At 59.6% G+C, this 225159-nt stretch carries 208 protein-coding genes, 10 pseudogenes and 1 other annotated feature (2 of these 219 only partly in view); of the genes and pseudogenes, 118 read left to right on the forward strand and 100 right to left on the reverse strand.

From position 1 onward, the window contains the following. From chbC to chbG, 5 genes are all read left to right on the forward strand, one after another. Positions 1–39 carry the end of a PTS N,N'-diacetylchitobiose transporter subunit IIC gene (gene chbC, locus KHQ24_RS07150; protein ID WP_004203823.1) on the forward strand. 1320 nt of this gene lie to the left of the window's left edge, so only the last 39 of its 1359 coding nucleotides appear in the window; its start codon lies off the left edge, out of view; the stop codon is at positions 37–39. Between the two features lie 53 nt (positions 40–92). Continuing rightward, positions 93–440: a PTS N,N'-diacetylchitobiose transporter subunit IIA gene (gene chbA, locus KHQ24_RS07155; protein WP_004203824.1), complete on the forward strand. Its 348-nt coding sequence runs from the start codon at positions 93–95 to the stop codon at positions 438–440. A gap of 27 nt (positions 441–467) precedes the next feature. Continuing rightward, positions 468–1292: a transcriptional regulator ChbR gene (gene chbR / locus KHQ24_RS07160; protein ID WP_004203825.1), complete on the forward strand. Its 825-nt coding sequence runs from the start codon at positions 468–470 to the stop codon at positions 1290–1292. Positions 1293–1402: 110 nt separating this feature from the next. Continuing rightward, positions 1403–2749, forward strand: a complete 1347-nt coding sequence (locus KHQ24_RS07165) for a 6-phospho-beta-glucosidase (protein WP_211777193.1) — start codon at positions 1403–1405, stop codon at positions 2747–2749. 12 nt (positions 2750–2761) lie between these two features. After that, entirely contained in the window at positions 2762–3520 is a 759-nt protein-coding gene (chbG, locus tag KHQ24_RS07170) for a chitin disaccharide deacetylase (protein ID WP_017898664.1), read from the forward strand. Between the two features lie 55 nt (positions 3521–3575). Here the strand turns inward: chbG and katE are convergent, their stop codons facing one another. Beyond that, positions 3576–5834 (reverse strand): catalase HPII, encoded by a 2259-nt coding sequence (gene katE / locus KHQ24_RS07175; protein ID WP_049002938.1) that lies wholly within the window; start codon positions 5832–5834, stop codon positions 3576–3578. Between the two features lie 190 nt (positions 5835–6024). On the opposite strand from katE, the gene cedA reads away from it, so the two are divergent. After that, a complete protein-coding gene (cedA, locus tag KHQ24_RS07180; protein ID WP_008807754.1) occupies positions 6025–6279 on the forward strand; it encodes a cell division activator CedA in 255 nt (84 codons plus the stop codon). Between the two features lie 57 nt (positions 6280–6336). Here cedA and KHQ24_RS07185 read toward each other — a convergent pair whose 3' ends face one another. The 4 genes from KHQ24_RS07185 to hxpB form a co-directional block, all read right to left on the reverse strand. Next, on the reverse strand, positions 6337–7728 hold the full coding sequence (locus KHQ24_RS07185; RefSeq protein WP_017898666.1) for an L-cystine transporter: 1392 nt from the start codon (positions 7726–7728) through the stop codon (positions 6337–6339). A 135-nt stretch (positions 7729–7863) separates the two neighbouring features. Next, the gene (locus KHQ24_RS07190; protein WP_004203834.1) at positions 7864–8454 is read right to left on the reverse strand and encodes a metal-dependent hydrolase; all 591 of its coding nucleotides are present in this window, start codon (positions 8452–8454) and stop codon (positions 7864–7866) included. A gap of 91 nt (positions 8455–8545) precedes the next feature. After that, complete coding sequence (gene kduD / locus KHQ24_RS07195; RefSeq protein ID WP_032455866.1) at positions 8546–9307, reverse strand: 2-dehydro-3-deoxy-D-gluconate 5-dehydrogenase KduD; 762 nt, start codon at positions 9305–9307, stop codon at positions 8546–8548. Between the two features lie 149 nt (positions 9308–9456). Continuing rightward, positions 9457–10125, reverse strand: a complete 669-nt coding sequence (hxpB, locus tag KHQ24_RS07200) for a hexitol phosphatase HxpB (protein WP_211777194.1) — start codon at positions 10123–10125, stop codon at positions 9457–9459. 188 nt (positions 10126–10313) lie between these two features. Between hxpB and KHQ24_RS07205 the strand changes: the two genes are divergently transcribed. After that, the gene (locus tag KHQ24_RS07205) at positions 10314–10850 is read left to right on the forward strand and encodes a YniB family protein (protein WP_004203839.1); all 537 of its coding nucleotides are present in this window, start codon (positions 10314–10316) and stop codon (positions 10848–10850) included. A gap of 29 nt (positions 10851–10879) precedes the next feature. Here KHQ24_RS07205 and yciA read toward each other — a convergent pair whose 3' ends face one another. The 5 genes from yciA to KHQ24_RS07230 all read right to left on the reverse strand — a co-directional run bounded on the left by yciA (position 10880) and on the right by KHQ24_RS07230 (position 15607). Beyond that, positions 10880–11278, reverse strand: coding sequence for an acyl-CoA thioester hydrolase YciA (gene yciA / locus KHQ24_RS07210; protein ID WP_002901629.1), 399 nt, complete (start codon positions 11276–11278; stop codon positions 10880–10882). 98 nt (positions 11279–11376) lie between these two features. Next, on the reverse strand, positions 11377–13560 hold the full coding sequence (locus KHQ24_RS07215) for a TonB-dependent siderophore receptor (RefSeq protein ID WP_064177980.1): 2184 nt from the start codon (positions 13558–13560) through the stop codon (positions 11377–11379). Between the two features lie 270 nt (positions 13561–13830). Continuing rightward, positions 13831–14370: a septation protein A gene (locus tag KHQ24_RS07220; protein WP_004203842.1), complete on the reverse strand. Its 540-nt coding sequence runs from the start codon at positions 14368–14370 to the stop codon at positions 13831–13833. Between the two features lie 54 nt (positions 14371–14424). Continuing rightward, positions 14425–15168: a YciC family protein gene (locus KHQ24_RS07225; protein WP_004203845.1), complete on the reverse strand. Its 744-nt coding sequence runs from the start codon at positions 15166–15168 to the stop codon at positions 14425–14427. A gap of 25 nt (positions 15169–15193) precedes the next feature. Continuing rightward, positions 15194–15607 carry a YkgJ family cysteine cluster protein gene (locus tag KHQ24_RS07230; protein ID WP_004203847.1) on the reverse strand — a complete coding sequence of 138 codons (414 nt, stop codon included), beginning with the start codon at positions 15605–15607 and terminating at the stop codon, positions 15194–15196. Between the two features lie 269 nt (positions 15608–15876). Between KHQ24_RS07230 and ompW the strand changes: the two genes are divergently transcribed. Then, on the forward strand, positions 15877–16515 hold the full coding sequence (gene ompW, locus KHQ24_RS07235) for an outer membrane protein OmpW (protein ID WP_004203849.1): 639 nt from the start codon (positions 15877–15879) through the stop codon (positions 16513–16515). Positions 16516–16593: 78 nt separating this feature from the next. Here the strand turns inward: ompW and ybiX are convergent, their stop codons facing one another. Both ybiX and KHQ24_RS07245 read right to left on the reverse strand, forming a co-directional pair. Continuing rightward, positions 16594–17271 carry a PKHD-type hydroxylase YbiX gene (gene ybiX / locus KHQ24_RS07240; protein ID WP_048294545.1) on the reverse strand — a complete coding sequence of 226 codons (678 nt, stop codon included), beginning with the start codon at positions 17269–17271 and terminating at the stop codon, positions 16594–16596. A gap of 48 nt (positions 17272–17319) precedes the next feature. Further along, a complete protein-coding gene (locus tag KHQ24_RS07245; protein WP_017898670.1) occupies positions 17320–19605 on the reverse strand; it encodes a catecholate siderophore receptor Fiu in 2286 nt (761 codons plus the stop codon). A gap of 364 nt (positions 19606–19969) precedes the next feature. On the opposite strand from KHQ24_RS07245, the pseudogene KHQ24_RS07250 reads away from it, so the two are divergent. Then, a pseudogene (locus KHQ24_RS07250) lies at positions 19970–20502 on the forward strand (LysR family transcriptional regulator); the annotation flags it as partial. A gap of 153 nt (positions 20503–20655) precedes the next feature. Here KHQ24_RS07250 and KHQ24_RS07255 read toward each other — a convergent pair. Continuing rightward, positions 20656–21603, reverse strand: coding sequence for a quinone oxidoreductase family protein (locus tag KHQ24_RS07255; RefSeq protein ID WP_211777195.1), 948 nt, complete (start codon positions 21601–21603; stop codon positions 20656–20658). 74 nt (positions 21604–21677) lie between these two features. On the opposite strand from KHQ24_RS07255, the gene KHQ24_RS07260 reads away from it, so the two are divergent. Next, positions 21678–22160, forward strand: a complete 483-nt coding sequence (locus KHQ24_RS07260) for a MarR family winged helix-turn-helix transcriptional regulator (protein ID WP_017898672.1) — start codon at positions 21678–21680, stop codon at positions 22158–22160. A gap of 3 nt (positions 22161–22163) precedes the next feature. On the opposite strand, the gene trpA is transcribed toward KHQ24_RS07260, so the two are convergent. From trpA to KHQ24_RS07285, 5 genes are read right to left on the reverse strand one after another with little or no spacing between them, the layout of a single operon-like run. After that, complete coding sequence (gene trpA, locus KHQ24_RS07265; RefSeq protein WP_004203859.1) at positions 22164–22973, reverse strand: tryptophan synthase subunit alpha; 810 nt, start codon at positions 22971–22973, stop codon at positions 22164–22166. Beyond that, a complete protein-coding gene (gene trpB, locus KHQ24_RS07270) occupies positions 22973–24166 on the reverse strand; it encodes a tryptophan synthase subunit beta (RefSeq protein ID WP_004203860.1) in 1194 nt (397 codons plus the stop codon). Before trpB ends, trpA begins: the two co-directional genes overlap by 1 nt. Positions 24167–24175: 9 nt before the next feature. Beyond that, positions 24176–25534 (reverse strand): bifunctional indole-3-glycerol-phosphate synthase TrpC/phosphoribosylanthranilate isomerase TrpF, encoded by a 1359-nt coding sequence (gene trpCF, locus KHQ24_RS07275; protein WP_004203862.1) that lies wholly within the window; start codon positions 25532–25534, stop codon positions 24176–24178. A gap of 3 nt (positions 25535–25537) precedes the next feature. Then, positions 25538–27133 carry a bifunctional anthranilate synthase glutamate amidotransferase component TrpG/anthranilate phosphoribosyltransferase TrpD gene (trpD, locus tag KHQ24_RS07280; RefSeq protein WP_004148109.1) on the reverse strand — a complete coding sequence of 532 codons (1596 nt, stop codon included), beginning with the start codon at positions 27131–27133 and terminating at the stop codon, positions 25538–25540. Then, the gene (locus KHQ24_RS07285; RefSeq protein WP_043521239.1) at positions 27133–28695 is read right to left on the reverse strand and encodes an anthranilate synthase component 1; all 1563 of its coding nucleotides are present in this window, start codon (positions 28693–28695) and stop codon (positions 27133–27135) included. Before KHQ24_RS07285 ends, trpD begins: the two co-directional genes overlap by 1 nt. A gap of 33 nt (positions 28696–28728) precedes the next feature. Beyond that, positions 28729–28824 (reverse strand) — a sequence feature (Trp leader region). Positions 28825–28983: 159 nt separating this feature from the next. Here KHQ24_RS07285 and rnm point away from each other — a divergent pair. Beyond that, entirely contained in the window at positions 28984–29847 is an 864-nt protein-coding gene (gene rnm / locus KHQ24_RS07290) for an RNase RNM (protein WP_004203866.1), read from the forward strand. Positions 29848–29863: 16 nt separating this feature from the next. Then, complete coding sequence (locus tag KHQ24_RS07295) at positions 29864–30484, forward strand: L-threonylcarbamoyladenylate synthase (RefSeq protein ID WP_002901738.1); 621 nt, start codon at positions 29864–29866, stop codon at positions 30482–30484. Between the two features lie 21 nt (positions 30485–30505). Here the strand turns inward: KHQ24_RS07295 and KHQ24_RS07300 are convergent, their stop codons facing one another. Continuing rightward, positions 30506–31414, reverse strand: coding sequence for a DMT family transporter (locus KHQ24_RS07300; protein WP_004203867.1), 909 nt, complete (start codon positions 31412–31414; stop codon positions 30506–30508). 111 nt (positions 31415–31525) lie between these two features. On the opposite strand from KHQ24_RS07300, the gene gcvA reads away from it, so the two are divergent. Next, positions 31526–32422 carry a transcriptional regulator GcvA gene (gene gcvA / locus KHQ24_RS07305; RefSeq protein WP_064177929.1) on the forward strand — a complete coding sequence of 299 codons (897 nt, stop codon included), beginning with the start codon at positions 31526–31528 and terminating at the stop codon, positions 32420–32422. Positions 32423–32709: 287 nt separating this feature from the next. Next, a complete protein-coding gene (gene rluB, locus KHQ24_RS07310) occupies positions 32710–33612 on the forward strand; it encodes a 23S rRNA pseudouridine(2605) synthase RluB (protein WP_004203870.1) in 903 nt (300 codons plus the stop codon). Positions 33613–33672: 60 nt separating this feature from the next. Here the strand turns inward: rluB and cobO are convergent, their stop codons facing one another. Beyond that, positions 33673–34263 (reverse strand): cob(I)yrinic acid a,c-diamide adenosyltransferase, encoded by a 591-nt coding sequence (gene cobO, locus KHQ24_RS07315; RefSeq protein ID WP_004203871.1) that lies wholly within the window; start codon positions 34261–34263, stop codon positions 33673–33675. Then, a complete protein-coding gene (locus KHQ24_RS07320; protein WP_004203872.1) occupies positions 34260–35021 on the reverse strand; it encodes a YciK family oxidoreductase in 762 nt (253 codons plus the stop codon). The genes cobO and KHQ24_RS07320 overlap by 4 nt, the downstream gene beginning before the upstream one ends. Before the next feature lie 254 nt (positions 35022–35275). Here KHQ24_RS07320 and sohB point away from each other — a divergent pair, with 254 nt between their 5' ends. Then, the gene (sohB, locus tag KHQ24_RS07325; protein WP_032455874.1) at positions 35276–36322 is read left to right on the forward strand and encodes a protease SohB; all 1047 of its coding nucleotides are present in this window, start codon (positions 35276–35278) and stop codon (positions 36320–36322) included. Positions 36323–36384: 62 nt separating this feature from the next. On the opposite strand, the gene KHQ24_RS07330 is transcribed toward sohB, so the two are convergent. Continuing rightward, positions 36385–36636, reverse strand: coding sequence for a YciN family protein (locus KHQ24_RS07330; protein ID WP_002901761.1), 252 nt, complete (start codon positions 36634–36636; stop codon positions 36385–36387). A gap of 406 nt (positions 36637–37042) precedes the next feature. Here KHQ24_RS07330 and topA point away from each other — a divergent pair, with 406 nt between their 5' ends. The 4 genes from topA (at position 37043) to acnA (ending at position 44433) form a co-directional block, all read left to right on the forward strand. Then, positions 37043–39640 (forward strand): type I DNA topoisomerase, encoded by a 2598-nt coding sequence (topA, locus tag KHQ24_RS07335; RefSeq protein ID WP_211777196.1) that lies wholly within the window; start codon positions 37043–37045, stop codon positions 39638–39640. Between the two features lie 343 nt (positions 39641–39983). Continuing rightward, positions 39984–40958, forward strand: coding sequence for an HTH-type transcriptional regulator CysB (gene cysB, locus KHQ24_RS07340; RefSeq protein ID WP_004203875.1), 975 nt, complete (start codon positions 39984–39986; stop codon positions 40956–40958). 245 nt (positions 40959–41203) lie between these two features. Further along, positions 41204–41371 carry a YmiA family putative membrane protein gene (locus KHQ24_RS07345; protein WP_017898677.1) on the forward strand — a complete coding sequence of 56 codons (168 nt, stop codon included), beginning with the start codon at positions 41204–41206 and terminating at the stop codon, positions 41369–41371. Between the two features lie 389 nt (positions 41372–41760). Next, positions 41761–44433: an aconitate hydratase AcnA gene (gene acnA / locus KHQ24_RS07350; RefSeq protein WP_048323907.1), complete on the forward strand. Its 2673-nt coding sequence runs from the start codon at positions 41761–41763 to the stop codon at positions 44431–44433. Between the two features lie 47 nt (positions 44434–44480). Here the strand turns inward: acnA and ribA are convergent, their stop codons facing one another. Continuing rightward, a complete protein-coding gene (gene ribA / locus KHQ24_RS07355; RefSeq protein WP_004203877.1) occupies positions 44481–45083 on the reverse strand; it encodes a GTP cyclohydrolase II in 603 nt (200 codons plus the stop codon). Positions 45084–45246: 163 nt separating this feature from the next. Between ribA and pgpB the strand changes: the two genes are divergently transcribed. The 5 genes from pgpB (at position 45247) to yciH (ending at position 48890) form a co-directional block, all read left to right on the forward strand. Further along, positions 45247–46014 (forward strand): phosphatidylglycerophosphatase B, encoded by a 768-nt coding sequence (gene pgpB, locus KHQ24_RS07360; RefSeq protein WP_004203878.1) that lies wholly within the window; start codon positions 45247–45249, stop codon positions 46012–46014. Between the two features lie 135 nt (positions 46015–46149). Then, positions 46150–46458, forward strand: coding sequence for a LapA family protein (locus KHQ24_RS07365; protein ID WP_002901780.1), 309 nt, complete (start codon positions 46150–46152; stop codon positions 46456–46458). 6 nt (positions 46459–46464) lie between these two features. Then, positions 46465–47634 carry a lipopolysaccharide assembly protein LapB gene (gene lapB, locus KHQ24_RS07370; protein WP_004203879.1) on the forward strand — a complete coding sequence of 390 codons (1170 nt, stop codon included), beginning with the start codon at positions 46465–46467 and terminating at the stop codon, positions 47632–47634. A 192-nt stretch (positions 47635–47826) separates the two neighbouring features. Then, complete coding sequence (gene pyrF, locus KHQ24_RS07375; protein ID WP_023318037.1) at positions 47827–48564, forward strand: orotidine-5'-phosphate decarboxylase; 738 nt, start codon at positions 47827–47829, stop codon at positions 48562–48564. Further along, on the forward strand, positions 48564–48890 hold the full coding sequence (gene yciH / locus KHQ24_RS07380) for a stress response translation initiation inhibitor YciH (RefSeq protein ID WP_004203881.1): 327 nt from the start codon (positions 48564–48566) through the stop codon (positions 48888–48890). Before pyrF ends, yciH begins: the two co-directional genes overlap by 1 nt. Positions 48891–49019: 129 nt before the next feature. Here yciH and osmB read toward each other — a convergent pair whose 3' ends face one another. The 7 genes from osmB to KHQ24_RS07415 all read right to left on the reverse strand — a co-directional run bounded on the left by osmB (position 49020) and on the right by KHQ24_RS07415 (position 55566). Further along, the gene (gene osmB / locus KHQ24_RS07385; protein ID WP_002901783.1) at positions 49020–49238 is read right to left on the reverse strand and encodes an osmotically-inducible lipoprotein OsmB; all 219 of its coding nucleotides are present in this window, start codon (positions 49236–49238) and stop codon (positions 49020–49022) included. Between the two features lie 275 nt (positions 49239–49513). After that, a complete protein-coding gene (locus KHQ24_RS07390; RefSeq protein ID WP_004203882.1) occupies positions 49514–50263 on the reverse strand; it encodes a DNA-binding transcriptional regulator YciT in 750 nt (249 codons plus the stop codon). 73 nt (positions 50264–50336) lie between these two features. Continuing rightward, positions 50337–50516 (reverse strand): hypothetical protein, encoded by a 180-nt coding sequence (locus KHQ24_RS07395; protein ID WP_004203883.1) that lies wholly within the window; start codon positions 50514–50516, stop codon positions 50337–50339. 158 nt (positions 50517–50674) lie between these two features. Beyond that, on the reverse strand, positions 50675–52609 hold the full coding sequence (locus KHQ24_RS07400) for an exoribonuclease II (protein ID WP_194418101.1): 1935 nt from the start codon (positions 52607–52609) through the stop codon (positions 50675–50677). Positions 52610–52690: 81 nt separating this feature from the next. Then, positions 52691–53848, reverse strand: a complete 1158-nt coding sequence (locus tag KHQ24_RS07405) for a CMD domain-containing protein (protein WP_069603623.1) — start codon at positions 53846–53848, stop codon at positions 52691–52693. A 188-nt stretch (positions 53849–54036) separates the two neighbouring features. Further along, complete coding sequence (fabI, locus tag KHQ24_RS07410; RefSeq protein ID WP_211777197.1) at positions 54037–54825, reverse strand: enoyl-ACP reductase FabI; 789 nt, start codon at positions 54823–54825, stop codon at positions 54037–54039. 198 nt (positions 54826–55023) lie between these two features. Continuing rightward, positions 55024–55566, reverse strand: a complete 543-nt coding sequence (locus KHQ24_RS07415; RefSeq protein ID WP_211777198.1) for a HutD family protein — start codon at positions 55564–55566, stop codon at positions 55024–55026. Positions 55567–55775: 209 nt separating this feature from the next. Here KHQ24_RS07415 and KHQ24_RS07420 point away from each other — a divergent pair, with 209 nt between their 5' ends. From KHQ24_RS07420 to KHQ24_RS07440, 5 genes are read left to right on the forward strand one after another with little or no spacing between them, the layout of a single operon-like run. Further along, positions 55776–56621, forward strand: coding sequence for a transporter substrate-binding domain-containing protein (locus tag KHQ24_RS07420; protein ID WP_211777199.1), 846 nt, complete (start codon positions 55776–55778; stop codon positions 56619–56621). 11 nt (positions 56622–56632) lie between these two features. Next, complete coding sequence (locus KHQ24_RS07425) at positions 56633–57352, forward strand: ABC transporter permease (protein ID WP_211777200.1); 720 nt, start codon at positions 56633–56635, stop codon at positions 57350–57352. A 9-nt stretch (positions 57353–57361) separates the two neighbouring features. Next, positions 57362–58093 carry an ABC transporter permease gene (locus KHQ24_RS07430; RefSeq protein WP_004203893.1) on the forward strand — a complete coding sequence of 244 codons (732 nt, stop codon included), beginning with the start codon at positions 57362–57364 and terminating at the stop codon, positions 58091–58093. Between the two features lies 1 nt (position 58094). Further along, a complete protein-coding gene (locus KHQ24_RS07435) occupies positions 58095–58889 on the forward strand; it encodes an ABC transporter ATP-binding protein (RefSeq protein ID WP_017900863.1) in 795 nt (264 codons plus the stop codon). Further along, the gene (locus KHQ24_RS07440) at positions 58886–60385 is read left to right on the forward strand and encodes an HAL/PAL/TAL family ammonia-lyase (protein WP_023318042.1); all 1500 of its coding nucleotides are present in this window, start codon (positions 58886–58888) and stop codon (positions 60383–60385) included. The genes KHQ24_RS07435 and KHQ24_RS07440 overlap by 4 nt, the downstream gene beginning before the upstream one ends. A gap of 29 nt (positions 60386–60414) precedes the next feature. Here the strand turns inward: KHQ24_RS07440 and sapF are convergent, their stop codons facing one another. The 6 genes from sapF to KHQ24_RS07470 form a co-directional block, all read right to left on the reverse strand. Then, complete coding sequence (gene sapF, locus KHQ24_RS07445) at positions 60415–61224, reverse strand: putrescine export ABC transporter ATP-binding protein SapF (RefSeq protein WP_004203898.1); 810 nt, start codon at positions 61222–61224, stop codon at positions 60415–60417. 1 nt (position 61225) lies between these two features. Next, on the reverse strand, positions 61226–62218 hold the full coding sequence (sapD, locus tag KHQ24_RS07450; protein ID WP_211777201.1) for a putrescine export ABC transporter ATP-binding protein SapD: 993 nt from the start codon (positions 62216–62218) through the stop codon (positions 61226–61228). Continuing rightward, positions 62218–63108, reverse strand: a complete 891-nt coding sequence (sapC, locus tag KHQ24_RS07455; RefSeq protein ID WP_004151901.1) for a putrescine export ABC transporter permease SapC — start codon at positions 63106–63108, stop codon at positions 62218–62220. The genes sapD and sapC overlap by 1 nt, the downstream gene beginning before the upstream one ends. Then, positions 63095–64060 carry a putrescine export ABC transporter permease SapB gene (gene sapB, locus KHQ24_RS07460; RefSeq protein ID WP_017900865.1) on the reverse strand — a complete coding sequence of 322 codons (966 nt, stop codon included), beginning with the start codon at positions 64058–64060 and terminating at the stop codon, positions 63095–63097. Before sapB ends, sapC begins: the two co-directional genes overlap by 14 nt. Continuing rightward, positions 64057–65700 carry an ABC transporter substrate-binding protein SapA gene (gene sapA / locus KHQ24_RS07465; RefSeq protein WP_023318043.1) on the reverse strand — a complete coding sequence of 548 codons (1644 nt, stop codon included), beginning with the start codon at positions 65698–65700 and terminating at the stop codon, positions 64057–64059. The genes sapB and sapA overlap by 4 nt, the downstream gene beginning before the upstream one ends. 334 nt (positions 65701–66034) lie before the next feature. Continuing rightward, positions 66035–66943 (reverse strand): SDR family oxidoreductase, encoded by a 909-nt coding sequence (locus KHQ24_RS07470; protein WP_180241823.1) that lies wholly within the window; start codon positions 66941–66943, stop codon positions 66035–66037. A gap of 107 nt (positions 66944–67050) precedes the next feature. Between KHQ24_RS07470 and KHQ24_RS07475 the strand changes: the two genes are divergently transcribed. Continuing rightward, positions 67051–67893, forward strand: coding sequence for a helix-turn-helix transcriptional regulator (locus KHQ24_RS07475; RefSeq protein WP_065697052.1), 843 nt, complete (start codon positions 67051–67053; stop codon positions 67891–67893). Here KHQ24_RS07475 and KHQ24_RS07480 read toward each other — a convergent pair. Further along, complete coding sequence (locus tag KHQ24_RS07480) at positions 67860–70181, reverse strand: helix-turn-helix domain-containing protein (RefSeq protein ID WP_064187332.1); 2322 nt, start codon at positions 70179–70181, stop codon at positions 67860–67862. The two genes, KHQ24_RS07475 and KHQ24_RS07480, sit on opposite strands and share 34 nt — an antisense overlap. Before the next feature lie 171 nt (positions 70182–70352). Here KHQ24_RS07480 and KHQ24_RS07485 point away from each other — a divergent pair, with 171 nt between their 5' ends. Both KHQ24_RS07485 and KHQ24_RS07490 read left to right on the forward strand, forming a co-directional pair. After that, positions 70353–71522, forward strand: coding sequence for a M20 aminoacylase family protein (locus KHQ24_RS07485; RefSeq protein WP_154040930.1), 1170 nt, complete (start codon positions 70353–70355; stop codon positions 71520–71522). 25 nt (positions 71523–71547) lie between these two features. Further along, the gene (locus tag KHQ24_RS07490) at positions 71548–72939 is read left to right on the forward strand and encodes an MFS transporter (protein WP_211777202.1); all 1392 of its coding nucleotides are present in this window, start codon (positions 71548–71550) and stop codon (positions 72937–72939) included. Here KHQ24_RS07490 and pspF read toward each other — a convergent pair. Then, complete coding sequence (gene pspF, locus KHQ24_RS07495; RefSeq protein ID WP_074195238.1) at positions 72930–73919, reverse strand: phage shock protein operon transcriptional activator; 990 nt, start codon at positions 73917–73919, stop codon at positions 72930–72932. The two genes, KHQ24_RS07490 and pspF, sit on opposite strands and share 10 nt — an antisense overlap. A 152-nt stretch (positions 73920–74071) precedes the next feature. Between pspF and pspA the strand changes: the two genes are divergently transcribed. The 8 genes from pspA (at position 74072) to KHQ24_RS07535 (ending at position 81106) form a co-directional block, all read left to right on the forward strand. Next, complete coding sequence (gene pspA / locus KHQ24_RS07500; RefSeq protein WP_180241825.1) at positions 74072–74740, forward strand: phage shock protein PspA; 669 nt, start codon at positions 74072–74074, stop codon at positions 74738–74740. A gap of 55 nt (positions 74741–74795) precedes the next feature. After that, positions 74796–75020, forward strand: coding sequence for an envelope stress response membrane protein PspB (gene pspB, locus KHQ24_RS07505; RefSeq protein WP_002901911.1), 225 nt, complete (start codon positions 74796–74798; stop codon positions 75018–75020). Beyond that, complete coding sequence (pspC, locus tag KHQ24_RS07510) at positions 75020–75379, forward strand: envelope stress response membrane protein PspC (RefSeq protein ID WP_004203911.1); 360 nt, start codon at positions 75020–75022, stop codon at positions 75377–75379. Before pspB ends, pspC begins: the two co-directional genes overlap by 1 nt. Before the next feature lie 28 nt (positions 75380–75407). After that, positions 75408–75626 carry a phage shock protein PspD gene (gene pspD / locus KHQ24_RS07515; RefSeq protein ID WP_002901915.1) on the forward strand — a complete coding sequence of 73 codons (219 nt, stop codon included), beginning with the start codon at positions 75408–75410 and terminating at the stop codon, positions 75624–75626. Between the two features lie 102 nt (positions 75627–75728). Then, the gene (locus tag KHQ24_RS07520) at positions 75729–77126 is read left to right on the forward strand and encodes a YcjX family protein (RefSeq protein ID WP_017900791.1); all 1398 of its coding nucleotides are present in this window, start codon (positions 75729–75731) and stop codon (positions 77124–77126) included. Beyond that, the gene (locus tag KHQ24_RS07525; RefSeq protein WP_017900790.1) at positions 77123–78184 is read left to right on the forward strand and encodes a YcjF family protein; all 1062 of its coding nucleotides are present in this window, start codon (positions 77123–77125) and stop codon (positions 78182–78184) included. Before KHQ24_RS07520 ends, KHQ24_RS07525 begins: the two co-directional genes overlap by 4 nt. A 227-nt stretch (positions 78185–78411) precedes the next feature. Then, positions 78412–79953 (forward strand): transcriptional regulator TyrR, encoded by a 1542-nt coding sequence (gene tyrR / locus KHQ24_RS07530; protein ID WP_004203915.1) that lies wholly within the window; start codon positions 78412–78414, stop codon positions 79951–79953. Between the two features lie 100 nt (positions 79954–80053). Continuing rightward, positions 80054–81106 carry an AbrB family transcriptional regulator gene (locus tag KHQ24_RS07535; RefSeq protein WP_004203916.1) on the forward strand — a complete coding sequence of 351 codons (1053 nt, stop codon included), beginning with the start codon at positions 80054–80056 and terminating at the stop codon, positions 81104–81106. 70 nt (positions 81107–81176) lie between these two features. On the opposite strand, the gene tpx is transcribed toward KHQ24_RS07535, so the two are convergent. Further along, a complete protein-coding gene (tpx, locus tag KHQ24_RS07540) occupies positions 81177–81683 on the reverse strand; it encodes a thiol peroxidase (protein WP_004203917.1) in 507 nt (168 codons plus the stop codon). A 102-nt stretch (positions 81684–81785) separates the two neighbouring features. Here tpx and ycjG point away from each other — a divergent pair, with 102 nt between their 5' ends. Continuing rightward, a complete protein-coding gene (gene ycjG, locus KHQ24_RS07545) occupies positions 81786–82751 on the forward strand; it encodes an L-Ala-D/L-Glu epimerase (RefSeq protein WP_180241827.1) in 966 nt (321 codons plus the stop codon). A 2-nt stretch (positions 82752–82753) separates the two neighbouring features. On the opposite strand, the gene mpaA is transcribed toward ycjG, so the two are convergent. After that, positions 82754–83461, reverse strand: a complete 708-nt coding sequence (mpaA, locus tag KHQ24_RS07550) for a murein tripeptide amidase MpaA (protein ID WP_023318054.1) — start codon at positions 83459–83461, stop codon at positions 82754–82756. 72 nt (positions 83462–83533) lie between these two features. Between mpaA and KHQ24_RS07555 the strand changes: the two are divergent. The 3 genes and pseudogenes from KHQ24_RS07555 to KHQ24_RS07565 all read left to right on the forward strand — a co-directional run. After that, positions 83534–83647 (forward strand): annotated as a pseudogene (locus KHQ24_RS07555) (hypothetical protein); the annotation flags it as partial. Further along, positions 83648–85264 (forward strand): peptide ABC transporter substrate-binding protein, encoded by a 1617-nt coding sequence (locus tag KHQ24_RS07560; protein ID WP_043521279.1) that lies wholly within the window; start codon positions 83648–83650, stop codon positions 85262–85264. It begins immediately after the preceding pseudogene. Between the two features lie 411 nt (positions 85265–85675). Next, positions 85676–86689 carry a hypothetical protein gene (locus KHQ24_RS07565; RefSeq protein WP_180241829.1) on the forward strand — a complete coding sequence of 338 codons (1014 nt, stop codon included), beginning with the start codon at positions 85676–85678 and terminating at the stop codon, positions 86687–86689. A 90-nt stretch (positions 86690–86779) separates the two neighbouring features. Here KHQ24_RS07565 and KHQ24_RS07570 read toward each other — a convergent pair whose 3' ends face one another. Next, positions 86780–87664 (reverse strand): LysR family transcriptional regulator, encoded by an 885-nt coding sequence (locus KHQ24_RS07570; RefSeq protein WP_094311602.1) that lies wholly within the window; start codon positions 87662–87664, stop codon positions 86780–86782. A 169-nt stretch (positions 87665–87833) separates the two neighbouring features. Between KHQ24_RS07570 and KHQ24_RS07575 the strand changes: the two genes are divergently transcribed. From KHQ24_RS07575 to KHQ24_RS07585, 3 genes are all read left to right on the forward strand, one after another. After that, positions 87834–88967 (forward strand): alpha/beta hydrolase, encoded by a 1134-nt coding sequence (locus KHQ24_RS07575; RefSeq protein ID WP_043521183.1) that lies wholly within the window; start codon positions 87834–87836, stop codon positions 88965–88967. Positions 88968–89035: 68 nt separating this feature from the next. Then, positions 89036–90238, forward strand: coding sequence for an MFS transporter (locus KHQ24_RS07580; protein WP_194417657.1), 1203 nt, complete (start codon positions 89036–89038; stop codon positions 90236–90238). Between the two features lie 78 nt (positions 90239–90316). Next, complete coding sequence (locus KHQ24_RS07585; protein WP_017898781.1) at positions 90317–91186, forward strand: aldo/keto reductase; 870 nt, start codon at positions 90317–90319, stop codon at positions 91184–91186. A gap of 24 nt (positions 91187–91210) precedes the next feature. Here KHQ24_RS07585 and KHQ24_RS07590 read toward each other — a convergent pair whose 3' ends face one another. The 7 genes from KHQ24_RS07590 to KHQ24_RS07620 are packed head-to-tail and all read right to left on the reverse strand — an operon-like array spanning position 91211 to position 102594. Beyond that, the gene (locus KHQ24_RS07590) at positions 91211–93409 is read right to left on the reverse strand and encodes a glycoside hydrolase family 2 protein (protein ID WP_211777203.1); all 2199 of its coding nucleotides are present in this window, start codon (positions 93407–93409) and stop codon (positions 91211–91213) included. Further along, positions 93399–96092 (reverse strand): hybrid sensor histidine kinase/response regulator, encoded by a 2694-nt coding sequence (locus KHQ24_RS07595; protein ID WP_211777204.1) that lies wholly within the window; start codon positions 96090–96092, stop codon positions 93399–93401. The genes KHQ24_RS07590 and KHQ24_RS07595 overlap by 11 nt, the downstream gene beginning before the upstream one ends. 2 nt (positions 96093–96094) lie before the next feature. After that, positions 96095–96529 (reverse strand): globin, encoded by a 435-nt coding sequence (locus tag KHQ24_RS07600; protein ID WP_109938603.1) that lies wholly within the window; start codon positions 96527–96529, stop codon positions 96095–96097. Beyond that, positions 96526–97920 carry a DUF3131 domain-containing protein gene (locus KHQ24_RS07605; protein WP_109938604.1) on the reverse strand — a complete coding sequence of 465 codons (1395 nt, stop codon included), beginning with the start codon at positions 97918–97920 and terminating at the stop codon, positions 96526–96528. The genes KHQ24_RS07600 and KHQ24_RS07605 overlap by 4 nt, the downstream gene beginning before the upstream one ends. After that, positions 97905–99452 (reverse strand): DUF3131 domain-containing protein, encoded by a 1548-nt coding sequence (locus KHQ24_RS07610; protein ID WP_049116265.1) that lies wholly within the window; start codon positions 99450–99452, stop codon positions 97905–97907. The genes KHQ24_RS07605 and KHQ24_RS07610 overlap by 16 nt, the downstream gene beginning before the upstream one ends. Beyond that, positions 99449–100780 carry a DUF3131 domain-containing protein gene (locus KHQ24_RS07615; protein WP_208692755.1) on the reverse strand — a complete coding sequence of 444 codons (1332 nt, stop codon included), beginning with the start codon at positions 100778–100780 and terminating at the stop codon, positions 99449–99451. The genes KHQ24_RS07610 and KHQ24_RS07615 overlap by 4 nt, the downstream gene beginning before the upstream one ends. Then, the gene (locus tag KHQ24_RS07620) at positions 100777–102594 is read right to left on the reverse strand and encodes a glycosyltransferase (RefSeq protein ID WP_109938606.1); all 1818 of its coding nucleotides are present in this window, start codon (positions 102592–102594) and stop codon (positions 100777–100779) included. The genes KHQ24_RS07615 and KHQ24_RS07620 overlap by 4 nt, the downstream gene beginning before the upstream one ends. A gap of 276 nt (positions 102595–102870) precedes the next feature. Between KHQ24_RS07620 and opgC the strand changes: the two genes are divergently transcribed. The 5 genes and pseudogenes from opgC to KHQ24_RS07645 all read left to right on the forward strand — a co-directional run bounded on the left by opgC (position 102871) and on the right by KHQ24_RS07645 (position 107014). Beyond that, complete coding sequence (gene opgC / locus KHQ24_RS07625; protein ID WP_065904036.1) at positions 102871–104088, forward strand: OpgC domain-containing protein; 1218 nt, start codon at positions 102871–102873, stop codon at positions 104086–104088. A 10-nt stretch (positions 104089–104098) separates the two neighbouring features. Next, complete coding sequence (locus KHQ24_RS07630; RefSeq protein WP_048294582.1) at positions 104099–104998, forward strand: hypothetical protein; 900 nt, start codon at positions 104099–104101, stop codon at positions 104996–104998. An 8-nt stretch (positions 104999–105006) separates the two neighbouring features. Further along, positions 105007–106223: pseudogene (locus tag KHQ24_RS07635) on the forward strand (PP2C family protein-serine/threonine phosphatase). Then, positions 106213–106551, forward strand: a complete 339-nt coding sequence (locus KHQ24_RS07640) for an STAS domain-containing protein (protein WP_004183770.1) — start codon at positions 106213–106215, stop codon at positions 106549–106551. Before KHQ24_RS07635 ends, KHQ24_RS07640 begins: the two are co-directional and overlap by 11 nt. A gap of 19 nt (positions 106552–106570) precedes the next feature. Next, on the forward strand, positions 106571–107014 hold the full coding sequence (locus tag KHQ24_RS07645) for an ATP-binding protein (RefSeq protein WP_080846614.1): 444 nt from the start codon (positions 106571–106573) through the stop codon (positions 107012–107014). A 71-nt stretch (positions 107015–107085) separates the two neighbouring features. Here KHQ24_RS07645 and KHQ24_RS07650 read toward each other — a convergent pair whose 3' ends face one another. Further along, positions 107086–107274 (reverse strand): hypothetical protein, encoded by a 189-nt coding sequence (locus tag KHQ24_RS07650; protein WP_004183775.1) that lies wholly within the window; start codon positions 107272–107274, stop codon positions 107086–107088. 302 nt (positions 107275–107576) lie between these two features. After that, positions 107577–107755: pseudogene (locus tag KHQ24_RS07655) on the reverse strand (LysR family transcriptional regulator); the annotation flags it as partial. On the opposite strand from KHQ24_RS07655, the pseudogene KHQ24_RS07660 reads away from it, so the two are divergent. Beyond that, positions 107753–108376 (forward strand): annotated as a pseudogene (locus KHQ24_RS07660) (SDR family NAD(P)-dependent oxidoreductase); the annotation flags it as partial. The pseudogenes KHQ24_RS07655 and KHQ24_RS07660 overlap by 3 nt on opposite strands. Before the next feature lie 141 nt (positions 108377–108517). Here KHQ24_RS07660 and KHQ24_RS07665 read toward each other — a convergent pair. Both KHQ24_RS07665 and bdcA read right to left on the reverse strand, forming a co-directional pair. Then, positions 108518–109084, reverse strand: a complete 567-nt coding sequence (locus tag KHQ24_RS07665; protein ID WP_032446983.1) for a DJ-1/PfpI family protein — start codon at positions 109082–109084, stop codon at positions 108518–108520. A gap of 491 nt (positions 109085–109575) precedes the next feature. After that, the gene (bdcA, locus tag KHQ24_RS07670; protein WP_004203956.1) at positions 109576–110289 is read right to left on the reverse strand and encodes an SDR family oxidoreductase; all 714 of its coding nucleotides are present in this window, start codon (positions 110287–110289) and stop codon (positions 109576–109578) included. A gap of 73 nt (positions 110290–110362) precedes the next feature. Here bdcA and KHQ24_RS07675 point away from each other — a divergent pair, with 73 nt between their 5' ends. Further along, a complete protein-coding gene (locus KHQ24_RS07675; RefSeq protein ID WP_004203957.1) occupies positions 110363–110956 on the forward strand; it encodes a TetR/AcrR family transcriptional regulator in 594 nt (197 codons plus the stop codon). 4 nt (positions 110957–110960) lie between these two features. On the opposite strand, the gene KHQ24_RS07680 is transcribed toward KHQ24_RS07675, so the two are convergent. Further along, positions 110961–111716 (reverse strand): SDR family NAD(P)-dependent oxidoreductase, encoded by a 756-nt coding sequence (locus KHQ24_RS07680; RefSeq protein WP_023318069.1) that lies wholly within the window; start codon positions 111714–111716, stop codon positions 110961–110963. 158 nt (positions 111717–111874) lie between these two features. Between KHQ24_RS07680 and KHQ24_RS07685 the strand changes: the two genes are divergently transcribed. Continuing rightward, positions 111875–112753, forward strand: coding sequence for an AraC family transcriptional regulator (locus tag KHQ24_RS07685; RefSeq protein WP_049092184.1), 879 nt, complete (start codon positions 111875–111877; stop codon positions 112751–112753). A gap of 50 nt (positions 112754–112803) precedes the next feature. Here KHQ24_RS07685 and KHQ24_RS07690 read toward each other — a convergent pair whose 3' ends face one another. Continuing rightward, on the reverse strand, positions 112804–113010 hold the full coding sequence (locus KHQ24_RS07690) for a DUF1471 domain-containing protein (RefSeq protein ID WP_017898765.1): 207 nt from the start codon (positions 113008–113010) through the stop codon (positions 112804–112806). Between the two features lie 25 nt (positions 113011–113035). Further along, positions 113036–113965 carry an aromatic alcohol reductase gene (locus tag KHQ24_RS07695; protein ID WP_080846616.1) on the reverse strand — a complete coding sequence of 310 codons (930 nt, stop codon included), beginning with the start codon at positions 113963–113965 and terminating at the stop codon, positions 113036–113038. 138 nt (positions 113966–114103) lie between these two features. Here KHQ24_RS07695 and KHQ24_RS07700 point away from each other — a divergent pair, with 138 nt between their 5' ends. After that, positions 114104–115009, forward strand: coding sequence for a LysR family transcriptional regulator (locus KHQ24_RS07700; protein WP_048294624.1), 906 nt, complete (start codon positions 114104–114106; stop codon positions 115007–115009). A gap of 21 nt (positions 115010–115030) precedes the next feature. On the opposite strand, the gene KHQ24_RS07705 is transcribed toward KHQ24_RS07700, so the two are convergent. Continuing rightward, positions 115031–115954 carry a LysR family transcriptional regulator gene (locus KHQ24_RS07705; RefSeq protein WP_032455910.1) on the reverse strand — a complete coding sequence of 308 codons (924 nt, stop codon included), beginning with the start codon at positions 115952–115954 and terminating at the stop codon, positions 115031–115033. 87 nt (positions 115955–116041) lie between these two features. Between KHQ24_RS07705 and KHQ24_RS07710 the strand changes: the two are divergent. From KHQ24_RS07710 to KHQ24_RS07720, 3 genes and pseudogenes are all read left to right on the forward strand, one after another. Continuing rightward, a pseudogene (locus KHQ24_RS07710) lies at positions 116042–116912 on the forward strand (MBL fold metallo-hydrolase). Continuing rightward, a complete protein-coding gene (locus KHQ24_RS07715) occupies positions 116905–117816 on the forward strand; it encodes an NmrA/HSCARG family protein (protein ID WP_069734196.1) in 912 nt (303 codons plus the stop codon). The pseudogene KHQ24_RS07710 and the gene KHQ24_RS07715 overlap by 8 nt, the downstream one beginning before the upstream one ends. Before the next feature lie 206 nt (positions 117817–118022). Further along, positions 118023–118382 (forward strand): hypothetical protein, encoded by a 360-nt coding sequence (locus KHQ24_RS07720; RefSeq protein WP_048294633.1) that lies wholly within the window; start codon positions 118023–118025, stop codon positions 118380–118382. A 19-nt stretch (positions 118383–118401) separates the two neighbouring features. On the opposite strand, the gene KHQ24_RS07725 is transcribed toward KHQ24_RS07720, so the two are convergent. After that, a complete protein-coding gene (locus tag KHQ24_RS07725; protein WP_069734195.1) occupies positions 118402–119577 on the reverse strand; it encodes an aminotransferase class I/II-fold pyridoxal phosphate-dependent enzyme in 1176 nt (391 codons plus the stop codon). A 220-nt stretch (positions 119578–119797) separates the two neighbouring features. On the opposite strand from KHQ24_RS07725, the gene KHQ24_RS07730 reads away from it, so the two are divergent. Genes KHQ24_RS07730 through KHQ24_RS07740 form a run of 3 tightly spaced genes read left to right on the forward strand, consistent with a single transcriptional unit; the run spans position 119798 to position 122284 of the window. Further along, positions 119798–120601, forward strand: coding sequence for a MetQ/NlpA family ABC transporter substrate-binding protein (locus KHQ24_RS07730; protein WP_004203972.1), 804 nt, complete (start codon positions 119798–119800; stop codon positions 120599–120601). Positions 120602–120609: 8 nt separating this feature from the next. Continuing rightward, positions 120610–121623 carry a methionine ABC transporter ATP-binding protein gene (locus KHQ24_RS07735; protein WP_004203973.1) on the forward strand — a complete coding sequence of 338 codons (1014 nt, stop codon included), beginning with the start codon at positions 120610–120612 and terminating at the stop codon, positions 121621–121623. Then, positions 121616–122284: a methionine ABC transporter permease gene (locus KHQ24_RS07740; protein ID WP_004203975.1), complete on the forward strand. Its 669-nt coding sequence runs from the start codon at positions 121616–121618 to the stop codon at positions 122282–122284. The genes KHQ24_RS07735 and KHQ24_RS07740 overlap by 8 nt, the downstream gene beginning before the upstream one ends. Positions 122285–122312: 28 nt before the next feature. Here KHQ24_RS07740 and KHQ24_RS07745 read toward each other — a convergent pair whose 3' ends face one another. The 3 genes from KHQ24_RS07745 to KHQ24_RS07755 form a co-directional block, all read right to left on the reverse strand. After that, positions 122313–123512 carry an amino acid aminotransferase gene (locus tag KHQ24_RS07745; RefSeq protein WP_109938425.1) on the reverse strand — a complete coding sequence of 400 codons (1200 nt, stop codon included), beginning with the start codon at positions 123510–123512 and terminating at the stop codon, positions 122313–122315. A gap of 38 nt (positions 123513–123550) precedes the next feature. Continuing rightward, positions 123551–124165 carry a YitT family protein gene (locus tag KHQ24_RS07750; protein ID WP_040218056.1) on the reverse strand — a complete coding sequence of 205 codons (615 nt, stop codon included), beginning with the start codon at positions 124163–124165 and terminating at the stop codon, positions 123551–123553. Between the two features lie 251 nt (positions 124166–124416). Beyond that, the gene (locus tag KHQ24_RS07755; protein WP_023318081.1) at positions 124417–124896 is read right to left on the reverse strand and encodes an Lrp/AsnC family transcriptional regulator; all 480 of its coding nucleotides are present in this window, start codon (positions 124894–124896) and stop codon (positions 124417–124419) included. A gap of 334 nt (positions 124897–125230) precedes the next feature. Here KHQ24_RS07755 and KHQ24_RS07760 point away from each other — a divergent pair, with 334 nt between their 5' ends. After that, on the forward strand, positions 125231–126610 hold the full coding sequence (locus KHQ24_RS07760) for an amino acid permease (RefSeq protein ID WP_004203977.1): 1380 nt from the start codon (positions 125231–125233) through the stop codon (positions 126608–126610). Between the two features lie 250 nt (positions 126611–126860). Beyond that, positions 126861–127610: a hypothetical protein gene (locus KHQ24_RS07765; RefSeq protein ID WP_211777205.1), complete on the forward strand. Its 750-nt coding sequence runs from the start codon at positions 126861–126863 to the stop codon at positions 127608–127610. A gap of 112 nt (positions 127611–127722) precedes the next feature. Here the strand turns inward: KHQ24_RS07765 and KHQ24_RS07770 are convergent, their stop codons facing one another. The 3 genes from KHQ24_RS07770 to KHQ24_RS07780 all read right to left on the reverse strand — a co-directional run bounded on the left by KHQ24_RS07770 (position 127723) and on the right by KHQ24_RS07780 (position 129978). Further along, positions 127723–127917: a hypothetical protein gene (locus tag KHQ24_RS07770; protein WP_049002858.1), complete on the reverse strand. Its 195-nt coding sequence runs from the start codon at positions 127915–127917 to the stop codon at positions 127723–127725. Positions 127918–128153: 236 nt separating this feature from the next. Then, positions 128154–129272 carry an oxidoreductase gene (locus tag KHQ24_RS07775; RefSeq protein ID WP_053810501.1) on the reverse strand — a complete coding sequence of 373 codons (1119 nt, stop codon included), beginning with the start codon at positions 129270–129272 and terminating at the stop codon, positions 128154–128156. After that, positions 129235–129978 carry a DeoR/GlpR family DNA-binding transcription regulator gene (locus KHQ24_RS07780; RefSeq protein WP_064150178.1) on the reverse strand — a complete coding sequence of 248 codons (744 nt, stop codon included), beginning with the start codon at positions 129976–129978 and terminating at the stop codon, positions 129235–129237. The genes KHQ24_RS07775 and KHQ24_RS07780 overlap by 38 nt, the downstream gene beginning before the upstream one ends. 278 nt (positions 129979–130256) lie before the next feature. Here KHQ24_RS07780 and zntB point away from each other — a divergent pair, with 278 nt between their 5' ends. The 3 genes from zntB (at position 130257) to dbpA (ending at position 133140) form a co-directional block, all read left to right on the forward strand. Further along, positions 130257–131240 carry a zinc transporter ZntB gene (zntB, locus tag KHQ24_RS07785; RefSeq protein WP_004203984.1) on the forward strand — a complete coding sequence of 328 codons (984 nt, stop codon included), beginning with the start codon at positions 130257–130259 and terminating at the stop codon, positions 131238–131240. A 335-nt stretch (positions 131241–131575) separates the two neighbouring features. Then, complete coding sequence (locus tag KHQ24_RS24495; RefSeq protein ID WP_369707506.1) at positions 131576–131752, forward strand: hypothetical protein; 177 nt, start codon at positions 131576–131578, stop codon at positions 131750–131752. A 14-nt stretch (positions 131753–131766) separates the two neighbouring features. Beyond that, positions 131767–133140: an ATP-dependent RNA helicase DbpA gene (dbpA, locus tag KHQ24_RS07790; protein ID WP_043522058.1), complete on the forward strand. Its 1374-nt coding sequence runs from the start codon at positions 131767–131769 to the stop codon at positions 133138–133140. 45 nt (positions 133141–133185) lie between these two features. Here dbpA and ttcA read toward each other — a convergent pair whose 3' ends face one another. After that, positions 133186–134121 carry a tRNA 2-thiocytidine(32) synthetase TtcA gene (gene ttcA, locus KHQ24_RS07795; protein WP_004203988.1) on the reverse strand — a complete coding sequence of 312 codons (936 nt, stop codon included), beginning with the start codon at positions 134119–134121 and terminating at the stop codon, positions 133186–133188. A gap of 48 nt (positions 134122–134169) precedes the next feature. Beyond that, positions 134170–134604, reverse strand: a pseudogene (locus KHQ24_RS07800) (tyrosine-type recombinase/integrase); the annotation flags it as partial. Positions 134605–135050: 446 nt separating this feature from the next. Between KHQ24_RS07800 and KHQ24_RS07805 the strand changes: the two are divergent. The 3 genes and pseudogenes from KHQ24_RS07805 to KHQ24_RS07810 all read left to right on the forward strand — a co-directional run bounded on the left by KHQ24_RS07805 (position 135051) and on the right by KHQ24_RS07810 (position 136126). Further along, positions 135051–135371, forward strand: a complete 321-nt coding sequence (locus KHQ24_RS07805) for a TonB family protein (protein WP_071600372.1) — start codon at positions 135051–135053, stop codon at positions 135369–135371. Between the two features lie 172 nt (positions 135372–135543). Next, a pseudogene (locus KHQ24_RS24545) lies at positions 135544–135660 on the forward strand (hypothetical protein); the annotation flags it as partial. A gap of 205 nt (positions 135661–135865) precedes the next feature. Then, a complete protein-coding gene (locus tag KHQ24_RS07810; RefSeq protein ID WP_004203992.1) occupies positions 135866–136126 on the forward strand; it encodes a bacteriocin immunity protein in 261 nt (86 codons plus the stop codon). Between the two features lie 291 nt (positions 136127–136417). Here KHQ24_RS07810 and KHQ24_RS24405 read toward each other — a convergent pair. The 5 genes and pseudogenes from KHQ24_RS24405 to nifJ form a co-directional block, all read right to left on the reverse strand. Next, positions 136418–136585: pseudogene (locus KHQ24_RS24405) on the reverse strand (SOS response-associated peptidase); the annotation flags it as partial. Positions 136586–136923: 338 nt separating this feature from the next. Beyond that, positions 136924–137358, reverse strand: coding sequence for a universal stress protein UspF (gene uspF, locus KHQ24_RS07815; protein ID WP_017898748.1), 435 nt, complete (start codon positions 137356–137358; stop codon positions 136924–136926). Between the two features lie 81 nt (positions 137359–137439). Beyond that, positions 137440–137652 carry a KTSC domain-containing protein gene (locus tag KHQ24_RS07820; RefSeq protein WP_004203998.1) on the reverse strand — a complete coding sequence of 71 codons (213 nt, stop codon included), beginning with the start codon at positions 137650–137652 and terminating at the stop codon, positions 137440–137442. Positions 137653–137794: 142 nt separating this feature from the next. After that, the gene (gene ompK37, locus KHQ24_RS07825; RefSeq protein ID WP_023318087.1) at positions 137795–138919 is read right to left on the reverse strand and encodes a porin OmpK37; all 1125 of its coding nucleotides are present in this window, start codon (positions 138917–138919) and stop codon (positions 137795–137797) included. Positions 138920–139276: 357 nt separating this feature from the next. Then, positions 139277–142804 carry a pyruvate:ferredoxin (flavodoxin) oxidoreductase gene (gene nifJ / locus KHQ24_RS07830; protein ID WP_100050790.1) on the reverse strand — a complete coding sequence of 1176 codons (3528 nt, stop codon included), beginning with the start codon at positions 142802–142804 and terminating at the stop codon, positions 139277–139279. Between the two features lie 361 nt (positions 142805–143165). On the opposite strand from nifJ, the gene KHQ24_RS07835 reads away from it, so the two are divergent. Next, positions 143166–143429 (forward strand): DUF333 domain-containing protein, encoded by a 264-nt coding sequence (locus tag KHQ24_RS07835; RefSeq protein ID WP_004140155.1) that lies wholly within the window; start codon positions 143166–143168, stop codon positions 143427–143429. A gap of 31 nt (positions 143430–143460) precedes the next feature. Here KHQ24_RS07835 and hslJ read toward each other — a convergent pair whose 3' ends face one another. From hslJ to KHQ24_RS07850, 3 genes are all read right to left on the reverse strand, one after another. Beyond that, the gene (gene hslJ, locus KHQ24_RS07840) at positions 143461–143901 is read right to left on the reverse strand and encodes a heat shock protein HslJ (protein WP_004204013.1); all 441 of its coding nucleotides are present in this window, start codon (positions 143899–143901) and stop codon (positions 143461–143463) included. 123 nt (positions 143902–144024) lie between these two features. After that, positions 144025–145014 (reverse strand): 2-hydroxyacid dehydrogenase, encoded by a 990-nt coding sequence (locus tag KHQ24_RS07845; RefSeq protein ID WP_004204014.1) that lies wholly within the window; start codon positions 145012–145014, stop codon positions 144025–144027. 148 nt (positions 145015–145162) lie between these two features. Continuing rightward, the gene (locus KHQ24_RS07850) at positions 145163–145663 is read right to left on the reverse strand and encodes a DedA family protein (RefSeq protein ID WP_004204015.1); all 501 of its coding nucleotides are present in this window, start codon (positions 145661–145663) and stop codon (positions 145163–145165) included. 206 nt (positions 145664–145869) lie between these two features. On the opposite strand from KHQ24_RS07850, the gene KHQ24_RS07855 reads away from it, so the two are divergent. Genes KHQ24_RS07855 through KHQ24_RS07865 form a run of 3 tightly spaced genes read left to right on the forward strand, consistent with a single transcriptional unit; the run spans position 145870 to position 149022 of the window. After that, positions 145870–148509 (forward strand): YdbH family protein, encoded by a 2640-nt coding sequence (locus tag KHQ24_RS07855; RefSeq protein WP_211777206.1) that lies wholly within the window; start codon positions 145870–145872, stop codon positions 148507–148509. Beyond that, on the forward strand, positions 148506–148691 hold the full coding sequence (locus KHQ24_RS07860; RefSeq protein ID WP_004204017.1) for a YnbE family lipoprotein: 186 nt from the start codon (positions 148506–148508) through the stop codon (positions 148689–148691). The genes KHQ24_RS07855 and KHQ24_RS07860 overlap by 4 nt, the downstream gene beginning before the upstream one ends. A gap of 7 nt (positions 148692–148698) precedes the next feature. Continuing rightward, on the forward strand, positions 148699–149022 hold the full coding sequence (locus KHQ24_RS07865; protein WP_004204018.1) for a YdbL family protein: 324 nt from the start codon (positions 148699–148701) through the stop codon (positions 149020–149022). On the opposite strand, the gene feaR is transcribed toward KHQ24_RS07865, so the two are convergent. After that, positions 149023–149925 (reverse strand): transcriptional regulator FeaR, encoded by a 903-nt coding sequence (feaR, locus tag KHQ24_RS07870; RefSeq protein ID WP_032455921.1) that lies wholly within the window; start codon positions 149923–149925, stop codon positions 149023–149025. 235 nt (positions 149926–150160) lie between these two features. Here feaR and KHQ24_RS07875 point away from each other — a divergent pair, with 235 nt between their 5' ends. Together KHQ24_RS07875 and KHQ24_RS07880 are read left to right on the forward strand one after the other, a co-directional pair. Then, positions 150161–151660, forward strand: a complete 1500-nt coding sequence (locus KHQ24_RS07875) for an aldehyde dehydrogenase family protein (RefSeq protein ID WP_211777207.1) — start codon at positions 150161–150163, stop codon at positions 151658–151660. 124 nt (positions 151661–151784) lie between these two features. Further along, positions 151785–152675 (forward strand): oxidoreductase, encoded by an 891-nt coding sequence (locus tag KHQ24_RS07880; protein WP_043522039.1) that lies wholly within the window; start codon positions 151785–151787, stop codon positions 152673–152675. Between the two features lie 18 nt (positions 152676–152693). On the opposite strand, the gene KHQ24_RS07885 is transcribed toward KHQ24_RS07880, so the two are convergent. Genes KHQ24_RS07885 through KHQ24_RS07900 form a run of 4 tightly spaced genes read right to left on the reverse strand, consistent with a single transcriptional unit; the run spans position 152694 to position 156704 of the window. Further along, positions 152694–153425, reverse strand: coding sequence for a class II aldolase and adducin N-terminal domain-containing protein (locus tag KHQ24_RS07885; protein WP_043522037.1), 732 nt, complete (start codon positions 153423–153425; stop codon positions 152694–152696). Between the two features lie 5 nt (positions 153426–153430). Further along, a complete protein-coding gene (locus KHQ24_RS07890; RefSeq protein ID WP_004204023.1) occupies positions 153431–154261 on the reverse strand; it encodes an ABC transporter substrate-binding protein in 831 nt (276 codons plus the stop codon). Positions 154262–154284: 23 nt separating this feature from the next. Beyond that, entirely contained in the window at positions 154285–155157 is an 873-nt protein-coding gene (locus KHQ24_RS07895) for a phytanoyl-CoA dioxygenase family protein (RefSeq protein ID WP_211777208.1), read from the reverse strand. Positions 155158–155183: 26 nt separating this feature from the next. Further along, on the reverse strand, positions 155184–156704 hold the full coding sequence (locus tag KHQ24_RS07900) for an amino acid ABC transporter permease/ATP-binding protein (RefSeq protein WP_023318097.1): 1521 nt from the start codon (positions 156702–156704) through the stop codon (positions 155184–155186). A gap of 488 nt (positions 156705–157192) precedes the next feature. Between KHQ24_RS07900 and KHQ24_RS07905 the strand changes: the two genes are divergently transcribed. The 7 genes from KHQ24_RS07905 (at position 157193) to KHQ24_RS07935 (ending at position 163677) form a co-directional block, all read left to right on the forward strand. Beyond that, entirely contained in the window at positions 157193–158107 is a 915-nt protein-coding gene (locus tag KHQ24_RS07905) for a LysR substrate-binding domain-containing protein (protein ID WP_004204026.1), read from the forward strand. A 170-nt stretch (positions 158108–158277) separates the two neighbouring features. Next, positions 158278–159534 carry a flavin-containing monooxygenase gene (locus KHQ24_RS07910; protein ID WP_211777209.1) on the forward strand — a complete coding sequence of 419 codons (1257 nt, stop codon included), beginning with the start codon at positions 158278–158280 and terminating at the stop codon, positions 159532–159534. A gap of 26 nt (positions 159535–159560) precedes the next feature. Then, the gene (locus KHQ24_RS07915; protein WP_004190423.1) at positions 159561–159995 is read left to right on the forward strand and encodes a RidA family protein; all 435 of its coding nucleotides are present in this window, start codon (positions 159561–159563) and stop codon (positions 159993–159995) included. Beyond that, positions 159992–160666: a DUF1028 domain-containing protein gene (locus KHQ24_RS07920; RefSeq protein WP_119620720.1), complete on the forward strand. Its 675-nt coding sequence runs from the start codon at positions 159992–159994 to the stop codon at positions 160664–160666. The genes KHQ24_RS07915 and KHQ24_RS07920 overlap by 4 nt, the downstream gene beginning before the upstream one ends. After that, positions 160659–161828 carry an acetylornithine deacetylase gene (gene argE / locus KHQ24_RS07925; RefSeq protein WP_135730135.1) on the forward strand — a complete coding sequence of 390 codons (1170 nt, stop codon included), beginning with the start codon at positions 160659–160661 and terminating at the stop codon, positions 161826–161828. The genes KHQ24_RS07920 and argE overlap by 8 nt, the downstream gene beginning before the upstream one ends. A 24-nt stretch (positions 161829–161852) precedes the next feature. Beyond that, positions 161853–162671, forward strand: a complete 819-nt coding sequence (locus tag KHQ24_RS07930; protein ID WP_004204030.1) for a phytanoyl-CoA dioxygenase family protein — start codon at positions 161853–161855, stop codon at positions 162669–162671. A gap of 22 nt (positions 162672–162693) precedes the next feature. Then, positions 162694–163677 (forward strand): zinc-dependent alcohol dehydrogenase family protein, encoded by a 984-nt coding sequence (locus tag KHQ24_RS07935; protein ID WP_211777210.1) that lies wholly within the window; start codon positions 162694–162696, stop codon positions 163675–163677. A 2-nt stretch (positions 163678–163679) separates the two neighbouring features. Here KHQ24_RS07935 and tynA read toward each other — a convergent pair whose 3' ends face one another. Next, positions 163680–165947, reverse strand: coding sequence for a primary-amine oxidase (gene tynA, locus KHQ24_RS07940; protein ID WP_064187297.1), 2268 nt, complete (start codon positions 165945–165947; stop codon positions 163680–163682). Between the two features lie 748 nt (positions 165948–166695). Next, the gene (gene paaZ / locus KHQ24_RS07945; RefSeq protein ID WP_064187296.1) at positions 166696–168741 is read right to left on the reverse strand and encodes a phenylacetic acid degradation bifunctional protein PaaZ; all 2046 of its coding nucleotides are present in this window, start codon (positions 168739–168741) and stop codon (positions 166696–166698) included. A 286-nt stretch (positions 168742–169027) separates the two neighbouring features. Here paaZ and paaA point away from each other — a divergent pair, with 286 nt between their 5' ends. From paaA to KHQ24_RS08015, 14 genes are all read left to right on the forward strand, one after another. Beyond that, positions 169028–169957: a 1,2-phenylacetyl-CoA epoxidase subunit PaaA gene (paaA, locus tag KHQ24_RS07950; RefSeq protein WP_004176377.1), complete on the forward strand. Its 930-nt coding sequence runs from the start codon at positions 169028–169030 to the stop codon at positions 169955–169957. An 11-nt stretch (positions 169958–169968) separates the two neighbouring features. Next, the gene (gene paaB / locus KHQ24_RS07955) at positions 169969–170256 is read left to right on the forward strand and encodes a 1,2-phenylacetyl-CoA epoxidase subunit PaaB (protein WP_002902768.1); all 288 of its coding nucleotides are present in this window, start codon (positions 169969–169971) and stop codon (positions 170254–170256) included. A 7-nt stretch (positions 170257–170263) separates the two neighbouring features. Then, on the forward strand, positions 170264–171019 hold the full coding sequence (paaC, locus tag KHQ24_RS07960) for a 1,2-phenylacetyl-CoA epoxidase subunit PaaC (RefSeq protein ID WP_211777211.1): 756 nt from the start codon (positions 170264–170266) through the stop codon (positions 171017–171019). 11 nt (positions 171020–171030) lie between these two features. Continuing rightward, positions 171031–171528: a 1,2-phenylacetyl-CoA epoxidase subunit PaaD gene (gene paaD / locus KHQ24_RS07965; RefSeq protein WP_004204037.1), complete on the forward strand. Its 498-nt coding sequence runs from the start codon at positions 171031–171033 to the stop codon at positions 171526–171528. Positions 171529–171535: 7 nt separating this feature from the next. Beyond that, positions 171536–172606 carry a 1,2-phenylacetyl-CoA epoxidase subunit PaaE gene (gene paaE, locus KHQ24_RS07970; RefSeq protein WP_004204038.1) on the forward strand — a complete coding sequence of 357 codons (1071 nt, stop codon included), beginning with the start codon at positions 171536–171538 and terminating at the stop codon, positions 172604–172606. Continuing rightward, the gene (paaF, locus tag KHQ24_RS07975; protein ID WP_017898730.1) at positions 172603–173370 is read left to right on the forward strand and encodes a 2,3-dehydroadipyl-CoA hydratase PaaF; all 768 of its coding nucleotides are present in this window, start codon (positions 172603–172605) and stop codon (positions 173368–173370) included. Before paaE ends, paaF begins: the two co-directional genes overlap by 4 nt. Before the next feature lie 2 nt (positions 173371–173372). Continuing rightward, entirely contained in the window at positions 173373–174161 is a 789-nt protein-coding gene (gene paaG / locus KHQ24_RS07980; protein ID WP_004204040.1) for a 2-(1,2-epoxy-1,2-dihydrophenyl)acetyl-CoA isomerase PaaG, read from the forward strand. Continuing rightward, positions 174162–175586: a 3-hydroxyacyl-CoA dehydrogenase PaaH gene (gene paaH, locus KHQ24_RS07985; protein ID WP_074440902.1), complete on the forward strand. Its 1425-nt coding sequence runs from the start codon at positions 174162–174164 to the stop codon at positions 175584–175586. After that, complete coding sequence (gene paaI, locus KHQ24_RS07990; RefSeq protein WP_048294676.1) at positions 175576–175998, forward strand: hydroxyphenylacetyl-CoA thioesterase PaaI; 423 nt, start codon at positions 175576–175578, stop codon at positions 175996–175998. The genes paaH and paaI overlap by 11 nt, the downstream gene beginning before the upstream one ends. After that, positions 175998–177203, forward strand: coding sequence for a 3-oxoadipyl-CoA thiolase (gene pcaF / locus KHQ24_RS07995; protein WP_135730140.1), 1206 nt, complete (start codon positions 175998–176000; stop codon positions 177201–177203). The genes paaI and pcaF overlap by 1 nt, the downstream gene beginning before the upstream one ends. A 26-nt stretch (positions 177204–177229) precedes the next feature. Continuing rightward, positions 177230–178546 (forward strand): phenylacetate--CoA ligase PaaK, encoded by a 1317-nt coding sequence (paaK, locus tag KHQ24_RS08000; protein WP_004204046.1) that lies wholly within the window; start codon positions 177230–177232, stop codon positions 178544–178546. A 129-nt stretch (positions 178547–178675) separates the two neighbouring features. After that, on the forward strand, positions 178676–179602 hold the full coding sequence (gene paaX / locus KHQ24_RS08005; protein ID WP_025999095.1) for a phenylacetic acid degradation operon negative regulatory protein PaaX: 927 nt from the start codon (positions 178676–178678) through the stop codon (positions 179600–179602). A 9-nt stretch (positions 179603–179611) separates the two neighbouring features. Continuing rightward, on the forward strand, positions 179612–180208 hold the full coding sequence (paaY, locus tag KHQ24_RS08010; protein ID WP_004204049.1) for a phenylacetic acid degradation protein PaaY: 597 nt from the start codon (positions 179612–179614) through the stop codon (positions 180206–180208). Positions 180209–180217: 9 nt separating this feature from the next. Further along, a complete protein-coding gene (locus KHQ24_RS08015) occupies positions 180218–180661 on the forward strand; it encodes a GFA family protein (RefSeq protein WP_025999094.1) in 444 nt (147 codons plus the stop codon). Positions 180662–180664: 3 nt separating this feature from the next. Here the strand turns inward: KHQ24_RS08015 and azoR are convergent, their stop codons facing one another. After that, positions 180665–181270: an FMN-dependent NADH-azoreductase gene (gene azoR, locus KHQ24_RS08020; RefSeq protein WP_002902889.1), complete on the reverse strand. Its 606-nt coding sequence runs from the start codon at positions 181268–181270 to the stop codon at positions 180665–180667. Positions 181271–181473: 203 nt separating this feature from the next. Between azoR and hrpA the strand changes: the two genes are divergently transcribed. After that, positions 181474–185376: an ATP-dependent RNA helicase HrpA gene (hrpA, locus tag KHQ24_RS08025; protein WP_032455938.1), complete on the forward strand. Its 3903-nt coding sequence runs from the start codon at positions 181474–181476 to the stop codon at positions 185374–185376. A 155-nt stretch (positions 185377–185531) separates the two neighbouring features. Then, positions 185532–186407: a hypothetical protein gene (locus tag KHQ24_RS08030; RefSeq protein WP_228297972.1), complete on the forward strand. Its 876-nt coding sequence runs from the start codon at positions 185532–185534 to the stop codon at positions 186405–186407. Between the two features lie 133 nt (positions 186408–186540). On the opposite strand, the gene KHQ24_RS08035 is transcribed toward KHQ24_RS08030, so the two are convergent. The 6 genes from KHQ24_RS08035 to KHQ24_RS08060 all read right to left on the reverse strand — a co-directional run bounded on the left by KHQ24_RS08035 (position 186541) and on the right by KHQ24_RS08060 (position 192921). After that, positions 186541–187200: an O-methyltransferase gene (locus tag KHQ24_RS08035; RefSeq protein WP_004204056.1), complete on the reverse strand. Its 660-nt coding sequence runs from the start codon at positions 187198–187200 to the stop codon at positions 186541–186543. Between the two features lie 106 nt (positions 187201–187306). Continuing rightward, a complete protein-coding gene (locus KHQ24_RS08040) occupies positions 187307–188677 on the reverse strand; it encodes an efflux transporter outer membrane subunit (RefSeq protein WP_211777212.1) in 1371 nt (456 codons plus the stop codon). Continuing rightward, the gene (locus KHQ24_RS08045) at positions 188674–189759 is read right to left on the reverse strand and encodes an HlyD family secretion protein (RefSeq protein WP_004204059.1); all 1086 of its coding nucleotides are present in this window, start codon (positions 189757–189759) and stop codon (positions 188674–188676) included. The genes KHQ24_RS08040 and KHQ24_RS08045 overlap by 4 nt, the downstream gene beginning before the upstream one ends. Positions 189760–189787: 28 nt before the next feature. After that, positions 189788–191440 (reverse strand): MFS transporter, encoded by a 1653-nt coding sequence (locus tag KHQ24_RS08050; protein ID WP_017898724.1) that lies wholly within the window; start codon positions 191438–191440, stop codon positions 189788–189790. Continuing rightward, the gene (locus tag KHQ24_RS08055; RefSeq protein ID WP_004204063.1) at positions 191440–191871 is read right to left on the reverse strand and encodes a MarR family winged helix-turn-helix transcriptional regulator; all 432 of its coding nucleotides are present in this window, start codon (positions 191869–191871) and stop codon (positions 191440–191442) included. The genes KHQ24_RS08050 and KHQ24_RS08055 overlap by 1 nt, the downstream gene beginning before the upstream one ends. 135 nt (positions 191872–192006) lie before the next feature. Next, entirely contained in the window at positions 192007–192921 is a 915-nt protein-coding gene (locus KHQ24_RS08060; RefSeq protein WP_017898723.1) for a LysR family transcriptional regulator, read from the reverse strand. A 100-nt stretch (positions 192922–193021) separates the two neighbouring features. Here KHQ24_RS08060 and KHQ24_RS08065 point away from each other — a divergent pair, with 100 nt between their 5' ends. Genes KHQ24_RS08065 through KHQ24_RS08095 form a run of 7 tightly spaced genes read left to right on the forward strand, consistent with a single transcriptional unit; the run spans position 193022 to position 200504 of the window. Continuing rightward, the gene (locus KHQ24_RS08065) at positions 193022–194020 is read left to right on the forward strand and encodes an aldo/keto reductase (RefSeq protein WP_017898722.1); all 999 of its coding nucleotides are present in this window, start codon (positions 193022–193024) and stop codon (positions 194018–194020) included. Between the two features lie 49 nt (positions 194021–194069). Next, positions 194070–195257, forward strand: a complete 1188-nt coding sequence (locus KHQ24_RS08070; protein ID WP_017898721.1) for an MFS transporter — start codon at positions 194070–194072, stop codon at positions 195255–195257. After that, entirely contained in the window at positions 195254–196318 is a 1065-nt protein-coding gene (locus tag KHQ24_RS08075; protein WP_023289473.1) for an aldo/keto reductase, read from the forward strand. Before KHQ24_RS08070 ends, KHQ24_RS08075 begins: the two co-directional genes overlap by 4 nt. 60 nt (positions 196319–196378) lie before the next feature. After that, positions 196379–197863: an FAD-dependent oxidoreductase gene (locus KHQ24_RS08080; RefSeq protein ID WP_064189698.1), complete on the forward strand. Its 1485-nt coding sequence runs from the start codon at positions 196379–196381 to the stop codon at positions 197861–197863. A gap of 2 nt (positions 197864–197865) precedes the next feature. After that, a complete protein-coding gene (locus tag KHQ24_RS08085; RefSeq protein WP_130938958.1) occupies positions 197866–199071 on the forward strand; it encodes an acetyl-CoA C-acyltransferase in 1206 nt (401 codons plus the stop codon). 13 nt (positions 199072–199084) lie between these two features. After that, entirely contained in the window at positions 199085–199870 is a 786-nt protein-coding gene (locus KHQ24_RS08090; protein ID WP_211777213.1) for an AfsA-related hotdog domain-containing protein, read from the forward strand. Continuing rightward, positions 199851–200504, forward strand: a complete 654-nt coding sequence (locus KHQ24_RS08095) for an HAD family hydrolase (RefSeq protein ID WP_211777214.1) — start codon at positions 199851–199853, stop codon at positions 200502–200504. The genes KHQ24_RS08090 and KHQ24_RS08095 overlap by 20 nt, the downstream gene beginning before the upstream one ends. Before the next feature lie 61 nt (positions 200505–200565). Here the strand turns inward: KHQ24_RS08095 and KHQ24_RS08100 are convergent, their stop codons facing one another. Continuing rightward, positions 200566–201840 carry a Glu/Leu/Phe/Val family dehydrogenase gene (locus tag KHQ24_RS08100; protein ID WP_004204074.1) on the reverse strand — a complete coding sequence of 425 codons (1275 nt, stop codon included), beginning with the start codon at positions 201838–201840 and terminating at the stop codon, positions 200566–200568. A gap of 212 nt (positions 201841–202052) precedes the next feature. After that, positions 202053–202199 (reverse strand): annotated as a pseudogene (locus tag KHQ24_RS08105) (hypothetical protein). 169 nt (positions 202200–202368) lie between these two features. On the opposite strand from KHQ24_RS08105, the gene KHQ24_RS08110 reads away from it, so the two are divergent. From KHQ24_RS08110 to KHQ24_RS08135, 6 genes are read left to right on the forward strand one after another with little or no spacing between them, the layout of a single operon-like run. Beyond that, positions 202369–203574, forward strand: coding sequence for a bifunctional succinylornithine transaminase/acetylornithine transaminase (locus tag KHQ24_RS08110; protein ID WP_211777215.1), 1206 nt, complete (start codon positions 202369–202371; stop codon positions 203572–203574). A gap of 18 nt (positions 203575–203592) precedes the next feature. Then, positions 203593–204615: an arginine N-succinyltransferase gene (gene astA, locus KHQ24_RS08115; RefSeq protein WP_165473577.1), complete on the forward strand. Its 1023-nt coding sequence runs from the start codon at positions 203593–203595 to the stop codon at positions 204613–204615. Continuing rightward, on the forward strand, positions 204606–206072 hold the full coding sequence (astD, locus tag KHQ24_RS08120) for a succinylglutamate-semialdehyde dehydrogenase (RefSeq protein ID WP_049004372.1): 1467 nt from the start codon (positions 204606–204608) through the stop codon (positions 206070–206072). Before astA ends, astD begins: the two co-directional genes overlap by 10 nt. 21 nt (positions 206073–206093) lie before the next feature. Further along, positions 206094–207434: an N-succinylarginine dihydrolase gene (gene astB, locus KHQ24_RS08125; RefSeq protein WP_211777216.1), complete on the forward strand. Its 1341-nt coding sequence runs from the start codon at positions 206094–206096 to the stop codon at positions 207432–207434. A 10-nt stretch (positions 207435–207444) separates the two neighbouring features. Continuing rightward, positions 207445–208440 (forward strand): succinylglutamate desuccinylase, encoded by a 996-nt coding sequence (gene astE, locus KHQ24_RS08130; protein ID WP_211777217.1) that lies wholly within the window; start codon positions 207445–207447, stop codon positions 208438–208440. Between the two features lie 9 nt (positions 208441–208449). Beyond that, positions 208450–209880, forward strand: coding sequence for an amino acid permease (locus KHQ24_RS08135; protein ID WP_062913898.1), 1431 nt, complete (start codon positions 208450–208452; stop codon positions 209878–209880). A 219-nt stretch (positions 209881–210099) separates the two neighbouring features. Here the strand turns inward: KHQ24_RS08135 and KHQ24_RS08140 are convergent, their stop codons facing one another. Continuing rightward, positions 210100–211425 (reverse strand): MFS transporter, encoded by a 1326-nt coding sequence (locus KHQ24_RS08140; protein ID WP_094309646.1) that lies wholly within the window; start codon positions 211423–211425, stop codon positions 210100–210102. Between the two features lie 381 nt (positions 211426–211806). Between KHQ24_RS08140 and KHQ24_RS08145 the strand changes: the two genes are divergently transcribed. Then, complete coding sequence (locus tag KHQ24_RS08145; protein ID WP_186920953.1) at positions 211807–212607, forward strand: YdcF family protein; 801 nt, start codon at positions 211807–211809, stop codon at positions 212605–212607. Between the two features lie 61 nt (positions 212608–212668). Here KHQ24_RS08145 and KHQ24_RS08150 read toward each other — a convergent pair whose 3' ends face one another. Further along, the gene (locus tag KHQ24_RS08150; protein WP_032425978.1) at positions 212669–212806 is read right to left on the reverse strand and encodes a hypothetical protein; all 138 of its coding nucleotides are present in this window, start codon (positions 212804–212806) and stop codon (positions 212669–212671) included. Here KHQ24_RS08150 and aldA point away from each other — a divergent pair. Beyond that, positions 212805–214244 (forward strand): aldehyde dehydrogenase, encoded by a 1440-nt coding sequence (gene aldA, locus KHQ24_RS08155; protein ID WP_048294704.1) that lies wholly within the window; start codon positions 212805–212807, stop codon positions 214242–214244. The genes KHQ24_RS08150 and aldA overlap by 2 nt on opposite strands. Before the next feature lie 48 nt (positions 214245–214292). On the opposite strand, the gene gap is transcribed toward aldA, so the two are convergent. Next, on the reverse strand, positions 214293–215291 hold the full coding sequence (gene gap / locus KHQ24_RS08160; RefSeq protein ID WP_023318131.1) for a type I glyceraldehyde-3-phosphate dehydrogenase: 999 nt from the start codon (positions 215289–215291) through the stop codon (positions 214293–214295). A gap of 282 nt (positions 215292–215573) precedes the next feature. On the opposite strand from gap, the gene KHQ24_RS08165 reads away from it, so the two are divergent. Then, positions 215574–215732 carry a YqaE/Pmp3 family membrane protein gene (locus KHQ24_RS08165; protein WP_002903230.1) on the forward strand — a complete coding sequence of 53 codons (159 nt, stop codon included), beginning with the start codon at positions 215574–215576 and terminating at the stop codon, positions 215730–215732. 39 nt (positions 215733–215771) lie between these two features. On the opposite strand, the gene KHQ24_RS08170 is transcribed toward KHQ24_RS08165, so the two are convergent. From KHQ24_RS08170 to KHQ24_RS08185, 4 genes are all read right to left on the reverse strand, one after another. Further along, positions 215772–216164, reverse strand: coding sequence for a DUF1398 domain-containing protein (locus KHQ24_RS08170; RefSeq protein WP_004204091.1), 393 nt, complete (start codon positions 216162–216164; stop codon positions 215772–215774). Positions 216165–216409: 245 nt separating this feature from the next. Further along, complete coding sequence (gene yedF, locus KHQ24_RS08175; protein WP_004204092.1) at positions 216410–216643, reverse strand: sulfurtransferase-like selenium metabolism protein YedF; 234 nt, start codon at positions 216641–216643, stop codon at positions 216410–216412. Continuing rightward, on the reverse strand, positions 216640–217851 hold the full coding sequence (gene yedE, locus KHQ24_RS08180) for a selenium metabolism membrane protein YedE/FdhT (protein WP_004204094.1): 1212 nt from the start codon (positions 217849–217851) through the stop codon (positions 216640–216642). The genes yedF and yedE overlap by 4 nt, the downstream gene beginning before the upstream one ends. A gap of 103 nt (positions 217852–217954) precedes the next feature. Further along, positions 217955–218308, reverse strand: a complete 354-nt coding sequence (locus tag KHQ24_RS08185) for a DUF1304 domain-containing protein (RefSeq protein ID WP_043522943.1) — start codon at positions 218306–218308, stop codon at positions 217955–217957. A 239-nt stretch (positions 218309–218547) separates the two neighbouring features. Between KHQ24_RS08185 and KHQ24_RS08190 the strand changes: the two genes are divergently transcribed. Beyond that, positions 218548–219027, forward strand: coding sequence for a hypothetical protein (locus tag KHQ24_RS08190; protein ID WP_075201775.1), 480 nt, complete (start codon positions 218548–218550; stop codon positions 219025–219027). A gap of 70 nt (positions 219028–219097) precedes the next feature. Here KHQ24_RS08190 and ydfZ read toward each other — a convergent pair whose 3' ends face one another. Further along, positions 219098–219301 carry a putative selenium delivery protein YdfZ gene (ydfZ, locus tag KHQ24_RS08195; protein ID WP_004151566.1) on the reverse strand — a complete coding sequence of 68 codons (204 nt, stop codon included), beginning with the start codon at positions 219299–219301 and terminating at the stop codon, positions 219098–219100. A 308-nt stretch (positions 219302–219609) separates the two neighbouring features. Here ydfZ and KHQ24_RS08200 point away from each other — a divergent pair, with 308 nt between their 5' ends. Further along, entirely contained in the window at positions 219610–220638 is a 1029-nt protein-coding gene (locus tag KHQ24_RS08200) for a CorA family divalent cation transporter (RefSeq protein ID WP_048294707.1), read from the forward strand. A gap of 13 nt (positions 220639–220651) precedes the next feature. Here KHQ24_RS08200 and KHQ24_RS08205 read toward each other — a convergent pair whose 3' ends face one another. Together KHQ24_RS08205 and malX are read right to left on the reverse strand one after the other, a co-directional pair. Next, complete coding sequence (locus tag KHQ24_RS08205; protein WP_211777218.1) at positions 220652–221824, reverse strand: MalY/PatB family protein; 1173 nt, start codon at positions 221822–221824, stop codon at positions 220652–220654. Between the two features lie 52 nt (positions 221825–221876). Continuing rightward, complete coding sequence (malX, locus tag KHQ24_RS08210; RefSeq protein ID WP_032455950.1) at positions 221877–223469, reverse strand: maltose/glucose-specific PTS transporter subunit IIBC; 1593 nt, start codon at positions 223467–223469, stop codon at positions 221877–221879. Between the two features lie 173 nt (positions 223470–223642). Here malX and KHQ24_RS08215 point away from each other — a divergent pair, with 173 nt between their 5' ends. Continuing rightward, on the forward strand, positions 223643–224671 hold the full coding sequence (locus tag KHQ24_RS08215; RefSeq protein ID WP_032455951.1) for a Mal regulon transcriptional regulator MalI: 1029 nt from the start codon (positions 223643–223645) through the stop codon (positions 224669–224671). Between the two features lie 39 nt (positions 224672–224710). Here KHQ24_RS08215 and KHQ24_RS08220 read toward each other — a convergent pair whose 3' ends face one another. Next, positions 224711–225159: the 3' end of a YdgA family protein gene (locus KHQ24_RS08220; protein WP_211777219.1), read on the reverse strand. Its footprint extends 1111 nt past the window's final position; only the last 449 of its 1560 coding nucleotides appear in the window; its start codon lies off the right edge, out of view; it ends in the stop codon at positions 224711–224713.

The following is a 225159-nucleotide window of genomic DNA, read 5'->3' on the forward strand; positions in this document are numbered from 1 at the left end:
GAGAGCGAAGAAGACATCGCCAACGCACTGAAATTCTGATACCGCGCGGTACGGGCAACGTCCCGTACCGCCTGAGAAATGAGGGAAATATTATGTTTGATCTGGACAACATCGACGCGGTAGAGACCCCGGAAAACGACCTCGAAGAGGTGGTGATGGGGCTGATTATCAACTCCGGCCAAGCGCGTAGTCTGGCCTATGCCGCGCTGAAGCAGGCCAAGCAGGGGGATTTTGCCGCGGCGAAAACGATGATGGAGCAGTCGCGTCAGGCGCTGAGCGAGGCGCATCGGGTGCAGACCCAGCTTATCGAAAGCGACGAGGGCGAGGGGAAAATGAAGGTCAGCCTGGTGCTGGTGCATGCTCAGGATCACCTGATGACCTCCATGCTGGCCCGCGAGCTGGTAGCGGAATTGATTGAGCTGCACGAGAAGGTACAATAGGCCATCGCGACGATGAGGCAGCCCAGGATGATGACCACCGAGATCAGTACCGCCAGAGAACAGCAGTTGTTCAACGGGAAGAACTTTCATGTGGTCATCTATAACAAAACGGAAAGCGTGAGCGGGCTCCACCAGCATGATTACTACGAATTTACCGTCGTATTAACCGGGCGCTATTACCAGGAGATCAATGGCAAACGGGTGCTGCTGGAGCGCGGGGATTTTGTCTTTATCCCGATGGGTTCGCACCACCAGAGCTTCTATGAATTTGGTGCGACGCGCATCCTTAACGTCGGCATCAGCAGGCGCTTCTTTGAGAAACATTATCTGCCGCTGCTGCCGTTTGGCCTGGTGGCGTCGCAGGTCTACGCCGTGCAGAGCGCTTTTCTCGGCTACATTGAGTCGGTCATCGCCTCACTCAATTTTCGCGAAACGGAATTTGACGAATTTATCGAGCTGGTCTCCTTTTATGTCATTAACCGTTTACGTCACTATCGCGAAGAGCCGGTTGCAGACGTCGTCCCGCAATGGTTAAAAAATACCGTTGAGGCTATGCACGATAAACTGGAGTTTGGCGAGAGCGCCCTCGAGAATATGGTTCGGCTATCGGGCAAAACGCAGGAGTATTTAACCCGGGCGACCCAGCGCTATTATGGTAAAACGCCGATGCAGATAATTAACGATATCCGTATCAATTTTGCCAAAAAGCAGCTGGAAATTACCAACTATTCGGTGACGGATATTGCCTATGAATCAGGGTACAGCAGCCCGAGCCTGTTTATTAAAACCTTTAAAAAGCTGACCTCGTTTACACCGAGTAGTTATCGAAAACATTTGACCAGTATTAATTAAGCCCAGGCGGTATTAGCCGCCAGGCTTACACCATAACTAATTTAAGTTAACTGTCCGCATTTATGCGGAGAGCGGCCTGCGTCTACACGCAGCGTCTAAGGGAGAAAAAGATGAGCCAGAAATTAAAAGTCGTCACTATTGGCGGCGGTAGCAGCTATACCCCGGAATTACTGGAAGGTTTCCTGAAACGTTATCATGAACTGCCGGTGACAGAGCTGTGGCTGGTGGATGTGGAAGAGGGCCAGGAGAAGCTCGATATTATCCATGCGCTGTGCGAGCGGATGGTGGAAAAAGCCGGCGTGCCGATGAAGGTTTATAAAACGCTGGACCGCCGCGAGGCGCTGCAGGGCGCAGATTTCGTCACTACCCAGCTGCGCGTGGGCCAGCTGAAGGCGCGGGAAAAAGATGAGCGTATCCCGCTGAGCCACGGTTATCTTGGCCAGGAGACCAACGGGGCGGGTGGGCTGTTTAAGGGGCTGCGCACCATCCCGGTGATTTTCGACATCGTGAAAGATGTGCAGGAGATCTGCCCGGACGCGTGGATCATCAACTTCACCAACCCGGCGGGCATGGTCACCGAGGCGGTCTATCGTCACACCAGTTTCAAACGCTTTATCGGGGTGTGCAACATTCCCATCGGCATGAAGATGTTCATCACCGACGTGCTGCAGCTCAGCCCGAGCGATGAGCTGCACATCGACCTGTTCGGTCTGAACCACCTGGTGTTCGTCCGCGACGTGCTGGTTAATGGCGTCTCGCGCTTCGATGAACTGCTGGATGGCGTCGCCTCCGGCCGCCTGACCGCGAACTCGGTAAAAAATATCTTCGACCTGCCGTTCAGCGAAGGGCTGATCCGCTCCCTGCGCCTGATCCCATGCTCCTATCTGCTCTATTACTTTAAGCCAAAAGAGATGCTGGCGATTGAGATGGGCGAGTACTATAAGGGCGGCGCGCGCGCCCAGGTGGTGCAGAAAGTGGAGAAGCAGCTGTTTGAGCTGTATAAAAATCCGGATCTCAAGGTCAAGCCGAAGGAGCTGGAGCAGCGCGGGGGCGCCTATTACTCCGATGCCGCTTGCGAAGTGATCAACGCTATCTATAACGATAAGCAGACTGAGCACTATGTGAATATCCCACATCATGGCCATATCGATAATATCCCGGCGGACTGGGCGGTCGAGATGAGCTGCACCTTAGGTCGCGATGGCGCGAAGCCGACGCCGCGCATCACCCATTTCAACGAGAAGGTGCTGGGGCTTATCTACACCATCAAAGGGTTTGAAGTGGCGGCCAGCCAGGCGGCGATCAGCGGTGAGCTGAACGACGTGCTGCTGGCGCTGAACTTAAGCCCGCTGATCCATTCCGATCGTGACGCCGAGCAGCTGGCGCGGGAGATGATTCTGGCCCATGAAAAATGGCTGCCGAACTTTGCGGCGACGATCGAAAAACTGAAAGCGTAACGGGAGCGGCTAATGGAACGCGTATTGATCGTCAATGCCGACGACTTCGGCCTCAGTAAAGGGCAGAACTACGGCATTATCGAGGCCTGCCGCAACGGCGTGGTGACATCAACTACGGCGCTGGTCAACGGCGCGGCTATTGACCACGCCGCCCAGCTGAGCCGCAGTACGCCGGAGCTGGCGGTCGGGATGCACTTTGTGCTGACGCTGGGCGAACCGCTGTCGGCCATGCCGGGGTTAACCCGCGACGGCCGGCTGGGCAAATGGATCTGGCAGCAGGCGGAAGAAGATAACCTGCCGCTGGAGGAGATTGCCCATGAGCTGGCGTGTCAGTACCGTCGTTTTATCGAACTCTTCGGTCATGAGCCGACGCATCTCGACAGTCATCACCATGTGCATATGATCGCTCCGATCTACCCCATCGTCGCGGCTTTTGCCCGCGACAAGGGCATCGCGTTGCGCATTGATCGCCAGGTGGCGGCGCAGAGCGGTCTCGATCAGCAGGCGGCGCGCAGCAGCGCAGGCTTCAGCAGCGAGTTTTACGGGGAAGCCGTCTCTGAGGCGCTGTTCCTGCAGACGCTGGACGCCTCAATCGCCCGCGAGGAGCGCTCTCTGGAGGTGATGTGTCATCCGGCCTTTGTCGACCAGACCATCATGGGCAGCGCCTACTGCTATCCGCGGCTGGGCGAGCTTGATGTGCTGACGTCCGCCTCGCTGAAAGCGGCGGTGGCCGACCGGGGTTATCGCCTGGGAACCTACCGCGACGTGTAAACCCGACGGGGAAAGGAAAGTGAGTCAAGCCCGGCACACCGTGCCGGGCTTTTTGCTACGCCGGAATAGCGGCGATTTTCGGGCTTCTCGACCATACCCGGTGGGCCGTCATCAGGGCGAGCAGTTTATCTGCCGCCGGCGTGTCAAGAGCATCGGTGACGATGACGCCCTCTTCGCCCTGGGCCGGGACCTGCAGAACCGACGTTAACTGCCGCGCATCGCCTGCCAGCAGGATCGGCTTCAGATGCTTATAGGCCTCCAGCAGGTAGTAGCGCGCGTCGCCGCTCTGGCTCAAGGCGCTGAGATCGCCGCCGGGCACCACCACGGCATCCACCGTCAGCGACGGGGAGCCGGCGAAGGTGCCGGCGATCGGCAGGGGAGAGCCATCGTCGGCGACGACTTCCCCCATCCGCGAATAGAGCAGTTTACTGTGCACGCCCCGGGCCTGTAGCGCCTGCAGGAGATGGACCAGATCCTGCGCCGAGGTACGCTCATTGAGCAGCACCGCCACCACACGACCTTTCACATCCCCTTCGGCATCCGCGTAGAGGCTGAGGGTGGGATCTTTCTCCACGCCGTTGACCGGGGAGGGCAGAGTGAGGCTGCGCTGCTCATCGCTCAGTTCGATACCTAAATTCGCCCCGACCGTTTCCGCCAGCCGGGTATCAATATGGGCCAGGTGATCGACCACCCGCTCGCGGATCCAGGTGCGGACCACTTTGCTAAGCTCGAAGCTGAAGCCATCGATAATATGCTGCTGCTCAATCGGCGTCTGGCTCAGCCAGAACAGACGCGGCTGGGCGTAATATTCGCCGAATGACGGGCTGCGCTGACGGATCTTCTCGCCGTCGACGCGCTCGGCGAGGGACTCAAAACCGCCGCGTTTGGCGGCTGGCGGCGTCTCGCGCGGCCAGTTATCGTTGATCGAGTTGGGTTCGTAGTTGGCCGGGTTGGTGTCAATCTCCATCCGGTGCATACCGTCGCGCTGGAAGTTGTGGTACGGGCAGGTCGGCCGGTTGATCGGGATTTCATGGAAATTCGGTCCGCCGAGGCGGCTTATCTGGGTATCGGTGTAGGAGAAGAGGCGCCCCTGCAGCAGCGGATCGTTGCTGAAATCGATGCCCGGGACGATATGCCCGGGATGGAAGGCCGCCTGTTCGTTTTCGGCAAAGAAGTTGTCCGGGTTGCGGTTGAGGACCATTTTGCCGACCCGTTGCACCGGCACCAGCGCCTCGGGGATCAGCTTGGTGGGATCGAGCAGGTCGAAGTCAAAATCAAATTCATTCTCTTCGGGGATCAACTGCAGGCCGAGCTCAAATTCCGGGTAGTCCCCGGCTTCAATGGCCTCCCACAGGTCGCGGCGATGAAAATCGGGGTCACGGCCGGTCAGCTTCTGCGCTTCATCCCATACCAGCGACGCCTTGCCGGCGACCGGTTTCCAGTGGAAGCGAACAAAGGTGGCTTTGCCCTCGGCATTGATCAGGCGGAAGGTGTGGATGCCAAAGCCTTCCATGGTGCGATAGCTGCGCGGGATGCCGCGATCGGACATCGCCCACATCACGTTGTGCAGCGTTTCCGGCTGCAGGGAAACATAGTCCCAGAACGTATCGTGAGCGCTTTGTCCCTGGGGGATGGCCCAGTGGGGCTCAGGCTTCACGGCGTGGACAAAGTCGGGAAACTTCAGCGCGTCCTGGATAAAGAAAACCGGGGTGTTGTTGCCGACGAGGTCAAAAATCCCCTCGTCGGTGTAAAACTTGGTGGCGAAGCCGCGAATATCACGAACGGTGTCCGCCGACCCCGCGCCGCCCTGCACGGTGGAGAAGCGCACAAAGACCGGGGTGATTTTATCGGCTGCCGAGAGAAAATCGGCTTTGGTCAAGGCTGTCAGGCTTTTGTAGGGCTGGAAGTAGCCGTGGGCTGCTGAGCCGCGGGCATGAACGATACGCTCCGGAATTCGCTCGTGGTCGAAGTGGGTGATCTTCTCCCGCAGAATGAAATCTTCCAGCAGCGTTGGGCCGCGGGTACCGGCGCGCAGCGAGTTCTGATCGTCGGCAATGCGCACGCCCTGGTTAGTGGTCAGCGGATAGTCTTCTCCGCCTTTGCGCTGTGGCTCCAGGGCATCGAGTTTTTTGCTGTGGGTATCAGGCGTTTTCAGGCTGCCAGGGGCGGTCGGTTCAGCGCCAGGGGCGGTGGGTTTCGGCGTGGGGCGCCACTCCCGGTCATCCGGCGCCAGCGAGTCGAGACCCGGCTGCGCTTCCTCGCTGCCGTGGACCGGTGCCTGCTGGTGGTGAGGGTTTGGGTGCTTATCAGACATTGCTCGTCTCCTGCTTTCATTGCTAAAAGTGGTCGTTGATAAACCAAAACCCTTCTAACTATAGAACATTACGCTGCCTGCGCCCGGCCAGGGGGCAGGGAGTTATCCTAAAATGCGCATCGGCGGCAGGGGGGCGACGAACGGGGCCACGATCGGCTATGATAGAGGTTTCTGTTTCCCGCTTTGCTTAGTGAATCCATTTGTTATGAAACCATTGCGCCAACAAAATCGCCCTGTCATTAGCTACGTGCCGCGCGTGGAGCCTGCGCCCCCGGAACATGCCGTGAAAATGGACCATTTTCGCGATGTCTGGATTTTGCGCGGGAAGTATGTCGCCTTTCTGCTGATGGGAGAGCATTTTCGCCGTTCACCGGCGTTCAGCGTGCCGGAGTCGGCGCAGCGCTGGGCTAACCAGGTGCGTCAGGAAGGAGAGATTGAAGCCTGAGTCTGCTGCAGAAATAAAAAAACCGCTGATTATCAGCGGTTTTTTTGTGCTTACCGTTTAGCGATGCGCCAGTTCGGCTTCTTCTTCGCTATCGAAAATCGACTTGTCGGTCTGGCGCAGCCACTGGCTGGTCAGCGTCCCGGCGGTCATGGAGCCGTTAACGTTCAGCGCGGTACGTCCCATATCGATCAGCGGCTCGACGGAGATCAGCAGCGCCACGAGGGTCACCGGCAGGCCCATCGCCGGCAGGACGATCAGCGCGGCGAAGGTGGCCCCGCCGCCCACTCCGGCGACGCCCGCCGAGCTGACGGTGACGATGCCCACGAGGGTGGCAATCCACATCGGATCCAGCGGGTTGATGCCTACGGTCGGTGCGACCATCACCGCCAGCATGGCCGGGTAGATACCGGCGCAGCCGTTCTGACCAATGGTGGCGCCAAAGGAAGCGGAGAAGCTGGCAATCGACTCCGGTACGCCGAGACGACGGGTCTGCGCTTCCACGTTCAGCGGAATGGAGGCGGCGCTGGAGCGGCTGGTGAAGGCGAAGGTGATCACCGGCCAGACTTTACGGAAATACTTCAGCGGGCTGACGCCGTTAATCGCCAGCAGCAGGCCGTGGACGATAAACATGATGCCCAGCGCGATGTACGAGGCCACCACGAAGCCGCCAAGCTTGATGATATCCTGCAGATTCGACCCGGCAACCACTTTGGTCATCAGCGCCAGAACGCCGTAAGGGGTCAGCTGCATCACCAGACGAACCAGCTTCATCACCCAGCCCTGCAGGGTATCAATGGCGGTCAGGACGCGCTGGCCTTTTTCCACATCCTCTTTCAGCAGCTTCAGGGCTGCGACGCCGAGGAACGCCGAGAAAATGACGATGCTGATGATCGAGGTCGGGTTAGCCCCGGTCAGGTCAGCAAACGGGTTCTTCGGCACGAAGGAGAGGATCAGCTGCGGGACGCTGAGATCGGCCACTTTACCCACATAGTTGCTCTGAATGGCGTTCAGACGGGCGGTCTCCGCGCTGCCCTGGACCAGTCCCTCGGCGGTGAGGCCGAACATGTTAGTCACCAGCACGCCAACCAGAGCGGCGATCAGGGTGGTGAACAACAGAGTCCCGATGCTCAGGAAGCTGATTTTCCCCAGCTGCGAGGCATTGTGCAGGCGAGCCACCGCGCTAAGGATTGACGCGAAGACCAGCGGCATAACGATCATTTGCAGCAGCTGGACATAACCGTTGCCGACGATATTAAACCACTGGATGGAATCCTTCAGCACCTGGCTGTCAGACCCATAGATCAGCTGTAGCGCCAGACCAAAGATCACGCCAATCGCCAGGCCGACCAGGACCTTCCTGGCCAGGCTCCACTGTTTATGGCGCGTTTGCCCCAGCGCAAACAACAATACGGCGAACACGACTACGTTCGCTATTAATGGAAAGTTCATCCCCGTTCTCCTGATATTTTTATAACCCGGGCTGGTGGATAACCAGCTCTTATGACCGCAAGGTTAGCAGAAGGCGTTATCAAGGACTTATATTCAAATGGAATGGGTTATAACCAAAAGGTGTTTTCTGCCGGTTTATCGCCCACTCTGGTGACTTATGAAGCGATTGAAGGTGATCTGCAGGGAATTAATCACCCCGGAAGACCAGCGTATCGCGGTGTTGTCCGCCAGCGTCTGCGGCATCCAGACGGCATAGATGAACAGCGCCATACATAAGGCGCGCTCCAGCTGGTTGCCTTTGCGCGGCGCAAGGATCGGTAGCCGAAAGCGCCAGCGGCAGGGCCACAGCAGCGGCACCCCGGCTGGGGTGAGCATATCGGCAAGGATGTGGCTGAGATAGCCCAGCACCAGGCCCTGGAGGGCGTCCGCCGGGACAATCCAGCTGTCAGGCACCTTGAGGTAGAATAGCGTCAGCGCGCCAAACACCGCCAGCAGGCTGTGGGTGAAGCCGCGGTGGCCAAAGGCCCGCGCCACGGGCTTTGAGATCCAGCTCAGCCGCTGGCCAAGAAACGACTTTGGGTGATCGATGTCCGGCAGCAGGCAGGTCAAGACCGCGGAGGGCACAATATGCCACCAGTCGCCCTGCGCCAGCACCGGCGTTAACTCTGCGTTTTTGGCAAATACTGCGCAGGCGATTGAAAAGAAGAGATGGCCTTCCGCCGTCATGATAACACACCCTAAACTGTCGATTCATACAGTATAGGGTTTTTATACAGTGCACGGAAGAGGTGACGGTGTAACTCTTTGTCACAAATTCTCAGCGCGCCAGCCATCCGCCGTCGACGGCCAGGGTATAGCCGTGAATATAATCGGCGGCGGACGAGGCGAGAAACACCACCGGCCCCTGCAGGTCATCTGGCACACCCCAGCGACCGGCGGGGATACGCTCAAGGATTGCCTGGTTGCGCTCCTCATCTTCGCGCAGCGCCTGGGTGTTATTGGTGGCCATATACCCGGGCGCAATGGCGTTGACGTTGATACCCTGACCAGCCCATTCGTTAGCCAGCAGGCGGGTCAGCCCCAGCACGCCGCTTTTCGAGGCGGTATAGGAGGGGACGCGGATCCCGCCCTGAAACGAGAGCATCGAGGCGATGTTAACGATTTTCCCGCCTTCACCCTGGCGAATGAACTGCCTGGCGACCGCCTGGCAGAGGAAAAAAACTGCTTTCAGATTCAGATCGATCACCGCATCCCAGTCACTTTCCGTGAAGGTCAGGGCATCATGGCGGCGGATAATCCCGGCGTTGTTGACCAGAATATCGACCCGGCCCATCGCCGCCACCGCCTGGTCGACCAAAACGGTCATATCATCCTGTTGGCTGAGATCCGCCTGAATGGCATGAAAGCGGCGGCCCAGCGCCTGAACCTGCGCGGCCGTGTCGTGGGGAATTTTGCGGTTGATGCCGACGATATCGCATCCGGCCTGCGCCAGGCCCAGCGTCATTCCCTGTCCCAGGCCGGTATCGCAACCGGTCACGATGGCGACCTTACCCGTCAGGTCGAAGGCGTTCAGTACCATATTCACCTCTGTGTGCTGATCTTCAGGCGTACGATGACGCCACCTGTACCCAGCATAGAGGCAGGAAAATAAAATTACAATTAAAATGAAACGATGTTTTGATTTTCTTTGCTGGCGGGTGGCGGCGATCGCGTCACCCGCCAGCGGTCTTACCCGAGCAGCGCCTCGACGGTCAGGGCCTGCAGTGACGGCAGCTTGACGTCCGCCAGCACGAAGCGCGGGTCGCGGCTGTTCTCTGCTTCCGGCACGACGATAGCGCGCATGCGCGCAGCTTTGCTGGCGATCATGCCGTTGACCGAGTCCTCCAGCGCGACACAGCGCTGTGGGTCGACCCCGAGGGCGGCGGCGCAGTTGATATACACCTGCGGGTGCGGTTTGCTCCAGGGCAGATGCTCAGCCGAGGCGAGGGCATCAAACTGGTCGCGCAGCTCGAACATATTGAGCACTTTCTCCAGCATCACCAGCGGCGAGGCTGAGGCCAGCCCTACCTTCAACCCCTGGGCTTTGCACAGGGCCACCGCCTCGCGCACCCCCGGCAGCAGCGGACGTGAGGCTTCAACCAGTTCGATGGCGCGACGGATAATGCGCGCGGTAGCTTCTGCGCGGTCAACGCCGCGCCACGGCTGCTGCGCGTACCACAGATCCACCACCAGGTCGATTCGCAGACCCAGCAGGTCGGGCAGTTCATCGCGGCGGCGGGTATCCACCCCCAGGCTCTCCATGACCTCGACCTCCGCCTGATCCCAAAGCGGCTCAGAGTCAATCAGCAACCCGTCCATATCAAAAATCGCAGCCTCAATGCGGCGCTTCGCTGACATATGTCCTTCTCCTGTTGCGTAATCAGATAAACGAATCGGCATTCATGGTATATCATACCGCGCGTTATTGGGCGAAATTCGCCGTGGAAGATAGACTTATACCCGACACATTCGGGTAAGCGAGGGGCGCCTGCGCCACGCAACGGGCGGCAGGCGAACCACTAACGCGTCTTTAACAAGGGGAACTCATGACGTACCAACAAGCTGGACGCATTGCGGTCATCAAACGTATTTTGGGATGGGTCATCTTTATTCCCGCCGTGCTGTCGACGCTGATTTCTGTCCTCAAATTTATGTATGAGCACAGTGAAAAGAAACCCGGCATTGACGCGGTAATGATGGATTTTGCGCACGTCATGATTGAGATGATGCGCTTTAACACGCCGTTCCTGAACTTTTTCTGGTACAACTCACCGCTGCCGGATTTTCACCATAGCCTGAACATCGGCTTCTGGATTATCTTCATTCTGGTGTTCGTCGGCATGGCGCTGCAGGCCTCCGGCGCGCGGATGGCGCGGCAGGCGAAATTTCTCCGCGAGGGGATTGAGGATCAGCTGATCCTCGAGCAGGCGAAAGGCGCGGAAGGGTTAACTCGCGAGCAGCTCGCCGAACGCATTGTGGTGCCGCGACATACGATCCTGGTGCAGTATTTCCCGCTGTACGTGCTGCCGGTGATGGTGATTGTTATCGGCTACTTCTTCTTCTCGCTGCTGGGCTTTCTCTAAGCCAGGTGCCCGGTTAGCCGGGCGCCATCTTATTCCGCTGGCAGAGGGCGGGGTTTACCCTGATTATCGACGGCAACGTAGATAAACAGCGCTTCCGTCGCCTTGTAGCGCTGGCCAATCGGTTCTGAAGAGACTTTTTTCACCCACACTTCGATGTTAATGGTCACTGAGGTATTGCCGCGCTTCACGCAGCGGGCATAGCAGCACACCACGTCGCCTACAGCCACCGGGCGTAAAAAGGTCATCCCATCCACGCGCACGGTCACCACGCGACCCTGGGCGATCTCTTTGGCCATAATGGCGCCGCCGATATCCATCTGCGACATCAGCCAGCCGCCAAAAATGTCCCCGTTGGCATTGGTATCTGCCGGCATTGCCAGGGTGCGTAAAACCATTTCGCCCTTCGGGGCGAGATCTGTTGTTGTCATGCTCTACTCTGTTGTGGTCAAAGACGATCAGCGGGATGCTACTATGAAAACGGCGTAGAGAGAATAGGGCTGGCGCCCGCGGAGGCGGGCGCAGTGGTTCAGAAAGAGAGGGTCACTCCGGCGTAATACGCGCGTCCAGGCTCATTGTAGGTCGAGGCGCCGGCATTTTCGCGATACAGTTGCTTATCAAAGAGGTTACTTATGCCGGCATTCAGGCGAATATCCCGGTTGAGCTGATACTGGGTGCCGATCCCCACGATGGAATAGGCGCCAACCTCGGTGGTGGCAAGGGTTCCGGTTTCGTTGCGGATCTCTGCATACTGACGCGGCTTCTGACGGCCATAAAGCGTCCAGTTGACATTCGCCGACAGGGCGTCGTTTACCTGCCAGTCGAGCATCGTGTTAACGGTATATTTCGGGATAACCGACAGCGGGTTGCCTGTCTCTTTACTTTCAGATTTGAACATCCAGGTGGCATTGGTCCGCCAGCTTAGGATATCAGCCAGCACCGGGATCAGCAGATTGCCTTCCAGCCCCTCGACCACGGCTTTGCCGCCGTTCTGCCATTGCAGGATATTATTGCCGCTGGAGGTATAGCCCAGCACCTCGGTTCCGGAGACGATTTTGTTTTTGTAATCGTTGCGGAACCAGGTGACCCCGGCAGCGTAGCCATTAAGGTTAAATTCGATACCGATCTCTTTGTTAATACTGATTTCCGGGTCGAGGTCAGGGTTGCCCAGCAGATAGCAGCTGCCTTCGGCGATAGTGTTTGGACAACCGTTGCCGCGGGTGGAGAGCAGATAGCCTTCACTGGATTGATAAAGGTTAGGCGCTTTAAACACCCGCGCGATACCGGCCTTCAGCGTGAACATATCGCCCAGCGCCTGAGACAAATTGAGGCTTGGGCTCCAGTTGCTGCCAAACTGATTATGATAATCGAAACGAATGCCGGGGATCAGGTTGGTGCCGGGCACGGCTTCGATATTATCTTCCAGATAGATACCGGTGAGGGTGGCGCTGTTTTTGGTACGACGTTGCGCAGGGTCGCCGGAGATCCCAGGGATAGTCTCCCCGTTGCTGTTAGTGGCCTGCATCGATGCCGGGTCGTCGAGCTGATCATGGTTCCATTCCATGCCCAGCGTCAGCGTCTGATCCGCCAGCCAGAAGAAAGGCACATTGAATTCGGAGGTAGTACGCCAGGATTCCAGTCGGCTGGTGGCATAATCCTCACTGTTGATCATGCCTTCGACGCGGCCGGTGGAGCCTTCCTGCAGGCGGGTATTGTTGGTTTTCTCGTAGTAAACCCCCGCTTTGGACTGGCCCCAATCCCAAAGACCGTTGTAGGTCAATCCCCAGGACTGGCGATAGAGGCGATTCGTTTCGTGTCCGTACAGGGAATCCACCAGCCCGTTCGGGCTAAGATTGCCGTTGCTGTACTGGGTATCACCGGCATAGATATTCCCCTGACGGCTATAGGCGTAGCTGAAATCGAGAATTTGCTGCGGGGTCATTTTCCATGACAGCAGGGCGTTAATATCTTTATTGCGTACCCCTTCGCGTCCCGCAGCGTAGGAGCCGTTTTGCGCATGGTTAATATCCCAGGCGTCGGGTTCCGTTTTATTGATATTGCCATACAGGCGCATTGTCAGCGCTTCGCCGGCCAGTGGGCCGCTGAGATTGAAGTTAGCGCGATTAGTCGTGCCTTCCTTGTTGTTTTCCGGCTGATTGGTAAAAAAAGACAGGGAACCGTGCCAGTTGTTGGTCGGGCGTTTGGTAATAATGTTGACCACTCCGCCGGCCGCACCGGAACCATAACGCGCGGCTGCCGGGCCGCGGAGGACTTCAATTCGCTCGACCATCTCGGCAGGGACCCAGTTGCTGTCGCCCCGGGTATCGCGTTCGCCGCGCCAGCTATAGCGAACCGAGTTACGTGACGTGGCCGGTACCCCATCTATCAGGATCAGGGTGTTCTCCGGCCCCATGCCGCGGATATCAATCTGGCGGTTGTTGCCCCGACTGCCGCTGGCGCTGTTGCCGGTCAAATTCACCCCGGGCATTTTACGGATGATGTCTGAGAGATCGTTGACCGGTGGCTGTTTTGCAATATCATCTGCCGTGATAATCGACACCCCGGGCTGTTGCTTGAGCGCCTCTTCCGCCGTACTGCGCACAATCATTGTTTCGGTATCTTGTTCTGACTCTTCTGCAAAGGCGTTAGGGGCAAGGAGACTGGATATGACCAGCGCCAGGGTCGTGGGGACATAATATTGCGGCGATCTCATGTAAATATCCTTTTCAAAACAATTCAAAATGAGATCGAGAATATTAATGATAACAATTATCATTACAATGTAACGTAATGAATCTCCATAAAATCCTCACAATTAGCGCAATTTTTTACGCTGCCGAGTGAAATCGTGAAGGGAGCCTGCGCTGTGGGGCCGGGAAGCTGTCAGGTTACGCGCGGAGGTGGTGGTGGCAGGGACGGTTGGCCAGCGCAGCAAGGCTACCCGGGGCGAGCGCGGCGCGCGGGTGGCGCGCCGGTGGAGGCGTTAGTGGTGGTCGTCCTGCGGCATATGACGGTAGATGTAGATCCCGCTCAGCAAGGTAAAGACCAGCGTGAGGGCAGTTAAACCGAAGACCTTAAAGTTAACCCAGATATTCTGCGGCAACCAGAAGGCGATATAGATATTAGCCAGTCCGCAGAGGATAAAAAACGCCGCCCAGGCCAGGTTAAGGCGCGACCAGACCTGCTGCGGCAGGGTCAGCTCTTTACCCAGCATGCGCTGGATAAGCGGCTTTTTCATCACCCACTGGCTGAAGAGCAGCGCGCCGGCGAACAGCGCATAGATCACCGTCACCTTCCATTTAATAAACTCATCATTGTGGAAGAAGAGGGTTAATCCACCGAAGACGGCCACCAGCACGAAGGTGATCAGCGCCATTTTTTCGATTTTACGGTAGCGCACCCAGCTGTAGATCAGCACGATGGCGGTCGCCACAATCAGCGCCGTGGTGGCGGCGTAGATATCGTAAAGCTTGTAGAAGGCGAAGAAGACCACCAGCGGTAAAAAATCCAAAAACTGCTTCATACATCGATCCCGTCTGTCAGGACGGACCGGGAAATTCCCCGGTCCAGGTTAAAATTAGCTACGGATAAGCATATACACGCGGAATAAATAGATCAGCAACAGGGCGGAAATCAGGTTGCTGAGGGTGTTGATGACCACCGCGCCGACGTTTGGCGTCAGGGCGGCAAAGCTGGAAGCGAACAGCAGCAGCAGGGTTTTCGCCACCAGCCAGCCGATAATGGCCGGCGCCACCAGCCGCAGATTGGCCCACGCCAGGCGCATGCTGCTGCGCATGGCGCCGAGGATGCCCATTTTGTCCTGCACCAGCATGATCGGCGCAAAGGCCAGCACAATGGCCAACAGGACGCCGGGCACCAGCACTAACATCATCCCCATCTGCACCAGGAAAGTGGTGAAGAGGATCAGCAGCAGCAGCTTCGGCAGCACCGGCGCCGAGGCGCCGATGGCGCGCAGGGCGCTGACACGATGACCGGCAGAGACCAGCTGGATGAGCAGCAGGACGCCGCCGGCGAGGATCGCATTGCCCACCAGACCCGAGAAGGTTGATGCCGCCGAGGCGCGCAGCAGAACCTGCTGCTGCTCCGGCGTCATATTCTGCACCAGTTCGAACAGGCCTGCGCTACCGGCGAGGTTGTCGCCTTCGCTGAGTATCGACAGCTGCTCGTCGCTGGGTGAAAAGGCATGGCCAAGTACTACCGTAATGAACGCGCACAACAGCGCAATCAGCAAAATGGTAATGAACTGATTACGAAAAAAATTCCCGGTGTCACGGTAGACGGACTTCGCCGTGATAGACATGCATTCTCCTTGAGTGTCGCAGGTGTTAACTAGCCGGCGATTGTACCGCAAATCCTTCCGTCGTAGCACTCTCTGCGCCGGTCAGGGCAGGTATATCTTTGTAAAGAGGCCGCAATGGCGGCAGCCCATAGCGCGCTCGCGCCCGGTTGCAGGCGTCGTTTTCCTCGCCGTTTTCCCCGGACATGGCGAATTCGCGACATGGCGAAGGACGGTTTTCATAGATAGTGCAGTGGACGGCGTCGCCGATCTCGCCCGATAGCGCCGCACAGCGGCTCTGACGTTGATTAGTGCCGCTCATACAGCGCAGGAAGGGGGTCAGCGGCTCGGTCAGCGCGGCGGGCACCAGGCCGCCCGCGTCGTCGGCTTCCGCCCAGTAGAAAGAGACTCGAAAATACGCACAACAGGCACCGCACGTCATGCACGGGTTGATTTCACTCATAATTACACCTGAAAAAAACGCATCAACACAGATTGTCGGCAGTTAACTTATCCAGCCGCCTCAGCGGCGGCAAGAGGGGCAGAAATAATTTTTTTTGCGAAAAGTGAAAATTGATGTGCGAAGGATTTAGCGTATTGCGATCGGTATCAAAAATTAATCTGGATCAATAAATGTTAAATCTAAGGTTTTAGTGTGATCTAAAACAGATCAAACGTAACTCGTTATAGGTATATTTGGCCGCGCTGAAAAACCATAATGAGGAAGTGGATATGAAGAAGTTAGCAGCGGCGGCATTGATTCTAAGCACTCTTACTACCGGCAGCGTCTGGGCGCATGAGGCGGGTGAATTTTTCATTCGTGCCGGGACCGCCACCGTCCGACCGACGGAAGGCTCTGACAATGTGCTGGGCAGCCTGGGCAGTTTCAACGTCAGTAACAATACTCAGCTGGGTTTAACCTTTACCTATATGGCGACCGATAACATCGGGGTGGAACTGCTGGCGGCTACGCCGTTCCGCCATAAGGTTGGTACCGGGCCAACTGGCACCATCGCTACCGTCCATCAATTGCCACCCACCCTGATGGCGCAGTGGTACTTTGGCGATGCGCAAAGCAAGGTGCGTCCGTACGTGGGGGCGGGGATTAACTACACCACCTTCTTTAATGAAGACTTTAACGATACCGGCAAGGCGGCCGGGCTTTCCGATCTGAGCCTGAAGGACTCCTGGGGCGCGGCAGGGCAGGTCGGCCTCGATTACCTGATTAACCGTGACTGGCTGCTGAATATGTCAGTGTGGTACATGGATATCGATACCGATGTGAAATTCAAAGCCGGCGGCGTGGACCAGAAAGTCAGCACCCGTCTGGATCCGTGGGTGTTTATGTTCTCCGCAGGCTATCGGTTCTAACGCCTGCTGCAAACTGGCCAGCGGACGGCCAGTCTGTTGCCTCCTCACCCCTCCCTGCGATAAACCTTCGCCTGCGGATCACACTTCAGTCCACTGGCGCAGCAGGTTGTGATACATATTGAGCAGGGAGAGGACCTCTTCCCCGTCGCCAAAGCGGGTTTTGAGAGACTGGATCGTGCGGTCCAGGTCGTAGAGCATCGCGCGCTGCTTATCGTCGCGGACCATCGACTGGATCCACAGGAAAGAGGCCTGGCGAACCCCGCCGGTGACCGGGGTGACGCAGTGCAGGCTACTGGCGGGATAGAGCACCAGATGTCCGGCCGGGAGCTTCACCCGGTGCTGGCCATAGGTATCTTCAATCACCAGTTCGCCCCCTTCATAGCTTTCCGGCTCGCAGAGGAACAGCGTCGCCGAGAGGTCGGTCCGCATCCAGCCCGCCTCGCCGTTCTGGCGCACCGCGCCATCGACATGAAAACCGTAGGTCTCTCCCGGCCCGTAGCGATTAAACAACGGCGCGGAAATTGTCCGCGGCAGCGCGGCGGAAAAAAACTGCGGATGGCCGCGCAGCGCGTCGAGTACGGCTGCCTGCAGACGGGCATACAGCGGCGTGCGGGTATCGATCTGCTGGTTTTGTTTGACGGTCGCCCCCTGGCTGCCGACGGTAACCCGCCCGTCAACCCATTCGGCCTGCGCCAGCAGGCGGCCATATTCAGCCACCTGGTCCGCCGTCAGCACGTCAGGAATGTGATACATCATTGCGGTGTTCTCTCAAAAAGATGGGGCGCGATGGCCCCACGTACAGACTCAGAAATGGACATTCGCCGTCAACATAAAGGTACGGGGTTCGCCCGGATGATAGCGATAGCCGCTCTTGTTGATGGAAGCCACGTAATCGGTATCAAACAGGTTGTACATATTGAGCTGCAGATCGAGATTGCTGTTGACCCGATAGCCCAGTTTGGCGTCGGCGACCCAATAGCCCTCGGTGTGATCCGGGGTACCCACCGCGCCATCGCTGCCCCGGCGCAGGCTTCCGACATAGCGCACGCCGCCGCCGACGGACAGATCGCTGGTGGCCTGATACTGCGTCCACAGCGTAAAGGCATGTTTCGGGGTGTAGGCCAGCGCGGAAGAGCCATCCTGCGCCACATTCTGACCCTCTGTCACCGTGGCATGTTGCTGGGTGTAGCCGGCGATGATTGTCCAGTCCGGGGTCAGGTTCCCGGTTGCGGAGAGCTCATAGCCTTCCACGCGCTTTTTGCCGTACTGCGACCAGGTTCCGTCATCGTTGGCGGCCACTTCGTTTTCAATATCGGTGCGGAATAACGCCGCGCTGAGCAGCAGGCGCTTGTCGAGGATCTGCCACTTGGTGCCCAGTTCGCTGGATTTCGCTTTCTGCGGTTTAAAGTCGGTCCGGTTGGCGCTGTTGCCGCTACCGCTGGCAGCCAGCGCGAAGCTGCTGCCCCCCGGCGGTTGCTGCGAGATGGCATAGTTGACGTAGATATTGCCCTGCTCGGTTAAGCGATACAGCGCCCCGGCCTTCCAGTTAACCAGGTTACCGGATTTAGCGGTATCGACAGTGGTGACCGGGCTGCCGGTCGACTGTCCTGGCGGGCAGGCGACAGCCCCGCGTCCGCTGCCGCCGCAGGCGGTGGCGCTGTCATATTTGGTATGGTAACTGTCGAGACGCAGCCCACCGTTGACCTCAACCCGATCGGTCAGCGCCAGCGTATCAAAGGCATAGATACCGAAGGTATCGGTCTGGCCGTTGGCGTTCGCCCCGTTTCTGTCCAGCCCGCCAATCGACAGGCTGCTCACCGGATGATAGAGATTCACCGCCGGAGCGGTCAGGGCGTTGACGCCATAGTTAGTCTGGTTTTCCCGGGTAAACTCCACGCCGGCACTGACGTCATGGCCTATCGAACCGGTATTGAAGGTCGAAGTGATATTGGTCTGGTTGGTCAGAATGCGGTTGCTGACATCTTTGGTATTAACCAGACGTGACCAGCTCCAGGTATTGACGTCATTGATGTCGGGGGCGGTGATATTGCTCGCGCCGCCCATCACCGCGGTCAGGAGATATTCCTGCTTCACACGCGACCAGCGGGTGGTATTGCGCACGGTAGTATTGTCCGTCAGATCGTGTTCAAAGCGCAGGGTGCCGCTGTCGGTGGTGGATTTATCGTAATCGGAGTCGGTGCCATAGAAATTGCTGGTATCGACCTTACCGGCGGAATTGAGGGCGGCATACTTCGGCGAAGGCGCCGAATAGCCCGGCAGGCCGACGGTGGGGATCCCGCCATCCGGGGTGTTATTCTGCCGGACGTGGAGATAGTTCAGATACAGACGGGTGGGCGTATCGAGGCCGAAGGCCAGGGACGGGGCAATGCCGTAGCGCTCGTTCTCAATCTTATCCCGGCCGGCGTCGTGGGTTTTTTCGCCCATCAGGTTGAGGCGAAACGCGGCGTTGTCGCCGAAGGCCTGGTTAAGGTCAAGGGTACCCCGACGCGACCAGGCGCTGCCGATGCTGGCGGATCCGTCGATCCCGGAGTCAAGGCGCGGCTGCTTGCTGATCATATTGATCGAGCCGGAAGGGGCGCTGCGGCCATAGTCCGTGCCGGCGGGCCCCTTGATGACTTCCACCTGCTGGGTATTGAAGGTATCCCGCGTCACGCTGCCGATATCGCGAATGCCGTCGACATAAATACTGTTGGAGGTGTCCACGCCGCGCATAAAGATGGCGTCCCCGGTGGTTGAGCTGCCATTCTCCCCGGCGTAAAACGCCCCGACGCCGGGGACGTTTTTGAGGGCGTCAGTCAGGTTGGTGACGCCCTGATCTTTAATGACCTGTTCGGGGATCACGGTGATGGTGCGAGTGGTATCCACCAGTGGTTTATTGAACTTGGGATCGGCGGAGGCACCGGGAGAATAAAGCGAAGGCGGGGCGGCTTCCACCACCAGCGTCTCTTCATTATTTTTGACTGATTTTTCGGCTGCCATGCCGGTTGCCGGCGCGGCTCCCAGACACAGACCCGTAAACAATGCCAATGAGTTGAAACTGCCAAACGGCAGAGAAGCGTTTTTTTCCATGATAAATGCAGGCTTATTTTTTGTTATTAGCACATATCACGCCGCGCAAAAGCGACGTTATTCGTCGTCTGGCTTGCGCTGACCCGGCGTGATTCTATAAATGATAAAAAGAATAGTTATCATTCGCCTTAATATTTACACAGAAAAGTTGACGTTTAAACTGATTTCTTCACCACCGTTTACAAATTTCATAAATTTTGAACAAAAAAGGCGGGTGACCTCGGTAAAGGCGGCAGGGCAACGCGGAATATAGCGCGGTGACCTTGGATAACAGACGCCGGGCGGGCGCCGAAGGGCGCCCTGAGGCTGGCGTCCCGGCGGGCTTACCAGGGCACCGTGCGGCCGTGGCCATCCAGATACTCCAGTCCCGGGCGCCGCCCGCCGTTTCGGCCTTAGCACTTCGGCGATGATCCGAACGTTAACTCGCTTGCGGCACGTGACCGGCGATCCCCTGCTGGTGCGGGCCGGACGCAAAATGGTGTTCACCCCGCATGCGCAGCGGATCCGCAGCAAAACGCACAGTGTGCTGAGCGATATGCGCGCGGTGCTCAATCCCGTTTACCGCCGCGGCGGCGATAGATGCAGAGCGCTATGTCGCCTGGGGACATGTTATCGTTTCCCGGCATGGGATCGTATATGGGCTGGTGGATGACCAGCTGGCAGAGCGGGGCGGGGGCTGTACCGGCGCATCGCCGCCGTCGTGCCGGGCTTCAGCGCCGCGCTGGGGCTGGTGCCGGCCTCCTGCGTGCGTCATCCTTCGCCGCAGGGGATAGTAAGTTTTCCGCTGCCGGTCAGCACCGGGGTGATTACGGTGTCGCAGGCGTGGCATCCGCGCCTGGAGCAGGCCCGGGCCACCGCTGGCTGCGGCAGCGGGTGCGAGAGGTGTGTCGCGAGTAAAAAAAGCCCGCACAAGTGCGGGCAAAAATACTGGAAGCAATGTGAGCAATGTCGTACTGAATACCTGAGTTATTTACTCAACTATTCAGTGATGAGAAAGATAATATTTCTCATTTAAGATATCAACCCCATCTTTTGTGCGGAAGCGATTTTTTATCCGAGGGTGAAAACCGTACGCTTCTGGCTGTCGTCCTGCGGCCAGGCCGCCGCGATCTCCTGCAGTGGCCGCGGGGTGGTGGCGATGGTCAATTTCCCCGGCACCGCCGCCTGCAGTATTTCGCCGGTCGCCGCCAGCAGCTGCGGCATCGTCAGGCTACCGATCCCGCTGCCCATCAGCAGGAGCGGGGCGGAACGCAGAACCGCGCCATTTAACGCGATATCGGCGCCAGCCAGGGACCCCACTTGCACATAGCGCACCGGTCTGCCGGACGGGGTATATTTGGCCAGGGCCGGCAATAATAATTCCGCGCTGTGTCCCCACAGATAATCGATGACCACATCGATCTGCGCGGCGCTGACCGCTGAAAACTGTGCAGTTAACGTCTTATCATCCGCAGTTAACTGAATACATTCATCGGCGCCGATCGCCGCCAGCGACTGCGCATTGCGTCCGGTCGCAATGATTTTTTTTGCGCCCAGGTAGCGGGCAATCTGCACCGCCAGCTGACCGGCGCTGCCGGTGGCGCCGTTAATCAGCACCGTTTCGCCGGCCTGAAGCTGGGCGCGTGTCACCAGCGATGCCCATGCGGACATACCGGGGTTGGCCATCGCCGCCGCCGGGATATCATCGAGCTCATCCGGCAGCGGCAGGCAATTCTGCAGGGCGACCGGCGCCCGCTGCGCCATACTGCCGAAGGGGGCAGTGGGGAAGGCGAAGTAGACGCGCTGGCCCTGGGATGTAGTGCCGACACCATCGATACCGGGTACAAAAGGCAGATTGCCGTCAAAGCTGTAATGGCGTCCGGATGCCCGGGCCTTGACCACATGGCTCATCGCGGCGGCGCGGACGTCAATAAGCGTCTGGCCGGGCGCGGGCTGCGGCTCGATGAAATCGGCCCAAACCGGGCCTTCTGCGAGATCAAAAACCACGCCTGCTTTCATAAATTATCTCCTGTCGGGAATTATGTGTAAAATACACATATTGTTTTGCAGCACTATACGCGGAAAATTAATACATGCAAGATGCACATAATGGCTACGACATTACCGACTTTCACGGCGCGCTGCTGGATATCATCAGCGTGATGAACCAGCCGGTGCGCGACGAGCAGATCCTCCAGGCAGCTGGCGTCAAGCTGGAACAGATGCTGTTTCCGCTGCTGGTGGCGGTAGGGCGCTATGGCCCGGTGGGGGTGGTTGAGCTGGCGGATCATTTAGGGCGCGATTACACCACCGTCAGTCGTCAGGTGAAGAAACTGGAAGCCCAGGGGCTTGCCGGTAAGCAACCGAACCGTCATGACCGACGGATCAGCGAAGTGACGCTTAGCGCCAGGGGACAACAGATGATCGACAGGATCGCCGTCGCGCGGCGGCGGTTAATGAATCAGGTGCTGGCGCAGTGGCCGGAAGATGAAGTGCAGGCGCTGTTTCGCTTAACGCGCAAATACGCCGACAGTTTGCAGAAATCATCGCCGCCTGGCGCGATGCCAGGCGGCTGACGGTCAGGCGGTTTTGGTCGCCGCCTTCAGGCTCTGGACGAAGGCTTTCAGCTCGTCGAGCATGGTTTGCGGCTCATCAAGATGACGTTCGATGATTTTGACGATGGCGGAACCGGAGATCGCCCCGGCGGCCCCGGCGTCAATGGCGGCGCTCACCTGCTCCGGCGCGGAGATGCCAAAGCCCTGCAGCGGCGGCGCAGCGTGATATTCCGCCAGCTTCTCCACCAGATGGTGCAGCGGCAGCGCAGCGCGATTTTCCGCACCCGTCACCCCGGCGCGCGACAGCAGATAGGTGTAGCCGCGACCATAAGAGGCAATCTGGCGCAGTAAATCGTCATCCGCATTGGGCGGGCAAATGAAAATTGGCGCGATGTTATGGCGCATCGCCGCCTGGCGGAACGGGGCGGACTCTTCCACAGGCACGTCGGCTACCAGCACCGAGTCGACGCCGACGCGGGCGCACTGGGCATAGAACTCATCGATACCCGGGCTGAAGACGAGGTTCGCGTACATCAGCAGGCCGATTGGGATCGTTGGATGCTTCTGGCGGATCGCCGCCAGCATCTCAAAGCACTGCGCCGGGGTTACCCCCGCGGCGAAGGCGCGCAGGGCCGCGCCCTGGATGGTCGGGCCGTCCGCCAGCGGGTCGGAGAAGGGGATCCCCAGCTCAAGGGCATCGGCGCCGCCTTCGATCAGCGCATCGATAATTTTCAGCGACTGCTCCGGTCCCGGATCGCCAAGGGTGACAAAGGGGACGAAAGCGCCTTCCTGGCGGTTTTTCAGTTGGGCAAACAGCGTCTCATAGCGTTCCATCAGATTTCCCCTCGCGCTTTCAGGATATCGTGTACGGTGAAAATGTCTTTATCGCCGCGGCCGGAGAGGTTAACCACCAGCAGCTGCTCTTTTTCCGGGTTCTCGCGCATCATTTTCAGCGCATGGGCCAGAGCGTGAGAGGACTCCAGCGCCGGGATGATCCCTTCGTGGCGGGAGAGCGCTTTAAACGCCTCCAGCGCTTCGTCATCGGTGATCGACACATAGTCGGCGCGCCCGGTGCTGTTCAGAAACGCGTGCTGCGGCCCAACGGACGGGAAGTCCAGCCCGGCGGAAATGGAGTAAGATTCCTCGATCTGGCCGTCGGCGGTTTGCATCATCGGCGACTTCATCCCGAAGTAGATCCCCACACGACCATGCTTCAGCGGCGCGCCGTGCTCCCCGCTTTCGATACCGTGCCCGGCAGGCTCCACGCCGATCAGGCCGACGCGGGTTTCCTCGATAAAATCAGCGAACATGCCGATGGCGTTTGACCCGCCGCCGACGCAGGCGATCACCGCGTCCGGCAGACGGCCCTCTTTTTCGAGGATCTGCGCTTTGGTCTCTTCGCCGATCATGCGCTGGAATTCACGCACGATGGTCGGGAACGGGTGCGGACCGGCGGCGGTGCCCAGCATATAGTGCGCCTTCTCGTAGCTACCGGACCAGTCGCGCAGCGCCTCGTTACAGGCATCTTTCAGCGTGGCGGAGCCGCTGTGCACCGGGATCACCTCGGCGCCCATCAGGCGCATACGGAAGACGTTCGGCGACTGGCGCTCGACGTCCTTGGCGCCCATGTAGATACGGCATTTCAGACCGAGCAGGGCGCTGGCCAGCGCTGAGGCGACGCCGTGCTGACCGGCGCCGGTCTCGGCGATAATTTCGGTTTTGCCCATCCGTTTGGCCAGCAGAGCCTGGCCCAGCACCTGGTTGGTTTTGTGCGCGCCGCCGTGCAGCAGATCTTCGCGTTTCAGGTACAGGGTAGTGCGGGTCCCTTCGGTCAGGTTCCGGCATTTGGTCAGGGCCGTCGGACGACCGGCGTAGTTTTTCAGCAGGTCGGTGAATTCCGCCTGAAAGGCCGGGTCCTTCTGTGCGCTGACAAAGGCCTCTTCCAGCTGGCGCAGGGCGGGCATCAGGATCTGCGGCACATACATGCCGCCGAATTCGCCGAAGTAGGGGTTCAGTAAAGTGCTCATTATTGCTCCTTAATATGCGCGCAGCGTCTGGAATACGGAGGCCAGCTTGCTGGCGTCTTTAATCCCGGGTTGCGACTCTACGCCTGAATTGAAATCGAGTCCGGCACAGCCGCTTTTGGCCGCTTCCACACAGTTATCGGCGCCGAGGCCGCCAGCCAGCATAACGTTACGCAGGTCCTGGCCCTGCAGCAGGCTCCAGTCAAAACGCTGGCCGCTGCCGCCCTGGCCGTTGTCGAGCAGATACTTATCGACATGGCGGAGTGTACGGGACGGCAAGGTTTCGCCAACGCTCAGCGCTTTCCAGATGCGGACGCTATCCGCGAGGGCGTCGCGCAGCGCGTCGATATAGGCCTGGTCTTCATCACCGTGCAGCTGTACGGCGGCCAGCTCCAGGGCCTGGGCGCGGGCGACCACCTCATCCAGCGGCGCATTGCGGAAGACGCCGACGTACTGCAGCGGCGCGGCGGCGATCACCGCTTTAGCCTGGGCGTCATTTACCGCCCGCGGCGAGGTCGGGACGAAGATCAGCCCACCGTAGATGGCGCCAGACTCCCAGGCCACCTGCGCATCCTGCGGGCGCGTCAGGCCGCACACTTTGTTCTCGCCGAGCAGCACGCGCTTGACCGCCGCTTCCAGATCCGCCTGCTCCATCAGGGCGGAGCCGATCAGGAAGCCATTGGCGAAGTGGCTCAGCTCACGCACTTCGGCATAGGTATGGATGCCGGATTCGCTGATCACCGTGACATCCGGGCCGAGACGCGCCGCCAGCTGACGGGTGCGGTTGAGGTCAATCGACATATCGCGCAGGTCGCGGTTGTTGATGCCCACCACCTTCGCCTTCAGGGCGATGGCGCGCTCCAGCTCCTCATCATTGCTCACTTCTGTGAGCACGCCCATATTCAGGCTGTGAGCCACCGCCGAGAGCTGACGATACTGTTCATCGTCGAGCACCGACAGCATCAGCAGGCAGGCGTCGGCCTGATAGTAGCGCGCCAGGTAGATCTGGTAAGGGTCGATGGTGAAGTCCTTACACAGGATCGGCTGCGGCGCGACCTTGCTGACGATCGGCAGAAAATCGAAGCTGCCCTGGAAATATTTCTCATCACACAGCACCGAGATCGCCGAGGCGTAGTGTTTGTAGATGCTGGCGATCGCCGCCGGATCGAAATCTTCGCGAATCAACCCCTTCGACGGCGAAGCCTTTTTGCACTCGAGAATAAACGCGGTGCGGGTGCCGGCCAGCGCGTCATAGAAATTGCGCTGCGTCGGGACGACCTCATTCTGAAAACTGGCTAACGGTTGTTGTTGTTTGCGGGCTTCCACCCAAATCGCTTTGTCGGCAACGATTTTTGCTAAAACGGTCTGCATTCTTTACCCTCTTGCCGCTAAGGCGGTCACTCTGTCATAGGCCGCGCCGCTGTGCAGCACATCCAGTACCTGCTGAGCGTTAGCTTTCAGATCTTCATGCCCGTGTAAACGCATCAACATGGCGACGTTGGCGGCGACGGCGGCTTCGTGAGCGGCTTCACCTTTACCTTGTAGCAAGCGCGTCAGAATGTCACGGTTTTCTTCCGGCGTGCCGCCCGCCAGCTGCGCCTGATGGTAAGGCGTCAGGCCGAAATCGTCGGCGGTCAGCTGATAGCTTTTAATTTCCCCGTTATGCAGCTCGGCGACCACCGTGGGCGCATGCAGCGAGACTTCATCCATCCCGCCGCTGTGCACCACGGCAGCGCGCTGATAACCGAGTACGCGCAAGGTTTCCGCAATCGGCAACACCAGTTCCGGGCTGTAGACGCCAATCAGCGCCAGCGGTGGATGCGCCGGGTTGATCAGCGGGCCCAGCACGTTAAACAGAGTACGGGTCTTCAGCTGCTGACGGACCGGCATCGCGTGGCGGAAACCGGTGTGGTACTTCGGCGCGAACAGGAAGCAGACGCCCAGCTCATCGAGCGCCGCGCGGGATTTATCGGCGTTCATATCGAGATTAATGCCGAAGGCCGCCAGCAGGTCAGAAGAGCCTGATTTACTGGAAACGCTGCGGTTGCCGTGCTTCGCCACTTTCAATCCACAGGCAGCGGCGACAAACGCGCTGGCGGTGGAGATATTAATGCTGTTGCTGCCGTCGCCACCGGTGCCGACGATGTCGGCAAACAGGTAGTCCGGGCGCGGGAACGGCGCGGCGTTTTCCAGCAGCGCGGTGGCGGCGCCGGCAATTTCCTGCGGCTGCTCGCCGCGCACTTTCATACTGACCAGCGCGGCGGCCAGCTGTTCAGGCTTCACTTCGCCGCGCACGACGGCGGAGAACAGCTGGTGGCTCTCCTGCTGGCTCAGGGTTTCCGCCTGGTACAGCTTCTCAAGGATCGGCTGGAGGGTGTTGGTATGCTCCAGCTTCTGCAGCGCCCAGGCCAGGGTCTGCTCCAGCAGTCGCGCGCCCTGGGTGGTGAGGATCGATTCCGGGTGGAACTGGAAGCCGCACACCCGATCCGCATCGTGACGCACCGCCATCACCATGCCATTGAAATTGGCGTTAATCGTCAGCCCGGCAGGAATATTGCTGCCGACCAGCGAGTGGTAGCGCGCCACCGGCAGCGGGTTAGCCAGACCGGCAAACATCGCCTGGCCGTCGTGCTCAATGCTGGAGGCTTTGCCGTGAAGGATCTCGCCCGCCTGGCCGACATAGCCGCCGTAGGCTTCGACAATGGCCTGGTGGCCGAGGCAGATGCCGATGATCGGCAGCTTGCCCCGCATGCGGGTCAGCAATTCCGGCATGCAGCCGGCTTCGCTTGGCGTACCCGGGCCAGGGGAGAGCATCAGCACCGGATTGTCCATGGTGCCCAGACGCTCAATCAGCGCCTGCGCCGGAACGGAGTTACGGTAAATCACCACGTTATGGCCGTTGGCGCGCAGCTGGTCTGCCAGGTTATAGGTGAAAGAATCGATATTATCGAGCAGCAGAATGTCAGCCATCAGAAAATCTCCTTCGCGTGATGGGCCTGGGCAATGGCGCGCAGCACCGCGCGGGCTTTATTTCGGGTCTCATCCGCTTCCGACTGGGGAACCGAGTCGAGCACAATGCCGGCTCCGGCCTGGACGGTAGCGATACCCTCCTGCACGTAGGCGGAACGGATAACGATGCAGGTGTCGAGGTCGCCGTGGGCAGTGAAATAGCCCACCGCGCCGCCGTAGCTGCCGCGTCGTTTACCTTCGGCGGCGGCAATCAGCTGCATGGCGCGAACCTTCGGCGCGCCGCTGAGAGTGCCCATGTTCATGCAGGCGCGGTAAGCGTGCAGCACATCGAGATCCTGACGCAGTTCACCCACCACCCGGGAGACCAGATGCATCACGAAGGAGTAACGGTCAACCTTGGTTAAATCGGCGACATAGCGGCTGCCCGGGGTACAGATGCGGGCCAGATCGTTGCGCGCCAGGTCCACCAGCATCAGGTGCTCGGAAAGCTCTTTGTGATCGGTACGCATTTCCAGTTCGATACGGCTGTCGAGATCGCGATCCAGCGAGCCGTCGGCGCGGCGGCCGCGCGGCCGGGTGCCGGCGATGGGGTAGATCTCAATCTGACGGCTGACGGCATCATACTTCAGCGAGCTTTCCGGCGAGGCGCCGAACAGGGTGAAATCATTGTCCTGCATAAAGAACATGTACGGGCTGGGGTTGCTCTTCTTCAGCACATCATAGGCGGCCAGCGGCGACGGGCAGGGCAGCGAGAAGCGGCGGGAAGGGACCACCTGGAAGATTTCCCCGGCGCGGATCGCGCGCTGCATTTTGCGCACCACCGCGCCGTACTCTTCATCGCTCTGGTCAACGTCGCAGCGCATTTCGGCCACGGTGGTAACCGGCAGCGGCGCCGGCGGCTCGTTCAGCTGCTGACGCAGCTGGCTCAGGCGCTGCTCCAGGCGCTGTTTTTCACTCTCCAGCGGGGTGAACAGGCTCGCCTGGATGCGGGTATGCTTGGCCTGATGGTCGATGACCAGCAGGGTCTCCGCCAGATAGAAGCAGTAGTCCGGGCAGGCGGTGTCGCTCTGCAGGGGCGGCAGATCTTCAAAGCCGGCCACCAGGTCATAGGCGAACAGGCCGCCGAAGAACATCGCTTCACGCTCGTTGGCCGGGACGGTCACCAGCTCCTGCAGCAGACGGAATGCGTCAAACACTGACAGCGAGCAGAGGCGGGCGTCTTCATCGAGCAGGGAACTGACTGCCGGGAAGGTCAGGATCCGGCCGTTGGGCTGGCGCTGATTGGCGATCCCGGAGGGCAGCGCGCCGTCCAGCAGCTCCAGCAGCGCGGCGCCGTTGGCGGAGAGGGCCTGAATGGTGACAGTGTCACCAAGAGCGGTGATGCGCAGCGCGCTGTCCACCAGCAGCAGGCTTTTTAAGTCATCTTTGCTGTCGATGTCAGCCGATTCCAGCAGCAGCGTGGCCGGACGGGCGCCGCACAGTTGGTGGAATAACGCCGTCGGGTTCTCCCGGTAGATGGCGTCGCTGGTGAGAAGCTCGAGTGCCGGTTTGGATGTTTGCATTATTGTTCTCGCCTGTTCGTATTATTTTTGTCCAATAAAAAGCCCGCTCATTGGCGGGCCGGGTATCTGTATGCTGAATGCAAAACGCGATCACGCCGCCCGTTATCAGGAGGTGCGCCACCAGCTGTGCAGAGTGATAAAGTGCATTTTCATCGTGATACCCCTTCATGTGAACTTGCGTACTAGTTAACTAGTTCAATGGAATAAAGTCAACCCTTGTTTGCAGATTTTCTCTGCCTGTCGGTATGATAATGCGCTTATTTACGTTGATGTCCAGCAGGAGTCCTTTTGAGCGACAGCCAATACGCAGTGATTTACGATCTGCACAGCCATACCACCGCCTCTGACGGGCGGCTGACTCCGCAGGAACTGGTCCATCGCGCCCATGAAATGCGCGTAGGCACGCTGGCGATCACCGACCATGACAGCGTGGCGGCGATCCCCGCGGCCCGGGAGGAGATCGCCCGCGCCGGATTACCCTTGACCCTGGTGAACGGCGTCGAGATTTCCACCCTCTGGGAGAATCACGAGATTCATATTGTGGGTCTCAATATTGATATTGCGCACCCTGCGATGACCGCCCTGCTGGAGGAGCAGAAAGCGCGGCGCCAGCAGCGCGGCCAGATGATTGCCGAGCGTCTGGAGAAGGCGCGCATCCCCGGCGCCTGGGAAGGGGCGCTGCGGCTGGCGGACGGTGGCGCCGTCACCCGCGGCCATTTTGCCCGTTTTCTGGTGGAGGCCGGCCACGCGAAGAACATGGCGGAGGTCTTCAAAAAATACCTTGCCCGCGGGAAAACCGGTTACGTGCCGCCGCAGTGGTGTACAATAAAACAAGCAATTGATGTCATTCATCATTCTGGCGGTAAGGCGGTGATAGCCCATCCCGGGCGTTACGATCTTTCCGCCAAGTGGCTTAAGCGGCTGTTGGCCCACTTCAGCGAGCAGGGCGGTGATGCCATGGAAGTGGCCCAGTGCCAGCAGGCGCCCCATGAACGCGCCCAGCTGGCCGCCCTGGCCGTGCAGTTTGGTCTTCTGGCGTCGCAGGGTTCCGATTTCCATCAGCCCTGCGCGTGGATCGAACTTGGCCGTAAGCTCTGGCTCCCTGCCGGCGTGGAAGGCGTCTGGCACAGCTGGGAAGCGGCCACCGAATAAAAATTGAGAGGGAAGTATGAGCCAGTTTTTTTATATCCATCCGGATAACCCGCAGGCGCGGTTGATTAACCAGGCGGTGGAGATTGTGCGTAAGGGCGGGGTGATCGTATATCCTACCGACTCCGGCTACGCGCTGGGCTGCAAAATTGAAGACAAGGGCGCGATGGAGCGGATCTGCCGCATCCGTCAGCTGCCGGACGGCCACAACTTCACCCTGATGTGCCGCGACCTGTCCGAACTGTCAACCTACGCTTTTGTGGACAACGTGGCGTTTCGCCTGATGAAAAACAATACGCCGGGCAACTACACCTTTATCCTCAAAGGAACGAAAGAGGTACCGCGCCGGCTGCTGCAGGAGAAGCGTAAAACCATTGGTATGCGCGTCCCGTCCAACCCTATCGCTCAGGCGTTGCTTGAGACCTTAGGCGAACCGATGCTCTCTACCTCGCTGATGCTGCCCGGCAGCGACTTTACCGAATCCGACCCGGAAGAGATCAAAGATCGTCTGGAGAAAGTCGTGGACCTCATTATCCACGGCGGTTTCCTGGGGCAGCAGCCGACCACGGTTATCGACCTGACGGAAGATACCCCGGTGGTGCTGCGCGAAGGCGTGGGCGACGTGAGGCCGTTTCTCTGACACTACCTGCCGGGCGGTGCCTCATGCGCCGCCTGGTACCCTCTCTTTTCTCCCCGACGGCACGACCATCATCCACAGCGCCACGCAGACCAGCAGCGCGCCGAGAATTAACCCACTCTCCACAATCTCTCCAAGAAAAAGATAGCCCCACAGCACCGCAAAAGGCGGGATCAAAAAGGTCACGGACAGTGAACGCAGCGGTCCAATATCAGCGATCAGGCGGAAATAGAGGATATACCCTGCCGCCGTGCAGACGACACCCAGCATAAGCATTGCCATCCACGGCAGGCCCTGACCCCAGTCCACAGCCAGCCCATGCCCGCAGGACCAGAGAAAAAAGGGGCATAAAAACAGCGTGGCGCCGATTTGGCTGCCCAACGCGACGCGCTCCGCTTCGAGGCCGCCGCGCTGTTGGATCCAGCGGCGGGTCAGAAAGCCGGCCAGGCCATAGCAGGCGGTGGCGGTCAGACAGGCGCCGACGCCCGGCAGCAGCTGGGCGGCGCCGAGGCCGGTAGTCGGGCGCGCGATCACCGCCACGCCAATAGCGCCCAGCGCCGCGCCAGCGCCTTTGCGCAGGGTCAGCGGTTCCGCAAAGCAGAGTGCGCCAATCAGCACCCCCATCATCGGCGCCGTGGCGTTGAGCGTGGCGGAGTACCCTGCCGGTAGCCATTGCGCGGCAAGGCAGTACATCAGAAAAGGGAGGCCGGAATTGATGACCCCCAGCTTCAGAGTGGCGATGAATTTACCCTCATACCCGCCCCATTTTCCGCGCGCGCCGGCCAGCAACCCTAAAGCGACGGCGGCGAACAGCACGCGCAGAAAGGCGCTGTTTACCGCGCCGAAAGCCGGGGTGGTGATGCGCATAAACAGAAAGCTGGCACCCCAGAGGGCGGCAAGCAGCAGCAGGCGACCACAGTCGATAACACGCATGATTGACTCCTTGTGAACGGTAAGGAAGCTAACTGTAGAGCTCTCGTGCAATGGCCGACAAACGCGTTATGCTTACATGATTAAGTTTTTCTTAACTGAGGTTCCATAGCCATGAAACTCCCGCCGCTGAATGCGTTGCGCTGTTTTGAGGCGGCGGCGCGGCTGCTCAGCCTGAAGCTGGCCGCCAGTGAACTTTGCGTCACACCCAGCGCTGTCAGCCAGCAGATTGCCCGCCTGGAGGAGGCGCTGAATGTCCCGCTATTTATCCGTACCCCCCGACGGTTACAGTTAACGGAGGTGGGGGAGATCTACCTCCGGGCCGTGCAGCCCGCGTTTCATCAGATAGCTGCCGCCACCCGGCGTCTGCAGGTGCCCCCGGGGCCGGAAAAAGTGACTGTCAGTTGTACCAGCGGCTTTGCTATTCAATGGCTGCTGCCGCGGCTGGCTGATTTTGAACGGCGCTATCCACAGATAGAGATCCTGATCGGCACCACCAACCGGCGAGTGGATTTGCTGAGCGAAGAGATCGATTTTGCCGTGCGGCATGGCGTCGGGGGCTGGCCGGAACTGCAGGCTTATCGTCTGCTGGATGACGATCTGATGCCGGTCTGTAGTCCGCAGCTGATTGCTCCGCACCAGACCCTCGCCGATGCCAGCGATCTGCTAGAGTATCCGCTGCTGCACGATGAACATCGTGAGGACTGGGCGCTGTGGTGCGAGGCCGTGGGGCTGGAAGCGCACCGCGCGCGCCGTGGCCCGGTGTTCACTGATTGCAACGGCGTAACGGAGGCGGCATTAGCCGGTATGGGGATGGCTTTACTGCGACGTTCATTCATAGCGCCTGCGCTGACGCAGGGGCGGCTGGTGAATCCTCTGGCGCAGCCCATCGCCTGTCCGCTGGCCTATCATCTGGTTTACCACGAGACCGCGCTGCTGGCCCCTGCCAACCGCTGTTTTCGTGACTGGCTGCTCGCCCAGCGCTCTGCCGTCGCGCAAGAGCAGGCGTAGCGCAGGGAGGCGCTCTCTGTCCGACTAAGACCAACACAGGTGAGGGTAGACAGGAGAATAAGGAAAATCTGTTCCATACTAAAGGCGCGGTGTGGCGAACAGAAGCTTTCCCGGCGAAGTTAGTGTAGTATGTTCGGCCACGAATACGGGCTCGCGGCGAATGTTTTGCGCATGCCGGCGAGACTTTACGTAAAAAGTATATACGTAACAATGAGTTGCTGATACAGGCCTCATTGTTTCATAAAGCATACCAGACGCCTGGGAAGGCGACACCTTAAGGAAGCTCAATGAGCGAGAAACTGCAAAAAGTGCTGGCCCGCGCCGGCCACGGCTCCCGCCGTGAAATTGAAGCGAAAATCGAAGCTGGCCGCGTCAGCGTCGACGGCAAAATCGCCACCCTCGGCGATCGTGTGGAAATTGTCCCTGGTTTAAAAATTCGTATCGATGGCCATCTGATCTCGGTGAAAGAGTCCGCTGAGCAGATCTGCCGCGTGCTGGCGTACTACAAGCCGGAAGGCGAACTGTGCACCCGTAACGATCCGGAAGGGCGCCCGACGGTGTTCGATCGTCTGCCTAAACTGCGCGGCGCGCGCTGGATTGCCGTTGGTCGTCTGGACGTCAACACCTGTGGCCTGTTGCTGTTCACCACCGACGGTGAACTGGCAAACCGCCTGATGCACCCGAGCCGTGAAGTCGAGCGTGAGTACGCCGTTCGCGTTTTCGGCCAGGTAGATGAAGATAAGCTGCGTCAGCTGTCTCGCGGCGTGCAGTTAGAAGATGGCCCGGCGGCGTTTAAAACCATTAAATTCACCGGCGGTGAAGGGATTAACCAGTGGTACAACGTCACCCTGACCGAAGGGCGTAACCGCGAAGTGCGTCGTCTGTGGGAAGCGGTCGGCGTGCAGGTCAGCCGCCTGATCCGCGTGCGCTATGGCGATATTCTGCTGCCGAAAGGCCTGCCGCGCGGCGGCTATACCGAGCTGGACCTGGCGCAGACCAACTACCTGCGCGAACTGGTGGAGCTCACTCCGGAAACCAGCTCTAAGGTCGCCGTTGAAAAAGATCGTCGCCGGTTGAAAGCCAACCAGATCCGCCGGGCGGTGAAACGTCACAGCCAGACCAGCGCTAACCCGCGCCAGGGTAATAACAGCAACCGCCGTTCCAGTACCCGCAATAAGACCAACGGTTAATGTTGCGCGTTCCGGTGGTTTTGCGCCGGAACGCTGACTTCCTTTTGCCGTATCCGGTCCTCAGTAGTCAATCCCCATCTGCGCTTTAATGCCGGCATCAAAGGCATGTTTCACCGGGCGCAGCTCGCTGACGGTATCCGCCATTTCAATAATATCGCGATGACAGCCGCGGCCGGTGATGATCACCGACTGGTGGGCAGGACGCTCACGCAGAGCGCTCAGCACCGCCTCCAGCGGCAGGTAATCGTAGGCCACCATATAGGTCAGCTCGTCCAGCAGCACCAGATCGAGCTGGTCGTCGGCAAGCATACGGCGGGCATGTTCCCAAACCGCCAGACAGGCGGCGGTGTCGCTGTCGCGGTCCTGAGTGTTCCAGGTAAAGCCTGTCGCCATCACCTGAAATTCGACGCCGTGGGGCTCCAGCAGATTACGCTCGCCGTTAGGCCAGGTCCCCTTGATAAACTGGATCACGCCGACTTTTTTGCCGTGGCCGACGGCGCGGGTCGCGGTGCCAAAGGCGGCGGTAGTTTTTCCTTTGCCGTTGCCGGTAAAGACCATCACAATGCCGCGCTCGTCCTGGGCCGCCGCCACCCGGGCATCCACTTTATCTTTCAGCCGCTGCTGGCGTTCGCGGTAGCGTTCATCACTCATTGGGCAATTCCTGGTTTACGCCCCGGTTGGGCGTCGAAGGTCATTCCCGTCTTGCGACGACTGTCGTCGCCCATCAGCCACAGATAGACGGGCATAATGTCAGCGGGGGTTTTCAGTTTCAGCGGATCTTCCGTCGGGAACGCGCTGGCGCGCATGCCGGTGCGGGTGCCGCCGGGGTTGATACAGTTCACCCGCAGGTGGCGGCTTTGGTACTCGTCGGCCAGCACCTGCATCATCCCTTCGGTGGCGAATTTGGAGACGGCATAGGCGCCCCAGTTGGCGCGACCCTGACGACCGACGCTGGATGAGGTAAAGACCAGCGAACCAGATTCGGAACGGAGTAATAAAGGAAGAAGCGCCTGGGTCAGCATAAAGGTGCCATTGACGTTCACCTGCATCACCTGCTGCCAGACCTCCGGTTTCTGTTCATCCATCGGGCAGATGTCGCCGAGCAAGCCAGCATTGTGCAGCACGCCGTCAAGGCGGGGATAGTGGATGCTGATCTGCTGCGCCAGCTGCTGGCAAGCCTGCGGCGTGCAGGTGAGCAGGTCGAGAGTAAACCAGCGGGGAGGAATACCGCCCTCACGCTCAATCTCCTCGGCGACGGCGCGCAGTTTGTCGTCGTTGCGACCCAGCAGGATAACGCTGGCGCTGTAGCGGGCGTAGGTCAGGGCCGCTTCACGACCAATTCCATCGCTGGCCCCGGTGACCAGAATGATGCGATCTTTCAGCAAGTGGCGTTGCGGTTGATAATGCACGGCGACTCCTTTGGCGATCGGCTCTCGATCGCGCTTCATCTTTGGTATCTCACTTTTGCGCTGTTATGCCTGAAAGCGCCCGCCATTGCAATCGGCGAAGCGGAAAGTATTCACAAAATTAATATCTTGCAACGATTTCAGCCTCGCCTAAAAAAACGGAATCCGCTGCGCAGAGGACACAAAGCACAAAGACTTCTCGCCAGGGGCTGATGTACACTGTGAAGCAACGTCAGTGCTTTACACAAGGTGAAAACGTGGAATTACTTGCTCAATATGGCTTATTTTTAGCCAAGATCGCGACCGTTGTCGTCGCTATCGCGGTGATTGCCGCTATTATCGTCAACCTGGCCCATCGCAAGAAACAGCGCGGCGAGCTGCGGGTAACGAATCTTAGCGAGCATTATAAAGAGATGAAGGAATCGCTGGCGGTGGCCCTGCTGGACGGCCCGCAGCAGAAGCAGTGGCATAAGTCGCAGAAGAAAAAGCAAAAACAAGAGGCGAAGGCGGCGAAAGCGCGGGCGAAGCTGGGTAATACCGAGCCGGAAGGCAAGCCGCGCGCCTGGGTGCTGGATTTCAAAGGCAGTATGGATGCTCATGAAGTCACCAGCCTGCGGGAAGAGATCACCGCGGTGCTGGCGGCGGCGAAAGCGCGCGATCAGGTGGTGATTCGTCTGGAAAGCCCCGGCGGGGTGGTGCACGGCTACGGGCTTGCAGCCTCGCAGCTACAGCGCTTGCGCGACAAACAGATCCCGCTGACGGTGGCGGTCGACAAAGTGGCGGCCAGCGGCGGCTATATGATGGCCTGCGTGGCGAACAAAATTGTCTCGGCGCCGTTTGCGATCCTCGGCTCTATTGGCGTGGTGGCGCAGATCCCAAACCTGCACCGTTTCCTGAAGAACAAAGATATTGATATCGAACTGCATACCGCCGGACAGTACAAACGAACGCTCACGATGCTGGGTGAAAACACTGAAGAAGGACGGCGCAAGTTTCGCGAAGACCTTAATGAGACGCACCATTTGTTCAAGGATTTCGTCCAGCGGATGCGCCCGGGCCTTGATATTGAGCAGGTGGCCACTGGCGAGCACTGGTACGGGGTACAGGCGCTGGAAAAAGGGCTGGTGGATGCGGTTGAAACCAGTGATGAGCTGCTGCTGGGACTCATGGAGAGCCACGAGGTGATCGGAGTGCGTTATCAACAGCGTAAGAAAATGCTCGACCGCTTCACCGGTAGCGCGGCGGAGAGCGCCGATCGACTGCTGCTGCGCTGGTGGCAGCGCGGACAGAAGCCGCTGATATAGATGATAAAACGCGAGGCTCTGCCTCGCGTTCTCATTTAGGGCGGTCTTAATCTCCGCCGGTCTTAATCGACCAGGTGATATTTGTCCGACAGCTCATGGGCGAGGTACTTAAACATATTAAATACCGCTGTACTCTTCGGCGTCGGCAGACCCTGCTCATCAAGATAAAACTCACCGCTAAACACCAGGACATTGTTGCGCTGAACGACGTCGGTAGCTTCGATACCGGCTAACGTATCCTCATGTTCGCGAATAAGTTTGTTGGCTTTTTCGAGCAGCGTCTGGCGATCGATTGGTTGGGTTGTACCTTGCATAACGGACTCCTCTTTTTCTCCACGCGTAGTTTACGCCGCGCGGCGGCGCGGGGCAAATTTTCCATGGACAAAACAGGGGTAATCGTAACCAGTGGAGAAACAGCCGTTTACTGGCGTGATTCGCTTTTGCATGCTAATAAAGTTGCGTAACGAATTTTATCAGGTACAGTGTGACGCTTTCGGCGATCTGGCAACAGATTTGCTTGACATTCGGCCAAAAATTCTTCGTGCTATGTCACCTGACGAAAAAAGGTCAGTAAACTCAAGCGCCTGGTTTTACGGAGATGAAACAGGTGTTCTGGGTTGATATTCACCGACGGTGCCGCAACATATGAGGCAGTCGCCAGTGGAGGGTGTATGAATGTGCGATGTATTCCTGGATGAATCAAATTAGGTAAAGGTGAATATGGGTAAAGCTCTCGTTATCGTTGAGTCCCCGGCAAAAGCCAAAACGATCAATAAGTATCTGGGTAATGACTACGTGGTGAAATCCAGCGTCGGTCATATCCGCGATTTGCCGACCAGTGGATCAGCTTCCAAAAAGAGCACCGACTCTACCGCCACCAAAGGGGCTAAAAAGCCTAAAAAGGACGAACGTGGTGCTCTGGTTAACCGCATGGGCGTGGACCCATGGCATGACTGGAATGCGCACTATGAAGTACTTCCGGGTAAAGAAAAGGTAGTTTCAGAACTCAAACAGTTGGCGGAAAAAGCTGACCACATCTATCTCGCAACCGACCTTGACCGCGAAGGGGAAGCCATTGCCTGGCACCTGCGGGAAGTTATCGGCGGCGATGAACAGCGTTACAGCCGCGTGGTGTTCAATGAGATCACCAAAAACGCCATTCGTCAGGCTTTCGAAAAGCCGGGCGAACTGAATATCGATCGGGTTAACGCCCAGCAGGCGCGTCGCTTTATGGACCGCGTGGTGGGTTATATGGTTTCGCCGCTGCTGTGGAAAAAAATCGCCCGTGGTCTTTCTGCCGGGCGCGTACAGTCCGTCGCGGTCCGCCTGGTGGTGGAGCGTGAGCGTGAAATCAAAGCATTCGTCCCGGAAGAGTACTGGGAAGTTGATGCCAGCACCACCACGCCGGGCGGCGACGCGCTGCCGCTGCAGGTGACCCATAAGGACGATAAGCCGTTCCGTCCGGTCAGCCGCGATGAGACCATGGCGGCGGTATCGCTGCTGGAAAAAGCCAGCTACAGCGTACTGGAGCGGGAAGACAAGCCGACCAGCAGCAAGCCGGGCGCGCCGTTCATCACCTCCACCCTGCAGCAGGCGGCCAGCACCCGTCTCGGCTTCGGCGTGAAAAAGACCATGATGATGGCTCAGCGCCTCTATGAGGCGGGGCACATCACCTATATGCGTACCGACTCCACCAACCTGAGTCAGGATGCGCTGAACATGGTTCGCGGCTACATCAGCGACAAGTTTGGTAAAAAATATCTGCCGGAAAGCGCCAATCAGTACGCCAGCAAAGAAAACTCACAAGAAGCACACGAAGCGATTCGTCCGTCTGATGTGAACGTGCTGGCGGAAACGCTGAAAGATATGGAAGCGGATGCGCAGAAGCTGTATCAGCTGATCTGGCGCCAGTTTGTCGCCTGTCAGATGACGCCGGCGCAGTACGACTCCACGACGCTGACCGTGGCGGCGGGTGATTTCAAACTGAAAGCGCGCGGTCGTACCTTACGCTTTGACGGCTGGACCAAAGTGATGCCGGCTCTGCGCAAGGGCGATGAGGACCGGACTCTGCCGCTGGTCAAACAGGGCGACCAGCTGAGCCTGGTCGAGCTGACGCCTGCCCAGCACTTTACCAAACCGCCGGCTCGCTTCAGCGAAGCCTCGCTGGTTAAAGAGCTGGAAAAACGCGGTATCGGTCGTCCGTCCACCTATGCCTCGATTATCTCCACCATTCAGGATCGTGGTTACGTGCGAGTGGAAAACCGTCGTTTCTACGCGGAGAAAATGGGCGAGATCGTCACCGACCGACTGGAAGAGAACTTCCGCGATCTGATGAACTACGACTTCACCGCGCAGATGGAAGATCGTCTCGATCAGGTGGCTAACCACCAGGCCGAGTGGAAAGAGGTGCTGAACCACTTCTTTGGCGATTTTACCGCCCAGCTGGAGACGGCGGAGAAAGATCCGGAAGAGGGCGGCATGCAGCCGAACCCGATGGTGCTCACCAGTATCGACTGTCCGACCTGCGGCCGTAAAATGGGCATCCGTACCGCCAGCACCGGCGTTTTCCTCGGCTGTTCGGGCTATGCCCTGTCGCCGAAAGAGCGCTGCAAAACCACCATTAACCTGGTGCCGGAAAACGAAGTCCTCAACGTGCTGGAAGGCGATGACGCCGAAACTAACGCGCTGCGCGCCAAACGCCGCTGCCAGAAGTGCGGTACGGCGATGGACAGCTACCTTATCGATCCCAAGCGTAAACTGCACGTCTGCGGTAACAACCCGACCTGCGATGGCTATGAGATTGAAGAGGGCGAGTTCCGCATCAAGGGCTATGACGGTCCGGTAGTGGAGTGCGAGAAGTGCGGCTCCGAGATGCACCTGAAGATGGGGCGTTTTGGGAAGTACATGGCTTGTACCAACGACGAGTGTAAGAATACGCGTAAGATCCTGCGCAATGGCGAAGTGGCGCCGCCGAAGGAAGATCCGGTGCCGCTCCCGGAGCTGCCGTGCCAGAAGTCTGACGCCTATTTCGTGCTGCGTGACGGGGCCGCGGGCGTCTTCCTGGCGGCAAACACCTTCCCGAAATCACGGGAAACGCGTGCGCCGCTGGTGGAAGAGCTGTACCGCTTCCGCGACCGTCTGCCGGAAAAACTGCGTTATCTCGCCGATGCGCCGCAGCAGGATCCGGAAGGCAATAAAACGCTGGTGCGCTTTAGCCGTAAAACGAAGCAGCAGTATGTGGCGTCCGAAAAAGAGGGCAAAGCGACCGGCTGGTCAGCCTTCTTTATCGACGGCAAATGGACGGAAGCTAAAAAGTAACTGACCATTATCAGGCAGGAAAAGGGCGCTTTTCCTGCTCTGGCGGCCGGCAGGGGCCATGGATGCCTCTGCCGTGTCGTTTTCCTTTCTCTCCGCGCTTTCCGCCCCCTTATAACCACCTATATTATTTTTCGTTACCGGCTATACACTGTTGGTATAAATGATATAGTGGTTATAGTTAATGCCTTTTTTATTATTAAAACGTCTTATACATCATCGCTTTCAGGATGCGTTGCGGCGCCACTATGGCCAACTGCCGGGAGGCCTGGCCTTCACAGGCGACAAGTTGCCTGAACGTAAAGTGTATTAAGCGGCTTCATTTTACGCGCAAACGGATATCAGCATGAAACTACAACAGCTTCGCTACATCGTTGAGGTGGTTAACCATAACCTGAATGTTTCATCCACCGCCGAAGGGCTTTATACCTCCCAGCCAGGCATCAGTAAGCAGGTGCGTATGCTGGAAGATGAGCTCGGCATCCAGATCTTTGCCCGCAGCGGCAAGCATTTGACTCAGGTGACCCCTGCCGGGCAGGAGATCATCCGTATTGCCCGCGAGGTGTTGTCAAAAGTCGATGCCATCAAATCTGTCGCCGGGGAGCATACCTGGCCGGACAAGGGGTCGCTGTATGTGGCGACCACCCATACCCAGGCGCGCTATGCCTTGCCGGGGGTGATCAAGGGCTTTATTGAACGCTATCCGCGGGTGTCGCTGCATATGCATCAGGGTTCGCCAACCCAGATCGCTGAAGCCGTGTCGAAAGGCAACGCCGACTTCGCTATTGCTACTGAAGCGCTGCATCTGTATGACGATTTGGTGATGCTGCCATGCTATCACTGGAACCGGTCGATCGTGGTGACGCCGGAGCATCCTCTGGCCTCCAGGGGCTCGGTGTCAATAGAAGAGCTGGCGCAGTATCCGCTGGTAACCTATACCTTTGGCTTCACCGGCCGTTCGGAACTGGATACCGCGTTTAACCGTGCGGGCCTGACGCCGCGCATTGTCTTTACCGCCACCGATGCCGATGTCATCAAAACCTATGTTCGCCTGGGACTCGGGGTAGGGGTGATTGCCAGTATGGCGGTGGATCCGGTCTCCGATCCGGACCTGGTGAAGCTGGATGCGAACGGTATCTTCAGCCACAGCACCACTAAAATAGGCTTCCGCCGTAGCACTTTCTTACGAAGCTACATGTATGATTTTATTCAACGTTTTGCACCCCATTTGACCCGGGATGTGGTGGATACCGCGGTGGCCTTGCGGTCGAATGAAGATATTGAAGCGATGTTCAAAGATATAAAACTACCGGAAAAATAACCCTGTAAAAAATAATGGCATTCCCTGTGGGGAGTGCCATTAACTAGCATGGTCTTTATTTAACAACTTAAACCTCGAACCAATCACAAAATTAATAATTTCTCGCAACACGTTTGTCATTATGCCCACCGCGATCAAATAACCGATTAAATATATTCCATCAGACCTAATTTAGCTGGATTAATCTTTTATCCATAATTAAGATTTATCTGTACCTGATGATTTGAGCAATTGGTGGTGACAATATGATAAGTAATCTCGATTACATGAAACTGGCGATGTCATACGAAAATGACAAAACCGAAATCGATCCCGTTCTGCGTAGTCGCGTATGGGGCGTAGTGTTGGTAGGGCTGGCGATGTTCTGGAGTATCATCGCGCTCACCATCTGCAACATCTGGATTGTCAGCTAAAGCTGTAGGTCATCGTTGTAGATACATGTCATTTTTATGACAGTGAAAGGAAACTGTAATATAAAATCAGTGACCGGCAATACAGGGAGAATATATTTTGCCGTGGGATTCATCCAACCTGAAATCAATCACAAGAGCTAATCAGCCAACAGGCAATGATTAGCTCTTTTTTTGTCCTCGTGTACTAATACAATATCGCTTAAACGACTCCTCTGCACTATTTTGGTGCTATTTCCTCTGCGCTCTGATAATTGCCTTTTTATCCCTCTCCGTCCTATCGCATTTAGCAATTTGGGTTGTTATCAAAGTGTTATGCCCAGCATGTGTTATCTTTAATGGAGACCCTGAGGAGAATCGGGGTATGCCATCCCTGAGATAAAGGAGGAGCTATGTCGTCAACCCTACGAGAAGCCAGTAAGGACACGCTGCAGGTCAATGAGAAAACCTGGCATTACTACAGTCTGCCGCTGGCGGAGAAGCAGCTGGGCGATATCAGTCGACTGCCCAAGTCGCTGAAGGTGCTGATGGAGAACCTGTTGCGCTGGCAGGACGGTGACTCGGTAACTGAAGAAGATATTCGTGCCCTTGCCGGTTGGCTGAAAAAGGCCCATGCCGACCGGGAGATCGCCTACCGTCCGGCTCGCGTCCTGATGCAGGACTTTACCGGCGTGCCGGCGGTAGTGGATCTGGCCGCCATGCGCGAGGCGGTGAAACGCCTGGGCGGCGATACCGCGAAGGTGAACCCGCTTTCGCCGGTCGACCTGGTGATCGACCACTCGGTGACCGTCGACCGCTTCGGCGACGACGAGGCCTTCGAAGACAACGTCCGCCTGGAAATGGAGCGGAACCACGAACGCTACGCATTTTTGCGTTGGGGGCAGCAGGCCTTCAGCCGATTCAGCGTGGTGCCGCCGGGCACCGGGATTTGCCACCAGGTCAACCTGGAATATCTCGGACGGGCGGTGTGGAGCGAAGAGGTGAACGGAAAGTGGATGGCGTGGCCGGATACCCTGGTGGGCACCGACTCCCATACCACCATGATTAACGGGCTCGGCGTGCTGGGCTGGGGCGTGGGCGGGATTGAAGCGGAAGCCGCCATGCTCGGCCAGCCGGTGTCGATGCTGATCCCGGACGTGGTCGGCTTTAAGCTCAGCGGCAAATTGCGCGAAGGTATTACCGCTACTGACCTGGTGCTGACGGTCACCCAGATGCTGCGCCAGCACGGCGTGGTCGGAAAATTTGTCGAGTTCTACGGTGACGGTCTGGATACCTTGCCCCTGGCCGATCGCGCCACCATCGCCAATATGGCGCCAGAGTATGGCGCCACCTGCGGTTTCTTCCCGATCGATGACGTGACGCTCAGCTATATGCGTCTCAGCGGACGTAGCGAAGAACAGGTAGCGCTGGTGGAAGCCTATGCCAAAGCGCAGGGCATGTGGCGCTACCCGGGCGATGAGCCGGTCTTTACCAGTACCCTGGCGCTGGATATGGGCAGCGTTGAAGCGAGCCTCGCCGGGCCGAAGCGGCCGCAGGATCGCGTGGCGCTCGGCGATGTGCCGAAAGCCTTTGCGGCCAGCGGTGAGCTGGAGGTTAACCACCTTCAGCGTCAGCGCCAGCCGGTGGCGTATACGCTGAACGGGCATCACTATTCGCTGCCGGATGGCGCGGTGGCCATTGCGGCGATCACCTCCTGTACCAACACCTCCAACCCCAGCGTGCTGATGGCCGCTGGCCTGCTGGCGAAAAAAGCCGTCGAACGCGGCCTGCAGCCGCAGCCGTGGGTGAAAGCTTCCCTGGCCCCAGGCTCGAAAGTGGTGTCGGATTATCTGGCCCATGCCGGCCTGACGCCTTACCTCGACCAGCTCGGCTTCAATCTGGTGGGGTATGGCTGTACCACCTGTATCGGTAACTCCGGTCCGCTGCCGGAACCGATTGAAGAAGCAATCAAAAAAGGCGACCTCACCGTCGGGGCGGTGCTCTCCGGTAACCGTAACTTCGAAGGGCGTATCCACCCGCTGGTGAAAACCAACTGGCTGGCCTCGCCGCCGCTGGTGGTCGCTTACGCGCTGGCGGGAAACATGAACATCGATCTCACCCGTGAGCCGCTGGGGCAGGGCAGCGACGGCGAGCCGGTCTATCTGAAAGATATCTGGCCGAGCGGGGAGGAGATTGCCCGCGCGGTGGAACAGGTCTCCACGGAGATGTTCCGCAAAGAGTACGCGGAAGTATTTTCCGGCACTGAGGAGTGGAGGGCGATCAAGGTGGAGGCGTCAGATACCTACGACTGGCAGGAAGATTCGACCTATATTCGCCTGTCGCCGTTCTTTGACGAGATGGGCGTCGAGCCGCTGCCGGTGGAAGATATTCACGGCGCGCGGATCCTCGCCATGCTGGGCGATTCAGTGACCACTGACCACATTTCGCCGGCAGGAAGCATCAAAGCCGATAGTCCGGCAGGCCGCTATCTGCAGGAGCATGGGGTTGCCCGGCGCGACTTTAACTCCTACGGCTCCCGTCGCGGTAACCATGAGGTGATGATGCGCGGCACCTTCGCCAATATCCGCATCCGCAACGAAATGGTGCCGGGGGTGGAAGGGGGGATGACCCGCCATCTGCCGGACCGCGAACCGGTGGCGATATACGATGCGGCGATGCTGTATAAAGCCGAGGGGATACCGCTGGCGGTGATTGCCGGTAAGGAGTATGGCTCGGGTTCCAGCCGCGACTGGGCGGCGAAGGGGCCGCGCCTGCTGGGGATCCGGGTGGTGATCGCCGAGTCCTTCGAACGTATTCACCGCTCCAATCTGATCGGGATGGGTATTCTGCCGCTGGAGTTCCCGCAGGGCGTCACCCGTAAAACGCTACAGTTGACCGGTGAAGAGCGGATTGATGTCAGTAATCTGCAGTCGCTACAGCCTGGCGCCACGGTGCCGGTGACCCTCACCCGCGCTGACGGCTCGCAGGAGGTGATCGCCTGCCGGTGCCGTATCGACACGGCGACCGAGCTCACCTACTACCGCAACGACGGCATCTTGCACTACGTCATCCGCAATATGCTGTAAAACGAAGGGCCAGCATCGCTGGCCCTCTCTTTACTCTGTCGCCGGTATTATTCCGCCGGCTTGCTGTTGAGCAGGTGGCCCATCTTGGCGGCTTTGGTGTCGAGATAGTGGGCGTTTTTCGGGTTGCGTCCGACGATCAGCGGCACGCGCTCCACAATGTTAATCCCGGCTTCGCTGAGGATTTCCACTTTTTTCGGGTTATTGGTTAACAGTCGCACCTGCTCTACGTTGAGCAGTTTGAACATATCGGCGCACAGGGTGAAGTCGCGCTCATCGGCGGCGAAGCCAAGCTGATGGTTCGCTTCGACAGTGTCATACCCCTGATCCTGCAGCGCGTAGGCGCGGATCTTATTCAATAAACCAATGTTGCGACCTTCCTGACGATGATAGAGCAGGATCCCCCGGCCTTCTTCGGCGATATGCGACAGGGCCGCCTCCAGCTGAAAGCCGCAATCACAGCGCAGGCTAAACAGGGCATCGCCCGTCAGACACTCTGAATGAACGCGGGCGAGCACCGGCGCCTGCCCTGAGATATCGCCGTACACCAGCGCGACATGATCCTGTCCGGTTGCCAGTTCTTCAAAACCCACCATCAGGAAATCGCCCCAGGGGGTTGGCAGTTTGGCTTCTGCCACACGTTTAAGCTGCATGTGATTCTCCAGATTCTGTCAGCACCTGAATGTGCTTTCTGTTTACCGCTATTTTGCCACAACGCCGGGACGTTCTCCTAATCGCGAACGGTTAGCCGCGCGGAAAGCGCACAAACGATCTACTTTCCGCTATGATGTTCATCTAAAAGGAGAAGGAGAGAAAATGCTGTTGATTGCCCGACGAACCGCTCTTGCGGCGGCGCTGCTGCTGGTCATGCCCCTCACGGTCTGGCTGTCTGGTTGGCTGTGGCAGCCAGGACTACCGGTGGCATGGCTGAAAAGCCTCTGGTGGGTGACGGAAACGGTGACCCAGCCGTGGGGAATCATCACCCATGTTGTGCTGTGCGCCTGGTTTCTCTGGTGCCTGCGCTTTCGCCTGCGCGCGGCGCTGATCCTGTTCCTCATTCTTGCCGCCGCCATCCTGGTGGGACAGGGGGCCAAATCCTGGGTCAAGGCGCGGGTCCAGGAGCCGAGACCGTTTGTCATCTGGCTGGAAAACACAAGGCAGGTGCCGGTGACGCAATTCTACGCGTTAAAGCGCAAAGAACGCGCTAAACTGGTGCATGAGCAGCTGGCGCAGGCGCAGGACATCCCGCCGTTTTTACGCAAACACTGGCAGAAAGAGACCGGGTTTGCCTTCCCGTCAGGCCATACGATGTTCGCCGCCAGCTGGGCGCTGCTCGCTGCCGGGCTGTTGTGGCCGCGTCGGCGCTGGGGCACGATCGCGGTACTGCTGGCGTGGGCGACGGCGGTGATGGGCAGTCGCCTGGCGCTCGGCATGCACTGGCCGCTGGATCTTATTGTCGCCACGCTGATTTCCTGGGTGCTGGTCACGGTGGCCTGCTGGCTGACGCAGCGTCTTTGCGGGCCGCTCTCGCCGCCGGGGGAAGAGGCGCAGGATATTAAAAAAAGGATGCCTGAAGCGGAATAATGTTGATTTTAGCGGCATCCGACCGCATATCCTGTAGAGTTGCCGTGCTTTTTCGTTCCACCGCTGCGGCGAAAATGATACTTTATAGGGCTGAAAGCGGGCTTTTTTCGCGCAACCCACAGAACGGGAAGTCATGTGAAATATTTACTCATTTTCTTACTGGTATTAGCAATCTTCGTCATTTCAGTGACGCTGGGGGCGCAGAATGACCAACAGGTCACTTTCAACTATTTGCTCGCTCAGGGTGAATTCCGCATTTCGACGCTACTGGCGGTGCTGTTTGCCGCAGGCTTTGCCATCGGCTGGCTGATCTGCGGCCTGTTCTGGCTGCGGGTGCGCGTCTCGCTGGCGCGCGCGGAGCGGAAAATTAAGCGCCTTGAGCACCAGATTGCCCCTGTCAGCCCGGCGGCTGTCGACGCAGGCGTGCCTGCGGTGAAGGAATAACCTCTTATGCTGGAGTTGTTGTTTCTGCTTTTACCCGTTGCCGCCGCCTACGGCTGGTACATGGGGCGCAGAAGTGCACAACAGTCCAAACAGGACGACGCGAGCCGCCTGTCACGGGATTACGTGGCGGGGGTGAACTTCCTGCTTAGCAACCAGCAGGATAAAGCCGTCGATCTGTTCCTTGATATGCTGAAAGAGGATACCGGTACCGTTGAGGCCCACCTGACGCTCGGCAACCTGTTCCGCTCGCGCGGTGAGGTCGACCGCGCGATCCGTATCCACCAGAGTCTGATGGAAAGCGCATCGTTAACCTACGATCAGCGCCTGTTGGCCGTCCAGCAGTTGGGGCGCGACTATATGGCCGCCGGGCTGTATGACCGTGCGGAAGACATGTTCAAACAGCTGGTGGATGAGACTGATTTTCGCCTCGGCGCGCTGCAGCAACTGCTGCAGATCTACCAGGCGACCAGCGACTGGCAGTCGGCGATTGAGGTGGCTGAGCGGCTGGTGAAGCTGGGCAAAGAGAAGCATCGTGGCGAAATCGCCAACTTCTGGTGCGAACTGGCCCTGCAGCAGATGGCGGCCAACGATCTGGATAAGGCGATGGCGCTGTTGAAGAAAGGCGCCGCCGCGGATCGCAACAGCGCCCGGGTGTCGATCATGATGGGTCGGGTGTGGATGGAGAAGGGCGACTACGCCAAAGCGGTGGAAAGCCTCGAGCGGGTTATCGATCAGGATAAAGAGCTGGTGGGTGAGACGCTGGAGATGCTGCAGACCTGCTATCAGCAGCTCGGCAAAGCCGATGAATGGGAAGTTTTCCTGCGCCGCTGCGTGGAGGAGAACGCCGGGGCGACCGCCGAACTGATGCTGGCGCAGATCCTTGAGCAGCGGGAAGGGGTCGAAGCGGCGCAAAACTACGTGACCCGGCAGCTGGAACGCCATCCCACTATGCGCGTCTTCCATAAGCTGATGGACTACCATCTCAATGAAGCGGAAGAAGGACGGGCGAAAGAAAGTCTTGGGGTGCTGCGAAACATGGTCGGCGAACAGGTGCGCAGCAAACCGCGCTACCGTTGCCAGAAATGCGGCTTTACCGCTCATACACTCTACTGGCATTGTCCGTCCTGCCGCTCCTGGGCGACCATCAAACCTATTCGCGGCCTCGACGGCCAGTAAGGTCAAAAAAAAACAGACGCTTTAGTTACAACATACTTATCATTTCTTTCCCGTCGCCGCCTGCAGCCCCGGCATCGCCGTCGTCCGCGCAGGGCAAAACAGCAGCCTGTTATTTTGTTAGCTTCACAGGTAGAATGCTGCCCGTTTACCTTTTTTGCGCCCTCTGGCGCCCATCAACACTAAGGTCTGGTCATGACGTCAACAGCTATCCCATCTTCCCGCGCTGTCACTTCCTCTCCCGTTGTGGTTGCGCTTGACTATGATAATCGCGATAAAGCGCTGGCATTTGTCGACCGCATCGACCCGCGCGACTGCCGCCTGAAGGTGGGCAAAGAGATGTTCACCCTGCTGGGACCGCAGTTTGTCCGCGATCTGCATCAGCGTGGGTTTGAGGTGTTCCTGGACCTTAAGTTTCACGATATTCCCAACACCACCGCCCGCGCGGTGGCGGCGGCGGCCGAGCTTGGCGTATGGATGGTGAATGTCCATGCCTCCGGCGGCGCGCGGATGATGACCGCGGCACGCGAAGCGCTGCTGCCTTTTGGTCAAGACGCGCCGCTGCTCATCGCCGTCACCGTCCTTACCAGCATGGAGTCCAGCGATCTGCAGGATCTGGGCATTACCTTATCTCCGGCTGATTACGCGGCGAAGCTGGCGGCGCTGACCCAACGCTGCGGCCTCGACGGGGTGGTGTGTTCAGCTCAGGAGGCGGTACGCTTTAAGCATGAGCTGGGACAGGCGTTTAAGCTGGTCACCCCGGGTATCCGTCCGCAGGGCAGCGACGCTGGCGATCAGCGGCGGATTATGACGCCTGAGCAGGCTCAGGCGGCAGGGGTGGACTATATGGTCATTGGCCGCCCGGTTACCCAGTCGACCGATCCTGCCGCGACGCTGCGGGCGATCAACGATTCTCTGCGCAAGGGGGCATAATGAGCGATTCCAACAGCCGCCTGGTCTACTCCACCGAAACCGGGCGTATCGACGAGGCGAAACCGGCGCCAGTGCGCCCGAAAGGCGACGGCATAGTGCGGATCCAGCGCCAGACTAGCGGCCGCAAGGGCAAGGGCGTCTGTCTGATTAGCGGGATTGATGCCGACGATGCGGCACTCACTGCCCTGGCGGCAGAGCTGAAGAAGAAATGCGGCTGCGGCGGCGCGGTGAAAGAGGGTGTGATTGAGATCCAGGGCGACAAACGGGATTTACTTAAGGCGCTGCTAGAGGCGAAAGGGATGAAAGTGAAGTTAGCTGGCGGCTAATCGTTTTTTCAACCCTAATTAATGGCCAGGTGAAATAACAAGGCCGCGGTGAATGCCGCGGCCTTGAATGATTTAACGTGCGTAAGTCAATTCGTATGAATTATTCTTTTATTTCGTCAGGTAATTATATTATTTGCCGACCTGGTGACCAATAATACCACCGACTGCTGCGCCACCCAGGGTACCGAGTGCGCTACCGTCAGTTAACACCGCACCGCCGATGGCGCCGGCGCCTGCACCGATTGCAGTGTTACGATCGCGTTTAGACATGTTAGAGCAAGCGCTCAGAGACATTGCTACAGTGACAGCCAGAACAACAGCAGCCATTTTTTTGCTCGTTGAAGTCATCATTTTTTTCTCCTGAATAATCTATTCATGGATTACGGCGCTCCTTTAAGCATAGCCTGATAAAGCAGCTTTAGGGCAATTCCATGAAGTTAGGGTGCGCAGGTATCACGAAAATCACGCAGGTGATAGTCACTTCCTGTTATATCGCTAATAATAATTCTACTTTTTTTTAAATTTATCGTCAGGTAAAAAATCTTAATTACCGGCTCGGAATACTCTCAGAGCGTAATTTCGCCCCGTTCGGCGTGGTGGCAGGGCACGGGGCGGGTGGAATATCAGATGTACGGCACAATATCGACGGTCAGGCCGCTGCGCAACAACTGCTCACGGCAGTCGTTCGGCAGACGATCGTCGGTGATAACGCGATTAAAGCGGCCGGCTGGGCCAAGCGGATAGGGGTGCACCGCGCTGAATTTTGAGCTGTCGCTGAGGATAATCGCTTCGCAGTGCTTCTCCAGAACGGCGTTAACCACGTCCGCACGCATCATATCGCGGCCGGTAAAGCCGGTTTCCGCCTGCCAGCCATCGATCCCGATGAAGGCCTTACTGAAATGCACCTGTTGAATGAACTGGCGGGTCAGTGGGCCAACCATACTTTCACTGCGTTTCTGGTAAATCCCGCCCAGCAGGATCACCTCTCCCGGCGTCTCTTTCAGCAGATGGGCGATATAGCTGCTGACGGTGATGATGGTGATATCGCCGCGTTCAGCCAGGGTGCGCGCCAGCAGGGCGTTGCTGCTGCCGTTTTCGATAAATACCGTTTCGCCGGCATTCACCAGCGCCGCGGCGCGGCTGGCCAGTTCACGCTTAATGGCGAAATGGGTCATCATGCGGGTTTCGACATCTTCACTGTCCAATGGGACGGCGTAGCCATGGGTGCGGCGCAGATAGCTCTGCTTCTCCAGCAGGTTTAGATCCTGACGGATGGTGACCTCTGAGACACCGGTCATCTTCGCCAGATCGGCGACGCTCATGCGGCCTTTATCGATGACCACTTGCAAAATACTTTGTTGTCGGGCGTTCATAGCAACATCACTGTTAGGGGGCTATACGGCGAACAACCGGTCAGCATCGCCGGTTGCGGCATGTGGGCGATAATCAGATTTCCCAGGGCGCTTTGGGTGGTTTGTTTTGCTCGGCGTCGTCTGCCGCCAGCGCCAGCAGTTCCGCTTTGAGGATCTCCAGATTATGGATCGCAGAGTGGTAATCACCGGCAACCAGAATATCCAGCACGGTATCGATACGTTGGGCGAGCAGGTGGGCATTCACATCTGACATGGCATTATCCTGGTAACAAAAACGAATGAAATCAATGATGCTAAAAATGGGTGAAAAAGAGAAGCGAAAAAAACGCACAACCTTAATCGTTGCGACGGAAATGACGGGACAGGGAGGAAAGAACGAGCGGTTCCCGAAGGAACCGCTGTGAAGAGACGTCAGGCTGCCGGACGAGCAATGATGCTACGCGTTTCCATGCGGACTTCAGCGATAGTGACATCGATAACATCGGTCACTTTGTAGACCACTTCTCCCTTGATCTGCACGGTGCCGTTTTCCTGGCTGCAGACCAGTTCGTCGCGCACGGCGTGGAGGAACGGGGCCGGAATAAAGGCGACCGCGCCATTGTCCACCAGACGTACGCGCATTCCGCCGCGGCTGATGTCGATGATCTCCGCCGCAAAGCGGGTGTCGGTACCGGCTTTATCGTTGAGGAAACGGGCATACAGCCAGTCGGCGACATCGCGTTCGGCCATGCGGTTGAGACGACGGCGCTCCGCCATCTGCACGGTGGCTTCATCCTGTGGGCGCGCAATGGTTTCGCCTTTGATGATGGCCTTCAGCAGACGGTGGTTGATCATGTCGCCATACTTACGGATCGGCGAGGTCCATGTGGCGTAGGCCTCAAGACCAAGACCAAAGTGGGGGCCCGGCTCGGTGCTGATTTCAGCAAACGACTGGAAACGACGTATGCGGCTGTCGAGGAAACCGGTCGGCTGAGCGTCCAGTTCGCGGCGCAGCTTGCAGAAACCTTCCAGGGTGAGCACTTCCGTCGGATCAACGTGTACGTCGTGGGTCTTCAGCAGGGCCGCCAGCTGTTCGGTATTCGCCGGGTCGAAGCCGGTGTGGACGTTATAAACGCCGAAGCCAAGCTTGTCGCGCAGCACGCGGGCGGCACAGATGTTGGCGGCGATCATCGACTCTTCGACAATACGGTTGGCAATACGACGCGGCTCCGCGACGATGTCCAGCACTTCGCCTTTTTCGCCGAGGACGAAACGGTAATCCGGGCGGTCTTTAAACACCAGCGCGTGGGTCTGACGCCATTCGCTGCGGCGCTGACACACGTCCTTCAGCAGCGTAATTTGCTGCGCGATCGCCTCGCTGCCCGGCTGCCAGCTGCCGCGGCCTTCCAGCCAGTCAGAGACATCGTCATAGGCCAGTTTGGCTTTTGATTCGATGGTAGCGGCAAAGAACTCGAAATTGTCTTCGATGGTGCCATCGGCCGCCAGAGTCATCCGGCAGGCCAGCACCGGGCGCACTTCATTGGCACGCAGGGAACACAGGTCGTCTGACAGTTCGCGCGGCAGCATCGGGATGTTGAAGCCCGGCAGATAGTTGGTAAAGGCGCGTACTTTTGCGGCGTTATCCAGCTTGCTGCCTTCGGCAATCCACGCGGTCGGGTCAGCGATCGCCACCGTCAGCAACAGTTTGCCGTCGGCGCCAGATTCGACATACAGCGCATCGTCCATATCTTCGGTACTGGCGCTGTCAATGGTGACGAAGTCGAGGGCGGTCAAATCGCGGCGAGTCAGCCCTTCGTCAAGCATCTCGGTGGCGACGCCGTCCGGTGCCTCTTTCTCAAGATTATGGCGCGCCAGCGTCACCCACCACGGGACGAAGTGATCGTCGCTGAAGGTGATGAACTGGGTCAGCTCCGCGTAAAATCCGCGGTCGCCTTTTAATGGATGACGGCGCATTTCTGCGACGGCCCAGTCACCCTGTTTGAAATCATGCTCAACGCCACGGGCGGCGCGGCAGGGAATGGCGTCTTTCAGCAGCGGATGGTCAGGAACGATAGCGAGGCGATCGTCTTTCTTCTGGACTTTACCGACGAAACGGGTCAGGAAGGGCTCAACCAGCGATTCCGGTTCGGCGCTTTCGCGTTCTTTTTCAGAATGGATCACCGCAACGATACGGTCGCCATGCATCACTTTTTTCATCTGCGGCGGCGGAATGAAGTAGCTCTTCTGAGCGTCCACTTCGAGGAAGCCAAAGCCCTTTTCCGTGCCCTTAACGACCCCTTCCGCGCGCGGCGTCTGGGAATGCAGTTGCTGTTTAAGCTGCGCTAGCAGCGGGTTATCCTGAAACATAATTAGGTATTTTCGTGGCTAAAAGAGCGGCTGACATTTTTACGCGATTATGCCTGTCGCAGCAAGCGCTGTTTCAGCAATTTACGTCTGCTGACGCACATAGCCGAGGGCGATTTTCAGACGATTCATCCAGCCGCATAGTCCGCTCCAGGTTAACAGATCGATCGCCTGTTCCGCTGAGAGTCCATATTCGCCGAGGGGTGTTAACTGGGCGGCGCTAAACCGGTCCGGGGAGCGGGTTAACAACTGTACCGCGGTAACGAGCGCGCGCGACCGCGGATGCTGCCCAAGCCAGCGATGGAGAGACTGATCGCCCTCGCGCAAATGGCTGCCGAACGCTTCTTCACCGTGCCAGTGGGAGAGCCAGGCGTCAAAACAGGTGGCGCTGCCATTGGTGCGCGCGGTGAGTAAGGCGACCTGCGGGCCAAAGGTACCGTTGCCGCTGAGCTGGCGTAACAGCGTCTCCAGAGGCGCCATCAGCTGCGGGTCGCAGGCCAGCAACGGAGCCAGCGGGCCCAGGCCGGGCAGTGACTGCCAGCTGGCGATACGCCGCTGGCGCTCGTCATCGGCATACTGCAGATCGGGATCCTCAATGTCGGTTACCCACTCTCCTGGTGGGTTGACGAACAGGTCGGCGGGCGCCTCCTCTTGCTGCGGCATACCGGGGATCCAGCGCACCGGGAAGCCCTGGGCCGCCTGCAGCACGGCAATCGCCCGCGCCTGGAAGCCGACGAAACCGATAATCTGGTTGATCAGGATAATATCCCGACTGGTCAGGCCCACTTCGTCCAGCTGGCTGCGGGAAAGGGCGTTAATGACGGAGGGTGAACCGGCGAGCTGACGAGCGTATTGGGTGATCTGCGCCAGACGACGGTTGCTCTCGCGCGAAGAGTCGGGCCCCGGCAGGGGCGCCAGGCGGGCGGCATAGTGGTTACACAGCCGCTGGACGCCGTAGACCTGGGCGACGGTGAGCGCAGTGCTCAGGCGATCGTAGGCGGTAAAGGTTTGCAGGCGGCTCACCGCCACCTGGTCGGGAAACAGCCGCTCGGCCAGCTGGCGCGCGGGGCGTAGCCAGCCTGCGTGGGCGTGTAGCCAGGCGTCCGGCAGCGTCAGGTCCAGCAAAAAGCGGTCTTCAACATGGGCGGCTTCAGGGACGAGCGGCAGGACATCCACCGGGCAGATTGTTGACTGGGTTTCGTGATACCAGTGGTTTTTGCCATTCACGCGGCGTGGCTCCATGGGCTTTCCTTGTTCGGTATGTGGCGAACCGCCGTTCCGCGGATCGTTTATGCAGAACTATCCTGGCGTAACCCGGAAGCAGGAGAAAATATTGATACGTGCTAACAAATAGCCGATTGGAATAACAGGGGGTGCACAAAGCCTCGGAAGGGAGAGCCCTCCTCACCGGGGCGAGGAGGGTAAGGAACTTATTTCAGTTCCAGCTCGTTCATGGCGGCGATGCTGAACCCGCCATCAACGTGAACGACTTCACCGGAGATACCCGCAGACAGGTTGGAGCACAGGAAGGCTGCGCTGTTACCCACGTCTTCAATGGTGACGGTGCGACGGATCGGGGTGACCGCTTCGCAGTGCGCCAGCATTTTACGGAAATCTTTGATACCGGACGCGGCCAGGGTACGGATCGGACCGGCGGAGATAGCGTTGACGCGAACGCCTTCCGGACCCATCGCGTTCGCCATATAGCGCACGTTAGCTTCCAGAGAGGCTTTCGCCAGACCCATGACGTTGTAGTTCGGGATCGCGCGCTCGGCGCCCAGGTAGGAGAGCGTCAGCAGAGCAGAGCCCGGGTTCAGCATTGTGCGGCAGGCTTTGGCCATCGCCACGAAGCTGTAGGCGCTGATGTCGTGCGCGATTTTGAAACCTTCGCGGGTGACCGCGTTGACGTAGTCGCCGTCTAACTGGTCAGCCGGGGCATAACCGATAGAGTGGACGAAACCATCGAATTTTGGCCAGACTTTTTCCAGCTCGGCGAACAGCGCGGTGATGCTCTCGTCTTCAGCAACGTCGCACGGCAGCACAATGTCAGAACCCAGCGTGGCAGCAAACTCTTCAACGCGACCTTTCAGTTTTTCATTCTGATAGGTGAATGCCAGTTCCGCGCCTTCGCGGTGCATTGCCTGCGCAATACCGTAGGCGATGGACAGTTTGCTGGCGACGCCAGTGATCAAAATGCGCTTACCGGAAAGAAAACCCATAGCTTTAATCCTTATCGTTATTGCTTATTTTTACTTTAACAATCATAACGTTAACATTGTTATTTCAAAATAACTCAAATTTAGCCAGGAATTATATCCCACTGACGACCCCTTGTGTCACGATATTTTTCAGCCGGCCCGCGCCGCGCGGGGCAAAAGCCGATCGTGATGGCTCAAGTATACCCTTTTCTCAGCTGATTATTTGAGCGCAATCGTCGCCAGCAGGAGGCGCCCATCGGCACCGAGAGGCCGCAGCTCGCCCGGGGCGTTGCCGCGCCAGCAGAGACCGCTGCCGGCGGCGCAGCGCCGCCCGGCCAGATCCCACTCCCCCTGCAGCACATAAGCGACGCCTTCGGTGGCCGCTCGCTGCCGGTCGCTCACCACTTCAACCTTCGCTGAGGCTCGACCCCGATGGGTCATGACATTGAAGTCCAGTCCAGGCTCAACGATCCCGACGCTGGACAGCACGCACTCGCCGGGGAATGCCCACGGCTGCCAGAGCGCCAGCGGATGGTCGATCTCCTCCCCGCGCAGCCGTAGCGGTCGCCCCGCCAGCAAGACGATCGTCCGGTCGACCCCGGGGAAGGGGGAGAAAGGGCCATCGGCCTGCAGGGTGGCAATGCTCGCGCGCCAGAGAAAAGGGGCATCTACGGAAGGAACGGCGATAATTTCGCGCGTGGCGCCGGCACCGTTCTTCCACGGCGTGACGGGTAAAGTAGCGTAATCAAAATACGTGATCATAGTTTGCTCGGCGGAAATCTGGAGTGGATAGTATTTGTTACACGCTTGTCTCAATGTGCTTACAAATTATTTACAACAGGGCTCACAAATCCATCATTGAGCGCGTGTGCGTGTTTGTCAATGCTTGTATATACATGAGCAGTCATCTGCGAATTATCTTATCGCCGTGACCAGAGCCATCATGACAAAACGCGATCGGGAGAATGAAAATGCAACAGCGTATTACTTTCCGCCAGGCCTGCCTGGTCACCCTGTTTTCGGGGCTACTGCTGTCTGGTGGCTCAACATACGCTAAAGAGTGGAAATCGATCACCATCGCTACGGAAGGCGGCTATGAGCCCTGGAATCTGACGCTTCCCGGAGGGAAACTCAGCGGCTTCGAGCCCGAGCTAATGGCGAATTTATGCCAGCGAATGCAGATCGAATGCAAACTGGTGGTGCAGAACTGGGATGGCATGATTGCCGGACTTAACGCCGGTAAATATGACGTGATCATGGATGCTATCGTCGTCACCCCAGAGCGTTCGAAGGTAGTGGCGTTTACCCAGGCATACGCTGCCACGCCGGCCTCTTTCATTGCGGTAAAAGGGTCGCTGCTACCGCCGTCCCCGGCGGTCAAACTTCATGATGATGAGAAAGAGATTCAGGCGGAGATTGCGCCTCTGCGCGCGGCGTTGAAAGGGAAAACCATCGGCATCGCTTCCGGTACCGTCTACACCCCGTTTATTGATAAGTATTTCAAGGATATCGCTGACGTCCGGGAATATAACAACTCAGCGGATGCGATCCTCGACCTGCAGGCTGAGCGCATCGATGCGGTGTTTGATGATATTACCTTTGCCAACACCACCCTGTCGCGTCCGGAGAATAGCAATCTGGCATTGAGCGGTCCGCTGATGAGCGGCCCAATCTGGGGAGGCGGTGAGGCGATGGGTGTGCGCCATACCGATACCGATCTCAAAGCGAAACTGGATAGCGCCATTCAGGCGGCGCTGGCCGATGGGACGGTAAAAAAACTGAGTGAGAAATGGTTTAAAAGCGACGTGACTCCCTGAGCGAGGCAACCATGTTAAATCTTCTGAGTTTGGGTGAAAACGGGTGGGGGACGCTGATCCTCAGCGCAACGCTGACCACGTTGCTGCTGTCGCTTGCAGCGCTGGCCGTCGGTGCGGGCGTGGGCGGCGTCATCGCCGCCGCAAAATTGTCCCGGCACGCGCCAGCGCGCTGGTTCGGCGCCGCCTGGTCGGTGGTATTCCGCGGTATCCCTGAATTACTGGTGATCTATCTGTTCTATTTTGGCGGCTCAGGGATGATTTCATGGCTGGGTCGCCTGTTTGGCGCAGACGGCTTTATTGAGGTGCCGCCATTTCTGATTGGCGCCCTGGCGATTGGTTTGATCTCCTCCTCGTATCAGGCGGAAGTCTACCGTGCTGCTCGCCTGGCGTTGATGCCCGGTGAAGTGGAGGCAGCTACCGCCATTGGCATGCCGCGCTGGCGGATCCTGCAGCGCATCCTGCTGCCGCAGATTGTCCGTTATTCGCTGCCGGGGTTGTCCAACGTCTGGCAGATGAGCCTCAAAGATTCGGCGCTGGTATCAGTGACCGGGATGGTTGAACTGATGCGCTTCAGCCAGATTGCCGCTGGCTCTACCCGCGATTATTTCCTGTTCTATCTCATCGGCGGCGGTTGCTATTTGATCCTGACGCTGCTCTCTAACCGCGCGTTTACCCGGGCGGAGAGCCATCTGAACCGCGCCTGGCTGCGTCGCAGCGCCGCGCAGGCGTAAGGAGCCCGTATGATTATCGATTTTGCCTTCCTCGGTGAGACGTTGTTGAAGCTCGGCGCGGCGCTGCCGGTGACGCTGGGGCTCTTTATCTGCTCTTTTATGCTTGGCGGCGTGCTGGCCCTTGGCGTTCTGGCGCTGCGAATGAGCCGCTGGCCGCTGGCAAGCGGCTTCGCCAAAGGCTATATCCTGATCTTTCGCGGCTCGCCATTGCTGATCCAGTTGTTTCTCATTTATTACGGGCTGGGTCAGTTTGGGGTGATCCGCCACAGTTTCCTGTGGCCGCTGCTGCGCGAACCCTTCATCTGCGCCGTTCTGGCGCTGGCGCTCTGTACGGCGGCCTATACCGCGGAAATTCTGCGCGGCGGGTTGCTGGCGATACCGCCGGGTCAGATTGAAGCCGGCCAGGCTTGCGGTATGTCGCGCTGGCTGCTGCTGCGGCGGATCATTGCCCCGGTGATGCTGCGCTATGCGCTGCCAGCCTACTCCACGGAGGCCATTTTGTTGGTCAAGTCGACGGCGCTGGCAAGCCTGGTGACCGTCTGGGACGTCACGGGGGTGGCCCAACAGATTATTCAGCGTACCTACCGGACGATGGAGGTATTTCTCTGCGCGGCGGCCATCTACCTGCTGCTCAATTTCATCATTGTCCAGTTGTACGCCCTGCTTGAACGGCGTTTAACCCCGCATACCCGGCCAAATCCGGCGACCGTGTCGCTCAAGCCGATAACCAAAGGAGAGTAAGATGCTCGATTCACGTCCGGTGACCTTATCGGTCAGCGATATTCATAAGTCCTTTGGCTCCCTGGATGTTCTGAAGGGGATCACCATCCAGGCGCAGCAGGGCGATGTTATTTCGATCCTTGGCGCCAGCGGCTCCGGTAAAAGTACGCTGCTGCGCTGCATTAACCTGCTGGAAACGCCCGATGCCGGAGTGGTCAGCGTCGGCGGGGAGACGATTGAAATGAAACACCACGCTCGCGGGCATCGGCTGGCGGCGAATCCCCGGCAGATAGAACGCCTGCGCTCGCGGCTGGGGATGGTCTTCCAAAGTTTTAACCTGTGGTCGCATATGACGGTTCTGCAGAATGTCATTGAGGGGCCGCATTATGTGCTCAAACGCGATAAACGGACCTGCATTGAACAGGCCGAGCAGCTGCTGGAGCGGGTGGGGATGTTGAACCGAAAGGATTTTTATCCGGCGCAGCTCTCCGGCGGCCAGCAGCAGCGCGTGGCGATAGCCCGCGCGCTGGCGATGGAGCCGGACGTCATGCTCTTTGATGAACCCACCTCAGCGCTGGATCCTGAACTGGTCGGCGAGGTGCTAAAGGTGATGCGCAGCCTGGCGGAGGAGGGACGGACGATGCTGGTGGTCACCCACGAGCTGGGATTCGCCCGCCATGTCTCCAACCGGGTGGTCTTTATGCACCAGGGGACGATTGACTGCGACGGCGCGCCTGAGGCGCTGTTTGGCAGCCAGGGATCCGCGCGCTTTAAGCAATTTATCTCCAGCCATCAACAGCCAGGACAGGTCGTATGAAAATGATCCAGTGGGGCGATGCGCCGATACGCTGGCAGGAGGTGGCTTGCGTCGCCCGGGGCGAGGCGACCTTGAGCCTCAGCGACAGCGCCTGGGCGCGTATCGCGCAAGGACGGGCGATCGTCCAGCATATCGTTAAAGCCGGCCAGGTAGCCTATGGGATCAATACCGGGCTGGGGGCGCTGTGCAATATTACGCTGCCGGAAGCGCAGCTGCACCAGCTGTCGCGCAATACGTTGCTCAGCCATGCATGCGGGGTGGGACCGTTGCTGGAGGTCGCCCCAACCCGGGCAATTATGTGCGCCGCGGTGGCCAATTTCAGCCACGGTAAATCCGGGATCTCCGCCGGGATAGTGCAGCAACTGTTGGCGTTTTTGCAGCATGGCGTCACCCCTCAGGTGCCCTCCCAGGGGTCAGTTGGCTATTTAACGCATATGGCGCATATTGGCCTGGCCCTGATGGGGGTTGGCGATGTGCTGTGGCAGGGGCGAACGTGGCCTGCGGCAGAGGTCCTGTCGCAGCTGAATCTGCAGCCCATCGCGCCGGGAGCGAAAGAGGGGCTGAGTCTGGTCAACGGTACGCCGTGCATGACCGGTCTGGCCTGTCTGGCGTTAGACGACGCCGAGCGCTTAATGGACTGGGCCGATGTAACCGGCGCGATGAGCTTTGAAGCGCTGCGCGGCCAGCTTGTGGCATTCGATGCCGAGATCCTGGCGCTGAAAGCCAGCCCCGGTATCCAGACCAGCGGCCAGCGGCTGCGTGAGCTGCTGGCGGACAGCCCTCTGCTGGCCGAAAGTCAAGGACTTCGCACCCAGGATGCGCTAAGCCTTCGCTCGATGCCTCAGGTGCATGGCGCTTGCCGCGATCAGTTTAGCCACGCGCAGACGCAGATAAATATCGAACTCAACGCCTGTACCGATAATCCGCTGATCCTGGGGACCGTTGAGCAGTGGCGGGTGGTCTCCCAGGCGCATCCGCACGGCGAATCAGTGGCAATGGCCTGCGATTTGCTGGCCATTGCCATGGCAGAGCTGGGCGCTATCGCTGAACGACGCCTTGACCGGCTGGTGAATCCTCTGGTGAGCGGGCTGCCGGCGTTCCTGGTCGCCCGACCGGGCGTGAATTCAGGGATGATGATTGCCCAGTACGTCGCCGCGTCGTTGTGCGCGGAAAACAAGCAGCTGGCGCAGCCAGCGGTGCTGGATAATTTTGTTACCTCGGCTTTGCAGGAGGATCATTTAAGTCTGGGCACCAGCGCTGCGCTGAAACTGCAGCGCCTGCTGGGCAACCTCTATCAGATCCTCGGCATCGAATATTTACTCGCTGCCCAGGGGCTCGATTTTCACGAGCCGCAGAAGCTGGCCGCGGGCACGCGCCGGGCGCGAGACCTGCTGCGCGAAAGCGTGCCTGGCTGGGAGGACGATCGTTGGCTGGCGCCGGACATTGCCAGCGCGGTGGCCATCCTTAAGCGAACCGCTGGCCACGCGCCGGCGTGAGGTCAGCGGGCGAGGTGAATGAGACGACGCTATTTGCCGTCTTTGCGCCAGGCGTCGGCGGTGAGAGCCTCACCGAAATGGCCGGCAATCAGACGTCGGGTCAGGTCGTGCAGCGGTGAGGCCAGCACATCGGCGGTGCTGCCGCGCTCAACCACTTCCCCGTTATGCATCACCAGCACCTGATCGCTGATGTGCTTCATCATGCCCAGGTGCTGGGTGACATAGATGTAGGAGATGCCCTGTTTCTCCTGCAGCTCCAGCATCAGGTTGATGAGCTGGGAGCGCATCGACATATCCAGCGAGGCCAGCGCCTCATCGCAGACGATGACCTTCGGGCGCAGGATCAGCGCCCGGGCGAGGCCAAGACGCTGCTTCTGACCCGGGGCCAGCATATGGGGATAGTAGCTGACGTGGTCCGGCAGCAGGCCGACCATGCGCAGGGTGTCGATGATCTGCTTCTGTCGCGCTTCGGCGTCGAGATCGGTATTCAGCCGCAGCGGAAAATCGAGGATCTGCGAGATGCGCTGGCGCGGGTTTAGCGACGTCGACGGATCCTGAAAGATCATGCGAATTTTCTGGCTGCGGTAGGAGTAATCCCCGAAGGTCAACGGATGGTCGTCGATCAGCACCTCGCCGCTGGTGGGCTCCACCATGCCCGCCAGCATCTTCGCGAGGGTGGATTTTCCGGAGCCATTCTCGCCGATAATCGCCAGCGTCTGCCGTTCGCGCAGGGTAAAACTCAGCGGCTTAACCGCCTCCACCGTCTGGCGGTGAAACCAGCCGGTGCGGTAGCGAAAGGTCTTACTGAGTTGGCGCACTTCCAGCAATGTTTCGACCATTTCACTCTTTCTCCATGTTCAGCGGGAAATGACAGGCGTACAGGTGATTGCGCACCCCGGTAAGACGCGGCGTTTCAATACACTCGCGCTGGGCGTACGGGCAGCGGGGCCCCAGCCGGCAGCCGATGGGCAGCTGCTCCAGCAGCGGGATCGCCCCCGGCAGGGTGTTGAGGCGGCTTTTATGCGGCATGGCGCTGCCAAAATCCGGGATAGCGCGGATTAACGCCTGGGTGTAGGGGTGATGCGGCAGGGTGATCAGCTCTTCGCTGGGCCCGCTCTCCACCGTCTGCCCGCAGTACATGACGTTGATTTTATCCGCCCATTTGCTGAGCATCTGCAGGTCGTGGCTGATCAGCAAAATGGTGGTGTTGTTGTTCTGGTTGAGCCGCGTCAGCAGGCGGATAATCTGCGCCTGAGTCGTTGGCTCCATGGCGTTGGTCGGCTCATCGGCGATCAGCAGGCGTGGCTGGTTGGCCAGGGCGATGGCAATCATCACCTTCTGGCACTCGCCTTCGGTCAGCTGATAGGGGAAGCTGCGCATGGCGTCTTTGTGATCTTTAATCCCGACGCGGTGCAACAGCTCGATGGCCCGCCGCTTGCGCCAGCCAAGTCGCTGCCACCAGCGCCCTTTGTAAGTCCAGCCGGGAATAATCTGGATCAGCTGCTGGCCGATGCGCTCAGAGGGATCGAGGCACGACTGCGGCTCCTGGAATATCATCGACACGTTGTGGCCGATCAGTTTTCGGCGTTCGCGGTTCGACAGCCGCAGCAGGTCGATGTCGTCGAAGCGCATGCGGTCGGCCGTGACCCGCCAGTTGTCCTTTGTCACGCCGCAGATAGCTTTGGCGATCAGGCTCTTTCCGGAGCCGGATTCCCCGACCAGACCACGGATTTCGCCTTCGGTCAGGGTCAGGCTGACGCGATCGACGGCTTTCACCCAGCCTTCGTTGGTTTTAAATTCGATGGTTAAGTGACGAATATCGAGTAACGGCATTATTCTACCCCGGCAATGATCGCCCGGCGAATACCGTCGCCCAGCAGGTTGACCAGCAGTACGCTGAGCATAATCGCGGCCCCGGGCAGCATCACGGTCCACGGCGCAACATAGATAAGCTCCAGCGCATCGCCCAGCATCGCTCCCCATTCCGGCGAAGGCAGCTGAGCGCCGAGGTCAAGAAAGCCCAGCGCGGCGATATCCAGAATAGCCATCGACAGGGCGCGGGTGATCTCGGTCACCAGGCCGGAGGCGATATTGGGCAGAATGGCGAACAACAGAATATTCAGCGTCGACGCCCCGTCGAGGCGGGCGGCGATGATGTACTCTTTCTCCAGCTCATCGTGGACCATGCTGTAGACGGAACGCACCATCCGCGGCAGCAGCGCCAGCCAGACGGCAAACATCGCATGGCTGAGGTGCGGCCCGGCAAAGGCGACGACGATGATGGCCAGCAGCAGCGAGGGGATGGAGAGCAGGGTATCGAGGATATGGTTCATCACCGCCGAGCGCAGGCCGTGGGTCGATCCGGCAATGACGCCCAGCACCAGGCCAAACAGCGTGGCGCCAAGGGTGACGACAAAAGCGCCGCCGACGGTCGGCGCCGCGCCGCTCAGCAGCCTGCTGAGCACATCGCGCCCCAGGTCATCGGTCCCGAGGAAGAAAGAGACTTCGCCATAGCGCGACCACGATGGCGGCAGCAGCTGGTAGCCGAGGAACTGCTGGTCGATGCCGTAGGGGGCGAACCAGCCGCCGAAGACGCAGAGCAGCAGCAGCCCCGCGCAGCCGTACAGGCCGATCATCGCCGTGGTGTCGCCATAGAATTTACGCCATACGGTGCGCAGCGCGCCGGGCGGACGCTTTTCCAGATAAACGCTATCGTAGGGCATACCATTCCTTATGTTTCAGTGGGTTAGCCATGGCACCGAGAATATCGGAAATCACGTTGACAATAATCACCAGCGCGCCAATCACCATTACTCCGGCGGAGATCGCCGCGTAGTCCTGCTGACGAATGGCGTTGATCAGCCAGCGGCCCAGTCCGGGCCAGCTGAACACCATCTCGGTGATCATCGCCAGGGTGAGCATGGTGGAAAACTGCAGGCCGAGGCGCGGGATCACCGGCGGCAGGGCGTTGTGCAGCACGTGGCGCAGTAGAATTTTGCGTCGCGACACGCCGCGGGTGGCGGCCGCCTTGACGTAGTTGGTGTCATAGACCTCGCTGGTGCTAATGCGCATCAGGCGGATCACTTCGGTAGTAGGGGCTACCGCCAGGGTCAGCACCGGCAGCACCATATGCCGGGCGGCGCTGACGATCATCTCATGGCGCCACGGTGAGTCCGAAAGCCAGGCGTCGATCAGCGCGAAACCGGTGACGTTTTTCACCTCATACAGCAGGTCGAAGCGGCCGGAGACCGGAAGCCAGCCGAGGGTCAGGGAGAAGAAGAGGGTCAGGAGCAGCGCGAGCCAGAAGACCGGGATCGAAAAACCGACCAGCGCAACGGCGCTGATCAGGGTATCGGGCCATTTGTTGCGCATCACACCGGCAATCATCCCCACCGGAATGCCAATCAGCAGGGCAAAGCCGAAGGCGAGGATGCACAGCTCCATGGTCGCCGGGAACACTTCGCGCAACTGCTCGGAAATCAGCTGGCCGTTGATGCTGGAGACGCCAAAATCCCAGTGTAGTACCCCTTCAAACCAGAACAGCCACGCATTCCACAGGGTCGCGCCCTGCAGCGGGGCATGTGGGGTGAAGTAGCTCAGGCTGAAGCCGACAAAGGTCAGAAAAAAGAGGGTGACCAACAGCAGCAGCAGACGGCGCAGGGTAAAAATAATCATGGTTTTTTCACCTCTTCGTTTTTCTCCCGCGATACGCCAGCAAAGGAAGCGTTACCGAAGGGGCTAAGCACCAGGCCTTTCATATCATAGCGATAGGCCTGCAACCGCAGCGACGAGGCCAGCGGCAGGACCGGCAGTTCACGGGCGAGGATGCGCTGGGCCTCTTTGTAAGCGTCCATCCGCGAGGAGAGCTGTTGCGAGAGCAGCGCTTTTTGCAGCACGTCATCAAATTCCCGATTACACCAGTGGGCAAAGTTGGTTTGCGAGGCAATCGCCGCGCAGCTCAGCAGCGGCCGGAAGAAGCTGTCCGGATCGTTACTGTCCGTCGCCCAGCCGGAGAGCGTCAGGTCATGGTTCATGTCCATCAGCCGCGCCTCCTGGAAGCGCCCCTCCACCGGCATGATGATTACTTTGACGCCAATCTGCGCCATATCCGCCTGGATCAGCTCGGCTGTTTTCAACGGGCTGGGGTTCCACGCCTGCGAGCTGGTGGGAACCCACAGCTTGAGGGTAAGATTTTCCAGCCCCAGCGCCTTCAGACGAGCACGAGCCTCCTGGGGATTATATTCGGTAATCTTAGCGTCGTTATCGTAGGCCCAGGAGGCGCGCGGCAGCATCGACGCCGCCGTCTCCGCGGTGCCGTAGTAGATGGATTGCATCAGGCGCTGGTTGTTGATGGCCAGCGCCAGCGCGTGGCGTACCTCCGGGTTGTCCAGCGGCGGCTTGGCGGTGTTGAAGGCCAGCCAGGCAATGTTCATCCCCGGACGCAGCGTCAGGCGCAGGCGCGGGTCGTCACGCAGGATCGTCAACTGGCTGGCGGCCGGCCAGGCCAGCACGTCGCATTCGCCGGTCAGCAGTTTTGACAGGCGGCCGGTACCGCCGGAGCCGAGGTCGACCACCACCTGCGGCATCAACGGTTTGCCGCGCCAGTACCCGGGGTGGCGCTGAAGGCGAACATACTGTCCGGAGCGGTACTCGGACAACTGGAACGGGCCGGTGCCCACCGGCTGGCGATCGAGCTGTTCCTGACGATCGTCCTGCGTTAAGCGGGCGGCATATTCGGCGGAGGTAATCGACGCATAGTGGGTGGCAAGATGCCAGAGGAATGAGGCATCCGGCCGCTTGAGGCGAAATTCCACGGTCTGATTATCGAGCTTGCGGACGCTTTCCACGCTGTCGGCAAACTGCAGGCTGTCGAAGTAGGGGAAGCTGCTGCCGTTGACGTTGTGCCAAGGGTGATCGCGGTTAAAGATGCGGCCAAAGGTAAAGATCACGTCATCGGCGTTGAAATCCCGCGTCGGGGAGAACCATGCCGTGCGTTGAAACGGGACGTGGCGACGCAGGTGAAAACGGTAGGTGGCGCCGTTATCAAGGACTTCCCAGCTCTCCGCCAGCTCGGGGACCAGCCGATAGGTATAAGGGTCGACGTCAAGCAGGCGATCGTAGATCTGCGCAGCCAGCGTATCGACGATCAGTCCGCTGCTCACTTTCTGCGGATTAAAGGTATTCACCTGGCCGCTGACGCAATAGACGAAACCGCTGTCGCGAATATCGGCGCGGTCGGGGAGCGCAGGGGCGGCAAAAGCCTGCCCACACAGCAGGGAAACCGCTGCCAGGAGAGATGACAATTTCAGGCGCATATTTTCTGTTTGATTATAGAGTTGAACTCTATCTTATTAAGATTCATAGACATTCACCACCGCCTTCAACAAGCCTGAGGGATAATGCGGTTACCGGGGGCGTATAGTATTCAGTCAATTGATTAAAATAGTCGCGGAACCGAGTCTGTATAATGAAACATGGTAACTTTTTATCGCCGATATCGCCAGTCAGCTCTGTTTGGCCGCGGTTGACCGGACGGTGGAAGCGACGCTAACGCCGAGGATAAATTCAGTATAGCGGGGAGAAAGCAGATGGTCCGACGGGCGGCTAACCCTACCCGTCGGGTGTAATAAAGGGGCGGAAGGTCTTCGTTTATTGTGACAACGTCACTTTTTGGTAATCCATATTCCGTAAATCCTCCAGCAGCCCGGGGCCGACCGGCTGCCACTGCAATCGCTCGCGGGTCCATGCCGAGCTGGCGCGCAGCTCAAGGGCGGTAAAGGGGGCAAACCAGCCGAACCAGGCGTCGGCCTGCGTCTCATCCAACTGGGTCAGCGGCAGATTTAAACCCCGGGCGATGACTGCGGCGATCTCTCGTAACGCGATCCCCTCTTCAGCCACCGCATGGTAGCGTTCGCCCGCAGCGCCCTGCAGCAGGGCGCTGACGTACAGGCGCGCGACGTCATCGACATGGGCGGCGGACCAGCGGTTGTTCCCCTCGCCGCGCAAGGCCACCGCGCCGCTGGCGACCGCGCGCTCGATATAGCAGGTCAGCAGCCCCTGGCGCACGGTGTCATGCACCTGCGGCAGGCGAACCACCCGGACGTCCACTCCCGCCTCCAGCAGCTGCTGGCCGGCGAGCTCTGAAGCGGTGCGCGGGCTGGGGTGCGCTGCGTTAAAGCACGACTCGCGGGCCGGGGCGCCGCTCCCGTCGTCGCCCATCAGCGTGCCGGAGGTGATGACCAGCGGCCGCTCGCTGCCGCGCAGCGCCTGGCCCATGGTCAGGATCGCCTGGCGGTCTTTCTCGCAGTTGTCGGCAAAGCGGCTGAAGTCGTGGTCGAAAGCGGTATGGATCACCGCGTCGGCGCGCTCGACGCCCGCCAGCAGCGAATCGGGGGCATCCAGCGTGCCGCGATGCACCTCGACGCCTGCCGCTTCCAGGGCCTGCGCCGTAGCGTTGCTGCGCGCGAGGCCGATAACCTGATGACCCGACGCCTGCAGCGCCGGAAGAATACGCGAGCCGATAAATCCGCTCGCGCCGGTAAGAAATATACGCATCATGAACCTCCTGAACGGGTTTACAGGCGTATCCTACCCACGATGTCATACTATAAAAGTAGAGACATTATCGGGGTATAAATTCTAACAGGCAGACTCACAGGCAGATGATGAACACTTTTGACAATCATGCTTTAGGTGATTTTCTCCGCGCCAGGCGTCAGCGTCTCGACCCGGCGACGTTTGGCTTCCCGGCGGGACGCCGGCGCACGCCGGGCCTGCGTCGTGAAGAGGTCGCCCAGCTCGCCAGCATCAGCCCGACCTGGTATACCTGGCTTGAACAGGGCCGCGGCGGGGCGCCTTCCCGCGAGGTGCTGGAGCGGATCGCCCGCGGTCTGCGGCTGACCACCCCGGAGCGCGAACATCTGTTTATTCTTGCCTTCGGCCATCCGCCGCAGACCCGTTTGACGGTCACGGATGATATGACGCCGCGGCTGCAGCGGGTGCTTGACGCCTTCACCATTCCGGCGATTATCCGTACCGCCAGCTGGGACGTGATCGCCTGGAACGCGGCGGCGGCCAGGGTGCTGACCGACTACGGCCAGCTGCCGCTGGCGGAGCGCAACGTGCTGCGCCGCCTGTTTACCCGGCCTGAGGCCCGCTGCACCCTGGAGGACTGGCAGACGGTTGGGCAGCTTATCGTTAACGCCTTCCGCGCCGACGTCACGCGGATGGGCGCCACAAAAGAAACTGACCAGCTGATCGCGGAGCTCAGCCAGCAAAGCGTCGAGTTCGCCCGTTTCTGGCAAAGCCATGACGTCGCCGGCCACGGCGAAGGCTATAAGCGCATTAACCACCCGCAGATGGGCCCGCTCGATCTGGAGTTCACCTCTTTTGCCGTGGAAGGCCGCCCCGATCTGTCGCTGCTGGTTTTCAACCCGGCGACGACGGAGAGCCAGCGCAAAATTCACGGTTTGCTTCAGGCGTCAGGATCCTCGCCGGGGGAGAGCTGAGGGGTAAATTCGTACAGCGCCAGGGCGTTGCTCTCCAGCGAGTCGACCCGCAGCCAGTGGCCATCGAGCCGGGCCTCCTCCACGCTGAGCGCCGGACGAGCCTGATGCATCAGCCACTGATAATCTTCGGCGTCGGGGCCGCTGCGGCTGCGAAAGGCGTCCACCAGCGGGAACAGCGCGCCGTGGTGCTGATCGAACAGGTGCTGTTTGACGCGCCAGCGGCCCTTGAGCCCCTGCAGCCGCACACTGTACGGCTGGCTGAAGCGTTGAATAAAAGCCGCTTCGCTGGAGAGCCATGGGTTGTAGACCACCGTATTGCGCAGCAGTAGCTGGTAGTGCCCCTGATGATGGAGCAGCAGCAGGTTTTTGTCGTGGAACAGGATCTCGCCGCGCAGCCGTCGCCAGAGCCACAGCACCCAGTAAACCGGGCGCGGCAGCCCGTGCAGATAGTGCAGCGCCAGGCTTGATGTATCCAGCTTGCCGTTGGCGCGGGCTTCGCCCTGAAGGCCGGAATTTAACCAGAAGCCCGCCAGCCAGACCTGGTCAGCGACCCCCAGCAGATTATCCATCAACAGCGCGCCGCGAAAAAAGCGCCCGTTAGTGTCCCGCGTATCGCCGGTCAGCGTATTCCACGAGAGCAGCCATAGCGGCAGGTTGAGCTGCCGTTGACGCAGGGCGCTGTGGATCTGCCGCAGCTTATGCGCCGGATAGTGCTCGCTGGAGGCCAGACTGCTGCTGTCCGCCTGGGCCAGATCGAGCTGTTCGTTGGCATCCGCCTGGCAGGCGAGAAAATCGGCTTCCGCCAGCAGCGGCGAGTGGAACAGGGGATCGTCCCCGGGCGCGCTGGCGGCAAAGCGGTGCCAGATCCCCAGCTGCGGCTGGGGCAGAAGACGGTGAAGAACCTCGCGCTGCTGCCGCCAGGCGGCCTGGCGAGCCGCTTCGCTCGCCTGCGGCGACCAGTGCCAGACAAAGCGCCAACTGCTGAGCGTCGCCGGCGGAAAATGGTTGGCAGCGAGTTGCAGGAAGCGCTGCAGCAGGTCGCTGCGAGTGGTGACCCCGGTATGCAGGATCACCTGCCAGCCCATCACCGCCAGCCAGCTGAAGATCTGCTGCAGGTTGTACCAGCAGGCGTAGCCAGCCATCTGCGGATCGTCCCAGCCGGTGCCGAACAGGCGGCTGCTGAGAAAGGCGTCGTTGATATCGATGGCATACACAGGCAGGACGCGGTGCAACTGCTCCAGCTCGCGGCGCACGTCCTCCCGCAGCAGATCGTCCAGCTCGCGCACGGTCACTACCATCCGGGTATGGCGCAGCACTGCGGCGCGCGCCGGTCGCTGGTGCAGGTTGATCTCCCGGGTTTGCGGCGGATTGATCAGCAGCGGCTGGCTCTCCCTGTCGGGTGGTTCGGGCTCATTAAGGCGGGCGTAGAGCCGGTCCACGGCCACCGGCTGCCAGCGATCTCCCTGCGGCGGGCGCGGTCGGCCAGGCTCCCGGGGGGACTGCTCGCGATACTGGCGCGGCGTCACGCCATGGTGGCGCTTAAACAGATCGCTCATCATTCGCGTGCTGGCGAACCCCTGTTCGCGGGCAATTTGCTGAACGGGTTTGCGGGTGGTTAACAGCTGGTCGGCGGCGTGGCGCAGGCGCAGCGCGGTGAGGTACTGAACAAAACTGACCCCTACCTCCTTGTGAAACAGGCGTGACAGCCAGGCCTCGGAGACAAACTCTGCGGCCGCCACCTCCTGTAAAGAGAGACGGCGCTGATAGTTGGCGTCGATCCGCGCCACCACGCTGGCTATCCTCCGGCTCCATTTTTCTGAATCGCGCCGCGGCGTGGAGACGATGGGCTGGCTGAAGCGCGTGGCCAGCAGCAGCGCTATCTCGCTCAACCAGCGGTTGGCCTCCAGCCGGTAATGGCCGGGATGATTGACCAGGCCGCTCACCAGCAGCTGGCGCATCAGGCGGCGCAGGCCGTCATCGGCATCCCGGGTGCGCGGCGATATCTGGTAGTCGACGGCAAAAAAAGTGGTGTCGAGGCGGGCCAGCCAGCTGGCGGCGAGGGTCAGGATCATCACCGCGTTGCCCCCGGCGCTGCGCAGGCTCCAGCGACGGTTGCGGTTAACGATCGCCAGCCCGTCGACGGTAAGATGCTGCGGCGCACCTTCCGCCTCCGTTAGATTTACGCTCCCCTCCAGCACCCACAGCAGCGTCAGCAGATCGCTTTCCGGCTGGCTCAGCTGACGCACATCGCGCACGGTGACGCTAAAGTCGCCTGAATGCTGCTCCACATGGCTCTCCTCTGTCGACAAAAAGCAACCGGTTGTTTTTTGTCATAACCGATATGTATGAAAAACACTCATTGATTTCTCGTCAATATAAAACAAAAAACCGCGCCTGAAAGCTGTTTCACCCGCATAAACTCGAAAGTGTCGTGCAAACACAACACAGGAATAAAAAAAATGACACATCCGTTGCTTGAAGCCTTGCAGGTCAACGAGGCGCAATTTATTGCCTTACGTCGCCGGTTCCACCAGCAGCCGGAGATCGGCTTTGAAGAGCATCAGACCAGCAGCGAGGTCGCCCGACTGCTTGGCGAGTGGGGATACGAGGTTCACCGCGGCCTGGCGGGCACCGGAGTGGTGGGCACGCTGCGCGTCGGCCACGGAAAAAAACGCCTCGGCCTGCGGGCCGATATGGATGCGCTGCCGATGCAGGAGCGGAGCGGGAAGCCGTGGGCAAGCCAGGTCGAAGGGCGCTTTCACGGCTGCGGCCATGACGGGCACACCACCACGCTGCTCTACGCGGCTGAATATCTGGCGCGCACACGCCAGTTTAACGGGACGCTGCAGCTGATTTTCCAGCCCGCGGAAGAGTTACTGTACGGTGGGCGGGTAATGGTCGAGGACGGTCTGTTTGACCAGTTTCCCTGCGACGCCATCTTCGGCCTGCACAATATGCCGGGTCAGCCGCTGGGTAAAATCGGCCTGCGCGACGGGGCGATGATGGCCTCCTCCGATACGCTGCATATTGAAGTGAAGGGCGTTGGCGGCCACGGCGCGGTGCCGGAGCATACGGTGGATGCCACGCTGGTGGCCTGCCATATTACCCTCGCGCTGCAGTCCATCGTCTCGCGCAATATCACCCCGTTTGAGCCGGCGGTGGTAACCGTCGGCAGCATCCAGGCCGGACATGCGCCCAATATCATTAACGATCACGTGCTGATGAAGCTCACGGTGCGCACCCTCAATGAGCAGGTACGTAAGACCGTGCTGCAGCGGATCCATGACATTGCCGTGGCCCAGGCGGAGAGCTTCAACGCCACGGCCACGCTGACCCACGTCAACGGCAGCCCGGTATTGCGTAACGATCCGGCGGCAAACGCTATGGTGCGGGAGGTGGCGACAGCGCTGTTTGGCGCAGAGCAGGTGGGCGAGGTGAAGCCGTTTATGGGCAGTGAAGATTTCGCTTTCATGCTGGAGCAGCACCCCCACGGCAGTTATTTCACTATCGGCGCTGGCGACGAGCCGGATCGCTGCATGGTGCATAACCCGGGCTATGACTTCAACGACGCGCTGTTGCTAAGCGGGGCGGCGCTGTGGTGCGGCCTGACGGAACACTATCTGCGTTAATCACCGGAAACGGGAGGACCATGCAATGAGCACTGTCACCGTAAGCGACACCCCCTTTGTCGGCAGCGATCGTCTGCTGGTAGGGATTGTGCTGAGCGTTTTAACCTTCTGGCTGTTTGCCCAGTCGGTGATTAACGTCGTGCCGGCGATGAAAAGCAGTCTTGATATTTCCCTTGAGACCCTAACCCTGGCCGTCAGCCTCAGCGCGCTGTTCAGCGGCTGTTTCGTGGTGGCCAGCGGCGGTCTGGCGGACAAGTTTGGCCGCATGCGGATGACCGCCCTCGGACTGGGGCTGAGCATCATCGGCAGCGCCATGCTGGTACTGGCCCAGGGGCCGGGGCTGTTCCTCGCCGGCCGGGTGCTGCAGGGAGTGTCGGCGGCGTGCATTATGCCGGCGACGCTGGCGCTGATTAAGACCTGGTACCAGGGACGCGCGCGTCAGCGGGCGGTCAGCTTCTGGGTCATCGGCTCGTGGGGCGGCAGCGGCCTGTGCTCTTTCGTTGGCGGAGCTATCGCCACCGGCCTGGGCTGGCGCTGGATCTTCGTCTTCTCCATTGCCGTCGCTCTGCTGGCGCTGTTTTTGCTGCGCGGCACGCCGGAGAGCCGCAGCGCCAGCGCCAGCCAGCATAAGCTGGACGTTGGTGGCCTGCTGAGCCTGATCGTCGGGCTGGTGCTGGTGAATCTGTTTATCAGCAAAGGCCACGGCTGGGGTTGGGCCAGTCCGCTGTCGTTGAGCATGCTGGCGGGGGCGCTGATCGCTGGCGCGGTGTTTATTCGCAGCGGGCTGCGCAAAGGCGAGGCGGCGCTGATCGATTTTGCGCTGTTTCGCAACCGGGCCTACGGTGCGGCGGTACTATCGAACTTTCTGCTCAACGGGGCGATTGGCACCATGATGATCGCCAGCATCTGGCTACAGCAAGGGCACCACCTGACGCCGCTGGAGAGCGGAATGATGACCCTCGGCTATCTGGTCACCGTCCTGGCGATGATCCGGGTCGGCGAGAAGCTGCTGCAGCGCTATGGCGCCCGGCTGCCGATGATGGCCGGCCCGGTGCTGACCGCCATCGCCATCGGCCTGATATCCTGCACCTTCCTCGATAAAGCGCTGTATATCGGCGTGGTATTCGCCAGCAACGTGCTGTTCGGCCTCGGCCTGGGCTGCTACGCCACGCCGTCAACGGATACGGCGGTGGCCAACGCGCCGGAGAACAAAATTGGCGTCGCCTCGGGGATCTACAAGATGGGCAGCTCGCTGGGCGGGGCGATGGGCATTGCCGTGACGGCGTCACTTTTCGCGCTGTTTTTGCCGCTGGGCATGGCCCATGCCGCCCAGTATGCCCTGTGGTTCAACGCCGCCTTATGCCTGGGGGCGATGGCGGTGAGCGCGCTGCTGCTGCCGCGCACTTCTCACAGCTGATGCTTTTTCAGCAGCGCGCGGAGCTGGTGATAGGTTAACCCCAGCAGCTCCGCCGCCTGCTTCTGATGATACTTCGCCTGCTGCAGACTCCGCTGCAGCAGGCGTTTTTCCTGCTGTAGCTGAAAATCGCGCAGATCCAGCGGCAGGGCGGGCAGCTCGTCCCCGGACACGGTCTCCGGCTCGGAGGCGGCGGTCTGACGGAAAGGGTTGAGGATAATGGCGTCCAGCTCGTGCTCGCTGTCTCCGTGGCGATAGACCGAGCGCTCGACGACGTTCTTCAGTTCACGAATATTCCCCGGCCAGCGGTAGCCGAGCAGCGTGGCGGTGGCACGTTCGCTGAATCCGGGAAACAGCGGCAGGCCGAGCTCACGGCACATCTGAATGGCAAACTGGTTGGCGAGCAGCATGATATCGCTCTGCCGTTCGCGCAGCGGCGGGAGCTGCACCACGTCGAAGGCCAGACGGTCGAGCAGGTCGGCGCGAAAGTGGCCTTCCTCCACCATGCGCGGCAGGTCAGCGTTGGTGGCGCACACCAACCGGACGTTAACCTGCAGCGGCTGGCTGCCGCCCACGCGCTCCAGCTCGCCATATTCAATCACTCTTAACAGCTTCTCCTGCACCAGCATCGGGGCTGTCGCCAGCTCATCGAGAAACAGCGTCCCGCCGTCGGCGCGCTCGAAGCGCCCGGGATGGCGCTTGCTGGCGCCGGTGAAGGCCCCGGCTTCGTGGCCAAACAGCTCCGAATCGAGCAGGTTATCATTCAGCGCCGCGCAGTTCAGCGAGATAAACGGCCCCTGCCAGCGGGCGGAGAGGTAGTGCAGACGGTTGGCGATAAGCTCTTTCCCGGTACCGCGCTCGCCGATGACCAGCACCGGCTTATCCAGCGGAGCCAGTCGGGAAACCTGTTCCAGCACCTCGAGAAAGCTGTTGGCCTCGCCCAGCAGATTATCCTTGTACTGCGCCATGATGAATTTCGCCATTAAATAGTGGGATTAACCAGGTGACTGTAGCAATGCCCTGCGCAATTCGCAACCACTCTGTTTAAAATCAATAAGATAAAAAGTTGGCACGCCATTTGTATTAGCTAACCCACAGGTGAATGCCTGCAACCAGAACTATGAGGACTGAAATTATGGGTATTTTTTCTCGTTTTGCCGACATCGTGAACGCCAACATCAACTCCCTGCTGGAGAAAGCGGAGGACCCGCAAAAGCTGGTGCGTCTGATGATCCAGGAGATGGAAGACACGCTGGTTGAGGTACGTTCCACGTCGGCCCGCGCGTTGGCCGAAAAGAAACAGCTGACCCGTCGTATTGAGCAGGCGGTCGCCCAGCAGGCGGAATGGCAGGAAAAGGCCGAGCTGGCCCTGCGCAAAGAGAAAGAGGATCTTGCCCGGGCGGCGCTGATCGAAAAACAGAAGCTGACCGACCTTATTGCTCAGCTGGACCACGAAGTGCAGCTGGTGGATGAAACGCTGGCGCGGATGAAGAAAGAGATTGGCGAGCTGGAGAACAAACTCAGCGAAACCCGCGCTCGTCAGCAGGCGCTGGCGCTGCGTCATCAGGCGGCGAGTTCGTCGCGCGATGTGCGTCGCCAGCTGGACAGCGGTAAACTGGATGAGGCGATGGCCCGCTTTGAATCCTTTGAGCGTCGCATCGATCAGATGGAAGCGGAAGCGGAGATCCACCGCTTTGGCAAGCAGCAGACGCTGGATCAGCAGTTTGCCGAACTGAAAGCGGACGATGAAATCAGCGAGCAGCTGGCGGCGTTGAAAGCCAAAATGAATCAGTCCAACCAGTAAGTACGATTGCGCGGCGCGGCGTTGCGCCGCGGCTCACCCCCTGTAAGGAGTACACATGAGCATGCTTTTTCTCGCCATTCCGCTGACGCTGTTTGTGCTGTTTGTTCTGCCGGTCTGGCTGTGGCTGCACTACAACAATCGCGGCGCCAACGGCAGTCTGACGCAAAATGAGCAGCAACGGCTGCTGCAGTTGACCGATGACGCGAAGCGGATGCGCGAGCGCATTCAGGCGCTGGAAGCGATCCTGGATGCCGAACATCCGAACTGGAGAGACAAATAATGGCTGGACTGGATCTGAATAAAAAACTGTGGCGTATTCCGCAGCGCGGGATGGTGAAGGGCGTCTGCGCGGGCATTGCTCAGCATCTTGACGTCCCGGTGAAGCTGGTGCGCCTGATTACCGTGCTGGCGATGATTTTTGGCCTCTTTTTCTTCGTCCTGGTGGCCTACATCATTCTGACCTTCGCCCTGGACCCGATGCCGGACAGTGAGCTGTACGGCCATAAAGCGCCGAGCAATGGCGATCTGTTGGCCGCCGTGGATGCCGAACTGGCCTCCGGCGAACAGCGTCTGCGTGAGATGGAACGGTACGTCACCTCCGACACCTTTACGCTGCGCAGCCGCTTTCGTCAGCTGTAAACCCTGTTGTTAACGAGTGAGGCAACGCATGAATAGCAAATGGCAACGCGCCGGGCAGCAGGTGAAGCCCGGTCTGAAAATCGTCGGTAAGCTGGCGCTGCTGACCGCGCTGCGTTATGGCCCGGCGGGCGTTGCCGGCTGGGCGGTCAAATCGGTCGCGCGGCGGCCGCTGAAAATGCTGCTGGCGGTGGCGCTGGAGCCGCTGCTCAGCCGGCTGGCCAACCGCGTCACGCGCGGGATGAAATAACGCCGCCGTGGGGAAGGCGCAAAAGGATTAACGTTGTCCTGCTTATTCCCGGCGGATAGCTTATGATGACGAGACACACCTTCAGGGCATAACGGACTGGCGATGAAGCGACTGAAAACTGAACTGAATGCGCTGGTCAACCGCGGGGTTGACCGGCATTTACGCCTGGCGGTGACCGGCCTGAGCCGCAGCGGCAAAACGGCGTTTATCACCGCGCTGGTCAACCAACTGCTAAATATTCACACCGGCGCCCGCCTGCCGCTGCTGAGCGCCGCGCGCGAAGAGCGACTGCTTGGGGTCAAGCGCGTGCCGCAGCGGGACTTCGGCATTCCGCGATTCACCTACGATGAAGGGCTGGCCCAGCTGTACGGCCAGCCGCCCATGTGGCCAACCCCGACGCGCGGCGTGAGCGAGATCCGTCTCGCGCTGCGCTACCGTTCCAATGACTCCCTGCTGCGCCACTTTAAAGACACCTCCACGCTGTATCTGGAGATTGTCGACTATCCGGGGGAGTGGCTGCTCGATTTACCGATGCTGGCGCAGGATTATCTGAGCTGGTCGCGGCAGATGACCGGACTCCTGCAGGGACAGCGTGCAGAGTGGTCGGCCCGCTGGCGGCAGCTCTGCGCCGGGCTGGATCCGCTGGCTCCTGCCGACGAGGCCCGTCTGGCCGACATCGCCGCCGCCTGGACGGACTATCTGCACGCCTGTAAGCGCGAAGGGTTGCACTTTATCCAGCCCGGGCGCTTTGTCCTGCCCGGCGAAATGGCCGGCGCGCCGGCGCTACAGTTCTTCCCATGGCCAGACGTCGACGCCGTCGGCGAAGCCAAGCTGGCGCAAGCTGATAAACACAGCAACGCCGGCATGCTGCGCGAACGCTATAAGTACTACTGCGAAAAGGTAGTGAAGGGGTTCTACAAAGAGCACTTCCTGCGCTTCGACCGGCAGATTGTGCTGGTGGACTGCCTGCAGCCGCTCAACAGCGGGCCGCAGGCGTTTAACGATATGCGCCTGGCGCTGACCCAGCTGATGCAAAGTTTCCATTACGGGCAGCGCACCTTATTTCGCCGGCTGTTTTCGCCGGTCATCGACAAGCTGCTGTTCGCTGCCACCAAAGCCGACCACGTCACGGTGGATCAGCACAGCAATATGGTGTCGCTCCTGCAGCAGTTGATCCAGGATGCGTGGCAGAATGCCGCCTTCGAGGGGATCAGTATGGATTGTCTGGGGCTGGCGTCCATTCAGGCGACCCAGAGCGGGCTGATTGAGCTGAACGGCGAGAAAATTCCCGCCCTGCGCGGCAATCGGCTGAGCGACGGCCAGCCGTTGACCATCTATCCCGGCGAGGTGCCGGCGCGCCTGCCGGGCCAGGCCTTCTGGCAGCAGCAGGGCTTTCAGTTTGAAAACTTTCGTCCGCAGGTCATGGATGTCGATCGGCCCTTGCCGCACATTCGCCTCGACGCGGCGCTGGAATTTTTGATTGGAGATAAACTGCGATGAGCGAACCGTTAAAACCGCGGATTGATTTTGATGGCCCGCTGCAGGCGGAAAAAACGCCGCCGCTGAAAAGCGCTCGCGCCTTCGACCGACTGGAAGCCGATAACTTCGCGCCGGCGCGTCTGGTGACCGGCGAAGAGGAAGAGGGGGCGGCAGAGGCGGTGGTGGAGTCAGTGCTGCGGCCGAAACGCAGTCTGTGGCGGCGGATGGTCAGCGCTGGCCTGGCGATCTTCGGCGTCAGCGTCGTGGCGCAAGGGGTGCAGTGGACCGCCAACGCCTGGCAGACCCAGGACTGGATTGCGCTGGGCGGCTGCGTCGCCGGGGCGCTGATCGTCGGCGCCGGCGTCGGATCGGTGGCCACCGAGTGGCGCCGCCTGTGGCGACTGCGCCAGCGCGCCCACGAACGCGATGAAGCCCGCGATATGCTGCACAGTCACGCGGTCGGTAAAGGGAAAGCCTTTTGTGAGAAGCTGGCGCAGCAGGCCGGGCTGGATCAGTCGCATCCGGCGCTGCAGCGCTGGTATGCCGCCATCCACGAAACGCAAAGCGACCGGGAAGTGGTCAGCCTCTATGCCCAACTGGTGCAGCCGGTGCTTGATGCTCAGGCGCGGCGGGAAATCAGCCGTTCGGCGGCGGAGTCGACGCTGATGATCGCCGTCAGCCCGCTGGCGCTGGTGGATATGGCGTTTATCGCCTGGCGCAATCTGCGGTTGATCAACCGGATTGCCACCCTGTACGGCATTGAGCTCGGGTATTACAGCCGCCTGCGCCTGTTTCGCCTGGTGCTGCTGAATATCGCTTTCGCCGGCGCCAGCGAACTGGTGCGCGAGGTGGGCATGGACTGGATGTCGCAGGATCTGGCGGCCCGGTTGTCGGCGCGCGCTGCGCAGGGCATCGGCGCCGGCCTGCTCACCGCCCGCCTCGGGATCAAGGCGATGGAGCTGTGCCGCCCACTGCCGTGGCTCGCCGATGATAAACCGCGGCTCGGCGATTTTCGTCGCGAGCTGATTGGCCAGCTGAAAGAAACCCTGCAGAAAAGCAAAACCAGTCCGGAGAAGTAACCTCCGCTCAGAGACATTGCCGGGCGGCGGCTTCGCCTTGCCCGGCCTTGAGGTTATGTTGAATCCCGGCTCGCCCTGGCGTCAATTTCACCACTGACCGCCTGACTTTACGGCGCAACGCCCATTTTTCCGCCATGCTGTCAATAATTGTTGACAGTTAGCTTCCCGAAAGTCCATTCCTGGCCTATTATTCTCCGGTCATTGGCACTTTTAGGGTGAACACTCCCATGCGTCTTGAAGTCTTTTGTGAAGACCGCCTCGGTCTGACTCGTGAATTGCTCGATTTGCTGGTGCTGCGCGGCATTGATCTGCGTGGTATCGATATTGACCCTATTGGCCGTATCTACCTCAATTTTGCCGAACTGGAGTTCGCCACCTTCAGCAGCCTGATGGCGGAGATCCGCCGTATCGCCGGCGTGACAGACGTGCGCACCGTGCCGTGGATGCCATCTGAGCGTGAACATCTTGCGCTCAGCGCGCTGCTGGTGGCGATGCCGGAGCCGGTGCTGTCGCTGGATACCAAAGGCAGGGTCGAACTGGCCAACCCCGCCAGCTGCCTGCTGTTTGGCCAAAGCCAGGCGAAGCTGCGCAACCATCCGGTGGCCCAGCTGATCGCCGATTTCAACGTCCAGCGCTGGCTGGAAAGTAGCCCGCAGGAGACGCATGCGGAGCATGTGGTGGTGAACGGGCAGAACTACCTGCTGGAAGTGACCCCGGTCTATCTGGAAGGGGAGCATAACGAGCGAGTGCTGACCGGCGCCGTGGCGATGCTGCGCTCAACCGTGCGCATGGGACGCCAACTGCAGACCATGACCAGCCAGGACACCAGCGCCTTCAGTCAGATCCTCGCGGTGGGGCCGAAAATGCGCCACGTGGTGGAGCAAGCGCGCAAGCTGGCGATGCTCAGCGCGCCGCTGTTGATTGTCGGCGATACGGGCACCGGCAAAGATCTGCTGGCGCATGCCTGCCATCTGGCCAGCCCGCGGGCGGGCAAACCCTATCTGGCGCTTAACTGTGGCTCCATTCCCGAGGACGCGGTCGAGAGCGAACTGTTCGGCGACGCCCTGCAGGGCAAAAAAGGCTTCTTCGAGCAGGCCAACGGCGGTTCGGTGCTGCTGGATGAAATTGGCGAGATGTCGCCGCGAATGCAGACCAAGCTGCTGCGCTTTCTCAACGACGGCACCTTCCGCCGCGTCGGCGAGGATCATGAAGTACACGTCGATGTGCGGGTGATCTGCGCGACGCAGAAAAACCTGGTCGAGCTGGTGCAGAAAGGGCTGTTCCGCGAAGATCTCTACTATCGCCTCAACGTCCTGACCCTGTATCTGCCGCCGCTGCGCGACTGCCCGCAGGACATTATGCCGCTGACGGAGCTGTTTGTTGCCCGCTTTGCTGATGAGCAGGGGATCCCGCGGCCGAAGCTCTCCGCCGACCTGAGTACGGTGCTTACCCGCTACAGCTGGCCCGGCAACGTTCGTCAGCTGAAGAATGCTGTCTATCGCGCGCTAACCCAGCTGGAAGGATTCGAACTGCGTCCGCAGGACATTCTGCTGCCGGACCACGACGTCGCCTCGCTGCCGGTGGGCGAGGAGGCCATGGAAGGGTCGCTGGACGACATTACCCGCCGTTTTGAGCGCTCGGTGCTGACCCAGCTCTATCGCAGCTACCCCAGCACCCGTAAGCTGGCGAAGCGGCTGGGGGTGTCGCATACCGCCATCGCTAATAAGCTGCGTGAATATGGTCTGAGTCAGAAAAAGGGCGACGAATAATCCCGCCAGGCCGGCGACCTATGTCGCCGGCATTCGGCCTGCAAAGCGGGCCAAACCTGTATATACTGGTTTTTTAATTCTTTTTCCGGGGTGGTGCATCTTGGCGTCGCGTCGCGCGATCGGGCAGTGGCTGATATTGCTGCTGCTCTCCGTTCTCTTTTCCTCGCTGCTGTTACGCCTTCATTTGCCGGCAGCGCTGCTGCTGGGGCCGCTGATCGCCGGTCTCATTTTGAGCCTGCGCGGGGTGAAGCTGAGCATCCCTCGCCCCTGTTATCTGGCGGCGCAGGCCATTGTTGGCTGCATGATCGCCAGGGCGATTAATCCCTCTGTTTTTGGCGTACTGTTCGCTAACTGGGCGCTGGTGCTGGCGATCCTGTTGACCACCCTGGCGATCAGCGGTCTCACCGGCTGGCTGTTGGTTCGCTATAGCGCGCTGCCGGGCGCCACCGGCGCCTGGGGAAGCTCTCCCGGCGGGGCGTCGGCAATGGTAGTGATGGCCCAGGAGTACGGGGCAGATGTGCGGCTGGTGGCGCTGATGCAGTATCTACGGGTGCTGTTTGTGGTCGGCGCGGCGGCGCTGGTGGTGCGCTATGCCCTGGGCAACGAGGCGCAGGCAATGAGCCAGGCCATCGTCTGGTTTGCGCCGTTGACCCTCAATTTTCCTATCACGCTGTTGCTGACGGCGGCGGCCTGTTGGCTGGGCGTCCGGCTGCGTATCCCTTCCGGAGCCATGCTGCTGCCGATGCTGTTCGGCGCGCTGGTCCAGGGCGGCGGCTGGGTGATGCTGGAGCTGCCGGAGTGGTTGCTGGCGATGGCCTACGCGGTGCTGGGCTGGACGGTGGGCCTGCAGTTTAACAAAGCGGTTTTTCTACTGGCCCTGAAGACGCTGCCGCAGATTATCGCCTCCATCCTCGGGCTGATCCTGATGTGCGCCCTGATGGCCCTTGCCCTGACTCATATTTTGCCGATGGACTTTATGACCGCCTATCTGGCCACCAGCCCCGGCGGGCTGGACACCGTGGCGATTATCGCCGCTGGTACCCGGGCGGATATGTCGTTCATCATGGCGCTGCAGACGCTGCGGCTGTTTACCATTTTGCTGACCGGTCCGGCGATGGCGCGGACGATTTCCCGCTATGCGCCGCGGCAATAAAAAGCCCCCGCAGAGCGGGGGCTGAGCAAAGCGAATGTCCGCAGGCGCGATGCGCCAGGGCAGTCTGTTATCAGGCTTTCAGGGCGGCCAGCGCGGCGTCGTAGTCTGGCTCTTCGGTGATTTCGTTCACCAGCTGGCTGTAGACGACCTGATCGTTTTCATCGATAACGACCACGGCGCGAGCGGCCAGGCCAGCCAGCGGACCGGCAGAGATAGCGACGCCGTAGTCAGCGAGGAACGATGCGCCGCGCAGCGTGGAAAGGGTCACCACGTTGCTCAGGCCTTCGGCGCCGCAGAAGCGAGACTGGGCGAACGGCAGGTCAGCGGAAATGCACAGCACCACGGTGTTGTCCAGTTCAGCGGCCAGCTGGTTGAATTTACGCACTGATGCGGCGCACACGCCGGTATCAATGCTCGGGAAAATATTCAGTACTTTACGTTTGCCGGCGTACTGGCTCAGCGCGACGTCAGAGAGATCTTTGGCGACCAGCGTAAACGGCTGCGCTTTAGCGCCTGCCTGCGGAATGGTGCCCTGAACAGAAACGGGGTTGCCCTGGAAATGCACGGTTTGTGACATGGTTATCTTCCTGTTTACATATAGTTAACGTCGCGAGTAGTGTATGACATCCGCCAGCTACACGGCAAACCCTATTTAACATTTACCAGAGAGGACAAGGGAATGCGCAACGTGCGAGTGTATGAGGAAGCCTGGCCGCTCCACACCCCCTTTGTGATCGCCCGCGGCAGCCGCAGCGAGGCAAAAGTGGTGGTGGTGGAACTGGAAGAGGACGGTGTGAAAGGCGTGGGCGAATGCACGCCTTATCCCCGCTATGGCGAGAGCATCGCTTCGGTCATGGCCCAGGTGATGGCGATCGGCGAGCAGCTGGAGGCGGGACTTACCTGCGAACAGCTGCAGCGGCTGCTACCGGCAGGCGCCGCGCGCAATGCCATTGACTGCGCCCTGTGGGATCTGCAGGCGCGGCGCGAAGGCAAAACCTTGCCCCAGCTGCTGGGGGTGACGTTGCCAAACCGGGTGATCACCGCCCAGACGGTGGTCATTGGCACGGCGGATCAGATGGCGGCCAGCGCCGCGGCGCTGTGGCAGAAGGGCGCTCAGCTGTTGAAGGTGAAGCTCGACGACCGGCTGATCAGCGAGCGGTTAATCGCTATCCGTCAGGCGGCGCCGGAGGCTACGCTGATTGTCGACGCCAATGAATCCTGGCACAGCGAGGGGCTGGCGGCGCGCTGCCAGCTGCTGGCGGACCTCGGCGTGGCGATGCTTGAGCAGCCGCTCCCTGCCGACGCCGATGCGGCGCTGGAAAATTTCGTCCATCCGCTGCCAATTTGCGCCGACGAGAGCTGCCATACCCGGGAGAGCCTGCCCAGGCTGCGCGGACGCTATGAGATGGTCAATATCAAACTGGACAAAACCGGCGGCCTGACCGAAGCGCTGGCCCTGGCCGGGGAGGCAGAACGACAGGGCTTTGGACGGATGCTGGGCTGTATGCTCTGCACCTCGCGCGGGATCGCCGCCGCGCTCCCCCTGGCGCCGCTGGCGCGCTTCGCCGACCTCGACGGCCCGACATGGCTGGCGGTGGACGTCGAGCCGGCGCTGCGGTTCAGCACCGGCGTGCTTCATCTTTAAGTTTAAGCCTGCCAGCGCAGCAGGTCGGTCATCGCCGGCAGGTAACGCTCCGTTGCCTCGTCGGCGGAGACCGGCGGAAACTCGGCGGTGATGCAGGGGAGCCCGATATCGGCGCACCAGCTGCCAAAGGAACCTGGGGTGTCGTAGCCCACGCTGCCCACCAGCGGCAGTGAGAAGGCGTCCGCCAGCCAGTGTCCCAGCGGGCTGTGTCCCGGGTCTTCGATGCAGGCCAGCGGATCGTGAAAGGAGACCACCCACGCCGGATGGATCTGATGGATCAACTGACACAGGGCCTGGGTCTCCCGCTCCGAGCCAGGCTGCTCGCCGGTCAACAGCACCACGTCTCGTTCCGCCGCCGCGCTGTTCCAGCGGTACACCGTTTCCCCTTGTCTCCAGTTAGCGGCCGGAAAGTTACGGTTGAGGTCAACGCCGCGGGCGTTGGCGCGTAGCCCGAGCTGACAGCCGTCAGGATTGACCGTCAGGACCACGTGGTGGCGGCGCAGCTCCGGCTTCAGGGTGCGCAGGGCGCAGGAGAGGGTCACAATCGACGAATTCTCATCGCCGTGGGTGCCGGCAATAATCAGGCCGCTGCGGCTGTCGGCCATCGGCGCAGGAAACCACAGCAGCGGCGCGCCCAGTTCCGAGCTGCCGTACTGCCGGGTTCCCGGCGGAAAGTCGCCGCGCTGCGGGCGAGGACGTGAAATAGACATAGGGCTTCCTGTGTGTCGTTATTATTCAGTGTTGGCGAAAAGCGTGTTGGATTCAAACCCATTCCCGGAGGCGTGAAATCCGACGGCACATCAATTTTCTATCATATGTTGTTTGCAATTTCAGGTGATGAAACAAATAATTATCGCTCTGTTGGCGGTGTTTTTTCTCATTTTAAAGGGGATCTTATGAAGTATCCTGTCGCTTTGACATGCGGCGCGCTGTGGTTAGCCAGCGTATCTTCTCTGGCCTGGGCGGCGGACGTACCGCCTGGCACGGTACTGGCGGAAAAACAGCAGTTGGTGCGCCATATCAAAGATGAACCCGCCTCGTTAGATCCCGCCAAAGCGGTGGGTCTGCCGGAAATCCAGGTGATCCGCGATCTGTTTGAAGGTTTAGTCAATCAGGATGCGAAAGGCAACCTGGTGCCGGGGGTGGCGACCCGCTGGCAGAGCAATGATAACCGCGTCTGGACCTTTACCCTGCGCGATAACGCCCGCTGGTCCGACGGTACGCCGGTCACCGCCGAGGATTTCGTCTATAGCTGGCGGCGTCTGGTGGATCCGAAAACCACTTCGCCGTTCGCCTGGTTCGCGGCGCTGGCGGGGATCGCCAACGCGCAGAACATCATCGACGGCAAAGCCGCGCCGGAGACCCTGGGGGTCACCGCCGTTGACGCCCACACCCTGCGGGTGCAGCTGGATAAGCCGTTGCCATGGTTCAGCAACCTGACCGCCAGCTTTGCCTTCTATCCGGTGCAAAAAGCCAATGTCGACAGCGGCGCGAACTGGACGCGGCCCGGCAGCCTGGTGGGCAACGGCGCCTATGTTCTGAAAGATCGCGTCGTGAATGAAAAGCTGGTGCTGGTGCCGAACACCCACTACTGGGATAACGCCAAAACGGTGATCCAGCAGGTCACCTTTGTGCCGATCAACCAGGAGTCCGCCGCCACCAAGCGCTATCTGGCCGGCGATATCGATATCACCGAATCTTTCCCGAAAAATATGTACCAGAAGCTGCTGAAGGATATTCCGGGACAGGTGTATACCCCGCCGCAGCTGGGCACCTACTATTACGCCTTTAATACCCAAAAAGGGCCGACAGCGGACGAGCGGGTGCGACTGGCGCTGAGTATGACCATCGATCGCCGGGTGATGGCGGAGAAAGTGCTAGGGACCGGGGAAAAACCGGCCTGGCGTTTCACACCGGACGTAACGGCGGGCTTCACGCCGCAGCCGTCGCAGTTTGAGAGTATGAGTCAGGCCGAGCTTAACGCCCAGGCGAAAGCCCTGCTGGCCGCCGCCGGCTATGGCCCGAATCGCCCGCTAAAGCTGACGCTGCTGTATAACACCTCTGAGAACCATCAGAAGATTGCCATCGCAGTGGCGTCGATGTGGAAGAAGAACCTCGGCGTGGATGTGAAGCTGCAGAATCAGGAGTGGAAAACCTATATCGACAGCCGCAACACCGGCAATTTCGATGTGATCCGCGCCTCCTGGGTAGGGGATTACAACGAGCCGTCCACTTTCCTGTCGCTACTGACTTCCACCCACAGCGGAAATATTTCCCGCTTTAACGATCCGGCGTACGACAAAATCCTCGCCCAGGCGGCGGTGGAGAATTCGGCCAAAGCGCGTAACGATGATTACAACGCGGCGGAGAAGATCATTATGGCCAAAGCGCCAATTGCGCCGATCTACCAGTACACCAACGGTCGGCTGATTAAGCCGTGGCTGAAAGGCTACCCGATCACCAACCCGGAAGATGTGGCCTACAGCCGTACCATGTATATCGTTAAACACTGATGCGTACTGGCCTCCTGCTCAGGGCAGGTAGCCATTGCTGAACCCAGAGCTGGCGCGGATTGCGGCGCCAGTTATTTATTAATAAGTAAATCAGCCAATTGAGAATTTGGTGCTTTAAGTTTTGCCAGATCTTAAAAATTAATATCGTCTTCATATAATGAAAAACCAGAACTAAATAATTTTTCATGTTCGAAATATATAAAAAGGCTGTCCTTTTCATATTATATATTCAGTAACTGGTCGCACCGAAGATCGACTTAAGTGAAAATACCAGTTTTCTGTAATCCTGAATTACTAACAATGTACATTGATTTCAGATGTCCGGTATGGACGGTAGCACCATAGAATAGACGGGGGGGGACTATTTCTGTTATAACTGTCTGCAATATTATTTGTTACAAAAGGGAATTAATGATGGCAAATACACTTCGCTCAATACCTATGCTATTAGTGATTGGTTTTAATCTATTGCTGGCCATCCTGTTTAGTTTGATCTATGCCAGGAAGCAGCCGGAAAGTGATCTATTCATCATCATAACATTTACTGGTATGTTATCAATTTCTGCATATATTATAAATTTTTACTCTGTTCCGACCTTTGCAACTAGTGAGAAAAAGAAAATAAAAGGTGTCTTTCCTGGACGAAGAGGTAAGCTAAAAAGAATTATTACAGACTCGATGGTACTAATCCTGGTTTTTTTTGTTTCAGGAACGATAGTATTTTCAGGGAGTGATTTGAATTATGGTCTTACTCTCTTAGCTATTTCAACAGGATATTTTACGTTCTTGTTTGTTAATTATTATTTTTTGTGTATGTCAAGAGTAAAAGAAAATATAGTCAAAATAATAAATAAAATTCTTTTTATTGTGTTCTCGATTATATTGTTTTTTTCTAAGATGATTGCAAACGGTTTTGTTAAAGAGTTTTTTGATGTTGATATCGCTAAAGTTCCTTATATTAGTTGGTCATTCTCGATTTTGTTTGCCATTCCATTTTTTTTGATTACTTCCCACGTGGGGGGGATGATTTTAGAAGGTACAACAGATTTATTCCGGATAAGAAAAATTAAAGTGCCTTCGATGATCCATTATTCGATATTATGTTTATCTTGCGTTTTTTTTAGCATTAGTTATATTTCTTATTTGGGTAGCGCAGGTTGGTTATTTAATGCTGTGACGAAAAAGGTTTATTCTTATGATACCAGGAGCTCTTTTCAATGCAATAATAAGTACTGGACGATTCCAGAGTTAGGGAAGGATGCGAGGTATCTCGCTGAAACATCTGATAGTTACCGTGTTATCTATATTAGAGGAAATAAAATTAATGTGGAAGTTGTAAAATGTGAAAAAAAAGAAGGATATATCCGTTTTCCCATTGAAAATGCTAACGATATATTAAAAAAGCCGGTTCCACAGGGAGGCTGACTCACGTAAGGCTGCGAATATTGAGTCTTGATTTAGTGCGGATAGAGGTACATTTTGCCACAGTTCTAAACACGATCCAGGCATCCTCTACTACATTCGCAATGTATCAATGACCGCTCTCAGCGCGGGCGATACATTGCGGTGCGGGTAATAGAGAAATGAACCTTCCAGACGCTGGCTATAACGCTGGAGCACCCGGATAAGCGTGCCCTGCGCTAGATCGTCGGTAATGAGTTCTTCCGGGACATAGGCCAGCCCCAGACCGAGCCTGGCCGCTTTGGCTTCCATATAGCTATCGGCGAAAGCCCACTGTCCCTGCGGCGGATGAGTGATTTTTTTGCCATCCACGTTAAGTTCCCAGGCGTAAAGGCTGCCGTCGCCGAACTGATAGGCGATGCAGGGATGACCGGTTAAATCGGCAGGGGTTTGCGGAAAGCCGTAGCGACGAAAATGCTCCGGGGTTCCGACAACCGCCATCTCCATATCGGGCGAAATACGTACCGCAATCATGCCACTCCCCACTTCCGGGCCCAGACGCACGCCCGCATCGAAACGCTCCGCAATAATATCGACGAACCGGCTTTCGGTGATCAGTTCCAGGCGGATATCGGGATAGCGTTGTTTAAATATCGCCAGCTTAGGCAGCAGAACTTTATCAATAGCGTGCTGGCTGGCATTGATGCGAACCGTACCGGACGGTGTTTGCCGATAATGGGCCAGCGTGGCGAGTCCCATATCTAAGGCGTCGAAACCGGATTCGACATTGTGATAGAGCTGCTCACCCGCCTGAGTGAGCGACAACCGGCGGGTGGTGCGCACCAGAAGCTGAACGCCCAGCCGCTCTTCGAGTTCGCGAACCGCACGGCTGATCCCGGACTGCGCCAGACCCAGTCGTTGCGCTGCGGCGGTAAAACTGCCTTCCCGCACCACCTGCATAAACAGGTAGAGGTCATTATAGTTTTCCCGTTTCGCCATCTTCCGCCTCGTAACAATCGCGCTATTTAGAACTAAATGGTATTAATCTTAGCATTTTTTAGCCTCTAATAAGCACTTTTATTGCTAGCTACAATAAGCGCATGACAACAAAGCCCAGCAGCGTTGTCCTCTGGAGACTGGTTTTTACACGTTTATTTAGGGGGATTTAATGACGGTTTTCAGCAAAAAAATGACAGCCACGATACCCGCCATGCTGCTATGCGCCTTATTAAGTGGAGCCACAACGATGAGTTATGCTGATACAACTAACCCGAACGCACCTGTTTCATTGATTGAACAATGGGATAAAACATTCCCGGAGAGCGCAAAAGTGGATCACCGTAAGGTGACCTTTCAGAACCGCTACGGGATTACCTTAGTTGGAGATCTCTACCTGCCGAAGGATCGCGGTGAACGCAAACTGGCAGCTATTGCCGTGAGCGGTCCCTTCGGCGCGGTAAAAGAGCAGTCCAGCGGCCTGTATGCCCAGACGCTGGCCGAACAGGGGTTTGTCACCCTGGCGTTTGACCCATCCTATACGGGCGAAAGCGGTGGCTACCCACGCAACGTGGCCTCACCGGATATCAATACCGAGGATTTCAGTGCCGCGGTGGACTTTCTGGGCCTGCAAAAAGAGGTGGATCGCAACCGTATCGGTTTGCTCGGCATTTGCGGCTGGGGTGGTATGGCCCTAAACGACGCGGCGATGGATACACGCGTCAAAGCGGTGGCGACCAGCGTCATGTATGACATGAGCCGCGCGATGGGTCATGGGGTAGGCGATGGCAAAGACCGCTACACGACAGCCGACCGCCGAGCGGTACTGCAGTACTTGAACGCGCAGCGCTGGAAGGATGCGGCAAACGGCACTTTCGCCCCAGGTGGGCATGACATATATGTTGATGATAAAGGCAACGTCAGCGCTGCCGCTCGTATTTTGCCGGAAACCTTGCCCGCCAACCCCAACCCGGTGCTGAAAGAGTTCTTCGATTATTACCGTATGCCGCGAGGTTTCCATGCGCGTTCGGTTAATTCAACCGGGGCATGGAATGCGACGATGCCGCTGTCGTTTATGAATATGCCGCTGCTGAGTTACGCCAGCGAAGTGACTATTCCGACGCTTATTGTGACCGGCGAACAAGCCCATTCACGCTATTTTGCCGAAGATGCTTTCAAGGCGATCGGCAGCAAAGAGAAAGCGCTGGTGATTGTCCCTGGGGCAAACCATGTCGACCTCTATGACAACGCCGCGGGCAAAATTCCCTTTGCTACGTTCGCGCAGTTTTTCGAAACCAACCTGTAATCGCTCTCCTGTGCCGGAGACATCCCCAAAGCCGCCTGCTGGCGGCTTTGTTTTGTCGGAGATAAATAATGTCTGGATTACATAACACCCGCGCATACTGGAGCGGCGTCCTGGCGATGACGCTCTGCGTATTTGTGCTCATTGCCTCAGAGTTTATGCCGGTCAGTCTGTTGACACCCATCGCGGGTGATTTACACATTACCGAGGGATTAGCAGGCCAGGGGATCGCGCTTTCTGGCGCGCTGGCGGTACTGACCAGCCTGACGATTTCCCGTCTTACCGGGTCGCTGGACCGTAAATGGCTGCTGCTGGGGCTCACGGCGCTGATGGCGGCCTCAGGATTGATGATTGCCCAGGCGTCCAGTTTTCCGGTTTATATGCTGGGCAGGGCGCTCATCGGGATCGTCATTGGCGGATTCTGGTCATTGTCGGCAGCAACGGCCATTCGGCTGGTGCCGCAACGCCAGGTTCCCCGCGCGCTGGCCATTTTTAACGGTGGTAACGCATTGGCCACGGTCGTCGCGGCCCCGCTGGGCAGCTACCTGGGGGCCACCGTCGGCTGGCGCGGCGCCTTTTTATGTCTCGTCCCGCTGGCGATGGTAGCCTTCATCTGGCAATGCGTTAGCCTGCCATCGATGAAAAGTCAGCGCGCACCAGAGCGGCAGGGAACCGTGCTGCGTCTGTTCCGTCGCTCGACGGTATCCCTTGGATTGTTGGCCTGCGGGCTGTTCTTTATGGGGCAGTTTACCTTATTTACCTATGTGCGACCGTTTCTGGAGATAGTGACTCGAGTCAAGCCTTCTGGCCTCTCCCTGATATTACTGGCGATTGGCGCCGCCGGTTTTGTCGGCACGCTGCTTATTACGACCGTTCTGAACGCCCGGTTTTATCCGACACTGGTGGCTATCCCTTTGTTAATGGCCGCGATTGCCGGAACGCTTCTGCTGGCCGGGCACCACACAGGTTCAGTCGCCGTACTGTTAAGCCTGTGGGGCCTGCTGGCGACGGCAGCGCCCACCGGCTGGTGGACATGGATTGCGCGGACGCTGCCCGAGGATGCGGAGACGGGCGGTGGTCTGATGGTCGCCGTGATCCAACTATCGATTGCCCTCGGGTCAACGGCAGGAGGCCTGGTGTTTGATAGTCTGGGATGGCGCAGCACTTTTGCTCTGAGCGGTCTGTTACTTTTGGGCGCGGCAGGGGGGAGCTTCCTGCTTTCTGTCAAACACAGGAGATATCAGCGCACTGCGATTAATGAGCTGGATGCATAAGTCAAATCACAAATGACGGGGTAATCGCGGCGATGTTTCTGGTCTATCATGAAATTTTTAACAAACTGAGACTGCACCGTGGAATATTGTGTATTAAGTAACAACCGTAAAATGCCGATGCTGGGTTTTGGCGTTTTTAAGGTGACCGATAAAGCAGAGTGTAAGCGGGCGGTGCTGAACGCTATTCGTACCGGCTATCGCCTTATCGATACCGCTGCCGTCTACGATAATGAAGATGCGGTGGGGGAGGCCGTTCGCGAAGCCATCGCCGAAGGTCTGTGTACCCGCGAGGCGCTATTTATCACCTCCAAACTGTGGGTTCAGGACATGGCCAACGCCGGGATGGCGAAAGCCGGTATCGCCGCGTCCTTAAAAAAATCCGGGCTGGAATACTTCGATCTTTATCTGTTGCATCAGGCGATGGGCGATTATTTCAGCGCCTGGCGCGCGCTGGAGGAGGCTTATGAGGCCGGTATCCTGAAAGCGATTGGCGTGTCCAATTTCTACGCCCATGTGTTAGCGAACTTCTGCGAAACCGTCAGAATTAAGCCGATGGTGAACCAGGTCGAACTGCATCCTTATTTCGCCCAGCCCGCGGCGCTGGAAACCATGAAGCACTATCACGTTCAGCCGGAAGCCTGGGCGCCGTTAGGCGGCGGCAGACATAACCCGTATGAAGAGGCAACGCTGCAGGAGATTGCCGATGCCCATCATAAAACCATTGCGCAGGTTATCCTGCGCTGGAACGTGCAGCGTGGCGTCACGGTCATTCCAAAATCCACCCGCCAGGAGCGTATTGAAGAGAACTTTGCCATCTGGGATTTCTCGCTCACCGCGCGCGAAATGGCGCAAATCAGCGCTCTGGATTTAGGCTATGTCGGCGAAGCGGTAAAACACTTTAACCCTCAATTCGTTCGCGGTTGTCTGGGGGTGAAAATCCACGACTGATCGCGGCTCAGCGGGAAGCCTCCTTCATTTCGCTGCCTGGGCCGCGGCGACGGGTTCGCTATGCTGGTTAGCCCCCACGCGTTTGCCGCGACGGTTGTCAATACGGTAGACGATCGTCACGGGCTGCTGGCCGGCGGGGGTGACGGTCAGCTCCCTGACCATCTGGCCGGCGTCGGGCGGCAGGGTCCGCGTGGTTTCCCCCTGAGTCAGTATCCGACCATTTTGCCTGACCTGCCAGGTCAGGCGACAATCCTCGCAGGCTGTCCAGGTATCGTTAATCGCCCACAGGCGCACCGTCGCCGGGCTACCCTGACGCCAGCTGGCGGTCACCGGCTCGATGGACGGCAGGATCGGCTGATAGGCTCGCTGCAGGGCATAGTAACCCGCCTTTGGCTGGCGCAGATAATCCACCACCCCCCAGTTGATGGAGGGCCATGTCTCGACAAACATAAACTGGAACAAGGCGGTCACCGGCTGATAACGCTGGCGACGATAGCTCTCCGCCGCCAGGGCCACCAGCCTGGCCTGATACGCCTGGGTGTTTTCAATCATCTCCTGAATATTGTTGCCTCGCGGAATCCCGGCGAATTTAAAGGTCTGGAAAGGCTGAAAATTATGGTACTTCCATCGCACCCAGCCGGGATCGTCGGCGGCGGTGGTTTTCGGCCACAGCAGACGGGCCGGGATAATGGTCTTCAGGGTGGAGAGGCGGGGCAGCGCCTGGGCGCCAAACTCGGTAATAATCCCGGTTTTCGCCGGGGCGAGCAGGTCGCGCAGGGTGCCGAAATACCACCCTGCCCAGTAGTGCTCTTCGACAGCGGAAAAGCGATGCACGATGCGGGAGGTGTCTTCCGCCAGCGCATCGCCCACCCGCTGCGTCAGGGTCTGGTTTAAGGTTTTACGCCAGTCGGGGAAGCGTTTCTCCATCCACGGCGAGTTCCACGGCGGCTCGTTGTGACCGCCCCAGACAATAATCGCCGGCGAATTGCCGAACTGGTCCATCATCGCCCGGGTCTGGCGCACGGCGTTATCGGCGAAGGCGGCGCTATCATCATAACCCCACTGCAGCGGGACATCCTGCCAAATCATGAGTCCCATCTCATCGGCCACCTCATACAGCGCGCGGCCCGCCACGTGGCCATGAACGCGGATGGCGTTGGCGTTCATCGCCGTGACCAGTCTGAAATCCCGGAGATACTTTTTCCGCGTCATGGTGCTCAGCCACGGCGAGCCAATATAGTTGCTGCCCTTGATGAACAGCCGTCTGTCATTGATGCGCCAGCCCTGATTATCCGCCAGCGCTTCCACCTTACGTAATCCGGTGCGGGTGACGGCGGTATCCATGATCCCCCGCTTATCCACGAGGGTGGCGCGCACGCGGTACAGGTTCGGTTTACTTGTGCCCACCGGCCACCAGAGCTTTGCCGAGGGCATGGGCAGCGAGACGCGCAGAGTGCCTGCGGTATTCTCCAGGGTGACCGCAAAGGCCTGCTGAAAAGGCGGGCCGGAAAAATTGTCCGGGGTGGCCGTCAGGCGCAGCGTGACGGGGCCGGGCGTCACGGCCCGATAGCGGATTTCGGCACGCAGCATGGGCTTCTCCAGCCCCTGTCGCCAGTCCGGGCGCAGGATCACCTCGTCGATAGTGACGCCGCGGCTCAGATGGAGCTTCACCGGCGCCCAGATCCCCCCGGAGTTGGCATCCTGCCCCTGAACCGACCAGGCGCCGCCCGGACGGGTATCGTGCTGATTGAGGATCCCTTTCATCAGCGTCTTGTGCAGCGGCCAGATCTTTTGCGGGTCTTCATAGGGGCTGTCGACCCGCACGGCGAGCTGATTATGGCGGCGAACGGCCCCGGTGATGTCCACCGGGAAGCGCTGAAAATAGCCTTCGTGCCGGGTCAGCGTCTTGCCGTTGAGCGCCACCTCGGCAAAGTAATCGACGCCGTCAAACACCAGCGTAGCCATGGCGTCCGGCGTCAGGCCATGCAGGGTAAATTGATGGCGATACCACAGGGCGCCCTGATGATCGTATCCGGCGCTGTACCAGTTTGCCGGTACCCGCAGCGTGCGCCAGTCGCCGTCCGAAGCCTGCGCGCCGGCGAAGGCGCTGTCGTTGGCGTCATGCACCCGCCATTGTCCGGCCAGTGACCAGGTCACCGGCGCAGAACCGGCGTGCGCCAGCGGCAGGCAAATGACCAGCAGCAGAAGACGTCTAGCGATCATGGGGAACCTCCTGCGTTCTGCGGCGCAGCCACAGGTGGCAGCCCGCGATCGCCTCGGTCAGCGCGTCGCGCAGGTCGCCCGGCACGCTTTGGTCTGGCGAGGCCGCCTGGCTCTCCAGCCGCTGGAGCACACTGGCAAGGTATTGAAAACCAAGGGTGGCCGCCTCGCCGCGCAGCTTGTGGGCGGCGCGGCGCCATGTCTCCCGGTCATTGGCGTCAATGGCGTGGTTGAGGGCGGCGGCCGCAGCATTAAGTCCTGCAGCGAAGAGTCCCAGCAACTCCTCGACAAGCTCAGGATCGTCGGCGCACTGTTTCAGCAGGCGGGCTTCGTCCGGCAGGCCTTCCTCTTCCTCCGGCGCGCTATCTTCCGCCGCGCCGACGCGGGCGATGGCTTCCCGTAGCGCCTCCTGGCTCACCGGCTTGGCGATATAGCCGTCAAAACCCATCGCCAGACAGCGTTCTCTATCGCCCTGCATAGCGTGGGCGGTCATGGCAATCGCGGGCTGATGTTGCCTGCCCAGCGCCTGGGTCTCTTCCCGCAGCAGGCGGATGGCGGTTTCACCGTCCATCTCCGGCATTTGCAGATCGATCAGCAGAAGATCCCAGCAGGCTGCGCGCCAGCGCTCCAGCGCTTCCCGACCGTTGTTCACTACCTCGCAGCGGTGACCCAACTGCTCCAGCAGCCGTCTGGCGACCTTCTGGTTTACCAGGTTGTCCTCGGCGAGCAGGATATTTAGCCCGGTCTGGTCCCTGACCGGTTGCGCAACGGGGGCAGGCGTTATCGTCACCACCGGCGTGGGCACCAGAATGCCGGCGATAACCTGATGCAGTTCGCGCTGTGCCACCGGTTTATGCAGATAGTGGGCAATGCCGATGCGCTTAAGCATATTGGCGTCAAAATGACGGCTCATGGAGCTGAGCATAACAATCTGGCTTTGCCGGGCTTCAGGCAAAGCGGAGAGCTCCAGCGCCAGGGATACGCCGTCCATATCCGGCATCTGCGCGTCCAGCAGGATCAGCGGCCATGGCGGGCCTTCGGCGGCCCGGCGTAGCGCCTCGCCAGCGTTGTTCACGCAGGTTGGCATCAGTCCCATCTGGCGAAGCATGGCGTCAAGCAGGCGCAGGTTGGTGCTGTTGTCGTCAACCACCAGCACCCGCTGGTGGTTGAAGCGGCTCAGCGGGGCGCTACCGGAGGCTGCGGCGTTCAGGCCTTCCAGCGGCAGGGTGAAGGCAAATTCGCTGCCTGCCCCAGGCTGGCTCTCCACCGTCAGCTCACCGCCCATCAGGCTGACCAGGCGGGCCGAAATGGTTAACCCCAGTCCGGTGCCGCCGTAGCGACGGGTGGTGGAGCTATCGGCCTGGCTGAAGGCCTCGAAGATCGCCTTTTGCTTCTCCGGGGCAATGCCGATGCCGGTATCGCGAATGCGAAAGCGCCAGCGGTTGTCGTCCTCGGCCGGCGCTATCGCCAGCAGGACCTCCCCCTGATGAGTGAACTTCAGAGCATTACCCAGCAGGTTGGTCAGGATTTGCCGCAGCCGGGGGCCATCGACGATCAGCACCTCAGGCACCGCAGGGGAGATATCCACCAGCAGCTCAATGCCCTTTTCGCTGGCGGCAGGCATATGCGGGCGGATCAGCGACTGAACAAAAGGGCGGATCTCCAGCGGCTCTACGTCCACCTGCATCTTGCCCGACTCAATGCGTGAAAAATCAAGAATGTCATTGATAATGTGCAGCAGCGACTGGGCTGAGCTCATCACCAGCGACAGGTACTCTCGCTGCTCCGCGGTCAGCGGCGTGTCGAGGCAGAGCTGCGTCATGCCGAGAATGCCGTTCATCGGGGTGCGGATTTCGTGGCTCATATTGGCGAGGAAAGCGCTTTTCGCTTCGTTCGCCTCGCGGGCCTCCTTCGCCGCCTCAATGGCCAGCAGCTCTGCGGCTTTACGCCGGGTAATATCCTGCAAGGTGCCGATCACCCGCTCTGCCTGCTGCTGCATGTTGAGGGTGACGATCTGCCCCGAGAGCAGCATCCAGCGCCAGCCCTGCGTCGGGTGCTGGACGCGAAGCTCACATTCAAAAACCGGCATGTGCTCGTTTTGCGAGGCGATCATCGCCTGCTGCAGAGTGGCTCGATCGTCCTCGTGGACCAGGTTGAGCATAAAGCGCAGCGGAAAGCGCCACTGCGCCCGCGACTGGCCGACCATCGCCAGCAGGGTGTCATTCACCTGCAGGCTGTCGCCGGAGACCTGCCAGTCCCAGATGCCGATCTGGATCGACTCCGCGGTGAATAAAAAGTCATCATGCAGTTGATGACGCGAACGCCGGGCCTCGTCAAGCTCGGTGATGTCGGTATGCAGGCTGACAATCCCGCCATCCGCCAGCCGCTGATGCTGAACGTAAATCCGGCGGTTGCCCGACTGGCGGACCTCACAGTGGTTCGTCTGGCGGCAGTTGCGGATAATCGCCTCGCGCAGCGTCTGTTGCCGGCCTGGGTCGATGTTATATCCGGCATCGATAAACTTCTCCGCCAGGCTCTCAAGAGAGGCGCCGACGGCGAGCCAGGGCGCGATCGTTGGATAAAACAGCGCCACCTTATTATTCCAGGCCTGCAGTCGTTCGCGCTCATCGTAGATCATCACCGCCGAGGGCAGGAGGTTAAGGTCGTTACGGTTAGCGGCATGCATGATTACTGGCCAACAGTTTGATAGTGGAGCTCCGCCTGGCGGCGCAGATACTCGAGCCCAGGGGCGATGGCCATTGCCCATGCGGTGAGGATCTCCTCATCGCACAGCGGATCGCAGGTGCGGACGGTTTTGAGCATCGCTTCCCGCCAGAGGGCAAAAAACCGCGGCGGTAGACGCAGGCCTTCCTCGCTCTGCGCTCGCGCCAGCCGTTCCAGAAAATCGGGTACAAAGAGGTCGCCGTTGACCGCCAGCATGGCGAAAAAGCTCTTAAAGATCATCTGCTGGCCTTCCTCACCGGAGCGTTGGGAGAAGTGCTGCTCGGTTTCCGGTGACATATGGATAAAGGTGCTGTAGAAGGCCTGGAAGAAGCGCTGTTTGTCGTGCTCTGGTACGACGCGATTCAGGCTGGCTTCAAAGAGATCGCGATAAAATTTCATGGTGCGCTCCTCATGACCCGTTCGCCCGGCAGGCAGCGGCGGGGCGGGTTAAATTCGTCCGTCGCGCGGTGGGCAAAGTAGCTGTTGTCATCCGCGAGGCCGTTTTTGAACAACGGCCCGGCGTTGTGTTTGTAAAACAGCGCCTCCAGCACCATGGCGTTGGTGGAGAGGGTGAGAGTGGCGTTGACGTCGCCGGTGGCCTCGACCCGTCCTTCAAACCAGCCGCGCTGCGGGTCGTTAAGATGGGTAGTGACCGCCATCAGCGCATCGGTATACTCGGTTTCCCACAGCGTCCACAGGACAAAGACCGCTTTGGTGGTCACCTGCGCCAGCCGGGGGTAGTACTTCCCGTCGTCCCCGAGCGTATTCCAGGCGTAGCCATTCCCCCAGACGGTGTCTTCCACGTGCCAGGGCGCCTGGGTAAGCGAAAAATCGGCCCGGGCGGTAAGCACCTTATCCTGCGTCCAGCGCGTTTTCTGGCTGAGCCATATCCCTTCCGCCCGCTCGCGCATGGCTTTTTGCGCCATCTCCGGCACGCCGGGCGGCTGCCAGCCGAACTCCAGTCCAGGCAGCATGGCGGGCAGTGTAGAGAGCACCACGGGTTGCCAGGTGGTTCGCGGGTCGCGGTCGTCAACGGCGAGGCGGCGCTGATAAATAATCACATGGCGCGTCGGGGGGGAGAGGGCCTTGCCGGCCGGAAATCCCCACAGGCGAAACGCGCTGGCGGCGTATTCACTGTCTCCCAGCCGGAGCTCCTCGCGGATCGTCCGCTGACCGTTCTGCAGTGAGGCGGACCACAGCTCCCCGTCTTTATCGATAACCGGACAGAAGTTCCAGCGCAGGACAATTTTATCAATGTATTCGCCATACTGCGACGCGCGTTCGGCGGTGAGCCGCAGGGCGAGCATCAGTCGGGCCATATCTTTTGCTGACCAGCCGCTGGCCGCCGGTTTGCCGCTGAAGTCGACAGGGGTCGCCGTCTGAGTGGAGTATAGCCTGCCCGGCGAACCGCCGTCGGTCAGCGTCAGGCGATTGAGGGTGCCGAGCAGGGGCGTCAGGCGGGCGTCGAATTCCGCTTCCTTTACCAACCCCAGCTCTCTGGCGGCGAGCAGGGCGATAAGGGTGTCGCCCATCTGCCATAGCGTTGCGCGGGGCTGTTTGTCGCTGCCGTTGACCAGGCCGGTTTGCGGCTGGGTATTGTTCTCGACGTACCGCCAGGCGATCTGCGCCCACGTGCGCTCCTGCGGCGTCAGGCTGCTGATGCGGGCAGTGGTGTGCCAGCCGCCTTTGGTCAGCCAGCGCCACCCCGCGCCTTCGCGATAAAACAGCGCCAGGGCGATAAGAAAAAGGACGACGGCGATGGCCAGCCAGCGGGCTATGGTTTTAAGCATTGCGCGGTCACCGGCGGAAGTTTAACGGGCTCGTCAGCCTTGCAGGCGGCACACTGGCAGGCCAGGCAGGCGGGTTTGGTGCGCTGGGTGGTCCCGGTCTGCTCGCACCATGTTTTGACGGCGGGGGTGTTGCTCAGGAACGGGCGATTGCGCGGGCCGTTATTGGGTTCAAAGAGATCCACCAGCTTCTTGTCCCACAGCGACGGGGCGAAATCGCGGTTTTTCGGATTGTCGCTGGAAAACTGCAGCAGTTTTCCCTCCTTTTTAAATAGCAGTGCTTCCAGCATGATGCCGTTGTTGTTGGCGGTAAACTCATTGATTGGCCCGTCGCCGTTCTCATACAACCCCTCGTAATAGCCTTTTCCCGCTTCGTTCGCGTTTTCAATGGCGTCCAGCAGACGATCGGTATAGGGCGAGTTCCACAGCACCCACATCCCCATCGCCGCTTTGAGCGACACGGCGGCGCTATTCGGTACGAACTGGCCCTTGTCGGTTATGGTGTTCCAGTTAAAGCCGTCGCTGAACACGGTGTCATAGACAAAGTACGGGGATTTATCGAGCTGATGCTCGGAGCGGGCGGTGAGGATCCCGGTGATGGCGTAGCGATTCTCCTGGGCCTGGTAGACCCGGTCAGCGAAGTTTTTCATCCAGGGATGGGAGTACTCGCGCGGGCTGTTGTTCCGGTCACCAGGGTTATCAAAGCCAAACTCCATGCCATACAGCACGTAGGATTCACTGACCACATAGTTATGCTGGCTGGTTTGCCGTGGGTCGCGCGAATCATAGGGGACCAGCACGCAGTAAATCTCCGCCAGCTCGTAGGGCTGCGGCCGGCTGGCCTGACAGGTGTTAAATCCCCACAGCTGAAAGCCCGCCGCGCCGTACTCCTCGTATCCCAGACGGCCTTCCTGAACGTATTTGGGCTGGCCGTTTTCCAGATACGCCCCGTACAGCGTGCCGCAGGGATCGACCACATGGCTAAAATCCCACCCCAGCACCACATTATCGATGCTGTTGCTGTATTCCGGATAGCGCTCCTTGATCACCTTCAGCCAGATCAGCATTCTGCCGATATCCAGCGCCGAAAAGCCGATTTCACCCGGCTTGTTCTGGTAGTTAACCTTTTGTCCGCTTATCGTGTTATAGGCTTTGTTGGGCAGTTCGTTACGGAATAAATCGAGCTTATTCAACGTGGCGAGAAACTTCAGCATCCGACGGTCAAACTCCGCCTTATCAATAATCCCCAACTCACGGGCTGCGGTCATCGCGGCCAGATAGGAGGCGCTGTCCCACATGGTGGTGGAGGGGTATTTGTTTACCGCATTCACCAGCCCGGTGGTGGGCTGAAAGTTGGCGACGAAGTATTGCCAGGCGTTTCTGGCGATAGTCATCTCCCTCGGCGTCAGCTCCCCGCTGCGCGGGGCGTATTCCGCAGCCGGCAGACCGGTCGCGGCCTGCGCGCCGGAGAGCGAGAGCCACAGCGCCATGAGTCCGGCCAGCAGGGGAAAACGGGAAAAATAGGTCAGCTTCATGGCGTTGCTCCTGCTGAGGACGAGGGTAGAGGGGCAGGGCTCAGGCAGGCCAGACACAGCATCTGCCCCCGGGAAATGTAGGCCAGGCTTTCCAGCACGATCGCGTTGGTATCGCCGTCAATAACGTCGTTGACGCTGCGGTTGAGATTTAACCCTCGCTGCCAGCCCTTGCCCGGGACCTGCAGCGTCTGCACCTGCTGGCGCAGCGCCTCGCTCCAGCTATTACGGAACAGGGCGTACCAGGCAAAGGCGGTGCGGGTGGAGGTGATCGCCGTTTGCTCCGGGGCGGTGCTGCGTGGGGCGAAGGCGCTCTGCGGCTGCCGGTCCGCCAGCGCGCTGGCATAATCCGGCGCGGGCTCGGCGTAGTCAGTGCTGATCGGCGGCTTGCTGACCCTCAGGCTATGACGGCGCTGCTGGATTTGCATGATGCGCCAGGCGATCTCCGCACTCTGCGCGTCAAAGCCCAGCTCAAGTCCGGTGAGCAGGTACGGCAGGCTGATCAGCGAAGGCTGCCGACCCCAGGGCGTGCGCAGCCCCTCGTCGGGCACCATGATGCCGTCGATATCGATCATCTGCTGCCCCTGCGGCGGGTTGGTCACCGCCAGCCCCGCCGCGCTGTCGATCAACCGCAGCGTATGGCTGGCGTACAGCCGGTAGCCAAAGCTGTCCCGCGGTTCATCCGCCGCCAGCGCCCAGTGGTGCAGCGGCGCCGCGGCCTGGCTGGCGGGGCTGTTGCTGATGAGCGCGCCGACCCGCCACTGATTAAACAGATCCCGCACCGCGGCGGCGTGCTGAGGATAGCGCCAGAGCAGGGTTTGCAGGGCGGTGAGCAGGCGTCCCATACCGATGGCGGAGGAGTCCGGGTTGCCGAGGATCTGCAGCGTGTCGGCATGGTACTGAGCGGCGGGCAATCCCTGGGCGTTGAGGGGCAGTTGACCGAGGGTAAACAGGGCGGCGGCAATGCGCTCATCACCTTCGGCGGCGGTCACAATATGCAGCTGCTCTGCGGCGACCACGGCGAAAAGATGGCTGCCGACGCTCCACAGGCTGAGCCAGGGTTCGCCATCGTGCGCGTTGGCCAGGCCGTTTGGCTGGGTATTGTTGACATAATACTGCCAGGCCACCCGCGCCCAGATCGCCTCGTCAAAGGTCAGCTCGCGCGGGGGAGGGAGCGGCGGAAAATCCTGGCTCAACGTCATCCCGCCGCTGCTCTCGACGCGCGCGGGCATTTGTTTTTCCACCCACACGACAATCGCAAAACCCAGCAGGAAGCCAATGAGGATAGTGAGATAGCTGCGCGCGGATAGCAGGGCGTCGCGGATCCTCATCGGCTCGCCTCCTGCTCTTCGGGGGGCGTCCACATGGCGGCGAAGATCAGTGGCAGCATGGCGGCAATATTCACCGCGCCCCAGAAAATGTTGATGACGTACCCGGAGGGGTCGTCAACCTGACCGCGCACCACCTGAATACCGCCCCATATCAGCCCCGTCAGGGTGAGCAAAACGATGGCAATTTGCGGCTTGACGAGATAGAGAAAACGGCCCGTCTGTCGCTCTTTCGGCGTAACGTGAAATTTGATCTGCTCCCCGCGCAAAACGGTGTCCAGCGCCCGCAGATTCATCGAGAAAAAGGAGAGGTAAGAGGCCCGGCCGTCCCAGGCAGAAATGCCCCAGGTGCCGAACATAAAGGCCAGTTCGGAGACAATAAAAAAGGGTAAAAAGTGCAGATAGAAAGGGGTAGACCACGCCGACACCGGCGGAATGCCGGTGAAGAGATAGATAACAGGCGAGATCAGGAACACGGTGTTCCACACGCAGGCCAGATACGACCAGAAGGTGGTCGCGTACATCAGCGTTTGCGGCAGCGAGAGTTTAAAGCGGCGTCGGTTGAAGATGTTGTCATGGAACAGGATATCCAGCGATCCGGCGGCGTACTTAAAGCGCTGGATCATCCACGTCAGCATATCCTGCGGAGAGAGCATTTTCGACTCGATCCGCGGGTGCATTACCGAGCGCCAGCGGCGGGCAGCGTCGCCGTGTAGCAGGATTGAGGTATAAATATCTTCCGAGACGTGGAACTTATAGGGCGTCAGTTCAGTATCGAAGGCAACGTGGGGGCGCATGGCGTCCTGCAGCGCTTCCCGCGTTGCCGGGTCACGAATATCCCGCGTATGACGCGCGATTTCGACGTCAACGCTCCAGACGTAGCTGCGCAGCGCCGCCTGCATCACCGCTTCCCGTCGGTGAACGGAGGCGGCGCCACAGCAGAACGCGGCGTTAGCCCAGTTGCGGCGCCGTAAAATCACGTCGTAAAACATGCGCGGATCGTTGAAAAAAGGATCGCGACCAATGGTCACCGGACCGACGATTTTCTGCGCCAGCCAGCCCACGCCATAGCCTGCGCCGCCTGCTTTACGCCGCAGCCAGCTCGCCAGATCCTCTCCTTCCGGGAGATCGAAAAACCATTGTGGGGTCTGCACCCAGGCGACGTCCGGATCGCGAAAATAGCCGAGCGTGTGGCTCAGCAGGGTCGGGAAAACGCGGGTATCGGCATCACAGATGATCAGAAAGTCGCCATCGGTATGTTCCAGCCCGTTGCGCAGGTTACCGGCCTTATAGCCGATATTGCTCTGACGGGTGATATAGTTCGCCCCCTCCTGCTCGCAGACCGCCTTCATCTCCGGGCGACGCCCGTCGTCAAGGACATGCACCTTATAATCGAGCGGACCAGGATAGGTCATCCGCATGGCGTCACGAATCGATAGCCTGACCAGCTCCACGTCTTCGGAGTAGGTGGCGATAAACAGATCGACTTTAATCGGCCTCGACTCCACCGCTTCATCCGCGCGCAGACAGTCGTTGATCTCCGTCGGGGGGACCCCTGGCGGAGGATCTTTCTCCTGCCATAAATTAATGGTGAACAGAACTGTGCCAATCCACGCCAGGGTTTCCGCCAGCACCAGAGGAATCGCATACCACAGGGCGTCCGTGTTTAAGGAGGCGGTCCAGCGCCAGTAAATATAATTAGCGCCAAGCACCAGGGCGGCCACAGCTAATACCTGCCAAATCATTCTCACCCAGCGCGGGGTGCTGAGCGGTTCAGGCGGTCGGCGATGTTCAAAACGGGAAAAATAAAAATCCATAGCAAGGATATCCTGATTCCGCGCTGGGTTTGAATGACAGGTCTGTTATCGATTGGGGGCGTTCTGCAGAACGCACAGGGGCTTATAAATAACAGTAAAGTGAGTGTAGATGGTGGCACAAAAATTTCAACAGCGCGAACTGATAGTCACCGGGATGACTTAACATAGTGTGATGCACGCCGGCGGAATTTATAAAACGAGCATTGCAAGATAGCCCATTCTACACTATCTAAATAATTTGTAATAAATGTTGCAGGGTAGACGGCAGGATCCCTAATGAGCCAGGTTGCTTCAGCGATTTCGCAAAAAGAAACTCATAAATCAATGCCCTGGCGTTACTCTCTGACCGGGGATCGCGACCTGCGTATCGACTTTATGCGCGGTATTGCTCTCGTGATGATGGTGGTGGCGCATACCGAAGTGATGTCGATATTTAATATTTTCAGCTGGGAACGATTTGGTTTGACCACCGGTGCCGAGGGCTTTGTGATCCTGTCCGGCTTCATGTTAGGGATGCTAAATCGTGTCAGATTACAAAAGGCAGTATTACTGACGGTGAGCTGGGGGCTTTATCTTCGCGCATGGAAAATATATCAGGTTAATATTATTATTATTGTCTCTTTTCTTTTGCTGAGATATTTGCCTTATATTAATGTCTATGAAGTCACTCATTTTACCGACCGCTTTTCCGGGACCAGTTGGTCGCTCTATCCGCTAACCCCGCAAATAAAAGAGACGTGGTTTAACATTATCCTCTATCTGCAGATTGGCCCGCATCAGACGCAGATCCTCGGACTCTATATTTTTTTGTTATTGCTCAGCCCGCTGTTTCTGGGAATGCTGCAAAAGGGTCACGTCTACCCCTTACTGGGCGCCTCGCTGCTGATATACGGCTGCTGGCAACGCTGGCCGATACGGGTCACGCCCTGCGAATTTGAATTCGCCTTTCCCTTGCTGGCCTGGCAATTTATCTTTGTGCTGGGCATGTGCTGCGGCTGGTACAAAGCGGAACTGATCTCTTTCGCCCGCACGCCGCCCGGCAAAGTCGCCTTGGCGGCGCTGGTGTTCATCGCGCTTATCCTTGCGTTTGTCGCCCAGAATCATACCAATCCTTTTATGCCGCCCGCGCTGCTGATGCACGTAATCCCGCCGGCGGATTTTAACGCCTTTTACCATACCTGGGCGGCGAAAAACGGCCTCGGTCCGGTACGGATCCTCAATGATATCAGTCTGATGGTCACCATTTATCTGCTATTGACCTGGTGCTGGCGCCCCCTTAACCGGCTGGCAGGCTGGTTCCTGATCCCGCTCGGGCAGCGTTCGCTCTACACCTTTATTTTGCATGTTTACATCGTGCTCGCCGTAAGCCAGCTGGTCACCTTCGATCTGTGGCGCCAGGCGTGGATAGTGAACACCTTGATCCATGCCGCTGCGCTGGGCGTTCTGTGGCTGATGGCCAAATACCGCGTCGCCGCACGCTGGATACCTAACTAAGGAAGGGCAAATGCGGGAGAAATATATGCTGGCCTGCGCGCTATGGTGCGCCATCGCAGGTGCGGAAGGAGCAGAGAAGAACGACGCACAACCGCTGCGTGATAAAAATGGTGAACCGGTGCAGGCCGGCGTGTTTACCAGCCGCTGGGGACGGCTTTTTTCCGGGAATGACAAGGTATTCTCGGGAGCGCTGAGCTTTAGTTCGGGTTTAAAAGAGCAGTGGATGACCGTCCCCAACAGCTCAGACAGCGCAGAACAGAAGAAAAAATATAATCAGACGCTGAACCTCAGCCTGCAATACTCGCCCTACAGCTTCTGGTTCGCCAACGTGACATCCCGTTTACCGGTGACTGATACCAGCCGCTATACCGCCGATTTTCGCTATAGTTTTGGTTACGACGACTGGCATGCCAACACCTTCAGCCTGGTTTACAGTAACTATGGCGATAACCACTTCTGGACCTCGGGCAGCAAGCGTCACACCTATTTTGAGCAGGGGGCATTTACCCTGGCGTATAAATTTTCGCTGCCGAAGCCGATGGAAAATGCACTATTGATTAACAAAGGCGACGCCATTATCTGCCAGGCAGGCTACAGCTGGGTGCCGCGTTATTACGATCTGGAGAGTAACGATATCCGCAAAAACAAAAATGTGCTGCTTGGGGGGTGTGGATATACCTTTAAGCAGCATTTTTTTGTGCGCGCCACCGCCTTCTGGTATCCGGACAGCAGCCAGCAGCAGCCGTGGAATGGCGATTATAGTTACAGCTTTGGCTACGCGGGCTATACGCCGGGATCGTTCTCTGTGCAGTATGCCAACTATGCCGGTACCCGCTACCCGGGGCATGACAGCGGCAGCGGCAAGTTTCGTGAAGGCACGATCAGCCTTATCTGGTTCTTGCCGATTTAGGAGGCGCGATGTCGGCACAGCACGTCCTGATTGTTGAAGATTCGCTGGTTTATCGTCGGCTGCTAAGTCGGATGTTGACGCAGTGGGGCTATATCGTCAGTGAGGCGGAAAACGGCGTCGACGCGCTGGCGATCCTCGAAAACCAGCCTGTCAGCCTGGTGATAAGCGACTGGGAAATGCCGGAGATGAATGGCCTGACGCTGTGCCGGGAAGTGCGCCGCCGCCAGTTTGGTCACTACGTTTATCTGATATTGCTCACCGCCCGCGAAGATCCTGGCGATCTAACGCAGGGGTTTGAGGCCGGGGCCGATGATTTTCTCAGCAAACCGGTAGAGCAGAGCGAGCTGCGGGCGCGGCTGCACGCCGGGGCGCGGATCCTCTCCCTCGAGGCTGACCTCGCCGCGCGCAATGCGCGGCTGAGCGAAGCGCTGCGACAGATTGAACAGGATCTGGAGCTGGCGGCGCGCATTCAACAGTCGGTTCTCCCGGCTCATGAGCTGCGCCATCAGGGATTTTTCTCCGACTGGATTTTCCTGCCCTCGGCCTGGGNNGTCGGGGGATATTTTTAACGTCTTCCCGCTGGGCGATCGTCTCGGATTTTACTGCGTGGATGTCTCCGGACACGGCGTGGGGGCGGCGATGATGTCGCTCGCCGTCGCCCGCCAGTTTTTGCATGGCAGGGCCGTTGAGCGCTTTCTTTTTACGGCAGACAACCAGCCGGCGTCGCCGGCCGAGGTGGTGACGATCCTCAATGGTCGTTTTTGCAGTGACGAAACAGAGATCGTCAGCTATTTCACGTTGATCTATGGCGTCATCGACCTGAAGACCGGCGCGGGCAAACTCTGTCAGGCCGGGCATCCCACGCCTTTTATCGTTAGCCCGGACGCTACCGTCCGCCCGGTCGGCAGCGGCGGGGCGCCGGTGGGGNNTGATAGACCATCTCTCGTGGGCAGATGTCAGTTTTTCGCTGGCGCCGGGAGAGCGGCTGTGCCTGTTCAGCGACGGTATTACCGAATGTGAAAACCGGAGCGGTGAACAGTTTGGCGAGGCGCGCTTGCAAGCGTGGCTGCAGGACAGCGTGACGCAGCCGCTGCCCGCGCTGCTGCCGCGTTTTGCCCGGCACCTGATCCGCTGGCGCAGTGGCGACGCGCAGGAGACCCAGGCGATGGCCGATGATGTTTCACTCTTGATTATTGAACGTACAGGGGACAGTGATGAAAATTGAAACTGAACGGCAGGCCTCGGTGACGATCCTGACGCCGGCGGTGCGTCGGCTGGATGCTTCCGTCGCGGTAGCCTTTAAGGCGGCAATCGCCCAGGAGATAGGCGAAGATAGCACCGATCTGATTGTTGATTTCAGTAAAATCGATTTTATCGACAGCAGCGGTTTGGGAACGCTGGTTTCCCTGATGAAAATGATGAACGGTAAAGGAGAAATGACACTGTGCGCGCTGAACCCCGGCATTCGCAATATGTTTACCCTGACCAGGATGGATCGTATTTTTCGTATTTGCGAGGATCGCACTTCAGCCCTTGCGCAGTTCAATCCGTGACGCGCCCGTGAATAACGTCATGAATTTTCCTGCCCAACTCAGCTCGCTATCACCGCTGGCGGCGTGGCTGGCTCAACAAATGGCGCCGCTGCCCGTCGGGGAGGAGTGGCGCTTCGCGCTCGATCTTGCCGTCTGTGAGACGGCCACCAATATCATTCGCTATGCGTTACATGAGGATCGGCAACGTGTTTTTCGTGTCGAATTTATCGCGGCGGAAGACCGGGTGACGCTGCGCTTTATTGATGCGGGAGAGGTCTTTCCGGCCGAGCGCCTGGCGCTGGCGCGTGGCGATGAGCGCTTCGATGTCGATCCGTTAGCGGAAAGCGGCAGAGGTTTGCGGCTTATTCTGCGCGCGGTGGACTATTTTAATGTGGAAACCCGCGCCGGGGAGAATGTGACGACCCTGATAAAAGCGTTGCCGGATGCCGTTCTTCGCCATTCCACCGACGATCGCGTCAGGTGAAGGAACAGAGCTTGCCCCCAGGTGAATCCCCGGGGGAATTTTCCCGCCCGCGTTCACCGGCTTCATCCGTCTTATGGCTGGGCCTGAGCGGTGGACAGCGCGCCCAGGTGATAAGGGCGAAGAGTATCTAACGTCATCATGGCCGATTTGCAGAAAATGCATTTCGCACCAAAGGGATTTTTTTCCGTCACGTCAAACTGGGACGTTCTGTACTGGGAGCCATGGCAGCATGGGCATCTAAAATGGATATGTTCAATCATAATGTAAACCTTGTATGGGTAATGTTCTGTTGAAAAGACAATGGTCGTTTTCAGGGAAATTAACGCGGCTGATTTTTGTTAGGAGTAAGCCGGGTATTGGGTCAGTCGGAGGGCTTGTTTAACGAGCCAACAGGGGGCTGACAGGGCCTGTTTACAGAAAAAGCAAAATACTAACGGGACTGCTCAAAGGAAGGTGGTATCAGGGATAACGCCTGGAGATGAGAACACGTACTTAGATAATAACTTTTCGTCTGGTACATCGACTTAACGATTAACGCACGAGCCGCAAATAATAGCAAACATTATTTTAGCCTTGCGGATGCCTGCTGCGCCAGGAGCGCCTTCATCAGCGCCGTCACCCAGTCGATAAATACCTGTACCCGGGCAGAGAGCTGCCGGCTGCTGGGGTAGAGCAGGGAGAGCGGCAGGGGGCAGGGCGAAAATCAGCCAGCACCTCCGTTAACACACCGGATGCCAGATCGCGCGGGTTGAAGCTCAGGGCTCGCGGGCGATCGCGCTGCCCTTCAGCGCCGGCGAAACCGACACCTTTGACGGGTTTGTCAGCGCCTTTCAGGAGGCGCTGACGGCGCTGGGGGCCGATCGGTTTCATTACCTGGTTAATAATGCCGGCAATGCCAGCGGCATGGGGTTTCTGAATGCTACCGAAGCGGAGTTCGATGCGCTTTATCGCATCCATGTGAAGGGGGTTTTTTTCCTCAGCCAAAAATTATTGCCGCTGCTGGCGGATGGCGGGCGAATTGTGAATATCTCGTCCGGACTGACCCGTATCGTGATGGCGAACCGGGCGCCCTATGCGATCATGAAATCTGCGGTGGAAACCCTGACCCGTTATATGGCGTTTGAGCTGGGCGGCCGCGGGATCACGGTAAACTGCGTAGCGCCGGGCGCCATCGCCACGGATTTCAGCGGCGGGGTGGTGCGGGATAACCCGCAGGTCGCTCAGGCGGTGGCGAACATGACGGCGCTTGGCCGACCGGGGGTGCCAGAAGATATCGGGCCGATGATCGCCTCGCTGTTATCCGATGATCATCGCTGGGTTAATGCTCAGCGCATTGAAGTTTCCGGGGGAATGCGCATCTGAGTCGAGGAGATAACCCGGCCAGCGTATCGCTGAGCTGGTCAGGTTTGACTGTAGCGGAAACGGCCGCTCGAAAACCGCCGGCCGGTAAGCAAGAGAGCACCAGCGCGGCGATAGTCCATTTGTCTGGTCAGAGAAAATGCGTTACTCCGCCAGCAGGGCGGCGAATTTCGCCAGCCACTGCGGGTGGGCCGGCCAGGCGGGAGCAGTGACCAGATTGCCGTCAACATGCGCCTGATCGATACCGATATCGGCATAATGCCCGCCGCTCAGACGCACCTCCGGGGCGCAGGCCGGATAGGCGCTGCAGGTCCGCCCCTGCAGAATACCGGCGGCGGCCAGCAGCTGTGGCCCGTGGCAGACGGCGGCGATAGGTTTACGCGCGGCGTCGAACGCCTGTACCAGTTTAATCACCTGCTCGTTCAGACGCAGATACTCCGGCGCCCGGCCGCCGGGGATCACTAGCGCGTCGTAATCCTCGGCCTTCACCGCGGCAAAATCGGCGTTCAGGGTGAAGCGGTGCCCCGGCTTTTCGCTGTAAGTTTGGGCTCCGTCAAAATCATGGATCGCCGTCATCACATAGTCGCCGGTGGCTTTATCCGGGCAGACCGCATCGACCTGGTGGCCAATCATCTGCAGAGCCTGAAAAGGGACCATCGTTTCGTAATCTTCGGCGTAATCGCCGACCAGCATCAGGATCTTCTTGCTCATTATTTTTACTCGTTGTGGGAGAAAGGTGTCATAGATATAGCCTGGCGATCCGCAGAATGCGACCTCCTCAGGATGCTGAAGACGGTGGCATGCGCATCTTGTAACCGGGTTCATGTTTTTTTGGTAACGGCAACTTTTTCGCCAATGCTAATGTCTGTTACCACAGAAAAGCGTCCTGTTCAGGGGCACACCACGCTGCAGTAAAAACGGCGAGCGCAGCGGCAATATCGTGCCGCAGCAGCTGTGGGATGGCGTGGAAAAGGGGTTTTAATTCTGAGCCTTGAGGCACCCGGCGGCGCGGTGGCGCGAGAGGTTTGTTATCTAAGTCTGGCGCTGGGGACGGATCCGCAAAGCGCACCAGTCCCCCGGAGGCGAGACTGATCCTCACCGAAGATCGTATTTTATGGCGATCGACAGCCTGGCCTGATGAATCCAGTGGCCATGACGTCAGGACAGCGGCGTGGCAGAGCGCGCGCCGCCGCCGCGGATCATCAGGCGCCAAACGCTCCGTCGATGGTGTGCATGGCGCCTGTGACAAACGACGCCTCCGGACCGGCCAGCCAGGCTACCATGCCCGCCACCTCTTCCGGTCGGCCATGGCGCTTAATGGCCATAAAGCTGTGCATCAGCTCTTTCATCGGGCCGTTCTCCGGGTTGGCGTCGGTATCAATTGGGCCGGGCTGGACGACGTTGACCGTGATGCCGCGCGGGCCAAAATCCCGTGCCAGACCGCGCGCCAGCCCCTGCAGGGCTGACTTGCTGAGCGCATAGGCCGCCATTCCCGGCACCGGCATGCGATCGCCATTGACCGAACCGATGACAATAATGCGCCCGCCTTCCGGCATCCGGCGCGCTGCTTCCACGGAGGCATGGTAGGGGGCATGAATATTGATGCGGAACAGGCGATCGATGGCATCGCTGTCCTGCTCCAGGGCATCGCCAAAAATGGCGATCCCGGCATTGACCACTAACACGTCCAGCGGGCCGCTGTCTCGGACCAGGCTTATCACCGCATCGCGATCGGCGCTGTCCGCCTGCACCGCCGTGCTGCCGGTCTCCGCCGCCAGCCGCTCGGCCGCCTCCGGCGAACCGGAATAGCTGAACCTGACCGACGCGCCGTCGGCGACAAAGCGCCTGACGATCGCCGCGCCAATTCCCCGACTTCCACCTAAAACCAGCACTGATTTGTTGTGAAACGCTGTCATATCCCGCACCTCATGATATTGTAGTGATGATTACAATATGCTGCGGCAAAACAGGCTGTCAAGGATTAATATAGTGACCACTACAAAACAAGGGCGTACCCCGGGGCGCCCCCGTCAGTTCAATGCGGAACAGGCTATTGAAACGGCTCAGCGCCTCTTTCACGCGCGAGGCTACGACGCGGTGAGCGTGGCCGATCTGACCCAGGCTTTCGGCATTAACCCCCCAAGCTTTTATGCCGCTTTCGGCAGCAAGCTCGGCCTGTATACCCGCGTCCTGCAGCGCTACAGCCAGACCGGGGCCATCCCCATAGAGACGCTGTTGCAGGACGACCAACCGGTGGCGGCGTCGCTCATCGCCGTGCTGCAGGAGGCGGCTCGACGCTATGTAGCCGATCCGGCCGCCGCCGGCTGCCTGGTGCTGGAGGGGGGACATTGTCAGGATGCCGACGCTCGGGTGGCGGCAGGCGAATGGCATGCTGCGGCGAGGGCCAAAATCCAGCAGTATATCGCCCGCCATCACCCGCAGGATGCGCTGCGGGTGACTGACTATATGGATACGCTGATGCTTGGTCTGTCGGCGAAAGCGCGGGAGGGGGATAGTCTCCCGCGTCTTCTGGAGACCGTGCGGCTGGCAGGCGTGGCGCTGGAGCGTATCCTGCCGGCCTGAGTGGTCAGATAGTCTGTCCGCCCGAGACTTCGATCCGCTGGGCGGTCACCCAGCGGTTATCGTCACGCAGCAGGCTGGCGATCATCGGCCCAATATCCTCGGGAACGCCCACCCGTCCCAGCGCCGTCATCGCGGCAAACTGCGCGTTAACACTCGCGTCGTCCCGCACCAGCCCGCCGCCAAAATCGGTGGCGATAGCCCCGGGGGCGATGGTATTGACGGTGATGCCGCGCCCGCCCAGCTCGCGGGCCATGTACACGCTCAGCATCTCCACGGCCGCTTTGGCCGCAGCGTAGGCGGAGAAGCCAGGATATGAGACGCGGGTCAGTCCGGAGGAGAAGTTAACGATCCGTCCACCGTCAGCCAGCAGCGGCAGCAGGGTTTGAACGAGGAAAAACACCCCCTTGACGTGGACGTTAAACAGCCCGTCGAACTGGGCCTCGCGCGTTTCGGCCAGCGGGGAAAATTCGCCGTGTCCCGCGTTATTGATCAGATGATCGAAGGTGTCCCGTCCCCAGACGCTGGCCAGCGCAGCGCTCAGGCTGTCGGCGAAGGCCGGAAAGCGGCTGGTCTGCGCCATATCCAGCGGCAGGGCGATGGCCTTGCGGCCGAGAGCGTGAATGTCGGCCACCACCGCTTCCGCCTGTTCTGTATTGCCGCGGTAGGTGACGATGACGTCCCCACCCTGGCGGGCGATATCCAGTGCGGTCTGACGGCCAAGGCCGCGGTTGGCGCCGGTGATAAGTGCAATCTTAGTCATGTTCGATCCTCTCTGGTGTGTGGAGTCCTTACAATAGGGGGTGCCTACCAGACCGGGTTGCCCAATCCTTGTTATTTTTTGCCCATTCCTCTCCATACACTCCCCTCTGGCGGGAAATAGCGCATACTCAGGCTTTAAAACTTGCCTGAAAGGATCTTATGCGCGACGAACTCTTCGCTCTCTGCCGCCGGTATGCCGATGCTCATGTCGATAGCAGTGGGGTGGCGGTCACCCCGGTTTCCGGCCTCACCCTGGTGCGGGCCCTGCACCCCGGCGATCTGCAGGCGGCCATCGCCAGGCCGTTGGTGGCTATGCTGCTGCAGGGGCGCAAATGCGTGACCACCGGCCTGGTAAGCTTTGACTACGGTCCGGGGGAGGCGATGGTGATAGCCGCCGATGTTCCCACCACCAGCCAGATCACCGAGGCCAGTCAGCGCTTTCCCTATTACGCGCTGGTGCTGGAGCTGGACCTGGCTATCCTGCGCGAGCTGCAGGAGGCCGGGCCATCTGGTCCGGATGAGGCGCCCCGCGTCGGTATCGAACCGATGAATGCTGACGTGACGGACGCCGCTTATCGGCTGGCAAGGCTGTTTGATCAACCGGGGGCGCTGGCGGTGTTAGGCGAAGGGCTGCGGCGGGAGCTGCATTACTGGCTGTTGCAGAGTGTTCACGGGCCAGCCATCCGGGCGCTGGGCGCTGTAGACAGCCATTCGGCGCGGATCCGCCGGGCGGTGGCGATGCTGCGCCGGGATTTTATGCAGCCAGTCAGCGTCGACGCGCTGGCCGACGCCGCCGGGATGAGCGTCTCTGTCTTTCACCGTCATTTCCGCGCCATGACCACCTTGTCGCCCCTGCAGTTTCAGAAGCAGTTGCGCCTGATCCACGCCCGCCGCCTGATGCTGGCGGAAGGCATGAGCATTGCCCAGGCGGCCGGCGAGGTGGGCTATATCAGCGTGTCCCAGTTCACCCGGGAATATGCTCGCCTGTACGGTGCGCCGCCGGGCCGCGATCGCCGACGGGAAAAAATGAGCGCCTGACCTGGCGCGCGGGATGGCGGCGGCTCCTCCCTGAGCCGGGTAGCGGTGGTTCAGTTGTCGAGTGTCGCCGTAATATGCACTTTGTTGCCCATTCGCGCCTCAATGATCCGATAGGCGGTTGCGCCCTCGCGGGCGGCCTGCTGGCGAATTTTGCTCTCCGCGTTGTCCAGGGTATCGCCGGTGGCGGTGATGGTTCTGGCGTTGACCGCCAGCGGCAGCAGACAACTCAATACGATCAGTGGAAGCAACTTGTTCATCGTCATTCTGTCCTGTGAGAGAAAATCAGCGCGCGGCCTGCAGCCAGCCGGCAATGTCCTGGGTCGGTAGCGCGTGGCGGGCATTCCAGGTGTCGCCCATCGGCCACCACACGCCATTCCCCCGGGCGAAGGCAGCGCGATAGCGCAGCATGGCGTTATCCGGGTCCGTCCGCAGCTGGTCCAGCAGGGTGGGCAGGGTGTGAACGGCTTTGCTGAACGTATGCTGCGTCACGCGCTCCACGGTTTCCGCCAGCTGGCGGTAAGAGGTCGTTTCGCCGGCAACAAACACCACCTCGTTGACGATCCGCGGCTGATGCAGATAAATCGCGGTGGTCAGGCGGCCGATATCCGCCGGCGAGGTGACGGTCACCTGGGTGTCCCAGCTGCCAAGGGCGTGAACGGTTCGGGTGGCTAAATTCACCACATCGAAGTCTGGCTCGAAGAGAAAGCTGGTAAACATGCCGGTGGAGACAATGACCCACTCCGTGGCCTGCTGCGCGCGCAGCAGGGTCCGGACATCATACTGCTCGTCCCACACCGGCTGGCCGCTGCCTTTGCCGACCACATCGTAATTGACGCCAAACTGCCAGGGAAAATAGCGTGGCACTCCGGCGGCCAGCACCGCGCGGGTAATTTTTAGCTGTGTCCCCGGACCGGCGACAAAGCCCATGCAGTTAATCACGGTGGTGAATCCGCTAAACTGACCAGCCAGCATCTCCATGTCGCTACCGGCAATGTCGACGGCGAGAAAGGTGGCCCCGGCGTCGGCCAGCGCCCGGTGGTTTGCTGACCGCAGCTGGCCGGCTTCATCCCAGGCCGCCGGCGAGACGATAACCGAGACCGCGCCCTGGCGCTGGATCACCGCAGGTACCAGCGCATCCAGTACGGCGGCGCCCAGTTGTCCCGCTCCCAGCACCAATACCTTTTCCTCGTGGTTAAGATTATCAGATTTCATTTTAACTCCTTACTCAGTTAAGCCTTGTATTGACTGGCTACAGGCTCAGTGTAGAGGGGAGGGCATCATTCGATAAGAACAGGATTTCGGGTTAGACTGTTCGTCTTAATGGGATAATAACCGCCAGTGGAGAACGAAATGGACAGACTGGATGCCATGCAGTTATATGTTGCGGTTGTGGATGCCCACAGCTTCGCCCGGGCGGCGGAGGTGCTGGGGCAGCCGCGCTCAACGGTGTCGCGGGTAGTGAAGGAGCTGGAGGCCTGGCTGGGGGCGCAGCTTCTTCAGCGCACCACCCGCAAGCTCAGCGTGACGGCCGAGGGACGCCGGTATTACGCGGAGTGTAAACGGCTGCTGGCCGAGATGGCGGCGATGGAAGCCTCCTTTCCCGGCCGCTCGGCCCAGCCCGCCGGGCGGTTCAAGGTGGGGATGCCGCAATCTCTTGCCCGGCACTGCGTATTGCCAAGGATCGGCGAGTTTCTGCAGCAGTATCCTGACCTGGAGATGATCCTCTGCTCAAGCGACAACGTGGAAGATATTATCCAGGAGGGATTCGACTGCGTGATCCGTAGCGGACAAATCGAAGATTCCACCACCCTGGTGGCGCGTCCTCTGGCCCGCTACCGCTGGATGGTCCTCGCCTCGCCGGCCTGGCTCGCGGCCCACGGCCGGCCGCAGAGCATCGACGATCTGCACCAGCACCGGGCGGTGGGCTACCTGAACCACCGTACCGGGCGGACCATCGACTGGCTTTTCTCCCTCGATGACGGCGATTGCGCGATCCGCATGCAGGAGACGCTGGTGGTCGACGATACCGATGCCTATATCCAGGCCGGCGTTCAGGGGCTGGGCCTGATCCGCGTCGCCAGCTATCTGGCGCAACCTTATCTGCAGAGCGGCGCGCTGGTCGCTTGTCTGGAGCAGGCCGCTTCTGATCTTCCCCTGTCGCTGGTCTATCCGCAAAACCGCTATCTGCCGCCGGCGGTACGCGCATTTTATGACTGGAGCAGACGCGTTCTGCAACCCCCGCTCAGCGAGGCCTGATGTCGGTGGCATTCGCTCCCGCTATGGTCCGCGCATGGCCTGTTTTATCCTCGCTATCAGCCAGTTCAGCGCCGGATCCTGCGCCCGGCGTTTGTGACGCAGTATACACAGGGTAAATTCCGGGTAGGCCACTGGCGGGGCGTCCGCGCGCAGGGCATACTGCGCCTGCCAGCGCTGCGCCAGCCCCTGGGGGACGGTGGCGAAGAGCGGCAGGGTGGTCAGCAGCAGGGGAAAGGTGGAGAAATTCTGCGTGGCAAAGCGCACGCGCCGCGCGAGTCCCTGACTGGCGAGCTGGCGGTCTATTTCCCCGTGGCCGGTTTCGCGATAGGCCACCATCACATGTTCCCAGGCGACGAAATCGCCCACCGACAACGGCCCGCGGCAGGGGATCTGCTGCGGCGACCAGAGAGTGGTCACCCCCATGGTCATCACCGGTTCACTGACGATCTCCCCGCGGCTCTGTTTGTTGAGGGATACCGCGACATCAATGCGATCCTCCTCCAACAGCTGGCGTACCTGGAAGGGGTCGGCGGCTAGTGTCTGGAGCGACACTCCGGGCGCCTCCTGCATCAGTCCGGGTAACAGCTGGGGCATCAGCCAGTGTTCGCTCCAGTCGCTGAGGCCGACGCGGAAAAGCTGCTGGGCGCTGGCGGGGGAAAACTCCCCGGCGCCAAACATTGCCGAATGCAGGTGTTCCATCAGCGGCTGCAGCTCGGTCATCAGCGCTTGCGCCCGCGGCGTCGGCAGCATGCCTCTGGCGCTGCGCACGAACAGTGGATCGTCAAACATCTCGCGCAGCCGTTTCAGCGCCCCGCTGATGGCCGGCTGGCCAAGATGCAGGGCCTCTGCGGTGCGGGTGACGCTGGCTTCGCGGTACAGCACCATCAAGACCGTCAACAGATTCAGATCGATACGACTAAAATCATTTTCAATGATTTTCTTCATTATGATAATCAATTTGAATGTGGGTTATCCCGGCAGCATAGTGAATATCACCCCGATAAATCAACCAGCGCAATGCGCGCGGAGGGAGTGATGCAAACTTACCAGACAGGCGACAGCCTGATATTCAAAGTTCCGGAGCGCGAGATTAGCCTGCAGCCGGCGGCGCTCTATCCCGCAGCGTTCCCTGCGACGGAGGCGGACGCCGATAATCAGCCAATCGCGCTGTCGATCCACAGCTGGGTGGTACAGACTCCCCACGATCTGATTGTTATCGATACCGCCACCGGCAACGGTCGGGAGCGCGGCGGCAATCCGCTCTATCATCAACTTAACACGCCCTATCTGGAGAATCTCCGCGCCGCAGGAGTGAACCCGGAGGAGGTGACCCTGGTACTACTGACTCACCTGCATACTGACCATGTCGGATGGAATACCGTCTGGCAGGACGATCGCTGGGCGCCGCTGTTTCCCAACGCGCGCTATCTGTGTTCGGCAAAAGAGCTGACGCGGGTGAAGAACAGCGAACGCTACCGGGCGCTGTGGCTCGACAGCCTGCTGCCGGTGATCGAGGCCGGCCAGCTGGAGACCGTGGATGTGGCGGCCAGGCCGCAGGTCGGCGGACGGATCGCCTTTGTGCCCACCCCCGGCCACAGTCCGGACCATGCCGCGCTGATCCTCGCCGCCGGAGATGATTACGCCTGTTTCTCCGGCGATCTTCTTCATTCCCCGCGCCAGTTTACCCATCCGCACTGGAACTCGGCGTTCTGCGGCGATCCCCGGCAGGCGGAAGCCTCCCGACGGGAGATGATGGCGTGGGGAGCCAGCCATCATGCTCAATGGTTCACCGGGCATTTTGCCGGGTCTTCCTGCGGCTGGCTGGAGGAGGATAAGCAAGGTGACTATCGCTGGCGAGAGGCCGGGCAACAAGCTGCAGATAAGGGGAAACAGTGATGAATAATACGCAAAGCGTGTTGGTTTTTGGCGCCACCGGTCAGCAGGGCGGCTCGGTGGCGGGGGCGCTGCTGCACCGCGGCTGGCGGGTACGAGCGCTGGTCAGGGATCCTTTCTCCGCCGGGGCCGTCGCGCTGGCGGCGCGGGGAGCCGAGCTGGTCGTGGGCACCTTTGAAGACCGGGCGACAATGCGGGCGGCGATGGCCGGGGTCGACGGCGTCTTCAGCGTCCAGCCCAGTTCGCCGGGAGGGACGGTGACCGATGAGCAGGAGGTACGCTACGGGATAACCATCGCCGACCTCGCCGTCGAGTGCGGGGTGAAGCATCTGGTGTACAGCTCCGGCAGCGCGGCGGGGGAGACGCCCACCGGCGTAGCGCATTATGACACCAAAGCGGAAATTGAACGGCATATCCGCCGCCTGCCGCTGGCGGCGACCATCGTGCGTCCCGCCACCTTTATGGAGCTGTTGGTGATGCCCGGTTTTGGCCTTGATGAAGGTCATTTTCACTTTTTTATGCTGCCAGAGGGGAGGATGCAGGTGCTGGCGGTGGAGGATATCGGCCATCTAGTCGCGGCAGTTTTTGCCGCGCCAGCGCGGTTTGCCGGCAAGACGTTCGAGATCGCCAGCGACAGCGTGACCGGCCGTCAACTGGAGGCGTTATTCTCCGCGGCGGCGGGACGGCCGATCCCCTATTCGCGATTTTCCGATGAGGTGCTGGCCGCCAGCCCTTTTCTGCACAAGCTGACCGGGCTTGTGGACGACGGGCGGCTGGCCGGGCACGCCGACCTCGACGCCCTGCGCCAGCTGCATCCGCAGCTGCACACCTTCGCCGGCTGGCTGGCGGGCCCCGGCCGTCCCGCCTTCGAGCGGGCGCTGACCAGCGGGGCCAGCTGGGCGTTTAATCGTTAAAGGCGATACCTCCTCTGCGCCGGCGTCTCGGTGTTTGGCCCGGCGTGACGACCTGCGCAGGGAGGGCCTACAGGTCGTTAAGACAACTCACGAGGAGTACGATTGTAAAATTTTAAGCGGTTTTCACGCACAACGATAGGTAAAAGCGAACATCCAGAATTTTCAGCCGCTTACAATGGAGGAAACACTCTGGGATCGCCTGAATAATGACAATTTACCGATGGGCTTCGGCCTGCCTGTTAAGCATGACCTGCGCCGCTACGGCGGCGGAATTTAAAACCATCGAGGCCGATCTGCTGGCCTCCAACCGGCTGTTCTGTATGACCGGCTATGATCATAAGCCGATCGGCGTGGCGTGGGAGAGCGTCAAATATAGCCGCTATCAGCCGCAGTCGGATGGCGACCGTATTTTCAGCGACACCGTCTCCCGGCGCTTTCTGGAAGAGGAGAATAAGACCGCCTTTTACAATGGCGCCAAATATCGCGTACTGGGTAAACCCGCCAGCGCCTGCTATGACTATTCCGCCGCGCGTATTCAACGCATGGCGGGCTACCTGAAGGTGTAACGGCCCCGCGAGGCGGGCGCTAAAACAGCGCCAGCCGGGCGAGACGGTCCAGCGCGTTGCTCAGCGCGTCGTCCCCAGCCGTCAGACTGATGCGGATAAACCCTTCGCCCCCTTCGCCAAAACCAGTGCCTGGCGCCACCAGAATATGCGCCTCCTGCAGCAGCAGGCGGGCAAACTCTTGTGAACGGTACCCGGGCGGCACGCTCAGCCAGAGGAAGAACGTGCCTTGTGCGGTACGAACCGGCCAGCGCAGCGCGGCCAGTCGACGCAGAACCCACTCCCGGCGCTGATGATACGCCGCCGTCAGCTGCGCAATCCGTTCTGCCGGCAGGCTGAGCGCGGCGATCGCCGCATCCTGAATCGCGCCAAACACCGTGCTGTAGCTGTGGGTGTGCAGCTTTTTAAATGCCCGAATAATCGAGGCGTTGCCGACCGCGAAGCCGAAGCGCCAGCCGGCCATATTAAAGGTCTTGGAGAAGGTGTAGGTTTCCACTCCCCACGCCTTCGCGCCGGGCTGAGAGAAAAGGCTCAGCGGCGCGTCACTGGCCGCGCTGCCGATGGCCGCATAGGCAAAATCGTGCAGGATCGGCACCTGGTGACGGTGGGCAAACTGCAGGGCGCTGGCGAACAGCGCCGGCGTGGCGAGGGCGCCGGTGGGGTTATGCGGATAGTTAAGCACCACCAGCCCGGCCTTGTCAGCCACCTCCCGGGGAAGGTCGTTAAAATCCGGCAGGAAATGGTTCTCAGCCCTGAGCGGCAGGCCATAAAACGTCGCCTGGGACTGCAGCGCCGCTGAGCGATAAATGGGATAGCAGGGATCGGTGGAGATGAGGTATTGCCCGGGACGGAGCAGCGCCCGCGGGATGCCGCCAATACCGATATGCGAGCCCTGAAATACCGCGACTTCGCTGTGCGGATCGAATTCCACATCATACTGGCGACGATAAAAATGGGCGATCGCTTCGCGGACCTGCGGCTTGCCCCAGAATGAGGGGTAGCCATGGTTTTCACGACGATGAATGGCGCTCTGCAGCGCGTCAATCACTTCCGGCGGGGTGGGTTGATCCGGACTGCCGCTGGAGAGGTCGATCAACGGCAGCATGTCGGTGTTGACCTCCGCGGCCAGGTTTTCCAGCAGGCTGAACAGATTCTCTTCCAGGGCGTCCACCAGCGGTGAAGCAGCAAAATCAGGCATAATTTTCCCGGTTTACGTCATCAATAATCTGCCATCTTTAAGGGATTTATGGCGCCTGGCTAAATAACAATATCTGCAAAGGATGATTATTTTTAGGATATGTCGGGATGGCAAAAGGTTATGAGGAATAAGCAAAAGGAAATCCGGCGTTCTGGCTTACAACCCTCTTGCGGCTGTGATTTAATCGCTCAATATCGCCAACCTTCCAGGAAAATACCTTATGAACAAGTCAGTTGCGCTCGGGATGACGCTTGCCCTGTTATCCGCTACCTCTTTTTACGCCACCGCAGATCAAATTATTCGTATCGGCTTCAATCCCGGGCCGTATAAAGAGCAATTTGAAAAAGGGGTCGCCCCCTATTTATTGAGTAAAGGGTATAAAATCGAATATAAAGATTTTAGCGACGGTATTCAGGTCAATGACGCGGTAGCCCGCGGCGATATCGAAGCGAATATTATGCAGCATCCGGTATACCTGAAAGCGATCAATGAGCGGCTGGGGACCGATAACGTGGGCATTGTGCAGGTACCCACACCGCCGATGGGCCTGTATGGCGGCAAACTGACCACCCTGGGCACCCCGGCAGCCGGCACGGTGGTGTCGGTGCCAAACCAGCCGTCGAACGAATATCGCGCGGTGCTGGTGCTGGAAAGTCTGGGCTGGGTGAAGATTAAACCGGACAGCGATCCCGCCACCTTTTCCCAGCGCAATATCGTTGCTAACCCCTATAAAATCGTGCTTAAGGAGATGGACAATGCCCAGCAGGTTCGCGCGCTGCCGGACGTCGACTATGGCCTGATTCAGGGCAATTTCGCCGTCTCCAGCGGCATGGCGCTCACCTCGGCATTAAAGCTGGAGGCCGCCACCAGCCATTTTATTAACGTCGTAACCGTTGCCGGTAAAAATCAGAAGGCGCAGTTTGCCAAAGATATTATCGACGGCTATCACTCTGCCGATTTCAAAAAATATATTCTCAGCCATCCGCAGTATGATGGTTACCTGCTGCCTGATTATTTAAAATGAATAACGCGATGATAGAATTTCGCCATGTCAGTAAAACCTTTTCCAGAAAAGGGCATCCGGTTCTGGCCCTGCAGGATATTAATCTCAGTATCGACCGGGGCGATATTTTCGGCATTATTGGCTACAGCGGCGCAGGAAAAAGCACCTTATTGCGGCTGATTAATCGGCTGGAAACGCCGGGCGAGGGCGAGGTGGTGTTGAATGGTGAGCCGCTACAGGACTGCAGCGGCCAGCGACTGCAGGCGATCAAAAAAGATATCGGCATGATCTTTCAGAATTTTAATCTGCTGAATTCGAAAACGGTATTTCATAACATCGCTATCCCGCTTATTTTGCAGGGCCGCGACAAGGCCTTTATCCAGGCGCGGGTTGCGGAGCTGCTGGCGTTTGTCGACCTGAGCGACAAAATGCACAGCTACCCTAATGAGCTGTCGGGAGGGCAAAAGCAGCGGGTCGGTATCGCCCGGGCGTTGGCCACCAACCCGTCGGTGCTGCTGTGCGATGAAGCCACCTCGGCGCTCGACCCCCACACCACGGTACAGATCTTACTGCTGCTGCAGGAGATTAATCGCCGCTATGGCATCACCATTGTACTGATTACTCATGAAATGTCAGTGATCCAGAAAATCTGTCACAAGGTGGCGGTGATGCAGGCCGGGCGCATTGTTGAGCAGGGGACGGTGTTCGATCTCTTTGCCCAGCCGCAGCATCCGGTCACCGCCAGTTTCGTGCAGTCGGTGGTGCACGATCGCCTGCCGCAGCGGGTGGCGTCGCTCCTGCAGCGCGATAACGGCGCCCGGGCTTTACGCCTCGAATTTATCGGCGCGACGGCCCGGCAGCCGATCATTAACCACCTGATCCGCGAGTATGCTGTCGAGGTGAATATCCTGTTTGCCAGCATGTCCGAAGTTCAGGGCCGGATACTGGGATTTATGATTGTGCAACTCCTCGGCGAGCCTGACGAAACCGAACGCGCTATCACCCATCTGGCCGACGCAGGAGTGAAAATCACCCATGTTTGATCTGATTGATACCGCCATTACCGGCGAGCAGTTTCTGCTGGCGCTGCATGATACCCTGATTATGGTCGCCATCTCACTGGGCTTTGGCGCGCTGATCGGCGTCCCGCTGGGAATTGTGCTGGTGGTTTGTCGTCCCGGCGGCATCGTGGCCAACCCGGTGGTGCATCAGGCGCTGAATCCGCTGATTAACGTGCTGCGCTCGCTGCCGTTTATCATTTTGCTGATTGTGATCCTGCCCTTCACCAGGCTGCTGGTGGGCACGACTATCGGCACCGCGGGGGCCATCGTGCCGCTGATCGTTTTTGTCGCCCCCTATATTGCCCGGCTGGTGGAGAGCTCGCTGCTGGAGGTGGATGAGGGGATCCTTGAGGCCGCAGACGCCATGGGCGCTACCCCTCTGCAGACCGTCTGGCACTTTATGCTGCCGGAGGCGGCGGCGTCGCTGATTCTGGCCCTTACCACCGCGACCATCGGTCTGCTTGGCGCGACCGCCATGGCGGGAACGGTGGGCGGCGGCGGGATCGGCGATCTGGCGATCACCTACGGCTATCAGCGCTTCGACGCCTTTGCCACCCTCACCACCGCCCTGGTGCTGATTGTTATTGTCCAGCTTATTCAGACGCTGGGTACCCGCCTGGCTCGCCGGCTGCGTCGCGAATAACCGCTAATCCGCGCCGGGGTTGCCCCGGCTAGCGTGCGCAGACCGCGGCGAAGGCGCTGGCTACCCGCGCAATATTGCCGTGGTTGAGCCCGGCCACACAGACCCGACCGCTGGCGATCAGATAGATGCCGTGCACTTCGCGCAGAACGTCTACCTGATCGGCGCTAAAGCCGGTGTAACTGAACATGCCGCGCTGGGTCAGCAGATAGGAAAAATCCTCCGGCGGCAGGGCTGTCTGCAGGGATTTCACCAGCGCGACGCGCATGGCGCTGATGCGGGTGCGCATGGCCTCCACTTCTTCCTGCCACAGGGCATTCAGCTCGGGATCGTTGAGCACCTGCGACACCACCTGGGCGCCAAACCCCGGCGGGCTGGAGTAGTTGCGGCGCACGGTGGCTTTCAACTGGCCCAGCACGCGCCCGGCGGCATCGGCATTGTCACAGACCACCGACAGGCCGCCGACACGCTCGCCGTACAGCGAAAAAATCTTCGAGAACGAGTTACTAACCAGCGCCGTCAGCCCGGCGCTGGCGATGGCGCGGATGGCATAGGCATCTTCATCCAGCCCACAGCCAAAGCCCTGGTAGGCAATATCGAGGAACGGGATCAGCTCCCGGGCGATCAACACCTCAATCACCCGATCCCACTGCTCGGGGGTGAGATCGGCCCCCGTCGGATTATGGCAGCAAGGATGGAGCAGCACGATGCTGCGCGACGGGAGCTGCTGGAGGGCGGCAAGCATGGCGGGGAAATTGACCCCGCGAGTGGCGCTGTCGAACCAGGGATAGGTATGCACCTCGAAGCCCGCCCCGGCAAAGATGGCCACATGGTTCTCCCAGGTCGGATCGCTGACCCAGACCGCGGAGTCGGGGAAGTAGCGCTTGAGAAAATCCGCGCCCACCTTCAGCGCGCCGGAGCCGCCCAGCGTCTGGATGGTGGCGATGCGTCCGGCACGCAACGCCGGATGATGTTCGCCAAACAGCAGCGTCTGGACCGCGCGGCGATAGGGCGCCAGTCCCTCCATCGGCAGATAGAGGCTGGCCTTTTGCAACTGGCTCTGTAGCCGGTCAGCGGCCTGGCGGACCGCCTCCAGCTGAGGAATGATGGCCTGCTCGTTATAGTACAGCCCGATGCTGAGGTTAACTTTGTCTGCCCGGGGATCCTGTTGAAAGGCTTCCATCAGCGACAGGATAGGATCGCCCGCGTAGGCGTCGACGTTCTGGAACACAGTGGTTACTCCTGAAATGACCGTTAAAGGTGAAGCCATTACACCGCATAGCGTCCGGGGCGGTGGTTCATGGCGATAATCGAATTCAAAATCACGGCGCCGAGGACAGAGACCAGCAGCATCGGCAGGCTAACCACCCACAGGGAGGCGGTGACGATGCAGGCGTCCACTACCATCTGGAATTTACCGGCGCGGATGCCGCTTTTATCCTGCAGATAGAGGGCCAGAATATTGACGCCGCCGAGGCTCGCTTTATGGCGGAACAGCACCACAAAGCCGATACCGACCATGATGTTGCCGAAGAGGGTGGCGTAATAGGGGTTCAGGCGATCGACATGGATAAAGTAGCCGTGCAGGTCGGAGAACAGCGACACCAGTCCGACCGCGCAGAAGGTTTTCAGCGTGAAGGCGGCGCCCATCCGCCGGACGGAGAGCCAGTAGAAGGGCAGATTAATGGCGAAGAAAACCACGCCGAACGGCAGGTGGGTGGCGTAGTGGATCAGAAAGGCCATGCCTGCCGTCCCGCCGGTCAGGGCACCGGCCTGACGAAACAGGATAATACCAAAGGAGATCATTAGCGTGCCGAACAGCAGCGCCAGGGTATCCTCCAGCCAGGTGTGGGTCAGTTTTTCAGGGGAAAGGACGTTATCCATAAATAAGCACTATCTTTTCGTTAACAAGGATAAGCGCTTGTTTGCAAAAATCGCACCAGCGGAGAGTGCCCGGGCGATCGTTTGCGGAAAAAATAGCCGTGGTTTAGCCTAACCTGTTGTTCTGACAGGAAGAGAAAATTGCACGGGTCGTGCGTTTTATGGTTTCCTAATGCGTGAATTGTGCGAATTTGCCGCTTGTCGCGCATTGTCTGGCCCCGCGTCTGCACCAGCGCAGGGCACTGTGCCCCGGTTCAGCGCAGCGGGGGCGTGCCCGGCATCAGCTGGCCGTTCTCTTTCAGGCGGTTGAGCACAACGGCAGTTTTCAGATGGGCCACCCCTTTGTTTTGCGCCAGAATATGGCTGATCAAATGGCTCAGACCGGGCAGGTCCGGGACCGTTACCCGCAGCAGATAATCGGCGTCGCCGGTGGTTTTCCAGGCGTCCAGAATGGCGTCCACTTCACTGAGCATCTGATGAAAGCTCTCCACGCATTGCGGGGTGTGATTCAGCAGACGCACCTCAATCAGGCCAAGCATCTCCTGCCCGGCGGCATCCGGCGCCAGACGCGCATGGTAGCCGAGGATAAGCTGCGCCTGTTCAAGGGCGATACGCCGGCGTGAACACTGGGAAGCGGACAGGCCGATAAGCTCGCTCAGTTCCTGATTGGTTAAACGGCCATTGGCCTGCAGCAGGGTAAGAATTTTCAGATCATAGTCGTCGATGTTGTACATAGTGGCCACTAGCGGAACGTAAAAGTGACTAACAGCCTAACAGTTTTTTGCCTGGCGTGAAGCCTGGGCGGACGGCGGCAAAGCGGATGCACCAAAATGGGTCAGGTTCATGCATTAAGCTGCTCTTTTTCTCATGATCTGTGCGTAATCTGGCCAGTTTTCGCGTGTGATGCGCTAGGTCAGCGCCGCGATGAGCAGCTACCGGAACTGATGTGAAAACAATATTTTAATATAATTCAATGTATTACTTTTTGTCTGCCGCTGCGCGGCGATCCGCTGGCCTGAAAGTTGCTACCGGCGAAAGTGACTTTTCACAGACAGGGGCAGGTCAGAGATGACAACGCAGCAAGAGCATCAGTTAAAACGCGGGTTAAAAAACCGCCACATCCAGTTGATCGCCCTCGGGGGGGCGGTCGGCACTGGACTGTTTTTAGGTATTGCGCAAACGATCCGTATGGCAGGCCCTTCGGTCCTGCTGGGGTACGCCATCGCCGGGGTTATCGCCTTCTTTATCATGCGTCAGCTTGGCGAAATGGTGGTAGAGGAGCCGGTGGCGGGTTCGTTCAGCCATTTCGCCAACCGCTACTGGGGGCCCTTCGCCGGGTTTATGTCAGGCTGGAATTACTGGGTGTTGTACGTGCTGGTAAGCATGGCGGAGCTGACGGCGGTGGGGATCTATATTCAGTACTGGTGGCCGGAGGTACCCACCTGGCTGTCGGCGGCGATCTTCTTCGTGGCGATCAACGCCATCAACCTGACGCACGTCAAAGTGTATGGCGAGCTGGAGTTCTGGTTCTCGATTGTCAAAGTGGCCGCTATCATCAGCATGATCGCCTTTGGCTGCTATCTGTTATTTAGCGGTCACGGCGGCCCGGCGGCGACGGTGGCCAACCTGTGGCAGGACGGGGGATTTTTCCCTAACGGTATCACGGGCTTGGTGATGGCCATGGCGGTGATCATGTTCTCCTTCGGCGGGCTTGAGCTGGTGGGGATCACCGCGGCGGAAGCCGATGAGCCGCATAAAACCATTCCCAAAGCCACCAACCAGGTGATCTACCGGATTCTGCTGTTTTACGTGGGGTCGCTGGCGGTCCTGCTGTCACTCTACCCGTGGCGGAACGTCGTGGAAGGGGGAAGCCCTTTTGTGCTGATCTTTCACGCCATTGACAGCAATATTGTGGCCAACGCCCTCAATCTGGTGGTGCTCACCGCCGCGCTGTCGGTCTACAACAGCTGCGTCTACTGCAACAGCCGGATGCTGTTCGGCCTGGCTCAGCAGGGCAACGCCCCGCGTGCGCTGCTGCGGGTGAACCACCGCGGGATCCCATTGACCGCCCTGGCGGTATCCGCCGTCGCCACGGCGCTTTGCGTGGTGATTAACTATGTGATGCCCGGGAAAGCCTTTGCCCTGCTGATGGCCCTGGTGGTGGCCGCCCTGGTCATCAACTGGGCGATGATCTGCATCACTCATCTTAAGTTCCGCCGCGCCATGCAGCGGGCCGGGAAGGTAACGGCTTTCCAGAGTTTCGCCTATCCCCTGACAAACTGGCTGTGTCTGCTGTTTCTCGCCGGGATCCTCGGAGTGATGTATCTGACCCCGGACATCCGCATCTCCGTCTGCCTGATCCCGGTATGGCTGCTGATCCTTGCCGCAGGCTATCTGCTGCGCAGGAAAAGCGCGCTGGAGCCGGTGGCGGCGCTGGAGGAGCGTTAATCTGCGACGCCCTGCCTGGCGGCAGGGCGATATTATTGCGCTGAAAACATATAGCGCCAATATATAGGATGGTTTATATAATTACGATAAATGATAACTAACAATATCACGCTGAATATAAATGAGAATGTGAGGTGACCGCGCGCTTTTTATTGATCTTGCGTACCGCTTTGCTACTATCCAGCCGGCATTGAGTCTTTATTTTATAATGCCTGGAAATGGAATGATAAAATACATAATGGAGTAGGGTATGAAGCATGTGCACAAGCTGGCCTGGATTGGCCTGTTCGTCAATATTATTATCTGTTTTGTCGCGCGTAATTTATTACTCGATGAAGGACAACTGAATTTCCATAGTCGGGTGGACAGCATGTGGTCCTGGCTGGTTCTTGCCCTGTTTATCGCCGTGGTGGTTCAGGCGCTCAGCATTATGCTGTCTGGCCGCTATCCTTATCTGGCCATTGTGCTAGCCTTTATTGGCGGTATCGTGATGATACCCATCAGCATGATCTTTCTGGTCGGCAGTATGTTCAGTTTTCAAACGCGGATTAACGCCGGTTTTACCCCGTGGCGATCAACAACCGGGGCGATGGGCCGCGACGATAATCACCAGCTATTAACCTTTAATGCATCCGCTTTTTATCCGCAGGGAGCGCTGGCGCTCATCGCCGGGATAATTATCTTAATGATTGGCATGGGTATTGGCGGCGTATTTATTGCCGCCGGTATTCTGGCGTTGTGCAACGGCTATCGTCTGCAGAATCGGGTGGTGATTGGCGTCAGCGGCGAGTCGATGATATTTACGCCGGGTCTCTATGCCGACACCTACATTATTCCTTTGCGCGAGGTAGTTCTCGCTGAGCGCGGCAGTCATGATGCGAAAGTCCGGCTGCTCATCCCGTCGACAGGCAGAAGTATCACCTTGCGCAAAAAAATGCTCGCCGGCGATAACGTCAGCGACACCTTCGCCGCGATCCTTGCAAAACTGACCACCGTTTAGCGCCGGCAGGAAGAAAAGCCGCCAGCGGCAACGAGATCCCTGGCGGCGGAAGGGGAAACATCAACGGCAGGCGCGTCGGCCTGGCCTTTGGTATACAGCAACAGGCTGCCTGTTAATCCACGTTAGTAAAATAATCGCGCGCGGCGGTCTCGACGCGCTTCGCGTCCAGCCCGGTCTTCTCAGTGATCTGCTCGATAAACGGTTTAAATTTTTCGTTCATCACGTTCCCTCCTTCCCAGTGGGCGACGTAAAATTTGCACTGATAGCGATAAAAATGGAGAGTGGTATCTCCTAACGTGTAGTACATGAGCTTCTCCTGTCCGGTATTGCGGTCACCGCGTCCACAGCGTCAGCAACCTTTTTCTCATCACGATCGATCTGTTCTCTATCCTCCTCCCAATTGGCTGAAATTTCCAGCGGTGCTTTACGCAAAAAGGTAGGATAAAGAAAGGATAATCTGCTGACAGGCAGTGATTATTTCTGGAGTCAGGGCGGTGACCCGGTTACCTGCGGGCCGCGCAGATAACCGGAGTAGCGACAGGCTTAGCGCAGCGCGTTGCGCTCGTCGGCGGTCAGGTCGAGGGTTTGCGCCACGCCGCTTTCCGCGGAACGCACCGCCGCTTCCAGAACGGCCATTACCGCCAGCGCTTCAACCGGCGGCACCGGATTGGCGATCTGGCCCTTCAGCGCGTCGCGGATCTGCATATAGTACTGGCGCTGATCGCCCGACGGGGTAGGCTGAGTTTGGGCCTGCAGCGAGGCGTCATAGATCACCAGCTTGTCATCATCCTGACCCCAGCCGGCGCTCCCTGGTACCACACCCGCCAGCAGCTGGCTCTCCTGCTGGTCGGCCCGCGCTTTGACAACGCTGCCTTTATCGCCATGCACCGTGAAGCGCGAGGAGCCCCCCGCGACCAGCATGCTGCAGTGGAGGATCGCTTTATGCGCCGGGTAGTTTAACACCACGTGCGCCCAGTCGTTGATCTCTGCGCCGTCGCGCAGGGTGGCAATGTTGCCCTGTACCGACTGCGGCAGACCAAACAGCTGCAGCGCCTGATCGATCAGGTGCGGGCCCAAATCGAACCATAAGCCGCTGCCGGGAACGTTCTGCTCGCGCCAGCGGACGCGGACTTCCGGGCGGAAACGGTCGAAATGGGACTCAAAATGTTTCACCGTGCCGATGGCGCCCTGCTCAATAACCTGACGGATCCCGAGATAGTCGCTGTCCCAGCGGCGGTTATGGAAGACGGAGAGCAGGCGCTGTTTCTCCTGCGCCAGGGCGATCAGCTCCCGGGCCTCCTGCATATCAAGGGTAAAGGGTTTGTCCACCACCACATGCTTGCCGGCGTTCAGCGCCAGGCGGGCCAGCGGCGCGTGCGTGGCGTTGGGGGAGGCGATAACCACCAGATCGACATCCGGATGCTGGACCGCCGCTTCCGGGGAGGCGATCACCGTGACGTCCGGCAGGTCGCGTTTGACTTTCTCTTCATCACGCGAGGCGACGAAGGCCAGGTTCAGGCCCGGCACCGAACGGATAAGCGGCGCGTGGAAGGTCTTACCGACGAAGCCATAGCCAATCAGGGCGATATTTATCGTGTTGTTACTCATCAGGTTCTCCGCGTTGTTAAGCGTCAGCAATATGTACAGAGAGGGCAGGGTCATCCCCCAGCTCAGGCCAGGGACGATCGAGGAAAAGATGGTGAATGTCGCTGAGACCGGCCACCAGCCAGGGTTCGCAATGGTTGACTTTGGTATGGTCCGCCACCAGCCAGTGTTCCGCGCTGGCGGCGAGCATGGCGCGTTTTACGTCGGCATCGGCCTCCTGGCTGGCGCTCAGGCCCAGTTCGGCATGCAACGCGCAGGCGCCGAGAATCGCGATATCGGCGCGGTAGCGCGCCACCAGCGACAGCGTGGCGCTGCCGGCGAACAGCCGCTGCTCACTGTCCCACTGGCCGCCAAGCAGGATGAGCTGGATATCGGCGCGGTCGCTAAACAGCTGGGCGATATCCAGCGACGCGGTGATCACGGTCATGGGGCCTTTCAACTGGGTAGCGACGGCCAGCAGGGTACTCCCGGCGTCGAGAAACAGCGTCGAGCCGGAGGGGATGCGCGCGGCGACCTGCTGGCCGAGACGCTGCTTGGTTCCGGGGAGCAGGGCGTTTCTTCCCTTGCGCGTCATCGCCGGGACGTTAAGCGCGATGGCGCCGCCGTGGCTTTTCTGCAGTACGCCCTGGTTTTCCAGCTCGCTGAGATCCCGGCGTATGGTATCGGCCGACACCTGCAGCGCATCAACCAGTTCGCTGATGCTCAGCTGACCGGTTTCACTCAGCCGGTCGAGGATGTGTTTTTGTCGGGCGAGCTTATGCATGACGAGAGACTCCGCAAGTTGACGCAATAAGCGGCATAATACAGCATAAAGTCGCAAAATAAACCGCAAAAAGTCGCACTGAGGCGTGCAAAACCTGAAGAACTTGATTTCACTACACTTTAACGTTAAATGAGGAAGGTGGGCGCGGCCCTGGGGAAAGCGCTTTTTAATGAAGCGATTAGCCCCTTTCACCGGGCAATAAACAGCGAAAAAGCGCGCTTTCGCGTACCTTATACAGAGTGCGTGCAATGTGACAGGCATGGATTAACGGAGGTTGAGTGGACGCGATTAAAGGCTCGGAGTTGCAGATACCGGACGCGATCTTCGCGTGGGTGCTCGACGGGCAGGGGGGCGTGAAGCCGCTCGCCGATAACGATATTATCGACAAAGAGAAGCCCTGCTGGCTGCATCTCAACTATACCCATAGCGACAGCGCCGACTGGCTGGCTGCCACCCCGCTACTGCCTAATAACGTGCGCGATGCCCTGGCGGGCGAGAGCACCCGACCGCGGGTAACGCGGATCGGCGACGGGGCGCTGATCACCCTGCGCTGCATCAACGGCAGCACCGATGAACGCCCAGACCAGCTGGTGGCGATGCGTCTCTATATGGATGAGCGGCTGATCGTCTCCACTCGTCAGCGCAAAGTGCTGGCGCTTGACGATGTGCTGGGCGACCTGAAGGAGGGCAATGGGCCGACGGACTGCGGCAGCTGGCTGGTGGAAGTCTGCGACGCGCTGACCGATCATGCCAGTGAGTTTATTGAACAACTGCACGACCGAATAATCGACCTCGAAGACGACCTGCTCGATCAGCAGGTGCCGCCGCGCGGTTTCCTTGCCCTGCTGCGTAAACAGCTGATCGTGATGCGCCGGTATATGGCGCCGCAGCGCGATGTTTACGCCCGGCTGGCCAGCGAGCGCCTGCCGTGGATGAGCGACGATCAGCGGCGGCGGATGCAGGATATCGCCGAGCGGCTGGGGCGCGGGCTGGATGAGATCGACAGCTGCATCGCCCGGACGGCGATCATGAGCGATGAGATCGCCCAGATTATGCAGGAGTCGCTGGCGCGGCGGACCTATACGATGTCCTTGATGGCGATGGTGTTTCTGCCCAGCACCTTTTTAACCGGCCTGTTCGGCGTCAACCTCGGCGGGATCCCTGGCAACAGCTGGCATCTGGGGTTTAGCCTCTTCTGCCTGATGTTAGTCGTTGTCATCGGTGGTGTTGCATGGTGGTTACATCGCAGTAAATGGTTGTAAAGAATCGCCTTTTAGCAGCGACGATGCCGGGAAAACCCGGCAATGTTTGAGCGAAATCAATAAACCCTCTACCCATTCAGGGCAATATCTCTCTCGCAGGTGAATGCAACGTCAAGCGATGGGCGTTGCGCTCCATATTGTCTTACTTCCTTTTTTGAATTACTGCATAGCACAATTGATTCGTACGACGCCGACTTTGTTGAGTCGGCTTTTTTTTTGCGCTCTCCTGACCAGCTTCTACGCTTACTAAGACACCCGACGGTCTTCAGGCCGTTTACGCCTGCGGGTACGCCCGTATCACTTTCCGGGAGGCCACTATGCATTACGCTTCAGGGCTGACAGCCCAGTCTATCCCCATCTCGCCCGAGCCGAACGATCCGGTTCCTTTACCCGATCCACGACCGCGTCCGCAGCCGCAGCCCGATCCGCCGCCTGATGAAGAGCCGATTAAATTGTCGCATCAGGCGCGGAGATCTGCGAGGATACGCGCCTGCAGATCGTCTGTCCTTTAATACGAGAATACATTGTGACCGCTTTTTCTACCCTGACTGTTTTACCTGCCGCCCAATTAGCCAACCTTAACGAGCTGGGTTATCTGTCGATGACGCCGGTTCAGGCCGCCGCCCTGCCGGCGATCCTCGCGGGGAAAGATGTGCGCGTGCAGGCAAAAACCGGCAGCGGAAAAACGGCCGCCTTCGGGCTGGGTCTGCTGCAGCATATCGATCCGTCGCGCTTTGAGACCCAGTCGCTGGTGCTGTGTCCGACCCGCGAACTGGCCGATCAGGTTGCCGGCGAGCTGCGCCGTCTGGCGCGCTGCCTGCCGAACATCAAGATTTTGATGCTCTGCGGCGGGCAGCCGTTTGGCGCCCAGCGCGATTCACTGCAGCACGCCCCGCATATTATCGTCGCCACTCCGGGCCGTCTGCTCGATCATCTGCAGAAGGGGACGGTCTCTCTCGACGTGCTGCAGACCCTGGTGATGGATGAAGCGGACCGCATGCTCGACATGGGCTTCAGCGACGCCATCGACGAGGTGATCCGCTTCGCGCCGGCTGACCGGCAGACGCTGCTGTTTTCCGCCACCTGGCCTGCGGCAATCGCGGCGATCAGCGGCCGGGTGCAGCGTCATCCGGAAACGATTGAGATTGACAGCGTCGATGCGTTACCGGCTATCGAACAGCAGTTCTTTGAAGTTTCCCGCCACGGCAAGATTGCGCTGCTCCAGCGTCTGCTCAGCCAGCATCAGCCGGCGTCCTGCGTGGTGTTCTGCAATACCAAGCGCGATTGCCAGGCGGTCTGCGATGCGCTCAACGCCGCCGGGCAGAGCGCATTATCGCTGCACGGTGACCTCGAGCAGCGCGACCGCGATCAAACGCTGGTGCGCTTCGCGAACGGCAGCGTCCGGGTTCTGGTGGCGACCGATGTCGCTGCCCGCGGCCTGGACATCAAATCTCTCGCGCTGGTGGTGAACTTCGAGCTGGCCTGGGATCCGGAAGTGCATGTGCACCGCATCGGCCGTACCGCCCGCGCCGGCGAACAAGGTCTGGCTATCAGCTTCTGCGCGCCGGAAGAGGCGCAGCGCGCCACCATTCTGGCCGACATGCTGCAGTTATCCCTCAACTGGCTGCCGGCGCCGGCGGGTAACGCTATCACGCCGCTGACGGCGGAGATGGCGACGCTGTGCATCGACGGCGGAAAAAAGGCGAAAATGCGCCCGGGGGATGTGCTGGGGGCGTTGACCGGTGATATGGGATTTGATGGCGCCGATATCGGCAAAATTAACGTCCACCCGGCCCACGTCTATGTGGCGATCCGCCAGAATATGGCGCAGAAGGCGTATAAGCAGTTACAAAACGGCAAGATCAAAGGCAAAGCCTGCCGCGTACGACTGCTGAAGTAAGGGCAGAATAGCGCGTCTCAGGCGGCGGCCTGAGACGCTTGCGGGTTACTTCACTTCCACTACGTTCAGACGCAGCTCATCCAACCGGGCGTCCTCTTCCTCCGGCTGCCAGCCGGCAGGCTGCAGGGGAATCTCTTCCCTGTCAAACGCTAAATCGCCGCCGTCCACCACCTCGGAGCCGTGGGTGATGCCTTTAAAATCAAACAGATTAACGTCGCTCAAGTGCGAAGGCACCACGTTCTGCATTGCGCTAAACATGGTTTCAATGCGTCCCGGATAACGCTTATCCCAGTCGCGAAGCATATCGGCGATCACCTGGCGCTGCAGGTTAGGCTGCGAACCGCACAGGTTGCAAGGAATGATCGGGAAGCCCTTGGCCTGGGAGAAGCGCTCGATGTCCTTTTCGCGGCAGTAGGCCAGCGGGCGGATAACGATGTGTTTGCCGTCGTCGCTCATCAGCTTCGGCGGCATTCCTTTCATTTTGCCGCCGTAGAACATATTCAGGAACAGCGTCTGCAGGATGTCGTCGCGATGATGGCCGAGGGCAATCTTGGTGGCGCCAAGTTCGGTGGCGGTACGGTAGAGAATGCCGCGACGCAGGCGAGAGCACAGCGAGCAGGTGGTTTTCCCTTCCGGGATCTTCTCTTTGACGATGCCGTAGGTGTTCTCTTCAACAATCTTATATTCAACGCCCAGCTGCTCAAGATACGCCGGCAGAATATGCTCCGGGAACCCAGGCTGTTTCTGGTCGAGATTCACCGCCACCAGCGAGAAGGAGATGGGCGCGCTTTTCTGCAGGTTACGCAGGATCTCCAGCATGGTATAGCTGTCCTTGCCGCCTGACAGACAAACCATAATGCGGTCGCCCTCTTCAATCATATTGAAGTCGGCGATCGCCTCACCGACGTTGCGGCGCAGACGTTTCTGCAGCTTATCGATGTTGTATTTCTCTTTCTTTGTAAGTTCTTGATTTTCTTGCATTGTTAACATTCTCAAAATCTAAAAGGGGCATATAGGGGGCAAAATGTGTTAAAGCCCAAGCCGGGAATTCAACATAGAAACCTGGTTGCCGTTCATCTCTTCTATCCATGTACTATAAACGTCGTACACCATTTGCGCGTTTTCATGCCCCATCTGATTGGCTATAAAAGACGGGTTTGCGCCAGCCGTCAGGAGCCAGCAGGCAAAAGTATGCCGCGTATGGTACGGATTCCTGCGGCGAATGCCAGCGCGTTTTACTGCAGCTTCCCATCTGCTGCCTATGCTGCTGTGCGAGTAGCAGGGTTTTTGCTCGCCTTTTCGTCTCCGCGGCATGAAAACAAATCGCAAATTCTGTTCCTCGCTTGAGCCGTATTCCCTGTGGTGAAACGTGATAGTGGATACCGGATATCCAGCTGTCAGTTCATGCTGCGCTTTCAGCGCGTCCAGGGCAGCGCCGAGCAATTGTATCGTCCGGTTTCCTGCTGCTAATGCCATACCGAGGCCTTTTGCTGAGGCGCTGGTGAGAGGTAACTCGCCGGAGATGTGCCGGGCGTGAGAAACCGTAAAAGCACCTGGGAAGCAATAAAATACCCGGCAATCAGTGCCGGGTTTTGGGGCTCACATAAGATTGGAAATCTGGCTGTAAGAGAGGTGTTTACTTTACTTGACCCTAAATGATAAGTCGAAACTCCTCATTTTTTAATGGAATATAGGTGAATGGAAGCGTTATAGGGAAGGAGTAGCCCTGCGGAAGAATGGCGATGCCTCAATCCCCCGCAGAACGCAAAGCGCGCAGCTAACCCGGCTGTGATATATAATCCCCTCCATACCAGCGGGGATGAAGAAGTGGAGCCGCATCCTCCGGCGTTGCATGAAAAAGGCGTATTAGGGATCTATAGACATAAGGAAAACAACAATTGGTATCGGTTATGAAAAAAACATTACTTCTGGTTTGCGCTGTTCTTATATCAAACTTGGCACTTGCTGCAGGAAATAAAGAAGAAGTGGTGCCTGTGCGGATAAGTTGCCCTAATCCTTATTATCCAGTTTCTGCCATGGCTAATCGGATTAGTGGCACTGTAAATTACGCTGCCTCAGTAAATGAAAAAGGGGAAGTAACTTCTGTTGAGACAACTGGTGCTGAGCTCTTTTTTAGAGAAACAAGATCAGCAATGAGAAAATGCAAGTATGAGCCCGGAAAGCCAGGCATTGCGCGTGGAACAATAAGATTTCGTCCATCTCAACCGTAAATACTGCTAGCCTACCTGGATTTTCTGTACTGAGAGATCTAGCAGCCTGATGCTCTTGCAATGGGAGTCGAGCCAAGTGATGTTATGTTGGCAAGCTCTAGAGATTTACCTGGCAAAATCACTGGTTAAGGGGAGCAGGTTAGTCATGGTTGGCTGAAAAAAAACTGGAGACGAGTTAGGCTCTCCTGTTCCCAGTGTGATTGCTGAAAAATTTCGTGGCTGTGAGTTTTCGAACTTTCATTCATTCGGAGAGCTTTCAGGAAGGCGGTTTCTGATACCACTGAGCTAACTGAGCGGTTTGACAAGCTAGCTTAGGGGGTATCAAGTTAGAAACATGGTCGTTCATTCGTAAAATGAGCATGTCGGGGGAAGGCTTAAACATGAATTAGAACACGCAAAAGCTATTAAAATACCGGTGATGTGTATGGTATTGAGAACTGGCGAGTTATGATGCACAAAAAGCCATGTCGAAGTTCACTAAGCAATGGTGGTAAATGATGGACAATAAAAAAAGCATTTCTGATTACACCGAATCTGAGTTTTTAGCTTTTGTGAAAAAGATATTTAATCCGGATAATACAACCGAAGATGAAGATGTGCAAAATGTTTTAGAGTTTGAACGTATCACTGAACACCCTGATGGTTCTGATGTAATTTTCTATCCTCCAAAGGGCCGAGAGGATAGTCCGGAAAGGGTTGTTAAGGAAGTGAAAGAATGGCGGGCCAGGAATGGCAAGCCTGGTTTCAAAGAGTAGCTGATCGGTACAGTTGCGTTATCTTACCTATCTTAACGTGATAATAGATGACTTCTGATTGAAACTCGCGCCGGCGGTTTTTTATTACGTTGAATTTATTATCGGTGAAAGTAGTTCACAATTTTGATTTTTTATCAACCAGCCCTAAAGATGCCGTCGGAGCCTGAGCAACTTCCTTAACTTATGCGCTTTGAGGGCATTCCCGATGCAAAAGGCAATCAGAACACCAAGGTCTGCTTTCAGCAGGGTGCGGGTATTATCAGGTTATTGGATTTTAATAGCCTCAATCAATTACGCCCCCTGATTCCTAACGTTGTCCACCGCTCGGAAAACGGGGTGCCATGTGAAATGATCAGCAGGTACCGCACCATCTGCAATTATCTCATTCACCTCTTTTCCTCGAATAGCCTGCCTCATCCATTCCCAGGTGGATTCAGGTGCCAGGACCAGCGGTCGGCGCTGTGGGGGCTGGCTGTATGTAAATATAAAATAAATTCAGTTGGTTGGAGGGGGCACAACTTATTGGTGTTGTACATTTTTACTGATTTCTTGATTTTGCAGCATGTAATAGTGGCTCAATTCATAGTGTGGCATCAGAAGAGCACGCGTTGTGCCAGCCGCTGGACAACGTGGCGCTGGCGCGTAGCAATTAATGAGGTCTGACAGACAACCGTGGCGTGTATGGTACGGATTCAGGGGCGGAATGTCAGCATCTTTCCGGCACTTTCCGCTGCGGGCAGGCAAGCTGGTGGAGCAGAAGTAAAAATAAACAGCCCGCCGGGCGGCGGGCTGTGGCGCTAGCGGACGACCAGCACCGAGCACTCGGCGTGGCGGACCACCGCGGCGGCGTTGGAGCCCAGCAGATAGGTGGTGATATCCGGCCGGTGCGAAGCGATGATCACCAGGTCGGCGGGTAGCGACTTGGCGAGGGCCAGGATCTTATCTTTTGGCGATCCTTCGGCAACGTGAAAATGTTTCCGATCTTCCGGGATAGAGAACTGTTTCGCGAGTTCTTTAAGCTGCGTTTCCGTTCCTTCACGCAGCTCATCCATACCAGGCAGTTCGGCGGTATAGGCCATTCCCAGTGAGGCATAATAAGGCAGGGAAGGGATAACGGAGAGGAAATGGACCTCAGCGTCGTCAATCCGCGCTTCCGATTCAACGTGACTGATAATGCGTTCAGTAAATTCTTTATCAGAGATATCGATGGGGACAAGAATCATTCTGCTCATAAAACCTCCTGTTTAAGTATCCCCTCATATTGTACGGCATTATGACATGTTTTGTATCATGACCGCAGTCACACTTTGACATTAACGTGACTTGTGTTCGGGAAATTTTCCCTTTATCACGCCGTCATAAAACCGACCTTTTGACACCACCTGTAAAAAGTCACGAAAAATACGCGGTGGAACGCCGGTATATTGCAACGGCGGCTGGTGATAAAAACAAATTTCCAGCGTGGCGGAGGCGTCATCATAGGCGACAGAGATAATTCGGGAAGATTTAACCGGGTGATGATGCATGATGGACGTCCTCGGGCAGGCACTGACTGAGCACGACTATATCACTAAACGGACGCTTATTTTAAGCGGTGGGATATATTGTTTTGTTTTAGCTGCTGCGATGCAGAGAGAGAAAGCCCGCCGGAACCGGCGGGCTGGCGCATCAGAACTGGTAAACCAGGCCCAACGCGACGATGTTGTCGGTAGAGATACCGTTGTCTTTGTAGAAGCTGTCGTTGTCATCCAGCAGATTGATTTTGTAATCAACGTAGGTGGACATATTACGGTTGAAGTAATAGGTGGCGCCAACGTCCATATATTTGACCAGATCTTTATCGGCGTAGCTGCCGGTGTTATAGAGATCTTTGCCTTTGGACTGCAGATAGGAGATAGCCGGACGCAGACCAAAGTCGAACTGATACTGAGCGGTGACTTCGAAGTTTTGCGTTTTGTTGGCCACGCCGTCGTTGCCGTAAGGGGTCATGTTGCGGGTTTCAGAGTACATGGTCGCCAGGTAGATATTGTTGGCGTCGTACTTCAGGCCAGCGGTCCAGGCTTCAGCTTTATCGCCACGGGCGTTGGTCTGGGTCATCTGGTCGTTGGTACGGTCAGATGAGGTGTAGGCCGCTGCCGCGCTGATGCCCATGCCGAAGTTATAGGAGGTGGAAAGACCGAAACCGTCGCCGTTGTCAAAGCGAACATCGCTGTCGCTGCTGCGGTTGTTGGTGCCGACGTTGATGTCCTGGGCGTTCTGGCCTTCGTTTTTACCCTGATACTGCAGGGCGAAGTTCAGACCGTCTACCAGACCGAAGAAGTCGCTGTTACGGTAGGTCGCGACGCCGTTGGCGCGGCCTGCCATAAAGTTATCCGCATAGGTGTAAGAGTCGCCGCCGAACTCCGGCAGCATATCGGTCCAGCCTTCGACGTCGTACAGCACGCCGTAGTTACGACCGTAGTCGAAGGAACCGTAATCGCCCACTTTGATACCGGCGAAGGCCAGACGGGTCCACGCCTGATCGCCGGCGCTTTCGGTATTGTTGGCCTGAACGTTGTATTCCCACTGGCCGTAACCGGTGAGCATATCGTTGATCTGGGTTTCGCCTTTAAAGCCAAAGCGAACGTAAGTTTGGTCGCCGTCTTTTTTCGAGTCGCTGGAGAAATAGTGCAGACCGTCTACCTTGCCATAGACATCTAATTTATTTCCGTCTTTATTATAAATTTCCGCCGCATGTGCGGCACCAGCGGCTAATAAAGCCGGAATAACGAGGGCCAGTACTTTTCTTTTCATGAAGAAATTCCTTTAACTGTTTTTATGTTTTAGCTTCCGGGAAGGAAGTGAACTCATGCTAAAGGAGCGGTCTGAGATATGGTAAGACTCAATTGTTACGATATAAGTAAATTCTAAATAAAATAATACTGAAGTAATGGTGATAATTATGATGAATACATCTTCAATTAATATACAAAATAAAAATTATACATGGTCAGTTTGATCGCGTATTATTCGAGCGTTATATGCCTTTATTGTCATGCCAAGCATTTTTATTTGCCGTCTCATTCTGCGGAATGATTTTGTTATCGGTAAAACGACAAGCCCGAACTTCATGTTCGGGCTTTTTTTATGGCTGCGGGATGGAAAATAACCTTAGCTCTCGCTCGGTGATTTCTCCGCTTTGCCAGCCAGCTGGGCGAGGAAGTCGTAGCGCTTCTGCAGGTCGGCGGCAGCATCTTTCCACAGCTGCTCCGCCACTTCCGGCTGCTGCGCATTCAGGCGACGGAAGCGTTGCTCATTGAGCAGCGTCTCAGCCAGGGCGTCTGACGGTGGGCGAGAGTCCAGCGCCAGCGGGATCTTGCCTTCTTCCGCCCGACGTGGGTCGAAGCGGTAGAGCGGCCAGAAGCCGGTGGCGGTCAGCTGACGCATTTGATCGTGGCTGAGCGCCAGATCGTAGCCATGCTCTTCGCAAGGACTGTAGGCGATGATCAGCGACGGCCCCGGATAGGCTTCCGCTTCCTGAATCGCTTTCACCGTCTGGTTCAGCTGCGCGCCCAGCGAAATCTGCGCTACATAGACATGACCGTACATCATCATGCTGACGCCAAGATCTTTGCGCGCCTTGCGTTTACCGTGCTCGCCAAACTTAGTGACCGCCCCCAGCGGGGTGGCTTTTGACGCCTGGCCGCCGGTGTTGGAGTAACACTGGGTATCCAGCACCAGAATATTGACGTTTTCCGTCAGGCTCAGCACATGATCCAGGCCGCCGAAGCCGATATCGTAGGCCCAGCCGTCGCCGCCGATCAGCCAGACGGATTTCTCCACCAGCGCGTCGGCATCGGTCAGCAGCTCTTCAGCGCCTTGCACGCCGGTCAGCGCCTGGCGCAGGGCCGCCACCTGTTCACGGCGCGCTTCCGGCGTCGCCTCGGCATGCAGCGCCGCGTTCAGCTCTGCCGGCAGCTGGTCGGCGAATTCGCTCAGCAGGCGCATCACGCGCTGGCGATGTTGATCGACGGTTAAGCGGAAGCCGAGCCCGAATTCAGCGTTATCCTCAAACAGCGAGTTGGCCCACGCCGGGCCGCGGCCGTTGGCGTCGGTCGTGTACGGGGTCGAGGGCAGGTTGCCGCCGTAAATGGATGAGCAGCCGGTGGCATTGGCAATCAGCATCCGGTCGCCATACAGCTGGGTCAGCAGTTTGATATACGGCGTTTCGCCACAACCGGAGCAGGCGCCGGAGTATTCAAACAGCGGGCTGATCAGCTGCGAAGTGCGGATATCAATACGCTCCAGTTTGCTGCGGTCGATTTCCGGCAGGTTGAGGAAGTAATCGTAATTCACTTTCTCCTCTTCCACATGCTCCAGGCGGGACATCATATTGATGGCCTTGATCTCCGGATTCTGGCGATCTTTTGCCGGGCACACTTCCACGCACAGGTTGCAGCCGGTGCAGTCTTCCGGGGCGACCTGCAGTACGTATTTCTGCCCGCGCATATCGCGGGACTTGACGTCCAGCGAGTGCAGACTGGCAGGGGCGTTCTCCATCTCTTCCGGTGCGACCACTTTGGCGCGGATCGCCGAGTGCGGGCAGGCGGCGACGCAGTGGTTGCACTGGGTACATAGCGCTTCCTTCCAGATGGGGATCTCTTCGGCGATGTTGCGTTTCTCCCAGCGCGTGGTGCCCATGGGCCAGGTGCCGTCCGGCGGCAGGGCGGAGACCGGCAGCGCATCCCCGAGACCGGCCAGCATCGCGGCGGTGACCGTTTTGACGAAATCCGGCGCGGCGTCGGAGACCACCGGCGGGCGGTTCGGACTGTTAGCATTCACCGGCTGCAGCGGCACTTCCGCCAGCGACTCGCGGGCCAGGGCCAGCGCCTGCCAGTTGCGTTCCACCAGCTCCTGGCCTTTGCTGCTGTAGCTTTTGGCGATGGCTGCCTGCAGTTCCGCCAGCGCGCTGTCGCCAGGCAGGATGTGAGTCAGATGGAAGAAAGCCATCTGCATCACGGTATTAATGCGCGCCCCGAGGCTACATTCGCGGGCGATCTTCGCCGCGTTGACCACGTAAAAACGCGCTTTTTTCTGATTCAGAGTGGCCTGTACTTCCTGCGGCAGGCGGGACCAGACTTCATCGGCGCTGTACGGCGTGTTGAGCAGGAAAATGCCGCCGTGCTTCAGCCGCTCGGCCATCTGGTATTTATCGATAAACTGCAGCTGGTGGCAGCCAACGAAATCGGCCTGCGAAATCAGATACGAAGAACGAATCGGCTTTTCGCTGACCCGCAGATGGGAGACGGTCAGGCCGCCCGCCTTCTTCGAGTCATAGACAAAGTACCCCTGGGAGAACCACGGGGTGGAATTGCCGATGATTTTGATATTATTTTTGGTGGCCGACACGCTGCCGTCGCTGCCGAGGCCGTAGAACAGCGCTTCGAGCTTGGCCTCTGATGGCAGAGTATTTTCGCCCAGCGGCAGCGACAGGTTGGTCACGTCGTCATAGATGCCGACGGTAAAGCGCGGCTTCGGCTGGGCGGCCTGCAGCTCATGGAATATCGCCAGCACGCATTCCGGACCGAACTCCTTGGAAGAGAGACCGTAGCGGCCGCCGATGGTCCGCGGCAGCGTCTCGCGCTCGCCGCGGTTAAAGGCTTCCGCCAGGGCGGTCATCACGTCGAGATACAGTGGCTCCGCGTGCGCGCCAGGTTCTTTGGTGCGATCCAGCACCGCCACCGCCCGGGCGCTCTCCGGCAGCGCTGCCAGCAGGTGGGCGGCGGAGAATGGGCGATAGAGGCGCACTTTCAGGACGCCGACTTTCTCGCCGCGGCTCAGCAGTTCATCGACCACCTCTTCGCAGGTGCCGATGGCCGAGCCCATAATGACGATCACGCGTTCCGCCTGCGGATGGCCGTAAAACTCAAACGGTTTGTACTGGCGGCCGGTGGCGGCGGCGAAGTCATCCATCGCTTTCTCGACATGATCATAAACCGCGTCGTACCACGGGTTGGTGGCCTCCCGCGACTGGAAGTAGGTGTCAGGGTTAGCGGAGGTCCCGCGGATCACCGGGTGTTCCGGATTGAGCGCGCGCTGGCGATGCTCAGCGATTTTCTCCTGCGGCAGCAGGGCGCGAATCGTGTCGTCCGCCAGCGGGGCGATTTTGTTGATTTCGTGCGAAGTGCGGAAACCATCAAAGAAATGAATAAACGGCACCCGGCTTTGCAGCGTGGCGATATGCGATATCAGCGCGAAATCCTGCGCTTCCTGAACGCTGCTGGCGCACAGCATGGCGCACCCGGTCTGACGCACGGCCATCACATCGGAATGGTCGCCGAAGATCGACAGCGCGTGGGTGGCGACAGTGCGGGCGGCGACGTGCAGGACAAACGGCATCAGCTGGCCGGCCAGTTTGTACAGCGTGGGGATCATCAGCAGCAGGCCCTGCGATGAGGTAAAGGACGTGGAGAGGGCGCCAGTCTGCAGCGCGCCATGTACGGCGCCAATGGCGCCTGCCTCCGACTGCATTTCGACCACGCGTGGCACATCGCCCCAGACGTTTTTCAGCCCATTGCCGGCCCAGGCGTCAGCCTGTTCCGCCATCGTTGAACTGGGCGTGATCGGGTAGATGGCGATAACTTCACTGGTGCGAAACGCGACGGAAGCGACCGCGCCATTACCATCAATCGTAATCATATGAAGACACCCTTACATTGCGCAAAAGAATGGACGCGTGAAACCGCGACGCGCCCTGTAATTATATAAGAGGTAGTTTAGCAAACCGTTGGCGCCGCCATTTTTGCATTTGTGTCCTCAATACGACGGCTACCCGTGACCAGATCAATATTTTGCGCGGTTCGCGGAGAAAGTAGCTTTTCTGGACGTGAAGGCGAGCCATCGCCCGGTGACTATCCCGGTGCAGATCAACCTTTACGCAGAAATTTGCTAGAAAATGTTAATGAGACGCATAAATACGTACTTCCCCTCTCGACGCCGCGCACCACGCTGCCTATTATTCTTGGGTTTGCTATTTAAGACGTTTCCGAGGGGAGAGAAAATGCGAGCTGCGATGTTAGTGGGATGTGCGGCGCTGTTGCTGTCGGCGTGCAGTAGTGAACCCGTTCAGCAGGCCACGGCGGCGCACGTCACGCCAGGAATGCGGGCGGCGATGAGCGACGCCGGTCAGGCCAACTGCGCCATGATAGGCGGCTCGTTATCGGTGGCTCGTCAGCTCGATGGTTCAGCGATTGGCATGTGCGCGCTGCCGAACGGTAAACGCTGCAGCGAGCAGGCGCTGGCGGGCGGAAGCTGCGGCTATTAATGGCAGCTCCGCAGCGGGCTCAAAACGCCGGCTAGTGCATCAGGTCGGCGAGCTTATAGACCAGCGTCTGGTCGGCGGTCGCCAGCGTCAACTGGTTTTCCGTCAGATCGACCTGCGCGCCCTCGCGCAGCATCTTACCAATGGTCGCATCAAGGGTATTAAGCTGGGCATCGTGGCACAGCATCCGGGTCATCGCCAGCGATTTGACCTTCAGCTCGCCGTCCGACACCTTACCTTCCCCGCTGAAGCCGTTGCACATATTGCCCGAAACATACATATTGCCGGTAATAGCCATCTTCTCGCCGAAGCTCAGCTCCAGCGGCCGGTCGCCAGCGTTTACCGCCTGGCCGTTGACGCTGGTCAGCACGAAACGATGATGCTGTAGCTGTTCCGCGCCGGTGGACACCTTACTGTTATAGACACAGCCGGACAGCAGCAACCCTGCCGCCAGTAATGCCGCAAATTTGTTCATTTTCACTCCAAAACATTCACATTACTAATAAAACAAAGCCAGTGTAACGGTATCGCAGCGGGGATCTGTGGGGATTATCTGAATGTGCTCCCCCCGGGGAGAGGAGCACAAAAGGGAAAGGAATCAGACGATAGCGTTCGGGCAGGTTTCACCGTTGGCGACCTGCTGCAGATTGCCCAGGGTGGTCTCCGAAATGCTGATCAGCGCCTCGGCGGTGAGGAACGCCTGATGGCCGGTGAACAGCACGTTGTGGCAGGCGGAGAGGCGACGGAAGACGTCATCCTGGATCACGTCGTTGGATTTGTCTTCGAAGAACAGATCGCGTTCGTTCTCATAAACGTCCAGCCCCAGCGCGCCAATTTTTTGGTGCTTCAGGGCATCGATGGCCGCCTGGGAGTCGATCAGCGCGCCGCGGCTGGTGTTAATCACCATCACTCCGTCCTTCATCTGATCGAAGGCCCCGCGATTGAGCAGATGGTAGTTTTCGTCGGTCAGCGGGCAGTGCAGGGAGATCACGTCCGACTCCTTGTACAGCGTGGCGAGGTCGACATATTCCACCCCCAACTCCAGCGCGGCGGCGCTTGGGTACGGGTCGAACGCCAGCAGACGCATGCCAAAACCTTTGAGGATCCGCAGCATCGCCACGCCAATTTTCCCGGTGCCAATCACCCCGGCGGTTTTGCCATACATGGTGAAACCGGTGAGGCCTTCCAGGGAGAAATTAGCATCACGGGTACGCTGGTAGGCGCGGTGGATGCGGCGGTTAAGCGACATCATCATGCCGATCGCATGCTCAGCCACCGCTTCCGGCGAGTAGGCCGGGACGCGCACGACGCGCAGGCCAAGCTCTTTCGCCGCCTCGAGGTCGACGTTGTTAAACCCGGCGCAGCGCAGGGCGATATACTTCACGCCGTGGGCCTTCAGCTCCTCCAGCACCGGACGGCTGCCGTCGTCATTGACGAAGATGCATACCGCTTCGCAACCGTTGGCGGTTTTGGCGGTTTTCTCTGTCAGCAGGAAGTCGAAGAATTCCAGTTCAAAGCCGTAGGTATCATTCACGTGCTGCAGGTACTTTTTATCGTACTGCTTCGTACTGTAAACCGCGATTTTCATAAGACTTTTCTCCAGTGATTATAACGTCACGGTAGCATATTTAAAATAATCGTACAATTATTAAAAAATAGTTTAAATGGCAGGTGCTTATCCTAATTCTAGAGCATATCGCGGATTTGAGGAATCTCTTTGAAAGACAAAGTTTTTTTTACCACAAACTCAGGCTTAAAGCGCCGGGGGAGAGCAGCAGAAACGGCCACAGCAGACCGGAGCTGACGTTAGCCAGCTGAAACGACCACAGCGGCAGGCCGCTGGCGCCGCTGACCAGGGGCAGGGTGGCGCGCAGGGGAGAGAGAAAGCGGCTGAAAAAGACCGCCCACAGCCCGCGGCGCTGAAAAAAGAGTCGGCTGCGGGCCAGCCGCTCGGCGGTCAGCCAGCGTAACTGCGTAAGGCGGTGACGATAGCGAACGCCCAACCACCACGAGAGCCAGAATCCGCCGATGGCGCCGAGGCTGGCGCTGGACCACATTAGCAGGAAATGACCGAGGCTGGCGGAAGCGAATGTCCCCAGCAGCAGCAGGCCGGAGGTGCCCGGGATGGCCAGCGACACCAGCGCGCAGGATTTAGTGAAAGTGAGCAAGAAAACCATCAGTAATACCAATGGATAGTGGCCCTGTGCGCTCTCAATGAGCGAGATAATTAACGACACCGTCTCTCCCGCAAGCAATACCTATCTTTCTGGAGTGTGGCAGGGGGTGCTTAAACAAAAGTTAAATGGTGACGGCCGATCGCCGCGCCGCGATACCGGCTGGCAACTATGCTTTAACAGGTCGCAAACTTTCACTCACTGGTCGAACGTGTCACAATGGGCGCCTTTCGGCTTTTACTTATGTTGAATCAGGATATTAACTGCCCATGAAGGGTAAATATAAAGCCGCCATCGCGCTGGTGTTAGCGCTGGTGTTACTGCCGCTAACCCTGCTGTTGACGCTGACCCACTGGGTGCCGACGCTGGCGGGCATCTGGCTGCCCGTGGGCACTCATATCGCTATGCAGGAGAGCCCGCGTCTTACGCGTTCCGCCCTGCTGATCCCCGATCTGCGCTATCTGGTGGGCGAGTGTGAACTCGCCAGGGTGACCGATGCCCGTCTCTCGCGCCCCAGCCGCTGGCGGCTGCATATTGACCAACTGGAGATCAACAGCGCCTGCCTGAGCAAACTGCCGGCCAGCGATCCCACGCCCGGATCGCCGCGCACCCTTGCCGAATGGCAATCGATGCTGCCCTACAGCTGGTTAACTATTGATAACCTGCGGCTGTCGCCGTGGGAAAAATGGCAGGGGCGGCTGGTGATGTCACTGACCCCTGCGCAGCAGGATATCGGCTTTGCCGGTAACGATTTGAGCCTGCAGGCGCGCTTGCGCGGCCAGGCGCTTACCGTCAGCCAGTTCAGCGCCCGGCTGGCTGACGATCAGCCGCCGGTGAAGCTGGTGGGTACCTTCCATCTGCCGCTGGTGCCGGATGGCCTGCCGGTCGATGGCCAGATGCAGGGCACCTTCGAATTCCCGCAGACTGCGGAATGGATCGATGCCGAGCTGACGTGGCAGCATAATCGCGGCCAGCTGCTGGTCACCCCGCGCGGCGAGGTGGAGCCCATTCTCGACCTGCCGTGGGAGATCACTCCGGAGCGGATCACCATCAGCGACGGCCGCTGGCGCACCCGCTACGAGGCGTATCCGCTGAGCGGCCGCGTGGCGCTGTCGGTGGGTAACTGGCAGCAGGGCACGGAACAGATGATCGTCAGCGGTCGCTTGAATGTTCTCACCGAGGGGCATGCCGGAAAAGGCAACGCGGTGCTGAATATCGGCCCGGGCAAGCTGAGCATGGATAACAGCGACCTGCCGCTGCGACTCACCGGCGAGGCCAAGCTGGGGGAGATGATCTTTTACGCCGCGCTGCCGGCCCAGCTCAGCGGGTCGCTGGTCAGCCCGCAGCTGGCGTTTCACCCCGGGGCGCTACTGCGTTCGCGCGGGCGGGTGATCGACGCGCTGAACATTGACGAAATTCGCTGGCCGCTGGCCGGGGTAAAGGTCACGCAGCAGGGCGTCGATGGCCGCCTGCAGGCGATCCTCCGCGCCCATGAGCAGCAGATGGGCGACTTTACGTTGCACCTGGACGGTCTGGCGAACGATTTTCTGCCCGACAGCGGCCGCTGGCAGTGGCGCTACTGGGGCGAGGGGCATTTCACGCCTATGCAGGCGCGCTGGGATGTGAAGGGCAGCGGTGAGTGGCGGGACAATGCCATTACGCTGAGCAGCCTCTCCACGGGTTTCGACAAGCTCGAGTACGGCACGATGCGGGTCAGCACGCCGCGTCTGACCCTCGAGCAGCCGATCCGCTGGCTGCGCGATGCTGAGCATCCTCGGCTGACCGGCGCGCTGTCGCTGGATGCGGCAAAAACTACCTTCACCGGCGGCAGCTATCTTCCGGCGTCGACGCTGAAATTCGCCCTCGACGGCCGGGACCCGACGTGGTTCCAGTTCACCGGCGCGCTGCACGCCGATACCATTGGCCCGGTGCGGTTGACCGGGCGCTGGGATGGCGAACGGCTGCGCGGTCAGGCGTGGTGGCCAAAACAGTCGTTGACGGTATTCCAGCCGCTGATGCCGCCGGACTGGAAGATGAACCTGCGCGAAGGCAGTCTCTATGCGCAGGTGGCCTTCTCGGCGGCAGCCGGGCAGGGATTTGAGGCTGGCGGCCATGGCGTCCTGAAGGGCGGCAGCGCCTGGATGCCGGATAACCAGATCAACGGCGTCGACTTCGTCCTGCCGTTCCGCTTCAGCGACGGCCACTGGCAGCTGGGCACCCGCCGTCCGGTCTCCCTGCGCATTGGCGAAATCGTCAACCAGGTCACCGCGCGCAACCTGACGGCGGACCTGCAGGGCACCTGGCCGTGGAGCGAGGCCAATCCACTGCAGCTTAGCGACGTCAGCGTCGACCTGTTAGGCGGCAAGCTGACCCTGCTGCAGCTGCGCATGCCGCAGCGCGACCCGGCGCTGATCCGTCTGCAGCATATCTCCAGCAGCGAACTGACCAGCGCGGTCAAGGTGAAGCAGTTCGCCATGTCCGGGGCGGTGAGCGGCGCGCTGCCGCTGTGGCTGGAGAACAATCAATGGATTATCCATGACGGCTGGCTGCGCAATGACGGACCGATGACCCTGCGGCTGGATAAAGACACCGCCGATGCGCTGGTGGCGGACAACGTCTCCGCCGGGGCGGCGATCAACTGGCTGCGCTATATGGAGATCTCCCGTTCATCGACGCAGATTAACCTGAACAATCTGGGCGTGCTGACGCTTAAGGCCGCCATCAACGGCACCAGCCGGGTGGACGGGAAAAGCAGTACCGTGCATTTAAACTACGCTCATGAGGAGAATATTTTCGATCTGTGGCGCAGTTTACGCTTTGGCGACAATTTACAGGCGTGGCTTGAGCAAAATGCCACGCTGCCCGTGCGGCGCTGTACGGACGGTAAGACATGTAAGGAACCTAAATGAAGAAGCTGTTACTGGCCATAGTGGCGTCGATGCTGCTCGCCGGCTGTACGCCGCGTATCGAAATTGCGGCGTCGAAAGAGCCCATCACCATCAATATGAATGTCAAAATTGAGCATGAGATCCATATCAAGGTCGATAAGGATGTGGAAAACCTGCTGAAATCCCGCAGCGATTTGTTCTGAGGCGACGATGAGAAAACGACTGTTAACCGCGGCGCTGGCGCTGACTCTGCTCAGCGCGCCCGCGCTGGCGTTAACCCTGAGCGAAGCGCGCCAGCAGGGGCGGGTGGGGGAGACGCTGAACGGCTATCTGGCGCCGCTGCGTCAGGATAAAGAGACGCTGGCGCTGGTGAAACAGATCAACGCCGCGCGCAGTGAAAGCTACCAGCAGCTGGCGGATGACAACAATCTGCCGGTGGATGAGGTAGCGAAAATGGCCGGACAGAAGCTGGTGGCCCGCGCTCAACCCGGCGAGTACGTTCAGGGGCTAAACGGCCAGTGGCTGCGCAAATAATTAGCGGCAGCGCTTGCGGTATTCGCCCGGCGAGACGCCAAAGCGCTGCTTAAAGGCGGTGGAGAAATGGCTATGGTCGCTGAAGCCCCAGCGGTAGCCGATCCCCGCCAGCTTTTCGTCATCGTGGACGTCCTGTAACGCCCGGGCGCACAGATCCAGCCGCCGGTTCTTAATATACTGCGCCACCACCAGCCCTTTGTCGGCAAACAGCCGATAGAGGCTGCGCACCGACATTCCCATCTCGCTGGCCAGCCACTCCGGCCGCAGATGCTCCGACTGAATGGATGCGTCGATTAACGCTATTATCTTCTGAAACTGCTTGTCCCGCCGGGACGGGGTCGGCTCACGCTGGCGCAGCACCGGGCGCAACAGGCAGGCGATCGCCTCCAGCGCCGCTTCACTTTCGCTGGCGGAGAGCGCCGTGCCGCCCATACTCTCCAGCAGCAGTCGCTGGCTGAGCTGCACCATCGGCAGAGACTTATCCAGCCGGCAGGCGGTAACTATCTCGCCCGTCGGCGCCACCCGCTGGCGCGGCAGCAGCAGCGAAGCCTGACGCGAGGTCTGCTGCCAGACGATAGAGCACGGGCGGGCGGCATCAATCAACGTGATATCCCCCGCCGCCAGGGTCACCTGGCGATCGTCCTGTTCGATCACCGCTTCGCCGGCGAGCTGAAACACGGTATAGAACCAGGCGTCGTTATCGCGTTTTATCTCATTGCGCGTGCGGTAGAGATTGACGCCGGCGGCGGTGACCGTGCTGACCTTGAGGCTGCCGGCGTAGCGGGCGTCAATCTCGCCGTGAAAGCGGCCCTCCAGCGGCCGGGCGGCGAAATGGCCGCAGACCTGATTGATCGTCGCCAGCCAGCGCTGGTACGCCAGCCCCCCCTCAGCCGTGGTCATCATTCGCCGTTCTCCTGTAATAATAATGTTTCTGCATTGTTGCATTTATGCCGCCTCAGGCAAGGGCGCGATGGCGGGTATATGAAAGAACTATTACCTGCGGCACATTTCTGTCAGGGCAGGCGACGGAATTGCGGCGACTGTCACAGCGGCGCAAATGAATGTCACAGAGAAAAAAGCGCCAGCCGCCAACCGGACATAGACTGAAAGCACTATCCGCGAAGAATAAGGAAAGGGTATGTCCACCTCTCAGATAGCGCTGCTTGCCAGCGTCCAGCAGTTTTTAGACCGTCAGCATGGCCTGTATATCGACGGCGCCCCCTGCGCCGCGCAGAGCGAAAACCGGTTAACCGTCTGGGATCCGGCCACCGGGCAGGCGATCGCCACCACCGCCGACGCCAGCCCGGCGGATGTTGACCGGGCGGTGATGTCCGCCTGGCGTGCCTTCGTCGACCGCCGCTGGGCCGGGCGCACCCCGGCCGACCGCGAGCGCATCCTGCTGCGCTTTGCCGATCTGGTGGAGCAGCACGGCGAGGAGCTGGCGCAGCTGGAAACCCTTGAACAGGGTAAATCCATCGCCATCTCCCGCGCCTTCGAGGTCGGCTGCACCCTGAACTGGATGCGTTACACCGCCGGGCTGACCACCAAAATCAGCGGCCGGACGCTGGACGTCTCGATCCCGTTCCCGCAAGGGGCGCGTTATCAGGCGTGGACCAAAAAAGAGCCGGTGGGGGTAGTGGCGGGCATCGTTCCGTGGAATTTCCCGCTGATGATCGGTATGTGGAAGGTGATACCGGCGCTGGCGGCGGGTTGTTCGATCGTCATTAAACCCTCAGAAACCACCCCGCTGACCCTGCTGCGGGTGGCGGAGCTGGCGACCCAGGCGGGCATTCCTGACGGGGTGTTCAACGTGGTCACCGGCAGCGGTGCCGGCTGCGGCGCGGCGCTGACCGCCCATCCGCAGGTGGCGAAGGTGAGCTTTACCGGCTCGACGGCCACCGGGAAACAGATTGCGCGGGTGGCCGCCGACCGCCTGACCCGCGTGACGCTGGAGCTGGGCGGCAAGAACCCGGCGATTGTGCTTAAAGACGCCGATCCCCAGTGGGTCATTGAGGGGCTGATGACCGGCAGCTTCCTTAACCAGGGGCAGGTCTGCGCCGCCAGCTCGCGGATCTACATTGAAGCGCCGCTGTTTGACACCCTGGTCAGCGGCTTCGAGCAGGCGGTGAAATCACTGCAGGTAGGGCCGGGAATGCTGGAGACGGCGCAGATCAACCCGGTGGTCTCCCGGGCCCACTGCGACAAGGTGGCGGCCTACCTTGAAGAGGCCCGACAGCAGAAGGCGGAGCTTATCAGCGGCAGCGTCGGACCGGATGCGGGGGGGTACTATATTCCGCCGACGCTGGTGGTTAACCCGGACGCCGGACTGCGCCTCACCCGCGAGGAGGTGTTTGGCCCGGTGGTGAACCTGGTGCGGGTGGCCGACGGCGAGGAGGCGCTGCGCCTGGCCAATGACAGCGATTTTGGCCTGACCGCCAGCGTCTGGACCCGCGACCTGACCCAGGCTCTCAACTATACCGAGCGCCTGCAGGCCGGGACGGTATGGGTCAACAGTCATACCCTGATTGACGCCAACCTGCCGTTCGGCGGCATGAAGCAGTCCGGCACCGGTCGCGATTTCGGCCCGGACTGGCTCGACGGCTGGTGCGAAACCAAATCCGTCTGCGTGCGTTACTAGCCCTCCGTCGGGGAAGGCGCATCGCTTTTCCCGACGTCCCGCTTGCCGACCTCCGCTCTTTCTCGCTACTGTGGAGGGCAATCTTTGCCCGCGCAGGGCGGAGAATGATGAGGAGGTCTTCGGCATGACTGCATTTCCTGAAGTTGCACTAATTGGTCCCGGCGCCATCGGCACCACGATCGCCGCCGCCCTGTTTGCGGTGGGGAGGGCGCCGGTGGTCTGCGGGCGCACTGCCCATTCGTCGCTGGTGCTGCGCACTGATGAGGGTGAGATCGTGGTGCCCGGCCCGGTGCTCACCGACCCGACGGCGATAGCCGCCCCCTTCGACCTGGTGTTTGTCGCGGTGAAGGCCACCCAGACGGAGGCCATCGCCCCGTGGCTGGCGGCCCTGTGTTCGCCAGACACCGTGGTGTGCGTGCTGCAAAACGGCGTCGAGCAGCGCCAGCAGTTTGCCCCTTTGACCGGCGGCGCGACGGTGCTGCCGTCGGTGGTCTGGTTTCCGGCGCAGCGCGACGCCGATGCTTCGGTCTGGCTGCGCGCCGCGCCGCGACTAACGCTGCCGGATCTGCCGGGGGCGGAGCGGGTGCAGCAGGCGCTGGCGGGAACCCACTGCGCGGTGGAGCTGGCGGCGGATTTTACCAGCGTCGCCTGGCGTAAACTGCTGCAGAACGCCGTCGCCGGACTGATGGTGCTGACCGGACGACGCGCCGGGATGTTCGCCCGGGAGGAGATCACCGCCCTCGGACTGGCCTATCTGCGCGAATGCCTGCAGGTGGCGCGGGCGGAAGGGGCCGTCCTGAGCGACAGTGTGCCGGAGGAGATCATCGCCGGCTTTCATCGGGCGCCTGCCGACTTAAGCACCTCTATTATGATCGATCGCCTGCATGGCCGACCGCTGGAGTGGGATATTCGTAACGGGGTGGTACAGCGTCGCGGGCGTCAACACGGCATACCGACGCCGCTCAGCGATATCATCGTGCCGCTGCTGGCGGCGGCCAGCGACGGCCCGGGCTGACCCCGGGCTGGCGCGGGGTTAATCCACCAGGGAGGGATCGAGGTCGATCATCAACTGCTTCATCTCGGCAAAGTGCTGCCGGGAGAAATCGGCAATTTTCTCCCAGTCCTGGGCGGTTTTTTCCGCCACCGCGTCCGACAGCACCTTCAGCGGCTGGCCGGTTGACCAGGCGGTGATCAGGATCTGACAGGCGCGCTCCAGGGTCCAGATATCGTCGAACGCTTCGCCGATAGTCGGGGCGGTCACCAGCACCCCATGGTTGCCCATCAGCAGACGGCGTTTATCCGTCAGCAGCCCCGCCAGCCGGGCGCCTTCTGCCGCGGTGTCCGCCATCCCGCCGTACAGGGTATCGACGGCGACCCGGTTAAAATAGCGGGCCGTGTTCTGGTCGATGGGTAGGATCTGCGGCGTCGCCAGACAGGCGAGGCTGGTGGTGTACACCGGGTGCAGATGCAGCGCCACCCGCACGTCGGGCAGTCGCTGATGGATCTGCCCGTGAATGGCCCACGCGGTGGCATCGACGTCAGGTCGCGCGGCGCAACGTTCATCATCGGCGTGCAGCACCAGCAGATCGCTGGCGCGGATGCGCGAAAAGTGTTTCCACTTCGGGTTGAGTAAAAACGTTTTCCCGTCAGCGGAGAGCGCGGCGCTGAAATGGTTGGCCACCGCCTCATGCATGCCGAGATGGGCAATGATGCGAAAGGTGGCCGCCAGGTCGATGCGGATCTGCTCTTCATCGGAATCGCGCATGGGCATTACTCCGCTTTCGGCATCAGGGTCTGCAGATCCTCTGCCGTCGGCGCCTGGAAGTGATATTTCTTCAGCAAGGCGGCATATTCCGGCGTCGCGCTGTATTTTTTCAGCGCCTGTTCGAGGGCGGTTTTCACCTCCGTGTTGCCTTTTTTAACGCCAAAGCCGTTCAGCACTGGATAGATCAGGGTGTCAGAGGAGATCGCCACCCGGTCGCCCAGCTTTTCCACCACCCCGCGCGCCACGGCGGCGTCGGTGATCTGCGCATCCACTGCGCGCGACAGCAGCGCCTGGGTGGTCTGCGGGTCGGTGGTATAGACGCTCAGCGCAATTGGCTTCAGCCCTTTCTTCACGCAGTAGTCGGCGGAAAGCTTCTGCAACTGCGCCAGCCACGAGGTGGCGCCCATCGAACCGATTTTATGCCCGCAGAAGTCTTCCGGCGTCTTAGGCTGGTAGTCGCTCCCTTTGCGGGCGAGGATCGCTTCCCCGCTTTTCAGATACGGCACCATGTCGATCACCTTCAGGCGCTCGGCGGTAATGTACATCGACGAGTTGGTGATATCGAAGCGCCCGCCCTGCAGTCCGGGGATCAGGTTGGGGAAGCGGGTGTCGATATTCACCGCCTCGCGGCCCATGCTCTTCGCCAGACCGTCGAGCAGTTCAATATCAAACCCCGCCGGCTTGTTGTTCTCCATGTACTCGTAAGGGAAAAAGGTCATGTCCGAGCCGGCGGTGATCTTGCCGCTTTGCTGGAAGGCCAGCGCGTTCAGGGATGTCAGAGCCCCCGCTGCGCAGAGCAGCAGAGCCAGCGGGCGTGGTGCGAAAAAGCGTGTCATAAAACCTCCGGAGTGTGGGCGAATTACATGCTGGCGCGATCGGCACCGGCCTGCTGAACAAAAAACGAAGCGCCGCGCGGCTTCTGCGGCAGGCGAAGCTGGTTATTGGTGCTGCGCACCAGACCGCTATCTTCCCCGGCCACCAGCTGGCCGGCATGGCGGCTCGGCAGCGGGTTTTCGCCGAAGGGCAGCGCATCCTCAGCGGCGTAGACGCTGATGAACAGGGTGCGCGGCAGGGCGGTTTCGTTGGGGCTGGAGGCGTGCAGCAGGCGGGTATGCATAAAGCAGACTGAGCCCGCCGGGCCAAAACAGGCCTGCGGCTGCTGGCACTGAGCCGTCACCACCTCGTCATCCACCGCCCCGGTGAAGCGACCCTCCTGCCAGTGGGACCACAGCGGCCCCTGATGGCTGCCCGGCACCACATTGAGCGGGCCATTTTCCGGCGTCACCTCGCTGACCATCAGCAGGGCGGTGATAATGTCGTCATTGCTGTGCGGGGTGAAGAGGAAATCCTGATGCCATTTCACCTCGGTGGCGGTGTGCGGCAGCTTGGAGTTAATTTTGCTGTGGTGAAAACGGGTGCCGTTGCCGCCGATCAGCTGCCCGGCGATGGCCGCCATCCGCGAATTCAGCGCAGTATGGCGATAGGCCTCGGAGATCTCCGTCGGGGAGGCGACCCGGCGCAGCGACGGATGGTCGGGAGCATGGTCGCGTTCGATATCGAAACGCGGCCGCCCGTCAAGGGTTTCTCCCCACGCCGTCGCGTGACGGCGGCTCTCCTCGACCCAGCCGTCGAAATCGCTCTGCAGCGTGGCGATGTCGGCGGCGGAAAGCACCCCTTCGACCACCAGATAACCCTGCTGATGAAACTGCTCAATTTGCCACTGCGCAATCATAGTTTTTCCTCTTCACGTCCCGATAGTTAAGCCAGAGAAACATCTTTCAGAAAGGCCTCGACCCGCGGGTGTTGCCCGCTGCGCATCGCCTGCGGCGTGTCATCGCACACCACCCGGCCTTTCTCCATAAACACGATCCGGTCAGACACTTTGAAGGCGAAGTTCATCTCGTGGGTGACGATGACCATCGTGATGCCTTCGTGGGCCAGGGATTCGATAACCTGCAGCACCTCATTCACTTTTTCCGGATCCAGCGCCGAGGTGGGCTCATCGAACAGCATGATCTGCGGACGCATCATCAGGGCGCGGGCGATCGCCACCCGCTGCTGTTGACCGCCGGAGAGCTGGTGCGGATACTTCCAGGCGTGTTCCAGCATGCCCACCTTGTGCAGCAGCTCGCAGGCGTGCTGGCGCAGCTCCGCGTCGCTCGCCAGATGGTGATAGCGCGGAGCCAGCAGCAGATTGCCGAACACGGTCAGATGCGGGAACAGGTTAAAGCTCTGGAACACCATGCCGATATTCAGACGGTGTTCGGCATTCTCCATAAAGCGCGGCTTCTGCTGCCCCTGACGGTCGAGATGAATAAAGGGCTGGCCGTTAATCTGAATTTCGCCGTTATCGATCTGCTCAAGACCGTTTAGCAGGCGAATGAGGGTGGTTTTCCCCGAGCCCGACGGGCCGATAACCGAGACCACTTCGCCGGGCTGGATCTGCAGGCTCACCGCCCCCAGCACTTCGACATTGTTGTAGGCCTTATGCAGCTTAGAGGCCTGCAGCGCCGGCTCCTGGCCCTGGGAGACGCTGCGCGCCATCGCCGGGCGACGGGCGGTCGCCAACTGCTGCATCTCGGCATCCACCGGCCGGGCGGTGTCGCGTCGGGTGACATCGAGGTAGTTCTCCAGCCGTTTCAGCAGAAAATCGAACACCGTGACGATAAAGATGTAATAAAACGCCACGGCGGTCATGGTCTCCATGACCAGAAAGTTCTGCGAGTAGAGCTGCTGGCCGACCATCAATATTTCGGTCAGGGAGATCACCGACACCAGCGAACTGAGCTTCACGATGGCGATATACTCATTGGCCAGCGCCGGTAGGGCGACGCGCAGCGCCTGGGGAATGATCACCCGCCACTGGATCCCGGCGTAGCGTAAACCCAGGGCCCGCGCGGCTTCACTCTGCCCGCGGGGGATGGAGAGCAGCCCGCCGCGATGGATCTCGGCAATATAGGCCGCTTCGCTGAGGACCATCGCCAGCAGGCCGGCCCAGAAGGGATCGTTCAGCACCGGCGCGAAGGAGGGCAGCGCCTGCGGCATGTTGTAGACAAAAATCAGCAGGACCAGCAGCGGCATACTGCGAAATAACCAGATATACAGCCGGGCAGGGGTGGATAACCAGCCGCGCGGCGACTGTTTAGCCAGCGCCAGAATAAATCCGAGCACAATACTGCAGCCCCAGGTCAGCAGACTTAATTTAATGACGGTCCAGGTGGCCCACCAAAAATCGGCATCGCTGAGCAGGCTTAACATGTAGTTCCAGTTAAACGTCATGGGCTATTTCACTCGTCATAATTAACCTAAATGAAAGCGGCTCGGCTGTGCATTAATGGGGAGCCGCCGGTGTTCATCGTGCGAATACACTATGCTGGCAGGATGCTTTCAGAGGCAATTAGTAAATTTTTGGTCTTTAAGTTTAAAAAAACTATACAGCGTTATTAACGATATGGAATTTAAAGTGATTATCAGGATACTTTGCGTAAACAATTTAAAAACAATAGCTGCAATTGAATAACGATATTTTATGCAGGCAGGTTATTTTGCGCGAAACTGGGGCGACCGCTGCCTGCTCAATGTGCAGCGTGTTGCATGATGGTGCAAAAGCGGAAATAAACCGTGCCGGCGAGGGAGGAGAATAAATAATATCGCCCCCTGGCGGGCAATGCGCCGCCATTTTTCGCGGGTGGCACGCGGATTGCTTGGGACTTAGGGGAAAACTATTTCCTGCGTGCGCCGGACCATATTTTATCAATGGTGATGCTATGAACCGATTTACCCTGAAGCAGCTCAAATATTTCGTCACCGTGGTGGAGACGGAGAGTATCGCCGAGGCCTCCCGCCAGCTGCACATTGCGCAGCCGTCGATTTCCATTGCCATTAAGAATCTGGAGAGCACCTTCGACCAGCAGCTGTTTATTCGCCACCACGCGCAGGGCGTCTCGCTCACCTCCAGCGGTCGGCGGATCTACGATAAAGCGAAGGAGCTGCTGCGCCTGTCGTGGGAATTTGAGCAGAATTCGCGGGCGGATAAAGAGCTGGTTTCTGGCATGATCTCCATCGGTTGCTTTGAATCGGTAGCTCCGCTGTATATGCCGAAGCTGGTGGCTGGATTTAAGAAATGCTATCCGGAAATAACGCTGCATCTGTATGACGGCGAACAGCATGAGCTGATGCATGGCCTGCACCGCGGCCGCTTTGACCTGGCGCTGGTCTACGATCTGGAGCTTGGCCACTCGATCAATAAAGAACGGCTTAACGCCCCGCATAAACCCTACGCGCTGCTGCCCGCCGCGCATCCGCTGGCGCAAAAGGCGCAGGTGACGCTGCAGGAGCTGAGCCGCGAGCCAATGATCCTCCTTGATGCGGTCCCGAGCAAAAATTATTTCATCTCCATCTTTAAGGAAAAAGGCTATCACCCGGAAGTAGCTTACAGCTCACCCTCTATCGAAATGGTGCGCTGTATGGTCGGCCAGGGGCTCGGTTTTTCGGTGCTGGTCACCCGGCCCTGTTGCGATATGACCTACGATGGTGAAAGGGTGGTGCAGCGGGATATTGCCGACGATATGCCCGCCTCAACCTTAATTATGGCGCATCTCGCGAATAATGAGCCGACGCGGCCAACGCAACTGTTTATGGATTATTGCCGCAGTATCGAATTAACCCCCTCTCACGGCTGAAATAACGCCTGTCGATCCGGCAGGCGTTATTTTTTTTGTCGTCACTCAGCCTCGTAAAATTCTATTCAGTCGATCGTTTTATAATATTTTACCAATTCGTCACAGTTAAATAACCTGAAAGCCGTCAATTCCGGCGACCTCGTCGGCAACTGTGCTTGAAGGATAGAGAAATGACTGAACAGATAACCGAGATCGATACCCTGGTGGTCGGCGCGGGGCAGGCGGGCGTCGCCATGAGCGAGCATCTGACCCGGCTGGATATCCCCCACCTGGTGCTGGAGAAACAGGGTATTGCCCAGGCCTGGCGCAGCGGGCGCTGGGATTCGCTGGTGACCAACGGCCCGGCCTGGCACGATCGGTTTCCGGGGATGGTGTTCCCGGACTGCCCGCCGGATAGCTTTGTCGGCAAAGAGCAGGTTGCGGACTATTTTGCCGCCTATGCCCGCAGCTTCAATGCGCCGATCCGTACCGGGGTGGAGGTGTACAGCGCCGAACGCCTCGCCGGGCGACCGGGCTTTCGTGTCGACACCTCCCAGGGGGTGATTGAGGCGCAGCGGATCGTAGCGGCCACCGGACCCTTTCAGCGCCCGGCGATCCCGGCTATCGCCCCGCAGAGTCCGGCTATTCAGCAGCTCCACTCGGCGCACTATCTTAATCCGCAGCAGCTGCCGGAGGGCGGCGTGCTGGTAGTGGGGGCCGGATCCTCCGGCGTCCAGATTGCCGATGAGCTGCAGCGGGCCGGACGCGCGGTGTGGCTGTCGGTGGGGGCGCACGACCGGCCGCCGCGTCGCTATCGCCAGCGCGATTTTTGCTGGTGGCTCGGGGTGCTGGGAATGTGGGACGCCGCGGCCAATGCGCCGGGGAAAGAGCATGTCACTATCGCGGTGAGCGGCGCGCGCGGCGGCCATACCGTCGATTTTCGCCAACTGGCGCATCAAGGGGTCACCCTGGTGGGGCAGACCCGCGGCTTTGACGGCGCCAGGGCGTTGTTCCACCCCGACCTGGCGGAGAATATCCGCCGCGGCGATGCCTCTTATCTTGCGTTGCTCGACGCCGCCGACGACTGGGTAGCGCGCAACGGTTCGGATCTGCCTGAAGAGCCCTCCGCCCGTGAGTTTCTGCCCGATCCGGCCTGCGTCAGCGACCCGCTGCTTAGCCTCGACCTGGCCGAGGCCGGGATCGGCGCCATCATCTGGGCGACCGGATATACCACCGACTATCGCTGGCTGAAGGTCAACGCCTTCGATGACGCGCAGCGGCCGCAGCATCACCGCGGCGTGTCGACGGAGCCGGGGGTCTATTTTCTCGGCCTGCCGTGGCTGTCGCGGCGCGGGTCCACCTTTATCTGGGGCGTCTGGCACGATGCCAAATATATTGCCGACCAGATCGCCATTCAGCGCCAGTATCAGCGTTACCAGCCGTCCTGATAACCGTTTCCTGAAGGAGTGCTTTGATGCCAACCCATACCCGTATTCGCATGTTTAACACCAAAGAGACCTACCCGAACCAGGCGCTGAACAACGATCTGTGCCAGGCGGTGCGGGCCGGGAATACCGTCTACGTTCGCGGCCAGGTCGGCACCGATTTCGCCGGCAACCTGATCGGCCTCGGCGACCCGCGAGCCCAGGCGGAACAGGCGATGAAGAATGTCGAGCAGCTGCTGAAAGAGGCCGGCAGCGACCTCTCGCATATCGTCAAGACCACCACTTATCTGATCGACCCCCGCTATCGCGAGCCGGTCTATCAGGAGGTGGGAAAATGGTTGAAAGGGGTCTTTCCCATCTCCACCGGGGTGGTGGTGTCGGCCCTGGCGCAGCCGCAGTGGCTGATGGAGATTGACGTCACGGCGGTGATCCCTGACGACTGGCAGGGGGAGGCGGCAGAATGACCCTTTCCCTTACCGCCCGTTGCCCGGAAACGGGTCAGTTGGGCATCGCCATTAGTTCATCGAGCATGGCCGTCGGGTCGCGCTGTCCGTGGCTGCTGCCCGGCGTGGGGGCGGTTTCCAGCCAGAACATTACCCTGCCGTCGCTGGGGCCGCAGATCCTCAGCGCGCTCGAAGCGGGAGCCAGCGTTGAGCAGGCCCTGAAGCAGGCGCTGGCGGAGGATCGCTTCCGCGAATATCGCCAGGTCGCGGCGATTGACGCCAACGGCGACACGGCGGTGTTCAGCGGGGAATTCACCCTCGGGATCGGCGGCGCCCTGGTGGGGGATAACTGCGTGGCGGCGGGCAACATGCTGGCCAGTGAGGGGGTGATCGCTGCGATGGTGGGCGCCTTTGAGGCCGCCACCGGTGAGCTGACCAGCCGGCTGCTGGCCGGACTGCGCGCCGGGATCGTCGCCGGGGGCGAGGCCGGGCCGGTCCACTCGGCGGCGGTGAAGGTGGTGGACGATTACCCGTGGCCGGTGGTCGACCTGCGCATTGACTGGGCGGAAGCGGATCCGCTGGCGGCCCTTGAGCAGCTGTGGCTGGCGTGGGAGCCGCAAATGGAGGCCTATATTACCCGGGCGCTCGACCCGCGCGAGGCGCCGGCCTATGGCGTGCCTGGCGATGAATAACACGCCGGGAGCGATCCTTGCCGCGCTGCTGGCCTTTGATACCACCAGCCGCCATTCAAACATAGCGATGATCGACTGGATCGCCGATTTTCTCGCCGCCCGCGGCGTGGCGTCCCGCCGCTTTTATGACCCGTCGGGGGGAAAGGCCAATCTCTACGCCCGGCTGGGGCCGTCCGGCGGCGGCGGGGTGATGCTCTCGGGCCATACCGACGTGGTCCCGGTGGACGGGCAGGACTGGAGCGTGCCGCCGTTCAGCCTGACCGAGCGCGATGGCCGCTACTACGGCCGCGGCAGCGCCGATATGAAGGGCTTTCTCGCCTGCGTGCTGGCGGCGGTGGATGACTTTCTGGCGGCGCCGCTGCGGATGCCGCTGCATCTGGCCTTCTCCTATGACGAAGAGGTCGGCTGCCTCGGCGTGCGCAGCCTGGTGGATTTTCTGCAGGCCTCGCCGGAGAAACCGGCGCTGTGCCTCATCGGCGAGCCGACGGAGATGCAGCCGGTGTTCGGTCATAAAGGCAAACTGGCCATGCGCTGCTGCATTGAGGGCCAGGCCTGCCATTCGGCCTATGCCCCGCAGGGGGTGAACGCCATCCGCTACGCGGCCAGGCTGATCAACCGCCTGGATCGGCTGGGCGAGCGTCTGGCCCGGCAGCTGGACAGCCGCTTTTCGCCGCCTTTCAGCACCCTGCAGGTGGGCACCATTCAGGGCGGCGCCGCGCTGAACATCGTTCCGCAGTCCTGTCGCTTTGATTTTGAAATCCGCTACCTGCCGGGGATGCGTCCCGAAGCGGTTACCGAAGCGCTGGCGGCCTACGCCCGCCGCCGGCTGCTGCCGGAGATGCGCCGGGTCGGCGGCGGAAGCGACATCCAGTTTCAGCTGTTGAGCCACTACCCGCCGCTGCTCAGCGATCCACAGTCCGACTTCGCCCGCTGGCTGGCGCAGTGGTGCGGCAGCGATCGGTTTTCCACCGTGGCGTTCGGCACCGAAGGGGGGCTGTTCGACGAGATGGGCGTCGCGACCCTGGTCTGCGGGCCGGGCAGCATGGCCCAGGGCCATAAGGCCGATGAGTACATCAGCATCGACCAGACCGAACGCTGCATGGCGATGCTGGGCCAGCTTTGCGCGTGGATGCGCGCCGAGCCCGCAGAACCGCTTACCTGATCCACCCACACAGGAACCCAAGCGATGCACAACCAACACTCTCACCATATCGATCAAGCGACAGTCGACCGCTGGCAGGCGGATGGCGTGGTATTACTGAAGGGCGTTTTTACCCCCTGGGTTGAGCGCCTCGCCGAGGGGGTCACGGCGCTGATGGCCAGCCCCAGCGAATATGGTCATGCGCGCACGGTGATCCCCAAAGATGGTTCGCCGCCTTTTTTTCAGGATTACTGCAACTGGTCGCGGATCCCGGCGTTTAGCGAGTTTGTCTTCCAGTCGGCCGCCGCCGAAATCGCCGCGGCGCTGATGCAGTCGCAGACGGCGAAATTTTTCCATGAGCATACGCTGGTCAAACCCGCCGGGGGCAGCACGGTCACCCCCTGGCATCATGACCAGCCTTACTATTGCGTCTCCGGCCGACAGAACGTCAGCTTCTGGATCCCGCTGGACCCGGTAGCAGAGGCCACCTCGCTGCGCTGCATTCGCGGGTCGCATCGCTGGGAGGCGGAGTACAGTCCCACCCGCTTCAATGGCACCAGGCTCTACGAGCACACCCGGTTCAGCGCGCTGCCGGATATCGACGCCCATGAGGACGAGTACGATATCGTCAGCTGGGCGCTGGAGCCGGGGGATGCGGTGGCCTTTCATTTTCGCACCGTCCATGGCGCCCGCGGCAACCCTGGAGCGCGGGCGCGACGGGTCTTCTCCGCCCGCTGGGTGGGGGATGACGCCGCCTTTGCCGACCGCGGCGGCGTGACGTCGCCGCCGTTCCCCGAGCTGACCCTGCGGGACGGCGACCCGCTGGATTCTCCACTGTTCCCCCAGGTCTGGCCGCCAGCGTAAGCGGCTTCGGACGGGATCTGCTATGATCCCGTCTTTCGTTGTCTGGAGCCAGTCGATGTTCAACGACGCCATTGTTTATGACCGCTACGGGCCGCCGGCCGCGGTGCTAACGCTGAAACGCGCCCCGCTGGCGCCGCTGGCCGGTGGACGGGTGCGGGTCAGGATGCGCTATGCCCCGGTGAATCCTTCAGATCTGATCCCCATCACCGGCGCCTATCGCCACCGTACCCGACTGCCGGCCGTCCCCGGCTACGAAGGCCTTGGCGAGGTGGTCGCCGCGCCATTCGGCAGCCGGCTGACCGCGGGCCAGCGGGTGCTGCCCCTGCGCGGGGGCGGCACCTGGCAACGGTTTATCGATCTCGATGAGACCTGGCTGGTGCCGGTTCCCCCGGCGGTGGACGATCTGCTGGCCGCCCGCGGGTATATCAATCCGCTGACTGCGATGCTGATGCTCAGTCACTGGCCGGTTGCCGGGAAACAGATCGTGCTGACCGCCGCCGCCTCCTCCTGCGCCAGCCTGCTGGGGCAGTGGGCGCTGGCCATGGGCGCCCGTTCGGTAAGCGGGATTATTCGCTCGCCGCAGCATCGGGCGCGTCTGGAGCAGGCCGGGATCTATCCGATCCTCGACGCCGACCGGGCGCTGGTGGAGAAGGTCAGCCAGCACAGCGATCTGGTGTTTGACGCGGTGGGCGGGGAGCTGGGGAACACGCTGTTGTCGGTGCTGCCCGCGTCGTCGACCCTGGTCTCCTACGGCTTATTATCCGGGCGGCCGTTGATCCAGACGCGCGCCAGCGCGGCGGTGCGCAAGTTTCATCTGCGGGAGGCGCTGCCTGGCCTCAGCCTGGCGGCATGGCGGGCGGCGTTCGATGAGATCTGGCAGCGGCTGCCGACGACTACGCAACCGCCGGCCCAGCGGGTGGCGTTGAACGACTGGCGCGAGGCGATTGCCGCCGCCGGCCAGCCGGGAAGAGGCGGTAAAATCCTGCTCGATTTCACCGTGGGTTGAGATTACTGTTTCTTCTCGCCGAGGGTCGGCGTTTCGTCAAAGAAGTTCCATGGCTTCAGCAGGGCGTGCGCCCATTCGGTTGGCATGATCGGCCACTCTTCAGCGCGCGCCACGTGGGTGGTGCCGGTGGTGATCCACACGACGTCGTCGTGGTTTGTCAGCGACTCATCGTCCTTGGCATACTGGCCTAACCCGGTATCGTGAGCGGAGCGGTTGGGGTATTTGCCTTCCGGATAGCGTTCGCTCGGGTGGTAGCGCGTCACCCACAGCTGTTTATCCATAAAGCTCAGACGATGGTAGATCCACTCGTCGGGGGCGAACTTGGCGCCGGTCGCCGCCGGATGGGTGCCGCCAGCGTAAGGGATGATCTGGTAAGAGACTGGGTTACCCATGCGGTTCTCTTTGCTGGTGTTGCTCAGCAGGCGAATCGTACCCGGGTCGAATTTCTGCGCCGCTTTCTGTTCGCTGTCAATCGTGTACTGATTCACCTGCATGGTGCTGGTGCGCGGGCCGCCGGCGGTGTTGGGCTTCACCTCCGGGTCCATCGCCACCAGAGTGTTGTTTTCGCCGTCCACGTCGAGGTCGAGGCGGAAGTTATAGATATGCTGGTGGGTGGTGCCGACAATATTATGGTCGATCAGCGTTCCGTAGCGGGTATCTTCTTTGGCGCTCGGGTCGTGCATGGTTTTCGCCAGCACGCCTTTCACCGCCTCAATCCCGGTGGCGCCGGCATCGATGCCGATGGTGCCGTTGTCGTGGAATACCCAGTCAAAGATATAGTCGTAGTTGCCGACGGTGCTGATCCAGCGCACCACCAGCTCCCGGCGCTCGGTACTGACGTTGGGCTTGCCCATCTCCAGGTGCTTATATTCCGGCCCGGCGTAGCGCTCGAATATGGCGACGGCGTGCGGGATGGTGGTCGGCGCGCCGGTGTAGTCGGCGATGGTTTCATCCAGCAGCACCGCATTCGACGGCGCGTCTTTGCCGCGTACAATCGGCGAGGTCAGGGTGCCCATGCCGTAATCGCCGGAGTCCAGATAGGCTTTGAAATACCAGCCGACGTCCGGGTCGCCGTAGGGGACGATCATCCCGCCGAGCGAACCTTCATACATCACCTGGCGTTTTTTGCCGTTATCGTTGTAGGTCACCGTCGAGAGGATTGGCCCGACGCGCGAGTTAAGACGCAGATGGAAATCCCAGTTCCGCCAGTGAATGGTATCCCCGGTAATGGTATAGTTTTTGCCTTCCGGTTCAGTAATATCCAGCGGTTTCACCGCCGGGGCGTTGCGGTCGCGGCCATCATACGGACGCGGTTCCATCGGCACCGGAATCACCGGGCCTTCCTCGATTTTGATGATTTTCTTTGCTTCCAGGTCGACCACCGCCACCAGGTTTTCAATCGGGTGCGCCCAGTAGTTGCCGTCGCCGGTATCGAGATAGCTGACCACCTTCAGCAGACGCGCATCCTGCTGCAGGCCATCTTTACCATCGAAGTAGCCGACGGTGAGCGGGGTGGTGACCACCTTGCCAGGATCGGTAATACCGTGTTTTTTCAGCACCGCCGCGAATTCGCTGCTGGCGTTGATGATGTTCTGCACGCTGGCGAAATCATCGAGCAACACCATGCCGTGGGCCCCTTTGATCGGCGTCCATGAGAGGATTTTTTTGTTTTGCAGATCGACCACCGCCTCCATCACCTGTTTGCCATCGAGCATCACCACATCGGCGGTGCGCGGCGCATCCACCGGCGTGCCCTGCAGGGCAAAGGCCCATACCGCGGCTTTATCCGGCTCGTGCAGGGAAATTTCGGTAAAGCGGGTATTGGGCTGGAATTCCGGCGCGGCTTTGACAATGGTCACCGCTTCGCTGATTTCCGCCGCCGAGAGCGAGTTTAACGGGTGCGGGCGTTTTTCCACCTGGAAGGTCTGGTCGAGACCGGACTGGAACACGTCGTTGATAAAGGTATCGGAGACCCAGGCTTTACCTTCCTTCATCACCACCGGCACCGGCAGATCAAGGGGTTTACCGTTGACGATCGCCGTTTTGGCGCCGGGCTTCACTTTGACGTAAGCGCCATCTTTTACCAGGGTAAACATTTGCGCATAGTCATCCCACTGCACGTCAGCGCCGAACGCCTCCAGCGTTTTATCCAGCGGTACCATGTGGGCTTCGCTACCGTGAGCGAAGACCGGTGATTGCCAGGCGCAAACCACCGCGACAGCGAGAGCCAGTGCGGTTTTACGAGGAGAAAATTTCAAGCCGTTTGCCATTGTGACCTCATCTTATTGTTGTGTTGTCTTATGCCGCTGCGAATGTCGGCTTTGTCACCCTTAAGCTACCAGCCCGCGGCGCCGTAGCGTTTGTTTGCTCTTGCCAGGTTATTTGTCAGTTTTGCCAGAGGGACGTAAAAAATGCCTCCGCAGAGGCATTAAGCACGAGCGCCGATTTTTTTGCCGGGTGGCGGCTAACGCCTTACCCGGCCTACAGCCCCAAATCACTGCTGGCGCTAGCGCTGGGGCCGCTGAAACTGCCGGTGCTGGCGGCCTCAACATCGCTGAGACGTTCCCGGCAGGCCGGGGCAGCCCGCATGGATGCGGGCTGAGGGCCGTGTTTTGCATGGACGCTGCCTCGGCCCGACCCGAAGCCTGCAGGGATAAGTCGAAGGGACCGCGCAGCGGCGATTTTGCTGGCCGGAGTCCGGGTTACAGGGGGCGGCGGCGACTGGCCGCCCCCTGTGCGCTCCCTGCGCCACGGAAAACAGAATGAAGAAAAATTAACCGGGAGCGCAATGTACGCTGAAGCCACAGATAACATAAAGAACCACACTTCAGTACTTCCCCTCACCCTGACCCTCTACCGGAGGGAGAAGGAACTGTCCGGTAGCTGTTTTCGCCCCCTGCGCCTTGAGATAAATCACACAGAACAAACGTTTTCCCGGGGCGAAACCGTTGCAAACCGATTGCAGAAGCAATAGCTCAAGGACCGGCCAACAGAGCGCCAGCGGTCTATTTTCCGCCATTACGCCGGGAAATCCCCCTGCTGGCGCGCCACCAGGGTGAGAATGGAATACAGCGCCACCGCCTGCTGGTGCTGGTTGAAAATCTCTACCGCCCATTCCACCACGCCGGTGGCTTTCTCCTCAGCGCTGCGCTGCCGCTTGACCGTTTTCCGCTTACAGGTCAGACGCACCTGGATGGTGTCTCCCGGCTTGACCGGTTCAATAAAGCGCAGGTTTTCCATCCCGTAGTTGGCGATAACTGGCCCGACGCCGGCATCGACGAACAGACCGGCCGCCGCGGAGATCAGGAAATAGCCGTGGACCACCCGCTCGCCGAAAATCGACTCGGCGGCGGCGATTTTGTCCATGTGGGCGTAGAAATGGTCGCCGCTCAGACAGGCGAAGTTAACGATATCCGCTTCGGTCAGGGTCCGGCGAGGGGTTAATAAGCTGTCGCCGGGCTGGATCTCTTCGAAATATTTGCGAAACGGGTGAATGCGATCTTCGCTCACCTGGGCGCCGCGTACCCACTGCTGGCCGATGGTCGCCAGCATCGTTGGGCTGCCCTGGACGGCGGTGCGCTGCATATAGTGTTTCACCGAACGCAGTCCGCCGAGCTCCTCTCCGCCGCCGGCGCGGCCGGGGCCGCCATGCACCAGCTGCGGCAGCGGCGAACCGTGGCCGGTTGATTCTGCGGAGGATGCCTCGTTCAGGATCTGAATACGACCATGCGCGCGGGCGGCGCCGAGGATAAACTCCCGCGCCAGTTCGCCGCTGGCGGTAACCAGCGTCCCCGCCAGGCTGCCGCCGCCGGCGCGTGCCAGCGCCAGGGCATGCTGGCGGTCCTGGTAGGGCATCAGGGTCGCCACCGGGCCAAAGGCTTCAATGGCGTGAACCGCCGGGGTTTCATCCGGCTGCGGGCAGTAGAGCAACGTCGGCGGGAAAAAGGCTCCGGCCGCGCTGAGGTCCGCCTGTCCGCCAAGCAGCGCTTCGCAGCCGGCGGCAATCAGTTTATTGACGCTCTCCTGTACGTCCCGACGCTGCTCGTGATTAACCAGCGCCCCCATCTTAATCCCTTCCTGCGCCGGGTCGCCGACGGTCACTTTATGCAGGCGGGCGATCAGCGCATCGCTAACCGCATTGATCTGCGCCAGCGGGACGATGATGCGGCGGATAGCGGTACATTTTTGTCCGGCTTTCGCCGTCATCTCGCGGACCACTTCCCGGATAAACAGCGCGAACTCCGGTTGCTCCGGCGTGACGTCTTCGCCTAAGACACAGCAGTTGAGCGAATCCGCTTCCATGGTAAAGGGAATCGATTTGGCCACCAGGTTGGGGTGCGACCGCAGCTGCTGGCCGGTGGCGGCAGAGCCGGTAAAGGTCACCACGTCCTGGCTATCGAGGTGGTCGAGCAGATCGCCCGCGCCGCCGCAAATCAGGCTGATGGCGCCCTCCGGAACCAGGCCGCTGTCGACAATCGCTTTCACCATTGCCTGGGTGAGCTGGGCGGTAGCGGTTGCCGGTTTAATGATAGCTGGCATACCGGCCAGCCACGTGGGGGCCAGTTTTTCCAGCATTCCCCAGCAGGGAAAGTTGAAGGCGTTGATATGGACGGCGACGCCTGATTTTGAGGTCAGCACGTGACGGGCGGCAAAACCGCCCTGTTTTGAGAGCGGGATCAGCTCGTCTTCCGGCCACAGGATATCGTCCGGCAGTTCGCGACTGCCCAGCCCGGCATAGGTGAAAAGGGTACCGATACCGCCTTCAATATCCACCCAACTGTCGGCGCGGGTGGCGCCGGTTTGCGCCGAGATGGCGTAGAACTGGTCTTTCTGCTCCAGCAAGTGTTTCGCCACCGCTTTTAACATCGCGCTGCGTTCAATAAAGGTCATGGCTTGCAGCGCCTTACCGCCGCGCTCAATCGCGAAGCGGCGCGCCTGCGCCATATCCAGACCTTCACTGGTCACCTCCCACAGCGCCGTGCCGGTGATGGCGTGATGAATAGTACGGGCGCGGCCCCGGCCGGTCTGCCAGGCGCCGGATAAGTAGCTGGCTAACTGCTGCATCGCAAATCTCCAAATGTGTTACGTGTGATATCTATAAATAGTTCTTTTATGAATCATAAAATGCAAGCCAGTATTTAATAAATTATTAACATTGTGATCGCGATGGCGTTACGCCTTATGCTTAACTTACTGTATTTATTGTGGTTTACAAAAGGTTTTGCGGAGATTATCACAAAAAGAGCAAACAAAATTTGTGGTTTTATTTAACCAATATGTAACCTTCAATAAACAAAGTGATTCATATTAATGTTTTTGTTGTGAATATCGGAATCATAAAGGTGATGACGTGACAGAAGAACAACGCTTTGACCAGCGCATCGCGCAGGAAACGGCCATCGAACCGCAGGACTGGATGCCGGATGCCTACCGTAAGACCTTGATTCGGCAGATAGGCCAGCACGCGCACTCGGAGATCGTCGGTATGCTGCCGGAAGGCAACTGGATCACCCGCGCGCCGACGCTGCGCCGCAAAGCGATCCTGTTGGCTAAGGTACAGGATGAGGCTGGACACGGGCTCTATCTCTATAGCGCCGCGGAAACCCTTGGCTGCGCCCGGGAAGACCTGTATCAGAAGATGCTCGACGGGCAGATGAAATACTCCTCCATTTTTAACTACCCGACGCTGAGCTGGGCGGATATCGGCGTGATCGGCTGGCTGGTCGATGGTGCGGCTATCGTCAACCAGGTGGCGCTGTGCCGGACCTCCTACGGGCCCTATGCCCGGGCGATGGTCAAAATCTGCAAAGAAGAAAGCTTTCACCAGCGCCAGGGATTCGAAGCCTGCATGGCGCTGGCGCAGGGCAATGACGCGCAGCGGCAAATGCTGCAGGACGCCATCAATCGTTTCTGGTGGCCAGCGCTGATGATGTTTGGCCCCAACGACGACAACTCGCCAAACAGCGCCCGCAGCATGGCGTGGAAAATCAAACTGCACTCCAACGACGAGCTGCGTCAACGCTTCGTCGACAACACCGTGCCGCAGGTGGAGATCCTAGGCATGACCGTCCCGGACCCGGATTTGCAGTTTGATGAAGCCAGCGGCCACTACCGCTTCGGCGAAATCGACTGGCAGGAATTTAACGAGGTGATTAGCGGCCGTGGCATTTGCAATCACGAACGCCTGGCCGCCAAGCGTAAGGCCTGGGAAGAGGGCGAATGGGTGCGCGAAGCCGCGCTGGCCCATGCGCAAAAACAGCAGGCCCGCAGCGCGGCATGAGGAGAGACAACATGAGCAAAGTTTACTGGCCGTTATATGAAGTGTTCGTTCGCAGCAAACAGGGGCTTTCCCATCGTCACGTCGGCAGCCTGCATGCCGCCGACGATCAAATGGCGCTGGAAAACGCCCGCGACGCCTACACCCGCCGCAGCGAAGGCTGCTCCATTTGGGTGGTGAAGGCCAGCGAAATCGTTGCTTCGCAGCCGGAAGATCGCGGCGAATTCTTCGACCCGGCGGAAAGCAAAGTCTACCGCCATCCGACTTTCTATACCGTGCCGGACGGCATGGAACATATGTGAGGCGGCGATGAATAACCCGAATCCCATCGCCACCTACGCCCTGCGGCTTGGCGACAACGGCCTGGTGCTGGCCCAGCGTTTAGCCGCCTGGTGCGGCCATGCCCCGGAGCTGGAGATCGATCTTGCGCTGGCCAACATCGGCCTCGACCTGCTTGGCCAGGCGCGCAACTTTTTAAGCTATGCCGCCGAGCTTAACGGCTGCGGCGACGAAGATACCCTGGCCTTCGGCCGCGATGAGCGCCAGTTCAGCAACCTGCTGCTGGTGGAGCAGCCCAACGGCAATTTTGCTGACACCATCGCCCGCCAGTTCTTTATCGACGTCTGGCACGTCGCCCTGTACAGCCGGCTGGTGAACAGCCGCGATGCGCAGCTGGCGGCCATTGCCGCTAAAGGACTGAAAGAGGTGCGCTACCACCAGCGCTTCAGCCGTGGCTGGCTGGAGCGTCTTGGCAACGGTACCGAGGTATCCCAGCGCAAAATGCAGCAGGCGGTCGACAATCTGTGGCGCTTCACCGGCGAACTGTTCCTTGCCGATGACCTGGAGCTCAGCCTGGTCGGGCAGGGCATTGCGGTTGATCCGCGCGAGCTTCAGGCCGAATGGCAAAGCACCGTGCATACCGCGCTGCTTGACTCAGGCTTATCGATCCCGCAGGAAGCGGCCTTCCGCAGCGGCGGCAAACAGGGGCTGCACAGTGAACATCTCGGCCCGCTACTGGCGGAGATGCAATATCTGCAGCGTTCGCATCCCGGCCTGCAGTGGTAAGGGAGGAGAAGATGCAACGTTTAGATGACATCGCTCCCGCCGAGGTGCGTGCTATCTGGGGATTGTTAAGCGCGATCCCGGACCCGGAAGTACCGGTGCTGACCATCACCGATCTCGGCATGGTGCGCAGCGTCGCGCGCCACGGCGACGGCTGGGTGATTGGCTTTACCCCGACTTATTCGGGCTGTCCGGCGACGGAGCATCTGCTGGGGGAGATCCGCGCAGTGATGAGCGAGCATGGTTATCTGCCGGTCCACATCGTCCTGCAGCTGGACCCGCCCTGGACCACCGACTGGATGAGTCAGGATGCCCGCGAGCGCCTGCGCCAGTACGGCATCAGCCCGCCGCAGGGGCACGCCTGCCATGCGGATATGCCCGCCGAGGTGAGTTGTCCACGCTGCGGCAGCACCCATACCTCGCTGCTTAGCGAATTCGGTTCCACGGCCTGCAAAGCGCTCTATCGCTGCGACAGCTGCCGGGAACCTTTTGATTACTTTAAATGTATTTGAGGTTGCCATGACGACGTTCCATTCGCTTAAGGTGGCGAGAGTCGAGCCGGAAACCCGCGATGCGGTGACCATCACTTTTGCGATCCCGCAAGCCCTGCAGGCGGAATACTGTTTTCGCCCGGGCCAGCATCTGACGCTAAAAGCCCGTCTGGGCGGTGAAGAGCTGCGCCGCTGTTACTCCATCTGCCGCAGCCGCACGCCGGGAGAGATCAGCGTCGCGATCAAAGCCATCGACGGCGGGCGCTTCTCGCGCTACGCCCAGCACGATATCCAGCAGGGGATGGAGCTGGAGGTGATGGTGCCGCAGGGGCATTTCGGCTATCAGCCGCAGGCCGAACGGCAGGGCGACTATCTGGCGATTGCCGCCGGCTCCGGGATCACGCCGATGATGGCGATCGTTAGCGCCACCCTGGCCACCGAGCCGTACAGTCGCTTCACGCTGATCTACGGTAACCGCAACAGCCACAGCATGATGTTCCGCCAGGCGCTGGCCGATTTAAAAGACCGCTATCCGCAGCGCCTGCAGGTGATACATCTGTTCAGCCAGGAGTCGATGGACAGCGATCTTTTACAGGGGCGCATTGACGGCGACAAACTGCGCCAGCTCGCTGACCATCTGCTGGATTTCAGCCGTTTCGACGAGGCCTTTATCTGCGGTCCGGCGACGATGATGGACGAGGCGGAAGCAACGTTACGTGAACTTGGCGTAGCGGAGAAATCGATTCATCTCGAACGCTTCAATACGCCGGGCGGCAGCGTTAAGCGCGCCGCCGGGGTGCAGGCGGAGGGACGCACGGTCACCATCCGCCAGGACGGGCGCGATCGGCTGATCGCCCTCAGCGCCGAAGACGACAGCATCCTGGATGCCGCATTGCGTCAGGGGGCAGACCTGCCGTTTGCCTGCAAGGGCGGGGTGTGCGCCACCTGTAAATGCAAAGTGCTGCGCGGCGAAGTGGCGATGGCCGCCAACTATAGCCTCGAAGCGGATGAGCTGGCGGCGGGTTATGTACTGAGCTGCCAGGCGCTGCCCACCAGCGGCGACGTAGTTGTCGACTTTGACGCGCGGGGGATGGCATGAGCGAGCTGCTGATCCACCGCCATGGCCGGGTGCTGCAGCTGACGCTCAACCGTCCGCAGGCCCGCAATGCACTGAACAATGCCTTATTAACCCAGATTGCCGAGGCGCTGGAGGTCGCGGCCGCTGATAACCGCGTCAGCGTCTGCGTCATCAGCGGTAACCCGCGCTTCTTTGCCGCCGGGGCCGACCTGAATGAGATGGCGGAGAAAGATCTCCCGGCGACCCTGGACGATATCCGCCCGCGGCTGTGGGCGCGTATCGATGCCTTCCCCAAACCGCTGATCGCCTCGGTCAACGGCTACGCCCTCGGCGCCGGCTGCGAGCTGGCTCTGCTGTGCGATCTGATTGTCGCCGGGGACAACGCCCGCTTTGGCCTGCCGGAAATTACCCTCGGCATAATGCCGGGCGCTGGCGGCACCCAGCGGCTGATCCGCAGCGTTGGCAAGGCGCTGGCCAGCCGGATGGTGCTGAGCGGCGAGAGTATTGACGCCCGTCAGGCGCAGCAGGCCGGGCTGGTGAGCGATGTCCATCCGGCGGCGTTAACCGATGAATATGCCCTGCAACTGGCGACCACCATCGCCCGCCATGCGCCGCTGGCGCTGCGGGCGGCGAAACAGTCGCTGCGCCTGTCGCAGGAAGTGAGCCTGCAGGCCGGTCTCCAGCAGGAGCGCCAGCTGTTCAGCCTGCTGAGCGCCACCGAAGACCGCCGCGAAGGCATCGACGCCTTCTTACAAAAACGTAACCCGGACTTTAAAGGACGCTAATCGTGGAAGCTTTCATTCTCAGCGCAGTGGAACAGGGCGTCATGACCATCACTCTCAATCGCCCGGACCGCCTCAACAGTTTTAACGATCGGATGCATCAGCAGCTGGCGGAATGTCTGAAGCAGGCCGAGCGCGACGACGGCGTGCGTTGCCTGCTGATCACCGGCGCCGGCCGCGGCTTTTGCGCCGGCCAGGATCTGAATGACCGCAACGTCGACCCCAGTGGGCCGCCGCCGGATCTCGGCCTGTCGGTGGAACGCTTTTACAACCCGTTAGTGCGCCGTCTGGCGGCGCTGCCGAAACCGGTTATCTGCGCGGTCAACGGCGTAGCCGCTGGCGCAGGCGCCACCCTGGCGCTGGGCTGCGATATCGTGCTGGCCGCGCGTTCGGCCAAGTTTGTGATGGCGTTCAGCAAGCTCGGGCTGGTGCCGGACTGCGGCGGCAGCTGGTTCCTGCCGCGGGTGGCTGGCCGCGCGCGCGCGATGGGGCTGGCGCTGCTGGGCGACAGCCTCAGCGCGGAACAGGCCGCGCAGTGGGGGATTATCTGGCAACTGGTGGACGATGCCGAACTGGCGGATACCAGTCTGCAGCTGGCGCGCCATCTGGCGGCCCAGCCGACGTTTGGTCTTGGGCTGATTAAAAAGGCGCTGCTGGCGGCGGAAACCAACAGTCTCGACGCGCAGCTGGATCTGGAGCGCGATTATCAGCGCCTCGCCGGGCGCAGCGATGATTACCGCGAAGGGGTCAGCGCGTTTCTGGCCAAACGGCCACCACAGTTCAGCGGGAAATAGATGATGACGACATCCTTAGCCAACGTGGCGGTGATCGGCAGCGGCACCATGGGGGCCGGCATCGCCGAAGTGGCCGCTGCCGCAGGACATCCGGTGCGTATTTTTGATATTAACCCTAAGGCTGTAGGCCAGGCGATTGAGGGCATCGCCGGGCGTCTGGCGTCGCGCGTTGCGCGCGGCAAACTGGCCCCTGAGCAGGCCGACGCGCTGCTGGCGCGGCTGCATCCGGCCCACGATTTAGCCGCGCTGGCCGACGCAGATTTAGTGATCGAAGCGGCCTCTGAACGGCTGGAGGTGAAAGCGGCGCTGTTCGCGCAGCTGGCGGCGATCTGCTCGCCGTCAACATTGCTGACCAGCAACACCTCGTCGATTTCGATTACCGCCATCGCCGCCGGGGTCAAAAACCCGGAGCGGGTGGCCGGGCTGCACTTTTTTAATCCGGCGCCGGTGATGAAGCTGGTCGAGGTGGTGAGCGGCCTGGCGACGTCTGCGGAAGTGGTGGAGCTGCTGTGCCAGTGCGTGAGCGGCTGGGGGAAACGGCCGGTTCGCTGCCGCTCGACGCCCGGCTTTATCGTTAACCGCGTGGCGCGTCCGTTCTATGCTGAAGCCTGGCGGGCGCTGGAGGAGCAGGTGGCCGCCCCGGAGGTTATCGATGCCGCTTTGCGTGACGGCGGCGGCTTCCCGATGGGACCCCTGGCGCTGACGGACCTGATTGGCCAGGACGTCAACTTCGCCGTGACCTGCTCGGTATTTAACGCCTTCTGGCAGGACCGGCGTTACCTGCCATCGCTCCTGCAGCAGGAGCTGGCGCTGGCCGGGCGATTGGGGAAAAAGAGCGGTCACGGCGTCTATCGCTGGCCTGCGGAGACGCAGCCGGAGGTGACGCTGACGCCGGTCGCCACTGGCGCGCAATCCGTGATGACGGTAAGTGACAGCGTCACCGAGCTGGACGAGCTTTTGTTGCTGGAGACCGAAGGCGAAACCGCCCTGGCGCTGAGCGTTAAGCATCGTCGTCCGGTGGTGGTGTATGACCTGTGCGCCAGCGATACGGTGGTGCTGGCCGCCGCGGCGACCAACGCGCCGGCGGCGACGGACAAAGCGGTGCACTATTTCCAGCAGCAGGGCAAGAAAGTGCTGCGCATCGCCGATTATCCCGGCCTGCTGGTGTGGCGCACGGTGGCGATGCTGGTTAACGAAGCGCTGGACGCACTGCAGAAAGGGGTGGCCAGCGCGCAGGATATCGATACCGCCATGCGTCTTGGCGTCAACTACCCGCAGGGCCCGCTGGCGTGGGGGGAAAGCCTCGGCTGGCGCCGCGTGCTGCGCCTGCTGGAGAACCTGCATCACCATTATGGCGAGGAGCGCTATCGCCCCGGTTCCCTGTTGCGCCAGAAGGCGCTAATGGAGAAGCACCATGAGCAATGATCCGTGGCGCAACGCGCGCGCGATGTACGAAAAAGATACCTGCGCCAGAAAGATGGGGATCGAACTTATCGAAATGGACGATGGTTTTGCGCAGATGACCATGACCGTCTCGCCGGACATGCTTAACGGCCATCAAACCTGTCACGGCGGTCAGCTATTTACCCTTGCCGATACCGCTTTCGCCTACGCCTGTAACAGCCAGGGGCTGGCGGCGGTGGCTTCGGCGGCCAGCATTGATTTCCTTCGCCCGGCGTTTGCCGGGGACCGGCTGGTCGCCACCGCCCGAGTCAAACAGCAGGGCAAGCTGACCGGGGTCTACGACATTGAAATTGTTAATCAACAGCAAAAAATTGTGGCCCTGTTTCGCGGCAAATCGCACCGCATCGGCGGCACAATCACAGGAGAAGTCTAATGCGCGAGGCCTTTATTTGTGACGGGATCCGCACGCCGATTGGCCGCTACGGCGGCGCGCTGGCCAGCGTGCGCGCCGACGACCTGGCGGCGATCCCGCTGCGGGCGCTGCTGAGCCGCAACCCCAGGCTTGACCCGACCGCGATCGATGACGTGATTTACGGCTGCGCGAATCAGGCGGGTGAAGATAACCGCAATGTGGCGCATATGGCGACGCTGTTGGCCGGTTTCCCGCATACCGTACCGGGCACCACGATTAACCGTCTATGTGGGTCTGGTCTGGATGCGATCGGCTTTGCCGCCAGAGCGATCAAAGCCGGCGATGCCGATCTGCTGATTGCCGGCGGCGTAGAGTCGATGTCGCGCGCGCCGTTTGTGATGGGGAAGGCCAGCGCGCCGTATCAGCGTCAGGCGGAGCTGTTTGACACCACCATTGGCTGGCGTTTTGTGAACCCGCTCATGGCGCAACACTTCGGAACTGACAGCATGCCGGAAACGGCCGAGAATGTAGCCGAATTGTTAAATATTAGCCGCGCCGATCAGGACGCTTTCGCCTGGCGCAGCCAGCAGCGCACGGCGCAGGCCCAGCGCGATGGCATTCTGGCGCAGGAGATCGTGCCGGTGCAGATTGTCGGACGGATAGGGGCGGTCAGCGACGTGCGCGAGGACGAGCATCCGCGCCCGGAAACCACGCTTGAGCAGCTGGCGCAACTGAAAGCGCCGTTCCGCCAGGGCGGCGTCATTACCGCGGGCAATGCTTCCGGCGTCAACGATGGCGCCGCGGCGCTGATCGTCGCCAGCGAACAGCAGGCCGCTATCCAGGGGCTCACGCCGCGCGCGCGTATCGTGGCGATGGCGACGGCAGGGGTCGAACCGCGGCTGATGGGGCTGGGGCCGGTACCGGCGGTGCGTAAAGTGCTGGAGCGGGCGGGACTCAATATCCACGATATGGATCTGATTGAGCTGAATGAGGCCTTCGCCGCCCAGGCCCTGGGCGTGCTCAGACAGCTTGGCGTGCCGGACGATGCGGCGCATGTGAATCCCAACGGCGGCGCCATCGCGTTAGGCCATCCGCTGGGCATGAGCGGCGCGCGTCTGGCGCTGAGCGCCAGCCTTGAGCTGCAGCGCCGCGGCGGGCGCTATGCGTTGTGTACGATGTGTATTGGCGTGGGTCAGGGCATCGCCATGATCCTCGAGCGAGTGTGAGCTAATTTACCTGCGAGTACCCTACAATGATAACTACTACAAAATTAGATCCGATTGAAACCGCCTCGCGTGATGAGCTGCAGGCCCTGCAAACCCAACGGCTGAAGTGGACCCTGAATCATGCGTATAACAATGTGCCGATGTATCGTCGCAAATTCGACGCCGCCGGCGTGCACCCTGACGACTTTCGCGAACTGAGCGACCTGACCAAATTCCCGTGCACCACCAAACAGGATCTGCGCGACAACTATCCCTTCGATACCTTCGCGGTGCCGATGGAGCAGGTGGTGCGCATTCACGCCTCTTCCGGGACCACCGGCAAACCGACGGTGGTGGGCTACACGCAGAACGATATTGATAACTGGGCCAATATCGTCGCCCGTTCGCTGCGCGCCGCCGGCGGCACGGCGAAAGATAAAATTCACGTCGCCTACGGCTATGGCCTGTTCACCGGCGGCCTTGGCGCGCACTACGGCGCGGAACGCTTAGGCGCGACGGTGATCCCGATGTCCGGCGGACAGACCGAAAAACAGGCGCAGCTGATCCGTGATTTCAAGCCGGATATGATCATGGTGACGCCGTCCTACTGTCTGAATCTGATTGAAGAGCTGGAGCGCCAGATGGACGGCGATGCCCGCGGCTGTTCATTACGCGTCGGCGTCTTTGGCGCCGAGCCGTGGACCCTGGCGATGCGCGCGGAGATCGAGCGCCGGCTGGGGATCACCGCCCTGGACATATACGGTCTGTCGGAGGTGATGGGCCCGGGGGTGGCGATGGAGTGTCTGGAGACTGTTGACGGCCCGACCATCTGGGAAGACCACTTCTTCCCGGAAATCGTTAACCCGGACGACGGCACGCCGCTGGCCGATGGCGAACACGGCGAACTGCTGTTCACCACGTTGACCAAAGAGGCGCTGCCGGTGATCCGCTATCGTACCCGCGATCTGACGCGCCTGCTGCCGGGCACCGCCCGCACCATGCGCCGTATGGACCGCATCAGCGGACGCAGCGACGATATGCTGATCATCCGCGGGGTTAACGTCTTCCCGTCGCAGCTGGAAGAGGAGATCCTTAAGTTTGAACATCTGGCGCCGCACTACCAGCTGGAGGTCAATCGCCGCGGCCATCTTGATTCGCTGGCGGTGCGCGTGGAGCTGAAAGAGAGCGGGCTGGCGCTGAGTCACGAGCAGCGCTGCCAGATTTGTCACCAGTTGCGCCACCGCATCAAGTCGATGGTCGGGATCTCCACCGATATCACTATCGTCAACTGCGGCAGCATTCCGCGCTCTGAAGGCAAAGCCTGTCGGGTATTTGATCTGCGTAAAGCGGTGGTTAGCGGTTAAACCTCTCCCCTGTGGCGCTGCGCTGACCGGGGCTACGCGGTTAGCCCGGCTGAGGCCTTTACGCCCTCAGCCGGGGAAATTCCTGTGCTATGATTCATAAAGGAAAAATATAACAACAGCATGAATCAGATGAGTAAACTCGACGCCTTTATTCAACAAGCCGTGACGGCGACGCCGATCAGCGGCACGTCATTGATCGCCTCGCTGTATGGCGACGCCTTATTACAACGCGGTGGGGAAGTGTGGCTGGGCAGCGTCGCGGCGCTGCTGGAAGGATTAGGCTTCGGCGAGCGCTTCGTCCGCACCGCGCTGTTTCGCCTCAATAAAGAAGAGTGGCTTGATGTCGTCCGTATCGGCCGCCGCAGCTTCTATCGTCTGAGCGACAAAGGGCTGCGCCTGACCCGTCGTGCGGAACATAAAATTTATCGCGCGAACGCCCCGGAATGGGATGGTACCTGGCTGCTGTTGCTCTCGGAAGGCCTGGAAAAAAATGTGCTGGCCGACGTCAAAAAGCAGCTGCTGTGGCAGGGATTTGGCGCGCTGGCGCCGAGCCTGTTAGCCTCGCCGTCGCAAAAGCTGGCGGATGTCCAGTCGCTGCTCCACGAAGCAGGCGTCGCCGAAAACGTCATCTGTTTTGAAGCCCACTCGCCGCTGGCGCTCTCCCGGGCGGCGCTGCGCAGCCGGGTAGAGGAGTGCTGGCATCTCACCGAACAAAACGAGATGTATGAATCGTTCATCTCGCTATTCCGGCCGATACTGCCGCTGCTCCGTGACTGCGACCCCGCAGAGTTAACGCCGGAGCGCAGCTTTCAGATCCAGCTCCTGCTGATTCATTTCTATCGCCGGGTGGTGCTCAAAGATCCGCTGCTGCCGGAAGAGCTGCTGCCGGCGCACTGGGCGGGGCAAACCGCCCGCCAGCTATGTATCAATATTTACCAACGGGTGAGTCCCGGCGCGCTGGCGTTCGTCAGCGAGAAAGGTGAAAGCTCGGTTGGCGAGCTTCCCGCGCCGGGCCCGCTCTATTATCAGCGCTTTGGCGGTTTGCCGGGCGCATAAGGAGGTTGCATGCCGATTTATCAGATTGATGGACTGACCCCGGTGGTGCCGGAGGAGAGTTACGTCCACCCGACCGCGGTGTTGATTGGCGACGTGATCCTCGGCAAAGGGGTCTATGTTGGGCCCAACGCCAGCCTGCGCGGCGATTTTGGCCGCATCGTGGTCAAAGACGGGGCCAATATACAGGACAACTGCGTGATGCACGGCTTCCCAGGCCAGGATACGGTGGTGGAAGAGGAGGGCCATATCGGCCACGGCGCTATTCTGCACGGCTGCGTAATTGGCCGCAACGCGCTGGTGGGCATGAGCGCGGTGATTATCGACGGGGCGACTATCGGCGAAAACAGCATTGTCGGCGCCTCGGCCTTCGTCAAAGCCAACGCCGAGATGCCCGCCAACCATCTGATTATCGGCAGCCCGGCAAAAGCGATTCGCGTCCTGAGCGAACAGGAGCTGGCGTGGAAAAAGCACGGTACCCGTGAATACCAGGTGCTGGTGGAACGCTGTAAGCAGACGCTGCACCAGGTTGAGCCATTACGGGAAGTGGAAGACGGGCGTAAGCGGCTGGAGTTTGATGAAAACCTGCGGCCAAAATCCTCCACTTGAGGAGTAAATATAATGGCAGAGAAATTATCCGCTCACTGTCACTGCGGTGCGGTGGCCTTTACCGTTGAGCTCAGCGACGGCTTCAACACCGTTCGGCGCTGTAACTGTTCATATTGTCGAATGCGTGGGGCGGTCGCGGTCTCTTCGCCGCGTTCAGGAATCGATGTGGTACGCGGCAGGGATAAGCTCACAGAGTATCGCTTTAATACAGGGGAAGCCGTGCACTTTTTCTGCTCGGTATGCGGGATCTACACCTTTCATCAACGGCGTTCAAACCCACAGCAGTATGGGGTGAATGTGGCCTGCATTGACGGCGTTTCACCTTTCGATTTTCCTTGCGTGGAAGTCAACGATGGCGTGAATCATCCAAAAGATGGCGGCGGAGGCGTGGTGGGGTATTTGCGCTACGAGAAAAAGCAAAAATCTCCTCCCGCCGGCAGCGAGAGGAGTTAACTATTAGGCTGCAACCACGCTGTCGATGGCCGCTTTCGCGTCAGACTGCGCTTTGGCCGCGACTTCCGGGCCGTAAGCGATACCTTCGGCGAACACGAAGTTCACGTCGGTGATGCCGATGAAGCCGAGGAAGGTGGACAGGTACGGGGTGACCAGGTCGGTCGGGGTATCTTTATGGATACCGCCGCGGCTGGTAACGACGACTGCGCGTTTACCGGTCACCAGACCTTCCGGCCCTTTTTCGGTGTAGCGGAAGGTCACGCCGGCGCGAGCCACCAGGTCGAAATAGTTTTTCAACTGCGTAGGGATGTTGAAGTTGTACATCGGCGCAGCGATAACAATCACATCGTTGCCTTTCAGTTCAGCGATCAGCTCGTCGGAAAGGGCCAGCGCTTCCTGCTGACGCGGAGTCAGCGGCGCGTCGCTCGGACGCAGGGCGCCAACCAGTTCACCATCCAGAACCGGGATCGGATTAGCGGCCAGGTCACGCACGGTGATCTCGTCGCCCGGGTGTTTTTCCTGCCATTGTTCAACAAAATAGTCGGAAAGCTGACCAGATTGTGAGTACCCTGCCAGAATACTGGATTTCAGAACTAATACTTTGCTCATGGGTGTTTCCTTTTTTAATGTGATTGACGGGTCAGTGCCCTGGTGCTTGATGACACTGTATTCACAATCGCGCCACAGAGATAGCGCAATATATCGAATCCTATGTTCAGATTTTTTGAACAAGGCATGAGTGGCGCAGATGTGGTACTCTAAGGCAATACTTCAAAAGAGATTTTCCCGGCAGAGCTCTGCCCGATAACGCTATGACAGAACAACAAAAAATCACCTTCCCCCAGCTTTATCAACAGCTCGACGGCCTGATGCTGCGCGACAAAACGCGCTTTGCCCGCCGTCTGCACGGCGTGAAGAAGGTTAAAAATCCTGAATCGCAACAGGCCATCCTTCAGGAGATGGCGCAGGAGATAAGCCAGGCAGCCAGTAAAGTCCTGCTGCGCGAAGCGGCGCGTCCGGCCATCACCTATCCGGAAAATCTGCCGGTTAGCCAGAAAAAACAAGAAATTCTCGAGGCGGTACGCGATCACCAGGTGGTGATTGTCGCCGGGGAGACCGGTTCGGGTAAAACCACCCAGCTGCCAAAAATCTGCATGGAGCTGGGCCGCGGGCTGAAAGGGCTAATCGGCCATACCCAGCCGCGTCGTCTGGCCGCGCGAACCGTCGCCAACCGTATCGCCGAGGAGCTGCAAACGGAGCCGGGCGGCTGTATCGGCTATAAGGTCCGCTTTAGCGATCACGTCAGCGACAACACCATGGTCAAGCTGATGACCGACGGTATTCTGCTGGCTGAGATCCAGCAGGATCGCCTGCTGATGCAGTACGACACCATCATTATCGATGAAGCGCACGAGCGCAGCCTGAACATTGACTTCCTGCTCGGCTATCTGAAAGAGCTGCTGCCGCGCCGTCCTGACCTGAAAATTATCATCACCTCGGCGACCATCGACCCGGAACGTTTCTCAAAGCATTTCAATAATGCGCCGATTATCGAAGTCTCCGGGCGGACTTACCCGGTGGAAGTGCGCTATCGGCCGATAGTGGAAGAGGCGGACGATACCGAGCGCGATCAGCTGCAGGCGATCTTTGATGCCGTCGATGAGCTCGGGCGCGAAGGGCCCGGCGATATTCTGATCTTTATGAGCGGCGAGCGGGAGATTCGCGATACCGCCGATGCGCTGAATAAGCTGGATCTGCGCCATACCGAAGTGCTGCCGCTGTACGCTCGCTTGTCCAACAGCGAGCAGAACCGCGTCTTCCAGCCGCACAGTGGACGACGCATCGTGCTGGCGACCAACGTGGCGGAAACCTCGCTGACCGTACCGGGCATTAAGTACGTTATCGATCCCGGTACCGCGCGTATCAGCCGCTACAGCTACCGCACCAAGGTGCAGCGCCTGCCGATCGAGCCAGTTTCCCAGGCCTCCGCCAACCAGCGTAAAGGCCGCTGCGGTCGCGTCTCGGAAGGGATCTGTATTCGTCTTTATTCAGAAGACGATTTCCTGTCGCGCCCGGAATTTACCGATCCGGAAATTCTGCGCACCAACCTGGCGTCGGTCATCCTGCAGATGACCGCCCTGGGCTTAGGCGATATCGCCGCCTTCCCGTTCGTTGAAGCGCCGGATAAGCGCAACATTCAGGACGGCGTGCGCCTGCTGGAAGAGCTGGGCGCCATCACCACCGATGAGCAGGCCACCGCCTACAAGCTGACCCCGATGGGCCGTCAGCTTAGCCAGTTGCCGGTAGACCCGCGTCTGGCGCGGATGGTGCTGGAGGCGCAGAAGCACGGCTGCGTGCGAGAAGCGATGATCATCACCTCCGCGCTGTCGATTCAGGATCCGCGCGAGCGGCCGATGGACAAACAGCAGGCCTCTGACGAAAAACACCGCCGCTTTCACGATAAAGAGTCTGACTTCCTTGCCTTTGTGAACCTGTGGAACTATCTCGGCGAACAGCAGAAAGCCCTGTCGTCGAATCAGTTCCGCCGTCAGTGCCGGGTCGATTTTCTGAACTATCTGCGCGTGCGCGAGTGGCAGGATATCTATACCCAGCTGCGCCAGGTGGTGAAGGAGCTTGGCCTGCCGATCAACAGCGAGCCAGCGGAATATCGCGAGATCCATACCGCGCTGCTGACCGGTCTGCTGTCGCACATCGGCATGAAGGATGCCGATAAACAGGAGTTTACCGGGGCGCGCAACGCCCGCTTTTCCATTTTCCCGGGGTCCGGTCTGTTTAAAAAGCCGCCGAAGTGGACGATGGTGGCGGAACTGGTGGAGACCAGCCGGCTGTGGGGCCGCATTGCCGCCCGCATTGAGCCGGAGTGGGTGGAGCCGGTAGCGCAGCACCTGATCAAACGCTCATACAGCGAGCCGCACTGGGAGCGGGCGCAGGGCGCGGTGATGGCGACGGAAAAGGTCACCGTCTACGGCCTGCCGATCGTGGGCGCGCGTAAGGTCAACTACAGCCAGATCGATCCGGCGCTGTGCCGCGAGCTGTTTATCCGCCACGCGCTGGTGGAGGGCGACTGGCAAACGCGCCACGCCTTCTTCCGGGAGAACCTGAAGCTGCGGGCGGAAATCGAAGAGCTGGAGCATAAGTCGCGCCGCCGCGACATTCTGGTGGACGACGAGACCCTGTTCGAATTCTACGACCAGCGCATCAGCCACGACGTCATCTCCGCCCGCCACTTCGACAGCTGGTGGAAGCAGGCCAGCAAAGAGACGCCGGATCTGCTCAACTTTGAGAAGAGCATGCTGATTAAGGAAGGGGCGGAGCAGGTTAGCAAGCTGGACTATCCGAACTTCTGGCATCAGGGCAACCTTAAGCTTCGGCTTAGCTATCAGTTTGAGCCGGGCGCCGACGCCGACGGCGTGACGGTGCATATTCCGCTGCCGCTGCTGAACCAGGTGGAGGAGGCCGGGTTTGAATGGCAGATCCCCGGCCTGCGTCGCGAGCTGATTATCGCGCTGATAAAATCGCTGCCGAAGCCGGTGCGGCGCAATTTTGTCCCGGCTCCCAACTATGCGGAAGCGTTTCTTGGCCGGGCGACGCCGCTTGAGCTGCCGTTGCTCGATTCCCTGGAGCGCGAGCTGCGTAAGATGACCGGCGTGACCATCGACCGCGAAGCCTGGCAGTGGGATCAGGTGCCCGATCACCTGAAAATCACTTTCCGGGTGGTGGATGATAAAAACAAGAAGCTGCAGGAAGGGCGCTCGCTGCAGGCGCTGAAAGAGGCGCTGAAGGGCAAAGTTCAGGAGACGCTGTCGGCGGTCGCTGATGATGGCATCGAGCAGAGCGGGCTGCATATCTGGAGCTTTGGCACCCTGGCGGAAAGCTATGAACAGAAGCGCGGCAACTATAAGGTGAAAGCCTGGCCGGCGCTGGTGGACGAGCGCGACAGCGTGGCCATCAAGCTGTTTGATAATCCACAGGAACAGCAGCAGGCCATGTGGCGCGGTCTGCGTCGCCTGCTGCTGCTTAACATTCCGTCGCCCATTAAGTATCTGCACGAGAAACTGCCGAACAAAGCCAAGCTCGGGCTCTATTTCAACCCGTACGGCAAAGTGCTGGATCTGATTGACGACTGCATCTCCTGCGGCGTGGATAAGCTTATCGACGAGGCGGGCGGTCCGGTATGGACGGAAGAGGGCTTCAACCAGCTGCACGATAAAGTTCGCGCCGAGCTCAACGAGACGGTGGTGGAGATCGCCAAACAGGTCGAGCAGATCCTCACTGCGGTGTTCAATATCAACAAACGGCTGAAAGGCCGGGTGGATATGACCATGGCGCTGGGGCTGTCGGACATCAAAGCGCAGATGGCGGGGCTGGTTTACCGCGGCTTTGTCACCGGCAACGGCTTCCGTCGTCTTGGCGATACGCTGCGCTACCTGCAGGCGATTGAAAAGCGCCTGGAGAAGATGGCTATCGATCCGCACCGCGACCGCGCGCAGATGCTGAAAATTGAGAGCGTGCAGCAGGCGTGGCAGCAGTGGCTGAATAAGCTACCGCCGAACCGCCGTGAGGACGACGATGTCCGGGAGATCCGCTGGATGATCGAGGAGCTGCGGGTGAGCTTCTTCGCCCAGCAGCTGGGGACCCCGTACCCCATCTCGGACAAACGTGTCCTGCAGGCGATGGAGCAGGTGACGCCGTAATCCCACCCTTTTCCCTGCCCGGCGGCGCAGTGCTTGCCGGGCAGGGGAAACCCGGGAGCGGTCGCGAAGCCGTACGCCGTACCCGGTTATCTCCCCGCCCTGATGCTTCCCCGCCGAATGAAAAATGAACGGAATCTGAAAATCGACCTGCCGGCTTGGGTCATCGGCTGTCTTCGCGTATTTTTAGCCTTGTTTCGCAGGAAAACCAGAACACGGAGTCTATTTTTACCCTTCTTGATATGGACAAATTCCTCATGCTGGCGCTGGCTATCCTTGTGATGGCCGCGTGTAAACCCTTCGTTGACGCTTCCTCCTGCGATGAAACACAGCGGGCGATCAACGATGCGAACTTTTTTATTTTGACCTCCCTTCCGTCGCTGAACGGCGAAGTGCAGAGCGTGCAAATCGTCGGCAGCCAGAATAACGAATATGGCGCCCTTCGTTTCGCGCGATGCCGCCGGCTGGCAAGCTATGAGCGGGCAAAAAACCTTAACACCGCACATGGCGCAACGATCGTCAGAGATAATGTTCGCTGGCGAAATGATAAAGGATGGATGCGGGAATATATCCGGCAGACCCGGAGCGCGACGGGAAATATCAGCAAGATGGTGATGCGCGAACAGTTTTATACCGATTCTCTCGGGCGGATTGTGCGCGCCGAAAACGTGTCCGCGACGCAGCAACCGCCCAAAGTCCTGCATACGACCACCTATCAGTATGACGACCGGCACCGCCTGGTCCGTAAAACGGTCAACGGCGGTATGATGGTCATGCTTGCTGTTGATTACCGCTATACGGATGGGCGCCTTAGCCGCATGGCTGACTCGGACTCCACCTCGACGCTGCGTTGGGATGAAAAAGGGCGCTGGATATCCCGGGAAACGACCTCAACGTATAGTGGAGCACGCCAGGCCCGTTGTTTAGGGTGGGATCCCGAGGGGAACTGTACCGCGGAGTATGGCGAGCAGCCTGCTGCAGGGGCAATGAAAGATCAGTCTCTGCACTACCAGTATACCTATTATCCTCGATGATCCTCCGCGGCAGAAAGCCCCGCGGGCCCGGCAGCATAGGTTCATGCAGGCTGGTGCTGCCGGGCAGGAGAGCTGGGTTTCTCCCTCTCTCTGGGGGAGAGGGCCGGGGTGAGGGCATCAGGCCGCCCGGATCTCAGCCATTCACCAGCGCCAGCGTAAAGCCATCCCATCCCTTAATGCCCACCGTCTGCAGCGCGGTGGCGGTGAGCCGCGGGTTATCGCCGATCATCTCGATAAACCGACGCACGCCCTGCACACGCGCGTCATCGCTTTGCCCATTAATCACCTCGCCATCGCGCACCACGTTATCGCCCACGATCAGCGTCCCGGGGCGGGAATAGTGCAGCGCCCACTCCAGATAGTGAGGATTATTAGGTTTATCGGCATCAATAAAGATCAGGTCGAATGGCTGCACATCCTCGAAATTTTCCAGCGTGTTCAGCGCGGGTCCTTCAATAAGCTCAATGCGCTCGTTTAGCCCGGCGAGGCGGATATTCTGGCGCGCCACCCCCGCATGCGTCGGGTCAGCCTCGAGGGTAATCAGCTTTCCGTCGGCGGGCAGCGCACGCGCCATCCAGATGGCGCTATAGGCGCCGAGCGTGCCAATTTCAAGGATCCGCCGCGCCTGGGTCATGCGCACCAACAGCGCCAGAAATTGCCCCTGATTGGCCGCAACATCATGTTCAGGTAGCCCGGCGCGTTTGTTGTTTTCCAGAACCTGTCTCAGCACGTCATCATCAGGAATAAGCGAAGAAATCATGTAATTATCGACAGCAGACCACTGTTGTTGCATAGATTAACTCCCTGGTGGTAGTAGTGGCCGGGTGGCGCAACGCTATCCCGGCCTGAATACTGGCTTCCGCGCTCTGGACGGTGGCGGACCGACGCGAGCAGGCTTTTCACGCGTTCATCCAGCCGCCTCCCAGCGCCCGGTACAGATCGATCTGCGCCAGCAGCAGGTTATTCTTCACCTGGACCACGCTAAGCTGGGTGGAGAACAGCGTTCGCTGGGCATCAAGCACATCCAGATACGAAGAGTAGCCGTTACGGTAGCGATTCTGCGCAATGCGCAATGTTTCCTCCGCTACCGCCACCTGTCCCTGCAGCTCGGTCAACTGTTCGCCGTAGCGGCTAATGGCGTCAAGGCTGTCATTGACCTCTTTGAACGCGCCGCGCACCGTTTTCTCATAGCTGTACAGCGCCTGGTTGCGCTGGGCCATGGAGACATCCACCTGGGCGTTTAACGCCTGGCGGTTAAGCAGCGGCGCCAGGATGCTACCGCCAATGCTCCACAGTCGCAGCGGATCGTCGAGCAGATCCGGCAGCGTCCGGTCCTGCAGGCTGCCGGTGGCGGTCAGGTTGATAGACGGCAGCAGCTGCGCCTGCGACGAGGCCTGGGTGGCATCGGCGGCTACCAGCTGACGCTGGGCCTGTACGATATCCGGGCGGCGATTGAGTAGGGTGGACGGCAACTGCGAGGGCAGACGCAGCGGGGTGAGCCCGGCGAATTCGCCGCGTTTGACCGCGCCGGGGTTATCCCCCAGCAGCACGCTGAGGGCGTTTTCCTGCTGCGCAATCTGGTGCTGCAGCGGCGGGATCTGCGCCCGCGTTGAGCGCAGCTCCGAATCCGCCTGCATCAGCTCAAGGCGCGAGGTATACCCGGTTTCAAACTGACGTTTGGCCAGCCGCCAGGCGTCTTCCCGTGATTGGAGCGTCTGCTGCGTGACCCGCAGCTGCTCATCCAGCGACAGCAGCGTCACGTAGCCCACGGCCACCGAGGTGGCGACGCTCAAATTGGCCGCGGCGGCAGCGGCTTTCTGCGCCTCGAGGCTGGCCCCGGCGGCGCTGGCCGCGTTGCGGTTCGCGCCCCAGATATCGACATCATAGCTGGCGGTCAGGCCACCTTTGTACAGCGTGCTGTGGATCGGCAGGCCGGTGGCGGCGGACTGCGCGCGGGCGCGGGTGCCGGTCAGGCTGGCATCCAGCGAGGGAAAAAGGCTGCTGTCGGCGGCATACGCCCGCGCCTGATACTCATTGACCCGCTCGCGGGCGATCAGCACATCGCTGTTATAGCGCAGCGCCCGGTCGACATACTGATTCAGCGCACTGTCATGAAAATTGCGCCACCATACGCCTTCCACCGGGCTGGCAGGGCCAACGTCGGCCCGCCAGGCGGCAGGGATGGTCAGGGTCGGCTGCGCGCGCTGGACATCGGCGGACTGACAGCCGACCAGCGCCAGGACGATGACAAGGGTGACCGGGCGGATCATGGCTGCTTCTCCGCGCGGGTATCAATGGTCACCTGCACCGACATGCCGGGGCGCAGGCGCTCGCTGTTGCGCTGCCCCTCGTTAACCGTGATGCGCACCGGGATGCGCTGGGCGATCTTGACGAAGTTGCCGGTAGCGTTGTCCGGCGAAATAGCGCTGAACTCCACCCCGGTCGCCGGGGAGATACTCTGCACCTTGCCGTGGAAGGTCTCGCCGTTGAGCGCGTCAACGGTGAAGGTAACCGGCTGGCCGATACGCACATCGGCCAGCTGGGTCTCTTTCAGGTTGGCGATCACCCAGTGCTGCGGCGGGACCAGCGAAGTCAGATGGGTTCCGGCGCTGACGTAAGCGCCAAGACGCACCGAAATCTGCCCCAGCTGGCCGCCGGTGGGGGCGATGATCTGCGTATTCTGCAGGTCAATCTGCGCCAGTTCGAGGGCGGCTTTGGCGCTGGCCACGTCGGCCTCCAGCGAATCGCGATTGACGATGGTCGATTCGAGATCCTGGCGCGACATCTCCAGCGCCGCTTTCGCCTGTTCAATATCCGCTGCCCCCTGGGCGGCGCTGGCGCGGGCGGAATCACGCTCGCGGATCGACAGCGAGCCATCGGCGGTCAGTTCCTGCACCCTTTTTAAATCGGCCTGGATTTTCAGATTCTGCGCGCGGGCGTTTTGCAGCGCGGCTTCGTTTTTGGCGATCGTCGCCTCGGCGCTTTTGCGCTGCTGCAGGTTGTTGCGCAGCGCCGCCTCCTTCATCGCCAGGGTGGCCTGGGCCTGGTGCACCCGCTGCTTATAGATGCGATCGTCTATCTGGAACAGTACCTCGCCCGGCTGAACGATGGCGAAATCCTTGACGTTGACGGCAGTGATGTAGCCGTTGACCTGTGGGCTGATAAAGGTGGTCTGCCCGCGCACGTAGGCGTTGTCGGTAAACTGGCTATGCCGGGTGAACGGCGGTAGCTGCCAGGCATAGAGGATCACCAGTACGCCGACGAGGCCTATCGCCGCGGCGGTAAAAATGGAGACCACGCGAATGTTGTTTCGGGTATTGGCCTGTTGTTTGGCCGCATCCTGCTGACTCATAACGACTCCAGAGATGAAATGATGATAATTATTTGCTGCCAGTGGCGCGTTTTAATGCGATACGGGCGGTTAGTCGTAAGCGAATTAAGCGCCAGAAAACCCACACTAACGTCCCGGCGGAGATCGCCGCCGTCAGCAGATAGGTATCATTCCAGGCGAGAATATTGGCCTGCAGCGTCGCGGCGTTTTGCAGGAGCGTCGTGGCCTGGACGTTAAGCAGCGTGCTGTCGCCGATCTGGCTCTGGTACATCTGGCTGTACTGCTGCAGACGCTCGACGATCAGCGGGTTGAGGGTGGTGATCTGATCCGCCAGCTGACTGGAGTGAAATTTCTCCCGCCAGGTCTGGAAAGTACCGAGGATCGCCGATCCCAGCAGGCCGCCGATGTTCTGGCTCATGCCGAACAGCACCGAGAAGCTGACCAGGTTGCGCGGATCGGCGAACACCCCGCCAATACCGGCGAGCATCGCCGGCGCCAGAAAGAAGGCGCTGCCGAAGCCAAGCAAAAACTGGCTGAACATCAGTTGTTCCGGGCGGGTGAGGGCGTTGGACTGACTGTCGAGCAGCGAGGCCACCATGATCAGCGCCAGGGCGGTGGCGGTCGGCCAGTAGAGCTTCTGCGGGTTAAGCGTCAGGCAGCTGGCAATGATCCCGCACAGAATGCCGGCGAAAATTGACCACGCAAGGTTGGTCATCTGTTCGTTTTGCAGGCCAACGTACTGCAGCCAGCCGATCACCCCGGTATTCTGCTCCGCCAGCACGATGCGGATCAGCAGCATAATCAGACCGAGGCGCAGGATACTGCCGCTGGAGAGCCATTTGGTATTGAGCAGGGGATTGCTGCGGTTATGCTCGAAGGCGATGGCAGCGACGATCAGCACCACCGCCGCCGCCAGCGACCAGCCGATCCACGGCGCTTCGAACCACCACTCGAGCCGCCCCAGCGACAGCACCGCGCACACCAGCGCCATGCCGGGGGCCAGCAGGAAGAAGGTGATAAAATCCTTCTTCTCGAACACCTTTTTACGATCGCTCGGCGGCAGCTTCAGCGCGATGACGCAGGCCAGCGACACCAGCGCCAGCCCCAGTTCAAAGAAGTAGAGCCCGCGCCATTCGTCGGTCTGCAGCAGCTCGGTGGAAAAGAGGCGCGCCAGCGGAATGGCCAGCGACGAGCCAGTGATACCGATGGTCAGCCCTTTAAGGCGGTGGCGTGCGGGCCAGGCCTGCACCTGATAGTAGATCCCCAGCGAGCTGAGCGCCGCGGCCACCATGCCGTGGGCGGCGCGGACCATCATCGCCGAGCTGAGATCGTTGACGAACAGGTGGAAGAAGGTGACCAGCACATAGAGCACCAGAAAGCCTTCGGTAAAGGCGCGCAGCCCGAACTGTTGACGAAATTTCACCAGCAGCAGGTTGATGGAGACGTTGGTCATGACATACACCGCCGGCAGCCAGGCGATCTCCGTCGACCAGGCGGCGAAGGTGCCCTGCAGCAGCTGCAGATTGGCGGTGACTACCGCGTTGCCCAGCGCGCCGGTGAGGCACACCAGCAGCCCGACCACCCCGTAGGCCAGGCGCTTCGCCGGGCTGTGCAGCGGCGTCGATGGCGAGCCGAGCAGGGCCGGTTTTTCATGCGGCGCCCAGTCATGGGGGGCGTAAGGGTTACTCTGACGACGGGGCATTATTTCTTCTCCACTTCGCGCAACAGCTTTTCCAGCACCCGCTGAGTTTGTTCCCGCTCCTGTGGAGTAATCGCCGTCAGGATCTCTTCACGCAGATCGTCCGCCACCGTTTTGACCTGCTCGAAGAGGGCCTGCCCCTGGTCGGTGACCACCAGCAGCCGCTTGCGTTTATCGCGGTCGGTGGTGACGCGCTCCACCAGGCCGAGGGTCACCAGGCGGTTGATCAGCGGCACAATGGTCGCGCTCTCCACTCCCAGCTCCTGCGCCAGTTCGCTTTGCGACAGCGGCTGGTGATGGCGGGCGATAGCGGCGACCGCTACCCAGCTGGCCTGGCTGAGGCCGAGGTTTTTCAGCCGACGATTAACCGCCAGCCGCCAGTGATGGGCGGTCAGATATAAAAGATGGGAGAAGTTTAGCTGTCGATGGTCCATAGGTCGTCTGCCAAAATCGTTAGAGCTCTAACGAGTTTATGCCTGACGACCGACGAAATTCAAGGGAAAGGATAAATAAGGGTTAACGGTGTGTGCGTTTATTGTAGCGAACAGGAGGATACCCCCTCAGGCCATTTACTCATGGAGGATGCTCTTATTCTGCGCCATCACCCAGGTGATAAAAGCGCGCAGGGGCGCGGGAATATGTTTGCGACTCGGATAGTAGACGCAGAAATGATCCGCCGGGTAGCGGTAGCTGGGCAATAAGCGGATCAGGCTGCCGGCGTTCAGTTGCGCGGAGACCAGCGACTGATAGACAAAGGCGATCCCCAGTCCGCTCTCCGCCGCCTGGATCATCGCCGTATCGGAATCGACGACCAGATCGCCTTTGACTGCGACTTCGCCTGGCTCGCCGTCGGGGCTGATAAACTCCCACCGATACTTTTCGCCGCTGGGAAAACATCGGTTGATACAGCGAAAATTGATCAGCGACTGCGGGGTGTCGGGCGCTCCGGCCTGGCGGAGATAGTCCGGGCTGGCTACCGGGATCAGCGACAGTTTCTCGCCAAAGGGGATGGCAATCATATCTTTGGGCACATCCCGGGAATAACGAATGCCAGCGTCAAAACCGGACTCGATAATATTCACTTTCCGATCGGTGGTAAACAGCTCCAGCGTCACGTCAGGATAGGCGGTTTTAAAAGCAATAAAATAGCGCTGAAAGAAAAGGTCGAGAACAATGCGCGGTAAATTGACTTTCACCACCCCTTCCGGGGTCAGACGGTGATAATTCAGACTGTCGACTACCCGGCGATAATCATTAACCACCGGCGTCATATTATTAAGAAATTCCTCACCCACGGCGGTTAAAGACAAACTGCGCGTCGAGCGATTGAGCAGGCGCACGCCTAATTTTTCTTCCAGATGATTAATAGCGCTGGTGAGGGCCGGCGGTGAAAGATTTAATGCTCTGGCAGCTTGTCGAAAACTACCATGTTTCACTATGAGTATTAATATTTCAATTTGTTGCAAATCAGGCAACGTTTTCATTGTTAATTTCCAGCTAACACCGCGTTCGGAATAGATTAATTGTTATCAATGTAAAAGGGAAGTATATATTTAATAACATTCAGCACGTAAGGAAAATAAGGTGAAAACACGTTATCTCGGAAAAGAGAAGTTCCAGGTTTCCGCATTGGGTCTCGGGTGTATGGGAATGAGTTTTGCCTATGGCGGCGCTGAGGAGTCGCAGGCGATAAATACCATCCATGCCGCAGTGGACATGGGCGTGACCTTCCTCGATTCCGCCGAAGTGTATGGGCCATTTGACAATGAAGTCCTTGTCGGGAAAGCGATTAAAGGCATCCGCGATAAGGTGCAGATTGCCACCAAATTTGGCTTTCGTATTCTGCCGACCGGCCAGGGGCTGGAGCGGATGGCCGGCGTCGACAGCCGTCCGGAACATATTCGTGAGGCGGTGGAAGGGTCGCTGAAGCGGCTGAATATCGAGACCATCGATCTGCTCTATCAGCACCGCGTCGATCCCGCGGTGCCGGTGGAAGAGGTGGTGGGCACCATGGCCGACCTGGTTAAAGAGGGTAAAATTCGCCACATCGGGCTGTCGGAAGTGTCAGCCCAGACGCTGCGCCGGGCCTGCAAGGTGCATCCGATTACCGCGGTGCAGACGGAATACTCGCTGTGGACCCGTGAGCCGGAGGGCGGCATCCTCAAGGCCTGCCGCGAGCTGGGGGTGGGCTTTGTCCCTTACAGCCCGCTGGGGCGCGGCTTCCTGACAGGCAAAATCACCGACCCCAGCCTCTTCGCTGCCGATGATTTTCGTCGCAATCTGCCGCGCTTCCAGGCCGAAACCATGCGCAAAAACCAGCAGTTGCTCGACCATCTGCAGCAGGTCGCCGGCCGCTACGATGCCACCCTGGCGCAGATGGCTCTCGCCTGGGTGATGAGCAAAGGCGAAGATATCGTGCCGATCCCCGGGGCACGAAAAATCAATCACCTGCGCGATAATGCCGCTGCGGCCGATATTATGCTCTCGCCTGAAGATATTCTCACCATCGATCATATTTTCGCTGCCGAAAACGTCGCCGGCTTACGCTATAACCAGGGCGACTTTAATTTAATCGATAAATAATCTCCTGAATACGTTCCTCCCGCCGTTCTGGCGGGAGATAAGGTAACTTATGACTATTGCTGTTTCCCGTCCGGCGGGATTGCCTGCGGCGGTGTATGCGCTTTCCGTGGGTTCATTTGGTATTGGCACCACCGAATTTGTGATTATGGGTTTATTACTCGATGTGGCCCATGATTTTCATATATCCATTACCCTTGCCGCCTGGTCTATTACCGCTTATGCCTGTGGGGTGGTGATTGGCGCGCCGCTGCTTACGCCGCTATTAAGCCGTTATCGCAAAAAACCGGCGCTGTTATTTTTGATGATCTTATTTTCCATTGGAAATTTAGGCTGCGCGATCGCCGGTAATATGACCATGCTAATTATTGCCAGGGTAATAACCGCTTTCGCTCACGCTTCGTTTTTCGGAATAAGCTCAGTCTATGCCGCGGAGCTGGCGCCGGTAGATAAACGAGCTTCGGCGGTCTCCGCCGTGTTTCTCGGCGCCACCCTGGCCAATATTCTGGGCGTGCCGCTCGGCGCCTGGGTGGGGCAGTACCTTGGCTGGCGCTATACCTTCTATATGGTCACGCTGATCGGCGTTCTCTCCGCCCTGGCAGTCATTGCCCTGGTGCCTGGCCGTCAGGCGCAACCGTCGGCCCAGAGCCGGATCCGTGATGAGCTAAAGGTGCTCCGCCATCCCGCGGTGCTGCGCAGCCTGCTGATCACTGCCCTCGGGTTCTCCGGCGTCTTCGCCGCCTTCACCTACATCGCGCCGATGCTGAAAACCGTCACCGGGATGAGCGAACACCTTATTCCGCCGGTGCTGATGCTGTTCGGCGTTGGGATGGTCGCCGGGAATCATCTTGGCGGCCGACTGACCGACGGCGGCGTCCGCCGGGCGCTGCTGCTGACTCTCGCTTTGCTGAGCGTCGTCCTGTGCCTTTTCCCGTTGGCTATTCAGACGCTGCCTGGTGCCTGCGCGGCGGTGTTTTTGCTGGGGGCGGCGATGTTCTCCACCATTCCGCCGCTGCAGATGCAGGCGCTGGACAGCAGTGAGAGCGGTAAAAGCATGGTCTCCTCGTGCAATATCGCCGCCTTTAACCTCGGCAATGCCGGCGGCGCCTGGTTTGGCGGGCTGCTGCTCGCCTCTGGCGTCTCTCTATCTCACATTCCTCTGGCCGGTGCTTGCCTGACCGCCAGCGGATTGGTTATCGCTAGTGTGACGTTGTCACCTTTAAAAGGAAGTCAAGCATGAAGTATCGGTATTTAGGTTCCACCGGGCTGTCGGTTTCGGAGCTCTGTTTCGGCGCCATGACGTTTGGTGAGAAAGGGGCCTTTCTCGGCGCGCCGGGGCGCAACTGGTCGGAATTCGGCGTGGTGCCTGAGCAGACGGCCTACGATCTGGTGTACAAAGCGCTGGACGCCGGGATTAACTTTTTTGATACCGCGGACTGTTATAAGAACGGCCAGGGCGAAGAGCTGCTCGGCAACGCGCTGAAGGGAAAACGCCAGCAGGTGATTATCGGCACGAAAGGGCGCTGGCAAACCGACCCCAACCCGAATGCGCTGGGGGCGTCGCGCTACCATATCATCAATGCCGTCGAGGCCAGCCTGCAGCGGCTGAAGACCGATTATATCGATATCTATCACCTTCACGGGTTCGATCCGCGCACCGCACTGGAGGATACCCTGCGCACGCTGGATACCCTGATCCGCGCCGGGAAAATTCGCTATATCGGGGTCTCCAACTACGCGGCCTGGCAGCTGGCGAAGGCGCTGGGGATCTCGGAGCGCCTTGGGCTGGAGAAATTCTGCGTCTATCAGGGCTATTACAATATCGCCGCGCGTGAACTGGAGCATGAGATTATCCCGCTCAGCGTCGATCAGAACGTCGGCATCACCGTCTGGAGCCCGCTGGCCGGGGGCTTTCTCACCGGCAAATACCCGCGCAATCAGGCGTTTCCCGAAGGTAGTCGCCTGGCGAACGCCACGCCGTTCGAATCCGCGCCGATCGCCAACCGCGAGCAGGCCTGGCAGACCCTGGAGGTGATGCAGGAGATTGCCCGCCAGCGCAACGCCAGCGTCGCGCAGGTGGCGCTCAACTGGCTGCGTACCCGTCCGGGGATCGCTTCGCTGGTGATCGGCGCGACCAAACTGGCCCAACTGGAAGATAACCTGGCGGCGCTGAACTGGACGCTGAGCGACGAGGAGACGGCGATCCTCAACAGCGTGAGCGAGAAAGAGAAACCATACCCCTACTGGCATATCTGCAATGTCGCCGGCGATCGTCGTCTGGCCGATGATATCTATCCCTAATCACCCTGCACCCAGGCAACACGCGTATGCCCCACATGGGGCATACAGAGAGGCTCGATCGTGAAAAAAGTACTCATTGTTGGCGCCGGCCCGGTAGGGTTAATCATTGGCTGCTATCTGAATAAGTATGGAATTGATTTTGATATCATTGATAAAAATACCCACAGCACCACCTGGTCCAAAGCGCTGAGCGTCAGTCCGGCGACCATTAAAGCCTTCCACGGCTTAGGCCTTGCCGGGGAACTGATCGCCCAGGGAAAACAGGTGCAGTCAGTCTACGCTTACTATAAAAACCGCAAATTTCTGCATATTGATAACCGCCGACTCGCCACCTGCTATCCCTTCCATGTCAGTATCCCGCAGCCGCGGACGGAGAAGATCCTCGAAACGGCATTAGCCGCCGCCGGGCGGCAGGTGAGACGCGGGCACCAGCTGGTCTCCTGGCGCCGGGAGGGGGAGCGCTATCACGTCTCCCTGCTCGACGATGCCCGTCGGGCCTGTTCCGCCGCTTATGACTATATTATCGGCGCCGACGGCGCGGCCAGCACCGTCCGGGAGCTGGCCGGGATCGGCTTTAGCGGTCATGACTATCCGCTGCATTTTGTGATGGCGGATGTGCAGTTCGACCCCGCGGCGGCGCTCCCGGGGACCTCCTACCATATTGATGAGCAAGGCTTTCTGATTTTCCTGCCCATGCCGGACAATCAGGTCAGGATTGTGATTAAAAAAGCCGGGCGCTTGCCGTCGCCGCGTCCGGTGCCGGACCTGCAGGAGATTAACGCCGCGCTGGCGCGCTACTGCCCTCAGGTGCCGCCGGCGCAGAGGCTCACCTGGTCCTCCAGCGCCAATTTCTATAACCGCATCGCCGATGACAATCTGCAGCACCATATTATGCTGGCGGGAGATGCCTTCCACCTGTTCAGTCCCATTGGCGGGCAGGGGATGAACACCGGCGTCCAGGATGCGGTGAACCTCGCCTGGAAGCTGGCTTTCTGTCTGCACGGCGTGGCCACTGACCGACTGCCGGCGTCCTATCGCACCCAGCGCTTCGCCGCGGTGAGCGGTGTGCTGCGCTCCACCGACCATGATACTGGCCTGATCGCCGGTCTGGTGCCGAGAAATCATATCGATGGGGTCTACTTTCCGGAGTTTTGCAACCGTCACTACTATCGTCACCAGCTGCCGCTGCAGTACGCCGGTTTCACCGCGACGCAGGCGCAGGAGCCGGACGGCCTCGCAGGACACCATGTTCCCTGGTACGTTTTTGCCTCGCCGCAGGCGACGTTTCGCAACAGCTATGACGCCTTCGCCAGCGGTAAGGTGGTGATCTTTTCCGCCCGCGCCGCCTGTCCTCCTTTGTCCCGCCTGAAGCAGGCCGGCTGGTTTATGTTCTGCCCGCTCGATCCGGTGGACGAGGCGTTTCTCGAAGCGCTACAGATCGGTCCCGATGACTACGCGGTGGTCAATCCCGATGGCTATGTGGGCTTTACCGGCAGCGAAGCCGGGACGCGGCAGTATCTTTCCTCGCTCTACGTAATGGAATAATCATGAACAAAGTCTATATCGTCGCGGCCTGCCGTACGCCGGTGGGGCGCTTTCTTGGCGCCCTGAAAACGGTCTCCGCGGTGGAGCTGGCAGCGCTCACCGTCAGGCACAACCTGCAGCAGGCCGGCATTGACCCGGCGTGGATCGATGAGGTGATCTGCGGCTGCGTCCTCGCCGCCGGGCAGGGAATGGGACCGGCGCGTCAGGTTGCGCTGCGGGCAGGGATCCCGGTGCAAACGCCGGCTTACACCCTGAATATGATCTGCGGTAGCGGCATGAAAAGCATGACCGAAGGGGCGATCCATATCCAGAGCGGTTATGCCGACCTGGTGGTCGCCGGCGGAATGGAAAATATGAGTCAGGCGCCGTTTTTGCTGCAGGGAGAGATAAGGGGCGGGATGAAATTCGGCGCATTCAGCAGTGAGGATGTGATCCAGCGCGACGGGTTAACCGATCCGCTGCTGCAGATTTCGATGGGGGAAACGGCGGAGGCCATCGCCGCGCAGGAGCAGATCTCGCGCGCGGCGCAGGACCAGTATGCGCTGGAGAGCCATCAAAAAGCCTCCGCCGCCAGCCGTGCCGGCTATTTTGCCGATGAGATTGTGCCGGTGACGGTCAGCGCGAAGCGGGGCGTCAGCACGGTCCGCGAGGATGAGCCGATCCGCCATGATCTTAGCGCCGGGCAGCTGGCGGCGCTGAAACCGGCTTTTCGCGCTGACGGCAGCGTCACGGCGGGCAACGCCTCCGGGCTGAACGATGGCGCCGCGTCGGTGATCCTCGCTTCGGCGCGCGCCGTTGCCCGCTATGGCCTGCAGCCGCTGGCGGAGATCGTCTCCTTTGGCGAAGGCGGCGTCGATCCGTCCTTGATGGGGCTCGGCCCACTGCCGGCGATAGCGTGCGCCCTGCGCCGCGGTGGTTTTCAGCTCAGCGATATGGCCCGGCTGGAGATTAACGAAGCCTTTGCCGCGCAGGTATTGGGGGTGGTCAGGGGACTGGCCAGAGAGCATCAGATGACGGAGGAGGAGATTGCTTCCCGCCTGAACGTCCACGGCGGCGCGATCGCCCTCGGTCACCCGCTGGGCAGTTCCGGGACGCGGATCGTGGTCAGTCTGGTGCACGCGCTACGCCGGGAGAATCAACCGACCGGCTTGGCGTCGCTGTGCATCGGCGGCGGGATGGGGATTGCGTTACTGGTGAAAACGATCTGAGGAGACAAGCGCCATGGAAAAATTAATTGTGGTGGGTGAGAAATTTACCGATTTTGCCCGGCGGCATGAGAATGTGCTGACGGTTAATGAGTTTGAGCGGTTTGTCTGGAGCGGCGAGCTGGCCGGCGTCGATAAAATCATTATCGGTCAGGGGGGACAGCTCGACGACATCTCCCGCACCATCTGCATTATTCGTCAGCACTATCCGGATAAAATCCGCCAGATCGTCAATCTGCAGGATCTCTATTATCAAAACAACCGCGATCATCAGCGGCTGGTACATAAACGTAAAAAAGCGAATATCCTCATCACCTCGCCGGAACAACGCGATGAGGATAGCTATTGCGCACGCCTGATCCTGCAGGATGCCTCGGAGTTACTCTGCGACCACCAGACCGGGCAACATATTCAGGGGATGGTGCTGATCGAGGCGGCGCGGCAGACCATCATCGCCACCTCGGAAAAATTCCTGTTGGCGGAGGCCGGCGTGGCAATGGCGGAGAAGTACTTTACCCTGAGCTCGCTGCAGGTGGCCTTTTCCTGCTTTGTTTTTCCGCTGCCGGTGACCATCGTCCTCAATGTGGTGTCACGCAAAAGTTCAGCCCATGGCCGCTTTACCTGCGAATGCTCGGTGGGGTTTGACCAGACCGGCACCCGCAAAGCGGAAGTTGGCTTTAGCTTCAGCGTCTATGACCTTAACTACATCACTCGCAAAGAGTGCGAGCAGGCGGCGCAGTGCCATCAACATTATCTGGTCAGTATTGAGCAGGGGGACGGGGATGAGCATCGCCTTTTTTGATGTGGATGAAACGCTGATTACCGGCAAAAGTATGTTCCTGTTTCTGCACCGCTATGCCGAGGAATATCCGCTGCAGTGCGGTTTGACGGCCGCGGCGATTGTCCGCCAGCTTCAGGCGCTTAGCGAAGCGGGTCAACCGCGGGAAGCGATCAACCGCTACTATTACTCGCTGTTTCGCCACGAGTCGCGTCCCTGGGTGCGGGCGGTCGCCGAGCGTCTGTATCGCGAAGGCGGATATGGTTTTCACCACGAGGTGGTGGCGCGCCTCAGGCAGCATCAGGCGCGGGGGGATGACGTGGTGTTTGTCTCCGGGTCGATGACCGACATTCTCTGGCCTGCGATGGCGGCGCTGGGGGTGGAACATGCCCTGTGCTCGGAGCCGGTGGTGGTGGATGACCGCTATACCGGCGAGCTCTGGCGGACCGCCATCGGCGAACACAAGGCGGCGCATGCTCAGTGCTATGCGCAGGAACAGGGCCGGCCGCTGGCGGCGTGCTACGCCTTTGGCGATCATATCTCGGATCTGCCGCTGCTCACCGTGGTTGGTCACCCCTGCGCGGTGAATCCCTGTCCGGGTCTGCTGGCGGAGGCGCAGCGTCGGGGATGGCCGGTGCTGTGGTCCACCGTCGGCTGACGGCGCGACGGCAAAAAAAAGGGTGGCGCAATGCCACCCCTGGTGCACTTTCTGACGGGGATCAGCCCGGGTAGATGCCGCGGTCTTTACGCGCCATCAGGATGCGCTCGCAGGCCACGATATAGGCGGCGGTACGTAGCGTACATTCTTTCTCGGCCGCTTTATCGCAGACGTGAATGATGGCGTCGGTCATGATGCGGTCCATCTTGGCGTTGATCTCCTCTTCGCTCCAGAAGAAGCTGGCCATGTCCTGCACCCACTCAAAGTAGCTGACGGTCACCCCGCCGGCGTTACAGATAACGTCCGGCACCACGATCACGCCGCGCTCGGCCAGCACATCGTCCGCTTCCGGATAGGTTGGGCCGTTAGCCCCTTCCAGCACCAGTTTGCAGGTCAGCTTCTCAGCGCGCTCGCGGGTGATTTGCCCTTCCAGCGCCGCCGGGATCAGGATGTCCATTGGGGTGGTCCAGAAAGCCTCTTTATCAATCTCCTGGGCGCCCGGGAAACCCGCGATCTGCTTTTTCTCCGCCTGCCAGGCGGTGAGGGCAGCCATATCAATCCCGCCTTCGTTGTACAGGGTAGCGGTGTGATCCTGAATAACCACGATACGGGCGCCGACGCCGGCGAACAGGCGCGCTGCTTCGCTACCGACGTTACCAAAGCCCTGCAGCGCCACTTTAGCGCCTTCAATTTCGATGCCGGCGCGACGGGCCACTTCCCGGCCGGTGACGAACACGCCGCGTCCGGTGGCTTTTTCACGACCGAGGGAGCCGCCTAGGTGGATCGGTTTGCCGGTGACCACGCCGGTGATGGTGGTGCCATGGTTCATGGAGTAGGTGTCCATCATCCACGCCATTACTTTGCCGTTGGTGCCAACGTCCGGCGCCGGAATATCTTTCTGCGGCCCGATGATAATGCCGATTTCGCTGGTGTAGCGGCGAGTCAGGCGTTCCAGTTCACCTTCCGACAGCGAGAAGGGGTCGACGCGGATGCCGCCTTTGGCTCCGCCGTAAGGAATATTGACCGCGGCGCACTTAATGGTCATCCAGGCAGAAAGTGCCATGACTTCGTTAAGATCGACATCCGGATGGTAGCGAACACCACCTTTACCCGGTCCACGCGAAAGATTGTGCTGAACGCGATAGCCCTCGAAGTGGCGAATGGTGCCGTCGTCCATCTGCACAGGGATGTCGACGATCAGCGCACGCTTCGGATGGCGCAGGGTTTCCACCCAGTAGGCAAGATCGCCGAGATAAGGCGCGACACGGTCGATCTGGCGCAGGTAGGTGGTCCATGGAGATGTACTACTTTCAGATGCGTAAGATAACTTTTCCATAAGAGTCCTGTTTCTCAGTGTTATTTATGTCGTGTAAAACCGTGGAATAGCTACAGCAGTAAACTCTGTGCAATGAATGGTATCACCAATTTTATAAAGCGGTATTTGACGGCAATTCCGATTTTTAAATTTTTGTTAGATTTTTTATTTTTTAAGTGAATAACTACGCACAAGAACCACCCGCAAGCTGTGCATTTTAATTCACTTTTTATTCACTTAAGTGAATAGAAAAATATTTTTTCTATGTTTTTCATTATCTTGATGATCTTCAAAAAGTGAATAAATTGCGTTTCCCCGTATTGACAATCTTATTGTTCACAGGCCAGCATTAGCCCACACAACAACATGGCATTAACCATGAATTAACAATTACCCGCATAAAGAATAGGGCTTAACTTTTCTGTGGTGAATATTTTTACCATCGCAGCGGGCGCGCTCGTGCCCAAAATAAGCCGAGGGTCAGGGTTAATGTCGATTGTCCAACGCGACGGGAGCGTTTTCCGTCGCCTTACGTTCCGGAGATAAATTATGTCAGGCAGCATGACTCGCGAAGATTTTGACGCTTACCTGGTTCCCTGTTTTGCCCCCGCGCCGTTTATTCCGGTGAGGGCGGCGGGCTCCCGCGTCTGGGACCAGCATGGGAAAGAGTATATTGATATGGCGGGCGGCATCGCAGTGAACGCCCTGGGCCATGCTCACCCGGCGCTGGCAGAGGCCCTGCAGGGGCAACTGGCGAAACTGTGGCATATCGGCAATGGCTATACCAACGAACCGGTGCTGCAGCTGGCGAAAACCCTCGTGCAGTCCACCTTTGCCGACAAGGTGTTCTTCTGCAACTCCGGCGCCGAAGCGAACGAGGCGGCCCTTAAGCTGGCGCGGAAATATGCCCACGATAAGTTCGGCGGTGAAAAAAGCGAAATCATCGCCTTCAACCACGCCTTCCACGGTCGCACGCTGTTCACCGTCTCCGTCGGCGGCCAGCCGAAATATTCCAGCGATTATGCGCCGCTGCCGCAGGGCATTACCCATCTGCCCTATAACGATATCGAGGCGGTGACTGCGGCGATCTCCTCGCGCACCTGCGCGGTGATTGTCGAGCCGATTATCGGCGAAGGTGGGGTGATCCCGGCGGACCCGGCGTTCCTCCAGGCGCTGCGCGCCCTTTGCGATCGCCATCATGCCACCCTGATATTTGATGAGGTACAGACCGGCGCCGGGCGTACCGGCCATCTCTACGCCTACCAGCATTACAACGTCGTCCCGGACATCCTCACCAGCGCCAAAGGGCTGGGGGGCGGCTTCCCGATCGGCGCGATGCTGGCGAAAGAGGCCTGGGCGGAGGTCTTCCAGCCAGGCACCCATGGCACCACCTTCGGCGGCAACCCGCTGGCGGCGACCGTCGCCAACGCCGTGCTGGCCCATCTGGATGCGCCGCTGCTGGCGGGCGTCGGCGAGCGCCATGCGCTGATCGTCGACCAGCTGAATGCCCTCTCTGCCCGTTACGATGCGTTTAGCGCCGTGCGCGGCGCCGGTCTGCTGATCGGCGCCGAGCTGGCGGGACCGCTGCGCGGGAAGGCCAAAACCCTGACCAACCTGGCGGCGGAAGAGGGTGTGATCGCCCTGATTGCCGGTCCGGACGTGCTGCGCTTCGCGCCGGCGCTCAATATCCCGCTGGCAGATATTGCGGAAGCCTTCGTGCGCCTCGATCGCGCCGTTGCCCGCTTAATCCGCTAACCGGGAGGACGGCCTGTGATGCTATTTCGTCCCGTACGGGAAAACGATCTTGACGACATCGTCCGCCTTGCCGCGCGGGCGGGGATCGGCATGACCTCCTTACCCCATGATGCCGGGCGCCTGGCCGCCCGGATCCGCCGCAGCATTGACACTTTCGCCGGCGCGCTGCCGCGCGGCCAGCAAGGCTTTCTGTTTGTGCTGGAAGACACCACGCTGGAGCGGGTGGTGGGGGTCAGCGCCATTGAGGTGGCGGTAGGCCTGGACGAGCCGTTTTACAATTTTCGCATTCAGAAAACGGTCCGCGCCTCGAAAGCGCTGGGGGTCTACAAGCCCCAGGAGCTGCTCAATCTGAGCTATGACCACACCGGCCACAGCGAGCTGTGTACGCTGTTTCTCGACCCCGAGTATCAGCGCAACCGCAACGGTCTGCTGCTCTCCAAAGCGCGGTTTTTGTTTATCGCCGCCTTCCGCGAGTGGTTTTCGCCGCACCTGTTTGCCGAACTGCGCGGCTGCAGCGATGAGCAAGGGCAGTCGCCGTTCTGGGATGCGCTGGGCCATCACTTCTTCGAGATCCCGTTCGCCGATGCCGACCGGCTGACCGGCACCGGCATGAAAACCTTTATTGCCGAGCTGATGCCGGCGTACCCGATCTATATCTCGCTGCTGCCGGAGAATGCCCGTCAGGTTATCGGCCAGGTGCACCCCAACACCGCCCCCGCGCGGGCGATCCTCGAGAAAGAGGGGTTCAGCTGGCGCGGCTCGGTGGATATTTTCGATGCCGGTCCGGTGCTGGAGGCGGAGACCGATCAGATCCGCGCCGTGCGCGACTGCCAGTGCCTGCCGGCTCAGCAGTTGGCGGGCACGCTGTCGGCGCCGACGCTCGTCGCCAACGGTCAGTTCGACAATTTTCGGGCGCTGCTGGTGGCCCACGAAGAGCAGGTCTCACTGGACGCCGCCGCGCTGGATGCGCTGCAGGTCACTGAGACCGACCGCGTTTATACGGTAACCCTGAACCCAGAGGAAAACAGATCATGGCGGTAAAAGCACAGTTCATAGCCGGGCAGTGGCAGCCGGGCAGCGGCGCAACGATGAGCAAACTGGCCCCGGAGGATCAGTCTCTGCTGTGGCAGGCGGCCAGCGCGGGGGCCGACGACGTCCAGGCGGCCTGCGCCGCGGCGCGCGCCGCGTTTTATCCCTGGTCGCACCGCCCGCTGGCCGAGCGTATTGACGTCGTACAGCGTTTCGCCGCGCTGCTGGAGACGCATAAAGAGGCGCTGGCGACCCTGATTTCCCGGGAGACCAGCAAGCCGCTGTGGGAGACCCGCACCGAAGTGCAGGCGATGATCGGCAAAGCCGCCATCTCCATCGAGGCCTATCACCAGCGGACGGGCTTTCACGAGTCGACGATGCCGGACGGTAAAGCGCTGCTGCGCCACAAGCCGCACGGCGTGATGGCGGTCTTCGGCCCTTACAACTTCCCGGGCCACCTGCCCAACGGGCATATCATTCCGGCGCTGATCGCCGGGAATACTATCGTATTTAAACCCAGCGAGCTGACGCCGGCCACTGCGGAACTGACGGTCCAGCTGTGGCAGCAGGCGGGCGTCCCCGACGGGGTGATTAACCTGCTGCAGGGCGGGAAAGCCACCGGCCAGGCGCTGCTGGAAAACCGCGATATCGACGGCGTGCTGTTCACCGGCAGCGCAGCGGCGGGTTTCCACTTTCATCGCTACTTCGGCGGCCAGCCGGAGAAGATGCTGGCCCTCGAAATGGGCGGCAACAACGCGCTGATCGTGGCTGATGTGGCCGATGTTGATGCGGCGCTACATGTGATTATCCAGTCGGCGTTTATCTCCGCCGGACAGCGCTGCACCTGCGCGCGCCGGCTGATTGTTCAGCGCGGCGAGCAGGGGGATGCGCTGCTGCGGCGGCTGGTGGAGGCCAGCGCGCAGATCCGCGCCGGGAAATGGGATGACCAGCCGGCGCCGTTTATGGGTGGGGTGATTTCCCTTGAGGCGGCGCAGAACATGCTGGCGGCGCAGCAGAAACTGGAGGCGCTTGGCGGCAAGGTGCTGCTGCGCCTGCGCCAGCCCGACCCGCACTCCACGGTGCTGACCCCGGGGATCGTCGACGTCACCGGTATCGAGGTGCCGGATGAAGAGTACTTTGGCCCGCTGCTGACGGTTATCCGTTACGACGACTTCCCGGAGGCGATTCGCCTCGCCAACCAGACCCGCTATGGCCTGGCCGTGGGGCTGATCTCCAGCGATGCGGCACAGTTTGACCAGCTGGCGGACGAGGCGCGCGCCGGGATCGTCAACTGGAACAAGCCGCTGACCGGCGCTTCCAGTAAAGCGCCGTTTGGCGGGGTGGGCGCCTCCGGTAACCACCGCGCGGCAGCGTGGTACGCCGCCGATTACTGTGCCTGGCCGATGGCCTCTCTGGTCAGCGACACGCTGACGCTTCCGGCGAACGTATCGCCGGGCCTGCCATTCTGATAACGGATCCTGTGAGGACATATGTCTGGTTTTGAAGCTAACTTTGATGGCCTGGTCGGCCCGACGCACCACTATGCCGGACTCTCCGTCGGCAATGAAGCCTCGCAAAATAACCGCGATGGTCTCTCTAACCCTAAAAAGGCGGCGCTGCAGGGGCTGTATAAAATGAAAGCCCTTGCCGATCGCGGATTCGTGCAGGGGATTCTGCCGCCGCAGCCGCGGCCGAACCTGCGTCTGCTGCGCGACCTGGGATTCGAGGGCAGCGATGAGCAGGTCATCCGCCAGGCGGCCCAGGCGGCGCCGCAGCTGCTCTCCGCCTTCAGCTCCGCCTCGTCGATGTGGACTGCTAACGCGGCGACCGTTTCGCCGTCGGCGGATAGCGCCGATGGCAAAGTTCATTTCACCGTCGCCAACCTGAACAATAAGCTGCACCGCATGCAGGAGGCGCCCACCACCTCGGCGATCCTGCGCGCCACCTTCGCCGATCCGCGCTACTTCGCCCACCACGCGGCGCTGCCGCAGCATGGCGACCTCGGCGACGAAGGTGCGGCCAACCATAACCGCTTCTGTCGGGAGTATGACCGGCAGGGGGTGCAGCTGTTTGTCTACGGTCGACGCGCCAGCGGCGGGATCGCCCCGATGAAGTATCCGGCGCGGCAGACCCTGGAGGCCAGCGAAGCAGTGGCTCGCCTGCATCAGCTGGATCCGCGCTACACGGTGTTTGCCCAGCAGGCGCCGCAGGCTATCGATCGCGGCGTGTTTCATAACGACGTTATCGCGGTCAGCAATCGCCATGTGCTGTTCCACCATCAGCAGGCGTTTGTCGATCAGTCGACAGTATTGGCGACGTTGCGGGCAAAAAGCGACAGTCTCGATATTCCGTTTACCAGCGTGGAAGTGCCGGACGAGCGGGTGTCGCTCGATGACGCGGTGGCCTCCTATCTGTTCAACAGCCAGCTGCTGAGCAAACCCGACGGCAAGATGCTGATTGTGGTGCCAGAGGAGTGCAGCCAGCGGGAAAACGTCTGGCGTTACCTGAGCGATCTCGCGGCCGACAGCGCGTCGCCGATCGATGAAGTGGCGGTTTTTGACCTGCGGGAAAGCATGCGCAACGGCGGCGGCCCGGCCTGCCTGCGGCTGCGGGTGGTGCTCAACGAGTCTGAACGTAAGGCGGTCAACGCCCACAGCCTGATGAACGACGAACGTTACCAGCAGCTGACGGCGTGGGTGGAAAAACATTACCGTGACCGGCTGCACGCCCGCGATCTGGCAGACCCGCAGCTGCTGCGCGAGGTTTATCAGGCGCTGGATGAGCTGACGCAGATCCTGCGTCTGGGCGCTGTCTATGATTTTCAGCGTTAAGGAGCGGCAGATGGAGCATCTGGTTAACGATTTACTGCACTGCCGCCTGCAGGCGTGGACCTTTCCGGCGGACATCGAGGCCCGCTGGCTGGGCGAGGGCATACTGCAGTTGCTGCCGGCCACGCCGTGGCGTCAGGCGACGATCCTCTCCGCTGGCGTCCATGGCAATGAGACCGCGCCGACCGAGCTGCTGCTGCAGCTGACTCACGATCTGAGCCAGGGGCGGCAGCCGCTCACCCAGGCGCTGCTGATCGTTTTTGGTAACCTGCCGGCGATCCGCGCCGCGCGTCGCTATCTGCACAACGACCTCAATCGCCTGTTCGGCGGCCGCCATCTGGCGGTCACCCCGGGCAATGAGTCGCGGCGGGCTTTTGCTCTCGAGCAGGCGGTGCAGGCCTTCTATCGCGCCGCCGATGCGGCGGGGCCGGTCAGCCGTAGTCATCTCGATATGCATACCGCCATTCGCGGGTCGCTGTATCGCCAGTTTGCGCTGCTCCCGGCCCACGAGGAGGATTTTTCGCCCGGCTTCTATCAGCTGCTGCAGGCCAGCGGGATGGACGCCATCGTGCGCCATACCGAAGCGGGCGGGACCTTCACCCACTTCACCTGCGAAAAGTTCGCCGCGCAAAGCGCCACCCTTGAGCTGGGAAAAGTGATGCCGTTCGGCGCCAACGATCTTAGCCTGTTCGCCGCCGCCGACGCGGCGATCCGGGCCTGGATTTCTGACGCGCCGCTGCCGGCGCGCGATAAAGCGCCGGTGGATTACTTCCTGGTCGAGGAGAGCATCATCAAGCGCGAAGGGGAATTTACGCTCAATCTGGCGGCCAACGTCGAGAACTTCACCGCGCTCCCGGCAGGGTATGAGATCGCCCGCCAGGCAGAGAAACGGTGGGTGGTGCAGGCCCGGGCCCCCTATATCCTCTTTCCCAATGCCGGGGTCGCTACCGGCCAGCGCGCCGGGTTGCTGCTCCGCGCCGCGGCGCTTCACCTCCCGCAAACAGCCTGAGGAAACACCATGACTGAACATCAACATCAGGCGCCATCTGCCGCCGGAGGTGAAGGCGCGTCACAGCTTAAGCGCGGGCTTGGCGCCCGCCATATCCAGATGATTGCCCTCGGCGGCGCCATCGGCACCGGGCTGTTTATGGGGGCGGGGCGCAACATCGCCGTCGCCGGCACTTCGATCCTGGTTATCTATGTGCTGGTCGGGTTCTTTACCTATATGGTGATGCGGGCGATGGGGGAGCTGCTGCTCACTCGCCATGACTACCGCTCGTTTGCCGACTTTGTCGGCGAGTATCTCGGACCGCAGGCCAGCTTTTATCTCGGCTGGACCTACTGGCTGAGCTGGGTGGTGACCTGTATCGCCGACGTGGTGGTGTGCGGGAGCTATATGCAGTACTGGTTCCCCGAGCTGTCGGCGTGGATGCCGGCCCTCAGCATGCTGGCTATCCTGTTCCTGCTCAACCTGCTGTCGGTGAAGATGTTTGGCGAGGCGGAGTTCTGGTTCGCCCTGATCAAGGTGATTACCATTATCGCCCTGATCGTCACCGGCGGCTGGATGATTGCCACCGGCTGGACCTCTCCGGACGGCGTGACGGCTTCCCTGAGCCATCTCACCGACCCGACGGCCTTTATGCCTCACGGTATCACCGGCTTTTTCGCCGGCTTCCAGATAGCGATCTTCTCTTTTACCGGTATCGAACTGCTGGGGACGATGACGGCGGAGACCCGCGATCCGCAGCGCATTTTGCCCAAGGCGATCAATGCGCTGCCGCTGCGGATTATCATCTTCTATCTGCTGTCGATGGTGGTGATCATCGCTGTCGCCTCCTGGCCGGGGGTGTCGGCGGAGACCAGCCCCTTCGTAACGCTGTTTGCCAAAGCCGGGCTGCCCGCGGCGGCGGCGGTGATTAACTTCGTGGCGCTGACCTCGGCGATGTCCTCGGCCAACAGCGGGGTCTTCTCCAGCACCCGCATGCTGTACGGCCTGTCGGTGGAGAAGCATGCGCACTGGAAGTTCCGCATTCTGTCGCGCAGCACCCGCATTCCGGTGCGCAGCCTGCTGTTCTCCTGCTTCTGCATGCTGATCGGTACGCTGCTGCTGTTCCTGGTGCCGAATGTGATGACCCTGTTCACCATCGTCTCGACCCTGGCGGCGATTATGGTGGTGTTCAGCTGGGGGATGATCCTCGCGGCCTATCTGGTTTATCGCCGTCAGCGTCCGGACCTGCACGCCGGTTCGATCTTTAAGATGCCCTTTGGCGTGGCGATGAGCTGGGTGAGCCTGCTGTTCTTCGCCTTCGCCATCTTCATCATGATCTTTGACCCGGACACGCTGCTGGCGCTGCTGGCTTCTCCGCTGTGGTTTATCGCGCTGTGGGCCTTCTGGAAGCTGAAGCAGCGGCGCGAGGGGCAGCTTCAGCTGGACAATCAGAGCGCCTGACACCCGCCGGCCCTGGCGGCCGGCTAAAGGGGGTGGCCAGGGCGTCTTAGCCGTTGTTCCCGTTCGTCTGCCCGGTGGCGGCTGGCGCCTTACCGGGCCTACTGTCTTACTGAGCCTGGGATGAGCGGTTTCCCCCGCGGCGTGATCCCCCTGTAGGCCCGCGCAAGCGCAGCACCCGGGCAGGATGGTCGGCGCCGAGGTAGCCCGGACCGGCTGCGGTTAGGCGCTTTCCGCCCGGGAGCGCGCCGCGCCAGGGACGGATTTCATCCGGCTGGCGCAGAATATCGCCAGCAGCGAAATCGCCACCGTCACGCCCAGGTAGACGGCCACCGGTCGCCAGTCACCATCGTATTTCGCCAGCAGACCGGTGGCGATAAGCGGCGCGGTGCCCCCGGCCAGCGCGGCGCCCAGCTGGTAGCCGAGGGTGATCCCGGTATAGCGCACATTGGCGCTGAATATCTCTGAGCACAGGGTGCCCAGCACCGCGGTCACCGGCGCCCACAGGATGCCGAAGGCAACAATCGTCGCCAGCATAATGCCCCAGCTGGTGCCGGTGTCGAGCAGCAGGAACCACGGGACGATAAACAGCCCCAGCAGCACCACGCTCAGGGTGTACATTTTTTGCCGGCCCACCTTGTCGGACAGCAGCCCCATCAGCGGGATCATCACGGTGGCCACCAGCGCGCCCAGGGTGACGGATTCCAGCGCCTGCGACTTCTGATAGCTCAGGGTGGTGGTGGCGTAGCTGACCACAAAGGTGGAGAAGATATAGAAGGGGGCGGTCTCCACCACTTTCAGACCCGCGGCGATCAGCACTTCCCGCCAGTGGTGTTGGAGCGTCTCGCGCAGCGGAGCCTTCGCCACCTGGCCAGACTGTTTCACCTGCTTAAAGGCGGGCGTTTCGTCGATGTCTTTGCGGATCCACAGGCCGAGAAAAACGAGGACGGAGCTGAGCAGGAACGGAATGCGCCAGCCCCAGGCGAGAAACTGCGCCTCATCGAACAGGGTCATCAGCGAGACGATGAAGGTTGCCATCAGCATGCCGATGGTCACGCCGGCCTGGGGAATACTGCCGAAAAAGCCTTTCCGCTTTTCCGGGGCGTATTCGTAGGCCAGCAGCAGCGCGCCGCCCCATTCGCCGCCGATACCCATGCCCTGAATAATGCGCAGGGTAATCAGCAGGGCCGGCGCCCACAGGCCCACCATCTCGTAGGTGGGCAGCAGGCCAATGGCCACCGTGGCGCTGCCCATCAGCGACAGGGTGAGCACCAGCGTCTTCTTGCGACCGATGCGATCGCCGATATGGGCGAAAATGACTCCGCCGATGGGGCGGATAAAAAAGGTGAGCGAAAAGGAGAGCCAGGAGAGGATCAGACCAATGACCGGGTCGACCATCGGAAAGAAGATTTTGTTAAACACCAGCGCGGCGGCGGTGCCATAGAGAAAATAATCGAACCATTCGATGGCGCTGCCGGTCAGGCTCGCGATCAGTACCTTCTTGTTTTTCTGCAGAATGGATGCAGTGTTGCTTGCTGGATTGCTCATTACGAAACGTTCTCCCGCCACGGTAAAAGGTCAGGTGTCACTCTGTGCGTGCAGGGTGCAACCTGATGTGAAAAAGGTTGTGTAATTGTTAAGCAACTTAGAGTTGATGGTTACAATTGGCAAGTTATCCCTCGGCAATGCGGGCAAGAAAACGCGCTTTTATCTGGTGTAACCGCGAGGTAAATTTTTATTTTCCACCTGTTTTTGCTGTTTTTTGTTATTTTCATGGTCAGTTATTCAGGTGCAACCTGCGTGTTTTTAGATGTTTCTTGTTATTTCAAAATAGTTACAAATCAGCGTCGCTTTGCGCCCCGGCAGGCGGCGTTTATGATGGCCAGACTATTCTCTCTGCGCGGCTGAGAGGTGATTAAGGAGATCAGAATGGCAGAACACTTTCCCCCGCTGTCGGCGACGACGCTGGCGGCGGCAAACCTGACCGGCGGCTGGCTGGCGCAAAACGATCTGGCGACGCTGACCGCGCCGCCGGCGGTGGATGTGGTGGTGCTGGCTGGCAACGCCGTGATCCCTACCATCGACGCCGCCTGCCGACTGGCGGCGGAGCAGGAGGTTCCGCTGCTGATCAGCGGCGGCGTAGGGCACTCCACCGGTTTTCTGTATGAGGCGGTGCGCGAAGATCCGCGCTACCGTTCGCTCGCGGTGGAGGGGCGTCCGGAAGCGCATATTCTGGCGGATATTGCGCATGACTTCTGGCACATTCCTCGCCCGCGGCTGGTGGTGGAGGATCGGTCGACCAACTGCGGCGAAAACGCGTGCTTTACTCGCACAATGCTGGAGAGTCGGGGGATCCCCCATCGTCGCGGGATCGTCATTCAGGACCCCACCATGCAGCGGCGGACGATGGCCACCTTCGCCCGCGTCTGGCAGGGGGCGACGACGCCGCCGCAGTGGCTGAGCTTTCCCGGCTGCACGCCGGTGCTGGAACAGACCGACGGCCAGCTGGGGTTCGTGGGCGGCGGGGCGGGGCTGTGGCCGGTGACCCGCTACCTGGCGCTGCTGCTCGGCGAACTGCCGCGTCTGCAGGATTCCCCTGAAGGGTACGGTCCACGGGGGAAAGACTTTATCAGCCACGTGACTTTCCCGCCGGAGATCCTCGACGCCTGGCGACAGCTGCGGGAGGATGACCGGCTCGCCGGGGCGCTGCAGGCCCGCATCCTCGGCTGATAAATGCCCGTTTGCGGCAGATTTATCGCAAACGGGCAATTTGTGTTATTGAAATGTAACCTCAACCGGGTATTTTTGGCCCGGTTTTATGAATCAGCTCACAAAACTGCGCCAATGTGCTGCGAAGCCACGGCTTATCCGCCCGATATTTAACAAAAAAATCACTTGTTAAATACAAATGCACCACAGGAGCAGCCATGACAGCACCCGTTCAACACCAGATGTATATTGATGGCCAGTTCGTTTCCGGTCGCGGCGACGGCTGGATCGACGTGCTTAACCCGGCGACCGAAGCGCTGCTGTCGCGGATCCCGGACGGGACCGCGGAAGAGGCGCGGCTGGCGATTGACGCGGCGGAGCGCGCCCAGCCGGCCTGGGAGGCGCTGCCGGCCATTGAGCGCGCGGGCTGGCTGCGCAAAATTGCCGCCGGCATCCGTCAGCGTGCCGATGACATCGCCGGGCTGATCGTCGCTGAAGGCGGCAAGATCCAGCAGCTGGCGGCGGTGGAGGTGGCGTTCACCGCCGACTATCTCGACTACATGGCCGAATGGGCGCGGCGTTATGAAGGGGAGATCGTGCAGAGCGACCGTCCCGGGGAAAATATCCTTGTCTTCAAACGCGCGCTGGGGGTGACCACCGGGATCCTGCCGTGGAACTTCCCGTTTTTTCTTATCGCCCGCAAGCTGGCGCCGGCGCTGATCACCGGAAATACCATCGTCATTAAGCCCAGCGAATTCACGCCCAATAACGCCATCGCTTTCGCCGAGATCGTTCACCAGGTTGGGCTGCCGAAAGGGGTCTTTAACCTGGTGCTCGGCCGTGGGGAAACCGTCGGCCAGGAGCTGGCCGGCAATCCGAAGGTGGCGATGGTCAGCATGACCGGCAGCGTGGCGGCGGGGGAGAAAATCATGGCCGCCGCGGCGAAAAATATCACCAAAGTGTGCCTTGAGCTTGGCGGCAAAGCGCCGGCCATCGTCATGGACGATGCGGATGTGGAGCTGGCGGTGAAGGCGGTGGTGGACTCGCGGGTGATCAACACCGGGCAGGTGTGCAACTGCGTCGAGCGGGTCTATGTTCAGCAGGGGATTTACGACCGCTTCGTCAACCGCCTCGGCGAGGCGATGAAGGCCGTGCAGTTTGGCGACCCGGCGGCGCGGGATGACATCGCGATGGGGCCGCTGATCAACGCTGCCGCGCGGGATCAGGTGGCGCGCAAAGTGGCGAAGGCGGTGGCGCAGGGGGCGCGGGTAGCGCTGGGCGGTCAGCCGCTGGAGGGGAAAGGCTATTTTTATCCGCCGACCCTGCTGCTGGATGTGCGTCAGGAGATGGATATTATCCATGAGGAAACCTTCGGTCCGGTGCTGCCGGTGGTGGCGTTTTCAACTCTCGATGAAGCGCTGGCGATGGCCAATGACAGCGATTATGGCCTCACCTCCTCAATCTACACCCGCGATCTCAACGTGGCGATGAAGGCGATTAAGGGGCTGAAGTTCGGCGAAACCTATATCAACCGCGAGAACTTTGAGGCGATGCAGGGATTCCACGCCGGCTGGCGTAAATCAGGGATCGGCGGCGCAGATGGCCGCCATGGCCTGAATGAGTACCTGCAGACCCAGGTGGTCTATCTGCAGGCCTGAGACGCTCAATGCAGAATCGGCGGGCAGCGCAGGCTGTCCGCCGTTCACTTAGCGGGCAAATTTCTCCAGCACGCGGATCAGCTGGGTGACAAAACCGTATTCGTTGTCGTACCAGGCGACGGTTTTCACCAGCTGTACGCCGCCGGCCTCCACAATCTCCAGCTGGGTGGCATCGTAGATTGAACCGAAATGGCTGCCGATGATATCGGAAGAGACAATCTCTTCTTCGGTATAGCCAAAGGATTCATTGCCCTCAGCCGCCTGCTTCATCGCTTGATTAACCTCATCCGCAGTCACCTTTTTCTCCAGCACCGACACCAGCTCTGTCACTGAGCCGGTTTTGGTCGGTACGCGCTGGGCATGGCCTTTCAGCTTGCCGCTCAGGGCGGGGATCACCAGGCCGATAGCTTTGGCCGCGCCGGTGGTGTGCGGGATGACGTTTTCCGCCGCCGCCCTGGAGGCGCGCAGATCTTTACCGCGCGGCCCGTCCACCAGCGACTGGGTGCCGGTATAGGCGTGGATGGTGGTCATGGTGCCTACGGTGATGCCGAAGGCGTCCTGCAGCACTTTGGCCATTGGCGCCAGGCAGTTGGTGGTGCAGGAGGCGACGGAGATGATGGTGTCATCCGCCGTCAGGGTGTCATCGTTGACGTTATAGACGATGGTTTTCATCTCGCCGGCGGGGGCCGAAATCAGTACCTTGCGTGCGCCGGCCTGAAGATGGGCCTGCGATTTCTCTGCCGAGGTGTAGAACCCGGTACACTCCACAATCACTTCCGCGCCCGCCGCCTGCCACGGAATATGCTGCGCCTCTTTTTCGGCATACACGGTGATGGTCTTGCCGTTGACGATCAGCGCATCTTCCGTGAAGTCGACGCTCCACGGGAAGGGGCCGTAGTTTGAATCATGCTTTAACAGGTAGGCCAGCACTTTTGGCGAGGTGAGGTCGTTGATGGCCACCACCTCGAGGCTGCTGTCGACTTCTAATAAACGGCGTAACACCAGACGTCCGATACGACCAAAACCATTAATCCCAAGTTTACTCATGGATATTCTCCGGTTGGTAAAACGACTCGATGTGATAAAACTTCTCCAGGCTTAGTCCTGACTGGCAGCCAGGTCAACTGACAATCTGTGCGGTTCTCTGTCAGGCCCACAGCATGAGGCAAAAAAGTGGATGTTTTGGCGGACTTTTTTATCCGTGACGGCAGGAAATAATTTTTGTTACCGGAGATGAGGGCGCAGCCTGCTGGCGAAGCGGTGAAAAGCGTCTATGCTTAACTATTGAATAGCTTAGTAAAATGTTGACATTAGATGAAGGGAGAACTTATGGGATTCTGGAGAATCGTTTTTACTATCATTCTGCCGCCGCTGGGGGTTCTGCTGGGGAAAGGTTTCGGCTGGGCGTTTATTCTCAACATTATTTTGACCCTGCTGGGCTATATTCCAGGCCTGATCCACGCCTTTTGGGTGCAGACCCGCGATTAAGAGCTGGCCCCGCAAACCAGACTTCCCCCCGGGACCCGCTCAGGGGGGAATCAGGCTCTCTTTATACAGCAGCCGGTTATCCTTCGACCAGTAGTGGCGAGTCTCCTCGTCCAGGTCGACGCTCCACTTAAACACCCCGGCGCTGGCGAGATCCTTACAGTATTGTTCAAAGTTGATGGCGCCGGCAAAATGGCGGATGACCGCAGCCGAGGTCAGCTGCTGGTTGGGGGCGCTGCGCACGCGCAGCAGGCTGCGGGCGCTTTTTATCGTGATCACCTTGTCGTTTGCCATCACGAAATTCATATTGCCGGTGGAGACAAAGTAGATGTAACACGAGACCTGGTGCCGACGTAGTTCATTGGCGAAGGTGGCAAAATCGGCATCTGCACGCACTTGCTCAAAAAAATAACCCAGCCTGGCCAGCAGTTCCATTTCTATCCTTATTGTATTGCTGTGTGCGGCTTTGGCCGGTAGCGGCAGAAACCATTCACGAAGTTACTTATTCGTATTTTAATAATATAGCCGCGTTATATTAATGGTTATTTGATAACTGGAACACCGTTTCAAGTGTTACAATCTATTGCAATCGTTTGCCTGCACGGCCCATCTGATGGTGAGGACATGGCGAGACGGGGAAATCCATGCCGGCGATGAAGGTCGCCGGCGGGAAAATGGGATTACTTCTGGATCAGATAGCGAATGGTCGGGCCATCCTGCTGAATATCCAGCACCGTATAGCCATGGTTCCTGGCATCGAGCGGAATGTTATTGATCGACTGCGGACAGTCGCTTATCACTTCGAGGATCTCGCCTTTTTGCAGGGAGGGCATCGCCTCCAGGGTGGCGACCGCCGGATAGGGGCAGGGCTCGCCGACCATGTCCAGGCGATAATCAGGGATGATGTTTTTCATGCACTCTCCTTCACAGTCCGGACCGCTGCCGACTGGCGGCGGAAAAAATGTCTCTCCCAGGCGATCACCAGCAGCAGGGCGATCAGCAGCAGCAGATAGGTCGCCAGCAGTCCGCCGAAGGGACCAAAAGCGTTCAGCAGGTTGACCTTTTGCCAGTGGGTGGCGAGCGGGGCGGCGATATCGTCCCAGCACCAGGCGAGCAGCGTGGAGCCAATGACGTTGCCCAGCCCCACCCACCAGTAGTGAACCTGGCCTTCCACCGCCCGGTACATCCAGCCGGTCTCACAGCCGCCGGCCAGCACGATGCCAAAGCCGAACAGTAGCCCGCCGATCGCCGCATTGGGACCGGCCCACATGATTTTCGGCGCCATCCCCAGTTGCACATAGCTGAAGATGCCGATGGCGCTCGCCGCCATGCCGAAGATTATCGCCTTCGCCATCACCGTCCGGCCGGTGATCCACATATCGCGAAAGGCGGAGGTAAAGCAGATCTGCGCCCGCTCGATAAGCAGACCGAAGCCGATGCCGAACAGCATCGCCAGGCCGAGCGCAGGGTGGTCTGCGGCGGTGAGCAGGCCCCAGCCGATCATGGCGAAAAAGACCACCATGCCCAGGCGGAAACGGCGGCGTGCCTGCAGCGGTTTTTGGGTTAACGGCGAAGCGGCGGATACCTTTTGCATTTTTACCGGGATGCGAAATAGAGGCAGCAGGGTGAAGCGAGCGCCAAACCAGGAGCCGATGGCGGTGGCGATGGCAAACAGCCAGGCGTGCAGGGAGAACTGCGGAATGCCGGTGAAAAACGCCGCCAGATTGCAGCCCATCGCCAGCCGCGCGCCGAACCCGGCGATGATGCCCCCGGCCACGGCCTGCACTATGCGGATCCGGCTGCGTGGCAAGCGCAGTTTGACGTTATTGGCCCACAATGCCGCGGCCAGGCAGCCGCCGAACATGCCGATGATCATCCTGCCGTCGATGCGGGTCAGCGGCGTCCCGTCGAGATGGATCAGCTGATAATAGCCCCACTGTTCGCTGTGGACCCCCAGCAGCTGCAGCAGCTGGCCACCCCAGCGGGTAAATTCGCCGGTCACCGCCCAGAAGGTGCCGGTGATGCCAAAATAGTAGGTTGAGAGAATGCCCGCGGCGATGACCGCCGGGACGGGAGACCAGAACCGGATAAGCCAGGCCTGTTTGAAGGATTGCCATGTCATAAAAATGCCTCTGAACTCAGAAGGTATTAACGGTCGATGACCGACCGAAGGGGGCACATAGTATCCGCCTTAGCGCCTGCTTTCTCTGTTTTGGATCAAGACCCTACGCCTGCGCCAGCACCGCAAGCAGCGCCAGCAGCGCGGGCAGCGCCTGAATATAGAGAATTTTGCGGCTGGCGGTCAGCGCGCCGAATACCCCGGCGGCCAGCACGCAGGCGAGGAAAAAGATCACCACCTGCACGCCCGATGCCCCCAGCCACAGCCCCCATGCCAGGCCGGCGGCCAGGAAACCGTTATACAACCCCTGGTTGGCCGCCAGCACCCGGCTTTCCCGGGCGAAATCGGCGCTGAGGTTAAAGGCCCGGCGCCCGGCGGGCGCTTCCCAGAAAAACATCTCCAGCACCAGGATGGCGAGATGAATAATAGCGACCAGCGCAACGAGGAGAGTGGCTAACACAGCAGTCCTTAATCAATAAGATGAATGTGTCAGCAGTATAGCCGCTGGCGCTCACCAGGCGAGAGGGCGACTGCTATAGTGCTTATAGCATCATGTTTGCCTGCCGCGAAAAGCGTCGGTGTATCTGATTGCCCTTTGGTTTAGCTTCGCGGTGATAGTATGCCGGGTTCTTTTTTTGCAGGTGTGGCGTAGGTTACTGAATGTTAAATAATTTATGGATTTTGTTATCCGGGCTATTGTTGGTTGCCATGCCGTCGGCGCAGGCCGGGGAATTCAATCTTTATTCGATGAATACCGGCTCCTATGTTTATCACATGACCGGTAACCACGGACAATATAACGAGCATTTCAACAACAACTTTTTCTCGGTGGAGCGCAAGTTTTCAGCGGATTCAAAATACAGCGCGCTGGTCGGCACCATGAAAAACAGCTTCGACGATCGCTGTCTGACCCTCGGCGTGCGCCGCGACTGGCTGAAAAACGACACCGGCTGGCTGCTGAAAGGCGTGTATGCCTATACCGGGGAATTTTTCTTTGACGCTTTCAGCCACTGCGGCGACTCAGGCACCTACCGCACCGCCAAAAAAATCACCGGCGTCGGTTTTTCGCCCTATATTTATCATGGTCTGCAATACAACTTTACCGATTACTTCGGCGTCGAGGGCGGGATTATTATACCGGCGATCTTCGTGATGAGTATTCAGTGGAGCTTTCGCTAAGCGCCTGGATCAGCCTGAAAAAGAAGAGGCCACGCTGGGTGGCCTGCTCATGGTGCCTTGACGGCAGGGATTAATGGAAACCGAGACGGATCAGATCTAACGGGCAGAAGCGTCCCTCGCAGCCGTCGATTTCCACGCAGTCCGCCCGACGCAGCTGCTCGGCGGTTTTCCCCTCGCCATGGATCGCTTTAATCACGCCCGTCGTACCGTTACCAGCGATCATGACCATACTGCCGGTAGCAATAGCGTTACGATTACGGTCATAGGTTTTCATGGTCTCCTCCTCAATAAACCAGGGTAAGCAATGATTAAGCGGCCAAATTAATACCGCTTCCCGCCTAAAAAAGTTTTGAGGAATATCAAAATTATTTTAATAGTGACGATAAAAGCACAGCCAGAAGGCCAGATCGTCGCGCGATGCGCTTGGTCAGCACGCCGGGTATGACTCAGGCATGCTGCCCGAAATATGTCCGTCAGATGACGGTTTTGCGGCAGGATTATTAACCTTGCCAGTCCGCGAAAAATAGCGAAATATGGCGCTATCTGGGCATCAACGGTGCCAGTGCCTGTCCTGAGGGAGCCATGAGTCAAGACGTCACCGCGAAGATGTTAAAGCCCGATTTTGATATGGAAGTGTCCGGCCTGGTGTATGGCTATCTGTTTCACGAAGATCACCCCCCACAGCCTATTGCCTCTGGTGAGGTATGCGCCAGCTATCAGGCGCTGGCTGACGATAAGGCCTTTATCTGGCTGCATCTTAATCTCAATCACGCCACCGCCGAAAAATGGCTAATCAGTCACTTTCCCGTGGCGGACTTTTTCTTTGAGGAGATCCGCAGCGGCTCGCATACCACCCGTATTGAACGGCAAGGGGAAAATCTGTTCGCCGTGCTTAACGACGTGCTGTTTCGTCCGCAAGACACCAGCGCGGAAACCGCCACGCTGTGGCTCTACTGTAGCCCGAAGCTGGTGGTGACAGCGCGTTTCAAACCATTGCGGTTTATCGAATGGATGCTGCCGCGTCTGCATACGCTTAAGGTGCATACCTCCGCTGAACTGCTGGCCTTTTTGCTGGAGGAGCAGGAGGAGGTGCTGGAGCAGGTGGTGCGCCAGGCCAGCCGCCACGTCGACCTGATTGAAGAGCGGCTCCTGAGCAATCACGTGCAGCGTAATCGGGCCGATCTGGCGCGGCTGCGGCGGATGCTGCTGCGTTTTCAACGGCTGCTGGCGCCGGAACCGGCGGCCATGTTCCGGCTGCTTAACCGGCCGCCAGCGTGGATGGATCGCGCGGTGGTGCAGGCATTTCGTCAGTTCACCGAAGAGTTTAGCGTGGTGCTTAATGACCTGTCCGGCCTGATCGAGCGCATCAGCCTGCTGCAGGAGGAGATCGGCGCCCGCCAGCTGGAGCAGAGTAACCGCACCCTCTACACCCTGACGGTGATCACGGTCCTCGCGCTACCGATTAACATTGTGGCCGGTTTCTTCGGCATGAACGTCGGCGGGATCCCGCTGGCGAGCAATCACCACGGGTTTATCCTGCTGGTGGTGATTGTCGGCATCTTTACCCTCGGCGCCGGCTACCTGGCGTTCCGCCGGCGTGACGATCTGTAGTCAGTGCCGCGCGTCAACTGAGGCTGCGCAGGGCGGCTATCAGCCCTGCGACACCGCGCTCCAGCTTCTCGCGTGGACAGCCGACGTTGAGGCGCAGAAAGCCATTGCCTTCGTGACCATAGGTATATCCCGGCATAATCGCCACCTTCTGCCCGGCGATCAGCACCTGCTGCAGTGCGCGGTCGTCAATGTTGAGGGGGCGCAGGTCGATCCACGCCAGGTAGGTGGCCTCCGGCGGCTGCCAGCGCAGCGCAGGAAAGGCGCGATTGAGCGTATCAGCCACAAAGCGCAGGTTCTCCTGCAGGTAGTCGCGCAGGGCGTCGAGCCAGGGCGCCCCATCGCGGTAGGCGGCGATATGAGCCACCAGCGCCGGCACCGAGGGCGACGAGAGTCCGTCCCGCGCTTTCAGCGCCTGCAGATAGCTGTCGCGGCAGTTTGCCTCGGGGATAAAGCCATAGGCCCCGGTAAAGGCCGGAATATTGAAGCTCTTTGATCCGGAGGTGAACAGCGCCCACGGCCCCTGAGCCACCTCGCTCCACGGGATATGACGGTGGTCGCCCCAGGTCATGTCCATATGAATTTCGTCGCTAATCACCCTGACGCCATGCTTTTGGCACAGCGCCGCCATGGTCTGGAGCTCCTCGCGGCGCCAGACTTTGCCCGTTGGGTTGTGCGGGCTGCAGAGCAGCAGCAGGGTATTCTTCGGCTCCGCCAGCGCCGCTTCCAGGCGCGCCATATCGCAGTGCCAGTGATTGTTCGTCAGGGTCAGTGGCACCGGGGCGATCTGTCGGCGGTTAGCGGTGATAGTGTTATAGAACGCATCGTAGGCGGGAGTATGGACGACGACGCCGTCGCCTTCTTGCGACCACTGGCGGATGGTTTCCGCCACCATATAAATAACCGACGGTCCGTAAACCACCGTTTGCGGATCGATGACGCTGTGAAAGCGGCTGGCGTACCAGTGGGCAATCGCCCCGAGAAACGCCTCGTTCTGCCAGCGGCTGTAGCCGAACACGCCGTGGGCCAGCCGCCGGCTGACGGCGTCGAGAATGCAGGGCGCGGTGGCGAAATCCATATCGGAGATGGTGAACGGCAGCAGGTCGGGGACGCCAAAGCGGTCTGCGACATAGTCCCACTGCGTGCACCAGGTGCCGTGGCGGTCGATGGGTATGGAAAAATCAAACATCGGAACTTCCTCAGCAAGGGTCCCCTTCCGTGCCGGAAGGGGACCGGTGAGATCAGGCCTGAACGGTATTCATCAGCGTGGCCATTTCATCTTTTACCGACTGCACCTGCGGGCCAATCACCACCTGCAGATTATGCTGGTTGAGCTGAACCACCCCGATGGCGCGGTGGGCTTTCAGCGCGGCAGCGTCCACTTTGCTCATATCTTGTACCGACAGACGCAGACGGGTAATGCAGTTATCCAGCGAGACAATGTTGTCGGCGCCGCCGAGGGCCGCCAGAATCGCCGGCACGTTATACCCGGATTTACCAATGGTGCCAGCGACCGCTTTCTCCACGCTGGCGGCGGTGTCGATATCGCGGCCCGGCGTTTTCAGATTGAAGCGGGTGATGGCGAAGCGGAAGATGGCATAGTAGGCCGCAAACCAGATTGCCGCCACCACCGGCACCAGATACCACTTGGTCGCCAGACCATGCAGGATGCCAAACACCACGAAGTCGATAATATTGCCGTCGGTGTTGCCGATGGTGACGCCGAGCACCGCCATGATGGTAAAGCCGAGACCGGTCAGCAGGGCGTGGATGACATACAGGACCGGCGCCACGAACAGGAACAGGAACTCCAGCGGCTCGGTGGTGCCGCCCACCACGCAGGCGATCACCCCGGAGATCAGCAGGCCTTTAATTTTATGCCGGTTTTCCGGACGGGCGCAGTGGTACATCGCCAGCGCGGCGCCCGGCAGACCGCCGAGGAAGGCTGGCATCTTACCCTGCGACAGGAAGCGGGTGGCGCTTTCGGCGAAGCCGTGGGTGGTCGGGCAGCTCAGCTGCGCCTGGAAGATGGTCAGCGCGCCGCTGACGCTGTGGCCGCAGACGTCGAGGGTGCCGCCGGCTTCCGTGAAGCGGATCAGCGCCACCAGGATGTGGTGCAGGCCAAACGGCAGCAGCAGTCGCTCGCCGGTGCCGAAGATCATCGGCCCAAAATCGCCGGCGCTATTGATCATCTTCCCGAGGGCGTTGATCCCCATGGCGAAGACCGGCCACACCAGCGGGATCGCCAGCCCGACCAGACCCAGCACCACAGTGGTGACGATCGGCACGAAGCGGGTGCCGCCGAAGAAGGCCAGGGCGTCCGGCAGGCGAATGTTGTGAAAGCGCTCATGCAGCAGCCAGACGATAATCCCGGCGATAACCGCCCCGAGGATCCCGGTATCGATCGATGGAATACCGATGATGTTCTGGATATTGTTGGCCTTAAGGATCGAGGCGTCGGTGGTGGGCAGAATGCCTTTCGCCGTCAGCCAGAAGTTGACCGCCAGGTTCATGACCGCGTAGCCGACAAAACCGGCGAAGGCGGCGACGCCTTTGTTCTCCCGCGCCAGCCCCAACGGGATGGCGATACAGAACATCACCGGCAGGAAGCTGAAGGCAAAGGAGCCGACTTTGCTCATCCAGATAAAGATGGCCTGCAGCAGCGGCATATCCAGCCACGGCAGCAGGGTCAAAACATCGTGACTGCTTAACGAGCTGCCGATCCCCAGCATGATCCCGCAAAACGAGAGCAACGCCACGGGCAGCATAAAGGTTTTTCCCAGCTGCTGGAAAAATTCCCACAAGGTGATTTTTGGTGCGGTTTTCGCCGTCATAGCACGGTTCCTGATTCTCAAGTGGTCGGGAAGAACTAACGCCACGGCAAGATAAAACGTTTTACCACTTTTTAGTGCGATAAAAATCACATATTCAAGCGATAATAAGGTTTATAAAGATCGCACAATGATAAAACGTTTTATCGACAGGCAAGGGAGTCAGCCAGCAGGTTATGGCAATCGCAAAAAAGATCACCATCAATGATGTAGCGCTGGCCGCCGGCGTCTCCGTGAGCACCGTTTCGCTGGTGCTGAGCGGCAAAGGGCGCATCTCCAGCGCCACCGGCGAGCGGGTTAATCAGGCCATCGAGCAGCTGGGATTTGTGCGCAACCGTCAGGCCGCCTCGCTGCGCGGCGGACAGAGCGGGGTGATTGGCCTTATCGTCAGCGATCTCTCTAAACCGTTCTATGCCGAGTTAACCGCCGGCCTCACCGATGCCCTGGAGAGGCAGGGGAAAATGGTGTTTCTCACCCAGGGGGGACGCAGCGGCGAGAAGATGGCACAGCGGTTTGATACGCTGGCGGCGCAGGGGGTGGACGGGGTGATCATCGCCGGGGCCATCGACCGGGGCAGCGAGCTGCGCGAGCGGGCGGCGGAGGCGAGGGTGCCGCTGGTGTTCGCTTCCCGCGCCAGCTACCTCGACGATGTCGACCTGATCCGCCCGGACAACATGCAGGCGGCGCAGCTGGTGACCGAGCATCTGATCCGCCGCGGCCATCAGCGGATCGCCTGGCTTGGCGGCCAGAGCTCGTCGCTGACCCGCGCCGAGCGGGTCGGCGGCTATTGCGCCACCTTGCTGAAATACGGTCTGCCGTTTCACAGCGAATGGGTGCTGGAGTGCGAGTCGAGCCAGAAGCAGGCGGCGGAGGCGATGACCGCGCTGCTGGGGCAAAATCCGACCATCACCGCGGTGGTGTGCTACAACAACGTGGTGGCGACCGGCGCGTGGTTCGGTCTGCTGCGGGCTGGAAGGCAGAGCGGGGAAGATGGCGTCGACAGCTACTTCGAGCAGCGGGTGGCGCTGGCGGCGTTCGCCGATGTGCCCGAGGCCGCGCTTGACGACCTGCCGCTCACCTGGGTCACTACCCCGGCGCGCGAGATGGGCAAAACGCTGGCGGAGTCGATGCTGCGGCGGCTGGAGGAGGGCGCGGGCGAGACGCGAAACCAGATCATGCCCCCGCGGCTGGTGACGAGAAAATGACGGAGACGGCGCGCGGTGGCCGTCTCCTGAGCCGATACGTTACGGCTGCGGGGCGGCGTCGTCCTGCTGAGGCGCGGCGTCATCCTGCTGCGGCTGGCCGTCCTGCGGCGCGCCGTCCGGTAGCGAAGGCGCTTCCAGACCAAACATCGCGGCAAAATCCTCCAGCGGCATTTTCTGGCCGTTCAGCGTCACCTGGCCGTTCGCGTACTGCAGGCTGCTGCTGATGGCATTATCTTCCATGGTGGTGATGCGGAACATCTGGCCCATCGCCGCCAGGCCTTTGACCTGCTGATCGGCGAGTTTGGCGGCGTCGGCTGGCTGGTAGCCTTCCAGACCGGCGATCTTAGTCATAAACTCCGTCGCCATATCCACCGGGATCACCACTTTGCCGTCAAGGGACTGCACCACGCGATCCAGGCTGTCCGCCAGCGTCTGCGGCGGAGCGGTCACCTGGGCCGGATCTTTCAGCAGAACCGAGAGGTTGAGGG

Source organism: Klebsiella sp. 54, from assembly GCF_018223875.1.
GTDB classification, from domain to species: domain Bacteria; phylum Pseudomonadota; class Gammaproteobacteria; order Enterobacterales; family Enterobacteriaceae; genus Klebsiella; species Klebsiella quasipneumoniae.

What these genes read in the sequence shown, in the direction of transcription:
- KHQ24_RS07720 (WP_048294633.1), top strand. Translation starts at nt 118,023, where the DNA reads ATGACAATTTACCGATGGGCTTCGGCCTGCCTGTTAAGCATGACCTGC.
- KHQ24_RS07640 (WP_004183770.1), top strand. Translation starts at nt 106,213, where the DNA reads ATGAAAATTGAAACTGAACGGCAGGCCTCGGTGACGATCCTGACGCCG.
- paaH (WP_074440902.1), top strand. Translation starts at nt 174,162, where the DNA reads ATGATGACGACATCCTTAGCCAACGTGGCGGTGATCGGCAGCGGCACC.
- KHQ24_RS07725 (WP_069734195.1), bottom strand. Translation starts at nt 119,577, where the DNA reads ATGCCTGATTTTGCTGCTTCACCGCTGGTGGACGCCCTGGAAGAGAAT.
- trpA (WP_004203859.1), bottom strand. Translation starts at nt 22,973, where the DNA reads ATGGAACGCTATGAGACGCTGTTTGCCCAACTGAAAAACCGCCAGGAA.
- KHQ24_RS07345 (WP_017898677.1), top strand. Translation starts at nt 41,204, where the DNA reads ATGATAAGTAATCTCGATTACATGAAACTGGCGATGTCATACGAAAAT.
- sapC (WP_004151901.1), bottom strand. Translation starts at nt 63,108, where the DNA reads ATGCCCTACGATAGCGTTTATCTGGAAAAGCGTCCGCCCGGCGCGCTG.
- KHQ24_RS07300 (WP_004203867.1), bottom strand. Translation starts at nt 31,414, where the DNA reads ATGCGTGTTATCGACTGTGGTCGCCTGCTGCTGCTTGCCGCCCTCTGG.
- rluB (WP_004203870.1), top strand. Translation starts at nt 32,710, where the DNA reads ATGAGCGAGAAACTGCAAAAAGTGCTGGCCCGCGCCGGCCACGGCTCC.
- paaX (WP_025999095.1), top strand. Translation starts at nt 178,676, where the DNA reads ATGAGTAAACTCGACGCCTTTATTCAACAAGCCGTGACGGCGACGCCG.
- astD (WP_049004372.1), top strand. Translation starts at nt 204,606, where the DNA reads ATGGCGGTAAAAGCACAGTTCATAGCCGGGCAGTGGCAGCCGGGCAGC.
- KHQ24_RS07890 (WP_004204023.1), bottom strand. Translation starts at nt 154,261, where the DNA reads ATGACACGCTTTTTCGCACCACGCCCGCTGGCTCTGCTGCTCTGCGCA.
- KHQ24_RS07905 (WP_004204026.1), top strand. Translation starts at nt 157,193, where the DNA reads ATGAACCGATTTACCCTGAAGCAGCTCAAATATTTCGTCACCGTGGTG.
- KHQ24_RS07860 (WP_004204017.1), top strand. Translation starts at nt 148,506, where the DNA reads ATGAAGAAGCTGTTACTGGCCATAGTGGCGTCGATGCTGCTCGCCGGC.
- paaK (WP_004204046.1), top strand. Translation starts at nt 177,230, where the DNA reads ATGATAACTACTACAAAATTAGATCCGATTGAAACCGCCTCGCGTGAT.
- KHQ24_RS08060 (WP_017898723.1), bottom strand. Translation starts at nt 192,921, where the DNA reads ATGAAAACGTTGCCTGATTTGCAACAAATTGAAATATTAATACTCATA.
- sapA (WP_023318043.1), bottom strand. Translation starts at nt 65,700, where the DNA reads ATGCGCCTGAAATTGTCATCTCTCCTGGCAGCGGTTTCCCTGCTGTGT.
- KHQ24_RS08150 (WP_032425978.1), bottom strand. Translation starts at nt 212,806, where the DNA reads ATGGCTGCTCCTGTGGTGCATTTGTATTTAACAAGTGATTTTTTTGTT.
- KHQ24_RS07690 (WP_017898765.1), bottom strand. Translation starts at nt 113,010, where the DNA reads ATGAACAAGTTGCTTCCACTGATCGTATTGAGTTGTCTGCTGCCGCTG.
- paaD (WP_004204037.1), top strand. Translation starts at nt 171,031, where the DNA reads ATGCAACGTTTAGATGACATCGCTCCCGCCGAGGTGCGTGCTATCTGG.
- KHQ24_RS08135 (WP_062913898.1), top strand. Translation starts at nt 208,450, where the DNA reads ATGACTGAACATCAACATCAGGCGCCATCTGCCGCCGGAGGTGAAGGC.
- KHQ24_RS07770 (WP_049002858.1), bottom strand. Translation starts at nt 127,917, where the DNA reads ATGTACTACACGTTAGGAGATACCACTCTCCATTTTTATCGCTATCAG.
- KHQ24_RS07680 (WP_023318069.1), bottom strand. Translation starts at nt 111,716, where the DNA reads ATGACTAAGATTGCACTTATCACCGGCGCCAACCGCGGCCTTGGCCGT.
- hslJ (WP_004204013.1), bottom strand. Translation starts at nt 143,901, where the DNA reads ATGAACAAATTTGCGGCATTACTGGCGGCAGGGTTGCTGCTGTCCGGC.
- paaY (WP_004204049.1), top strand. Translation starts at nt 179,612, where the DNA reads ATGCCGATTTATCAGATTGATGGACTGACCCCGGTGGTGCCGGAGGAG.
- KHQ24_RS07775 (WP_053810501.1), bottom strand. Translation starts at nt 129,272, where the DNA reads ATGACCCTGCCCTCTCTGTACATATTGCTGACGCTTAACAACGCGGAG.
- KHQ24_RS07430 (WP_004203893.1), top strand. Translation starts at nt 57,362, where the DNA reads ATGATTATCGATTTTGCCTTCCTCGGTGAGACGTTGTTGAAGCTCGGC.
- paaZ (WP_064187296.1), bottom strand. Translation starts at nt 168,741, where the DNA reads ATGCAGCAGTTAGCCAGCTACTTATCCGGCGCCTGGCAGACCGGCCGG.
- pspD (WP_002901915.1), top strand. Translation starts at nt 75,408, where the DNA reads ATGAATAGCAAATGGCAACGCGCCGGGCAGCAGGTGAAGCCCGGTCTG.
- KHQ24_RS08145 (WP_186920953.1), top strand. Translation starts at nt 211,807, where the DNA reads ATGGCAGAACACTTTCCCCCGCTGTCGGCGACGACGCTGGCGGCGGCA.
- KHQ24_RS07820 (WP_004203998.1), bottom strand. Translation starts at nt 137,652, where the DNA reads ATGCATCATCACCCGGTTAAATCTTCCCGAATTATCTCTGTCGCCTAT.
- KHQ24_RS07685 (WP_049092184.1), top strand. Translation starts at nt 111,875, where the DNA reads ATGCGCGACGAACTCTTCGCTCTCTGCCGCCGGTATGCCGATGCTCAT.
- KHQ24_RS07475 (WP_065697052.1), top strand. Translation starts at nt 67,051, where the DNA reads ATGAACACTTTTGACAATCATGCTTTAGGTGATTTTCTCCGCGCCAGG.
- KHQ24_RS07220 (WP_004203842.1), bottom strand. Translation starts at nt 14,370, where the DNA reads ATGAAGCAGTTTTTGGATTTTTTACCGCTGGTGGTCTTCTTCGCCTTC.
- KHQ24_RS08045 (WP_004204059.1), bottom strand. Translation starts at nt 189,759, where the DNA reads ATGAGTCAGCAGGATGCGGCCAAACAACAGGCCAATACCCGAAACAAC.
- paaF (WP_017898730.1), top strand. Translation starts at nt 172,603, where the DNA reads ATGAGCGAGCTGCTGATCCACCGCCATGGCCGGGTGCTGCAGCTGACG.
- KHQ24_RS08050 (WP_017898724.1), bottom strand. Translation starts at nt 191,440, where the DNA reads ATGCCCCGTCGTCAGAGTAACCCTTACGCCCCCCATGACTGGGCGCCG.
- gcvA (WP_064177929.1), top strand. Translation starts at nt 31,526, where the DNA reads ATGAAACTCCCGCCGCTGAATGCGTTGCGCTGTTTTGAGGCGGCGGCG.
- paaI (WP_048294676.1), top strand. Translation starts at nt 175,576, where the DNA reads ATGAGCAATGATCCGTGGCGCAACGCGCGCGCGATGTACGAAAAAGAT.
- KHQ24_RS08075 (WP_023289473.1), top strand. Translation starts at nt 195,254, where the DNA reads ATGAAGTATCGGTATTTAGGTTCCACCGGGCTGTCGGTTTCGGAGCTC.
- KHQ24_RS08040 (WP_211777212.1), bottom strand. Translation starts at nt 188,677, where the DNA reads ATGATCCGCCCGGTCACCCTTGTCATCGTCCTGGCGCTGGTCGGCTGT.
- KHQ24_RS07910 (WP_211777209.1), top strand. Translation starts at nt 158,278, where the DNA reads ATGACTGAACAGATAACCGAGATCGATACCCTGGTGGTCGGCGCGGGG.
- KHQ24_RS07735 (WP_004203973.1), top strand. Translation starts at nt 120,610, where the DNA reads ATGATAGAATTTCGCCATGTCAGTAAAACCTTTTCCAGAAAAGGGCAT.
- cysB (WP_004203875.1), top strand. Translation starts at nt 39,984, where the DNA reads ATGAAACTACAACAGCTTCGCTACATCGTTGAGGTGGTTAACCATAAC.
- KHQ24_RS07405 (WP_069603623.1), bottom strand. Translation starts at nt 53,848, where the DNA reads ATGGAGCCACGCCGCGTGAATGGCAAAAACCACTGGTATCACGAAACC.
- KHQ24_RS07615 (WP_208692755.1), bottom strand. Translation starts at nt 100,780, where the DNA reads ATGAGGATCCGCGACGCCCTGCTATCCGCGCGCAGCTATCTCACTATC.
- KHQ24_RS08215 (WP_032455951.1), top strand. Translation starts at nt 223,643, where the DNA reads ATGGCAATCGCAAAAAAGATCACCATCAATGATGTAGCGCTGGCCGCC.
- KHQ24_RS07900 (WP_023318097.1), bottom strand. Translation starts at nt 156,704, where the DNA reads ATGACGTTTAACTGGAACTACATGTTAAGCCTGCTCAGCGATGCCGAT.
- KHQ24_RS07760 (WP_004203977.1), top strand. Translation starts at nt 125,231, where the DNA reads ATGACAACGCAGCAAGAGCATCAGTTAAAACGCGGGTTAAAAAACCGC.
- KHQ24_RS07875 (WP_211777207.1), top strand. Translation starts at nt 150,161, where the DNA reads ATGTCCACCTCTCAGATAGCGCTGCTTGCCAGCGTCCAGCAGTTTTTA.
- KHQ24_RS07810 (WP_004203992.1), top strand. Translation starts at nt 135,866, where the DNA reads ATGATGGACAATAAAAAAAGCATTTCTGATTACACCGAATCTGAGTTT.
- trpCF (WP_004203862.1), bottom strand. Translation starts at nt 25,534, where the DNA reads ATGCAGACCGTTTTAGCAAAAATCGTTGCCGACAAAGCGATTTGGGTG.
- astE (WP_211777217.1), top strand. Translation starts at nt 207,445, where the DNA reads ATGGAGCATCTGGTTAACGATTTACTGCACTGCCGCCTGCAGGCGTGG.
- KHQ24_RS07420 (WP_211777199.1), top strand. Translation starts at nt 55,776, where the DNA reads ATGCAACAGCGTATTACTTTCCGCCAGGCCTGCCTGGTCACCCTGTTT.
- trpD (WP_004148109.1), bottom strand. Translation starts at nt 27,133, where the DNA reads ATGGCTGACATTCTGCTGCTCGATAATATCGATTCTTTCACCTATAAC.
- KHQ24_RS07225 (WP_004203845.1), bottom strand. Translation starts at nt 15,168, where the DNA reads ATGTCTATCACGGCGAAGTCCGTCTACCGTGACACCGGGAATTTTTTT.
- KHQ24_RS07205 (WP_004203839.1), top strand. Translation starts at nt 10,314, where the DNA reads ATGACGTACCAACAAGCTGGACGCATTGCGGTCATCAAACGTATTTTG.
- KHQ24_RS07865 (WP_004204018.1), top strand. Translation starts at nt 148,699, where the DNA reads ATGAGAAAACGACTGTTAACCGCGGCGCTGGCGCTGACTCTGCTCAGC.
- gap (WP_023318131.1), bottom strand. Translation starts at nt 215,291, where the DNA reads ATGAGTAAACTTGGGATTAATGGTTTTGGTCGTATCGGACGTCTGGTG.
- KHQ24_RS07425 (WP_211777200.1), top strand. Translation starts at nt 56,633, where the DNA reads ATGTTAAATCTTCTGAGTTTGGGTGAAAACGGGTGGGGGACGCTGATC.
- KHQ24_RS08140 (WP_094309646.1), bottom strand. Translation starts at nt 211,425, where the DNA reads ATGAGCAATCCAGCAAGCAACACTGCATCCATTCTGCAGAAAAACAAG.
- KHQ24_RS07915 (WP_004190423.1), top strand. Translation starts at nt 159,561, where the DNA reads ATGCCAACCCATACCCGTATTCGCATGTTTAACACCAAAGAGACCTAC.
- malX (WP_032455950.1), bottom strand. Translation starts at nt 223,469, where the DNA reads ATGACGGCGAAAACCGCACCAAAAATCACCTTGTGGGAATTTTTCCAG.
- tyrR (WP_004203915.1), top strand. Translation starts at nt 78,412, where the DNA reads ATGCGTCTTGAAGTCTTTTGTGAAGACCGCCTCGGTCTGACTCGTGAA.
- trpB (WP_004203860.1), bottom strand. Translation starts at nt 24,166, where the DNA reads ATGAGCACTTTACTGAACCCCTACTTCGGCGAATTCGGCGGCATGTAT.
- KHQ24_RS07570 (WP_094311602.1), bottom strand. Translation starts at nt 87,664, where the DNA reads ATGGCGAAACGGGAAAACTATAATGACCTCTACCTGTTTATGCAGGTG.
- paaB (WP_002902768.1), top strand. Translation starts at nt 169,969, where the DNA reads ATGAGCAAAGTTTACTGGCCGTTATATGAAGTGTTCGTTCGCAGCAAA.
- KHQ24_RS07700 (WP_048294624.1), top strand. Translation starts at nt 114,104, where the DNA reads ATGGACAGACTGGATGCCATGCAGTTATATGTTGCGGTTGTGGATGCC.
- paaC (WP_211777211.1), top strand. Translation starts at nt 170,264, where the DNA reads ATGAATAACCCGAATCCCATCGCCACCTACGCCCTGCGGCTTGGCGAC.
- KHQ24_RS07930 (WP_004204030.1), top strand. Translation starts at nt 161,853, where the DNA reads ATGCACAACCAACACTCTCACCATATCGATCAAGCGACAGTCGACCGC.
- acnA (WP_048323907.1), top strand. Translation starts at nt 41,761, where the DNA reads ATGTCGTCAACCCTACGAGAAGCCAGTAAGGACACGCTGCAGGTCAAT.
- KHQ24_RS07630 (WP_048294582.1), top strand. Translation starts at nt 104,099, where the DNA reads ATGCGGGAGAAATATATGCTGGCCTGCGCGCTATGGTGCGCCATCGCA.
- KHQ24_RS07415 (WP_211777198.1), bottom strand. Translation starts at nt 55,566, where the DNA reads ATGATCACGTATTTTGATTACGCTACTTTACCCGTCACGCCGTGGAAG.
- KHQ24_RS07435 (WP_017900863.1), top strand. Translation starts at nt 58,095, where the DNA reads ATGCTCGATTCACGTCCGGTGACCTTATCGGTCAGCGATATTCATAAG.
- KHQ24_RS07440 (WP_023318042.1), top strand. Translation starts at nt 58,886, where the DNA reads ATGAAAATGATCCAGTGGGGCGATGCGCCGATACGCTGGCAGGAGGTG.
- KHQ24_RS07885 (WP_043522037.1), bottom strand. Translation starts at nt 153,425, where the DNA reads ATGCGCGATTCCGATGAAGAGCAGATCCGCATCGACCTGGCGGCCACC.
- kduD (WP_032455866.1), bottom strand. Translation starts at nt 9,307, where the DNA reads ATGGTACTGAACGCCTTCGACCTGACGGGTAAGGTCGCCATCGTGACC.
- paaE (WP_004204038.1), top strand. Translation starts at nt 171,536, where the DNA reads ATGACGACGTTCCATTCGCTTAAGGTGGCGAGAGTCGAGCCGGAAACC.
- KHQ24_RS07525 (WP_017900790.1), top strand. Translation starts at nt 77,123, where the DNA reads ATGAGCGAACCGTTAAAACCGCGGATTGATTTTGATGGCCCGCTGCAG.
- KHQ24_RS07590 (WP_211777203.1), bottom strand. Translation starts at nt 93,409, where the DNA reads ATGATCGCTAGACGTCTTCTGCTGCTGGTCATTTGCCTGCCGCTGGCG.
- KHQ24_RS07895 (WP_211777208.1), bottom strand. Translation starts at nt 155,157, where the DNA reads ATGATTGCGCAGTGGCAAATTGAGCAGTTTCATCAGCAGGGTTATCTG.
- cobO (WP_004203871.1), bottom strand. Translation starts at nt 34,263, where the DNA reads ATGAGTGATGAACGCTACCGCGAACGCCAGCAGCGGCTGAAAGATAAA.
- astA (WP_165473577.1), top strand. Translation starts at nt 203,593, where the DNA reads ATGCTATTTCGTCCCGTACGGGAAAACGATCTTGACGACATCGTCCGC.
- KHQ24_RS07730 (WP_004203972.1), top strand. Translation starts at nt 119,798, where the DNA reads ATGAACAAGTCAGTTGCGCTCGGGATGACGCTTGCCCTGTTATCCGCT.
- KHQ24_RS07755 (WP_023318081.1), bottom strand. Translation starts at nt 124,896, where the DNA reads ATGTACAACATCGACGACTATGATCTGAAAATTCTTACCCTGCTGCAG.
- azoR (WP_002902889.1), bottom strand. Translation starts at nt 181,270, where the DNA reads ATGAGCAAAGTATTAGTTCTGAAATCCAGTATTCTGGCAGGGTACTCA.
- KHQ24_RS07565 (WP_180241829.1), top strand. Translation starts at nt 85,676, where the DNA reads ATGATGGCAAATACACTTCGCTCAATACCTATGCTATTAGTGATTGGT.
- pyrF (WP_023318037.1), top strand. Translation starts at nt 47,827, where the DNA reads ATGACGTCAACAGCTATCCCATCTTCCCGCGCTGTCACTTCCTCTCCC.
- katE (WP_049002938.1), bottom strand. Translation starts at nt 5,834, where the DNA reads ATGTCTGATAAGCACCCAAACCCTCACCACCAGCAGGCACCGGTCCAC.
- KHQ24_RS07880 (WP_043522039.1), top strand. Translation starts at nt 151,785, where the DNA reads ATGACTGCATTTCCTGAAGTTGCACTAATTGGTCCCGGCGCCATCGGC.
- pspB (WP_002901911.1), top strand. Translation starts at nt 74,796, where the DNA reads ATGAGCATGCTTTTTCTCGCCATTCCGCTGACGCTGTTTGTGCTGTTT.
- KHQ24_RS08085 (WP_130938958.1), top strand. Translation starts at nt 197,866, where the DNA reads ATGAACAAAGTCTATATCGTCGCGGCCTGCCGTACGCCGGTGGGGCGC.
- KHQ24_RS07595 (WP_211777204.1), bottom strand. Translation starts at nt 96,092, where the DNA reads ATGCATGCCGCTAACCGTAACGACCTTAACCTCCTGCCCTCGGCGGTG.
- fabI (WP_211777197.1), bottom strand. Translation starts at nt 54,825, where the DNA reads ATGGGTTTTCTTTCCGGTAAGCGCATTTTGATCACTGGCGTCGCCAGC.
- ycjG (WP_180241827.1), top strand. Translation starts at nt 81,786, where the DNA reads ATGCGCAACGTGCGAGTGTATGAGGAAGCCTGGCCGCTCCACACCCCC.
- KHQ24_RS07580 (WP_194417657.1), top strand. Translation starts at nt 89,036, where the DNA reads ATGTCTGGATTACATAACACCCGCGCATACTGGAGCGGCGTCCTGGCG.
- chbR (WP_004203825.1), top strand. Translation starts at nt 468, where the DNA reads ATGATGACCACCGAGATCAGTACCGCCAGAGAACAGCAGTTGTTCAAC.
- KHQ24_RS07665 (WP_032446983.1), bottom strand. Translation starts at nt 109,084, where the DNA reads ATGAGCAAGAAGATCCTGATGCTGGTCGGCGATTACGCCGAAGATTAC.
- KHQ24_RS07215 (WP_064177980.1), bottom strand. Translation starts at nt 13,560, where the DNA reads ATGAGATCGCCGCAATATTATGTCCCCACGACCCTGGCGCTGGTCATA.
- osmB (WP_002901783.1), bottom strand. Translation starts at nt 49,238, where the DNA reads ATGACTTCAACGAGCAAAAAAATGGCTGCTGTTGTTCTGGCTGTCACT.
- KHQ24_RS07470 (WP_180241823.1), bottom strand. Translation starts at nt 66,943, where the DNA reads ATGATGCGTATATTTCTTACCGGCGCGAGCGGATTTATCGGCTCGCGT.
- ybiX (WP_048294545.1), bottom strand. Translation starts at nt 17,271, where the DNA reads ATGATGTATCACATTCCTGACGTGCTGACGGCGGACCAGGTGGCTGAA.
- yedE (WP_004204094.1), bottom strand. Translation starts at nt 217,851, where the DNA reads ATGACATGGCAATCCTTCAAACAGGCCTGGCTTATCCGGTTCTGGTCT.
- KHQ24_RS07605 (WP_109938604.1), bottom strand. Translation starts at nt 97,920, where the DNA reads ATGCTTAAAACCATAGCCCGCTGGCTGGCCATCGCCGTCGTCCTTTTT.
- pspA (WP_180241825.1), top strand. Translation starts at nt 74,072, where the DNA reads ATGGGTATTTTTTCTCGTTTTGCCGACATCGTGAACGCCAACATCAAC.
- KHQ24_RS07920 (WP_119620720.1), top strand. Translation starts at nt 159,992, where the DNA reads ATGACCCTTTCCCTTACCGCCCGTTGCCCGGAAACGGGTCAGTTGGGC.
- KHQ24_RS08055 (WP_004204063.1), bottom strand. Translation starts at nt 191,871, where the DNA reads ATGGACCATCGACAGCTAAACTTCTCCCATCTTTTATATCTGACCGCC.
- hrpA (WP_032455938.1), top strand. Translation starts at nt 181,474, where the DNA reads ATGACAGAACAACAAAAAATCACCTTCCCCCAGCTTTATCAACAGCTC.
- ribA (WP_004203877.1), bottom strand. Translation starts at nt 45,083, where the DNA reads ATGCAGCTTAAACGTGTGGCAGAAGCCAAACTGCCAACCCCCTGGGGC.
- KHQ24_RS07610 (WP_049116265.1), bottom strand. Translation starts at nt 99,452, where the DNA reads ATGAAGCTGACCTATTTTTCCCGTTTTCCCCTGCTGGCCGGACTCATG.
- KHQ24_RS07395 (WP_004203883.1), bottom strand. Translation starts at nt 50,516, where the DNA reads ATGTCAGATGTGAATGCCCACCTGCTCGCCCAACGTATCGATACCGTG.
- KHQ24_RS08110 (WP_211777215.1), top strand. Translation starts at nt 202,369, where the DNA reads ATGTCAGGCAGCATGACTCGCGAAGATTTTGACGCTTACCTGGTTCCC.
- sapD (WP_211777201.1), bottom strand. Translation starts at nt 62,218, where the DNA reads ATGCCGTTACTCGATATTCGTCACTTAACCATCGAATTTAAAACCAAC.
- sapF (WP_004203898.1), bottom strand. Translation starts at nt 61,224, where the DNA reads ATGGTCGAAACATTGCTGGAAGTGCGCCAACTCAGTAAGACCTTTCGC.
- KHQ24_RS07650 (WP_004183775.1), bottom strand. Translation starts at nt 107,274, where the DNA reads ATGATTGAACATATCCATTTTAGATGCCCATGCTGCCATGGCTCCCAG.
- KHQ24_RS08200 (WP_048294707.1), top strand. Translation starts at nt 219,610, where the DNA reads ATGAGTCAAGACGTCACCGCGAAGATGTTAAAGCCCGATTTTGATATG.
- feaR (WP_032455921.1), bottom strand. Translation starts at nt 149,925, where the DNA reads ATGATGACCACGGCTGAGGGGGGGCTGGCGTACCAGCGCTGGCTGGCG.
- lapB (WP_004203879.1), top strand. Translation starts at nt 46,465, where the DNA reads ATGCTGGAGTTGTTGTTTCTGCTTTTACCCGTTGCCGCCGCCTACGGC.
- tpx (WP_004203917.1), bottom strand. Translation starts at nt 81,683, where the DNA reads ATGTCACAAACCGTGCATTTCCAGGGCAACCCCGTTTCTGTTCAGGGC.
- ompK37 (WP_023318087.1), bottom strand. Translation starts at nt 138,919, where the DNA reads ATGAAAAGAAAAGTACTGGCCCTCGTTATTCCGGCTTTATTAGCCGCT.
- chbA (WP_004203824.1), top strand. Translation starts at nt 93, where the DNA reads ATGTTTGATCTGGACAACATCGACGCGGTAGAGACCCCGGAAAACGAC.
- yciH (WP_004203881.1), top strand. Translation starts at nt 48,564, where the DNA reads ATGAGCGATTCCAACAGCCGCCTGGTCTACTCCACCGAAACCGGGCGT.
- KHQ24_RS07645 (WP_080846614.1), top strand. Translation starts at nt 106,571, where the DNA reads ATGAATTTTCCTGCCCAACTCAGCTCGCTATCACCGCTGGCGGCGTGG.
- yedF (WP_004204092.1), bottom strand. Translation starts at nt 216,643, where the DNA reads ATGAAAAACATCATCCCTGATTATCGCCTGGACATGGTCGGCGAGCCC.
- KHQ24_RS07255 (WP_211777195.1), bottom strand. Translation starts at nt 21,603, where the DNA reads ATGAAAGCAGGCGTGGTTTTTGATCTCGCAGAAGGCCCGGTTTGGGCC.
- KHQ24_RS07400 (WP_194418101.1), bottom strand. Translation starts at nt 52,609, where the DNA reads ATGTTTCAGGATAACCCGCTGCTAGCGCAGCTTAAACAGCAACTGCAT.
- KHQ24_RS07390 (WP_004203882.1), bottom strand. Translation starts at nt 50,263, where the DNA reads ATGAACGCCCGACAACAAAGTATTTTGCAAGTGGTCATCGATAAAGGC.
- ttcA (WP_004203988.1), bottom strand. Translation starts at nt 134,121, where the DNA reads ATGCAAGAAAATCAAGAACTTACAAAGAAAGAGAAATACAACATCGAT.
- KHQ24_RS07835 (WP_004140155.1), top strand. Translation starts at nt 143,166, where the DNA reads ATGCGAGCTGCGATGTTAGTGGGATGTGCGGCGCTGTTGCTGTCGGCG.
- KHQ24_RS07230 (WP_004203847.1), bottom strand. Translation starts at nt 15,607, where the DNA reads ATGAGTGAAATCAACCCGTGCATGACGTGCGGTGCCTGTTGTGCGTAT.
- KHQ24_RS07695 (WP_080846616.1), bottom strand. Translation starts at nt 113,965, where the DNA reads ATGAAATCTGATAATCTTAACCACGAGGAAAAGGTATTGGTGCTGGGA.
- KHQ24_RS08095 (WP_211777214.1), top strand. Translation starts at nt 199,851, where the DNA reads ATGAGCATCGCCTTTTTTGATGTGGATGAAACGCTGATTACCGGCAAA.
- KHQ24_RS07855 (WP_211777206.1), top strand. Translation starts at nt 145,870, where the DNA reads ATGAAGGGTAAATATAAAGCCGCCATCGCGCTGGTGTTAGCGCTGGTG.
- aldA (WP_048294704.1), top strand. Translation starts at nt 212,805, where the DNA reads ATGACAGCACCCGTTCAACACCAGATGTATATTGATGGCCAGTTCGTT.
- argE (WP_135730135.1), top strand. Translation starts at nt 160,659, where the DNA reads ATGAATAACACGCCGGGAGCGATCCTTGCCGCGCTGCTGGCCTTTGAT.
- KHQ24_RS07285 (WP_043521239.1), bottom strand. Translation starts at nt 28,695, where the DNA reads ATGCAAACATCCAAACCGGCACTCGAGCTTCTCACCAGCGACGCCATC.
- KHQ24_RS07490 (WP_211777202.1), top strand. Translation starts at nt 71,548, where the DNA reads ATGAGCACTGTCACCGTAAGCGACACCCCCTTTGTCGGCAGCGATCGT.
- KHQ24_RS07245 (WP_017898670.1), bottom strand. Translation starts at nt 19,605, where the DNA reads ATGGAAAAAAACGCTTCTCTGCCGTTTGGCAGTTTCAACTCATTGGCA.
- KHQ24_RS07750 (WP_040218056.1), bottom strand. Translation starts at nt 124,165, where the DNA reads ATGGATAACGTCCTTTCCCCTGAAAAACTGACCCACACCTGGCTGGAG.
- KHQ24_RS07805 (WP_071600372.1), top strand. Translation starts at nt 135,051, where the DNA reads ATGAAAAAAACATTACTTCTGGTTTGCGCTGTTCTTATATCAAACTTG.
- KHQ24_RS07185 (WP_017898666.1), bottom strand. Translation starts at nt 7,728, where the DNA reads ATGAACTTTCCATTAATAGCGAACGTAGTCGTGTTCGCCGTATTGTTG.
- opgC (WP_065904036.1), top strand. Translation starts at nt 102,871, where the DNA reads ATGAGCCAGGTTGCTTCAGCGATTTCGCAAAAAGAAACTCATAAATCA.
- KHQ24_RS07520 (WP_017900791.1), top strand. Translation starts at nt 75,729, where the DNA reads ATGAAGCGACTGAAAACTGAACTGAATGCGCTGGTCAACCGCGGGGTT.
- KHQ24_RS08035 (WP_004204056.1), bottom strand. Translation starts at nt 187,200, where the DNA reads ATGCAACAACAGTGGTCTGCTGTCGATAATTACATGATTTCTTCGCTT.
- KHQ24_RS07600 (WP_109938603.1), bottom strand. Translation starts at nt 96,529, where the DNA reads ATGAAATTTTATCGCGATCTCTTTGAAGCCAGCCTGAATCGCGTCGTA.
- KHQ24_RS07165 (WP_211777193.1), top strand. Translation starts at nt 1,403, where the DNA reads ATGAGCCAGAAATTAAAAGTCGTCACTATTGGCGGCGGTAGCAGCTAT.
- ydfZ (WP_004151566.1), bottom strand. Translation starts at nt 219,301, where the DNA reads ATGAAAACCTATGACCGTAATCGTAACGCTATTGCTACCGGCAGTATG.
- KHQ24_RS07330 (WP_002901761.1), bottom strand. Translation starts at nt 36,636, where the DNA reads ATGCAAGGTACAACCCAACCAATCGATCGCCAGACGCTGCTCGAAAAA.
- KHQ24_RS07780 (WP_064150178.1), bottom strand. Translation starts at nt 129,978, where the DNA reads ATGCATAAGCTCGCCCGACAAAAACACATCCTCGACCGGCTGAGTGAA.
- sapB (WP_017900865.1), bottom strand. Translation starts at nt 64,060, where the DNA reads ATGATTATTTTTACCCTGCGCCGTCTGCTGCTGCTGTTGGTCACCCTC.
- KHQ24_RS07295 (WP_002901738.1), top strand. Translation starts at nt 29,864, where the DNA reads ATGAGCCAGTTTTTTTATATCCATCCGGATAACCCGCAGGCGCGGTTG.
- pspF (WP_074195238.1), bottom strand. Translation starts at nt 73,919, where the DNA reads ATGGCGAAATTCATCATGGCGCAGTACAAGGATAATCTGCTGGGCGAG.
- KHQ24_RS07575 (WP_043521183.1), top strand. Translation starts at nt 87,834, where the DNA reads ATGACGGTTTTCAGCAAAAAAATGACAGCCACGATACCCGCCATGCTG.
- ompW (WP_004203849.1), top strand. Translation starts at nt 15,877, where the DNA reads ATGAAGAAGTTAGCAGCGGCGGCATTGATTCTAAGCACTCTTACTACC.
- KHQ24_RS07845 (WP_004204014.1), bottom strand. Translation starts at nt 145,014, where the DNA reads ATGAAAATCGCGGTTTACAGTACGAAGCAGTACGATAAAAAGTACCTG.
- chbG (WP_017898664.1), top strand. Translation starts at nt 2,762, where the DNA reads ATGGAACGCGTATTGATCGTCAATGCCGACGACTTCGGCCTCAGTAAA.
- pspC (WP_004203911.1), top strand. Translation starts at nt 75,020, where the DNA reads ATGGCTGGACTGGATCTGAATAAAAAACTGTGGCGTATTCCGCAGCGC.
- yciA (WP_002901629.1), bottom strand. Translation starts at nt 11,278, where the DNA reads ATGACAACAACAGATCTCGCCCCGAAGGGCGAAATGGTTTTACGCACC.
- uspF (WP_017898748.1), bottom strand. Translation starts at nt 137,358, where the DNA reads ATGAGCAGAATGATTCTTGTCCCCATCGATATCTCTGATAAAGAATTT.
- nifJ (WP_100050790.1), bottom strand. Translation starts at nt 142,804, where the DNA reads ATGATTACGATTGATGGTAATGGCGCGGTCGCTTCCGTCGCGTTTCGC.
- KHQ24_RS07740 (WP_004203975.1), top strand. Translation starts at nt 121,616, where the DNA reads ATGTTTGATCTGATTGATACCGCCATTACCGGCGAGCAGTTTCTGCTG.
- KHQ24_RS08205 (WP_211777218.1), bottom strand. Translation starts at nt 221,824, where the DNA reads ATGTTTGATTTTTCCATACCCATCGACCGCCACGGCACCTGGTGCACG.
- KHQ24_RS07260 (WP_017898672.1), top strand. Translation starts at nt 21,678, where the DNA reads ATGCAAGATGCACATAATGGCTACGACATTACCGACTTTCACGGCGCG.
- astB (WP_211777216.1), top strand. Translation starts at nt 206,094, where the DNA reads ATGTCTGGTTTTGAAGCTAACTTTGATGGCCTGGTCGGCCCGACGCAC.
- KHQ24_RS08165 (WP_002903230.1), top strand. Translation starts at nt 215,574, where the DNA reads ATGGGATTCTGGAGAATCGTTTTTACTATCATTCTGCCGCCGCTGGGG.
- mpaA (WP_023318054.1), bottom strand. Translation starts at nt 83,461, where the DNA reads ATGTCTATTTCACGTCCTCGCCCGCAGCGCGGCGACTTTCCGCCGGGA.
- KHQ24_RS07765 (WP_211777205.1), top strand. Translation starts at nt 126,861, where the DNA reads ATGAAGCATGTGCACAAGCTGGCCTGGATTGGCCTGTTCGTCAATATT.
- KHQ24_RS07190 (WP_004203834.1), bottom strand. Translation starts at nt 8,454, where the DNA reads ATGACGGCGGAAGGCCATCTCTTCTTTTCAATCGCCTGCGCAGTATTT.
- KHQ24_RS07705 (WP_032455910.1), bottom strand. Translation starts at nt 115,954, where the DNA reads ATGAAGAAAATCATTGAAAATGATTTTAGTCGTATCGATCTGAATCTG.
- topA (WP_211777196.1), top strand. Translation starts at nt 37,043, where the DNA reads ATGGGTAAAGCTCTCGTTATCGTTGAGTCCCCGGCAAAAGCCAAAACG.
- pcaF (WP_135730140.1), top strand. Translation starts at nt 175,998, where the DNA reads ATGCGCGAGGCCTTTATTTGTGACGGGATCCGCACGCCGATTGGCCGC.
- KHQ24_RS07485 (WP_154040930.1), top strand. Translation starts at nt 70,353, where the DNA reads ATGACACATCCGTTGCTTGAAGCCTTGCAGGTCAACGAGGCGCAATTT.
- KHQ24_RS07935 (WP_211777210.1), top strand. Translation starts at nt 162,694, where the DNA reads ATGATCCCGTCTTTCGTTGTCTGGAGCCAGTCGATGTTCAACGACGCC.
- KHQ24_RS08070 (WP_017898721.1), top strand. Translation starts at nt 194,070, where the DNA reads ATGACTATTGCTGTTTCCCGTCCGGCGGGATTGCCTGCGGCGGTGTAT.
- pgpB (WP_004203878.1), top strand. Translation starts at nt 45,247, where the DNA reads ATGCTGTTGATTGCCCGACGAACCGCTCTTGCGGCGGCGCTGCTGCTG.
- KHQ24_RS08090 (WP_211777213.1), top strand. Translation starts at nt 199,085, where the DNA reads ATGGAAAAATTAATTGTGGTGGGTGAGAAATTTACCGATTTTGCCCGG.
- KHQ24_RS08100 (WP_004204074.1), bottom strand. Translation starts at nt 201,840, where the DNA reads ATGGAAAAGTTATCTTACGCATCTGAAAGTAGTACATCTCCATGGACC.
- KHQ24_RS07560 (WP_043521279.1), top strand. Translation starts at nt 83,648, where the DNA reads ATGAAGTATCCTGTCGCTTTGACATGCGGCGCGCTGTGGTTAGCCAGC.
- KHQ24_RS07715 (WP_069734196.1), top strand. Translation starts at nt 116,905, where the DNA reads ATGAATAATACGCAAAGCGTGTTGGTTTTTGGCGCCACCGGTCAGCAG.
- KHQ24_RS07620 (WP_109938606.1), bottom strand. Translation starts at nt 102,594, where the DNA reads ATGGATTTTTATTTTTCCCGTTTTGAACATCGCCGACCGCCTGAACCG.
- tynA (WP_064187297.1), bottom strand. Translation starts at nt 165,947, where the DNA reads ATGGCAAACGGCTTGAAATTTTCTCCTCGTAAAACCGCACTGGCTCTC.
- KHQ24_RS08170 (WP_004204091.1), bottom strand. Translation starts at nt 216,164, where the DNA reads ATGGAACTGCTGGCCAGGCTGGGTTATTTTTTTGAGCAAGTGCGTGCA.
- hxpB (WP_211777194.1), bottom strand. Translation starts at nt 10,125, where the DNA reads ATGTCAGCGAAGCGCCGCATTGAGGCTGCGATTTTTGATATGGACGGG.
- bdcA (WP_004203956.1), bottom strand. Translation starts at nt 110,289, where the DNA reads ATGACAGCGTTTCACAACAAATCAGTGCTGGTTTTAGGTGGAAGTCGG.